The organism is Sedimentibacter sp. (assembly GCF_038562225.1).
Taxonomy (GTDB): Bacteria; Bacillota; Clostridia; order Tissierellales; family Sedimentibacteraceae; genus Sedimentibacter.
This window is the reverse complement of the sequence record NZ_JBCFAS010000002.1, coordinates 519,043-749,728: the sequence shown is the minus strand read 5'-3', so window position 1 is coordinate 749,728 and position 230,686 is coordinate 519,043. Positions and strand designations below refer to the sequence as shown.

Here is a 230,686-nt window from a genome sequence, read left to right as displayed (position 1 = left end):
GTCAGCTTTAGGAATCGGAAAAGGTCATATTCCAATTATGCTTGCAACAATTGCCTTGGGTGGACATTTAAGAGTTGGAATGGAAGATAACGTTGTGTATGAGCCTGGCATATTAGCAAATTCTAATGCTCAGTTGGTAAGCCGAGCCGTACAATTTATTAAACTTGCAGGAAACGATGTTGCTACTCCTGACGATGCAAGGGAAATTCTAAGTTTGAAAAAGTAGTATTCTTAGTCAAAAATAAAAATCAATTATTTAAATATAGGAGATTATTATGAACAATATTTCTGATAGAAAAAGCAAAGGTACGCTTTTATGGAGATTTAGCAGAAAATTTCAGTTTGCGGCCGATAAAATAATACCAGATTCACTTGTATTTTGCCTGATTCTAACATTTGTCGTTTATGTAGCTGCGCTTATTTTTACCGGCAAAGGGCCGCTGCAATTATGCCTTTACTGGTATGACGGACTTTGGACACAATTAAGTTTTTCGATGCAGATGTCACTCATGGTAATTGTTTGTGCAACTTGTGCAAAATCGAAACAAGTAACACGTCTTCTTGGAAATCTTGCAGGTGTAATTAAAAATCCTGCTTCGGCTATGCTTATCCTTATGATTTGGGGATTTATCGCTTCTTTTATCAACTGGGCATTTTGCTCTATGTCATGTGCTGTGTTGGCAATGGAGATTTCCAAACGTGTTAAAGGCGTACACTTTCCACTGATGATTGTAGCAGGATACTGCACTTCATGCCTTGGTCAGTGCTTAGGACCTACTGCATCTGTGTATGCACTGCTGGCAACTGAAGGAAACTATATGCAGGAAAGGCTCGGAGGAGTATTAACACAGGATGTAACGGTTTATAATCCGACCAACATCACCATTTTTATCGTCCTTGCAATTATAACAATGATTCTTGCGGTATTTACACGTCCTCCACTTGAACAGAGAATTGAATTCGTTGCTGAAGAAGATGATAAAGAGCAAGAAGCTGAGTGGATGAAGGTTGACAGAACAACAGTTGCCGGAATATTAAATTCAAGCAGAATCATCATGTGGTTAGTTGGTATTGCAGGATTAGCTGTCATAGCATATAACTTTTATACCAAGGGCTTTTTAGGTGCATTAAGCTTAAATTTCATTATTTTAATTTTCTTGACAATAAATTGTTTCCTCTATAGCACACCTGTGAGCTTTGTAGGTGCACATAAGGATAGTATGAAGCTTGCAACCGAGGTTATGATACAATTTCCTTTCTATGGCGGAATTGCAGGAATTATGGCGAGCTCCGGTTTGGCAGCCATCGTAGTAGCTGGCATAGTAAATGTTGCAACGGCCAAGACACTGTCGGTTTGGTCCTATATTTCAGCATCAGTTGTAAACTTATTCATTCCGTCTCAGGGAGGGCAGTTTATAGTTCAAGGACCACTCCTTATAGATGCTGCTCACCAGCTTAATGCAAATACTATTCCAGTAATTAATGCATTTGTTTACGGAGATGAGGCAACAAATCTTTTGCAGCCTTTGTATATTATACCTCCGCTTGCTTTAGTTGGGGTTAAACTTAAGGATGTTTGGGGCTTTATGGCGTTTATATGGTTCTTCTGGACGATTTTTACAATACTAGGATTTGCAATCGTTCCTGGACTCTTTGGAGTGTTATAAGCCTTTAACAGCCATAAGTAGAGGGTATTTCAGAATTTCTGAAATACCCTCAAATATTAAATTAAAAAAGGTGACTTATATGAATGAAATTGTAATTACAAGTGCAGTAAGGACAGCTGTAGGAGGGTATTTGGGGAGCCTGAAAACTGTGGAAGCACAGGACTTAGCTGCAGCAATTATCAAAGAGGCTACAAAAAGAGCCGGTATAGAACTAAATCAAATTAGTCAGGTTATTTTCGGAGATGTATATGGATATACTCCAAATGTTGCTAGATGTGCCGCATTGCTTGCCGGAGTACCAATTGAAGTGCCCGCATATTCCGTTGATAGACAATGTGCATCGTCACTACAAGCTGTTATGAGTGCTATGTACGAAATAATGGAAGAAGACCAGGAAATCATATGCGCTGGAGGTGTGGAGGTAATGTCAAGACTAACATATTATCTCGATCCTTCTGCAAGGTATTCACCCATGAAGATTGGCGATAAAGTTCTATACGATACATTTACCCATGGTGTTACAATCGTTCAGCCCAAAGAGCTATATCCTAATCTGAATATGGGATTAACAGCTGAAAATGTGTCGCTTAGGCATAATATAACAAGAGCTGAACAGGACGCGTTTGCTGCAGATAGTCAAAGGAAAATGAAAGAAGCGCAAGAAATGGGAAAATTTAATGATGAAATTATGCCTTTTGAGGTTATAAACGGAAAGAATAGCTTTATATTTGACAAGGACGAGCATGGTAGGCCGGATACAACTATGGAAAGTCTATCTAAATTGAAACCGGCTTTTAAATCTGGTGGAACTGTAACAGCTGGAAATTCATCAGGGATGAATGATGGTGCTTCAGCTGTGATAATGATGACAGAAAAAAAAGCAAAAGAAGTTGGTGTGCAGCCGCTTGTTAAGATTGTAAGCATGAGTTGCGCTGGAAATGATCCGTCAGTTATGGGTCTTGGTCCGGTTCCTGCTGTGAGGAAAGCTTTAAAGAAAGCGGGATTGAATCTTGAAGACATTGATCTTTTCGAAATCAACGAGGCATTCGCAGCCCAGGCTCTTGGTTGCCTAAAGGAATTGGGCATGGACATGAATACAGAAATGTATAAAAGAGTTAATGTAAATGGAGGTGCAATTGCCCATGGACACGCACTGGGTAACAGCGGTACTAGAATCCTCACTACTCTTATTCATGAATTAAAAAGACGAAATGGAAGATATGGCCTTGCTACAATGTGCATTGGAGGAGGACAAGGCATGGCTTGTATCATAGAAAATGTACGATAGTTGAATGTTAATAATATTTCTTCTTAGCATATTGAAAATAAATACTCCTTCTGGACTTTAAAGTTGATGCATAATGCTTTAATTCTAGAAGGAGTTAGTATTTTAAACTGAACATAAAAGCTTATATCGTTTCTAAATCATGTTTAGACAAGCTATTTTTGCGCGGATAGTCAATGTCATATTGTTTGATTTTTCTGGAAAGTGTTGACGCACTAATATTAAGCAGCTTACCTGCTTGCCGAAGGTTATTGCTTTTTGCAAGTGCATCCTCAATCAGTTCCTTTTCAAGATTAGATATGGACCTCCCTAAATTGGTTTCCGTAGGCATTGAGTTATCTGAAATGTTGTCACATAAAAGTTCGCGCAGCATGCACTCGTCTAATTCTTCTACTCCGGAGCTGCAAATTGTAAGGTATTCCAAAATATTTTCCAATTCTCTCACATTGCCTGGCCAATTATATTTTTCAAGCAATCTTTTCTGACTATCACTTAATGACATTTCTTTATGATATTTTTCGTTGAAGTAAGAAATATAGAAGTCGCATAAAGCTGATATATCTGCAGGTCTTTTTCTCAACGGAGGTATATCAATAGGAATAACATGAAGTCTGAAGTATAAATCCTGACGAAACTTTCCTTCTGCTACTTTTTGTTTCAGATTGCAATTTGTCGCTGCAATAAATCGTATGTTCAAAGGAATGGGTTTTGTTCCGCCAATCCTTTGAACCTCTTTATTTTGAATTGCCCGAAGAATTTTAGCCTGTAAATCAAGCTGCATCTCACCGACTTCGTCAAGTAAGAGCGTACCGTTATTCGCCATCTCAAAAAGACCCTTTTTTCCCTGTGTATTTGCTCCGGAAAAAGCACCTCTATCATATCCGAATAATTCTGACTCAAGCAAATTAGCTGGAATTGCGGCGCAGTTTACTTTTATAAATGGTTTGTCATTTCTTGAACTCATTCTGAATATCTCATCTGCTACAACCTCTTTGCCAACTCCTGATTCACCGGTAATCAAAATGCTGGCTTCAGTTGGAGCAACTCGTTTTACTAAATTCCAAATAGCTTTTAATTCAGGTGAACTACCGATCAATCTATTGGGTGTACTAGAAAAATCAGATATCTTTATTGAGTCAGAGGTATAATTTTTGGCTTCGGTTAAAAAACGAGTATAATCATCTTTAAGAGCAGTCAAAGTCAGAATTGGTCGGCTGGAGACTACTACTTGTTTCAGTTCACCTTTTGAATCAAAGAGAGGCACACCGATTGTATACCCCATTCTGGGCGGATCAGTACGATATGTTGTTGATAACCTAAAACATTTTTTTTGAGTTTCTATAACAGCCATTGTTGAACCGCCGGTAAAGATTCCTTCTGCTATGATATCCGGTACATAGCGATGCATTACATCACTTGGAAGAACTCCAGTATTTTGAGAATATGCCTGATTAACATATAATACAAATCCGTCTTTATCTGTAATAAAAACACTTTCGTCAATATTATCTACTATTTCCTTAAAATCAATATTGGTTTCCGAATAACTATCAATGTATTCCAACAATTCCTTAAAATTTTTCTCATCAAGTACATTGTTATTTTTCTGATATTCATCAAAAATTTTATGAGCTTTATCCTTAATTTCTTTGATCCACATCGTATCACCTTTTAATGGAAAGTATTTAAATCATTATAGCACAAAGGGAAAAATGCAACAACATTTAATCTGGTTACTCTTGAATAATCATACCTTGGCTATGTTGTTTCAAGATTAATAAATTGTACCAGATATGCAACAAGGAAATGTAGGGATAATGCTATGAACGGTACAGATAGCTAGAAAATTTAGGTGAAACAATTCCCAAAAGCTGGCACAATTATTGCTAATATTAATTATGAAAGCAAGCTGCAGCTATTCAAGTAACTACTAGACTTAACACTTAGGCAGGCTATCACATCCAAGGAAAGGATAATTTTCATGGCCGCATCAACATGTGCCGTACTAAGTAATTGTAAAACATTGCTTATGAGTGCTATTTAACAAGTATTAAGAGCCCTAATGAAATAATGTTTTTGTGAAGGGTAATAAATCAAAATAAACTAACATGAAAGGAAAATAAGCGTAATGAATAGAAATAATATTGGTGTTCTTGGGGGAGGAAAAATGGGCGTCGGCATCGCTCAGCTTTTTGCTATGAAAGGACATAAGGTAAAGATAGTTTACGTTGGAAATGATGTAGAACGCGGAGACTCTGCAATAAATATGAGGGCAAATTTGACTTTCTTGGCTGAGAACGACGTAATTTGTACTAATGAAATTGAAGACATCATGAATCGTGTATCGTACACAGAGCATATAGAGGAGTTATCTGATTTTGCAAATATTGTTTTTGAATGTGTTATAGAAAAGCTTGAAGTAAAACAGGATTATTTCAGTAAACTGGACGCAATCTGCCCTGTTGAAACCATTTTGGCTTCAAATACGTCAGCAATCAGCATCACACAGATTGCTGAAAGGTCCACCCATAAAGAGAGAATTATCGGAACTCACTTTTGGAATCCGCCGTATCTGATACCATTGGTAGAAGTAATCAGGACAGAATTTGTATCTGAGGCTACAGTGGAGGGAACTTTTAATATTTTGGAACAAGCTGGTAAGAAACCAGTTTTGGTTAAGAAAGATGTTCCTGGCTTTTTAGCTAACCGACTTCAGCATGCCCTTTTTAGAGAGGCTATTTCTATTGTTGAGCATGAAATTGCCTCGCCAAAGGATGTGGATGAAGCGATAAAGTATGGATTTGGTATGAGGCTGGGTATCTCTGCACCATTTGAAGTTATGGATATGGGGGGGCTGGATCTCACGTACAACATTCATTCCTACTTGTTCCCGCACATTGAGGACACTCATGAGGCACAGGACTTGATTAAGCGCAATTTAGCATGTGGAAGGCTTGGATTTAAATCAAAAGGGCATGGTATTCAAGAGTGGACAGAAGAAGAGATGAAGTCTGCAAATAAGAATTTAAATGAAAAGTTGATTAAGGTCGCTAAAGCTTTAGATAGAATGTAAGCTTTTGTTACGTGAGCATATGCAGATAAATGAATTAAAGAATAAGATTTGTCGCTTTTCATGCGACCGCTCTTTGCCTTTTAAATGGTATCCTTAAATCACAATAATTGATTGGAGGATTACAATGAAAAAAGGTTTGACTGAACTGGTATTTATTCTTGACAGGAGCGGTTCCATGAGCGGCTTGGAAAGCGACACTATAGGAGGTTATAACGCCCTGCTGCAAAAACAGAAAAGTGAGGCCGGAGAGGCTGTAATTACTACGGTGCTTTTTGATGACAAATATGAACTTCTGCATGACCGCATCAACCTCAGAGGCATTAGCCCGATAACAGATAAGGAATACTATGTAAGAGGCAGCACTGCGCTGCTGGATGCGGTGGGAAAAACCATCAATAAAATTGCAAGCGTGCAGAAACATACGTCTGATGAAGAAAGGGCTGAACATGTGATGTTTGTTATAACCACTGACGGCATGGAAAATGCCAGCGTTGAATTCAGCTATGAAAAAGTCCGTCAATTGATTGAACATGAAAAAAACAAGTACGGGTGGGAATTCATATTTCTCGGTGCAAACATTGATGCTGTCGCTGCAGCCGAACGTTTTGGCATAAGCAGTGATAGGGCAGCAAACTATCATGCAGACAGTGAAGGAACCCTGCTCAATTATGAGGTCTTAAGCGAAACGGTGAGCTGCATGCGTGCCAACTGTGCCATATCTGAAAACTGGAAAGACCGTATTGAAGAGGACTTCAAATCCAGAGCGAAATAAGTGAAGAATAGTGATAAATTGTTTATTAAAAAATATCACAGCAGCAAGACGCTGCCATTATCCCTCAATAAATGTTGTTGGGGGATTTTGTCTTGTATAATAAATTATACGATAACGGAAAAAATGCTCTTAATTTTACGTGATATTTAGAATTTAGTATAAACTCATTGACGAAGATACCATTTGGAGATATAATTATATAAAAAATTATATGATAAATATATTTTTTTATATAAATGTATGGAGGAAACAAATGCATCCCATATTAAAATCATATGTACCAGTAGCTAACATGATTTCACAGACTTTCGGAAAGAACTGCGAGGTTTCCATTCATGATCTCACACAGCCTGAAAGTTCAGTTGTATATGTTTCAAACGGTACAGTTACAGGGAGGAAGGTAGGCCAGTCCTTTGACCATCTTATACGGCAGGTTTTGCTGAGCAAGAAATTTAAGGATGACTGCACTGCAAACTATGTCTTTGAAGCTGAAAATGGCAGGAAAATAAAATCATCTTCTGCACTCATACGGGATACTGAAGGAGAAGTGGTGGGAATGCTCTGCATCAACTATGACCTTACACTGTCATATATGCTGAAGGATGAAATCATGGGCTTTTTGCCGGAGGCTGACCATGACGATGCGGAGGCCGAGGAGGATGTTCCTGACCAGGACGTCATGACCATCATTGATGACCTGATAGAAAACATTGTAAAGAACAGAAATCTGGACAACTTAAAAAGAAAAGACAATATTGAACTGATACGCTTCATGGATGAAAAGGGAGTTTTTCTGGTAAAAGGAGCTATTGACAGGGTAGCGGACAGCCTGAACCTATCCAGGGTTACAATTTACAGCTACCTGGACGAAGCAAGAGGAAAAAGATAATCAAGGACAGGGAGATGGAATATGGAAAAAATTGAACCAAAATACCTCAGTGAAAATAAGGGACACTATATGCCGGGAATCATATCAAACGGAATGCTATACATATCAGGTCAGCTTTCCATAGATCCGGATACACGGGTTGTGCCGGAAGGCGGAATAGAAGAACATGCAAAGCTTGCCCTGAATAACGTGGACCGTGTTCTCAAAGAAGCAAATCTGCAAAGAAACAGTGTTGTGCAGTGCAGGGTGTATGTATCTGATATTGACCAGTGGGATAAAGTCAATCAGGTATACGGTGAATTCTTCGGCGAACATAAACCTGCACGGATTGTAGTGCCCGTGGGCAAACTTCATTTCGGATGTCTGGTGGAAATTGAAGCAGTTGCGGAGGTAAACCGAGAATGAAATTTATTTGTTCAAAATGCGGAACTACTGAAGAAACTACAACCTTAAAGGCAAAGTGTGACTGCGGAGGTCTCTGGAAACTGGATTACAATCCTCCAAAGTTTGATTTGTCCCTGATTATAAATGACACATGGAGCATGTTCCGATATGGCGCATTTATGCCGCTGGAAGGGGAACATTGGAAGGATATCAGTCTGGGTGAGGGTATGACTCCCGTCATTCGTTTCAGTGAAGATGTGCTCCTGAAAATGGATTATTTCATGCCAACCCTATCCTTTAAGGACAGAGGCGCAGCGATCCTTATTGCTCACTGCAAGGCCATAGGCGTAGATTCTGTGGTGCAGGACAGCAGCGGCAATGCAGGAAACAGCGTTGCTGCCTACTGTGCCAAGGCAGGCATAGAATGTGAGATTTTTGTTCCGGAAGGAACATCACCGAAAAAGATTGATATGATTAAGTCTCACAATGCAAAGGTAAATGTTGTTCCCGGAACAAGAGATGACTGTGCCAACAGCTGCAGGGCAAAGGTTGAAAAGGAAGGCAAGTATTACGCCAGCCATGTTTACAACCCCTTCTTCTACGAAGGAACAAAGACATACATGTATGAAGTTTACGAGCAGCTTCACAGAATCCCGGAAAATATTTTTGTTCCTCTGGGCAACGGAACTCTTTTCATAGGCATAGTTAAAGCGCTGGAAGAATTTCTTGACAGCAATGTCATTGAAAGAATGCCTAAAATAATAGCGGTACAAAGCGAGAAGTGTGATCCCTTTGCAAAAGCGGCTGCAGGTAAAGAAATTCATCCATCCAAGGTAGTGCCTAAGCCAACTATGGCCGAAGGAATTGCAATCGGCGAACCTATGCGCGGAGAGGAAATTTTGGAGTATATTTACAAACACAATATTGAAGTAATCACAGCTCCGGAAAATAGAATCTTAGAAGCTAGGTCTGCACTGGCAGCCAAAGGCATCTACTGCGAACACACAACGGCGGCCACCTATGCCGCATATTTGAAGTACTGCGAAACGAACGGCAAGACATCTGACAGCCTGATTCCCATGTGTGGGGCAGGCCTTAAGTCTGATCACTAACAGAAACGTTTGAAATTAAGTCTGTTGACGTATGCTTCAATTTGATACGTTATTTACAAGGAGGAAGTATGAACTATTTAGAACTTGATACACCGGCGCTGATAATTGATAAGGATATCATGACAAGCAACATAATAAACATGCAGGATTACGCAAATCGCAGCAAAGTGGGTCTCAGGCCTCATACGAAGACTCATAAAATGTCCAGACTTGCTCTCATGCAGGTTGAACATGGAGCAAAGGGCATTACAGTGGCAAAGGTTGGTGAAGCAGAAGTAATGGCAGCCAGCGGTCTTAAAGACATATTCATAGCAAACGAAATAGTCGGTGAAACAAAACTGCTTCGAATCCGCAAACTAGCTGAAACAATAGACATCTCCTTCGGACTGGACAGCATTGCGCAGGCATACATGATTGAGAAATCATTTGAAGGCAGCTCCAGAAAGGCGGCTGTTCTAATAGAAATAGAGGTAGGGGAAGAACGTTCCGGCGTGATTGAAGAATCTGATTTCATAGACCTGCTGAACCACCTTAAGACATGCAAAAACATATATCTGAAGGGAGTTTTCTCTCATGATGGGCATTCCTATTCCGCTGAAAATGTGGAGGAATGCAGGGAAATTCATCTTCAGTCGCAAAAGAGAACCCTGAGGTTTGCGAGCCTGGCAGCTGAGTCAGGTTTTAATCTTGAAACAGTAAGCATCGGGTCCACACCCTCCTTGCTGCATGATTTTCCCATATTGGACGGAATAACCGAAATAAGACCAGGCACGTATATTTTTATGGATGCATCTCAGGCCAACGCATATGGAAGCCTTAAACGAAATGCAGCAACGGTCCTCACCACAATTATCAGTCTGCCTACGCCTGAAAGGGTAATTACAGATGTGGGGGCTAAGGGAATCACAGCTCAGGTGAGAAGCAAGGGCTTTTGTTCAACCAATGGCCTGGGTTTGATTAAGGGCAGGACCGGAGTGAACATATTCAAGGTATATGATGAACATGCCATCATATATAACAAGGAATTCCATGATTCGGTTAAGGTTGGCGACAAGGTGGAGATAATTCCAAACCACATTTGTCCTGTTGTTAATCTGCATGAAAGTGCATACATTGTTTCGCGGGGGGAGGTCATAGACCGGATAACCGTGGATTGCAGAGGTAAGCTCAAATAGTTATGGTATAGGGGATGCTATGGCATCCCCTTAACATTGCCTTTGTTTTTGGTTAAAGGGAAACCACGAGATTTCTTCCTTTTCTTTTTGCCGAATATAGAGCTGTGTCTGCTCTTTCGATGACATCATCTATTTTTTCTCCTGTTCTAAATGTAGATACTCCAAAACTGCATGTTTGATGACCAACTTCAGGAAATACTGTTTGTTCTATGGCTGTCCTGATCCTTTCAGCTACAATTACAGCACCTTCAAGTCCTGTATTGGGCATAGCCAACAGAAATTCTTCGCCGCCCCACCGAGCCAGAATATCAGTGCCGCGTATGTGTTTTTCAATAACCTTGACGATATTAACCAGGACCATATCTCCAACATTATGTCCGAAGTTATCGTTCACGTTCTTAAATAAATCCACATCCAATAAGGCTAAAGAAAAGTCATCTCCAAATTGATCGCACTGCTGTGTTATCTTTTCCATAATCACGCTTGCTTTTATTCTGTTGTAAACCTGAGTGAGATAGTCTGTTTCAGCAAGTCTCACAGCTGCCTTGTTTGCTTCTTCCAGTTCTTCGTTTACAACCTTTATAAAGTTAATCAACCGCGAAATGATCCGGTAATGCTGTGAATTCAAAGGATCTTCATTAAGACTGGCGTGATTGTCTCCCTGCAGATCAAATTCATTGCTTTTTCTTTCCTTGTCAAACTCTTTCATACCGACAGCCACCAGCGTCGTATTCAGAAGATTTACTTTTCCATGATTAGAGTAAATTTCTCCATGAGTATAGAACCCTGCAGCCGGAGCAATGCTTTCAAAAGGCTTTGTCTCGTTATTCACCTCGTTTTGAAGCAAAAATCGTCTGTTGATGCAGCTGTAAAGAAAAATAGATTCGGGATTGAAAGCGTCCATGATTTTGTGTACTTCCCTGGACCTTTCGATAATAATGCTTGGATTACCGTAACCGATTATGACGGCTTCGCCTTTTTTTAACCCTCCTGGAAACAGTAGTGCATTATCTTCATTGACGGCTTCGGGTACCCGCGCGTACAGTTCGTCGTCTCTTATCAGCATCATAGGAAATTCCAATACATTGAGAAAGAAGTTTTCATCATTCTGTATGTTAAGATATCCTTGATATACGCTGAATGCCGGCTTGTTGTCAATTTTTTTAACCCACAGACCATCTACTTCCGTGATTGTCATTTTCTTGCTCAGAGGTTCCCATCCAAGGCATGTATGTGTTTCAATTTTAAGATGATCACTGATCAGTACAACCGCTGCAACGCCCTTGCTCAAATAACGGTCTCCATGGAAAATCAAAGATTTTAGTATGTATCCGTAGTCGCCGGCACCTCCGCCAAATACCGGATAAGAACATTCAGCGCCTGAAAATCCGGATAGAAAATCGGATGTATTCATGGTGATGGGTGTAGTAAACAGCAATACTCCTGCAATATTGCTGCAGGAACTTTCAATTTCTTGTCTGAGTTGTTTTCCCAAATGATCTTCGTTTGCGTTTTCAACATCCAGTATAAACGATTTCAAGGCTGTCTTTACAAAAAATGAAAGTGATACAACGGTTGAATTCGTAAACAATTCTCCGTGACCTATTTCGCCTCCTGTTGAAGCTCCAACAATCACGGAATCGGGGAATTTTTCATGCAATATGCATTCTATGTCCTTTACCCAGTTTTTATCTATTACGGATGTGAAAATTTGAATCAAAATTGAATTGGCGGTTTTGGAAAGTGTATCCATTTCGCTTGTATTCACCAGTTTGGTCAATTCCTCGCATGATTTGACAACCAAATTTATACTTTTCAAGCATGTCCTCCTAACAAAGAAAAGAAATGTATAACTAAAATTTTGTAAGCCTGAATAAATTATGTTTAATTGTATACCATCCTGAAACTGTTTTCAATACAATTAAATTACCATATGTCTTATTTATGTAAACTGCTCAATTAGTATATAAAATAACACTGTCTGTTTAACAGAGGCAGTGTTATTTATAATGAAGAACCTTTTATATGTTTTAGCAAGGTGCAGTTATGATTTTATTGCCCAGCGCAGCTTGGCGGAACGGGCGCGGGGGTTGGAACTGCATTCTTCTGCTGACGGTTTGATAACATTGGGAGCTATTTCGCTGTAGACGCCTTCACGGAAAAATCTTTGAAAGGATTTTTTAACCAGGCGGTCTTCTCCCGAATGAAATGATAGTATGGCTACACGCCCTCCCGCTGAAAGGACGGAAGGAAGCTTTTCCAAAAACTCATACAGCACCTCAAACTCGCTGTTGACATCTATCCTCAGCGCCTGAAAACATCGCTGACATGCTTTTTTAACCTCGTCACTGCGTTTGTTTTCAGGAATGAACTTAAGGGCATCTTTAATTATCTGCTGAAGCTGAGTTGTAGTAGAGATGTCTGTTCCTTTCTTAATTTCAGAAAAAACGGCGCGGGCAATCACAGCAGCATTGAGTTCGTCTGCATTTTCTATGAACATGCCTTCTATTTCATCCTGCGACATTGTTTTTAAACGTTCAGCTGCCGACATACCTTTGTCAGGGTTCAGCCGCAGGTCCAGTGGTCCTTCGGTCTTGAAGGAAAATCCTCTTTCAGGGTTGTCTATCTGCATTGATGATACGCCCAAATCAGCCAGGATAAAATCAAGAGGTCCTGATTCTTCGGCAATTTTATCTATTTCCGAAAAATTCATTTGCTTAATTGTTAAAATTTCAGGGCCGTATCCCTGACGCTCCAAACGCTCCCTTGTGCGTGGAAGTTCAATGGGATCCACATCAATTGAGTACAAGTGTCCCTTTGAATTTAAGCACTTCAGCATTTCCAAAGTATGACCGCCATAGCCCAGCGTTGCATCCAGTCCCGTTTGTCCCGGAGTAATCTGAAGGAATTCCAGTATTTCCTTAACACAAATTGAACGGTGCATGCCTGCAGGGGTATTGCCCTTTTTTATAATCTTTTCCACATCTTCTGCATATTTCTCAGGCTGCAGTTCCTTATATTTTTCATTGAAAGCTTTAGGATGAGTTCCTTTATATCGAATTCGCCTCTGATGTTTTTGTTCTTGATTATCCATTTTCGTAACCGCGGAAATGCTGAGCCATTAATCCGTTAATCCGGATATTACAAAACGTTTGGCTATCTTTCCTTCACCTTATTTAATATCGATAATATTCTGTATCATAATACCAAATACAATTCACAAAAGCAAACTAATAAAAAGAAAATCTGCATATTTTATATATTATGAAATTTCTGTGATCGATTCACCTGCTGGGGAATATCACATGTATTTTTTACCCCAATCACATAGAGCTGTCAAAATATATTCTAATGTTTTTCCTTTATCCGTAACAATGTACTCAACCCTAGGCGGAATTGTTGCATATGCAACTCTGTCAATCAGATAATCTGACTCAAGCTTTTTTAATTCATGAGCCAGCACTTTGTGGCTTATGTTAGGAATGGAGCTTTTTAATTGCCCATATCGTATGGGGCTATTCTTTAGAATATGCCATAAGATTACAGCCCTCCATTTGCTTCCGATTACTGTCATTGCAAAACCAATGGAGCATTTAAAATCATTTTGTATTTTATTCTTGCCTGTAGGCTCTTCAGCAAGCTGATGACTCATAATATCCCTCTTTCCAAATGGTGAGTAACTGATAAGAAAGTGCGTACTTGTAATATGTTCAAGTTCATTTATAATATATTATAAGATATAAACTTATCTATATCAATAGAATTAAAAGAAGTTGAGGGGGATACAGCAATGAAAAAATATCATTTATATCAGATTGATTCGTTCACTAAAGAGAAATTTACCGGAAATCCAGCCGGTGTAATTACAAATGCCGACGGACTAAGTGAAATTGAAATGCAAAAAATAGCAAGAGAACTTAACAATTCAGAAACCGCCTTTATTTTTTCTTCAAATAGCAACGATTATGATGTTCACCTTCGCTACTTTACACCTACAAACGAAGTTCCCATATGCGGGCATGCCACCATTGCTGCTCATTATGCCAGAGCCGTTGAAAACAATCTTAAACCTTCGAGGATTTACCATAAAACGGGAGCCGGAATTTTACCCATTGATATAGTGAATGAAGCAGATGATTTTAAGATAGTTATGACACAGGGTAAAATTGAATTTGGACCATACATAGAGGGAAGTAACCTGGAACAATTGCTGTATGCTTTGGGAATCACTCATGATGATTTGCTGGAAGAACATAAAATCCAGATTGTATCAACCGGTCACTCAAAAGTCATGATTGGAATCAAGAATAAATACATTTTAAATCAGCTTAAACCAAACTCCCAGGAGCTGGTCCAACTTAGTAAAGAGATAAACTGCAACGGGTTTTATGTTTATTCCATTAACCCGCAAGATGAGGACATCCTGGTTGATGGAAGAATGTTTGCTCCTGCCATAGGCATAAATGAAGACCCGGTTACGGGAAATGCCAACGGACCGTTAGGTGCATACTTGGTGCATCATAAACTCATCAGCCATAATGATTCTTCGTTTGCCTTTAAAGCAAGACAAGGCGAAGCAATGGGGAGAACCGGTGTTATACAGGTGGAAACAGATATAGATAACGGGGAACCGGTATCGGTAAAAGTGTCCGGAAATGCAGTGATAGTGTTTAAAACAGAGCTGGATGTGTAAGTTTTATAAATCATTTTAGGCTGACATTTGTAACATAACAAGAATGGTCAAGAATCTTTCGGGATATTATGGTAATCTTTTGATGTCGGAGGTGAATATGGATAATACAAATTCTATGCGTGTAGTTCAAATGCTGCAGGATTATATCGAAGAAAATTTGCAGGATACAATCACATTAAAACAATTGGCTGATTATTCAAATTATTCCCCGTGGTACATCGGTCATATGTTCAAGGAGACAATAGGAAAAAGCCCCTATGAATACATTCGCCTGAGAAGATTAACCATGGCTGCACTTGTCATGAGAGATGAAAACAAGAAGGTGATCGATGTGGCGCTGGATTTTGTTTTTGACAGCCAGGAGGGTTTCACCAGGGCTTTTACAAAGGAATTTGGAATTTCTCCATACAGGTATCACAAGCAGACACCGCCGATTCAACTTTTTCTGCCCAATAAGGTATATGACACTTACAGGGCATTGGAACATGTTTATCAAAACCGTGAAAGGAAGGGTGAAGTCATGAAGACAGTATTTGTTCAAATTGTTGAGAGACCTGAAAGGAAATGCCTTATAAAAAGAGGCAGAAAGGCAAAAGATTACTTTGAATATTGTGAAGAGGTGGGATGCGACATTTGGAATGTCCTTACCAGCGTAAAGGAAGCGTTGTATGAACCCATAGGCATGTGGATGCCTGAAAGCTTAAGAAACAATGCATCCGAATATGTTCAGGGTGTGGAGCTGCCCTTGGATTACGACAAGAAAATACCTGAGGGATATGAGCTTATTGTTCTGCCCCCGTGCACCATGATGGTTTTCCAGGGAGAACCCTACGATGATGAAAAATTTGGTGAAGCAATAGAAGAAACTTGGGAGCACATAGACAAGTTCAATCCGGAGCTGTACGGTTACAAATGGGCACCTGAAACCGGACCCAGGTTTCAATTGGCACCCATGGGATACAGAGGATATATAGAAGCAAAACCGGTTCAAAAGTGCGGTAATAACTGATGGCTTAAAGCTTCGTACTTGACAAGGAAGGTAAAACGGAAGCATTAATTGCTCCCGTTTTTTATTTCTCATTTTAAAGCAATTTTGGTAAATTGACAAATTAATTGCTTGGTAGAAATTCATATTTTGTTGAAAACGGAAGTTATTGTGATATAATGATGCTTAAAATATATGAATCGGAGAATGTATTTGAAAATTAATATAACAGATGAAGCACTGAAACAATTGAAAAAGCTGGATATTAGAGACATCAGGATTCTGTTCCATGGAACAGGGTGCGGAGGCGGACCGGTGCTGAGCATGGTAAAAGGAAAACCCAATGGCAATGAAGACGCATTTACGGTGCAGAATTTTATTTTCGCGGTAAATAATGAACTTGTTGAGAAATATAAAACTATTGACATAGATTATCTAAGCGGTTCAGATGAGTTTGAAGTTGAAGCTGACAGCAGTGGAGGATGTATACGGTGCAACGGATGCTGGCTGAACACCATCCGTACAGATTTCACCACAAGCTAGGATATGTAATCATACTAGTGATTTAATAAGGACAGTCCTGTTTAGCTGCAGTACTGTCCTGAAATTTTATCTTACAGATGATTGAATGATGGATTATACAAATTTCATCCTCGCATCTTCCTTAAATTTCTTTCTGGAGGGATTGCCTTCAGCTCTCCAAACCTGCCCCCGTTTTAAATCGTAGACTACTGACCATACAGTGTCTGCATTTTTCTTCCTGTCGTACTGACACATGAAACCATACTTTCCTGCCAGCAGGGACTTTGCAAACTCTACCGAGTATTCGTTCTGGTTCTGCAATGCTGTCAATGCTGTTTTATAGCGGTCGTCAGAACGCCAGTCATCAATATCCGGGTTGCGGTAAGCCATCATTTGCGGTGAATTGAAATTGTTGGCTGTTGCAACGAAATGCTTGCCTTGTTGAGGTCTTATAACAGTAATTTTTTCGGGGTTGCATTCAACGACGGCAATACCACCGTATTTATCTGCCAGGGTAATGGTTTGTGCCGAAGCTATGGGCAGACGGTGCAGCGCTTCTTCTGCTTCCTTGACGGAACTGCACTTTTCAAGTATGTATCTTGTGAGCATGCCTGCATTAAGACCAGGCTTTCTTACCCTCGGATAGACGAATGTAAGTCCTGCAGCTAAACCGTGCTGGTTTACCCCGTCTTCCATCTGAACGTATGCAGTGGTGTTCCCATTGAAGGAACAGCTGTCCTTCAACTGGTAAATGCAGTTCATATAAAGCTTTTCAAGGCTTACCAAAAAATCGCTGTTTCGCGCAAAAACAATTTCATTATCAGTGCAAAAGGCAAAGCACGTGCACTTGTTGTCAAATTCAAAACAGTACATGCTAAGCAGGATGCACTGAAGAGTTTCTGCGTGAACTTCGTTGCCGTCTGCAATGCCCTGTATTTCTTCAAGAATTTCAGGGAAATACATGCTGTATTGTTCTGCGCACTGCTGTGCAAACTCGTACTTTTCCTTGGTAAGTTCAAATGTCGGGCAAAAATCAAGCTTTTTTCCGAACTTAAGCAGCTGCTGTCCCCATTTGAAACCAGCATCGTAATGTGTTCCTTTAAATCTTCCGTGATACATTTTTTCACTCTCCAATATATGATTTGAGAGTTGGCGCCATCTCATACTTAGCGTAATTGAATAAAAATTTTATGTCAAGAACTATATAATATTAAGCAGCATAAAAATAAGACCCGAAGGTCTTATTTTTTATTCTATGGGGGGCGACATCAATTATTAAGCAATCAATATCTTGATACTATTGTACAATTAGATTGTGGAGAAACTGTGGAGATTGAGAACTTAATTTGTAATAAAAAAATAAGACCCGGGAAGTCTTATTTTTTATTGTAATATTTGGGGGCGATATTAATGTCGAAGATTATAATTAATATCGTAGTAACATTTTATCAGACAATTGTGTAGGAATTATGGAGATAGAAATAAAATTTTCAGAATAAAAAAAAATAAGTTCATAATAACTACACTGTTTTTTGTTAAAATATCTAAACTTTGAATAATAAAATTCATGGTTTATGAAAGATTAAGAAACAGAAAGGCTCAGGTGTGAACATGAATGAAAAGATATTAGTGGTGGATGACGAGGTTAATCTTTTGAATGTAATCAAGGATTATCTTTCCAAAGAGTCTTACGAAGTTTTTACTGCCAGTCGGGGAAGCAAGGCCCTGGAAGTATTCCGCGATATTGAACCGGACTTTATTATCCTTGATCTGATGCTGCCGGACTTATCCGGAGAAAATATATGCAGAGAAATTAGAAAGGAATCAGATGTTCCAATTTTAATGCTTACTGCAAAAAGCACCGAGGATGACAAGGTAACAGGACTTTATATAGGAGCTGATGATTATCTCACAAAACCCTTCAGCCCAAGGGAATTGGTTGGAAGAGTACGGGCAATTCTCAGAAGGTCAAAGGGAAATTCAGAGTTAACTGATTCTCTGGAATTCAACAATAAGGATTTGTGCATTGACATACCCGGGCATAGGGTGACAAAGTCAGGCCAGGAGGTAAATCTAACACCAAATGAGTTTAAGGTGTTGCTTGCAATGGCTCAAAATCCACGGAAGGTCTTTTCGAGAAGTCACCTGGTCAGTCATGCCTTTGGATATGATTTTGAAGGTTACGACCGAACCGTTGACACTCATATTAAAAATTTGCGCCAAAAAATTGAGGATAATGTCAGGGAACCGAAATATATCGTGACCGTTTACGGTGTGGGATACAAGTTTGAAGGTGAGTGAAATGATTAAAATAAGCGAACAGCTGCGAAAATATTTTGTAACAATCTCAATTTTATCGGTGGTGTTCATTACCATCACTTCAAATTTAAGCATCAATTATTTTTTTTCCGATTACCTAAAGGAATTGAGAAGCAGGGATGACCTTAAGGTCGTACAATATGTGGAGAATGTCTACAGCGATTATGAGGAACTGAACTCACATTCGCTCATGAATATATTGCATTATGCATTCAGTGAGGATGTAATCATACAAATCAAAGACCTTAACAACAGCGTCAGCTGGAACAGCAGCGCATATGGAACAGCTTACGGAATGGTTGACGAATACGGCAATGATGAAAGCAAGTTTTCCTACAGGAGCTACCCGTTTATGGTCGAGAATGTCCGTATAGGAACAGTTGACGTGGGACGGCCTAAGAGCATAATATCAAATATTGAAGATGAAAAATTTTTAATCACCATAAACAGCATATTCGCCGCTGCTTCAATTTTGACACTGCTAGTTGCACTTCGTTCCAGTTCCCGCATCTCAAGGAAATTTCTAAATCCTATTTATGTCATAAGAGAAAATGCAAAGCTCATAGAGCAGGGAAAATATAAAGACCTAAGCCAGGTGGACACAAACACCCTGGAGCTGCATGAGTTGTCAGTGTCGGTCAGGGAGCTTGCGGAAAGGCTGAATTATCAGGAAGCATTAAAACGAAGAATGACTACGGACATAGCCCATGAGTTGAGGACTCCGCTGGCTGCAATTCAAAGCCACATAGAGGCTTTCCTGGACGGAGTTTGGATACCCAGCGCTGAAAGACTTTCTGTCATACACGATGAAATTATAAGGCTTACTAAGCTAATCAATGAATTGTCCGAGCTGTCTGTGGTTGAAGACGATAAAATAAATATGAAACTGAGCATTGTGGACCTTTCATCGACCTTGAATGACATACTGGACAGCTTTGAACCGTTGTTCATAGGAAAGAGCATAAGAATGGTCAGAAATATTCAAGATGGTATAAGCATGATGGGAGACAGGGATTACTTAAAAAGGGTCTTCATAAACATCATTTCAAATGCGGTCAAGTATACAAACGAAAAAGGAGAGGTCATGGTTTCGCTGCAGCAGCCAAAGGATAAGATCAGAATTGAGGTAAGGGATACGGGTATAGGAATTCCCAAGGAAGACTTGAAATATATTTTTGAAAGATTTTATAGGAGCGATTTGTCGAGAAACCGTGAGACGGGTGGCACAGGCATAGGTTTGACCATAGCTAAGGCTCTGGTTGAAGCACACAACGGTGAAATAGGAATAGAAAGCCAGGTGGAAAAGGGAACCGGTGTAACAATCGAATTTAAAACAAAATAGTCCTGAATCCTGTTGCGATGCGCACATTTATATGCGTCACGCTAAAAATATTTTACATTTTATTTGCCATAAGCTATAATTTATGTAATGATAGGAAATATAAACGAATTTCACTGTATCATAGTATATAAATTCGAGGCTTATGAAAAATCAGGTGATAAAATGTCCAACAAACCAGTTGATTTCAAAGAAACAAAACAGAATATTTTTGACTGCGCCAAATCTCTTTTTTATGGAAAGGGCTATTACAACACATCAATCGGCAACATATCGGAAGCTGCAAATGTCAATAGGGCTTTGGTAGCATACTATTTCCAAAGCAAAGGAAATTTGGCACTGCAGATTGTCAATCAGTTCAACACCACAATAGCAGGGGAAATAACGCAGAAACTAAACCAAAGCAGTGAACCAGTAAATCCCCTTGTGCTTTTTTCCGTTGAAACTATGGCTTTTAACTCTTTTCGGAGGCTCAATGAAAATTACAGGAGATTCATGAAAGAGGTTTCTCTTGAAAACATCCTGACCTTGGGTGAAGGATGGGTGGCAAAAAATTTGAGGGGAAACAATATCTACGACTATCTAGAAGAAACGTACGGAATAAGACTCAGCAAAGCAGAGAAGCAAATTTATCAAAACAGTCTTTCATCCATAATAAGCGGGCTGATAATAGTTCACAGCGAAGGTCAGATAGACTGTTCACATCAATACATTGCGGAAAAAGAATGCGAGATGTATTTTAAAATTATAGGGCTGGAAAGCAGCGAGATATTCAGCATCATACAGCAGTCAAAAATAATATTTGAAAGCATGGAAATACGAATGGAAAAGAATTTTTCCATCATAATAAAATAATCTGCAGGAGTCTGCAGATTATTTTATTTCTATACTAAACTTCCCGGATTATCAGCAATTGCGTTATTGTTGGTTCTCTCTTGGAGGTTATTTCATTTGAGAAGCACTTTCTCCTGCAATTTTGCCGAATACCAGTATATCTGTAATGGCGTTTCCACCCAGTCTGTTGCCTGCGTGAATTCCTCCTGTAACTTCACCGGCAGCATAGAGTCCGGGGATTGCCTTGTTGTTTTCATCCAGAACCCTTGCTGAAGTATCTATAGCCAGACCACCCATAGTGTGATGTACGGAAGGTGACCTCGGTGTTGCATAGAAAGGAGCAGTTTCAAGCTTCGAGCCGAAGTTTGATTTGCCGAACTCAGGGTCAGCACCCTGTTCTATGTAGCTGTTGTACTTGCTTATTTCATCTACAAGAGCATTTTTGTCCATTCCCAGCTGAACAGCCAGATCCTCCAATGTGTCAGCACGGTAAATGCTTTTGGTTTCAACCAGCTTTTCAACATCGTCTCCCCACACATTTTTGCCTTCAGGTGTGATTCCGGCTGTGTTTTTGTCACAAATTATATAGAACAGCTGATCTTCCTGCTGCAGAGCCGCGCTTGCCAGCACATCCCTTTCGGCATATTCGTTTACAAAGCGCTTGCCGTCCTTGTTTACGAAAACCTGTGTTTCGGCACTGCCCCAAACGCCGCCGGCCAGTGAGCCTGTTTCAGGATGTGAACTTGGCATCAGCTGAATGAAGCCCATTCCTGTAAGCTGAGCACCTGATTTTTCACCCATGATGATTCCATCGCCTGTAGCTGCCGGTGTGTTTGTGGTTTTCATTGTAAGCGGCATTTCAGGCCAGTATGTGTTGTATTTTTGTCTCATTTCAGGATTAGCTCCGAATCCTCCGGTTGCCATAACTACACCCTTGTTGGCTCTTAATGTCACCTGGGTGCCGTCAGACTTCACTGCCTTAACTCCGACAACCTTTCCATTTTCCATAATGAGTTCTTCTGCCTTTGTTTCAAGCATTATTTCAGTTCCCTGTTTTACGGCTGTATCCTCAAGAGGCTTCAAGTATCCAATTCCGGTATGCTGCAAAGGGGAATGGCTTCTTGGCCACAAAGCTCCAAGCACTGTACCAACCTGGTTATTTATCTGAGCACCTAAGCCTTCAATCCACTTAAGAGTTGGCAGGGCGTTCTGAGTCATGGTAGTAACCAGCTCATAGTTGCCGGTTATGGTGTTGCCCTGAAGATCAGTCCTTTTACCGCCTATGTAAGCATGAATTGCATGGAGTTCCGGTGAATCAAAAAGTATCTTCGTGTCTCCTGAATTCAGATATTCCTTAATCTGTGACTGCAAAGTTTCAAATGTTGGTGCGAAATCTCCGTAATCCTTCGGATCATCATCCATGTATCCCTTGAGCTCATTGAGAAGAGACTGATTCATTTCAACATTTTTTTGCCTTTCAGGATCATATGTGTTGTATTGTCCGCCGGCTCTGATGGTGTTGCCGCCTGTAGCGATGCTTTTTTCAATAAGTATTACGGATGAACCGTTTTCCGATGCGGATACTGCAGCAGCAAGTCCTGCTCCACCTCCGCCTATTACTATCACATCCGCAGATTTTTCAATGGCTTCGCCTGATTTGGAATCTGCAGTTTTCTGCTTCAATGCTTCAACATCGCCGCCGGCCTGTTTCACACAGTCCTCAACGGCCTTCAGGATGGCATTGCTGGAATTTGTGGCGCCTGCCACTGCATCAACTGCCAATGTCTGATCATCCAGTATGCTCAGTCTGATCTTTTCCATTGCAGCGTCACCAAGTCCTGTGGTTTCAGTATGGCTGACTATTTTGATATCCTTAATTTCTGTTGCTGTGAATGTAACTTCTACTTTTACCGGACCGCCGTTACCCTGAGCTTCAGCAGTGTAAGTGCCTTCCTTGAACAGTGCTTGTGTTTCTGTGCTAGCAGCATCTTTTGAATTTCCGTTGCTGCATCCTGCCATGAGAAGCAGAACAAAAACCATCAAGACACTGATTAAGCGTTTTTTCTTTTTGAACATCTTAACTCTCCCTTTTGAACTAGTTATTGTTTAATATTAGTCAAACAATCTTTAATTATTATAATAACTATATTTATATAAGTCAACAAATAAATTAAATGCGTTTAAATAAATTGTGTTAATATGCGATTAATTAAGAAATTTAGATTAGTAATAATAATAAACGTGTTTAATATGTCAATGCGTAACATTGTTAAAATATATCAAATTCAGCTATAACTGATTTCAAGATTGTTTTAATGCTTCACAACTTCTTCACAGTTATTTGCTAAAATGAACAAAATATATCAATTGCAGACTTGGAGGGGAAAAAATGAATTGCCACAACAATAAAAACGAAAACAATAAAACGCACAACCACAGTCCCTTAAAACATATGCTTCACATGGTGGTGTGCTGCGGACTGACCATACTGATTATTTCAGCACTGCCGTTCATATCCAGATTCAGTCCCGGTGCCAGCAGACTGCTGGCAGTCATCGCACCATTCATCTGTCCTATCATGATGTTTTCCATGATGGCTATGATGATGAGAAGAGGAGGCAGCAAAAAATCAGGCTGCTGTGATGAAAAGGAAAATGTAACAGATACAATGTCTTAAGATATGCTAAGAAGACAGGAGCAGGAAGGTGTAATGTTGACATTGCATTTATCCTGCTCTATAATTTTGTTAATGAAATATAATGGTTTATGTTGTAAAAACAGCTGATATGTGCATGTAAAAAAATATTGAAACGATAAGGAGAGCCATGGAAGAAAATAAAACTGCCTATGGAACAATCGAGGAATACATACTGCTGTATCCTCCGGAAGTTCAGGAAAAGCTGCAGGCCATCAGAAAAATCATAAAGGAATCTGCGCCGGAAGCAAAGGAAAAAATAAGCTGGCAGATGCCTACCTTTGATTTGTTTGGAAATCTTGTTCATTTTGCAGTACATAAAAATCACATCGGATTTTATCCGGGAGCAAGCGGCATTGAAGAGTTCAAGGAAAAGCTGTCGAATTACAAAAGCTCAAAAGGTGCAGTGCAATTCCCGATTGACAAACAACCTCCTATTGAACTGATAGGTGAAATTGTACGGTTCAGGGCTGCAGAAAACATAAAGGAAGCGGAACTGAAGAAACAGAAAAAATCAAAGAAGTAATAATAATCTTCATATAAAGTTAATGGCGTTATATCTTACTCCGGAAGCATTTTCGGGGTTTTTTATTTTAATTATTAATTAAATTTAAAAAATGTATATATCCAAATTATATACATAGATATTTAACATAGCACTGAGACAAGCTTCAGCATGCAGCTGGCTAATGATGTTAAGCAATGTTGAAATAAGCATGCTGTTATATCAGGAGGTGAGGAAAATAACTTAAAATCAAAGGAATGCAGTAAAACAAAATCAAAATTTGGAGGTTATAATGAAGAAAAGAATAATTTGTATTTTGACAATCGCAGCTATGGTCTGTGCATCCATATCATCTGCGGCATTTGCAGTATCAGCTGCAGATGGAATCAGCGGAAACAGCCGAACCGTTGTGCACAAAAAGGACAACCTGACTGATCCGCTTACCAGCAAACAGCTGGAATTAAAAGAAAAGGCATTGAATGCAAAATTGAACGGCAAGGCTTACGGCAAGGTTCACGAAGTTGCAAAAGGACAGTATGTGGAGCTTGAACGGGAAGGCGAAGGAGCCATTTGGACTGTACTAGGTGAATTTTCTGACCTAAAGCACAATACAATACATGAGCCGAATCGCCTGTATGACAATTCGACTATCTGGGAATCTGATTTCAGCAGGGATTACTTCATGGACCTGTTGTTTGGTGATGAACCCGGAGCAAACTCCATGAAAAACTTCTACATAGAGCAGTCTTCAAACCGATATGCAGTCTTTGGTGATGTAACCGAGTGGGTTGCAGTAAAAGGCGAAGCGGCATCCTATGATGACAACCCTGATGCCAATGTGTGGAACTTCCTGAGAGATTGTGTGAACGGGTGGTATCAGACCCAGATTGATCTGGGAAAAACAGATGAAGAAATTAATGATTACCTGGGTCAATTTGACATCTGGGACCGCTACGACTATGACGGCGACGGAAATTTTGACGAGCCTGACGGCTACATAGACACGTTCCAGTCTGTCCATGCAGGAGAAGGCGAAGAAGCAGGAGCACCGTCATACACCATATGGAGCCACAGCTGGTACGCCTTCAGCAACCTGATTGGCAAAGCCGGCCCGGACTTCAACAAAATGGGAGGCATCCAGATAGGCGGCAGCGATTACTGGGTAGGCAAGTACACCATTCAGCCTGAAAACGGCGGCGTTGGTGTATTCACCCACGAATACGGTCATGACATGGGACTTCCGGACCTGTATGACACTTCAGGCGGTGAAAACGGCACAGGGTTCTGGACGCTTATGTCTTCCGGTTCATGGCTCAGTGACGGTACAAAGGACATCGGATCCAAGCCAGGCCACATGGGTGCCTGGGAAAAATTCCAGATGGGCTGGCTGAATTATGAAGTGGCTTATGCAGGGAAAACATCCTCTCACAAACTCGGCCCAATGGAATTCAACACCAAGCAGGCACAGGCCTTGTTTGTTGTTCTTCCTAAAAAATCCGTGACAGAGGAAATTGGTGTTCCCTATGAAGGTGACAAATTCTACTACAGCGGTTCCGGTGATGACCTTGATAACTTCATGTTCAAGTCCATAGAAGTGACCTCAGGGACTGCCATATCCGCAATGGTGAATTACAATATAGAAACTGACTGGGATTATGCATATCTGGCGGTTTCTGAAGATGAAGGAGCCAACTGGAATCCGGTTAAAACAAATCTTTCAACAACAACAAATCCTAACGGACAGAACTTCGGATATGGAATAACAGGCAGTACCGGCGGCAGATGGATTGAGCTCAAGGCTGTTGATCTATCCGAATATGCAGGAAAGAACGTGCTGATTGGCTTCCGATACTGGACTGATGGAGCTGCAACTGAACCTGGGCTGATGGTTGATAACATAGAAATAACAGGCCAACCCACATACGGTGCCGAGGGTGAAGAAGATTGGACCTTAGACGGCTTCAGGACATCAACAGGAACTGAAAGCGCTCTGTACAATCATTATTACGTGGCTGAAAACAGAACATACATGGGCTACGACTCAACACTGAGGACCGGACCGTACTTCTTCGGTTACCTGAACGATACTTTGAAGGGTAATTTTGTAGACCATTTTGCTTACCAGGATGGCTTGCTCATAAATTACTGGGATACTTCGCAAACGAATAATGAAACCAGGAAACATCCGGGACAGGGACTTCTGCTGCCCATAGACGCACATTACCAGACATTGCGCAATGTCAATGGCAGTGTTTGGCGAAACAGGATTCAGACTTATGACTCCACATTCTCATTGTCACCTACGGACGGCATTCCAAACATACATGTAAACAGCGTTTTGTCTGCGGTGAAGAGTCTTCCTGCAGTCAGCGTATTTGACGACCGCATAGAATATTATGATGAGACAAATCCGCAGGGAAGCGTAAAAAATCCAAACACCGGAACCATCATAGAAATTGTGGCTTCAAAGGATGCAAAACAGCAGTTCATGCAGGTAATCGTGAGACCGGCTAAATAAATTTTTGAGTTCTTAAAGTTTCACCTGGGCATCACAAAGCTATCACATTCAAAGGTTAAATTATATGCAGATGAGGAACTGACATTGTCAGCCCGAATCAATAACATAAAGGATGTGATAGAGTTGAAAAAAAGCAAAATTGCAGCTGTGGCTGCAGTACTGACCATAGTCATGGCATCCGGAACAGGATCATTTGCATTGGCAAATTCTGTTTCCGTTGATACTGCAGGCAGCACAAGCACCGAACAAAGCATTGGAAAAACGTCGAGGGCAGAAGTTAGCGATGAACAGCGCACACTAATCAGCGAAGCAAGAACAGAAAGCATGAAGGAAGCTGTGGCAAACCTTGTGGAAAAGGGAACCATGACGCAGGAAGAAGCAGATGCTGTCCTGACAGGAATGGAAAATGCTGATCTGTCCATTAAAACCAAAACCTCAGATGATTCGGTAACAGCACCAAGAGCAAAAGGAAATCCAGCCGGTTTGACTGATGAGCAAACCGAAGCGCTTCAAACCGAAAAGCAGGCGCTGTATGAAGAATCACTCAGCGCTCTTGTGGCTGACGACACCATAACCCAGGAGCAGGCTGATGAGATCATGGAAAACGGAAAAGGTCTTAAAAACAAATCAGGACTTACTCAGGAGCAAATGACAGCTGTAAGAGAAGCCATGACAGGCATTACAGCAAAAGCAGCTGAAAATCTGGTGACAAGCGGAACACTTACTCAGGAAGAAGCTGATATTATAACTTCAAGAACAGGAATGAAAAATGCTGCTGCATCAGATGTAGACAGCACACAGCAAAAAGCAAAAGGATATCTGTCAGAACTTTCCGAAGAACAGAAACAGTCATTGATGGATGAATTCAGAACAGTTTACAAAGAAGCACTGGCAGACTTGGTAGCTGAAGGATCAATAACTCAGGAGATTGCCGACCAGGTTCAAAATATGTCCAGAATCATGGGACACAGCGGCAGAGGAAGGAAGTAACATCTTCAAAAGAAAAAAATATTGACAAACGTTGTGAGAATGATTTATTATCATTATACAACAAAGACGTTGCAATTTTGCAGCGTCTTTGTCTATTTTTTGCATTATTTTATAAAAATCAGGAGGATTTATGGAAAACTTATTTGTAACAATCGCAGCGATCAATGACAAAATCAACAGTATAGTTTGGGGAATTCCGATGCTTGTGCTCATTATAAGCACCGGCGTATACATGACCGTACGAACTAATTTCTTTCAGGTGACAAAAGCTAAATATGTCAACCAGGAAACTTTTTTTGCAATATTTACTAAGAAATCAGTGACAAAGACCGATGACAAGAAATCAATCTCTCAGTTTCAGGCACTGTCCACTGCCCTTGCTGCAACCATAGGTACAGGAAACATAGCGGGAGTTGCTTCAGCCATAACAATAGGCGGACCGGGAGCAGTATTCTGGATGTGGGTTTCCGCATTCTTTGGAATGATGACTAACTACTCAGAAAATGTACTGGGTATATTCTACCGCAGAAAAAATGACCGCAATGAGTGGTCAGGCGGAGCAATGTACTACATTGAACAGGGATTAAAGGAAAAAGCAGGATTTAGACATGTTGCAAAACCATTGGCAGTAACTTTTTCGATATTCTGCGTGCTTGCTTCTTTCGGTATAGGAAACATGACTCAGGTTAATTCAATTGCAGGCGCTTTGAACGGGTCATTTGGAATAAAGCCGATTGTGACGGGCATTACCATAGCTGTAATATCCAGTCTGGTAATCGTCGGGGGAATAAAAAGAATAGGACAGGTTACGGAAAAAATAGTTCCGTTCATGGCGCTGGCATACATACTTGGAACCATTTTCATACTTATAAACAATTTCAATCAGATACCTGAAGTATTTGCAAGCATTTTTAAAGGTGCATTCGGATTTGATGCCGTAGCGGGAGGAATCAGCGGCACACTGATTAAGCAGGCTGTAACCATGGGATTTAAGAGAGGAGTTTTTTCCAACGAAGCAGGACTTGGTTCTTCCGTAATGGTCCATTCATCATCAGATGTAAAGGAACCGGTTATACAGGGAATGTGGGGTATTTTTGAAGTGTTCTTTGACACTATCATCGTATGCACTCTTACAGCCTTCACTGTTCTTTCAACAGGAGCATTGGAGACAGGACTTGCAGGTGTGCCTCTTGTAAGTGCGGCTTTTTCACACGGCTTTGGTGACTTAGCAGGCAAATTTGTGTCGTTGGCCATCCTGCTGTTTGCATTTTCAACTGTGCTTGGCTGGTCATTCTACGGAACAAAGGCTACTGAGTATCTCTTCGGTACAAAATATACCATAGTGTACAAGGTGCTGTTCATAATATTCATAGTTGTAGGTTCCACCATGAGCCTTGACCTGGCATGGAACATTTCAGACACTCTGAACGGCTTAATGGCAATTCCAAATCTTATAGGTGTTTTGCTTTTATCAGGCACAGTTGTCAATATAACAAAAGATTACGTAAACAGAAACATCAAAAATGTGAAGAGCAAAAAAGAGCCTTTGCTTTCAGCTTATGAAGATATAAACGCAGAACATTCCAAATATGTGTTTGAAAACAATTAATCAGGTTATTTAACTGGGACAATTGCAAAGATAAAAGGTTTAAATCCCCGAATGGTCATGGGATTCAAACCTTTTGTTTCTTTTTATTCCTATTTTACAGTTATGGTGCTGCTTATCATGCCCATCCAGCAGGTATATGCTATGGTTCCCGGGCTGGTTGGCGTAAATTCAATTATGTTTTCGCCTGCCTGAAGCTTTTTCTGAATGCCGTAAGCAGGTATTACAATTTCATTGTTGCAGCCGTTCAATGAATCCTTTTCAGCCACAATAGTCCACTTTAACAAAACTCCTGCGTGAACCGAGATAGGCTGGTAGCTGCCGGATTCAAGATTTGTGGTCACTGTCTGTACATCATTTTCTACAACTGCGTTTGCAGTCTTAGCATACTGCCCGGTGCTGATTCCAAAGGGAGACAAGAGTGTATCGGCTACGTTGATGCCGGCCAGTGACAGGCCCCGGTTGCCCATGACAACGCCCAGCACAATGACCAGTACTGCACTGATTTTCATCATCTGTTTGGTGAATCTGGAGCTGAGCATGGAACTGAACGCACCGAAGACAAACATCAGAGGTACGGTTCCAAGGCTGAACAGGAACATTGAGAATGCACCTGCAAGAAAGCTTCCTGTACCGAGGGCATAAAGCTGCATGGCCTGCAGAGGCCCGCATGGCATAAAACCGTTAAGCAAGCCTACCACAAATGGTCCTTTGCCGCTTTTTTTAATGTCAATTTTATCCGTCAACCCTTTTGGAAGGCGGGGCATGATTTTTCTTAGCCTAGATGTTGCACCCAGCATGTTGGCACCCATTATGACCATGAAAACACCGGCCATGATGGAAATCAGAGATTTGCCTTTCAGAGAAATACTGAAGACGGAACCTAGGGCACCAACAGCTCCGCCCAGAAGCGTGTAGGATACCACTCTTCCAAGGTTGTACAAAAGGCTGGGCTTCAGCTTTGAGTACATTCCGCTGTTTTCGCAGCCGCCGCATCCTGCGCACTGGGACAGGTTGATTCCGCCGCACATGGCTATGCAGTGAACAGAAGTGAAAATACCTGCCACAAACAGCATTCCGTACCCCATGTTCTGAGTCACCTGCGGAAAAAAGTTAAACCCAACAGTGTTGTTGATTATTGCATACAACCCCACAATTATGACACCGATAAGTATGGTTGAGATGCTTGAGGATTCATTGGACGAGTCATCAAGGATGACGCTGTAGCCTGCATTTTCGACTGATTCATAAATGGCATTCAATTGAATCTGTTCAGGACAGTAAACAATCTCTGCAGTGGATGATGCGTAGTCTGCCTTGACACTGTCAACGCCTGCGAGAACGGTTAACGCTTTTTCGATCTTGCGTTCGCAGGCTGTGCAGGTCATACCATCCAGCTTTAGTGTTGCCTGATTGCACATCTCATGATTCGAAGCCATTAATTTTTCCAGCTTTTGAAGATACCTTCTGCTTCAACAAATAAATCCTTGGGAATTGTAATTGTTGTGTCGGTTTCTTCCTTCCATTCGTCAAATATCGGTACAGGGTTGCATCCGCCTTTGGCTACCTGAATGTCATCCATTTTGAATCTGTTCTTGCAGTTCTGGCATACCAGGACATCTCCATCCTGTATATAATACCCCCTGCCGGATGCATAGCATACCTGGCAGGTGTTGAATGCGGTCCTGATTGTTCCGTCAGATGCTTTTACAGCCAGCACTTCCATATAAGTGTCAAGTTCATCGTAGGAATAAAATGTGGCAGTTTCGGTTATTTCTGATACAGGAATCACAAGATTGCCATTTTCGTCTGTCGCTGCAACGACACTTGCCTTAGACCCATCCGCCGTATTCCCGGCTTTGTTCCCGTTAAAAAAGGTCAGCGCTGCCACACCAATTACAATAACAGCCACGATTCCCAGCAGAAGATTGCTGTTCTTTCCTGCGCTGCCCTTTCCTTTGTTTTTATTATTGTTCATTTTCGTCCATTCCTTTCAATTATTATTGGGTTCATCATAATACATCCTTGTGAAGATTTTATGGAGAAATAAATAGCTCGGTAGGAAACAACCTTAAACTGTTTCATTTCCAAATAAATTATGTACACAAACAACATGTAAATATTGCTATGAAAATTTTTCTTGCATAAGGGTATGTTTTTATATATAATCAAATTATCTAAATTCGATATCGTAAACCGATAATAAAAAAATTTTTAAGGACACTTTATGGATAATAATAGAGAGTTTTGAAAAGAAAGGATACTTATGAAAAAAGAAAAGAATATGGATATTCATAAGCCGGTGAAGTGGGGAACATTTCTTAAGGATGTGTTCATTTGCTCTTTGGGAGCTTTTGGAGGCCCTGAGGCTCATTACGGCGTATTTACGGAACATCTTGTCATAAAGAAAAAATATTTAAACGAAGAGGAGCTTGTTGAGCTCATTGCCTTGTGCAGCATTCTGCCGGGTCCAACCAGCACACAGACAATAGTGGCCGTAGGATACAAGATGGGCGGTCCCATGCTTGCGTTTCTGACAATGCTGGTATGGGCGCTGCCTGTGCTTACGGTAATGACCATACTTTCGTTTTTGTATCAGTTTTTAGACAGCATGAACATTTCACAGGATGGCCTCAGATACATCGGTCCCATGGCTGTGGGGTTTATTGTGGTGGCGGCATATCAGATAGGAAGAAAGGTTGTAACAGACAGGCTTACCATAATTCTTCTTCTGCTTGGCGGCATAACCACGTACTTTATCAGAAAACCGTGGATTTTTCCGATGGTCCTTGTTTTGGGAGGTGCGGCAAGCATTTTATCATCAAGGGAACAAAAATTGTGGAATCGGGTCAAGGTGAGCCCTCCATGGGGATATCTTGCTGCTTTTGGAATATTTGCACTGGGAAGCATAGTTCTCACATTGACATGGGACAACAGAATAGTTCATTTGTTTGAAAGCTTTTACCGCTACGGGTACCTGGTATTCGGCGGAGGGCAGGTAGTGATACCTGTTATGCACAGCGAATTGGTTCAGGCTAATCAGTACATGACCAATCAGGAGTTTCTGACAGGCTACGGTCTTGTACAGGGGCTGCCGGGTCCCATGTTCAGTTTCAGCGCTTATGCGGGAGGAATGGCAGCCCGGGGCAATGGAGCGTTATTTCAGGTGTTGGGAGCCATGGCAGGAGGTATAGGTATATTTCTGCCCGGAGTTTTACTGATATTTTTCATATTTCCGGTTTGGGAGGATCTGAAAAAAATCAGGGGAATAAAGGTTTCCTTAAAAGGCATCAACGCTGTTGCAGGCGGACTGATCTGCGTATCCGCAATTATCCTCATGCAAAGAAGCGGGTTTGCTTTTGACAACATCCTCGTTACACTGGCAACCATAGCTCTTCTGTTTACAAGAAAGATACCGGCGCCTCTCATAGTGGTTCTGGTTCTGGCAGCAGGTTTCATGGTGTTGTGATCCATTAAAGCTCTTGATTTAGTTTAAGATTAGATTTACAATGTTTATAGAATAAATAAACAGCGGAGACCATAATGTCTGAATTGCATCATTCTGCAAAAAAGTTAAGAAATATCACCGGCACAAACCTGTTTAAGAATTTGCTCCTGATGGTTGCAGCAATGTCACTGTGTACATTGATGTCAATCGTCTTCAACATTTTAAACATGTCGGAAATAAATATCGTTATGATATACCTGCTGGGTATCCTGCTTTACTCCTATATGGCAGAAGGTTATGCATACAGTTTTTTTGCCTCTGTAACCGGGGTGCTTCTGTACAATTTCTTTTTCACCGAACCATACTATACCCTGCAGGTTTACAATCCTGATTATCCGATCATATTTCTGGTGATGTTCATTGTAGGATCCATAACCAGTATGCTCACAATAAAGGTGAAAATGGAAAGGCAGCTTGTTGTTGACAGGGAAAAATACATCTCATCGCTGTACTATGTCACAAATCGTCTCTTAAATGTAAAAAGCTGCGATGAACTGGCGGAAATTTCAGCAGATGAACTTTCAAAGCAGCTGGATGCAAATGTCATGATAATTGTTTATGATTCTTCTGGAAATGAAGACATAAGAATCGTTAAGGGAGATAATGTGTTCGGCAGGGATGCGGATCAAATGGCATCCTCTGAAGCATATCAGTCCGGAAATCCCTGCGGCCGCGGAACAATGCTCTTTTCCGGTGCAAATGCGTACTACACGCCTGTCATAAGCCAAAACGGATCCTTGGGTGTAATTGGAATTTCATTGAATGGTTCGGATTCTCTTGCCGGCACCCAGATTACTTTCATAGAGGTTGTATCGCGACAAATAGCTGTCGTTCTTGAACGCGAAAGAATGTATGAAAAACAGCGCAGAACACAGATGGAAATCGAAAGGGAACGTCTGCGTTCCGATATGCTGAGATCCATTTCTCATGACCTTCGCACTCCGCTTGCAGGAATAATGGGGCTGGCAAGCACGGCTCATGACAATTATGAAGAGCTGAACGATGATGTCAAGAAAACTTTTCTTCAGAATATTTACGAAGATGCCGACTGGCTCAATGAATTGGTTGAAAACATACTTCATGCCACAAGATTTGATGAGGGAAGGGTTAAGCTGAACATAAAAGAAGAAGCAGCTGAGGAGATAATCACGGAAGCTGTTACCCATGTAAAGAAGCATTCTTCAGGTCATGAAATCCATGTTAAGATACCGGAAGAAATAATTCTGTTAAAAATAGACGGTGTTCTCATCAGGCAGGTGCTGATAAATCTTTTGAACAACGCCATCAACTATTCTCCGGCAGGAAGTAAGATATCCGTCTCTTTGTTCAAAAAAGATGCGCGTGTTTATTTTGAGGTAAGCGATAACGGTCCGGGAATATCACAGGATGAAATGCCGCACATATTTGAGCGGTACTACCAGAGAAAAACTAAAAGCAGCACTAACCGAAAAGGCATGGGGCTGGGTTTGTCGCTGTGCAAGTCCATCGTAGAAGCGCACAAAGGACAGATATCCTTAAGAAACAATGTGCCCAGCGGAACAACGGTCAGCTTTTACATCTTAAGTGGGGAGGAGTAGAATGGAACCGCTGATATTGATAGTGGATGATGAAAATTCTATACGCAAGTTTCTGAGAGTGTCAATTGAAACGCAGGGATACAAGTGCATGGATTCGGACAACGGTGCAGCTGCCGTCATGCTGACTGTCTCACAGAATCCCGACATCCTCATTTTGGACCTTGGTCTGCCTGATATGGATGGTGTGGATGTCATAAAAAAGATACGTACCATGTCGCAGATACCTATTATAATCATTTCTGCCAGGGGACATGACCGTGAGAAGGTTGAGGCGCTTGATGCGGGGGCAGATGATTATCTGACGAAGCCTTTCAGCGTAACAGAGCTGCTGGCCCGCATAAGAGTAATGCTTAGACACAAGGCCATGGTAGAGGTGCAGCCGGAAGAAGTTGACGAAACGTTCAAGATAAAGGATCTTGTCATAGATACACAAAAACGGAGAATATGGATAGGCCGGGAGGAAATTCATCTTACACCAAATGAATACCGTGTGCTTGTGCTGCTGGCCAGGAATCACGGAAAGGTGCTGACGCACAGGTATATTACTGAAAATGTCTGGGGAGGAATCGGAACAGACGATACTCAGTCACTGCGTGTTTGCATGGGCAACCTCAGGAGAAAGCTTGGCGAGGATCCGGCTCAGCCCAGGTACATCATAACGGAAATAGGTGTTGGATACAGATTGATGGATGAATAAGGAACAGCCCTGACAGGTAAAATGGTCAGGGTTTTTTATTTACTCTAAATTTATAGAAATTATCAGAATACTTATACAAAACTTATACCTATAGTATTATCCTTTAGTTAATGAAGGAGGAATAGTCATGAAAAAATCACAGATCAAAACAGACAGATTCAGTTCTGTTATAAGAGAAGTTACATTGAAAATGGAAAACTCGGAAATGGAGGATTCCTATAAAATAATAATAGATTCCTTAAGAGAAAATCCCGATGCCCCTGAGCCTCAAAACCTGCTTGGCCTTTGGAACGAGGTGAACAAGAACTTCGACCTGGCCCGCAAGCATTACAGGGCGGCTTATGCTCTGGATCCAACGTACAGGCCGGCGACCATTAATCTGGAAAGGGTATGCTCCACGCTTTCAGGCAGAAACATACCGATGAATTTCGGAAACATGAAAATAGAAGAACCGAAAGTAAGCCTGATTGAACAGTTTTAAAATGCATCAAAGGAGATGAGAATATGCTTAACATGAAAAGCAACAGAAAACGCGAGCTGTACATTGTTGCAGGAGGCAGCAGACTTGGAGCCAACATAGCCTCCATGCTGTCCAAGAGCAGCAAGGAGGTTGTTATAATAGATATAAATCCAAATGCCTTCAAAAAACTGCATCCTGACTTCAGCGGATACACACTGGCGGGAGATGCGGCTGACATCAGCGCTCTTGAAGAGGCAGGTATTGGGCACGCATGTGTGGTAATAGCTGCAACGGATGATGACAACACAAACATAATGGTGTCTCAGATAGCACGCATAATGTTTGAAGTTCCCAATGTTATTGCGAGGCTGTATTCCACTGAACTGGAGGAAATAGCCAGCGACAACAACGTGAAGGTCATTTATCCGTACAGGCTTTCAATAGAAACAATCGAGAAGTTTTTGAAGGAAAGGGGGTGTCTGCAGTGAAAATCGTGATTGCAGGCAATGGAGCAAAGGTCAATTTTCTGGCTGACTCACTGCTGAAGAAGGGCCATGAGCTGGTCATAATAAACAACGATGCCGATGAGTGTGAAAGGCTGTCCGAAACGAAGGATGCCATGGTCATCTATGGTGAAGCTTCAAAGAAATTTATACTGGAGGATGCCAATGTATTCGGGTATGATTTGATGATTGCAGTCAAATCCAACGACCCGGACAACCTGGTAATCTGTCTGCTGGCAAAAAAGCTACTGGGTATAAAAAGGGCATTCGCCACTGTAAGCAATCCCAGAAATGTGGAAGTGTTCAAGAAGCTGGGTATAAATACAGCCGTCAGCGCTACCTACGAACTATCCAACATAATCGAACAGATGGCATTTGCCGATGAGATAATCCACTACATGCCCCTTGAAGAAGAAAAGCTTCAGCTGCTTGAAGTAATAGTGGAAAAAACAAGCAATGCGTGCGGAAGGCAGATCATGGACCTTGGGCTTCCGCTGGATTCAATAATAGGATGCATCGTTCGAGGAAACAACACAATTGTTCCAAACGGAAGGACAGAAATCCACCAGGGAGACAAGCTTATGATCTTCACCAACAAGTCAGCACACAACGCAACGCTTTACGCATTAACCGGGGGTGTTCAAAGTGATTAAAAGCGATGAAACATTATATGCTTTTAAGTATATCGGTATAATGCTTATTTTCGTGGCCGGTATTATTTTGCTTCCTGTAGTGGTGGTGCCTTTCTATCCGGAAGAGGCCGAATATGTTTTTTGCTTTTTAATACCTGCAGCTGTTGCCGGAGCAGCAGGCGTTTTTATGAGCAGGATTATCGTGCCGGAGCAGTACAGGCTTACAGCCGGAAATGCGGCAACTATAGTCGTGGGAACATGGTGCTTAGCAGCCTTTTTTTCGGCTCTTCCGTTCATGCTAGCAGGAACACTGAACTTTACCCAGGCGTACTTTGAAGCCATGAGCGGATGGACCACCACCGGTCTGTCGGTTATTGACGTATCAGAATCTCCCAGAGTATTTCTGCTGTTCAGGTCTATCATACAGTTTTTCGGAGGTGTGGGCATAGTCCTTATCGTTGTTTCTGCGCTGTCTGAAAGTTTTGGAATGACTCTTTTTGCATCGGAAGGCCACAATGACAAGCTGCTTCCAAACATAGCAAAATCTGCAAGATTGATCATGAAAATATATTCCGGCTATTTTGCGGCAGGAACACTGCTGTATGTTGCATTTGGAATGCCGGCTTTTGATGCAGTCAACCATTCCATGGCAGCTCTTTCAACCGGAGGTTTTTCAACAAGGACTATGAGCATCGGAGCTTATGACAGCCTTTCCATAGAGCTTGTTACAGTGATTCTCATGATTCTGGGTGCGACAAACTTTTATGCCAACATGATTTTGGTCAGGGGAAGATTTCTTGAATTCTTCAGGCTTGGGGAAACAAAGCTGGTGTTGATCATGACAGCCGCTCTGGTTCCGGTTGTGGCATATTTATCCCTCTATGGTCTGTACGGCAGCGTGTCCTCTGCACTGAGGATAAGTTTTTTTAATTTGATATCTGCATTGACAACTACAGGTTTTTCAACTGTTTCTTACAATGACTGGCCTGACTTTGCATATCTTGTGATGATAGTGCTCATGGTTGTTGGTGGAGGAATCGGTTCCACTGCAGGAGGTATCAAGCTGGGCCGAATCAACATTCTTTTAAGACAAAACAGCTGGTCGTTGAAGCGCAAGTTCATGCCAGAACGAATGGTCAACAAGCCGGCAGTTTACAGGCCTGATGGAAAGACATTCATAAACCCGGAGCTTTACCTGGAATCCGCCAACTATGCATTGACCTTCACGGCTTTTCTTCTGATAGGAACATGCATACTTACTCTTTCAGGGTATGGATTGAAAGAATCGCTGTTTGAGTTTGCATCAGCTATAGGAACCGTTGGATTGTCAGTTGGAGTCACCGGCATACACACACCTCCGACTGCGCTGTGGGCCATGACCTTTGGAATGCTGCTGGGGAGACTGGAAATATTCGTAGTCTTTTATTCTATAATGAATGTTGTCAGAAAATTCTGTAGAAGAGAAATTAAGGCATTGAATTAATTATTCATTAAAAATTCCCTTAATTGTTATAAGGGAATTTCTTGTTTAGCCTTGCACTGCCATAGAACGTACAATAAAAATGCTAGGCTGTAAAGGGATATGTTGCAGGAATCCGGTTAACATAGTATTGGTTCCTGAAAAGGAAAAAGAACTATAAACGGAGAATTGCATGACATTCAATCTGAATGATGATCCCCTTAAATTTCAGGGGAAAATGAAAAAATCGAAATATTTTGAAGGATGGTATTTTAAACATGTATCAGCCGATTTAAAAAATATAATAAGTGTAATTCCAGGAATATCAATTGGTGATGTTGATTCACATGCTTTCATTCAAACAGCAGTGAAATGTGAAATTAATGGAAAATCATGGTTAATGACTCATTACCACAGGTTTTCGGCAGATGACTTTTCATGCATGGATAGACCGTTTTGCTTAAAAATTGGAAGCAATACTTTTGAACCAGGAGGTATGGAACTTGAATTAAAAACACATGATTGTTCGGTCAGAGGCAGCATCAGGTATTCTGAATTTGACCCTATAGTCAGAACAAGGATTTCTCCCAGTGCCATGGGCTTTTTTGCATACCTGCCGTTTTTGGAATGTTACCATGATATTGTAAGCATGGGACACAAACTCAGTGGAATTTTGTATTTGAACAACAGCCTGATCGATTTTGACCAAGGCAGAGGCTATATTGAAAAAGACTGGGGAAGTTCATTTCCGAAGGATTACATATGGCTTCAGTGCAATAGCTTCAAAGATTCGGACGCCAGCATCATGTGCTCCGTAGCTGACGTTCCGTTTCTTAATGCATCTTTCAGAGGATTTATATGCAGCTTGTCAGTCTGCGGGCAGGAATACAGGTTTGCCAGCTACAACCTCAGCAGAATATCAAAGCTGGAATGCAGCCGTAACGCTATGGAACTGAATGTTGTCAGGAACAATATTATGCTTGAAGTAAAAGTCGGAACATTTCAGGGAGAGGTTTTAAAAGCTCCACAAAACGGAATTATGAACACAGAAATCAGGGAAGAGTTATGCGGAACTGTCCAAGTAAGATTGAAAAACCTATCAGGAAACATTTTGTTCCAAGGAACAGGAAATCCCTGTGCTACAGAATTGTTCGGAAATCTGAGCAGGCTAAAGGTATAGCCTTTATAAAAATAACCAGCATAATCAGGCTGGTTATTTTTATTGATGCCGGTCTACAGGCTGACAGTGGGTTCGAGGACCGTGAGGGTGTTGTTGTAGGTGTTCAGGTTTGTCACGGCTCCTATGGGTATTGCCATCTTGTACATGCCGTGGCCTGAGGCAAGGTTTGTCATAAGCGGTTTGCCAATGGGAATCAGCACCTCGTTTATAAGGTCTTCGTACGATTTGCCGTAAGCATCTTCGCAGCCTGTGCATTCACCTATAATGATGCCTGCACAGTCACGGAATTTTCCGGCACGTTCCAGGTGTGTTATCATTCTGTACACATGGCTAACCGGCTCGTGGGTCTCTTCTATGAACAAAATTCTTCCTGTGGTGTCGACTTCGAAAGGTGTTCCAAGCGTATCTACAAAGGATGTGAGGTTTCCGCCAACAATCGGTCCTGTAACGTCTCCGGGAATTCTGCTTACCTGAGGGATTTCCGGAGGATTTTCAAGCCTTCTTGGTGAGGTCAGGGTTGATGTTGCCGTAAAGAATTGGTTGAAATTGTAAGCAGGGGTTGTTTCTCTGAAGTCTATGAGCAAAAGACTGTGAAAGGTTATCAGATTTGCCGCTATGTACAGCACATTCAGCAAAACCGTAATATCGCTGTAGCCGGTTATTATTTTTGGATTTCGTGATATTACATCATAATCGAGATATTGAATTATGTCTGCTACACCAACGCCTCCACGTGTGGGGATTATGGCTCTCACCTCTGGGTTTTCAAACATGCTCATGAGGTCAGAAGCCCGTTGCTCGGGTGTGGCAGCCACATAACCTGACCATGAATACACATATCTTCCCACAACTACATTGAATCCCAATCTTTCAAGAAACGCTATTCTGTTGTTTATGGTGGCCTCATCACGTGGACTGCCGAGCGTGACGATTCCAACGGTGTCACCTGCCCGCAAAATAGGTGGTCTGGTGGCCATTTTTATGCCTCCTGTTATTATATTTTAAGCTGTTCATATCAGTATATGAAGAATAAGTCTTTGGTTTACAACATTAATTAATGGTTGTGTCAATTATATCTTTTTTTGACAAACTAACCTCAAATATGACCGGAAATTGTAGTTATTACCACTTTGGTTACTTGACAAGGTACATCGAAAGAAGGTAGTATTATGATTATTACATATTTTGCTCAGTTTCTTAACAAGAAATGAAGGTATTAAACGCATTGGGTAAGCGGATAAACACTAAGTGAGAAGCATTTACAACGTTATTAGATTGAATGGAAGAGGAATGGAAAAATGAATCACAAATTGAAACATTTAAAATGTATTGCAGGTCTTCTTTTATTTTGCATGATCTTTGTGATGATGTTTTTCACGATTTTTACGGCTGCACATTTTCTCCATGAATGCACAGGTGCTAAATGCCTGACGTGTCATGAATTACATGTGGCTGAAGCTTTGACAAAACAATTCGCTGCAGCGATTATGACAGTTGTTGCCGCTTTTTTCACGGCATTGCTCAGCAACAGGATTATGATTGCTGATTCTATTAGCCCATTTCCCGGGCGGACACTCGTTATGGACAAGGTAAGGATGGACAATTAAAATACAATTTTCATATTTCATGGCGGTTTTGACCGTCTTGTTTTCGTGCCGTATTACAGGCAGATTATTAAAATATTGAATATTGGAGGTCCAAGGATGAAAAAAGTAAGTAAAATATTAAACCTAGCTGCAGTTGTTGCTCTGTCAGCAGTGTTTTTGTGCGCATGTGCTTTTGAAGGCAACACAAAAACCGTTAAAACTTTGAATATAGTTTGTACATCATTTCCACAGTACGATTTTACCAGGCAGATTATTGGAGATAATCTTGCAGGGATAGAAGTTGCATATTTAGCTGAAAGCGGTGTGGATATGCATAATTTCCAGGCATCGGCAGATGACATAATAAAGGTGAATTCAAGCGATCTGTTCATTTATACAGGAGGAGAATCAGAAGCGTGGGTTGAGGATCTGGTAAAGCAATCAGGCGAAGGAAAGCTTAATTATCTTGCTCTTGTGGATGTGGTTGAAATGAAGGAAGAAGAAATTGTAGAAGGAATGGAAAATGAGGAAGAGGAAGAAGGCGAAGAGGAGGAAGGTCTGGAATTTGATGAACACGTATGGCTTTCGCTTAGAAATGCAGAGATTATTGTAAAAGCCATCTGTAGTGAACTTTGTGATATTGATCCGGAAAATTCCGGCTACTATTCCAAGAATGCGGATGTGTATGTTGAAAAACTTAAAAGTCTTGATAATGAATATATAAAGATGATCGAAAACGCCAAAAGAAAGACAATCCTTGTGGCAGACAGGTTCCCTTTCAGGTATATGGCAGATGATTACGGACTTGATTATTATGCAGCTTTTGTAGGGTGTTCTGCAGAAACAGAGGCAAGTTTTGAAACTATAGCGTACCTTGCGGAAAAGACAGACGAATTAAAGCTCCCGGTTGTGCTTATCATAGACGGTTCGGACGGTTCCATAGCAAAAACGGTAATAGAGAATTCTTCAAAGCGCAACGCATCAGTCATGACTTTAAATTCTCTGCAGTCTGTATCAAGGAAGGAAATTGACGCGGGAATGACCTATATGGATGTCATGGCTGCAAACCTTCAAGTAATGAAGGAGGCTTTGAACTGACATGGCATTGATAACGTGCAGAAAAACAAATTTGTCGTATGATAACAGGGTGGTAGTTTCGAATCTCAATTTTGATGTGTTTCAGGGAGACTATCTGTGCATTGTTGGTGAAAATGGCTCCGGTAAATCAACTTTGATTAAGACCTTAATAGGGCTCAAGAAAGCTGCCAATGGTGAAATAACATTTGGTGACGGTTTAAAGCATAATGAAATCGGATATATGCCGCAGCAAACAGAAATACATAGGGACTTTCCGGCTTCAGTGAGAGAAGTAATATTGTCAGGATGCCTTAACACCTGCGGTATGAGACCCTTTTTCAGCAAAGCGGAAAAGGCAGCTGTAAGTAGTGTTATGGAGAAACTTAACATAAAAAATCTTGAAAAAAGGTGTTACAGGGAACTTTCGGGAGGTCAGCAGCAAAGAGTGCTGCTGGCACGTGCCCTGTGTGCTGCAAAAAAACTGTTAATCATGGATGAACCGGTTACGGGCCTGGATCCAAATGCAACATACGATATGTACGACATTGTTGAGAAACTCAACAAGAATGAAAACATTACCGTTATTATGGTGTCTCATGACATAGAAGCAGCTTTAGACTACGCAACACATATTCTGAATGTAAGCGACACTCCTTTGTTCTTTGGGAAAAAAGAGGATTATTTGAGTTCCGAAACAGGAAGTATCTTTGCAGGAAAGAAAGGTGGAAACCGATGATGGAAAAGCTCTTTTATTATTTTCAATTTCCTTTTGTCAGATATGCATTGATTGTAGGCGTACTGATTGCCCTGAGCACTTCTCTTCTGGGTGTGACTCTTGTGCTGAAAAGATATTCCATGATAGGAGACGGGCTTTCCCATGTGGCTTTCGGAGCAACGGCGGTTGCTGCCATATTTAATGTTACCGCCGATGTCTATATTACTCTCCCGGTAACAATTCTGTGCGCAGTGCTATTGATCAAAAGCAGCAAAAATGCAAGAATAAAAGGAGATGCAGCTGTCGCAATGCTGTCTGTAGGAGCATTGGCTGTCGGGTATCTTCTTTTGAACATTTTTTCATCATCGGCCAACATAAGCGGTGATGTATGCAGCACACTGTTTGGTTCCACATCAATTCTTACATTGTCGAAATCAGAAGTAGTGTTGTGTGCGGCATTATCGGTTATTGTCCTGTTGGTTTTCATCATTTTTTATAACAAAATATTTGCCATAACATTTGATGAGGACTTTTCCAAGGCAACAGGCGTTAAGTCGGATTTGTACAACATGCTCTTAGCTGTTATTACAGCAGTCGTCATTGTGCTTGCCATGAATCTTGTGGGCGCATTGCTTATTTCGGCGCTTATAATTTTTCCTGCGATTTCTTCCATGCGGGTATTTAAAAGTTTCAGGTCAGTTATAACGAGTTCTGCATTCATTGCAGTGCTCTGTGCTATGTCCGGAATATTGATTTCCATCATGGCGGGGACCCCTGTGGGCTCTACAATTGTTGCTGCAAATATCGGTTTATTCATAGTGATGGAGTTGATTGGATTAATGATGGGAGGTATTGTAAAATGAAAAAAGTGATATCAATGATAATGATAGCATGCGCCTGCTTGCTGTGCGCATGCACAAACAGCAACTCACAGGTTTCGCAAGTGGTGGATTCACAGATTAACAGCGCGGTTCAGAAAACAAAGACTAATGGCGGCAAGAATGATAATTCATATTACAGCAGTGCAAATGACGCAAAAAACGTCAATGCGGCGGACAAATATACGGATGTCACTGATGCTGCTGCAGATGAGGACATACAGGAAAGTTCTGAAGATTCCTCCTCTGATGATAATGCAAGCGGTTCAAATGAAAATGTTGATGTGGATTTAACACTGATGAGCAGCACAATGGTGTATTCGGAAGTGTACAACATGATGATGAACCCGGATGACTATATGGGAAAAACAATAAAAATCATAGGTCTGTACTATTCATTCTACCTGAATGAAACGGGCAAGTATTATCATGCTGTGATCATCAGTGATGCAACAGCCTGCTGTTCCAACGGTTTGGAGTTTGTCTGGGACGACAATACCCATGTTTATCCTGACGAGTATCCGGAAAATAACACAATAATTGAGCTGGTTGGCACTTTTGGGTCTTATGAAGAACTGGGTCAGACCTACTATTACCTTGCCACAAATTCACTTTCTTACAAATAATTTCTGCAGTTTTGCACCTTGGGAAAAAATAGCAGCAGCCTGTCAGTCGACAGGCTGCTTTTCGTTGCAGTTAAATTATTGATGTTCTTCTGCTGCCTCAGCTTCTGCCCTGGTTCTGTGGACAGTTCCGTGGGGGTGCTGCGGGGGAGCATAAATTGAATATAATTTGATTGGTATTCTTCCCGTGTTAACCAGGTTATGCCATTTGCCTGCCGGGATGATGAAAGCAAAGTCATCATACACCTCTTCACGGTAGTCCAAATTGTCCTGGATGTCTCCCATCATTACCATACCTTCGCCTTCTTCAATACGGATGAATTGATCAAGGTCAGGGTGCATCTCCAAACCTATTTCATCGCCGGGGTTTATGCTCATCAGTGTGAGCTGAAGACCGTCTCCAGTCCATAGAGCAGTTCTGAAATTGCTGTTATCCTTGGTTATTTCATTGATATTTACAGTAAAAGGTTCAGGTCCGTAATCTTTTATCTGCACCTGCATGTTCTGTGTTGTATCGTGAACCAGTGCACCGATCAAACGCCTGCTTTTGTCCTGGTTCGAGTAGTAACGACCGCTGCTGCCTGCGCCGTAAGGAGGCGGATAGGAATTGCAGGGACCATACATGGCATAAGGGTTGTACCATGGGGTATTCATGTAATACGGATTCGGATAATTGTTATACATTTCATTCTTTCCTTTCATTGACTTATATATTTATCATATGATTTTTCTTGGTTATTGTGTATGGGCTTTGAAAATATGTAAACTTTTTTCATGTGACTCATATGATATTCCAGACGCAAAAAAGGGGGAATCTGATGGCTCAAAAGTATGATGCCGCTGTCATAGGCGGTGATTCAAGGCAGGTGTATTTAGCGGATATTCTCGTCAGGGAAGGGTTTAAAGTAATTACCTTCGGCCTTGCGGAGAAAATCATTGAATCCGGTACACAGCTTTTCGATGCTGCATCAAGCGCAGAGCAAGCTGTGAAATCGGCATTGACAGTTGTTGCACCCATTCCGATGTCAAAGGACAACAAACACATAACAGTCCTGGATAAAAAGGATAATCCGTTGACTGTTGAAGAACTGTTATCGTATATGGACAGAAGCCAGTTTCTTATTTCGGGCAGCATGACCATGTATGCAGAAGAATTTTGTGTGAAAAACGGCATAATGCATTATGATTTGATGAAAAGCTATGAATTTTCAATCCTTAATTCCATAGCGACCGCAGAGGGGGCCATAGCCCATGCTGTAAATAACAGCATCATCAACATTCATAAGAGTAATGGTCTTGTGTTGGGTTACGGAAGAGTGGGAAAAGTTCTGGCAAACAAGCTGCATGCCCTTGAAATGACGGTAGCCGTGTGCGCCAGAAGCAGGAAGGATTTGACTGATATTTATGTTAACGGCATGGAGAATCTTGAGTACAGGCAGCTTGAAGATGAAATACACAGGTTTGATTTTGTATTCAATACCGTACCGTCTGTGGTTCTGGACAGAAAAATACTGGAAAGACTGTCATCAAACACTGTAATAATTGATGTGGCATCACCACCGGGAGGTCTGGACTTGGAATATGCCAGAGAAATGAATCTCAATGTGCACATATGTCAGGGTATTCCGGGAAAGATTGCTCCGCTGGCGTCAGCTAAAATCATTGCCGACGAAATTCATCCAATATTGAAAGAGAGAAGTGATTAACATGAATTTATCAGGAAAAACGGTGGGCATAGGAATTACAGGCTCATTTTGCACTTTTGAAAAAATAATGCCTCAGATAGTGAAAATCAAGCAGCAGGGGGCAAATGTACACGCTGTTTTTTCAGACAACGCACGGTCCATCAACAGCAGGTTCGGTGATGCTGAGGATTTTGTGAATATAGTCCGGCAGATTACCGGAAACGAACCCATAGCCACGATTGAAGATGCTGAACCTATCGGTCCTCATGACATGTTTGATGTTTTTTTGATTGCACCCTGCACAGGCAATACCATAGGGAAGCTTAACAGCGGCATAACTGACACGCCGGTGCTAATGGCTGCCAAGGCGCATCTCAGGGGAAACAAACCTGTAGTCATTTCCATTTCGACAAATGATGCGTTGGGAATGAACTTCAAGAACATTGCATCTCTTTTGAATACTAAAAATTTTTACTTTGTTCCTTTCGGACAGGATAATTACTCGGCTAAACCAAACTCCATGGTTGCGGATGTTGAAAAAATATTGCCTGCCCTGGAAAAGGCTCTAGACGGTACACAGATACAGCCTGTTATTTGCGGACCTAAGGGTATGGTATGTTCATAACTTTAATGATGACAGTTGAACTTGGCTGAAAATAAGGTTATACTATAGATGAAATAAATTGAGGTGAAGTATGAAAAGAGTGGTATTCCTGGTGGATATGAACGCCTTTTTTATAAGCTGTGAAGGAACGAGGCATCCTGAAATAACGGGTCAGCCCGCTGCTGTTGCGGGAGATCCTGAAAACAGAACCGGCATTATACTAACTGCCAGCTACGAGGCGAGGAAGTGCGGAGTAAGAACGGCTATGGTTCTTAGGGACGCTCTCAGGCTGTGTCCGAATTTGATTGTCATACCCCCTGATCACGGCTTTTATGAAAAGAAATCACGGGAGGTAATGAATGTTTTGTCCTCCTACACCCCGGTCATTGAGCAGAACAGCATCGATGAAGCCTGGCTGGACATGACAGGAACAAGCGGACTCTTTGGTGAACCTTTGAAGGCTGCCAAAAGCATCATGGAGAGGATCAAAAGCGAACTGGGTTTGTGGTGTTCCATAGGAATTTCTGAAAACAAGTTTCTGGCCAAGATGGCTTCGGAAATAAAAAAGCCTCTGGGCATAACAGAGCTGTGGGAAAAGGACATCAGAGAAAAAATGTGGCCCATGCCTGTGGGAAACATGTACGGAGTGGGAAAACAGACTGCAATTAAGCTTCAGAATATGGGAATATCTACTATCAGGGATCTTGCTTCTTCAGACAGGGATTATCTTGTAAGTAAGCTCGGAAAGATGGGAGGAGAGCTTCACCTGCTGGCTAACGGAATAGACATGTCGCCGGTTTTGCCTCACGGTGCAGGCAGCATGAAATCAATAGGAAGATCCGTAACTCTCCCTCATGACATAACAGACATGGAAGATGCTAAAAAGATACTGCTGGAGCTTTCGGACGATGTAGGGATGACTGCCAGAAAATATGGCAAGAAAGGTCACACGGTTCAGATAACCATCAAGTATGCTAACTTCAAAAGCATAACGAGGCAGATGAGTGTGCCGTCCACATGTTTGGTGAAAGACATATACAGTGCAGGTCTTAAGCTTCTTTTTGCAAACTGGAGCCGGGAGCCCGTAAGGCTTATCGGAATAAGCATCAGCGGTTTTAACGAAAGATGTGAACTGGAGCAGATGTCGCTTTTTGAGCTGCCCAAATCCGAAGGTGCAGAATGCAGCAAAGATAAAATAGACCACCTTGAAAACGCAATACACAACATCCGGCAAAAGTACGGCTCTTCAATAATTAAGTCCGGGGCTTTGGTGGAAAAACAAAGCAAGAAGCAACAGGATTGACAGCCTGAAAAATACTATTCATGAACGATGATTGAATAATTTACAAGCCCCTTGCAATAATAATATGGAATATTGTTAAAAGGAGCTGTAAGATGAGTGTAAACAATGCAATGACAGCTGATTTTTTGCGTTCTGCCTATGGAGGAGAAAGCATGGCTCACATGAGGTATCTCATATGGAGCGATTCAGCAAAAAAAGACGGCTTTCCCAACATAAGCAGACTGTTCCACGCTGTGGGCTATGCTGAATGGGTTCATGCCAAAAATCATTTCAATGTTCTCAAGGATGTTGTGGGTGACTTTACGGTGCCTGCCGGTGCTGTGTTCGGACATACGGACATAGTTCAAAACCTTCAGGGAGCCATTGACGGGGAGTTGCACGAAATAAAGCAGATGTATCCTGTATATCTTGAAACTGCCAGGTTTCAAAAGGAAAATGAAGCGGAAAAATCATTTCATTACGCCTTGGAGGCTGAGAAAATTCATGCCAGGATGTTTCAGGTTGCTCAACAGGCTGCAGAACAGAAAAGGGATATAGGCGGGGAGCCAATCTACGTCTGTCCAGTTTGCGGCTATACCGAATCAGGAGAAAATGCCGACAAGTGCCCCGTTTGCGGAGCCAAAAGAGAAATATTTAAAGCATTTAAATAACAGCGTCAAAATCACCTGAATTATCTTCAGGTGATTTTTTTAACTTGATTGTAACATAAGTTATTTTAACGAATATAATAAATACAATTAACAAAAAGGAATGATGTTATGTACTGGAACCTAATTCCATGGTTCTTCCTGGGTTACGGTGCAGGTAGATGCGACAATCGTCGCAGAAGCCGCAGACGATGCCGCGGAAGATATTGATTGATATAAAAAAGAGAGGCAACGTGATTTCGTTGCCTCCTTGATTTTTAAATTATATTGGTTCCGTGGTCTTTCAGGTTGAAGCGCTGTTTTTCCTTATCAAGATAGCCGCCCACATATCCATTCTGTCTGGAGGTAAGATTTGCCCTGTCCTGAACTTCCGGTTTTGCTATGTCCAGTTCTTTTGCAACCTCTGCTTTCATCTGGTTAAGTGCCGTTATTGCTTCCGGAGAAACAGTTATATTGTTTTTGAAGTTATGAGCCATGTCAGTCTCCTTTCTTTTATTGAGTATTATGTCCGTTTGAGCATAATTAAACCATTCAGGCGGTTATAATATTTTTAGTTGGAAACAATAGAAAAAGCTTTGCAATTTAAAAAAAATATTATATAATAGTCAAAACAACATTTTTCAGCAATGATCAAAGCTACGATTCAAGTTTTCCAAAGAGAGCCGGTGTTTGGTGAGAACCGGTGAAAGGCTGAATCTTTCCACTTTAGGAGCTGTCGGTGATGAATCGAAGGCCGGTATCCTTTACAATACCTTACGAGTGGTCGCCTTACGGCGGCAATTTGGGTGGCAACACGGTATCTTTCGTCCCATGCAGGGAAGAAAGATTTTTTTGTTTGTTATACATCTGACTTTATGATAGAAGGTCGGAGTAAGTAAAATTTTTGGAGGTTACTATGTTAGATTTAAAATTTGTCAGAGAAAACCCTGAAACAGTTAAGGAAAACATCAAGAAGAAATTTCAGGACAACAAGCTCCCCATGGTTGATGAAGTAATAGCACTGGACATCGAGAGCAGAGAAACAAAACAGAAGGCAGACAATCTCAGAGCAGACAGAAACAAGATTTCTAAGGAAATAGGCGGTCTCATGGCAAAGGGCCAAAAAGAGGAAGCCGAAGAACTGAAAAAACAGGTAACGAAGGATTCTGAAATGCTTGCTGAACTTGAAGCGAAGGAAGCAGAGCTTGAAGAAAAAATCAAGAAAATAATGATGACTCTCCCAAACATTATCGACCCAAGCGTTCCAATAGGCAAGGACGACAGTGAGAACGTGGAGGTTCAGAAATACGGTGAGCCTGTTGTTCCTGATTTTGAAATTCCGTACCACACGGATATAATGGAAAAATTCAACGGTCTTGATCTTGAAAGCGCAAGAAAGGTTGCCGGAAACGGATTCTACTACCTGATGGGAGATATTGCAAGACTCCATTCGGCTGTGATTTCATATGCTAGAGATTTCATGATCAACAGGGGATTTACATACTGCGTTCCTCCTTTCATGATCAGAAGCGAGGTTGTGACAGGGGTTATGAGCTTTGCGGAAATGGATGCCATGATGTACAAGATTGAAGGCGAGGATCTGTACCTCATCGGAACAAGCGAACACTCAATGATAGGCAAGTTCATCGACACGATCCTTCCCGAGGAATCACTTCCGCACACTTTGACAAGCTATTCTCCGTGTTTCAGAAAAGAGAAGGGTGCGCATGGAATTGAAGAAAGAGGAGTTTACAGAATACACCAGTTTGAAAAACAGGAAATGATTGTTGTTTGTAAACCTGAAGAAAGCCCTATGTGGTTTGACAAGCTGTGGCAGAATACGGTTGATTTATTCCGTTCGCTTGATATTCCTGTAAGAACATTGGAATGCTGCTCAGGAGACCTGGCCGACCTGAAAGTTAAATCTATTGATGTTGAAGCATGGTCACCGAGACAGAAGAAGTACTTTGAAGTTGGAAGCTGCTCAAACCTGGGAGAAGCTCAGGCAAGAAGGCTGAAGATAAGAGTCAACGGCGAAAACGGCAAATACTTCGCCCACACGCTGAATAACACAGTGGTTGCTCCGCCGAGAATGCTTATCGCGTTTTTGGAAAACAACCTGAACGCAGACGGCACTGTGAACATTCCAAAGGCTTTGCAGCCATACATGGGTGGAATGACCTTAATGAAATAAACATAAAAATGCGGTTTAATTAACCGCATTTTTTTGATTTGACCTATTCTATGTTCTTGTCAAGTTTGATGTCCAGCTTATCCATCTTGTAGTAGAGCGTCTGCCTCGGTATGCCGAGTTTCTTGGAAGTCTTAGATATGTTGCAGTCATACTTTCTCAGTGCTCTGGTTATAACATTTCTTTCAAACTGATCAATCTGCTCGCTCAATGATTTTGAAGACATATCTTCTTCAGGAACAAAATCTGTATCATCCTGAACCGCTACGATGTTCTTCTTTTTTAGGTTGATGTAATCCGGAAGATCTTTTTTTGTAATTATGCTGCCTTCTGCTATATTTATTGCATACTCGATGGAATGTTTCAATTCCCTTACGTTTCCCGGCCATTCATAGCTCTTGAAGAAATCCATAACTTCGCCGGAAAAACCGCTTACATTTTTTCCAAGTTCCCTGTTGTAGTATTTGAGGAAGTAATCGCAAAGCTCAATTATATCTCCCTTGCTTTCCCGCAAGGGAGGCAGACTGAAATTAATGGCGCTCAGCCTGTAAAACAGGTCCATCCTCAGTCTTCCTGCAGCTATGGCTTCATGAGGATCCTCGTTAAGAGCTGCAATGATTCTGACATCAACGTGATGTGTCTTGTTTTCGCCCAGTCTTCTTATGTGCCCTTCCTGAAGGAATCTCAGAAGCTTTGCCTGAAGCGTCAGGTCCATGGAGTTTATTTCATCCAGGAAAAGCGTTCCTCCGTCAGCTTCCTCAATCAAACCTTTGGAATCACGGGCTCCGGTAAAGCTTCCAAGAGCTGTTCCGAACAATATGCTCTCAAACAGCGTGCTCGGTATGGCGGCGCAGTTTTGTGCAATGAAAGGTTTTTTGCTCCTTTTGCTTTCGCTGTGAAGGCACTGCACAACCAGCTCCTTGCCGGTTCCTGTCTCGCCGTACACAAGCACCGGAGAATTGCTGTCAGCCGTTTTATTTATCTTATTTTTAAGTTCCTTCTTTATTTTGCTGTTTCCGATTATGTCTTCTAGGGTGTAGACAGCCTGTGAAGAGATGCTGCTGCTTTTTGCCGGAGATACGGAGTTGAACTTTTCAACATCGGTAAAAATTTCAATGACTCCTTCCAGCTGTCCGTTTTCATAAAAGGGTATGGTGCTGGATAGGATTGTCACGCGTTTGTCCTGATAATTGTAGTAGTTCTGCACGTAATTTTTCATGCCTTCACCGGTTCTTAGCGTCCTCATTATGGTGCTTGTTTCTTCCGTAAGCTTTGGGAAAATTTCAAGCATGTGCTTACCCAGTGCGCTTTCCACCTTAAGTCCGGCCAGGTCGTTTATCGACTGGTTGTAGAATACCACATTGCCGTGCTTGTTCACTATGAAGATTCCGCAGTACAGGTTTTCTGAAATCAATTTCAAAATATTTTTATAGTCCATAAGAGCCTCTGAAATTTATCTATATAGGATATTAGTGCATGCTTCGCCTTGCGCGGGCATATACAAAGATGTAAGAATTTGTCGTTCATACTATTGACAACCCACGAATTTGTCATCCTGAGCGCTAGCAAGGATATGTATTTATTATATCATAATTCAAATAAAATTTATACTGTTTAAATTTTATTTTGCTGGAAGTAAATTTTATTTTTAGTTATTGTTTTGGATGGTATTTCTTTTACACGGAACATTGGGACTCATCTATTTTGCCAACACAGGAGTAAATCATACTAAAAAGAATAATTAGTAAAATAAGTGAAAAAATTCGATTTTTGTAATATACTTCAAGTGCAGACATTATTGATTATAATGGATTATGTGTAAAATTTTACAACTGTAAAAAAAACGGGCGTTTTTTTGTATTAAAAATCATACATTGATTTTCCTCTATGGTTAAGCTGTTCAATTTTCAATGCTGATTTTTGGCTTGAAAATTGCATGTAGAAAAATGAATAAACTAATTGGAGCAAATATGATTACTGCAAATATTTTCAACATACAAAAGTTTTCTATCCATGACGGCCCCGGAATAAGGACTACGGTTTTCTTCAAGGGATGCCCCTTAAGGTGCTTGTGGTGCCATAATCCTGAAAGCCAGCAGACGGAAAAAGAGATGCTTTATGACAGGGAAAAGTGCGTTCTTTGCGGAAACTGTGTCAGGGTATGTCCGGAGGGAGCCGTAAAAATTGAAAACAACTCCGTAACCACCGACATGGATAAGTGCAGCGGCTGCGGCAAGTGCGTAACCTACTGCATACCGGGAGCCAGACAGATTGCCGGCAGGGAGTACACAGTTCATGAAGTGCTTAATGAAGTCATTAAGGATATCGTATTCTACGACAAATCAAAGGGAGGGGTTACGCTTTCAGGCGGCGAACCGCTTATACACATTGATTTTGTTGAAGAGCTCTTAAGAAATCTCAAGGAAAGAAGCATACACACCGCCGTGGACACCAGCGGTGCCGTTAGTTTTGAAAACCTGAAGAGGGCTGCTGCTTACACGGATGTATTTCTGTATGATATAAAGCTGATGGATGACGAAAAACATGCTGAATACATTGGCATGTCTAACAAGTTGATTCTGGATAACCTGAAAAAGCTGTCTCAGATTCACAGCAACATCAATCTGAGAATGCCCATAATAGAGGGAATCAATGCTGATGAAGACCACATAGAACAAACCATCGAATTCATCGAAGGATTAAACATACAAAAGGTCAACCTTCTGCCATACCACGACATAGCCAGGCACAAGTACAAGAAGCTCGGTCTTGACTACATGGATGACAGAATGTCAAAACCTTCAGATGAAAAGATGAATAGATTTAAGGAAATGTTTGAAAAAAAGGGTTACAAGGTAAAAATAGGAGGTTAGTATGAGAGGCTACACAGAAAGAACAAAAAATCTAAGACTAGTAAGTGTATCTACACAGCCCAGGGTAAGCCTGGAAAGGGCACTTTTGGAAACGGAATTTTATCAAAAAAATTTCGGTACGGTTGAAACTCCGGTTTTGCGTGCCATGAATTTCAAATATCTCATGGAACACAGAAAGCTCTACATCGGAGAAGGTGAGCTTATAGTAGGAGAAAAAAGCGAAGGACCGCAGGTAGTTCCTACATTTCCTGAGCTTTGTGCCCACACCGTTGAAGACATGACCGTAATGAACGAAAGAAAGTACATCAACTTCAAGGTTAATGAGGAGGACAAGAAGGTACAGGCGGAAAAAATTCTTCCTTACTGGCAGAACAAGTCAACAAGGGATAAGATACTGGCATCCATGACACAGGAGTGGAAGGACTGCTATGCAGCCGGAATGTTCACGGAATTCATGGAGCAGAGGGCACCTGGACACACCGTTGCAGATGACAAATTTTATCACAAGGGATTCCTGCAGTTCAAAGAAGAAATTGAAGAAGCGATTGAAGCACTGGATTTTCTAAATGATCCTGAAGCTTACGACAAGAAGGCTCAGCTTGAGGCAATGGCCATATCATGCGATGCCATCATCATATACGGACAAAGATATGCTGCATACGCAAGGGAACTTGCCCAGAAGGAAACAGACCAGAAGAGAAAAGAAGAACTTCTGTGGATCGCAGGAAACTGCGACGTGGTTCCGGCCCACAAACCAGAGACTTATGCCCAGGCGCTTCAGATGTACTGGTTTGTGCATATTGGCATCACTACGGAACTGAACACATGGGATGCATTCTCTCCCGGGAAACTGGATCAGTATCTGTATCCGTTCTACAAGAAGGAGCTTGAAGAAGGAACCATCGATTACGATAAGGCAAGGGAACTCATGGAATGCCTCTGGATCAAGTTCAACAACCAGCCGGCACCGCCCAAGGTAGGAATCACACTTAAGGAAAGCGGAACCTACACGGACTTTGCAAACTTCAACACAGGCGGCATAGATCCATACACAGGTGAAGACGGAGTAAATGACGTATCCTACATCATACTTGATACCATGGATGAAATGAGGCTTCTGCAGCCAAGCTCCAACGTTCAGATAAGCGAAAAGACACCTGAAAAATTCCTGAGACGTGCAGTTGAAATTTCAAGAAAAGGCTGGGGACAGCCGGCATTTTACAACACAGAGGAACTGATTCAGGAACTTCTGAACGCCGGAAAGACGCTGGAGGATGCCCGTTTTGGAGGTTCCAGCGGGTGCGTGGAAACAGGCTGCCACGGAAGGGAAGCCTACGTTCTCACAGGATACCTGAATGTTCCGAAAATTTTCGAGCTGACCATGAACAACGGCTTTGACAAGTACACAAACAAGCAGATAAGCATCAAGACCGGAAATCCGGAGGATTTCAAGTCCTATGACGAACTGAAGGACGCATTCCTCAAGCAGCTTGAATACATCATAAATGTAAAGATAAGAGGAAACAACGTAATAGAGAAGATTTTTGCCGAGCACATGCCGTCACCTTTCATGTCGGTTCTGACCACCGGCTGCAAGGAAAGCGGAAAGGATTACAATGCAGGCGGTTCCAAGTACAACACAAGGTACATTCAGATTGTCGGCATCGGAACCATTACCGATTGTCTTGCATCATTGAAGTACAATGTGTTTGAAGAGAAACGCTTCTCCATGAAGGATATGGTCCAGGCAATAGATGCAAACTTTGAAGGGTATGAGATGATTCACAACCTTGTATTGAATCACACTCCAAAGTACGGCAACGACGATGACTATGCCGATGACATCATGCTTGACGTATTTACAAACGTACGAGACAGAATAAAAGGAAGAAAAACCGTATGCGGCGGAACGTACCAGATCGACATGCTTCCAACCACATGCCATGTGTACTTCGGTTCAGTGATGACTGCATCACCAAACGGAAGGCTTGCAGAGAAACCCGTTACGGATGGTATTTCTCCGGAGAAGGGAGCAGACAGGAACGGACCTACTGCTGTTATAAAATCCTGCGCAAAGATGGACCACACATCAACGGGTGGAACACTTTTAAATCAGAAGTTCACACCGTCATCAATTGCAGGGGAGGAAGGTCTTGACAATGTGTCGGCACTGGTAAGGGCGTACTTCCAGATGATGGGACATCACATTCAGTTCAACGTAATTGACAGAAGTACATTGCTTGATGCCCAGAAAAATCCGGACGAGTACAAGGACCTCATCGTGAGGGTTGCAGGTTACTCAGACCACTTCAACAACCTTGAAAAGGCCCTGCAGGATGAGATAATAGAAAGAACAGAACAGTCATTTAACTAAATATAAGAATCATATGAAGCAGGTTAATGCCTGCTTCAGTTTTTTGTTGATGATGGTTCTAAAGTATACGTGATAGATTCAAGGCTTTATCCGCTTTTAATCATAACAAGGAGCATATGAAGGCAGTATCGGATTTTAGCGGCACAAACCGGAAGAAGACATGCAATATAAACAACGCCTGTCTTTTTTGAGCGGTTTTTTAGGAAATAATGCTGAAAGATTTTGTATTTAATTTGTTGACAAGTGAAACTGCAGGATGTAACATCATGATGATACTTTAAATGGGGTTAATAAATGAAACATAATACAAACAAATATGATATAACAGAGGGAGTAATCTGGAAACAGATTCTTATTTTCTTTTTTCCGATTTTGTTGGGGACTTTTTTTCAACAGCTTTACAACACAACCGACGCCATAGTAGTTGGACGTTTTATAGGCAAGGAAGCTTTGTCGGCAGTGGGTGGTACGACCGGTACATTAATAAACCTGCTAGTCGGCTTTTTTGTGGGTCTTTCTTCCGGTGCCACGGTCATAATATCCCAGTACTTCGGTGCCAGGAAATATGATGACTTGAAAATATCGGTTCATACTGCCGTGGCCATGGCCATCATAGGCGGCGCATTGTTCATGGCTGTTGGCATTGCCGCAGCGCCAATTGCATTATCTGCAATGGGAACTCCTGAGGATGTAATAGGGTATTCGCTGATTTACATAAGGATTTATTTCATGGGCATGATTCCAAACATGATTTATAACATGGGAGCAGGAATTCTCAGGGCCGTTGGTGACTCAAAACGTCCGCTGTACTTCCTTGTTGCAAGCTGCATAGTGAACATAGCCCTTGACTTGATTTTTGTGGCAGCCCTGGGACTGGGGATTTACGGGGTAGCCATAGCCACAGTAACATCTCAGTGCATGAGCGCATTTCTTGTCTTGTTAATTTTAGGCAAGACAGATGCTCCCTACAAGCTGGAAATAAAACAACTTAAAATTGACAGTGAGAAGCTGAGACAGATTTTCAAGATAGGACTTCCTGCAGGTTTTCAATCTTCTATGTACAACGTAGCCAACGTAATAATACAGTCCAGCATAAATTCGTTCGGCACTGACACGGTTGCAGCCTGGACGGCATTCTCAAGAATTGACGGTTTGTTCTGGATGATGATGGGGGCATTCGGCGTTTCCATCACAACCTTTGTGGGTCAGAATTTCGGAGCCGAAAAGATTGACAGGGTTAAGAAAGGCGTTAAGCAGTGCCTCATCATGTGCATGGCTGCTGCAATAACGCTGAGCTTTATACTGTATGTCGCCGGAAGCCGGGTATATCTGCTGTTCACCACCGACTCGTCCGTAATCGTAAAAGGTCTGGAAATCCTAAGATTCCTGGTACCAACGTACTTTACATTTGTGTTCATAGAAATTTTGTCCGGAGCCCTGAGGGGAATGGGAAACTCTTTGGTTCCCATGCTTCTAACAAGCATAGGCGTGTGCGGTCTTAGGATAGGATGGATTTTTATTGCAGTTCCAATGTACCCGGGAGTTAAGACGGTCATTTTCAGCTACCCGCTCAGCTGGGCTGTAACTTCCCTGCTTTTCATGGCGTACTACAGATACTTCTGGAGAAAGAAAAGAAAAAACAGCGAGGATACTGAATTGAGCTTAGGGCAGTGAGTCTTGACATATTATTCCAATGACTTATAATATATATAGCTGATTGTTTAACCCATTACCATTTTATCTTATTTTGGGTACACTTTTTCATAGGATAAAGTTCGACGGTATTTTCATGGACTTAATAGTAATATATTGACTATATAAAAACAAGGAGTTGGATTATGTCTGAATATATTGTAACTTGCTGCTCTACAGCAGATATGCCTCTGGAGTTTTTCAAAGCCAGGAACGTGCCGTTTGTCTGCTTTCACTTCATAATGGATGGAATGGAATATGAAGATGACTTGGGACAGTCAATGGCTTTTGACGAATTTTACAAAAGAATCTCTGACGGTGCACAGCCCACAACCTCCCAGGTTAACGTAGGACAGTTCAATGACTTATTTGAAGGATTCCTTAAAGAAGGTAAGGATATACTTCATATTTCACTGTCATCCGGATTATCCGGCACATACGGCAGCGCATGCGCTGCAAGGGATGTATTGCTGGAAAAATATCCGGACAGAAAAATTCTGGTGGTGGATTCTCTGGCAGCATCCTCGGGATACGGCCTGTTGGTTGATGCGGCCTGTGACCTGAGGGACAGCGGCTTGAATATTGAACAGGTATATGACTATCTGCAGGAAAATAAGCTTTATGACCACCATTGGTTTTTCTCAACGGACCTTACAAGCTATTATCGGGGTGGCAGGATTTCCGCAGCAGCAAATCTTTTCGGTACAATGCTCAACATCTGTCCGCTGCTGAACGTAAACCAAGAAGGAAGACTGATCCCCAGGGAAAAAATAAGGGGCAAGAAGAAGGTTATTGAAGAAATAGTCAAAAAGATGGAGCTTAACGCAAAAGACGGGCTGGATTATTCAGGCAAGTGTTTCATATCCAACTCATCATGTTATGAGGATGCCAGAAAGGTTGCCGACCTGGTAGAAAGCAGGTTCCCGAAGCTTGACGGAAAAGTCATGATAAACAGCATCGGTACTGTAATAGGGTCTCATACAGGGCCCGGAACCGTGGCGCTCTTCTTTTTCGGAAACAAACGAACAGATTGAATTAAACCGGTGAAAACCGGTTCAGACTATTGACAAACCTCGAATATGTCATCCTGAGCGTAGCGAAGGATCTCATCTTTATTGAAAACATGAGATTCTTCGGGCTATGCCCTCAGAATGACAAGGCCGGAAACTACTTTGTCATCAACCTGAACCGGTGAAAACCGGTTTTTTATTGCGAAGGCACACGTCATGGATTTTTCTGGTCCGGATTCTAGAAGAAAACCTTCTTCCCAAATATTGCATTACTTTTGGAAACAATGCTGTGCTATACTGGTTAAACGAAGGGGGAGATTTAATGAAAAAAACTTTCAGGCAAACGATAGCACTGGTAATTGCCTTCATGATGATGCTGTCATCTGGCAACTATGCTTTCGCAGCTAAGACGGACAAGGTGCCACCCACAGCTCCGACTAATTTGAAAACAGCTTCAGCCACAAATAGCTCGGTCACTCTCATATGGGATGCATCAACTGACAACGTAGGAGTAAACGCTTACAGCATCTACAAAGACGGAAAATATCTAGCGTCCTCCATGACGACCGCTTACACAGCGGACAACCTTGAAACAGGCAGTACATACGAGTTTTACGTGCTGGCAAAGGATTTGAAAAGGAACCTTTCAAAGCCCAGCAAGCCGGTGAAGGTCACAATATCTTCAGAGTCTGCCGGTTCATCAGCTCCGTCAAGCGGTGAGCAGCAGGAAAGAAGAGTGGTGGGATACTACGCCGCATGGTCATCCTACTCAGGATTTACACCGGATAAACTGGATGCATCCAGTTTAACCCACATAAACTATGCATTTGCCAACATAGGGGCCGATTTCAAAATCACTATGGGATATCCGGACAAGGACCCTGCAAATTTCAAGCTGCTGCAGGGGCTAAAAAAAGCCAATCCCAACCTGAAGACTCTCATATCCGTGGGAGGATGGACATGGTCCGGAAAGTTCTCCGATGCCGCTTCAACAGAAGCAAACAGGACTGCATTTGCACAGGGATGCGTTGACTTCATAACCAGGTACGGTTTTGACGGCGTTGACCTCGACTGGGAATATCCTGTGGGCGGAGGTATGGCCGGAAATTCCAAGAGTCCTGCAGATAAGCAAAATTTCACTCTTTTGCTGAAAAACATAAGGGAGAAGCTGGACAAGCAGGGAGAACTGGACAACAAACACTACCTTCTGACAATAGCAGGCGGAGCCGGCAGCCACTACATACGAAACACTGAACCTTCACTGTTTCACCAATACTTAGACTATGCCACGGTCATGACCTATGACATACACGGAGCCTGGGATACCTATGCTGATTTCAATGCACCTCTTTATGTCAGCAAGTCATCGCCCCAGTTCAAATGGAGCCTGGATTCAAGCGTAAAGGCGTGGACTGCGGCAGGTTTCCCGGCTGCTAAGCTGGTGGCTGGAGTACCTTTTTACGGATACATGTATGAGATTAAGAGCGGAGCCAACAACGGATTGTTTCAACCTTTTTCAAAAGCTAAGTCTTTGAGCTACAACACCATTTCTAAGAATTATCTAAGCGAAAAAGGGTTCACCAGATATTTTCACGAGCAGTCAAAGGTTCCCTATCTTTCCAACGGAAAGATTTTCATCAGCTATGACGATGAACAGTCCATTAAGTACAAGGCGGACTACATAAAGGATAACGGACTTGGGGGGGCAGCCATATGGGAGCTCAGCCAGGATCCTAACAGGATTCTTCTAAGTGTGCTGTCAGATTCGCTGCTCAGATAATTTATGTTCAAAATGATATTTACAAATGCAGAATGCCATAATATAATGTAAGCAAAATTTTGCAGGAGTTTTTAATGAAATCAAGTGAACTTTCAAGGAACCTTTCAGGAAGCGCAGATTCTTTGGATGAATACAATGAGTGTGTCTTGGATCTGTTGGAGCACGAGGCTGTCAGGTCCATGGAAAAATTCATACAGCACGGAAGCGTAAGCTGCCTTGAACACAGCATTGCAGTGTCGAGAATCAGCTACCGGTTATGCAAAAAACTCGGGCTGGATTACCGATCCGCAGCAAGAGGAGGGCTTCTGCACGACTTTTTTCTGTATGACTGGCATATTACAAAGACCCAGGGCGGTCTTCACGGGTTCACACATCCTGTGACTGCTCTTAGAAATGCAAAAAATCATTACAGCCTAAACCCTGTTGAAGAGGACATAATCTTAAAGCACATGTGGCCTCTTACCTTCAGGGCACCAAGGTACAAGGAATCGATGGTTGTTTCTCTTGTTGACAAGTACTGTTCAGCAACAGAAATATTCACCTTTGAAAGGATGAAACAGTTGGTTTTGCCATTTTGGTCTGCAGCAAACCAATAAACAGGGACTGTCGCATCTGTGATTATTATCATGTCATTCTGAGCCTTTAGCCCGAAAGATGATATGGATACACAATGTGACAGCCCCTTTTATGTTTCATATTGTTATTTGAACTGATCAAATTTTTTTGCTATGTCTTCTATGTTGCCGGATTTCATGTCTTCAGGAAGTATGGGCAGTTTGAATATCTTCTTGCCGCTGAAGGTTTTTTCTATGATATTCAGGTAGATTTTTTCCTGTTCCTTCTTTTTCCTCCAGAACGGGTCTTCGGAATTTTCCGGAAGTATTTTATTCACTATTATTCCGTCTACGGAAATGTTGTATTTCTCAAGAACTGCAATAGCCTTGGCTGTTTCGTCTATGGGAAGCTTTTCTGCATTTATGACGAATATGAAGGACAGCAGCCTGTCATCCATCATTATTTTTTTGGCAAGCTTAACCTTATCATATCTCTTGTTAAGTATTTTAATAACTTCGTCGTTATCCAGGTCCTTTCTGTCCGGATGGCCGCTGTGCAGGGCCATTGACATGAGCTTCACCGATTTCTGCCTCTTTTCAATGAGAGTCTCAAGCCATGCTCCCAGAAGTTCCGGAAGCGAGAGAAGTCTAACGGTGTGTCCTGTGGGAGCAGTGTCGAATATTATTCTGTCGTACTCTTCTGTTTTCTCGGTAATAATTTCTATCATTTTGTCAAACAGAGCCGCTTCCTCCGATCCGGGTGAAACAGCAGCAGCATCGATCTGCCTGTTGATCTGTTGCACTATGACGGGGCTGACAATGTTCTTTAGGCTCTTTCTCACATTGTTCATGTAAATCATGCTTTCTTTCTCTCCGCTGATTTCAATGGCATCAAGATTTGGCATAATGCTGGTTATTTCATCGCTTATTGCTTTTTCAAAAATATCCGATGTGGAGTGCGCTGGGTCAGTTGAAACCAGCAGCGTCTTAAGGCCGCTATTGGCCGAATACACCGCATATGAAGCACTGCAGGTAGTTTTTCCCACACCGCCTTTTCCACCGAAAAAAATAATTTTGTTCATGTCCCCTCCTATGCGTCAAAGCCGTAATCAGACCATCTTTCTTCCCAGACGTAAAGTCTGTTGATCATCCTGTTCTGCCATCCGTCAAGGTCTTCAGCTATGAGCGGCAGAAGTTCAAGCGAATAGTATGTGGTGGGTATGGGTATGCCCAGAATGTCGCCAAAGCACAGAAGTATAAATTCATCCATTTCGTTGTGTGCTTCCTTGAAGATAACGGACCTTGACTTTCTTTCGAAATCAGTCGCCGCTCCTAAAAACAGTTTCACATTTTCAAGAAATTCCTTAATTTTTGAAGTATCCAATGCGTCCTCCTCTGTAACGATTTCCTATCGGGTGCCAATTGCTTGAATAGATTGTATTTCAATATTTTGGCAAAGTCAATATATATCTGAGTTGTGATTTTTTATCATGTTACAAGTATTGTTCTTAGTGCCGTAAGGCTGTGAATTTCATAGGTTGGCTTGAAGCGTGTTGTGTTTTGGATTTTCCCCGGATTGAACCAGCAGGTGTCTATACCGGCATTTATGCCTCCCTGTATGTCTGTTGTGAGACTGTCTCCAACCATCAGAACCTTGTGTCTGTCCGTACAGCCGATGTTGTTCAGGGCATGTTCAAAAATTCTTTTATCCGGCTTGGAAAGTCCTACTTCTTCAGAAATCACCACATCATCCATATACTTTCCTATGGAAGAATTCCTGACCCTGTTGTGCTGTACAGCTGTCAGACCATTTGTTATGATTGTCAGTCTGTACTTCCTGCTCAAATCCTGTACAAGGCTCATGCTGTCATCATAAAGAAAGGATGACTGGGACAGGTTCATCATGTACGATTTTGCAAATTCATATTCATCCATGTCTGCCTGAAGCTTTTCAAAGAATTTTCTAAACCGTTCATACTTAAGCTTTTCCTGAGTTATGAGGCCGTTATCGAAATCCTTCCAAAGGGAATTGTTTATGTGGGCATAAATGCTGTAGTGATATTTTTCGTCGTAATCAAAGCCGTAATCCAGCATTGTTTTTCTGAAAGCTTCCTTTTCTGCCTTACTGAAGTCAAACAGCGTGTCATCGGCGTCAAACATTATAATTTCATATTTCATAATTTTCTCCTGTTACTGTTTCATCTATTTTACATTTTCATCATGGTGATTGTCAACAGGCAAGAACCAATAAGTCATCAGTCAGATGCGGTCATAAATAAATGTCTGCAGTAATTAATTTAAAAGTTATTTCATAAAACGAAAATTATTCCAACACATTACTGTTTGTGGTATAATTTAAATGAAAATAATCAAGCTAAATAAATATAAACGGATGTTATATAGGAGGCACATATGCATTGTGTACAAAACATAAGCTCTCATATTTACTGGGTGGGAGGCAACGACAGAAGGCTGGAGCTGTTTGAAAACATGTTTCCTCTGCCGGGCGGCGTATGCTATAACTCATTCATGATCATGGATGAAAAAACAGCACTGGTAGATACGGTGGACCAGTCCATAAGCAGGCAGTTCATGGAAAACATCACAGAGGTTCTTGGTGGCAGAAATCTGGACTACCTGGTCATAAACCACATGGAGCCGGATCACTGCGCAAACATAGAAGAAATGGTAAGGCGTTATCCTTCAGTCAAAATAGTTGGAAACAAAAAGACGTTTCAGATGATAGAGCAATTCTACAATTTTGATTTTGAAATGAACATGCTTGAGGTTAAGGAAGGGGACGTGCTGATGCTGGGAGAGCACAGCCTCAAATTTTTCTTCGCACCCATGGTTCACTGGCCTGAAGTAATGTTCACTTATGAAATGACAGAAAAGATTTTGTTTTCTGCCGATGCATTCGGTTCCTTCGGAGCGCTTTCAGGGAACATATTCAGCGATGAATCGGATTTCGAATGCACGTTTGCCGAGGAAGCAAGGCGCTACTATGCAAACATAGTGGGCAAGTTCGGGCAGCAGGTTCAGACCATCATGAAAAAGCTCTCACAGTGGGAGATAAAAATGATATGCCCTTTGCATGGTCCCATTTGGAGGAATAACATAGATTACATAATCGGAAAGTATGATTTGTGGAGCAGGTACGAGCCTGAAAAGAAAGGCGTGCTTCTGGTTTACGCATCCATGTACGGCAACACGGAAAATGTAATGAACGTCATAGCCAACAGCCTTGCAAAAAAAGGAGTAAGCCACATGCACATGTACGATGTGTCCAAGACACATCCTTCCTACATAATATCAGATGCATGGAAGTTCAGCCACATAGTGTTCGGTTCGCCCACATACAACCTGGGACTGTATTACGGAATGGAAAATGTGATGAAGGATATGGCAGCCCTTCAGTTCCAGAACCGCAAGGTAGCGCTGGTGGGAAACGGTTCATGGGCGCCCAGGGCAGGAAAGGCCATGGAGGAAATTTTATGTTCCATGAAAAATGTTGAGCTCATATGCCAGCCCTTTGAAATAACATCATCCATGAAAGGAAAACAGCAGCAGTTGCTGGATGAGTTTACGGCCAGGATAATAGAATCGATGAAGTAACATTAAGCAGCCTATAAAAAATTGCGTTTCGGTTTGAAACGCAATTTTATTCCATATTTATATTCCTTTTTTGTACAGCTTGTAGGAGTAAATTGCCGGTACAGCTACCAAAACGAACAATACTGTAAGAAGCAACGGCAGAGTGTTAAGGTTCAGAAATGTTGCCAGAATAAGAACTATTCCTCCTGCAGTCCACAGATAGCCTGCCATGCGGTGGGTTCTGTTCCAGTTTTCCTCGCTGTTCAGCGTCCAGGGCAGCTTGATTCCCATGGTGTAGTTTTGCTTGCACTTTGGCAGGTAGTTGCCGCATACGGTTATTATGACACCTACGATTATTGGAACCACCACCTGAATCTCCACGGGGTATCCCATAGAAGCAAATATTGTTACAGGCATAAGCAGCAGGGTGAGAAGCGGTATGAGCCACTTGGAAAGGTTCTTGAGGGCAGCTGAGTAATTTGCCTTCTTCGGGTCGTTGTTAAGAAACATGTGCGTCATAAAATTTAATGCAGCCATGAGCATGGGCAGACCAAATGCTGCAAATTCTCTTGATGCATAGTTGTCCGGCTGTCCCTGTATGTTCCAGTGAACAGGCATCTGCTCCGGCAGGCGGTCATAAAAATATATGGACATCGCAATGGGCAGCAGACATACAATGGTTGTTATAATTAATATCCTGTCAATTTTCATCTTCATTTTTAATACCTCCAAACTGGGTGAACCACAACATAACCTCTTCAAATACGGATATGTTTATTTCATAGTAAATGTAATTTTTAAACCTGCTTTCCAGCACAAGCCCCGCTTTTTTCAGCTGGGACAGGTGGTAGGAAACAGTGGCTGCCGTCATGTCAAAATTTTGGGATATATCTCCCGCCGTCATTTTCCCGTCCTTCAACATGACCAATATTTCTCTTCGCACGGGATCGGAAAGAGCCTTAAATGTTTCTGGAAATCCCACCTCATCACCTCTTGGTATTTAGAAAATTATCTAAATAGATTATATTGCGCCATGGACTTTATGTCAATATCTATTTAGAAAAAAATCTAAATAGTTTTTGAATCATGGGCATATTCCGGAATATGTTTGTAATATTTACGGATTTGATGTATAATATAAAATATTACATATAAAAGAGGGGTATAATGTCTAAGCAGTTAAAAGCGGATTTAATGCTGCTTCTGATCACTCTCGGCTGGGGTGTTTCCTACTACCTGGTTGATTTAAGCCTTGAGGACATGGGATCGTTCACATTAAATGCAAACAGGTTTCTAATAGCATTTGCCGTTGCGGCAGTGCTTTCATTTCCAAAACTCAGGAATGTATCTAAAGCCACATTGATGTACAGCGCATTGCTTTCGGTGGTTCTTGTGTTTGTATACATTGGAGCGACTTTCGGCATTCAGTACACCACGCTTTCAAACACAGGGTTTCTGTGCGGACTTTCCGTTATTTTCACACCGATTCTATCCAGCATAATCTACAGAAGGCTGCCGGACAGGAAGGTAATATTTGTGGTGACCATGTCTTTTATAGGAATAGGGCTTCTTACGCTTACGGACAGCCTCACCATCAACTATGCAAACCTTAAGGGAGACCTTCTTTCCATTATGTGCGGCTTCATGTATGCCATAGACCTTCTAATAACCGAGAAGGCCGTTAAGAAGGATGATGTGAATCCGTTTCAGCTGGGTGTTTTCCAGCTTGGATTTACTGGAGCATTCAACCTGGTTTTGGCATTTGTGTTCGAAGTGCCGCATCTGCCTACCAGTCCCCATATATGGGCACCGGTGCTGTTCCTGGCCGTGTTCTGCACAGGCATAGCGTTCATTGTTCAGGCAGTCGCCCAGCAGTATACCAGCGCATCCCATGTGGGAGTGATTTTTTCCCTGGAGACGCTGTTTGCCGGAATAATAGCATTCGTGTTTGCCAATGAGGTGCTGACTGCGAAGTCCTATGTCGGTGCTGCACTTATGATAACAAGCATCTTTGTCATGGAAATTGATTTTGGTGAATTAAAGAAAATTAAAATGAATAAAATGAATCAGGAGCAGTGAAATGTACAGACTAGTAAATGCATTTTATTTCAGCCCAACGGGCACAACAGGAAAAGTTGCTGCAAGGCTGGCTGAGGAACTGTCCAGGTCAATGTGCATCGAAAAGAACGTGAGAATCATCGACTTCACCCTGCCGGATAAAAGAGAAGTGCAATATGATTTTGCAGACGATGACCTGGTCGTTGTAGGAGTCCCCGTAATTGCCGGAAGGGTTCCCAACGTGCTTCTGAAATTTTTAAATGCGGTCAGGGGAAACAATGCTTCAGCTGTGGCGCTGGTTGTTTACGGCAACAGAAACTACGATGACGCACTGGTGGAGCTGAAGGACCTGCTTGAAAAGGCCGGGTTTATTGTGAAGGCCGGCTGTGCCTTCATAGGGGAGCATTCATTTTCAAATGTTCTGGCAAAGGGCAGACCTGACGGTGAGGACATGAGCCTTGCAGAGGAATTTGCCGCTAAAATATCTGAAAAAATAAAATCCGGAACAGATTCACCCGTTGAAGTAAAGGGAAACAAAAATTACAGCAGCTACTACAAACCCAGGGATAGGGAAGGAAATCCCGTTGATTTTAGAAAAATCGTGCCGAAGACAGGACCTTCCTGCACAGGCTGCAATATTTGCATAGAGGTCTGCCCCATGGGAAGCATAGACAGTGAAGATCCGTCAAGAATGTCTGGCATATGCATCAAGTGCTGCGCCTGCGTTAAAAATTGCCCTACACAGGCAAAGCATTTCGATGATGAACATTTTGTAATGCATAAAAGGGAACTGGAAGAAGATTGCAGGGAAAGAAAAGAACCTGAGCTGTTTTTACAGCATTAGAGAGTTGCAGAGCAACTCTTTTTATTTAAGGAGGCATCATGAGCATTGGTTACGCATGTCTTGCAGTGGGCGTTAAAGATGCAGGCTTTAAAAGCTGCACAATGAAAAATGCAGACACCGAAAGGCTGACAGAAATTACAGAGCACAACCTCAGAACTTTAGAAAACATAATAGAATTCAATGCAGCAAACAACATAAAGCTGTTCAGGATAACCTCCGGCCTGGTACCGTTCGGTTCAAGCCCTGTTAACAATCTGCCCTGGCACGAAATGTTTGAGGGCCGCTTCCTGGAAATAGGTAAAAAGATAAAGGACAGCGGAATGAGGGTATCCATGCACCCAGGGCAGTACACGGTTTTAAACTCACCCAATGATGATGTTGTAAAAAGAGCAGTGGAAGATTTAGATTACCATTGCCTCGTGCTTGACAGCCTGAAGGCTGGTCAGGAGTGTAAGATAGTGCTGCATGTGGGAGGAGTCTACGATAACAGGAAGTCTGCCCTGGAACGCTTTGTAAGAAACTACATGAGACTTAAGGAAAATGTGAAAAATCGTCTTGTCATCGAAAACGACGACAGGATGTACAGCATAGAAGAAGTGCTTGAAACAGGAATTGCCCTGAACATACCAGTAGTGTACGACAACCTTCACAATGCAGCAAATCCATGCGGCAGCCAAAGCGATGATTTCTGGATAAGCCAATGCAATAAAACCTGGAAAGCAGCAGACGGAAAGCAAAAAATTCATTATTCACAGCAGGACCCAAGCAGGAAGAAGGGTTCCCATTCTGAATTCATCAGGGTAAAGGAATTCATGAACTTTTACGGGCAGGTTAAGGGAGAAAATCTTGACATTATGTTGGAGGTGAAGGACAAGAATCTTTCCTGCGTCAAGTGCATCAACTGCACTTCAGAAAGAAACATAAATATTTTGGAGAAGGAATGGGGCAGGTACAAGTATGCAGTGCTGGAAAAGTCTCCGTCACTCTACCAGGAAATAAGACATCTGCTTAAGGACAAGGAAAAGTACCCCGTGGTTGAGTTTTATGAATTGATAGAAGGCGCCATGACTGAAGAAATGAACAAAGGTCATGCCATAAATGCTGCGCAGCACGTTTGGGGCTATTTCAAAAACACTGCGACTCAGAAGGAAAAAGACGAGTTTTCAAAGTTGGTATCAGATTTCATGAGATCAGAATCTGATCTTTTGAAAATAAAAAGGATGCTTTTCAAGTTGTCATTTAAATACGGCGAAAGCTATCTGCTGGATTCGTACTACTTTTTATTTTAGCCTGTTTCTATGGTGCAATTTATTTTGAAACATGGAGATTTGTAATGTTTAACTGTTTTGATTTGAAGAAATAATTTTCTCTTGAAATAGATTAACTCGGCATATTTTCATCCTTAAGGGAAAAGATAAAACAAAACCTTATGAGGAGTGAATTTATGTTTAAACATGACAAGAAACTTCTGTTTGAAGTTAAAGTAGACAATGTGAATCCAAACTATGCAACCATGATGCAGGAGCAGTTAGGCGGACCTCACGGAGAGCTTAAGGCAGCACTTCAGTATCTTTCACAAAGCATGCGCATTAAGGACAAGGAAATCAAGGACCTTTTTCTAGATATAGCAGCCGAAGAACTTAGCCACATGGAAATGGTGGCAACAACAGTCAACCTGCTGAACGGACATGAACTGGATGCAAAAAATGCTACCATAGGAAACATACAGGCTCACGTATCAACCGGTCTCACACCGATGCTTTCAAATGCATCCGGATTCCCATGGACAGCAGCGTACATCGAAGAGACCGGAGACCTGGTAGCAGACCTTTTATCAAACATATCTGCCGAACAGCGTGCCAAGGTTGTGTATGAATATCTGTACAGACAGATAGATGACAAGGGAGTAAGGCAAACTATAGATTTTCTTCTGAACAGGGAGGAAGCCCACAACACAATGTTCAGAGAGGCACTGAACAAGGTTAAGGACACAGGCTCAAACAAGAGCTGGGGAGTTACGGCCGATTCAAAATTGTACTTCGACCTGTCATCACCGGGAGGGCAGTACTTCAATTCTGAAAATGCTCAGCCTCCAAGCTTTGCAGCTCCAAATGCAAAAAAATAAATTTCAAGAGATGGCTGGCCATCTCTTTTTTATATAATAAGAAAGTTCTCCTTCTTATTATATAAAAACGAGGATTGCTAAGGACGGGATGTCCTTGCCGTTAGGGGGGGTGCGGAGTCAAAAATGCGCAAGCGTATTTACGCCGAAGGGTGACGTAGGTCCCCCTAGCGGAGTTGCGGAGCAACTTTTTTACATTATACGCAAAAAAACTAATATGTTATTTATACCTTGTCCTGCAATATTTGCCAGCTGAAAAATATAAATATTCATATTGATTAGTGCAGAAAATAATGATATTGTAATGTAATAAAAATGTTAATATAATTTAAATATTTTAAGGAATGCAAAATGAGCAAAAAAAATAAATGGATGTCCTGGGTGCCTGCTGTTGCATGGATGATTGTAATATTTATGCTGTCAGCACAGCCTGCAGCCAGCTCAAACAGCTTAAGCCGCGGCGTTACCAGGATGATTGTGGAAACGGTGGGCAGAGTATTGCCCCTGGATATAGAAATGAGCACAATCAACGACATAGTGACGCAATTGAACCATCTAGTTCGCAAGATGGCACACTTTTCGGCGTATGCTTTGCTTGGAGTTTTGACATCCCATGCGTTGCATAAAAACGGCATACAAGGGCGAAGGGCTTTTTTGATATCCATTTGCATTTGCGTGATTTATGCAGCCAGCGATGAAATTCATCAGCTTTTTGTTCCTGGGAGGGGATGCCAGCTGAAGGATGTGATGATTGACAGTCTTGGCGCAGCAGCAGGTGCTGCCCTTAACGGAGCAGCCGGCAAATTAATGAGACTTAAACGGTAACAAAAGGGGTTGGGAGTATAGAACATTGAATAATGAGGAGTACACATGATAACTTTTGGAAGTATCATCAAAAAAATCATAATATTCAGCGTTCTTATGCTCTCTTTTGCCGAAGTGTCCGCAGAGCCGAAAAATCATACGGAAATGGTTGTAAGGGTTGCATTGCCTATGCAGCCAGGTTTTGCGGAAAAGGACATTGAAGGAAACTACAGCGGGTATACTTATGATTATCTGATGAAGATATCCCAGTTCACTAACTGGCAGTACGAGTTTGTTGAAATTGACGGGAATGTTTTGGAGCAAAAAGTAAAAATACGAAAAATGCTCGAAAACCGGGAAATAGATCTGGTAGGACCGGTTGAGAAGGTATACGGATTTTCGGATTTTGCCGATTTAACAGCCTACCAGTACGGAACGGTATACAATACATTGTCTGTTTCCACAGAGAATAAAACGATTAGCGAACAAGACTACAGGACCATGAGAAACCTGAAAATTGCCGTCATGGGCGGTGACAGTGACAGGATTAGGGAGCTGGAGGAGTTTTGCTCATCCAACAACATAACATATGAGCTTGTGGAAATTAAATCATATGAGGAAATGAGAAGAGTTCTTGATGACGGCAGGGCTGATGCAGTGCTGGGTCTTAGCACGCAGAAAATGGAGAACACCAGGACCATTGCAAAATTTTCATCGAAGCCCTTTTATTTTGCTGCGGCGAAAGGGGATTTCTTCATACTGAACGGTCTCAACATGGCTCTTAACAAAATTGACCAGACAGATCCGTATTTCACGGCGAAAATTAACAAAAAATATTTCACTGATGTGATTCCAAACCTCCTGCTTACTGAAGCAGAAAGAGAATACATTGAAAACAATCCTGTGCTTAAGGTACTGGCAGCTGACGGCATAGCACCCATACAATATTTTGACAAGGAAGGAAAGCTACACGGTGTTTCCAAGGGAGTAATGGAAGAAATAGCTTCCATGACGGGGTTTGAAATCGAATATGTGGGAATGGAATCAATAAGCAGGATATTTAAGGAAAAGGATGCAGACATAGTACTAGGTGTTCCGCTGAACTATAACAGAGACGAATTTCCGCGGATGACACTTTCAACCCCGTATTTTGATACCGGAATAGTGATGTTCATTAGATCCTCCCTGTATCCCAGCTCATTGGAGAACAAGAAATATGCAGCCATAGTGGGATATGAGCTTCCTGAAGATGTTAACAGGGAAAATGCCATATTCTTCAATTCCCGTGAAGCGGCTATGGATGCTGTTGAATTCGGAATAGCAGATTACGGGTACGGCAATGTATACTCTGTTTCATTCTATACGATAAAAAACGAGTATAAGAACATAGTTGCTGTTCCAAAGATCCAGGAAACATTAGAATACTGCATGGGCTTTTTAAGCAATGACAAGCTGCTGGAATCAATCATAAACAAGTCGATAATTTCAATCGATGATAAAAAAATGCAGAACATCATTCTGGAAGCCACTTCCCAGGCATCAAGAAAACTTACGGTGCCGCTTGTACTTGAAGCATATGGCGAAGAGGTTACGGTATTTCTTTCGCTTGTGTTTATCTTAATAGCAGCCGGCATTGTTTATATAGTCCATACCAACAAAAAGCTTAAGATGCAAAACATGCTTTATACTTTGCTTGCAGATATTTCCAATGAGTACATCTTTGAATACAACGTCAGGGATGACGTACTGAAACTGTCCGAAGAGTTTGCACAGCTTCTTGGAACAGGAAGGATGCTCCGCGGCTACAAAAACCATCTTAAGGAGCTGATCGTCAGTCAGGGCAGAGAGTTTTCGGAACCCGGAAGCCTGGTTGACAATGTTGACCAAATCTATGAAATTAACATTCCGTTGGCAGATGGCAGCGAAGGCTGTTTCAAGGTTACAAGCACAAGGCTTTCCGGTAGCGGACAAAAAGTCGAATACATTATCGGCAAGCTTACGGACATAAGCGAAGAAAACGCCAGAAAGCGGGAACTGATTCGAAAGGCGGAAAGGGACGGCCTTACGGACCTGTACAATGTTGCAACCAGCAAGGAAGAAATAGCCCAGCTCATGAAAAACAGGAAGGAAGGCACCATGGATGCTTTCATTATACTTGATGTGGATTACTTCAAGGAAGTTAACGACAATTACGGTCATTACGCAGGCGATAAAGTTCTGCAGTCCCTGGCTGAGATTTTGAGAATGACTTTCCGAAGCACTGATGTGGCTGGCAGGCTTGGAGGAGATGAGTTTTGCGTATACATGAAGGATGTCCCTTCCGAAAGGTTTGTAAGGTCGAAGTGCAAAAAGCTTAACGACATGGTGGTGAATCAGTCTGAAGGCATAAATGTTTCTCTGAGCATAGGCGTGGTCATTGTTGATAAGGACATGGACTATGAGGAAATGTACAGGAAAGCGGATGACGCTCTCTATCATGCAAAAAGAAACGGAAGAAACCAGTTTGCGGTTTACACGGATAATGAATAATCATTTAAGGCTCCTTTGAATTTTCAAAGGAGCCTTTACACTTGATATCATTCAACATGTGATTCAAGATACAGCTTCATTTTATGAAATGTTTCTTCACTGATTATATGCTCTATTCTGCAGGATTCCTTTTCTGCAGTTTCTTTTGTTACTCCAAGTGATACAACCAAAAAGTCTGCTATTGTCATGTGGCGTTCGTATACTTTTTCAGCAGTCTTTCTTCCTTGCTCGGTCAGAAGAATGTGTCCATTTTTGTCCACGTCTATGTATTTCGATTTTTTCAGTATTTTCATGGCTCTGCTGATGCTGGGTTTTGTATAGTTCAGCACGTTGGCTATGTCTATGGAGCGGACATAACCATTCCTGTTATGAAGCAGCAATATGGTTTCCAAGTAGTCCTCCCCGGATTCGTGAATCATGGCTTCCTCCTTGAATTGTTTTTCTGATTATAGCACAGACCTGGAAAATTATCAATATTGGGAAAAGAGCTTAAATATTATGCCATAAATGTTTACTAGTTCAAAAATAAGGTATAATTATAATGAATAAGAAAATTTAACATTTCTAATATAATAAAGGAGGCACCAATATGAAAAAAATACTAGTTCCCATAGACGGTTCGACTGCTTCTCAAAAGGCTGCGGAAAAAGCTGTTGAGTTTGCCAAACTGTTTGGCAGTGAAGTAACCTTCATGCATGTTATTTATGTTCCCGATACGGTTGGACATACAAAATACGGAATTTACATGGAATATGATTTCAAAGAGATGAAGCAGAAGATGGTTGAAACAGGTACGAAATTTTTGGACTCCTTCCTTGAGAATGTAGATTGTTCCGGTGTAGGAATCCAGAAAAAAATTGTTGTTGGACAACCATACGAGGAAATTCTGGGAGAGGCAGCTGAAGGAGCATTTGACCTTATTGTAATGGGCAGAAGAGGATTTTCAAAAGTTAAGAGATTTTTCGTCGGTTCGGTAACACAAAGGGTTATTTCCGATGCACCATGCCCCGTATTTGTGGTTTTGGAACAATAAAGAAGTGAGAAAAGGGTGCTCAGCAAAAATGCGGAAGCAGTTTTGCGCGTTCGGGGGACATAGGTCCCCCCAGCGGAGTTGCGGAGCAACTTTTTTATTTTAAATTAATGGAGTAAATTGATTTTACATGACGCATGGGATATAATGAAATAGTGTTATGGTCATATAACTTAAAGGTGATGCTATGTACAAAAAAACTGATGAATTTATTATAGGAATTACTGAAGAAATTGAACAGTCGGAACTGGAAAAGGACAATTTGGTTTTAACGGGTGTCGATGATGTCAAAAGAGCAATACGTAAAAGAGAAAGAGATTCCCACAAGGGTACATATGGAAAGGTAGCCTTCGTATCAGGCTCCAGGGGAATGGCCGGAGCTGCAGTCCTAAATCTCAACGCAGCCTTGAGAAGCGGTGCCGGTCTTGTTAAAGGATTCATTCCGAATACCATATACAATGTTGTAGAATCCATGTCCATTGAAGCCATAACACACCCGTTCAACGAAGAAAAGCTGTATTTTGATGAACTCTGCAGTGAAGTCCTTGCCTTTGGCGATGTTGTTGCAACAGGCTCGGGATGTGCCAATTTATTCAAGTATGAAAGTATTTTACACAGTCTTATGACAGAATGTCTATGTCCGCTTGTAATTGATGCAGAAGGGATAAATGTAATGGATCTCAAGCTGCTGAAAAAGCATGGACAGCAGATTGTTTTGACCCCTCATTACGGTGAAATGGCAAGACTGTTGGGAACAAGCGCCGGTGAACTGAGAAAAAACATTCCTGAAACTGCCAGAAGTTTCTCGTCGCAATATGATTCATACCTGGTGCTGAAAGGTGCCAGAACGGTTATTGCCTGTCCGGATGGAAGAGTCTTTGTGAACACAACGGGAAATCCGGGAATGGCTACTGCCGGCAGCGGTGATGTTCTGACAGGGATCATAGCTTCATTCATTGGACAGGGAATTGAAATAACACAGGCTCTGAAGGCTGCTGTTTACATCCACGGCCTGTCCGGGGACATGGCAGCAGCAGAATTGGGGGAATACTCCCTGATTGCAGGTGACCTGATAAGATATCTGCCTCATGCCTTTAATGAAATAATGAAATAATATTGGAAATGGTTCCGGAATGCTGTCCGGAACCTAAGCAAAAAAAAACCTCAACTTGTTTTCACAAATGAGGATAGTGGTAACTCTCTTCCTTAGCTAAGAAAGATTAACCCTTCTTTTCTTCATCTTCGTTTGAATCTTCCTTTTGTGATTCTGTTTTTATATCTTCAGTAGCCTTGTTGGCCTGTGCCTTGAATTGTCCAAAAGCTTCGCCTATGGATTTTCCAATCTCCGGAAGCTTGGAAGGCCCAAAGATGACAAGTGCAATTGCAAGTATCAGTATAAGTTCGGGTGCTCCGATTCTGCCCATATGAAACCTCCTATCTTTTATGAAATGTATTTTAACCGATTTGTCGGATTTAATCAAGATGTTATCTCTGGATTACAGCTCTCAAACAAAAATGCGTACAGCTGAATAATAAAACGAGGATTTCTCCCCGTTTATTTCGGACATAAGTTTCCGGCAGATAATCTGCCGGAAACTTTACCATTCTAATAAGTAAACAAGAAATTAAGCAAATTTTGCGTTAAGCAGTTCAACCATCTTTTTGGTTACATCTGCTGCAACGCCTGCGCAACGAGCTTTTCTCTCAGGGTCAGCCATTGCGTATCCTGATTTCTCCATAAATTTACCAACTGAATCCGCACACAATATTGAATCAGCCACAGTTGTTGGTAAATTAAGGTTTTCAGGCTGATATATAGGAAGCTCTGCTCCTCTGTACCAGGTTTCAAGCTCTCCCAAAACAGCTTTAGCTGTATCTGCATCGCATACCGCTCCGATGCAGGCTGCAGCGCATCCGATGGAACCGCATAGAGAAGCCTGAGTGAAGCCTGCTCCGTAGTTAGTAAAAATTTGCGCAGGATACTGATTGAACGGGTATCCAACCTGGTCTGCCAATGTACCGAAGAACCCTTCGGCTACGCCGGCACCTCAGCCGCCCTTTTCCTTATAGCCTTTGTAAGCTCTTTCTTCGGCTACTGCAGGATCAATTTTAGTGTAGGTGAACGGCCATGCAGGAGCTTGCAATGCGGAAGCTTCAGCTGCTGGTGCTGGAGCTGCCGGTGCCGGTGCTGCTTCCTGTGTTGAACATCCGGTCAACACGCCTGCAAGAGAACCGGTTACTGCTACGCCCGCAACAGTCATACCCATTCCCTTAAGAAAATCCTTCCTTGAGATTTGTTTGTTTTCTGTCATATTATTTCTCCCAATATAATTATAATATGTTAGACAAAAATGTCTTCTAATAAAATGATAGCATTATATACCGAATAATACAAGCATTATTTTCGATGAACCGGTTCATCTATATTGAAATATCAAAGAAAATTGATGATTCCAACATTTGTCGTAAAAAAATAATTTTATAAAAAACTTTATACAGTATAAAATAATTTTATATCAAACTATGAAATTTATTAGTTAATACAAGGTTATTTTGGGGTGCTCCGAGCATAGATTAATAAAAATTTGACAAATCAGTAATTAGAGAACGAAAAGATTGGTAAAAACAAACAAAAAACAAAAAAGGTAATAAAATGACTGATGATGTTTGCAAATTGCAAACTTCAGAATTGATCAACAATAAAAAAAGTGGCATAGCCACTTTTTTTATTGTGCCTGGTACATGCCCTTGCTTTCCATGTACTTGAATATTGCTTCTCCGTGCTGCTGCTCTTCCTTTTGAATGTGATTCAGGATATTTCTTACCTGTGTATCTCTGAACTCGAAAATGGCAGTATTGTATGCTCCTGAAACGTATTTTTCAGTCATGAGCATGTCTGTGCACAAATCCCTGTCATTTGTGTTGAAGTTTGAGTTTCCTTGCGAGCCGGACTGATTTGTGTTCTGGAAAATCATAGACTGCATCTGAGGCTGGCTTTGCTGCATAGAACCTGACTGCTGCGAGCCGGACTGCGAAGAACCGGATTGACCTCCGCCTTGCTGGTTCATGGCAGGCATTTGACCTTTGAGCAGTTGGTCGATTGTGTTGTAATGTTCCTGCTCGATCTGGCCGTTCTGCTTAAAGATATTTTTAAGCTGCTGATCCGATGCCAGGTTTGCGTAGTTGGAATACTTCTGGATACATATTTTTTCATGGTTTTTTTGATCTTCGAGAAGATATCTTTCTTTTGTTGAAAAATTCATATAAACACCTCCTTACAATATTATTTTCAAAATGGAGAAATCTATCCGTAAAAATATTTTTTAGATTTTAAAGGTTTTACATAAAACAAGTTGTCTATCTATTCAATTAATATTATAATGATATTATTATTCTGGCAACATTTGCTAATGAGACTAAAGTTCTAAGGAGACTAAAATGCGTTATACTATCGACAAATCAGTATTTGAGCTGAAAAAGGACATAAAATTCGGAATATTAGTCGGAGAAGACATAGTTAATTCCGATACGTCACCGGCAGATGAGGAAAGACTCAGAAAAGCCGAATCAAAGATGAGACAGAATATAAAGCCGGAGGAGCTGAGAAGTCTTCACAATGTTGAAATGTACAGGGATGTGATGACGAAATCCGGAATAAACCCAAACAAATATCCTCCGTCTGTGGAAGCGATGTTTAAAAGGATTATAAAAGGAGGTCAGCTTCCGGTAATAAACGCTCTGGTTGACCTGTGCAACGCCGTATCCATAGAGAACGGAATATCATTGGGAGGACACGACCTCAGGGACATACATGAAGATCTTGAAGTACGTTACAGCAGAAAAGGCGACATTTTTCTTCCATTCGGAGCAGAAAGCTATGAGGATGTTCCTGAAGGCGAGCTTGTATTCACCAGCGGAAATGTGGTTCAGACTCTGAAATGGGTGTGGAGGCAAAGCGAGCTGGGCAAGCTTACAAACGACAGCAGCAGTGTATTTTTTCAGCTTGTGGGCTTTGAATACTGTGAAGGCTCAACACTTAAAAATGCAATGGACCATATTGAACAGCTGGTCACTGACAGGTTCAAGGGCAGGGTAAAAAGGTATGTGGTTGATATAGACAATCCTTCCATAGAATTCTAGTATTGTTATAACATACCCCCAAAAAACAAATTGTCAGTACGAATTTTATTATGTATCTTGTAACACCACGATACGGTAATATAAATTAAATATATTGTAAATTGGAGGGAAATTTATGAACAAGAAACGCACGATTCAAATTTTGGCATTGGTGGTTGTGTTCAGCATGATTTTCACAACGGCTGCTTTCGCTGCCATGTCGCCGAACGGAATGCCGTTTGGTCAGGCTAAAAAGCTCGAAAGAACACAAAACACCTACCAGGAAGCTGCAAAGTACATGAAGGAAAAGCAAATCATGTTTGGTTACGGCAAGGATACATCCGGTGAAGATGTGTTTGGCTTTACGGACTATGTGAAGCGCGGTGATATAGCAGTGATGATTGCCAGAGCCTTCAAACTGAGTGTTACAATCGACACATTCACAGAAGACTTTCTGGATGTGGGAGATTCAGACTATTTCTATGAAGCCATAATGACTGCTAAAAAGCTGGGTATTGTTAAGGGAACAGACGGCAAGAACTTCAATCCCAACAAACTGGTTACAGTGGAGGAAGCCATACTAATGGTCGAAAGATCCGTTTCAGTGGCCAACAATAACGTGATGCTTGGATTTGAAGAACTGTACGACGATTTTGATCCTGAAGAAATAGGCGATGAGCTTCGTGACATCTTCAAGAATGAGTTGAAGGACTACGCAACAAGACAGGACATAGCACTGATGCTTTACTATGTTCTGACCGGAGAAGAGTATGACGGCGAAGTTGACGAAGAAAAAGACATTAAAGATATAACATACACAATTGAGGAAGACGATGATTATGTAACATTCAATGATGCTGACTTCACAAAAGCATTCAATGTTGAAGATGAGGAATTTGAATATGTAAGATTCATTTTTCCCGTAAAGAACGGAACATTGTACTATGACTATGATGAAGATGCCAGCAAGAACACGCTGGTTGATGAAAACACCAAGTACTATGACGGCAGCAGCAGTGACCACAAGCTGATAGACAAAGTCACATTCGTACCGAAAGACGGTTACAGCGGAACAACCTACATCCTGTACAAGGTAACAACTGATGATGACAACACTTACAAGGGACTCATCAAAATAACGGTTAATGTTGATGAAGAAGAAGAGGAAGATTTCGAAGAGCTGAGCACAATCAAGTACAGCATGGATGAAAACACACTGCTCAGATTCAAAGAAAGCAGCTTCAACAGCATTTTGGATGAATTCAAATTTGAAGTTCCTTCAAAAGTTAAGATGTATTACAACGTATCGTTAACAGACAACGATTTTGATGATTCCGGTGACTATAAGATTGACAATGATGACGAGTTTGAAGATGAAGACCTGGACCACATAGTGTTTGTGCCTAATGCGGATTTCACAGGCAAGGTTGAAGTGAAATACACTGCATATGACGGTGAAGATGCATACGAGGGAATTGTTCAAGTAACAGTGAAGGAAGTTCAGGAAATTCCGACTATGAAACTTTCAGTGGATGAAGAAGATGACGACAACCTGGTATTTGATTTTGAAGACGAACTGGATGACTTGACAGATAATGACGAGATATTCACACAAGACGTGTTTAATGCTCTTGACAACGTTCAATTTGAACTTCCGGATCAGGGAACTCTTCAGATAAAAACAGGCAGCAGCTTTGTGAATGTAAACAAGAGTACGAAGTATGACTTAAGTGACATAATCTCCATGAAATACATTCAGGTTGAAGATACTGACACTGCTGATGACATCGTAACAATTAACTTCAAGGCATTCGACGGCACCAAGGAATATGACGGCGTAATTGAAATAACAGTAGAAGATTAAGATTAATAATAAAAATGCTAATCCATTTGGATTAGCATTTTTTTATAGTTATAAGGTTACTTGCCAACCTTTTCCTTTTCAAAGAATTCTTTTGTCAGCTTGAACACTGTTCCGCTGAGTACAAGAACTGCTATAAGGTTAGGTATAGCCATGAGACCGTTCAATGTGTCTGCTAAGCTCCACACGAATTCCAATCCTCCAATGGCTCCTACCAGTACAAACGGTATCCATATAATTCTGTAGATCATTATTGATTTAGGTCCGAGCAGATATTCAAGGCATCTTTCGCCGTAATATTCCCAGCCAACTATTGTTGAGAAAGCAAAGAGCACTATACCGATTGATACAATATAACCGCCGCCGGGTATTGATTGGTTAAATGCTGCTGTAGTAAGAGCCGCACCTGTAAGACCGGATTCCCAAGCTCCTGATGTAATGATGGCAAGAGCTGTTATTGAGCAGATTACCAATGTGTCTGCAAATACCTCAAACACTCCCCAAAGGCCCTGGCGAACAGGGTGGTCTGTTGTAGCTGCAGCGTGAGCTATAGGAGCAGAACCAAGACCTGCTTCGTTGGTGAATACTCCGCGGGCAACACCGAACCTAATAGCCTTTGCAATGGTTGCGCCTGCAAAACCGCCTACGGCTGCTTTTCCTGTGAATGCTGATGAGAATATCAATGCGAAAGCTGCCGGAACTTTTGAGATGTTGGCGATGATTATTATAAGACCGCCAATAATGTAAATAGCAGCCATAAAGGGAACCAGTTTTTCTGTGAATGCACCTATTCTTTTGATTCCTCCTATAATAACCATTGCAGTAATTACTGCCAGCACAACACCTGTAATCCAAGGATTAAGATTGAAAGATGATTGCAATGCTGCAGCAACGGAGTTTGACTGTACCATGTTTCCTATGCCGAATGCAGCCAAGGCTCCAAACAATGCGAACAATACTGCAAGCCAGTTCCAACCCAAGCCCTTCTTGATGTAGTACATAGGACCTCCTACGAAACGGCCGTCCTCTGTTTTTTCTCTATAGTTAACTGCAAGAACAACTTCTGCAAACTTTGTAGTCATACCCAGTACAGCCGCAACCCACATCCAGAACACAGCTCCGGGACCTCCGGCTGCTATGGCTGTTGCAACACCTGCAATGTTTCCTGTTCCAACCGTTGCTGCCAAAGCTGTGGCAACTGCCTGAAATGCCGTTACTTCGCCTTCTCCTTTCTGTTCCTTTGTGAACATTTTTAACAAGGTGTTTTTAAGTATATAACCCAACTTTGTTATTGAAAAGAAACCGGTTCTAAAAGAAAGATACAAGCCTACTCCTACAATTAAAATCAATATAGGCGGTCCCCAAACTATTCCGTTAACAAGGTCGTTAATGTTCATAATTGTTTCCATAAATACCTCCAAAAATTGTTGTATCAATATGTTTACCAATAATATTAAAAAAAAACAAAATATTAATTATACCGAAAAACTGAAATTGTTTTTCTGACTAAGGGTAAATGCTTGAAAATTTATTACTCAATTTTTTAATTGATTTATCGCTTCTGAAAAACCAAGCGTTGAATTGAAGAACAAAAAAATTGCTTAGTCTACAGCAGCATATTTAATGCTGATAATAGGCTTTTTAAACCAGGCAAAAAAGCTAATAAATCCGCCGACGGTTATAGATAATGACATGAAGATTTGGAAGGGTTAATAAAATAAATCAAGATATGAAATGAAGGTAAAGGCCAAGTGAGAATCAAAGGAGAAGGCGGTTCCCAGTTTAAGTCTTTAGTGAAGAAATCTGATTACATTTATACCTTTTAGTCAGTAAGGAACGTTTTCATTTGAATTATACCATAAAAATATATTATATTCAAATACAATAAAATGAAAAATTCTTCATATTAGAAACAAGTGGCCTGTATTTCAAACTAAAACATTAAATTAATTTGTAATATGAGGTAAAGAAATAATAATTTCTTACAAAATATTAACATAAAGTTAAAAAAATAACATGCAAAACTGCATAAAGAAAAGTGAAATGGTTTTCTGACTTCGTGAAACTGGCAATTTGTCAATTACGGCATTACTATGATATCTTGATTTTCGGTTTTTATGTAATGTTAAATGAATTATGATCATAGATTTTTTATGCGTACTGCAAATAAAATTGGTTGTAATACTTGTTACAATATTATATAATGCGTTATATAATAGATAAAGGTGAGCATATGTCAAATATAAATATCAAGCCAATGAAAGAACCAAATAAGGTAATCAATTACTGGAAGAAAGAAAAATTTGCCGTCCTGTGCATTGTTGTTTTCGGGCTGGCGTACAACATCTCAATGGTTAGGGGGCCTGTTTACCAGGGCAGGCTTATTGATTCAATTGCCCAGGGCTCTGACGAGACGCTTAGAGCCGGTGCAAACTTTATGGCTGTAATAGCCATGATACAGATTTTCAGGTATTTCAAACGGTTTTACATAAGGCGTTTTGCAAACCGTACAGGTGCTGTAATGCGCTTCATGATATACAACAACATAATGAACATGAAAAAAGAAGAACTTGACAAGGAAAGTGCAGGCAACCTGACCACAAGGGCAGTTTCCGATGTGGAGCTTTGCGTGGAAGGAATGAGAAAGTTCACGACGGAAGTATTTGACACAGGAGTTATGATGGCGGCATACTTTGTCTACATGCTCTCTTACGATGTGAAGCTGACGGTTTCATCGATAATATTTGTTCCTGCAGCCATGGTTCTTGCGGAGAAGCTTAAGACCGTCATATACCGATACTCAACAGACTACAGGACGAAATCCAGCGAAGTGGCAGAGCTGACATACAACGCTGTGGAAAATGCCATGCTTTATCGAATAAGCGGAATTGAAGAACAAAACAGACTTAATTATAGAAACGAACTTGATGATCTGAAGACAAAGGCAATACAGGCAAACCTCCTTGAAAATTCAATGCACCCCATCTACAATGCCATAGCCATGATGGGAATTGTGACGGTTATCTACTTTGCAGGGTTAAAGGTTATAGAGGGGATATGGACCATAGGAACATTTTCTGCTTATGTAGCAATGTTTGGCGACCTGGCTCTCAAGGCAAGCAAGGCTGCCAAGCTTTTCAATTCAGTGCAGAAGTCACAGATTTCCTGGAATAGGATCAGGACTTTTCTCACTGATTGTAGGGAGCATGATGATAAAGTGTGGACAGACAATGATAAAATCAGCCTTGTTGTTGATAACCTCAGCTTTTCCTATCCAGGCTCAAAGGAAGACATTATACAGAACATATGCTTTGAGGCTGGTCAAGGTGAAATTGTCGGAATAACGGGACCGGTGGCCTGCGGAAAGTCCACTTTGGGACTATCATTTCTTGGCCTCTATCCTTACAGTGGAAGCATTAAGATAAACGGCAGAGAGCTTAATTGCATGTCCGAAAATGAAAGAAGTTCAATAATATCATACATGGGACATAACACTGAGCTTATGACAGACACCATTTACAACAACATAACACTGGGCAGCACCGGCAGCATTCATGAAGTTATCATGGACGTATGTTTTGGTACGGATATGGATGAAATGCCAAAAGGACAGGATACCATGGTAGGCAACCGCGGTGTTAGGCTCAGCGGTGGGCAGCAGTCAAGACTTGCTCTTGCCAGGACACTGTTTAACAAAAACAGTATAATAATACTTGACGATCCTTTTGCTTCCGTTGACATGAAGACTGAGGAAAGGATAATATTAAATTTAAGGACAAACTATAAAGACAGCCTTATTTTGATCATATCTCACAGGCTTTCCATATTTGAGAAGACAGACAAGGTTTTGTTCATGGAAAGCGGTAAGGAAACGATGGTTATGAACCACTATGAACTGCTTGAAAAATCTCCTCTTTACAGGGAAATATACAATTTGCAGCAGAATGCAGGTGATGAAGATGAAATATAAAAGCGTTAGGAATTCTGTAATGGGTACGGCCTCACGAAACAGAATAATGGTGCTGCTGCTTGCAGCGGTCACTGCTGCTGCTTCAGCAGCAAACCTGGTACCTCCTCTTATATTGAAAAAACTCATAGATTACAATTTCAATCTGAAAAGGCCAGATGGCCTGTTATATATGGGATTTATGTACATACTGGTCATTGTTCTTACCGGAGTGCTGAACTTTCTGAAAGAAGCTTTGCTGACCATTCTGGGACAGAAAATCACAAAGGACGTGAGACTCGACATGATGGAAAAGCTGGAAAAAGTCAGGGCCTCTTACTTCTCCGCGAACGAGACAGGGCAGATTGTTTCAAGACTTACCAACGATGTTGATGCCGTAAGTTCCATGTTCACATCCGGAATAGCAGGAATGACTGCAGACATCTTCAAGATAGCGGGAGTAATTTTTTCCATGTTTTACTTCAGCTCTTCCTTAGGAGTGATTTCGCTTATCATTCTTCCTCTTATATATGCTGCAACCAGGTTTTTTCAGAAGAGGATGCTTTCATCCCAGGTTGAAAACCGAAAGCAGATTGGCGAAGTGAACAGTCACATTTCGGAAAGCTTCAGGAACGTGCTCATGATTAAATCCTTTTCAAAGGAACATTACATGGAAAAAAAGTATGCGTCAGTTCTTGAGAAAAACTATCAGACGCTGGAAAAGGTGAATTTCTATGATTCAATCTTCTCTCCCGTAATCAGGATGATGAGGGCGGTGGTCATTGCCATAATAGCAATGCTTTCTGCCGGTGAGACAGGTTTTTTCGGCATATCATTGGGCACGGCAGCTGCAAGCATCGACCTCATAGCAAGTCTGTTTACACCGGTTGAAAACCTGGGAATGGAGCTGCAGAGCATACAGAAATCCATATCGGGAGTGAAAAGAATAAATGAGTTTTTTGCAGAGGAAGAAGACCTTAAGGAAGAGCTTGAAAAAGAACTTACCCTTAACAACATCCACATACACTTCGACAATGTATCCTTTGCATATGAAAAAGGAAGTGAGGTTCTAAAAAATATAAGCATGGAAATAAACCACGGTGAAAAAGTCACCTTTGTGGGAAGAACAGGAGTGGGGAAGTCAACATTGTTCAAGCTCATTGCCGGTCTGCTTAAGCCTGTGGAAGGAAAGATTACAATCAACGGAACCGACGTCTTTACCATACCTAACCATAACAAGAGAAAAATATTCGGCTATGTGGAGCAAAACTTTCATATGGTCAAGGGGACCGTGGCTGACCAGGTAAGCCTGGGAGACAGGGATATAACCATGGCTCAGGTCAAAAATGCGGTTGAGATGGTGGGGCTTGGCGATTATGTGGAGAATCTAGAAAACGGCTACGACACTGTGGTTAGTGGTGAAGGTATGTTTTCCCAGGGTCAAAAGCAGCTTTTATCCATAGCCAGAGCCATCGTCGCAAATCCCCCCATTCTGTTGCTTGATGAGATAACAGCAAATCTTGATTCGGTAACCGAAGATAAAGTCGTGTCGGTTCTGGAGAAGGCGGGTGGAAACAGGACCGTGCTTACAATATCCCACAGGCTGTCATCCATGGTTTCAGCTGACAAGGTTGCCATACTTGAAAGAGGAAAACTTAAAAATTACGGTAAGCCGGAAGAGCTGCTTAAAAGTGACGAATGGTACAGAAGCCGCATTAAGCTTGAAAAGTTAATCTGGTCGAAATGAAAAAAGCATCGAAAGATGCTTTTATGTTTCATAGACGATTTCTCCGCCTATTATGGTCAATTCTGCCTTGATATCTTTTATGTCATCCGGGTTAACGGTGAATATGTCTCTGTTCAGGACCGTCATGTCCGCCAGGTAACCTTCCCTGATGCGTCCCTTTATGTGTTCCTTGAATTCGTTGTATGCGCTTTTGATTGTGTATGCATCCACGCAGTCTTCAACGGTCATCTTTTCTTCCGGTACGAAGCCTCCTTCCGGTTTCATGTCCATACCCTTCCTGGTTACGGCACAGTAAATGTTTCTGAATGGATTGCAGTCTTCCACCGGCGAATCTGTACCGAAGCTTATAGGAACACCCAATCGACTCAGTGTGTTGAAGGCGTATGATGTCTGGGTCAACTCTCTGCCCACCCTGGATTCCACAACCTTCAAATCGGAATCAAGGAATATGGGCTGATACATTACCGGTATGTGCAGTCTCGCTATGCGCATTAGCTGTTCCTTGCCGGTTATCTGGCAGTGCACAATCCCATGACGCAAGTCGTTTTTGCCGTTTTTCATTGTTTTTTCGTATGCGTTGATTACGCTTTCTACGGCACCGTCTCCTATGGCGTGGGTTACAACCCTTATGTTGTTTTTTGCCGCCAGGTCGCAGAGGTTCTGAAGTTTTTCGTCGCTCAGCGCCTCAACACCCACGGTGCCCGGTGCATCCCTATATTCCTTTCTCATGAATGCAGTCCTTCCGCCCAGTGAACCATCCTTGAAAAGCTTCAGGGCTCCTTTTGAAAGGAATTTTTCATCGTATGTTCCCGTAATGAATTCAGTGCAAAGATATTTTTCAAAATCTCTGATATCCTGGAAATTAAACTGATGGCCGTATCTGAGTTTTGTTTTTTCATTTTTGTATATATCGCTGATCATGTCAAAGGTTTCCTGAAAATCAGAGCTCATTATGTCACAGGACTGTATGGAAGTTATTCCTACGCTTGTTGCATAGCCGGAAGCTTTGAGAAATTCAGCTTCGCGTTGTACTCTGGTTTTAGAAGGAATTGCATCCTTAATCAGGCGCATTGCATTTTCCTTGAAAACTCCGTTTGGTTTTTTGTCGGGTCCAAGCTCCACAACTCCTCCGTCAGCCTTGGAATTTTCATCTATTCCAAGAATCCTGAGGGCCTTTGTGTTGCCGGATATTATATGGCTGCAGACCCTTTCGAACACTATGGGGATTTCGTCAGATATTTTGTCAAGATCAAAACGAGTAAGGTTTCTTTTTTCTCCCGTTAAAAAGCAGTCCTGGTTCCAGCCTCTACCCTTCAAATATTTCAGTCCCGGATTTTGAGCCATAAATTTTCTGCCTGCTTCAATTACTTCCTCAACTGAGTGTGCAGAGGTGAGATCGCATGAAGTCATGGCATCGCCAATCATGGAAATGTGCATGTGGCTGTCATTAAGACCGGGAAGCACTGTCCTGCCCACTAGGTCAATGACCTTATCAGCATGGTTTTTTAATATTTCTTCGTTTGTGCCCACCTGGAGTATCATGTCATCTTCAATGAGAACTGCTTCCTGAAAATTACCCTTCTCAACGTAAATCTTACCGTTTTTAAAAATTGTTTTCAAAATATCATCTCCCGATTTTCAGATTTTTCCTGTGCATGTAAATTATTTAATTTAGTACAAGTATAACAGAAATGAAGAGTTGTTACAACACGCAGATGAAGTATGTACCATGTGAAAGGTATATGAGAATACACTTGAAATAACCTGAGAACAAAAATTAATTTTCATGCTTAAATCTGCTGGAACAGGGTATATGTATTTTATGATAAATAAATCAACATTAAGTTTTAGGAGGAATAAATGAAGATATATGATTTTGTAGTAAAAGATGCTGAAAATAAAGAGGCTTCCCTGGGGGACTACAAGGGAAAGGTTCTGCTGATAGTAAACGGCGCCACAGGCTGCGGGTTTACGCCTCAATACGATGGCCTTCAGGCGCTTTATGAAAAATATAAGGCTGACGGGTTTGAAGTTCTGGATTTTCCAAGCAACCAATTCCTGGGCCAGGCGCCGGGAACAAACGAGGAGATTGTAGGATTCTGTAAGCTGAGCTTCGGAGTTGAATTCAGACAGTTTTCCAAAATAGAAGTTAATGGTGACAACCAGGAACCCTTATATAAATACTTGAAAACAACTGCGCAGGAATACAGAAACAAGGACACAGAAGGATTCTACCAGAAGGTTGCACAGTACACTCCGGGCATTGAAGAAAACGACATAAGATGGAACTTCACAAAGTTTCTGATAGACAAGGAAGGCAATGTGGCTGCAAGATTTGCTCCAAACATCACTCCCGAAGAAATAGATAAGCATGTTCTTAAGCTTCTTCAAGGCGAAGAAATTGAAATAGTGTGCCATCCCGATTTCTCCCAGGGCTGCCTGTAATACAATGAAGAATTAAGAATTAAGAATTAAGAATGAAGGCTTTGCCGGTTGGCAAAGCCTCTTTTAATTCTTCACTCTTAATTCTTAATTCTCAATAAGGTCCTGGTATTCAGGATGCTTTTCAAACCATCCCACTGCATAGGAGCAGGTTGGTACGGCTTTTTTATTATTGTTCTTAAGTTTTGCTGCAAGTTCGGTAAGCAGCTTGTCGGCTACGCCCTGGCCTCTTAGGGAACCGTCAACAAATGTGTGGTTGATGTTCACCTTGTTGTCGGAAGTTTCCGGAAAAGTAACTTCTGCAATTGTTTTGCCTTCTTCGTTTTCCAAGAATATTCTGTTGCTTTCATGCTTGAACTCCATAAAATACCTCCTGTTTGTTTTAAGTTTACAATACATTAAAAGCATACTGCTGTCAACATTACATTATTTGATTCTGATGACTATATATTCTTAATTATATTGATTAACTAAAAATTGACAGGGTATATAAATAAAGGAATGTTACTGAACCCGCTTTTTTCTGAACAAGAATATTTTCCAGATTTATTATTTTGGTAACAAATGTTACGGAAAAGATGTGCGATTTACATTATCATGTAACTACAAAAGAAAATTAAATCATGTGGAGGAATTAAGAAATGGAAAACACTATGTTTTGTTATCAATGTCAAGAAACTGCAGGATGCACAGGATGTACCAAAGTCGGCGTGTGCGGAAAGCAGCCGGAAACAGCAAGAATTCAAGACCTACTTATATATACTACTAAAGGATTATCCGAAGTTACAACAAGATTAAGAAAAGAAGGCAAGGAAGTTCCTACAGATGTGGATTTCCTGGTTACATTGAATTTGTTTACAACAATCACAAACGCAAACTTCGATGACAGCGTATTTTACGACAGAATAAAAATGACATTAAGAGTAAAGAACGAACTGATGGGCAAATTGTCAGACAAAGAAAACTTAAGCGCTGCAGCTTTGTGGACTTCCGATGACGAAAAGGAATTCGACGAGAAGGCAAAGACAGTCGGAGTTCTTGCAACAGAAAATGAAGATGTAAGAAGTTTGAGAGAGCTCATCATATACGGACTCAAGGGTATGTCCGCTTATACAAAGCATGCAAATGCCCTAGGATACAACGATGCTGAAGTAAATGCGTTCATGCAGTCAGCTCTTGCAAAGACCCTGGACGACACTCTTACTGCAGATGAGCTTGTAGCACTTACACTGGAAACAGGAAAGTTCGGCGTAAGCGGAATGGCTCTTCTTGATAAAGCCAATACAAGCAATTATGGAAATCCTGAAATAACAAAGGTTAATATCGGTGTTGGAAAGAACCCTGGAATCCTTGTATCAGGTCATGATCTGAAGGATCTTGAAGCTTTGCTGATTCAGACGGGAGGCACAGGAATCGATGTGTACACTCACTCTGAAATGCTTCCTGCTCACTACTATCCGCACCTTAAGAAATACAGTCACCTGGTTGGAAATTACGGAAACGCATGGTGGAAACAAAAAGAAGAATTTGATTCATTCAACGGACCGATACTCATGACTACAAACTGCATCGTTCCGCCTAAGGACAGCTACAAAAACAGACTGTTCACAACCGGATCCGCAGGATATCCGGGATGCAAGCACATTGAAGGATTCTCCGGAGACAAGAAGGATTTCTCCGAAATCATAGAGCTTGCAAAGACTTGCCCTGCACCTACAGAAATTGAAACAGGTTCAATCATCGGAGGATTTGCTCATGAGCAGGTATTCGCCCTTGCAGACAAGGTTGTGGACGCGGTTAAATCAGGAGCGATCAAGAAATTCTTCGTTATGGCAGGCTGTGACGGAAGAGCAAAATCAAGAAACTACTACACAGAATTTGCACAGGCGCTTCCGAAGGATACTGTAATACTTACAGCAGGCTGCGCAAAATACAAGTACAACAAGCTTGAACTGGGAGACATCGGAGGAATTCCAAGAGTTCTTGATGCCGGACAGTGCAACGACTCTTACTCACTGGCACTCATCGCTTTGAAGCTGAAAGAAGTGTTCGGCCTTGACGATGTAAATGAGCTTCCGATAGCATACAACATTGCATGGTATGAGCAAAAGGCTGTAATTGTTCTTCTGTCTCTTCTGTACCTGGGAGTTAAGAACATACACCTTGGACCTACTCTTCCTGCATTCCTTTCACCAAACGTGGCAAAAGTATTGGTTGAGACTTTCGGTATTGCCGGAATTGGAACAGTTGAAGATGATATGAAAATCTTCCTGGGATAATAGACTAGAATTAAAAGTTAATAATTTAAAGCCAAATGGGCAATTTATAATAACGCCCATATAAAAAAGGAGAAAAATTCAATGAAAGAAATCACTAAAAACATGTATATAGGCGAAGTTCTGCAAATGGACAGAGGTATTGCCGAGATATTGCTGAACGCAGGAATGCACTGCCTGGGCTGCCCTTCTTCACAGATGGAATCAATTGAAGAAGCAGCCATGGTACACGGATTCAACACTGACGATTTGGTGGCTCAGCTGAATAATTACCTTAAATCTGCAGAATAATAATTTCAATGAGCATGATGATTCATGCTCATTGTTTTAGGAAACAAAATATATAAATATAAAATATATGGAGGAAACATGAGCAAATTTCTAGGGCCGATACATTTTTGGCTTTACAATAAAATAAATATTCAAAACAACATTGTTGAAGACATACTTAATTTTTCTGAAACGAAAGGGCTGAACCTAAGAGAAGAGCTGTACGGACAGTACGGGGATGGTGAACTGAAATCTCTTGAAGAAGCAATAGATGTTGCAAACATTCACGGATGGCTGCAAGACCAGATTAACCGAGTAGAAAACAAGCTTGCAGCTGCTGTAACCGAAATACTTAAGGCTGATTCTGGTTCAATGGAACAGCTGAAGAAAATATTCTATGAAAACGGAGTAAAATCATCAACGTTAAATGCGGATTCAACAGTTGAAGAAGCATTTAAATTGATCAGCGACACGCTGCTTGATGGTATGCCATGTGACCACGCCATTGGAGTAATATCACAGAATGAGAACGAAGCTGTTTGGAAAAGATACGAGTGTGTTCACGGTAGGTTCTGGGATGTGGCAGGAGGAGATATCAGCGTTTACTACTTGCTGAGGGATGAATTTATTAAGGGATTGCTTGAAAAGGCAAATTTAAGTTATGAAAAAGTTGATGAAACAACAGGTAAAATTTCCAGGAGGTAAATATGAACAGTGTTGAACTAATGGTTAAAGAGCATGAATATATTTTGCGCATGCTCAAGGTTGTACGCAAGGCCTGCTTGAAAATTATGAACGGCAGCGAAATAAATTATGACGATTTTAAAAGCATGATTGAATTTGTTAGCAAATACGCAGATGCTCACCATCACGGGAAGGAAGAAAAGTTCCTTTTTAAAGAAATGCAGGCGAATCTGGGAAAGCTGGGAGAAAACCTCATAACTCACGGAATGCTTGTGGAGCATGATTACGGAAGACTCTACATGAAGGAACTGGAAGATGCTCTTTACAGAGTAAAAAGCGGGGATGAGGAAAGCAAACTCGATGTAATAAGCAATGCAGTAGGGTACACTGCGCTTCTCGCAAGGCATATAAACAAGGAAAATGATGCGGTTTACAAGTTCGGGGAAACCAACCTGCCCAAGGAATTGATGGATGAAATAAACAAAAAATCCGAAGAATTTGAAATAGAAGCAGAAAAGCAGGGCATACAGAAGCATTACATCGATATTTTGGAAAATTTGGAGAAGAAATACTTATAAAATAATTTCTTGTTAATTGAAGATAATAAGAAAAAATTATAAGGAGGCCATATGAATTACAGAAATACAGAAAGCAGCATGGTTTTTAATGAAAATCAGTTTACGAAAAGAATAGTTTTCGAGGATGATGAGGTATTAAGCTTTGTACTAAATTTCAAGCCTGGTCAGACGCTTCCTGTTCACCAGCATGAAAACTCAGCCGTGACCATCTTTGTCATTCAGGGAAAAGGCGAAGCTCAGGTAGGAGAAGAAATGCAGAAATTACAGAAAGGTTCTGCACTTTTGGCCAAGGGAAAGGAACCCTTCGGCATACCGAAGGTTGAAGAGGATTTGTCGCTGTTTGTGACCATAACACCAAAGCCCAACAACACAAAATACTCCCAGGAAATAGGATAACCAAGATAATTTGCAAAAAACGTCGTATGACGTTTTTTACATTTTTATCGAATTCCAGTTATAAATTTGTTAAATTGTACAAAAAACATTGCCATATGAAGACGAATAGTTTATAATATATTATTAATTCTTGTGAATGCTGTGAGGCTGTGCTTCACAGTTAAATTTTGAAAAAGAAAGGTAGTGGTGTTAGGGTTGGAAAAAAAGCTGGCATTGTATGGCTTTAATAATCTTACCAAATCTCTTAGCTTTAACATCTACGATGTGTGTTACGCAAAAAGTGAAAGAGAACAAAAGGAATATATAGAATATATTGATGAACAATATAATTCTGAAAGGCTTACGAAAATATTGTGCAACGTAACGGATGTTATAGGAGCACACATTCTTAATATTTCCAAGCAGGATTACGATCCACAGGGAGCTTCGGTAAATATTTTGATTGCTGAAGGGGCACTGGCTCCGGGAGAAATTGATGAATCATGCAACCAGGGAAGACTCATATGCAAAAATAAACTGGAACATGAAACAATCCATGCTCATCTGGACAAAAGCCATGTTACCGTTCACTCTTATCCGGAACACCATCCGGAAAACGCCATATCGACATTCCGTGTTGACATAGATGTTTCCACATGCGGGCAGATTTCACCTCTAAATGCTTTGGATTATCTCATAGACAGTTTTGATTCGGATATTATTACAATCGACTACCGCGTAAGAGGGTTCACCAGAGATGTGAACGGCAAAAAATTCTTTATCGATCACGACATAAAATCCATTCAGGACTATATTGACAAGGAAACTTTGAAGAAATACGACGCAATTGACATAAATGTATTTCAGGCGAACACATTCCATACAAAGATGCTCATAAAGGATATAGATCTTCAGAACTATCTGTTCAACAAGGATGTTTATGAGCTCCCTCCGAAGAAAAGGCTGGAAATTTCAGACAGCCTAAGAAAAGAAATGATTGAGATTTTCAGCGGCATGAATATTTTTCAGGAGGACAAGTAAATGGAACTGTGGTTTACAGAGGAACACACAAAGGATGTACGGTTCAGCATAAGGGTGGATGAGCAGCTTGAAAGCGTGCAGAGCGACTTTCAGAAAATAGATGTCTTGACCACTCCGGAGTTTGGCAGGGTGCTGGTAATCGACGGATATATAATGCTTACGGAAAAGGACGAGTTCATATATCACGAGATGATTACACATGTGCCTATGTCTGTAAATCCAAACATCAAGAAAATTCTGGTCATTGGAGCAGGAGACGGAGGAACCGTAAGGGAACTCACCCGCTATAAATCTGTGGAACACATTGACATGGTCGAAATAGACAAGGCCGTTGTTGACGTGTGCAGGGAGCATATCCCTCAGACTGCATGCAGGTTGGACGATGAAAGGGTGCACCTGTACTTCGAGGACGGGCTGAAGTTTGTTAAGACCAAGGAAAATGAGTACGATTTGATAATAGTAGATTCAACGGACCCGGTTGGGCCCGGAATGGAACTTTTCACTGTGGATTTCTATGAAAACTGCTTCAAGGCTCTGAAGGAAGACGGAATTCTGGTTAACCAGCATGAAAGTCCCTACTACTCCAGAGAAGCTGCAGCAATGCAAAGGGCACACGAGAAAATAAAGAAGGTATTTCCGGTTGCATGTGTCTACCAGGCTCACATACCTACATATGGTTCAGGTCATTGGCTTTTCGGATTTGCATCCAAGAAGTACGACCCCATAGGGCACATGGATGAGACTGCATGGAACAGTCTGGGATTAAACACCAGGTACTACAACAGCAGCCTGCACAAGGGCGCTTTTGCATTGCCGAACTACGTGTTGGAGATGCTGAATAAAAATTAATTTTAAGAACAAGGCAAAAGTCTTGTTCTTTTTATGTTGTTTTATGAAGATTGAAATTTGAATGATTGTTAAACGGAAAATTGTATTTTGCAAAGTTAAATTTTTAATTTTTATAAAACAATTGCTTTAAAACAACATTTTTATTATAATATATAATAATTTACATATTAACTACAGGGGATTGTTATGAAGATAAAAAATGTTGCTTTAATTGGAATGGGAGCCGTAGGTACAGTCTACGGGAACATATTGCACAACTATTTCGGCAGTGATTTTGCCGTAATATCAGACAAATCAAGGAAAGAAAAACTCAAAAACCAAGGCTTCAGACTAAACGGCAGGACATTTTACACAAACGTCTTAACTGAAGGAGATCAGGAAATCAAGTTTGACCTGATTATTTTCTGCGTAAAAAACTACCAGCTTGAATCAGCCATAGAGGATGTGAGAAGCTTCGTTGGGGAGAAAACAATACTCATAACGTTCTTAAACGGCGTTACCGCAAGAGACAGGATTCATGAAGCATATCCTGACAACAAGGTTCTTTACGGCTTATCCATGAAGATTGATGCGGAAAGGACTGAAGATGGAGTCATAAACACTGTTGACGGAGAAATACATTTCGGGGACGCAGACAACAATGTTCTTTCTCCTGAAGTCATGGCAGTGCAGGAATGCTTCAATGAAGCAGGAATCAAAAACATAGTGTTTCCCGACATGATACGCATGACGTGGAAGAAGTTCATGCTCAACGTGGGAGTGAATCAGGTGACGGCAGTAACAAAGGCACCTTACGGCAAAGTTACAAGCATACCCACAAACCTTGCTATGTTCAGAGAGGCAATGGAGGAGGTTCTTGCCATAGCCACAGCCTCAGGCATAGACCTCAGAGAAGAGGACATAGAGGATTTTGTGAAGCTAATGAGCAATTTTTCACCTACAGGAAGGACATCCATGCTCCAGGATATAGAAGCAGGGAGAAAGACGGAAGTGGATTATTTTGCCGGTACGGTGGTTGAAACTGGAAGGAAGCTGAACATACCCACACCTGTCAACCATGTTCTTTACTGCATCATAAAATCGCTGGAAGAATTGTATTGACCGGATGATATATTGTTGACAAACTCCTTCGGCAAATGTACAATATAATGCGTGCAAATAAAGCTGAAGTTGAAGGTATATTATGAAAAGAAAAGAAAAGCAAGTTAATGAAAAGAACCTTACATTGGTCGGCCACCTGGAAGAACTCAGAAAAAGGCTGATATATTCCAGTATTGTGCTAATTGTTGCAGTGCTTGGATGCTACAATTTCTCGGAAGATGTAGTCAAGCGCATTGTGGCAATAGCACCGGAAATTGAGTTCGTATTTATAGCTCCTGCGGAACTTCTCATGTCCTATGTTAAGGTAGCCGTAATAGGCGGACTTGTCATAGCCGCACCTTTTTTGATACTTCAGGTATGGCTCTTTGTGAGTCCGGGACTCAAGAAAAACGAGAAAAGAACAATTACGGTTTCCCTGTTTGTGGGAGGAATCTTCTTCATACTGGGAGTGGTGTTCGCATACCTGGTTGTGCTGCCAATCATGCTTCAGTTCTTCATGGGATTTAAGATAGACGAAATTAAGGAAATGATAAGTTTTGAAAACTATCTGTCTTTCGTCATCAGGACTCTGTTATCTTTCGGAATAATATTTGAGCTTCCCATAATAATGGTGATACTGACAAAGTTCAGAGTAGTGAAGGTGAGCTTCCTCAAGAAGAATCGAAAGTATGCCATACTGCTGATATTTATAGTAGCAGCGATACTGACACCTCCGGATGTTATCACTCAGACGCTTCTGGCTGCGCCAATGCTTCTGCTGTTCGAAATAGGAATAATGCTTTCTTCGCTGGTTGAGAAAACCAACAGGAAGAGCAAAGAGGAAGATAACAATTGACATTGAAAAACATCGGCTATATAATGTAATTGAATAAGACTAACATAAACAGGACAGAAATGTCCTGTTTTTTAGATAAGGAGATAACATGAACAAAAAAGTTATGGTTGCAATGAGCGGCGGGGTAGACAGCTCTGTTGCGGCGGTTCTTTTGAGAGACCAGGGGTATGATATCTGCGGGGCAACTTTGAAGCTGTTTTCAAACGAAGATGTGGAAACAAATCCAAGGACAAGGACCTGCTGCTCCCTGGAAGATGTTGAAGATGCCAGGATGGTGTGCTACAAGCTGGGAATAGAACACTTTGTTTTCAACTTCGGAGATTCTTTCAAGGAAGATGTCATGAAGAAATTTGCCGACAGCTACTGCATGGGCAACACGCCAAATCCATGCATTGACTGCAACAGGTATATCAAGTTTTCAAAGCTCATACAAAGGGCTCTTCTCATGGAAAAGGACTACATCGCAACCGGGCACTACGCTCAGATAGAATATGACAAGGGAAGCGGCAGATACCTGTTGAAGAAGGCTGTAGACCCGTTGAAGGACCAAAGCTACGTTCTTTATGTACTGACTCAGCATGACCTGTCAAGGACGTTATTGCCACTGGGCGGTATGTACAAGACAGATGTGAGAAAGATTGCCGAGGAAAGGGATCTGGTTAACGCGAGAAAGCCTGACAGCCAGGACATTTGTTTTGTAAGGGACGGAGATTACGCGGGATTCCTTGAAAGCAAAATGGGAGTTGTATCCAGGAAGGGCAGCTTCGTTGATACTAAGGGCAATGTAGTAGGGCAGCACAAGGGAATCATCCACTACACTGTGGGCCAGAGGAAGGGACTGGGAATCGCCCTCGGAAGGCCTGCCTATGTAATAAGCAAGAACAAGGATTCCAACACTGTTATTCTAGGCGATAATGAAGATTTGTACTCGGAAAGGATGACGGTATCCGACTTAAACATGATAGCGATGGAAAAGCTCACCCAACCCATGAAGGCCCTCGTTAAGACCAGGTACAGCCAGAAGGAGACGGAAGCTGTCCTGCATCCTGTTGACGAAAATAAAATTCTCGTGGAGTTTGCCGGTAGGCAAAGAGCCATCACACCTGGACAGGCGGCAGTATTTTACGATGGGGATGTTGTAATAGGCGGAGGAACAATAATGCAATAAAAAACAGCATTCGTGCTGTTTTTTCGTTTTCATGCAGAAAAAGATTTCAAACTGATTCCTAAAACCGTTAAATGTGTTATAATGGAATAAAATATCAGTATGGAAATTACATTTATATCGAGGAGTATCATGGAAGACAAAGATTTTGAAGATAACTTCAAGGTTATAAAGGCCTTGTCGGACATAAACAGAATGAAGATAATCAGGACGCTCATCGGCGGTGAATTGTGCGCATGCAAAATATTGAAGGAGTTTGACATAACTCAGCCCACGTTGTCTCACCATATGAAAGTTCTGTCTGAGTGCGGGCTGGTTGTTTCGAGAAAAGAGGGCAAGTGGATGCATTACATGCTTAATGCACATAAAATTGAACAATTTCAGGATTTCATCACTGAATTAACAACAATCAAGTAAAAAAGAAGAGGAAGCGGTAAGGACGCCCTCTTCTTTTTGATGCTATTCAACTTTCTGGAGAATTTTTTCTATATCCTTAGGTTTAAGGACTTTTCCATAAGATATTACCTTTTCGTCTATAACCAGGGCAGGTGTCTGCATTACACCGTAAGATACTATGTCCTTCATGTTCTCAACCTTGATTATTTCAGCTTCCATACCTGCAGCCTTTAACGCAGCTTCCGTGTTTTCCTTTAGAGCAGCACAATTTTTACAGCCTGAACCTAAAATTTTAATTATCATTTTATATCTCCCTTATTATATTATATAAATAAATAACCGAAGGCATTGAACGAATACCCGATTATTATGATACCTGCAGTGACCAATCCGAAAAACGTCCATAAAAGCTTAGGTTTTACAACCTGCTTAAGCATGATCATCGATGGCAGGGATAATGCTGTAACCCCCATCATGAAGGAAAGTGCCGTTCCAAGGCCTACTCCCTTGGCAACCAGGGCTTCTGCTATAGGCAATGTACCGAATATGTCAGCATACATGGGAACACCGATAAATGTTGCTATAAGGACTGAGTACCATTTGTCCTGACCCAGTATGGCGCTGATTACAGATTCCGGAATCCAGTTGTGTATGGCGGCACCAATGCCCACCCCGATGAGAATGTATATCCACACTCTTTTTATAATCTCCAAAACCTGTTCCCGGCTGTACTCCAATCTGTCCTTGAAGGAAAGATCCTCCTGCTCAATGTCAGCAGATTTGTTTCCGAAAACAAAAGGCTCTACGTATTCTTCCATTTTCAATTTGCTTATTACAGTTCCTCCCGCAACTGCCAGCACGAGACCTACAACAACGTATGTGATGGCAATTCTCCAGTTGAAGATGCTGGCCAGCAGCAGCACGGATGCCAGGTCCACCAGAGGTGACGAAATCAGAAAAGAAAATGTGACACCCAGCGGCAGGCCGGCGCTTGTAAACCCTATAAAAAGCGGGATTGAAGAACAGGAACAAAACGGTGTAACAGTGCCAAGCAAGGCTCCAAGGATATTTCCTGATATGCCGCTGAACCTTCCTAATATTTTCTTTGTTCTTTCCGGAGGAAAATAACTTTGAATATATGAAATCATAAATATTAAGACTGAAAGCAGGATGAAAATCTTTATGACATCATATATGAAAAAATGGATGCTTCCTCCTAATCGCTCCTGAATACTGAGCTTGAATACATTTTCTACCAATAGCTTTATTAAGCTGGATAGCCACTCCATTTTGAGCAGCTGATTATTAAGCCATCTAAATATTAACAATTTCGATCTCCTTTTACTTAAAAACATTTTACAAACCCAAGTTTTATACTACTCAATACACATAGATAATTGTCTATGTGTATTATATTCTTTTTACAGACGAAATGTCAATATGGTTTTTAATATTTGATAAGCGAATTCAGCATTTCCACTTTCCTGCTGAATCTGAATAAAGTGTATGCAGAAATATTTTACAAAACATTTACAATTTATATATCGACATATGAGCATATACTGATATAATATAAAATATAGATTATATAACAAACGGAGGATATATGATAAACAATAAACCAAAGGTGGCATTCATCTGTGTTCACAATTCATGCAGAAGCCAGATGGCAGAGGCTCTCGGGAAACACTTTGCAGGAGATGTGTTTGAAAGCTACTCGGCAGGAACAGAAACAAAGCCGCAGATTAACCAAGATGCTGTGAGACTCATAAAAAAGATTTACGATATCGATATGGAACAGACTCAATATTCTAAACTGATAACAGAGCTTCCGGAAATCGATATAACAATAAAAATGGGCTGCAATGTGGTATGCCCCTTTGTAGACAGCAAGTACGAGGAAGACTGGGGACTGGTAGATCCAACAGGAAAGAGCGATGAGGAATTTGAAAAAGTCATAGCTGAAATAGAAAAGAAGGTTAAGGAACTGGCCAGCAAGATATCAAACAAACTGTATTGATAACAGTCCGAAAATAAGAGGACATTCATATTTCAGGCAGTGTTGTCGCACTAAAAGGAGAAGGTAAATGATAGAAATATTAAAAGCTTTGGCAGATGAAACAAGGTTAAGAATTTTATCGCAGATTTTAAAAGGCGAAATGTGCGTCTGTGAGATTGAACAGTGTTTGGAGCTGACCCAGTCCAACGCGTCAAGACATCTTACGATTTTAAAAAAAGCAGGCATCCTAGATAGTTACAAAAATGCGCAGTGGACATACTACAAAATAAGCGAAGAATTTTTAAGCGAAAATAAGGAGCTGTACTATTATCTCACTGACAAAATCAGCGTTCTACCCTGTTATGAAGCTGACTGTGAAATGTTCAATAAATTCAGGCTGCAGGATTCGTGCTGCAGCAAAAAATAAAATGGAGGAAATTTATGGGTGATAAAAAAGATTTGGGAATAGGATTTTTTCAAAAATATTTATCTGTCTGGGTGGCTCTTTGCATGGGAGCTGGGGTTCTTATGGGAAGGTTCTTACCGGGAATTCCTGCGTTTTTAAGCCGATTTGAATATGCAGAAATATCAATTCCCATAGCAGTGTTAATATGGGTGATGATTTATCCCATGATGATGAAAGTTGATTTTCAAAGTGTGAAAAACATTCGAAACAACCCTAAGGGTTTATATGTAACATGGGTTACGAACTGGCTGATTAAACCATTCACCATGTATGCAATTGCTTCGTTTTTCTTTTTTGCAGTTTTTAAACAGTTTATGGAGCCGGAGCTTGCCAGAAAATACCTGGCAGGAGCAATACTCCTTGGTGCTGCGCCGTGTACTGCAATGGTATTTGTCTGGAGCACGCTGACCAAGGGGAGCCCCGCATACACGGTAGTGCAGGTGGCAACCAATGACTTGATAATTCTTGCTGCATTTGTTCCAATAGTTAAGTTTCTTCTGGGTGTAAGCAATGTTAGCGTACCTCTGGACACTTTGATCTTGTCGGTTGTTCTGTTTGTTGTAATTCCGCTGGCAGGAGGAATTCTTACCAGGGTTAACATGATCAAGAAACGTGGAATTGAATATTTCGAAAGCGAATTTTTACCTAAATTTGACAATGCTACAACGGTTGGACTGCTGCTGATGCTGGTACTGATATTTGCATTTCAGAGCGAAGTCATACTGAAAAATCCGCTTCATATTGTTTTAATAGCTGTACCTCTGACAATTCAGACGTTTTTAATATTCTTCATTGCATACCTTGCAGCAAAGACAGTTAAGCTTCCTCACGACATTGCAGCCCCAGCAGGAATGATAGGAGCATCAAACTTTTTTGAGCTTGCTGTTGCGGTGGCCATAGCTTTGTTTGGTCCCACATCTCCTGCCGCTCTTGCCACAACTGTGGGAGTGTTGACTGAAGTTCCGACAATGCTGTTCCTGGTGAGCATTGCAAACAAAACAAAACACTGGTTTCCTCAAAACAGTATAGACAAAAAGTAACGACTAGTCATAAATGAAATATAAAATCTGTGGCAAGGGTTACCTTGTCAAAAGTAAAAGGAGATATCATATGGATAATGACAGTGAAAAAAGAAGAGTTTTCGGCCGCATAACCGTGAAGAAGAAAAGCTCATGCTGCACCAGGGGTGAAGATGTTTCTGCAAATGAAGCAAAAAAAGACGGAACAAATGGTTCGGGATGCTGCTCAGGTTCTTTAGGATGCTGTTCCGGCAGCAGGGAAACAAACGTTGAAAGAAAACGGATTACAATTGACTTTCTTTACCTGGACTTAAGCGTATGCACCAGGTGCCAGGGAGCAGAAAGCAATCTTGATGATGCATTGAAGAATGTTTCCAATGTTCTGGAGGCAACAGGCACGGACGTTGTCATAAACAAGGTGAACGTAAATACTGAAGCGCTGGCAGTTAAGTACAAGTTCCTCACGTCACCTACAATCCGTGTCAACGGACGAGACATTCAGATGGAATACAAAGAAAGCCTGTGCGAATCCTGCGGTGACCTTTGTGGCGATGAAGTGGACTGCAGAGTCTGGATTTATCAGGGAAATGAATACACAGAGCCTCCAAAAGCCATGATCATAGAAGGCATTCTCAAGGAAGTGTACGGAGGGGGCAGTGGAGACATTGAAGAAAAAGAATATGTGCTTCCCGAAAACCTCGCTCATTTTTACAGGGTAATGAAAGATAAGAAGTAACATACAATCGTAAAGTACCGCATTACAAATAGCATCGTGAGATGCTATTTGTTGTGCAAAAAATAATGATATGAAAGCAGTACAGAAAATTTCATGAGTTGAAAATCAATACATGGGTATCATTCCAGTAGGATTATTATAAATTTATTGGAGGCAATATGAAAATCAGAAATGTAAAAAAGGTTGTTACTGGAAAAAAGGCTGTTGACGGTGCCGGTGTAAGGCTGGTGAGGGTAATAGGATACAATGATGTGGAAGATTTCGATCCATTTTTGATGCTGGATGCATTTGACTCTGACAACCCGGATGATTATATAAAGGGGTTCCCGTGGCATCCTCACAGAGGTATAGAGACGGTAACATACTTAATAAACGGTAACATAGAACATGGTGACAGCCTTGGCAACAAAGGAAGCATAGTGGACGGATGCTGCCAGTGGATGACGGCAGGAAGCGGAATCATGCATCAGGAAATGCCAAAGCCTTCAGACAGAATGCTTGGAACGCAGCTTTGGCTCAACATGCCAAAGGAGCACAAGATGGCAGAACCTAAATATTGTGACATCACAAATGAAATGGTTCCGACAGTCACAGAAGGCAGCAACACCATAAGAGTGGTTTCAGGTGATTACAAAGGTAATTCAAGTTCCGTATACGGCGATTACGTCAAAATGCTTTATCTGGATGTTCATATGAAAGGAAATTCAGAGTGGAAGCTTAACCTGAACAATGATGAAACGCTGTTTGTATACATTGTTGAAGGAGAAGGGTATTTCGGCGGGTCAGACGATTTGTATGAAAGCAAACGTGCATTGCTGTTCGGAGAAGGGGAAGAATTTGCTGCCAGGACAGGTGAAAATGAAGTGAGATTTTTCCTGTATGCTTCGAAACCTCTAAAGGAATCTGTTGCATGGGGCGGACCAATTGTAATGAATACCAGGGAACAATTGAATCTTGCTTTCAGGGAACTGGAAGAAGGAACATTCATCAAGCACAATTGAAAAAAAGATGGCCTAAGCCATCTTCAAACAAAAAATTTTATTCCGGAGAGAACATGTCTTTGCCTACTCCGCAAAGAGGGCAAACCCAATCTTCCGGCAATGCTTCAAATGAAGTGCCGGGAGCTATTCCGTTGTCCGGATCTCCTTCAGCGGGATCATACACGTAACCGCATGCGTCACAAACGTATTTTTGCATAGCAACCTCCTAGATAGAATTTAATGCTTATTACTATTTTAATATAATATGGTCAAATGTCAACCAAAAAAGGAAGTTTCTTCATAGGTAGACCAATTTACCGCTGATTAAAACAAATCTGGACACAGATTAAAATTGTATATATAATGGTATAAAATAATGAGTCGAGGTAAACATGGCAATAAATAAGGTTGTGAGGGCTGCTTTGAAAGCTTTGTCCTACAATGATATCGACGTAAAGAAAAACTATATGTTGAAGCGAAACTTTGTGAAGCTTACACACAGGCACTACCTGAAACCTTTTTTCAAGACATGGGACTGCCAGCTGGATTCAGGAAACCACAGCATACCTGTGAGAATATTCTCGCCGGATGAGGAGGGTGATTACCCGATTCTTCTGTTTTTCCACGGAGGAGGATGGGTGACAGGAAACATTGACAGCTACAGCAAGGTATGTGCCAATATGGCAAGGCTCACGTGCCACAACGTGGTTTCTGTGGACTACAGGCTTGCTCCGGAGCATCCGTTTCCCGCAGGGCTTGAAGATTGCTACCAGGCGGCCAAATCATTCATCACAAAGGATGAAATAAATTCCAAAGAAGTGACATTGATAGGGGACAGCGCAGGCGGAAATCTTGCTGCCGCATTGTCTCTTCTTGCCAGGGAAAGAAAGGAATTTACCATAAAGAAGCAGGTGCTCATTTATCCTGCAACGTACAATGATCACAACGAAACTTCGCCGTTTTTATCCGTCCATGAGAACGGTACTGATTATCTTCTGACATCCAAAAGAATCTGCGATTACATGGAGCTTTATAAATCCAGCCCTGAGGATTACTTGAATCCATATTTTGCTCCGCTGCTGGCTAAGGACCTGTCCGACCAGCCGGATACGCTCATAATAACCGCAGAATTCGACCCGCTCAGGGACGAGGGAGAGGAATACGGAAAAAAGCTCAGGGAGGCCGGCAACAAGGTTCAGATTTACCGTGTCAAAGATGGTCTGCACGGTTTTTTCGCTCTTCCGCCCAGCTTTCCTCAGGTGAAATTGTGCTATGATATCATTAACCGCTTCTTAAGCGAGGTGAGATAGTTGAAGAACAAAAAAGTATCGGAGTGGAGCAAGCTTGACAATGCTGCCAAGATATTTCCGCCCAACAGCAAGAAAAGCGATACCAAGGTTTTCAGGTTTGCTTGCGAGCTGCATGATCAGGTAGACAAAAATGCCCTTCAAAAGGCGCTGGATATAACCGTTGAAGCATTTCCGCTTTACAAGTCCATAATAAAAAGCGGCTTGTTCTGGTATTATTTTGAAAAAAGCCACCTGGTTCCTGTGGTTACGGAAGAAAATCTTCCTCCATGCTCAAGCCTTTACGACAAGAACAACAAGACGCTGCTTTTCAGGGTTATGTACTTTAAAAAACGTATAAGCTTTGAGGTTTACCATGCCTTGTCCGACGGAGCGGGAGCTTTCCAGTTTTTTAAGACGCTGGTTTTTCACTACATAACCATACGGTATGAGAAAAATTTCAGAGACTCTGTTCCTGTGCTGAACACAGATTCATCAAGGACACAGAAGATGGATGACAGCTTTCAGAGATATTATTCCGGGGCAAGTGCCGCCAACGGCAAAAAGAGCCACAAGGCATACAGAATAAGGGGCTTGAAGCTTCCGGAATACAGGATAAGGATAATCGAAGGAATTATTCCCGTGGATGGGATTCTGGCAAAGGTTAAGGAATACAACACTTCCCTGACCATATTTTTGGCAGCTGTGCTCATGTGTGCCATAAACGAGGAAATTCCGGCTAGACAGAAGAAAAGGCCAGTTGTTCTTAGTATTCCGGTTAACTTAAGAAACTACTACTATTCACAGACTGCCAGAAACTTCTTCGGGGTAATCAACGTGGACTACGATTTTTCAACAGGAAGCAGCCAGCTGAAAGAGGTTATCGAGCATCTGAAAGAAAGCTTCAAGGAAAACCTGACTCCTGAGCATCTGGCAAGAAGAATAAACACATTGTCTTCCCTGGAGCACAATTACCTTTTGAGAGTCATTCCTCTTTTCATAAAGGACATATCCCTGAAGATAGCCAACAGCCTGGTGGATAGAAGCTACACTTCCACCCTGTCCAACGTGGGAAAGGTGTCTGTTCCTGATGATATAAAACCGTTCATATCGTCTTTTGACATTTTTGTGAGCACAAATAAGCTTCAGGCCTGCGCATGTTCATACGAAAATGAGCTCAGGATAAGTTTTACGTCAGCTTTTGTGAGCACAGAAATACAAAGGCGTTTTTTCAAGACGCTTACGGAAATGGGAATACCCGTTGACATAGTGTCAAACAAAGTCGATGAAGAATAGGGGTGCCTTATGAAATATTGTAATAACTGCAAAGTAAATGTGGTGGGCAATAGAAAATTCTGTCCCCTTTGCCAGGAGCTTTTGGCCGGAGACAAGTTCGACGATGAGGTCTTTCCGACCATATCCTTTGTTTACAAGGAGCACGGATTGTTTTTCAAGATAATGATGTTATCGTCCATAGTCATCGCATCGATTTCGGTTGCCGTAAATATAATGCTTCCGGAGAAAGGCGCCTGGTCGCTGTTCATTCTGGGAGGCCTTGGTTCCGTTTGGGCCAGCCTCATAACGGCCATCAACAAGAGAAAAAACATTCCTAAGAATATAGTGTACCAGGTAATGACAATCTCAGTGCTGGTTGTTTTGTGGGACATAATAACCGGATGGAGGGGATGGTCTTTGGCGTATGTTATACCGCTGGTGTGCGTATTTGCCATGATATCCATGGCCATTATCACCAAGGTGAGAAAGCTTTATCTTGAGGACTACATCCTGTACATAATTATTGACGGGCTGTTCGGCATAGTTCCTGTAATATTTCTGATTACAGGAAAACTCAAGGTGATTTATCCTTCCCTCATCTGCATCGTCACAAGCATAATATCCCTGTCAACCATACTCATATTTGAAGGTGAGAAGCTCAAGGCCGAAGTGAAAAGGCGCCTGCACCTTTAGAGCAATTAAGAATTAAGAGTTAAGAATTAAGAATGAATGAAGGCATTGTGCGTATGCACAATGCCTTTCCTTTAATTCTTCACTATTCATTCTTCATTATTAATTGGTTTATAAAAGGTGTATCTCATTTCTCTTGCACAGCTCTATCATGTTCTGAGGCCATACCGAGGACTGAACCTCTCCTATGTGTGCTTTTTGAAGGAAAAACATGCAGATTCTTGACTGTCCTATACCTCCTCCGATGGTGAAAGGAACCCTTTCGTTTATTACGTCCTGGTGGAACGGAAACTGTGATTTATGCATCTGGTTTCTTTCTTCAAGCTGCGAAAGCAGGGCTTCCTTATCAACCCTAATTCCCATGGATGAAAGCTCCAGGGCGATGTCAAGAGTGGAGAAATAAAACAGTATGTCACCGTTCAGGGACCAGTCGTCATAGTCTGCTGCTCTGCCGTCGTGTATTGCTCCGTCCGAAAGCTTCTTGCCTACTTCCATTAAGAATACTGCCTTCTTTTCCTTTGTGATGAGGTATTCCCTTTCCTTTGGCGTTTTATCCGGGTAGCGGTCCAGAAGCTCCTGGGTGGTTATGAAGAAAATTTCAGACGGAAGCTCGTTTCTAAGAAACGGGTACAGGCTTTCCAGGTATTTTTCAGTTGACCTGAAGACGCTGTAAATCTGATTTACCACATACATGAGAGTATCTTTGTTGCGGTCTGTTTTCTTTATGATTTTTTCCCAGTCCCACTGATCCACATAAATTGAATGAATGTTATCAAGATCTTCATCGCGCCTTATGGCGTTCATGTCGGTGTATAGCCCTGTGTAGGTATCAAAGCGGTAGCTTCCAAGAGCGTTTCTTTTCCATTTTGCCAGAGACTGGACGATTTCCACATCATACTTTGTTTCAAGCATGTCGAAACGCACAGCCCTTTCATATCCGTTCAGGTCGTCGTTGAGACCGGATTCCGGACGCACCATAAGCGGTGCAGATACTCTTATGAGCGACAGGCTTTTTGAAAGTTCTGCTTCAAAAAAATCTTTTATTTTCTTAATTGCAATCTGAGTTTCCAGAAGAGACAGCTTGCTCATGTAATTTTCCGGAATTATTAGGTTTTCTAAAGACATGGTTCCTCCATATTATTATTTTAAATTGTATTCTGTTTTGCTGTCCTGGCGATTAAAACAAGCATTATGAGACATCCCGCCACAGAAACCGGAGCCGAGTAAAAAGCCAGGTATGTTCCGAGAACGTCGTTTAAAAGGCCGATGATGTTGTAAATCACCACATACAGGATGTTGCTGAATGTTACTATAAATCCAATTGCAAGGGATGATTTCTGCCTGAAGATAGAATTTATTATGACCATCATTGTAGGGAATGTTATAGAAATGAAAAATCCCGACAATGCTATGAGAACCAGACCCCTTTGTTTAAGCACAAGTCCGGCCATAAGGCTTGCTGCAGCCGAAAATAGGAACAGCCCAAGACCCTTTGAATTTCCAGTCTTGTTTACTATGAAACCTCCAAACAGTCTTCCCAGGGCAAACATCAGGAAGAAAACCGATGCGTACCTGGCTGCTGTCTGCGGATCAAGACCAAAGGAGCTTCTCATGTAGCTGATGAACCAGGTGTTTATGATTGCTTCGGTTATAAGTCCGAAGGTTACTGCCGCAATAAACATGTATATGATGGGTTGTTTGTACAGATGTCCTTTTTCCTCAACTGATTCGTCCTTTATAAACTGCATGTTCGGCGTTTTAACAAACATGCTTAATATTACCGAAGTAATGAAGAATATGCTCAGGTACAGGTAAATATTTCTCCAGGCAACACCCTGAGAGAGAAAATAGCCGTAGGCATTTTGTCCGGCAAAGCTTCCAAGGCCGTACATGAAATGCGTTATGTTCATGAGTATTGACTCAAATCCTATTGAAAGCACCGGAACCATGGAATCAACCCCTACGGACAAAGAAGCACGCCCGATTCCGAAAATGAAGTTGAACAGCCCCAGCATGAAAATATTAGCTGTGAAAGGTGCAATAAGGACTGCTATGGCTGAAGCCGCAGACCCTGCCATGTAGACAAACTTATGACCATATTTCTCGCAGAACTGTCCGCCCCAGAAGCTTCCTATTATGGAGCCCACCATGTTTAAGGACAGCACCATGCTCAGCTGTGCGTTGCTTATCTTAAATTCCTCAAGAAAGAACGGAACGAAGTTACCCCTGGAGCTTTCAAAAAGAGCCATAATGAAGTATATGTAAAATAATGTAAAAATCAAGTGCAGGTTTTTTCTTATGGTTATCATCCACACCCCCAATCTTGTTACATTCTGTATACTATCACAAATAAAAAGCTTAGTAAAGCAAAATAAGTTGACTTATGATACGCTGAATAATAAAATTGAAACAAGGGAGTGAAAAATTTATGTTCAAACAGACAAGATATGAAACGGACAGATTGTACCTGAGGGTTCTGAAACCTTCCTTCGGCAGGGATGTTCTGGAGTACTACAAAAGAAACCACAACTTCCTGAGCCAATGGGAGCCCAAGAGGCCAAGAGAATTCTACACACTGTCGTATCATAAAAGACAGCTTAACAATGAATACAACATGTTCAAGGAAGGTAAACAGGTACGCTTCTGGATAATGAAAAAGGAAGACAACAAAATCATAGGAAATCTATGCTACAGCAACATAATCATGGGCAACTTCAAGTCCTGTTTTCTGGGTTACAAGCTTGACAAGGACGAAATAAACAAGGGGTACATGACAGAAGCAATAAAAGAGTCCGTGGAGATAATGTTTGACGACTTTGGACTTCACAGAATAGAAGTCAATGTGGTACCGAGAAACGCAAGGTCCCTTAAGGTCATGGAAAAACTGGGGTTCGAACAGGAAGGGTTCTCCAGGCGTTACCTGGAAATAAACGGCGTATGGGAAGATCACGTTCATTTTGCCACATACGACGACAGATAATATAAAAAGAGGTGTAATATGTTAACTGATTTGTCATGCAGCGATTTTGCAAAAGAGCTGGCCGCAAAAAAACCGGTTCCGGGAGGCGGAGGAGCAGCGGCACTGGCTGGGGCACTGGGAGCAGCGCTCAATTCCATGGTAGCAAATTATTCCCTGGGAAAGAAAAAGCTTCTGGATTATGAAAAGCAGCACATGGACATATTGACAAGAGGAGAAAAGCTGAGGCTGGACCTTCTGGAGCTCATAAACAAGGATGCGGAAAGTTTCGAACCCTTATCAAGGGCTTATACAATGGCTTCAGAAACAGACGAACAGAAACAATCAAAGGAAAAGGAACTGCAGAAATGCCTTAAGGAAGCCTGCAATGCACCCCTTGAAACGCTGAGGCTGTCATACCAGTGTATTCTTCTTCATGAAGAACTTGTAGACATATCCTCAAAAACAATCATAAGCGATGTGGGAGTGGGAGTGCAGCTTTTGAAGGCAGCACTGAACAGCGCATATTTGAACATTCTCATCAACCTGAACTCCATAAGTGATGAAGACTATGTGAAAACCAATAATGAAGCTTCACAGAAGCTGTTGGAAGACGGTATAAAAAGAGCTGATGCGGTTTACGAAAAAGTAACAGATATATTGACAGGCAGGTAAATATGGGACAATTGATAAAAGGCAAAGCTGTTGCCGATGCAATAACAGCAGAAGTTAAAAATCATGCTGAAGAGCTAAGACAAAAGGGAACATCTCCAAAGCTGAAAATAGTCAGGGTCGGCCAGAGGGAAGATGATCTGGCCTATGAAAGGGCAGCAATAAAGCGAATGGCATCCTGCAGCATAGACTGCGAGGTTTTAAGCCTTTCACTGGACATAAGCCAGGAGGATTTCATAAAGGAACTAAAAAAGGTTGACCAGGATGAAACAGTTCACGGAGTGCTTATCTTCAGGCCTCTTCCAAGGCAGATAGATGAAAACGCGGTTAAGTACATCATAAGACCTGAAAAGGATGTTGACTGCTTCAATCCCATAAATGTTGCCAAGGTAATGGAAGGTGACGAAACCGGTTTTCCGCCATGCACCCCGGAAGCTGCAATTGAAATGCTTAAGTTTTATAACATAGAAATGAAGGGCAAAAACGCCGTTGTGGCAGGAAGGTCCATGGTTGTCGGCAAGCCTGCAGCCATACTTCTGCTCAAGGAAAATGCAACGGTGACCATATGCCATTCAAAAACCGATAATCTTAAAGGCGTCGCAGGAAAGGCTGACATACTCATTGCAGCCATAGGAAAATCGAAAATGATCACAGGTGACTTCATAAAGGAAGGTGCTGCGGTAATTGACGTGGGCATAAATGTAGACAGCCAGGGAAACATTACCGGTGACGTTGACACTGAAGACTGCATCGGGAAAGTATCAGTTATAACACCTGTCCCTGCAGGTGTCGGTTCGGTAACCACTGCAGTTCTGGCAAAGCATGTATTAAAGGCCTTCAATCAGTTGACAGGCAAATAAATCAAATAGAGGTAGCATATGAAATTCATCGATTTAAGAAGCGATACGGTTACAATGCCCACAGATGAAATGAGAGAAGCCATGGCAAAAGCAGAAGTGGGAGATGATGTGTACGGAGATGATCCAACCATCAACAAACTTGAAAAACTGGCAGCTGAAAAGGTAGGCAAGGAGGCTGCCCTGTTTGTTCCCAGCGGAACATTCGGAAATCAGCTGGCTCTTTTTACCCATGCAAGAAGAGGCCAGGAAGTGATTATAGGCAAAAACAATCACATAGTTGTTCACGAGGTTGGGGCGTCAGCAGTGATTGCAGGGGTTCAGCTTCGTACTCTTGAAACAGCAAACGGAGCCATGGACCCAAGAGACGTTAAAAAGGCCATAAGAGCAGACGATATCCATGAGCCGGAAACAGGACTCATATGCGTGGAAAACGCCCACGGATGCGGTGCGGTGGTACCCCTTGAAACCATGAAGGAAATCAAAAGCATAGCAGAAAAACACTCACTTCCGGTGCACATGGACGGAGCAAGGTTATTCAACGCAGCCATCGCCCTGGGAGTTGACGCCAGGGAACTGGCAGCGTGCTGTGACTCAGTGATGTTCTGCCTTTCAAAAGGACTGGCTGCCCCGGCAGGTTCAATGCTTGCAGGAAGCAGTGAATTCATCAGAAGGGCCAGGAAAAACAGAAAGCTCATGGGCGGCGGAATGAGACAGGTGGGAATACTTGCAGCTGCAGGTATAATCGCTTTGGAAAAAATGACGGGAAGGCTTGAACAAGACCACAAAAATGCCAGGTATATGGCTGAAGAACTGTCAAAGATTGACGGAGTAAGGGTGATCAAAGACAGGCTGGACATAGACATGGTGTTCTTCGAAATTGATAGTAACCTTATAACCAGCAGCGAACTGGTCCAAAAGCTGTATGCGAAAAACATAAAGATAAACGGTGAAGAAGGCGGCGAGTACCGCTTTGTATGCCACATCGGAGTTTCAAGGGAAGACATAGACTACACCATAAGCTGCATGAAGGAGCTTATCTGATATGGAGAATATCAGCCTTAGTCCTGTTAAAAGCAAGAAGGCGTACATGCTGATAGTGGAAGGAATACTAAACCTCATAAACGAGAACAAGATTGAATACGGCGACAAGCTGTACAGCGAACCGGAGCTTACGAAGATGCTCAACGTCAGCAGGCCAACGCTTCGGGAAGCTTTGCGGGTTCTGGAGTTTCTGGGAATAGTGACTGTCAGTCCAAGAAAGGGAATTCGAATAAACAAACCCGAAAGCACAGACAGCTACATGCCGCTGATTTACATGCTGATGTTCGAGAAGACAACGGACCTGGAACTGTTTGAACTGAGGCGCGCCATACAGATATCCATGGCGGAGGCTGCCGCAAGGAACAGGTCGGAAGAAGACATGAAGGTTCTTGAAGATATAGTAAAAAACACTGTAAAACACATGGATGACGATTACCAAGTCTTCGCAAAGCTTGATTATGACTTCCATCAGCAGGTGGTCAAATGCTCCGGCAACAACATGTGCTGCAAGCTCATGGAAACATTGAACATCCTCATGCAAAAGCAGATGGTGGATATAATATACAACCTCCCGGTGGAAGACAGGAAGCTGACGGTTGATCTGCACGAAAAGGTGTGCGGCTTCATAAAGAGCAGGGAGCCGGAGAAGGCCAGAGACGCCATGCAGGAGCATATGGAAAGACCCTACAGGTTTTATAAAAGCAAGAAGGAACAATAGCAGACTGATGTCTGCTTTTTGTATGCCCTAACCCCATTTGTTCGAGTGATGATTTTCATAGTCCTATTCACATCATGTTATCATTGACAGCGTATGGTTAATGTGCTAAACTTGCTTCAATCAGTTAACTAAATTAATTCAATACAACTAACGGAGGCAGTAATGGACAACAATACATTTGCTCAAATGTACGGCGAGTATCTGCACGATGAATCACGTCAGACAGGTACGGCCCAGAGTATTTCCTTTCCAAAGACAGAAGAGGAAATAGTTTGTTCCGTGAAGGAATGTGCTCAAAAAAACATAGAGATAACGACGCAGGGAGCCCGAACAGGACTGGCAGCCTCAGCTGTTCCGTTTGGGGGTCATATTATAAACCTCAGCAGAATGAATAAGGTTACGGGAGCCAGAAGTGATGAAATAAACGACCGTTTCTTTTTGAAGGTGCAGCCCGGAGTTCTTTTGACGGAAGTGAGAAAGTATCTGGCAAGCAATACATTTGTGACCGCAGGCTGGGATGAACAGTCAAAGGCTGATTTAAACAAAATGGGAAAAAACCGCTGGTTTTATTCCACCGACCCCACCGAATCATCTGCCTCCATTGGAGGAATGGCTGCCTGCAACGCATCCGGCGCTAAAAGTTTCAGATACGGCTCCACCAGGGATCATGTGGAAGCAATACGGGTTGTTCTCTCTGACGGTGATGTTCTGAGCCTAAAAAGAGGGCAGTGTATGGCCAGCAACGGAAAGTTTTGTCTTGTTACCCAGAATGGAAGAACCATAAACGGAGAGCTTCCCAGGTACAGGATGCCCGATGTGAAGAAAAACACGTCAGGCTATTACAACAAACCGGATATGGACATGCTGGACCTTTTCATAGGTTCAGACGGAACTCTGGGAATAATCAGCGAAATTGAAATAGAGCTGTGTAAAAGGCAGGAAGCCAACTGGGGAGTCACTGTCTTCATGCCGGATGAGGATACAGCTCTTGATTTGGTTCGTGCAGCCAGAGGCGAGAAGATTTTTGAGGACATGGATATCGTAAGCCTTAAGCCTTCAGCAATTGAATTTTTCAGCCACAAGGCCCTTGAGATGCTTAAGCATGAGCAAAAAACAAATCCGGCCTTTGCATCAATCCAGGAAATTAAAGACAGCTACCACACAGCCGTGTACATGGAAATAGAAGGCGACTGTGATGAAGATATATGGAGAGGCGTTGAGGAGCTGGGGAATGTAATTGTAAGGCTGGGCGGCGACGAAGATGCCACATGGGTTGCCAACAATCCTGCAAGCCTTGAAAAACTTCACAGCTTCAGGCATGCATGCCCCGAATGCGTCAACATGCAGATAGATCTGGCCAAGAAGACGGACCCTAGGATAACAAAGCTGGGAACTGACATGTCTGTCCCTGATCACAGGCTCAAGGAAGTAATGAAAATGTACAACGAGGACATTGAAAATAATGGGCTAAACGCAGTAATATTCGGACACATAGGAAACAACCATCTTCATGTGAACACAATTCCAAGAAACATGGATGAATACAAAAGGGGCAAGGAGCTGTACCTGGTGTGGGCAGAGAAAATTGCAGCCATGGGAGGTGCCGTGTCAGCAGAGCATGGCGTAGGAAAACTGAAGGTACCTTTTCTTCAGAAAATGTACAGAAGGGATGAGCTTGGTGAGATGAGAAGAATAAAGAAACTTTTCGATCCGCTGCAGCTTTTAAACAGAGGTGCTGTATTTCCTTATGAAAAGGAGGAAGACAAATGAAAATAATAGTCTGCATAAAACAGGTGCCCGGAACTAATGAAGTCAAGATGGACCCTGTCACAAATACAATCATGAGGGAAAATGTTGCTGCAATCATAAATCCTTTTGATACCTATGCAATAGAAGAAGCTGTTCGTATTAAGGAAAAGCTGGGCGGTGAGGTTTACGGTCTTTCCATGGGAATTCCGGCAGCAGCCGAAATGCTGCGGGAGGCTGTTTCCTTAAGGGTTAACAAGGCAGTGCTTCTTACAGACAGAAAATTTGCCGGTGCCGATACTCTGGCAACTTCCTACGCCTTGAGCAAGGGCGTTGAAAAAATAGGAGGCTATGACCTTATTATCTGCGGAAAGCAGGCAACCGACGGTGATACTGCCCAGGTGGGCCCAAGCCTTGCCAAGACTCTGGGCATCGCCTATGCTACTGACATAAGCAGAATCCTTGAGATCAGCAGGGATTCCATGCGATGCATGAAAATAACAGACGACGGGTATGAGGAAATAGAAATCAGGCTTCCGGCCCTGATTACTGTGGTAAAGGAAATTAACATGCCTAGGCTCCCTTCCATAAAGACAATGAGGATTGCCAGGAAGACTGAAATTGAAACTGTATCTCTTGACGACGTATCGGGGGATGAAACAAGGGCAGGGCTCAAGGGCTCTCCAACACAGGTGAGAAGGACGTTTGTTCCCGTTCATGAAGTTAAGAGCACGGAAATCCAGGGTACTGCTGCAGAGCAATCTCAGAAGCTTGCAGAAATACTGCTGAAAATGTAAGGTGGTGAAAATATGGCTGGTATTAAAATCATAAGAGAAAAATGCGTTGGATGCAAAGTATGTGCAGGTGCTTGCCCTTTCGGTGCCATTGAGGTAACGGACAAAAAAGCGGTCATAAACCAGAAGTGTACTCTTTGTGGTTCCTGTGCAGAAAGCTGCAGGTTCGGCGCCATAGATTTTCAAAGGGAAGAAGAAAATAAGAAGGACCTTAGCATCTACAGAGGCATATGGGTTTTTGCAGAACAAAGATACGGTAATCTGAAGAACGTGTCCCTGGAGCTTTTGGGCAAGTCCAGGGAGCTTGCAAAAACCCTTGAGATTCCGGTAACTGCTGTGCTTCTGGGACACAACATAAAAAACCTGACTGACGTATTGTCATCCTACGGAGCAGATGAGGTTCTGGTAATGGATGAAGAGTGGCTGAAGGATTTCAATGACCACGTGTACGGAGAGGTGATGGTCAGACTCATCGAAGATTACAAACCTGAAATAGTTCTCATAGGTGCCACATCAAACGGAAGATCCCTGGCCCCTCATGTTTCTGCAACATTGAGAACCGGGCTTACTGCAGATTGCACGGTTCTGGAGGCTGACAGAGAGGAAAGGCTGCTTTTGCAGACCAGGCCGGCTTTCGGAGGCAACCTCATGGCAACCATCGTGTGCCCCAACAACCGTCCCCAGATGGCAACTGTGAGACCAAAGGTGTTCAGACCCATGGAACCTGACATGAGCAGAAAAGCCAATGTGATCATGCTTCAATCTCCATCACCTGTTGAAGCCTTCGTGAAGAAAATTAGAAACATAGACAACCAAGAAGGTCTAAGCCTTGCCGATGCTGACATAATTGTGGGAGTGGGCAGAGGAATAGGAAGTCAGAAAAACATAAAGCTTGCACAGGACCTGGCAGACGCGCTGGGCGGAACATTGGGTTCCTCAAGGCCGGTAGTTGATACAGGATGGATGCCGTACAGCCGTCAGGTTGGTCAGACGGGAAAGACCGTTGCTCCCAAAATCTACATTGCATGCGGAATATCCGGAGCCATACAGCACCTGGCAGGGCTGGCGGACATAGAGACAATTGTGGCCATAAACACGGATCCGGACGCCCCCATTTTCAAGGTGGCAAATTATCGCATCGTAGGCGATGTAAGAGAAATACTGCCTCTGTTGACACAGCAGATCATAGAGGCTAAGTCTGCGAAAAACTAATGACATAATAAAACAAGGAGCCTTGGCTCCTTGTTTATTAACCACTCATTACTATTCGTCAAAATAATCGTACAAAAGCTCCATCTGCTCGTAAGTAAGCATTCCTACGTAGCCCCTAACGGCTTCTCCCTTCTTGTTCACGGCTATGGTTGTTGGAAATGAACGAATGCCGTAGTTATTGGACACTGCCATGTTCTTGTCGAGAACCACAGTCAAGTCAAGGCCGTTCTCAGCCACAAATTTTGCAACGTCTTCCTTTGGCTCTCCTACGTTTATTGCAAGCACAAGCAGGTCTTCGTCCTTGTATTTTTCCTGAAGCTTCTCAAGGTCTGGCATCTCTATGACACAAAAGCCGCACCAGGTGGCCCAGAAGTTCAGTATTACGTTCTTGTCTCTTAAGTCGTGAAGCTTCACTGTTGTTCCGTCAAGCGTTTCCAGTTCAAAGTCGGGAGCTATTATGGCGTTAGCTGACTGGCTTTGCTCCTGCTGCTCTGTTGGTTTTTCCGGAGTAACCTGTGGTTTTTCGGCGCATCCGGAGGTCAATACAGATATTATTATTGCTAAAATCAAAATTCTTTTCATATAACCCTCTCCTTGTTATAATGCCTATACCCATACCGCAATATTTTAAACAGAAAATTCAGTACCCTTGGAACAGGTTTTTGTTTTAAAGGTCCTGGGATATGCTTTTATAATTTCATTATATGCTGCATCCATGTCATCATTGTCATTGAAAAGTCCGAATACTGCTGAACCGCTTCCTGTCATGAGAGCTGCTGCTGCATTTTTTTCAAGCATCACATTTTTGATAAGGCTGATTTCCGGATGAAACTTTTCAACGACCTTTTCAAGAGTGTTAGCACAGCAGGAAGCAGCTTTGACAAAATCGCCGCTGTTGATGTGGCTGATTATTTCGTTTTCGGAGTGAGAATTGTAATAATCAGGCAGCAGATTTTTATACACAAAGGCTGTGGACATGGAGAAATCGGGTTTGACCACAAGAATGTTCTCCCATGCGAAATCCCTGAGTTTTGTTAGTTTTTCACCGATGCCTTCAGCCAGGCATGTTCCTCCGGCCAGGCAGAAAGGAACGTCTGCTCCGACCCTAAGTCCTGTTTTCATCATTTTTTCGGTGCTCATCTGAAGATTCCAAAGTTTGTCAAGACCTGCAATGACTGCTGCTGAGTTGCCGCTTCCGCCTGCAAGGCCTGCTTCTGATGGTATTTTTTTTTCTATTCTTATTCTTACCCCTGTATTTATGCCGTAATCATCCTTAAGTATGGCGGCTGCCTTGTAACAGGAATTTCTTTCATCCACCGGTATTTGAAGGTCACTGCACTCTATGGATATTGCGCTGTCACCGGATTCCTCAATGAATACTGTATCGTGAAGGTCAATGGACTGCATCACAGTCTTTATAAGGTGGTAGCCGTTGTCAAGTCTTCCTTCGATGTCCAGGAACAGGTTTATTTTCCCGTAAGATTTGATTGTTATCATATGAACCTCTTTGTATTTAATAATTATATATTAAAGGTTGTTCTGCAACAATGCAAACAATTTAAAAAAAACTCATGAAATTTTTGCTATTGATGTTTAAGACTCTCATTCACGGGTATATATTCACTACAACAATAGTTTTACAGGCACTTAAAACAGAGTGTACGAAGAAAATTAAATTAAGTAGAAAGTATAAACAGAACAGGTAAGTCAAAACAGAAATTGAAAATTAAGCCGGTTTAAGGTAGTGAAGCTATTGGACGAGCTTAAGGTTAATGTCAACTAACTTTAACAGTCTAGGTTTTAAAATTTTAAACGAGAGTTACAAATGTTTGGTTTTTGTATTAAGATTTATTTGAACAGGTTAGTACGATTTATAGAAAGCTTAGTTTACAAACGTACATGAAGGTTTTACAGATGCAGGTAGAATGATTGTTGACAGCCTGAAGGAAGAGGTGAGTCCTCCAAACACAGAATGCGAAACACTTAAAGAATAACACCCGGTTTTCCAGTGTGTAACTGCGGAAAGCCGGGTGTTATTTTATTTAAAACAAGTTCTTTTTCATGAGTATGATTCCGACAATAGTTGCTGATACAAAGGATATTCCCACCACAATCCAGAAACCGAAGGGTGATGTGGCAAAGGGGATGTTGAGCACGTTCATTCCGAAGAAACCCGAGAACAAGGATGGTATTGCCATCAGTATTGTTATTGAAGTCAACAGCTTCATTACTATGTTCAGGTTGTTTGAAATTATGGAAGCAAAGGCGTCCATGGTGCCGCTCAGGATTCCTGAGTATATATCGGCCATTTCAATGGCCTGTTTGTTTTCGATTATTACATCTTCAAGCAAATCCTCGTCTTCCGAGTATTTCTTGATAACATTGATTCTCATTATTTTTTCCAGAACGACCTGATTTGCTCTCAAGGCTGTTGTAATGTAAACCAGTGATTTTTCCAGGTCCAGAAGCTGTATGAGCTCCTTGTTCTTCATTGACAGGTGCAGTTTCTTTTCAACCATGTTGCTCATCCTGTCGATCTGTCTCAGATAAAGAAGATATCTTTGAGCGTTCTTGTACAGTATCTGATACAGGAATCGGTATTTTTTATAAGTGTAGAATGTGCGGATTGAGTTCTTTTCGAACTGGTCCAGCACTATTGAATTTTTCAGGCACACGGTAATGATGTTTTTGTCTGTAATTATGATTCCAAGCGGCAATGTTTCATAAATAATATGTTCATCGGTTTTTTCAACGTAAGGAGTATCCACCAATATTAAAATCTGATCGTTTTCGTTTTCTAAACGGGCGCTTTCTTCTTCATCCAGTGCAGCTCTTAAAAAATCTCTGTCAACTCCAAGCTCATCTTCAATCATGTCCAGTTCTTCCGCAGTAGGATCAACAAGGTTGATCCATGCACCGTCTTCGATTTCTTCAAGCTTGAACAAAGTGTCGTCAATTGTCTTGAAAATATCCAGCATTTTTCACCTCAATTTAATAATAGATTTTCTCTATTACAAAATTGATAATTTATTAAAAGTAATAGAGAAGTATTCAGTTTTTATTAATGTTCTTTTCGACTTGACCGTAGGGACCTCGTCCATTACTTTTCACTTCCTTTTCAATATGTTTATTGACTTTATTATAATAGTCCATTTTGTAATTAATTGCAAGACAAAATGTGAAAATAAAAGAAAAAACACATAAAAAACGCACAATTGGGAAAGATAGAAGCAAATGAATTATATTTCACCGGTTTTCATATAATACAGTATAGAAGGTGATTGAGACGGCAAGTCCGGTAGCCAGGGTTAAGAGAACAGTGGAGAGCTGTGTGGGACAAAAAGTTAAGTTTAAAATCAAGAAAGGGAAGAGCAAATCAATTGTGAGCGAAGGTGTCATAGCTCGAACATATCCTTCAATATTTACGGTCAGAGTTGAAAACAAAGGATTCAAGAGGATGGTATCCTTCAACTATATTGACATACTTACAAACCATGTGGAATTCTTTAGATGCAACGATGGTGAAACGAAAATAGTATAGCTATGCTGGAAAGTGAAACTTCATAACAATGCAAGTTTCGCTTTATTTTATTAGGTAAGTCTGATATACTACAAGTTGATGATTTTCAAGGAGCAATGATGTGAAAAAGATTTTTAGTATATTATCCGTACTTATGATAACAGCAATTTTAGTTTACATATACGCAAGATTCGTGGAGCCGAATCTACTCACGGTTCATTACGAGACAATAAACACCAATCTGCTTAGAGGCTCAGATGAGGTAAGAATGCTGCAGTTTTCGGATACGCATGTGTCCCAGAACTTTGATATAGCAGACCTGAAAAAAACCGTAAAAAAAATAAACGAGGAAAACCCGGACATCGTTGTTTTTACAGGAGACTTGATTGACCAGTACAATAACTACGAATACAAGGACAGCATATATGAAATCTGGGAAGCCCTGGGAGCCATTGATGCACCGTATAAATTTGCCGTCTACGGAAACCACGATTACGGCGGAGGGGCAGAGAAAGTTTACAATGAAATAATGGAGAAAAGCGGTTTTGTGCTGCTCATAAACGAAAACGCAGAGCTTTCAAAGCTGAACCTGAACTTTGTGGGAATGGACGATTCCATATTCGGAAGCTATGAGCCTGACAAGGTGACTTCCCTGATGGACCAAGATATGTACAACATCGTACTGAGCCACGAGCCTGATGTGGCTGACAGGTTTCTTGAATACAATGTCGATTTGTTCCTTTCGGGACACAGCCATGGAGGCCAGGTCAACCTTCCCGTGGTAAGCTACCAGCCTGCGCTGGCGGAAAAATACATAAGGGGTTTTTATTACTTTGACAACCTCAGGCAGACAAAGCTGTACGTCAACATAGGAATGGGCACGTCAAAGATTCCGCTGAGATTCATGGCAGAGCCGGAACTGTCCGTAATAACCCTGAAGAGCAATTAAGAATTAAGAATGAAGAGTTAGAATCAATTAAGAATTAAGAGTGAAGAATTAAGAATTAGTGGTAGGAATTTGTGCAGGGCACAAATTCCCATAAAAATAACATCCGTTGATGAAATCAACGGATGTTTTCCTTTAACTCTTAACTCTTAATTCTTCATTCTTAATTGCTTATTTAGCCGGTATTTTTATTACCTGGTTCGGGAATATCAGGTGCGGGTTTGAAATGTTGTTGTACTGAGCCAGAGCTTCCCATGTTGTGTTGTATTTCACTGCTATTTTCCACAGCACATCGCCCGGAACAACTATATATGTTGTTTCTGACTGTGCGGGAGCAGGTGCCGGTGCAGGTGCCGGTGCAGGAGCAGGAGCTGGCGCTGGCGCGGGTTCAACAGGTGCCAGTTCAACAGGTATAGGTTCTGCTGCCATAACGGTTATTCTTCCTGAAACTTCACTGCCTTTTGTTCCGTTGGTGTTCAGGTAATCGGCAAACACTTCCTCATATGTTCCGACTTCGCCGTAAATAGGATAATTTTTGAAAACTTCGTATCCGTCTCCGCCGATTCCCAAAAAGTCGTTGATTGCAACCGTATATTCAGCTGCCTTATCAAGTTCGCTTTCTCCAACCTTTACACCGATAACTCTGGAGCCGGCAGGCTGTGACGGGTCAAACTCAAAGGACATACCGCTTACCTGCAAAAATCCTCCCTGTGTTTCCGGATATGCCTGGACAGAGATTTCCAAAACTTTCAGAAGGTCTTCACCGGTGATTTTCTTAACCTGTACTGTATTTCCGAAGGGGAACAGCTCAGCCAGCTTGCCGTATGTGATATCGCCGGGCTGAATGTCAACCCTGATGTTTCCGCCGTTAACGAAACCTATGTCTGCACCTGATGCCTTTCTTACCGCATCTGCAGAAAGGTTTCCAAGATTGGTTTCCTTAGTCCTTACATTTGCTCTTACGCCGTCAAGATATATGTCAGTAGTTGCAACAACCTTAGAAAATACTTCCTGGTTTGCTGAATTTATTTCATCAATAATTTTAGTCAGTTCCGGGTCCTGGGCAACATCCTTGACTGATGCCGCACTTACCAGTTCTGCTGTCTTGTTTGTAACTGCACCGTTTGCAACTTCTATTGTAACCTTGCCGAGATTTTTGTCATGCTCGAAGGTCTGCGCGATAAGAGTACCGTGAACCAACATGCCGTTGTCAAGCTGAGTGTGGCTGTGGCCGTCTATTATTACGTCTATTCCATGAACCTCTTTTGCCAGTCTTTCAGAAGTGAATTCTGATCCTCCGTCAAGGCCAAGGTGAACAAGACCTATGATTACATCGGTTTTATCCATGAGTTCATCAACCATTTTCTGTGCTGTTTCAACTGGATTTGCAAATGTGAGACCTTCAACGTTTGCAGGACTTGTCTTATAAGCAGTTTCAGGTGTTGAAAGACCGAATATGCCGACTTTCACTCCGCCTACTTCCTTGATCACATATGGAGTGAAAATGCTTTTTCCGTTTTCATCGAGAATATTTGCGCACAGCATTCCAACAGAGCTCATGTCGCGAAGTTCAAGAAGTCTTTCCTGACCGTAGTTGAAATCGTGGTTTCCGAGAGTCATGTAGTCATAGCCTGCAGCTTCGAGAACCTTCAATGCGTTTTCGCCTTTGCTTATATTTACAATAGGCATGCCGTGGAGCGTGTCTCCAGCATCCAAAACCAGTGTGTTCGGATTTTCAGCTTTTGCTTCCTTAATCAAGGTTGCTATTTTGGCAAATCCGATGTTTGTGTCGCTGCTTAACAGCCTGGCGTGGGTGTCATTGGTGTGAATGATTGTGATTTTAGTTGTTTCGTCCGCTGCAAAAGCAGAACTGAAACTGCTCAGAACTAACATGAAAATTAATACCAAGCTTAAAACTCTTTTCCTTGTGTTCATATATTCCCTCCTATGTTAAAATATGTTAAATTATGTAACTATCTTCATTATACAATCATGAATATGTATTTTCAAGCAAACATTTTCGTTTCAATAAATTTCAATTATGAAGTTGACAAAAATTTAAAACTAATATAATATAATACTAATTAAAAATGCTACTGTGAAGAGAAATAGTATTTGTTCATGGACTTCAGAGAGAAAATCACCGGTGAAAGATTTTCGTCCCACTGAATGAAGAACCCGCCTCTGAGTTTTTGGGGAAGACCCAAAGGGCAAAACCCTTATCTGAAATGAGATGCTGATACGTCAGCAATTAGAGTGGTACCGCGGATTAACCGCCTCTTAGCATAAGAGGCGGTTTTATTTTTGAAAGGAGAAATTATGGCAAAGCAAGAAAAAGATTTTGTTAAAGAAATTACGCCAATGGAAGAAGACTTCAGCAGATGGTATACAGATGTAATATTGAAAAACGAGCTGGTGGACTATTCTCCGGTAAAAGGATTCATGGTCATAAGACCTTACGGATACGCATTGTGGGAAAAAATCCAGGATTATGCCGATGAGAAATTCAAGGCTACGGGACACAAGAACATGTACTTCCCTCTGCTGATTCCTGAAAGCCTCCTGACCAAGGAAAAGGAGCACGTGGAAGGATTCGCCCCTGAGGTTGCATGGGTTACCCACGGAGGAAACCAGGAACTGGCTGAAAGGCTGGTTATAAGACCTACATCCGAAACCATAATCTGCCACATGTACAAGAAATGGCTGAGCTCCTACAGAGACCTCCCATACCTTTACAACCAGTGGTGCAGCGTCGTAAGATGGGAGAAGGCCACCAGACCTTTCCTGAGAACATCTGAATTTTTGTGGCAGGAAGGACACACCCTCCACGAAACAGAAGAAGAAGCCCAGAAGGAAACACTGCAGATGCTTGACATCTACAGACAGGTTGCTGAAGACCTTATGGCAATACCGGTTGTCGTAGGACAGAAAAGCGACAAGGAGAAATTTGCAGGGGCACACGCCACATATACCATGGAAGCGCTCATGCATGACGGCCAGGCTCTGCAGGCAGGAACATCCCACAACCTGGGTCAGCACTTCACAAAGGCGTTTGACATCAAGTTCCAGGGAAGAACAGGCAAGGAAGAATTCCCATACCACACGTCCTGGGGTATCTCAACAAGACTGATCGGAGGACTCATCATGGTTCACTCTGACAACAGAGGCCTTGTGCTTCCGCCAAAGATGGCTCCTGTACAGGTAGTGATCATTCCTATTGCACAGAAGAAGGAAGGGGTGCTGGAAAAGGCCAATGAACTGTTCGACAGATTAAAAGCCAAGGGCATCAGGGTTGAGCTTGATGACAGCACTGAAAATTCAACAGGATGGAAGTTTAACCAGTATGAGATGAAGGGTTATCCTATCCGTATCGAAATAGGACCAAGAGACATTGAAAACAACCAGGCTGTTGCCGTAAGAAGAGATAAGCTTGAAAAAGAAACCATATCCCTGGACAACGTGGAGGAAATTTTGTCCAACATGCTTGACACAATGCAAAACGACATGTTCGAGAAAGCCAAATCACACAGGGAAGCACACACATACACTGTTACCGACTACGAGCAGTACAAGAAGGATCTTCCTGTAAGGCCAGGGTTTGCAAAGATGATGTGGTGCGGCTGCAGAGAATGCGAAGATAAGTTGAAGGAAGAAACGGGAGCGACCATCAGGTGCATTCCTTTCGAGCAGGAGAAACTGGGCGACAAGTGCCCCATCTGCGGCAAGGAAGCAAAGCACATGGTTTATGTGGCAAGAGCTTACTAAGAGCAATTAATAATTAAGAGTTAATAGTTAAAAACGACCCGCAAACTTGCGGGTCGTTTTTGGAGTGATATCTGTTTATTTTGCTGATGCGTTCTTTCCTGCAATCTTACCGAAAACTATGTCGTCAAGTGTGTTGTTTCCGGCAATACGTCCGGCTCCGTACAAGCCTCCCACAACTTCTCCGGCTGCGTAAAGACCTGGTATGGGCTCTCCGGCTTCGTTTGTAACCTGTGCGTTTTCATTGATGGTTATTCCAGCCATAGTGTAGTGCGATGACGGAGCAACTTTAACGCCGTAGAACGGTCCTACAGTCACTTTGCCCATGGTGCTTCTTCCGAATTCATCTGTGCCTTCATTGTATTTATCAACAGTCTCTCTGAGCTTTGCAGCATCAAGTCCAAGCTTTTCAGCCAATTCTTCAATCGTTGCCGCTTCAATCATCTTACCGTTTTTGATTGCTGACGTTCCATTTTTTGTTGCAGCCACTTCAGAGTCGAAAACTACGTATGCGATTCTGTCCTGCTGCTTCAATATTTCAGGTACCAGCTCCAGAGGCTTCAAGGTTTCATTTGTAAATCTCACGGCTGAAGCGTTAACCAGGATTCCGCCCAGACCTTCTTCGTTTATTACCGTTTCTCTGATCCAGTAACCGGGTGTTGCCAAAGGTCTCATCTGGTGGTGTTCCATATCTCTTGTTCCTGCACCCACAGCAACAGCCATTTTAAATCCTTCACCTGTTGGGCCCGCTGTACTCATGATGTTGTGAGCACCTGCATATTTAGGATTGTATTCGCCGATAAGTTCCGGTGCGTTTCCGAATCCTCCTGTTGCCATAACAACAGCATTAGCCTTTATTATGATTTCCTTGCCGTCTTTTCCGACAACTTTGGCTCCCACAACCTTGTCTCCTTCAACAATAAGTTCTGTTGCCTTAGTATCAAGCCTGATTTCTATTTTGTCTCCCAGTTCTTCAACCTTTTTGTTATATGCATCAAAAAGCTGTCTTCCGTAATGTCCTTCAACCGGTATTATCCACCATGGCTCCTTTTCATCAAGCTTATATTTCAAGCCCAGCGACACAAGCCACTGGTAAGCGTCGTTGCTGCTTTCTGCAAGAATTCTTACAAGCTTTTCATCAGGAAGGTTCTTTCCTGTTTCCATTGTCTTTTTAATGTGGTCTTCAACTGTAAATGGAATTCCTGCCTGCTTGTGAAGGTCCGTATCCGAAGCTGTGATTCCGGTTGCGGAAATTATTGTGTTTCCTCCAAGCATGGGCATTTTTTCAACAATTATAACTTTTGATCCGTTTTCTGCTGCGGTGATTCCGGCTACCATTCCGGCTCCTCCTCCGCCTACAACCAGTACGTCAATTGCTTCTTCGTTATTTTTTTCATTTTTTTCGTTATTTACTGGCTGAGGCTGCGCTGTTGGTTTGGCACAGGCCGCAAGCAGGGATATAAGCATTACAGCTGCTAATATTAATATTTTCTTTTTCAAATTCTCATCCTCCATATTGTTTTGAACAATCGAAATTGTTATATTATTATCATAGCAGTTGAATTGCTTTTTTTCTATATGTCCAATGTCCCTTGCTTAAGACAAATGTCCCTCATTTGAGGGACATCTGCTTCATGTAGTACAATGCGGCCTCGGTTCTGTTGGTCACATTGATTTTTTTAAGTATTCTGCTCACATTGTTTCTGACGGTTTTCTCAGCCAGGAACAGTTCCTTGCTTATTTCCTTGTTTGTTTTTCCCAAGGAAATCATCTGAAGTATGTTTTTTTCCTGGGGTGTCAGTTCTTCAAGCTGCTGGTTTTTCTTCACTATGTTGAAAAGGCTGCCAACCATGGTGTTATCCAGTATGGATGAGCCTTTTATGACGTTTTCTATGGCAGATATAATCCCTCTGCTGTCGATATTTTTAAGAAGATATCCGTCTGCTCCGGCCTTCACTGCTTCAGCAACTATGTAGTCATCGCTGTAAGCGGTGAGTATGATGATCTTCACATTGGGAACAATCTTTTTAAGTTCCCTGCACCCGGTGGCTCCGTCACCGTCCGGCAGCTTTATATCCAGAAGCACTACGTCGGGTTTTAATTGTTCTGCCAGTTCATAGGCCTTTTCTAAAGTTTCTGCTTCTCCGCACACAAACCAGTCCTGATTTTTTTCAATGAGTGACCGAATTCCGAATCTTACTACGGCGTGGTCATCCACAAGCATTATGGATACATTACTTTTCATTCTCACACACTCCCCATGGGATAATTATTTTTACCTGAGTTCCGTTGCCGGTATCGATATTCAGCATGCCATTAGCGGCAGCTGCCCGCTCGTTCATTGACAAAAGACCGTAATGGTTTTCTTTATTCATTTCTTTACTGTAGTCAAAACCTGTACCGTTGTCGGCGACGGTTCCCTGAATGGAATCGATGCTCGATGCAACACGGACTTCCACTAGGCTGCCGTTGGAATGTCTCACTGCATTGGTAAGTGCTTCTTTCAATATAAAATAAAGCTCGGAAATATTGTCGCTGGACAGACAGGATGTATATATTTCCGATACGCTGTAACTGTACTTAATGCGTATGCCTTGTCTGTTCTGAAACTGCTGCACCAGCTCCTGAAGCTTAACGTTCAGGTCCTCCAGGTCCATACTGAGAGTCAGAGACTTTTGAATAAAGCTCCTTATGAGTGTAATCGTTTCATTCAGATTTGACTTGATATGAAGAAGCATATCCTTATCCTGCTGGTTTTCAGAGGATTCAATGAGGTTTTCAACAACAAGGCCCGTTGCAAAAAGATTTTGAATTATTACATCATGCAGCTCACGTCCCAGCTTTCTCCTTTCCTGGCCTGCTGCATACTGCCTTGAGAGCCTTGCAAGCTTATGCTTCGTTTCAAGCCTGAAAATATCGATTACCAGGATGAACAATACGGTAATTGAAATGGCTGCAGCAGTCCTTCCGACCTCCACCGGAAATTTGAAAATATTCATGAACATCTGCCTGTTCAGAATGTTGGCGGGGAAAAATGACCTTTCATCCACTATGAGTCCTGCAAGTATTCCGTACAGGAGGAACAAATATGAAATTCCCTTCAGCCTTGCGGCAATTTTCTTATAATTCAGCAGCTGAAGAGCTTTGGCATTTTTGTAAATGGCATATCCTGTTATGAGGCTTCCCGGGAGGCCAAGAAAGTAACGGTTCATTATATCATCAACAAAAAACCAATGAAACAGAAAAGATTCCTTAACCCAGTAAAAATAGACAAATTCAACAGCCCAAAACACTGATACTATGTAAGGCAGCCTTTTTATGATGCCTTTGAACGTACCCTCATATTCTGCAAGTTCTGCACCAAACCGCCACAGAAAAGAAAAGGACAGAGAGTTTAAATATATTGCAAGGGCAAACATCTCTGTGAACCATTCGGGATATGCCTTCAAAAGTATTATCATCCATATCCATTCTGCTGTTCCGTGAACCACTCCGAAATATCCCAGATATTTTATGGACTTAAGAAGAGAAAAGCTGCTCTCGCCGTATGCATTCTGCTGCAGAGCAGAAATGCCCATGGAGAAAAAGGACAGACCGTATATGAAAAACATAAGTGTGTTTCTTTTAGCTTCTAACAATAAATCACCTCATTCTTTTCTTATATTATACCATCATGTACGCCTCATAATCATCTGTTGGCAAAATACATCCGCAATTTTGCTGTATGATTATGTCTGACGAAGCCTAGCAACAATAATTTAAAAAATTGACTTAAGTCAAGGATTTTATTTTTCCGTCTGATAAAATAATAAAAAAATATCAGGAGATCATTATGATAGAACAAAAATACAATTTTACACTTACAGATGAGAAAACAGTTGAAAAGGTTATTCAGGATGAAAATATCCACTACCTTCACATGGTGTTCAACAAGGACCAGGGACTTCCGGAACACTTCTCCAACTCAAATGTCTATATGACAGTGATAAGAGGGAGGTTGTCAATCCAGCTTGACGACCAGGGTAACCACGAATATGAAGCAGGAACGGTTCTGAGGATACCCTTTAAGACAAAGATGAATGTCAGAAACCTGCAAGACGACGCATTGGAATTAATCGTCGTTAAAGCACCGGCACCGCAGATGTAACAATCGGGACTGTTGTATTAGTGATTTATCGTGTCATTCTAAGGGCTTTAACCCGAAGAATCTCATAATTTCAACATATGAGATCCTTCGCCAACGCTTAGGATGACAGAAATACACTAAATGCAACAGCCCCGTTATTTTTTATTCGTGATGAGCGGCCATGTCATCTGCTGTTAAACAAGCCCCTCCTGATGCTGTCTTAAATGTTCATAATCCATGATTTCAATATATTTTGAGTCAAATTCCACAAGACCGTCCTTCCTCATCTTGTTGAGTTCACGGGACAGCGATGAGCGTTGGACCCCAAGCTTTTCAGCCAGGTCCTTTTTTGACATGTTCAGTTTTATTTTTGTGCTGCCCTGGGAGATGGACTCAATCAGAAGAAAATCAATTAAGCACTGCCTGATGGTCTTCATGGTCAAAGATTTCAGCTTATCTGAAAGAATCAGCGTCTTGCTTGAAAGAGACCTGAGAAAACTAGTAAGGAAATCCACATTGCTCTGACAGAGCTTCAGCACAAGTTCTTTTTGAACATGAAGCAATGTGCAATCGGTTTTTGCAGCTACCGTCATGGGATAGTTGATACCGGCAGAAAAAAGCAGATTTTCCCCAAGGACGTCACCGCTGACAAAATCATTGATTGTGAGAATTTTTCCGTCCTGGTCGATTTTTTGTATTGTTACGGCACCTCTTAAGATAACGTCCAGGCTTTCGCACTTTTCATTCTGCAGATAAATTATGGAGCCTTTCTCATAATCCTTAATTTTGTAATACTGCCCATCAAAGATTTCCTCCAGCTCATTAACCGTTAAACATTTGAACAATTCGGTTTTTGAAACTATGTTTATGAAGTTTTTCATGCTGACCCTTTCAATATAAAAATTTTTAAAAAAGTTACCGAGGTAACTGTCTTCTCATGTGATTTATATTATAGTGGTGACATGTTGAACAATCAATACTTACGGAGGGCGTTATGCAAAAAATATTTTACCATGTGAAGTCAAAGGGCATGGCCGTGATTATGCCGGTCTTGATTTTAGCGGTTCTCTTGTCCATTTATATTTTCAACAGCATGCAGAAAAATGATTCTGCGGTTGTATATGCTGAAAACGGAACTTTCATTGAAGCATCCGGAACCGTTAAAGGCAATGGGGTTTCTGTAAGCAGCGAAGTCACAGGAACAGTGGAGTCAATATATGTCCATGAAGGTGAAGCGGTCAGGGCAGGAGAAACACTGGCCCAGATAAGCAGCACAAACCTTAAAAACCAATATGAACAGTCTTTGATAAATCTTCAGCTCACAGAGAAAAATGTGGAGCTGCTGACGAGCAACATTGAATATTTCAGGATTCAGAACGAAGACATGATTAGCCAGTCAAAAAGCGCGTATGAATCGTCTCAGTCAGAATACAGCAAAGTAATGAGCGGAGCCAGCGACGATGAAATAAAACTGGCAGAAGAATCGGTGAAACAGGCAAAGGCCAATATGGAATACGCGAAGTCTTCCTTGGACAGAACCATATCTTTGCTTGAACAGGATGCTATATCTGAAAGCAAGTACGACGAAGCTCAAAAAAACTATGATGTTGCTGTGGCACAGTATAATTCGGCTGTATCACAGCTTGGCATCGTTAATTCATACCCAGAAGAAGACACTGCCCAGGCGGCAAAAAACAAGATGCTTCAGGCAAAGTCAGGATATGAGCTGTCTGTTTCATCAGGCAACACACAGCTTTCTCAGCTTGAAAGCCAGCTTGAAATAGCAGTAATTCAACTGGAACAATCAAGAAAAAATGTGGAACAGGCAAGGATCGAGCTTGGCAAGACGGTTATAAAATCACCTGCTGACGGAATTGTAAATTCACTGCTTGTGAACAGCGGCGAATTTGTTTCAACAGGAAAATTGATTGCTGAAATATACGGCAAAAGCCATGAGGAAATAAAATCATATGTTTCGGAGCAAAACATCGGATACATAAAGGCAGGCCAGGAAGCCGAAATTTATGTAGATTCATTCGATGATAAAGCCTTAAGGGGAAAGGTTGTCAGAATAAGCCATGAAGCAGAATTCACTCCAAAGAACATACAGACAAAGGAAGAAAGAGTGAATACTGTTTTTGAAGTCACCATAGAGGTTATGGATTCTGACGGAACCGTAAAACCGGGGATGCCTGTGGATGTGAAAATAAAAATTGATTAGGAGCTTAATATGGAATATGGAATTCAGACATTTTCTCTTGTGAAAAGGTTCGGAAATATTACAGCTGTAAATAATCTTGATATCAGTGTGAGACAAAACACCATATTCGGGCTGGTGGGCCCGGACGGAGCAGGCAAGACAACAACCATGCGCATGCTGAGCTCGCTGCAAAAGCCAGACGGAGGAACGGGAAACATAGGCGGCCTGGACATAGTGAGAGACAGCGAGGAAATAAAGAGGCATATTGGTTACATGCCTCAGAAATTCAGTTTGTACGGAGATTTGACAGTGCTTGAGAACCTGGAGTTTTATTCTGAAATTTATCAGGTTCCCAAAAAAGAAAGCAGGCAAAAAATAAAATTTCTGCTGGAATTCAGCAACTTAAACAGTCATTCATACAAGCTGGCGGATCAGCTTTCCGGAGGGATGAAGCAGAAGCTTGCTCTTTCATGCAACCTTATCCATTCTCCGAAGTATCTGTTTCTTGATGAGCCCACCATCGGCGTTGATCCTGTAGCCAGGAGAGAACTATGGAAGATACTTTTTGACTTGAAGAAGCAGGGAGTTACAATTTTCATAAGCACGCCATACATGGATGAGGCGGAAAGGTGCGATGAAATAGGACTCATGGACAAGGGAAGGATAATTGAAAAAGGAAGACCGGACAGCATAATAAGCAGTTTCTCAAATCACATACTGTGCGTTTTGTCTGAAGACAACCATGCTGCAAAGGATGAGGCTCAAAGGCTAAAGAGCGTTCAGGATACGTACCTGCTGGGGGAAGAGCTTCATGTGGTTACACAGGATCCAGTTAAAACCGTTGAGGAACTTCGCAAAGCATTTGAAACTTCCGTCATGAACTACAGCATAAATGAAATTTCTCCTGCTCTGGAGGATGTGTTTGTGCATATTGTAAAAAATCAGGGTCATGGAGATGAATATGGAAAATGCAATTGAAATAAGAAACCTCACGAAAACCTTCGGTGATTTTACGGCTGTAAACCATGTTTCCTTCAACGTAAAAAAAGGCCAGGTATTTGGATTCCTGGGCCCCAACGGTTCAGGCAAGACAACGGTAATAAGAATGATCCTGGGCCTGATTAATCCCACATCCGGTTCAGGAAGTATTCTGGGCTTTGACATTGCAGGGGACAGGGAAAAACTAAGAAACAGCATCGGGTACATGTCTCAGAAGTTCAGTTTGTACGAGGAGCTGACCGTTGAAGAAAATCTGGACTTTTACGGGGGAGTGTACTGCATACCGCATAACAGGATGAAGGAGAAGAAAAAAGAAATACTTAAGATGGCTGATTTGAGCGGAAGGGAAAAAATGATAGTTTCCAATCTGTCAGGGGGATGGAAACAGCGCCTTGCGCTTGGCTGTTCCATCATTCACGAACCGGACATACTCCTTCTGGACGAACCTACGGGAGGTGTTGACCCCATAGCAAGAAGGCAGTTCTGGGACATAATATACAATTTGTCAAAAATGGGCGTTACAATACTTGTAACCACTCACTACATGGATGAGGCAGAACACTGCAGCTCCATAGGTTTTCTTTATTATGGGAACATGCTGTCCATGGACACTCCAAACAACATGAAAGAAAATGTAATCGACGGAGATATTTTTGAAATAAAAGCTGACGAGCCATTAAAGTCCATTGAACTTCTGAAAAAGAAAAACTGGGTGAAGGATGCGTCTGTTTATGGCGCAGGAATTCATGCCATGACGGAAAAAGGTGAAATGCCTTATGACCTGGAACATTACCTTGTGCAAAATGGTGTGGCAGTCCAAAGCATCAGAAAAGTAAAGCCGTCGCTGGAGGATGTGTTTGTTTTTCTGGTGGAAAAGGAAAAAAGAAAAGGGGTGATGAATTGAACTTCAATATAAATAGAATAAAATCAATCATAAAAAAGGAATTTGCACAAATTAAAAGAGACAGGCGAACCATAGCAATCATCATAATGATGCCCATAATGGAGCTGCTGCTGTTCGGTTATGCGGCATCAACCAGCGTCGACCACATACCGGCTGCGGTCTTAAACAACGACATTGGGGAAGAAAGCAGGGACCTGCTGCAAAAACTTGTGAACTCCCAGTACCTTGACATAGAGTATTATGTTAAAAGCATGGATGAACTGGAAAAAATTATAGACAGCGGTCAGGCAAGGGCCGGATTTGTAATACCTCCTGATTTCTCAGACCATATAAAAACCGGAAAGACAGCCCAGATACAGCTTATTGTGGACGGAACCGACCCTACGACCGCACAGACCGTACTGTCCGGTGCAGGAGCAGTCGTCCAGTCAATGTCGGTTGAAATAACTCAACAGTACAGAGGAGCAATTGTGTCTTCGTCACTGGATTTAAGGAGCAGGGTGTGGTACAATCCGGACATGAGCAGCATTTACTTCAACATACCAGGTCTCATAGGAGTCATACTGCAGACAGTGACCCTTATGCTAACTTCATTTTCAATAGTGAGGGAAAGGGAAAGAGGAACAATGGAACAGCTTATTGTAACTCCCATAACAAAGATGGAACTCATGATTGGAAAAATTATTCCATATGTTATAATAGGATTTGTGGATATTGTGCTTGCACTGGCTCTTTCGGTATTCTGGTTTCGGGTTCCCATAACAGGAAGCATTACGCTGCTTCTTTTGTTCTCCCTAATGTTTCTGTTTGGTGCGCTGGGAGTTGGCCTTATCATTTCGACGGTATCAAAAAGCCAGCTTCAGGCAATGCAGCTATCGATGTTCATGATAATGCCCAACATACTTCTTTCCGGATACATGTTTCCAAGAGAAGCCATGCCGGAAATAATAAATGCAATAAGCAGGGTCCTTCCGCTTACATACTTCATAAAGGTGCTTCGCGGAATAATTCTTAAAGGAAACGGATTTGCAGAGCTGTATAAGGAATTTATAATACTTGCTGCTTTCGGCATAGGGTTTCTGACCCTTGCCACAATAAAATTCAAAAAGAAAATAGAATAATCAGGAGGATTTATGACATCCACAATCGCTTTGTACGTTATTGCCGCGGCGGCTCTGGGGGCTTCATTTGCCAAGAGCAGGCAAAACACAAAACTTGCCTTGAAGAAGGCTTGGAAATCATTTGAAAACATCATGCCGCAGTTTCTCACAATTTTAATTATCATAGGAATAATGCTTGCCATTCTCACGCCGGAGCAGATATCAGGACTCATAGGAAGCGAATCGGGATGGCTTGGAGTGGTAGTGGCGTCGGTCATCGGAGCCATAACTCTCATACCCGGATTCATCGCATTCCCGCTGGCAGCAGCACTTTTAAAAAGCGGCGCAGGCTACATGCAGATTGCTGCATTCATCTCTACGCTGATGATGGTGGGCGTTGTGACTATGCCTGTTGAGATGAAGTTCTTCGGCAAAAAGGCAACGATCATCAGAAATGTTGAAGCCTTCGTATTTTCTTACCTGGTGGCATTTGTAATGGGGGTGTTTCTGTAATGGACAAATTTATTAAAACAATAAAAAAATACAGGTTCTTTCTTGTTCTGGCAGCCATAAATGCTGTATTGGCAGTCATAAGACCTGATATAGGAGCTAAGTCCGTAAATATATCCATAGACAACGCACTGGAGATGCTTTCCATACTCCCTCCCATATTTGTTCTTTTGGGATTGTTGGACGTGTGGGTTAAAAAGGAGACAATGATAAAGTACATGGGTGAGAAGTCCGGCATAGTGGGGGTGCTGCTGGCATTTTTCCTGGGCTCGGCCGCTGCCGGTCCGCTTTATGCTGCCTTTCCTGTGGCGGTGGTTCTGCTTAAAAAGGGAAGCAAGCTTTCCAACGTGCTCATTATGATAGGAGCCTGGTCCACAACCAAGATTCCTCTTCTGCTGTTTGAGGCATCGGCAATGGGAATAAGGTTCATGGCCCTGAGACTTGTTCTTGACCTGTTCGGTATTGCAGCAATCGCGTACACAACAGAAAAAATGCTTTCGCTGGAGGAAAAGGCAGAAATATATCTGAAGGCCGAAAAATCAGAGTAATACAATATTTCCCTCTCAAATATAAATTTTACAAAACCATTGACAGCACATTTCCCCGGTGGTAGAATGGGTTGAAAACCGACCGGTCGGTCGATGTAATTATGGAGGGAAAATGAAAAGGTTATTGACATTGCTATTGATTACAGCATTGGTTTCTACTGGGTGCGGCAGAAGTCAAAATGCGGATGCTGCTGCTATTGAAGAATCATATACGGCTGTTGAGGTTCAGACGCTTGAACCCATGGAGTTGTATATTGAAAATATTATGACAGCAAGAACTTATGCTGACAAGGACGTATACGTAGTTCCTTTAATGTCCGGAAAGGTAGAAAAGATTTATGTGGGCGTAGGGGACACGGTAAAAAAGGATGACATCCTTTTCGTCATGGACAAGGAAGACATCAACAAGCAGGTGCAGCAATCATTTGCAGCTTACGAGGCGGTCAAGGCAGGCTACGAAGCGAGTGCTTCGCAGATGGATACGGCAAAGAAATCCTTTGAAAGGGTTGAAAATCTTTACAAGGAAGGCGTCGTGTCAGAAACTGAATATGAAAAGGCTAAGCTGGCAGCATCCGACGAAGCTCTGGAAGCTACAGCTAAAAGTGTTGAACAGGCCAGGTTAGGCTACGAAATAGCTGCAAAGGCACTTGACAACGCAGAGGTGAAGGCTCCCATATCAGGAGTGGTTTCAGACATAGGCATCGTGGAGGGAGAATTTGCCACATCATCAAAGCCGCCAATCACAATAGTGGATTCAGACAGCATAACCGTCGAGCTTGCTGTACCGGGAAACATGGTCAACAAGATGCAGAAGGGAACAAAGGTCAAAGTTGACATCGATGCTGCCGGTTTCAGCCAGGAAACTGTAATAGACAGCATCAGCACCAGCGCCGACGCTGTGACGAACCTGTACACTGTAAGCATAGTTCTTGAAAACAACGGAGCGATCAAGCCCGGAATGTTTGCCAAAGTCAGATTTGAAACGGACAACATACAAAACGCGCTGGCTGTAAAAACTGAAGCCGTTATAGAGAAAAACGGAAAAAGCTACGTATATGTGGCAGACGGTGAAGCTGCTTTGGAAAAAGAAGTTGTTACAGGCCTTGACAATGGTGCGTACATTGAAATCAAGTCTGGCCTTGCATCAGGAGACAAAGTAATTGTGAAAGGCCAGGATTATTTAACAAGCGGAAGCAAAATAAAGGTTGTAAGGGGTGAATAGGAATGCTTGCCAGATTTTCTGTAAAAAAACCCGTTACTATAACAATGATGATCCTGATAGTGATAGTATTGGGTGCCATATCACTGAGCAAGCTTTCAATAGATTTGCTTCCTAACATAGAACTTCCCATAGCGGTTGTTCAGACAACCTACTCGGGAGCAGGACCCGAGGAAATAGAAAACCTCATCACAATACCCATGGAACAGGCCGTGGGAACAATAGAGAACATAGATACCATAACATCACGTTCCAATGATGGAAGCTCTCTGCTTATTATGCAGTTTGATTTTGGAACGGACATGGATAATGCCACACTGCAGATGAGAGAAAAGATAGACCTTATAAAAGGATATCTGCCCAGCGGGGCATCCACACCCATCGTCATGAAAATAGACCTTGACAGCATGCCCATAGTGCAGCTGGCTGTTTCCAGCAAGGGAAGCCTTCAGACCACGCAAAAGCTGGCAGAGGACATAATTCAGCCGCGCCTTGAGCGAATTGAAGGCACAGCTTCAGCCGATGTATACGGAGGTCTTGAAAGGGAAGTGCAGATAGCCCTGAAGGAGGAAATGACAAAAGGCTTCAACCTGAGCCTGGGTTATATTTCAGGAATCATCCAGTCAGAGAACCTGAACCTTTCAGGCGGAACCGTAATGAAGGGAAACAACGAGCTTTCCGTAAGAACTGTCGGAGAGTTCAATTCAGTTGAAGAAATAAGAAACCTGAACATTCCTCTTCCGGCAGGAGGAACTGTAAGATTAAGTGATATTGCCGATGTAAATCTGGTCAACAAGGATCAGTCAACAATCACAAAGCTTAACGGAACGGATGTTGTTCAGATATCCGTTATGAAACAGTCAGACGGAAACACCGTAAAGGTAGCCGGTGACGTAAGCAAAGAAATTGAAAAGATTAAGAAGGAATACCCGGATTTAAACATAGAGACGGTTTTTAACCAGGCAGACTACATAAACCGTTCCATAAACAATCTGAAAAATACGGCTGTCATAGGAGCCGTACTTGCAGTGGTCATACTCCTTATATTTTTAAGGAGCTTCAAGACAACTTTGGTAATAGGACTTTCAATACCGATTTCAATCATAACCACATTCGTACTGTTGTATTTTGCAGGTATAACATTGAATATGATGACAATCGGAGGTCTTGCTCTGGGTATAGGAATGCTCGTAGACAATTCCATCGTAGTGCTTGAGAACATCTATAGGCACAGAAGCCAGGGGATGGATAGAATCACTGCATCTGTGGAAGGAACCAATGAGGTTTCCATGGCTGTCATGGCTTCCACGCTGACCACGGTGGCAGTATTCATACCGATTGTTTTCACAGGAGGCTTGGCAGCGACCATATTCAAGGATTTCGCCCTGACCATAGTAATGGCTCTAATGAGTTCACTGTTGATCGCGCTTACGCTGGTGCCCATGATGAGCTCGAAGCTTGTTTCTGTAAGGAACCTGGAATCAGAAGAAGAGCAGGAGAAAAAGCACGGACTGCTGGTTACAATGTACAAGAGAGTACTGAGCTGGAGCTTAAGGCACAGAATTTCCACTGTTGCCATAGCATTTGGCATATTTGCAGCAAGCATTGCCATGGTAGCCGCTGTGGGAGCGGAATTTTTCCCGGCAACGGATGAAGGGCAGTTAAGCATAAGCATCACACTTCCCGACGGCTCCGATGTAACAGATGTGGAGCAGGTTCTTGATGAAGTCAATGGGCTTATAAAAGACATCCCTGAAGTAGATAAGGTGTTCACTTCGGCAGGAAGCAGCGGAACCATGAGCTTCTCAACGAACTCAAACAGAGGAAGTATAATGGTGATGCTGTCAGACCTGAAGGAAAGGGACAGAAGCGTCAAGGAAGTAAGCGACGATATAAGGACGTTGGTAAAGGATGTACCCGGGGCTGAAATCAGCGTTACCGAAACATCAACCATGTCCATGAGCATGAGCGGAGGGGCAATATCCATAAGCATCAAGGGAGACGACCTTGATACGCTGAAACAAATCGGAAACGATTTTAAGGAAATCATCCAAAAAGTAGAAGGTACAAGAGAAGTAGAATCAAGCTATGAAGAGGGAATACCACAAATTCAGGTAGTCGCCGACAGGGGCGTCGCATCTTTGTACGGACTGACAACGGCACAGATCGGTTCACAGGTGTCAGGTACGCTGGCAGGCTCAACCGTGACGAAGTTCAAGGTTGACGGAAATGAACTCGATGTGGTGCTCAAGGGTGACAGCACTTACGGACAAAGCATGTCGCTGCTGAATACGCTGCCCATAACAACCGGCAAGGGTGGATCTGTTCCGCTGTCAGAAGTGGCAGAAATCAAAGTTGCAAGAGGTCCTGTAAGCATAGCCAGGGAAAATCAGACAAGGATACTTACTGTTTCAGGAGACGTTGCCGGCAGGGATGTGCAGTCTGTTTCAAATGATATAACAAAGGCTCTTGAGGGATATGAAATGCCAAACGGCTACACCTACTCCTTTGGAGGCGAGACCGAACAGATACAGGAAACTTTCGCCGATTTGTTCATGGTGATGATTGTTGCGGTTGTGCTTGTTTACATGATCATAGCAGCTCAGTTTGAGTCGCTGATTCAGCCGTTGTCCATCATGTTTTCGGTTCCTCTGGCTCTTTCGGGAGGCTTCATAGGATTGTTCATCACAGGGCTTCCTCTCAATGTAATAGGGCTCATAGGAATGATTATCCTGGTAGGAATAGTTGTTAACAACGCCATTGTTCTCATAGATTACGTAAACAACAGGCGAAGAAAGGGAGAAAGCAGGACTGAAGCAATAATGAAGGCTGGGCCCATAAGAATAAGGCCAATAATGATGACTGCACTGACAACCATACTGGGCCTCGTGCCTATGTCCCTTGGAATGGGTGAAGGAGCCGAGCTTACACAGTCAATGGGTGTGGTGGTAATAGGCGGACTTGCTTTATCCACAGTGCTGACACTGGTTCTGGTTCCTGTAATGTATACAATCTTTGATGACATTACACAGTTCTTCAAGAGAAAATTTGTAAAGAATGATCATATGGCAGAGCAATCATAGGAGGATAAATGGCGGAATACAATCAGAAAAGAAAAGATATACTGACATCTGCAAGGTCTTTGTTCAGGGAGAAGGGATTCCACAACACGAAGATAGAGGAAATTGCTGCAAAGGCAGGCGTGGGCAAAGGAACGGTGTACGAGTATTTCACCAGCAAGCAGGAAATATTCGATGAAACCTGCATAGACAAGGTTGCTGTAATACATGATTCTCTTGAGGAAATAAACAGCAGGAACATAAGCTTTAGGGAAAAGATAGAAGAAATGCTGTCCATGAAGGAAACAAACACGGAGTTTGCTGAAGCCAGCGTCGATGGCGTAATGACAAACAAGAATATAATTTCCAAGAAAGTTGTCCTTGCCATGATGAACCATGTGGATGACATGTACAAAATAATCGTGAAGATGATTGATCAGGGCAAGGAGGAAGGCTCAGTCAGCAAAGACGTTTCGTCGGAGCTGATAGCCTGCCTCATTGTGGGAGCCAGCGGAGAATTCGTAAGATTCAGGCATTTGAACGGGCGGACTGTCCCTATGGATAAGAAAACTATTATAAATTTACTTTTTAACGGTTTTGGTGTAAAATAGAAGAAAATATATGAGTATGGAGGGAGTATGAAAAGAAAAACAGCGCTGTTACTGGCGATGGTACTATTGATGAGTACGATACAGACAAATTACGCTGCTGCTGAGGAAGAAACACCTGCCCCAGCACAGCAGGCCGAAACTTCCGTGGAGGCAGCAGGGCCCATGGAGCTGTCTGTTGAGGAAGCCATAAGACTGGCTGCCGAAAACGACAGGAAGATGTGGAAAATAGACGATGCAATAAAACAGATGAAGGAAATGCGAAGAAGCGGCAGCGACGCCAAGGAACAGGCCGAAGCTCTCATGGACATGTCACTGGAAGTTCTTTCAGCACTTCAGGTTGACGTTACAAGCAACTATGTGGAGGCACTTCTTGCCAAGAACGGCTACTACATAAAAACAGCAGACACACAGATGAAGCTTCTGGAGAAAAACAAGGAAGTGTTGACTGCGGGCATTGAAATAAAAACCAAATCTCTTTACTACAGCGTTCTGGCTGCAGAAAAGACAATAGAAATAAATAAGGCAAAGCTTGACAGCGCCAAGGAGCAGCTGAGGGTTATCACACTTAAGTTCAACAACGGTTCAGCCACCAAGGCAGAGGTTCTGAAGGGAGAAATGTCTGTGCAGCAGGCTCAGACGGACCTTGATTCTTCCAATGACGATCTGGACATGGCAAAGCTCAGCCTGTTAAACGGCCTTAACCTTCCATTTGCAACTGAAGTAACCCTTACTGACAAGGAACTTGACTATGTGCCAACTCAGGACATTAAGCTGGACGAGGCCATTGAAACTGCCAAGTCAAACAGGCCTGAAATAATTGAAGCAGAAAATGCACTTGAACTTCAGAAGATTAAAACTCATGTTTACACAGCATACTACACATCAAACCTGAGACAGAACAAGGCTGCCCAGGAAGAACTGAAGGATGCCGAGCTCAATGTTCCTCAGGCTTACAAGGATGTGGAGCTGGATGTAAGGACATCATACCTGAATCTGGTGAAGGCTGAAAGAGCCCTGGTGAATATGGATAAGACCGTTGAGCTTGCAAAGGAAGCAGCAAGAATCAACAAGCTGCTTTACGAAAACGGAATGGCGGCGGCAGCAGATGTAATAGAAGCCAATGCAAGTCTTGCACAGGCAGAAATCGGACGCTACCAGCTTTTGGTGTCATACAACCTGAACAAGCTGATGTTTGATAACTCACACCTGATAGGTGCAGCAAGCGCCGCAAATTAAAGAGTTTTGTAGGATGTGAATTTCATTCCGGGCGGCAGCGAAGAATTTCATCTGTTGAAATGAAGAGATGCTTCAAGCTTTGCCTTCAGAATGACACGTTCGAAAATACTTAGTAATCAAATAAGGAAGCCACGGCTTCCTTATTTTTATTCACCCTTCCTGAACAATCCTGACAGGGATTTCAGTGCAGTCAGCCCGAATCCCACATACATGTTGATGCCGAACACGAAGCCTCCCAGACCGTACAGCATGAGCCTGCAGAAATATTTTTCTCCGAAGGAATTGAACATTTCATGAATTTTTCGGGGTTCCATATTTTCGATTTCTTCTCTTGCAATGCGGTCGAACTGCACTGCCTTAAGAATATCGTCAAGGTTGTTTTTCAAACTGGATATGCTGGCATCTACGAAGACGTTAAGCAGGTACTCCTTCGTCTTCTCATCAGCGAATGCGAAGTTATGCTTTGCTGCCTCATCTATAATTGAACTTATGGCATCTTTTAAAACATTGTCGGCACCGCTGCTGTCAAGTAGCTTTGCTAAGGACAGATAAACGGAGCTTCGCAGTTCATCCTGGTCGGTGATGTCTGACAGCTTCACGCTTTTTATATGTTCCGCTGTCTGCATGATGGAATCAGACACTGCCTTTTTCAGCCCTCCGTCTTTTTCAAGTGCAGCAAATAAGCTGCTGAACACCTCTGATGCATCTTCCTCAGGAATACCATTTAAAAGTTCTTCAAACTTCATGTCGCAAATTTCTGATGAAAGTGCTGAAATTATCTTGTTTGCAGATGTATTGAAGTCCTCTTCGGTGAGTGAGGATAATGATGACAAAAATGCATCTATCTCGGCTCCGTATGAGTTGAAGATGGTGTTCATGTCGTTAAGGCTTAAGATTCTCAAGGTATCATTCAGGTTTCTTTCGGATTCTCTCTTGAAGGTCTCCGATGCCATGCGTGAAACTATCCGGCCGATTTTTTCCGAGTTGCCTTCGTCCAGGTATCTGTCGACCATGTCACCAATCTGCACTTTGTTGACGCTTTTATGAAGAATTCCAACCTTAGCCCTGTAAAATTTCTCTTCTATAACAGATGCGGCGATTTTGTAAAGTTCATCCTTTTTCTCATCCAGAAACACAGGTAGCTTTTCATCAAATATTTTTTTCATGAGCTCATCCACAATTGCATCGCCGCCCATGAAGGTGTACATGCCTCGTTCAAGAAAACCCAAACTGTTTTTTATTTCAGCCTGAACCATGGCTGATACCCTGCCCTTGTTATCCTTAATGCTGTGTTTTACCGTCATGAACAATTTTTCCAGCATGGTCGGAAGCTTTTGGTCCAGATAGCCTTTAAATCTTCCGTCAAAAAGGTCTTTGATTTCCTTGTCCTTGTCAAAAAGACGATTGAACAGATTTACTGCTCCCTGTGAGATTCTATCCCTTGAAGTCTTTGACAGAACCAGTGACTTAAGCTTTTCTCCGGCTGCATCTGCAAGATTGGATGATTTTTCTGCTCCCAGGATGTCCTTTATGCTCCTGTTCGTGTACCTTATGTATGCATCCTGGTGCTTTGAAGCAAGGTTTCTTAAATTGGAGCTGTCTGAGATGAAATTCCTGTATGCTTTGAAATACTTCTCCATGGCACCGCGCATGTAGTTTTCTGCTGCATCAGCAGGCAGAACATTCTCAATTTTCAAGGACCTTATGTGCGCATAAGCCATCCTACCCGGCTTATCACCCAGAAAAAACTCACAAGCTTCATCCGATATATTCTGTACGACTCCCTGTGTCAGTATGTCTGAAAGTCTCAGGTTCCCGGCTTTTTCTGAGATGAAATATGCAATTTTTTCTTCGTTTTCCTTTGCCTTTTCTTTTGTAAACCCGCAAATTCCCCGTGTTATGCTGTCTCTGTTGTTTGTAAGAAGATTGATTGCTGTTTCGTAGTTGTTTTCTGCAGCGTTTTTAATAAACCCTTCTCTTATGGAATCCTGGTATTCATCAAATAGCCTGTTTATGCTTTCCTGGCTCAGGAGACTTTTGTCAATGAAGCTTGCCGTGCTTCTGGCAAAGGATTTTTGATTCTTTACGATAAAGCCCTGAGAGAAGTTTTTTAAAAGAGGTATTTTGCTCAGTATTTTAATTTCCCTGTAGGGTCTGAACAGCATGTTGATGGCCAGAACGTTGGTTATAAGGCCCACAAAGGAGTATGTGGCCATGGCTGATGCATCTGTTCTGCCCGGGTCTGCAGGAGAGCCCTGCACCGCTGCCAGAATCAGACCGGCTGCTGCTCCCAAGAGTCCTCCGAAGAACATTATGGGTTTAAGCTCCCGTCCGATAAATTCATTGGCAAATCCCACAAGTTCGTCGTCGTTTAACCTGTTGAGGTTTGAAGAGACAATACCTTTGATTGAGCCTTTCAGTATGGTGTCTGTGTTGTTCACAGCATACTTTCTGAGAGCTTCAGAGCTGTTCTCGCTGAGCTTGTCGATGGAATTAACCCTGTCAACTGCTTCAGACACTTTAATGCTTCCTGCATTTGCAGTCAGCGTCTTCAGGGAATTCTTAATCTCACCTGACACTCTTTCATACACTTCGTTGTTTTTTAGAGACTGCTTGTGTGCTGCAGCTTCCGAAACCCAGGTCTGAATCCATGTTACGGCTGAAGGGCTTTTAGCAATGTATTCGGCAAAGTGTGGCCTTGCATTTATGATTGTATTTTTGGCAGTTTTCTCGTCAGCAAGCTCTGATATTTTTTTAAAGAGCAGTGTATTTAACTCATGGGTAAGCTTATCTTTTGCCATGGACAAGGCATAGTCCGAAGTCAGGATACCGGTTAAGCTCATTTTTTCAAGGGTAAAGTCGGGGGCGATGTCTCCAATGTGCAGGTTGCCTGCGCTGGTCAATGCTTCGTTAACGAAGCCTTCGATGTTGTTTTGCAGGTAATCCGATGCAAATTTTGCTGCCCATTTATCATCTATTCCGTTTCTTTCTGCCTCATCCGTAATTTCACGAAGGGACAGGCTGCTCAGCAGATCTGTTACTTTTGCGCTTATGGCATCCGAAAGCTTTTCAGGATTTGCAATCTTCTCCACAAAGGAAATTATCTTCTGGACTATGCTGTATTTGCGGCTTAGGTTTCCGAAGTATGTGTTCTTTATGGTTGATAAAAGCTTTCCTTTGAGCCCGTCGGATTCCTTTATAACCTCATCTATGGAATCCTCAAGCAATTTGTCAATTGAGCGGCTGTTTTCCTCAAGCCACTTCACTGCCTTTGCCGTGAGCGGTGGAATGCTTTCCTTAATTTGATTTTTAAGGTTTTCTTCAAAGGAAGCGTCCAGCAGGTCGAAGATGCTTTTATCGCATTTTTTGCCGTAATCGAATATGGAGCTGCACAAACTTTGTATGTGGCGCTGGCCGTTTTCGGATTCAACGTATTCCAGAAGCTTTCGTGAAATTACCTCTTGAAGGGGAAAGTCTTCAGAAACAATGCTTTTTAATCTCCTTTGGTAAAAAATATTCCTTGCTTCATGAATAGCTGTCTTTAGTTTAAGACCATCAGCCGCCTGGTCGTGCAAGTTGTATTTTTTCATGATTTCAACAAGTTTAACAATTACGTTTTCTGAAAGAACAGAGGATAATTTTCCCGAATCCTTGACCAGCTCGTTTAAGGAATAATCTCTCATGAGACAGTAAAGGGAGAAAAGGAATGTGTCCGGTATCTCTGTGTTTTTCAGGGTATCTTCTGCAAGGCTTAAAAGAGAGCCTGAAATTTTTTCAAGCTGTGGTTCTGTAAAAAAGTCTTCAGCATCCATGCTGTCGATTATAAAGTCTGTCAGCTGCTTTATGTTATCATCTGTCAGTTTTGAAATGAATACCATGCTTTTTTCCAAGGTTTCATCAAAACCGGGCACTTCTTCAAACTTGGTGCTGCCTGCAGACTCGTAGAGACTAGACCTTAAAAAGTCATCAGTAAGCATGTTGAATTTTTCCCTGAACTTTTCATCCAGGAGAATTTCATGGATCTTTTCCTTGTTGACGATGTCATTTTCTACCATGGTGCTTAAGTTGTCTATGAACTCTTCCCTTGTCTTTTTTATAACTCCGCCTATTTTCAACGGAGTGTATTCCTTGAAAAGCATGTTTATGGCATAGTCGTTTGTTATGTATCCGGCTGCTCCGCCTAAAATTGCCTGTGCTATATAATTTTGTAAAATTTCACTCATATTTTTCCTCTTTGTGTTAATAATAGAAGATTATATCACCAATTTTTAAAAATGCAATCAGTTGAAAAAAATACAGACTTATTGTCTGCAGAGGAGGCTGTAATAGTCACAGATTTAAAATTATATTGCTTAATAATGGTTTTTAATGTAAAATAGAATAAATAAGCAGAATCTATTAGGAGGAATAAAGCAAATGAAAACGTATAGCACTGACAAAATTAGAAACGTTGCCTTAATCGGCCACAGTAACTGTGGCAAAACAACGCTGACGGAATCACTTTTGTACTTTACCAATGTTACTAACCGCATGGGTAAAGTTGAAGACGGTAATACAGTTTCGGACTTCGATAAAGAAGAAAAAGACAGACAAGTTTCTATTGGCACTTCAGTTATACCAATAGAATTTGGCAATACAAAAATTAATTTTCTTGACACTCCTGGATATTTTGATTTCGTAGGTGAAGTTTACGGAGCCCTGAGGGTAGCAAGCGGAGCCGTTTTAGTAGTAGATGCAGGCTCAGGAATAGAAGTTGGAACTGAGAAAGCATGGAAGTATGCAGAACAAAGAAACATGCCAAGAATAATATTGCTTAACAAAATGGATAAAGAAAACGTTAAATTCGATCAGGTTCTCGAACAATTGAGAGAAAGGTTCGGAAAAAAGGTTGCTCCATTTACAATTCCTCTTGGTAAAGGCGAAAATCACGACGGATACATGGATATCCTAAATAGACAATGCTATATCGGTATGGATCCTGTTGACACTTTACCGGACACAGCTGAAAAGGCTGAAAGGGTAAGAGCTCTTTTGATGGAAAGCGTTGCCGAGACAGATGATGAACTGCTTGATAAATATTTCAACGGCGAAGAATTTACGGATGAAGAAATACATACCGGATTAAAGAAGGCTGTTCTGGCAGGAGAACTGGTTCCTGTAGTTCTTGGAGCTGCAATAAAGGGGCTGGGAGCAAAACTGCTTATGAACACAATAATTGAGTACCTGCCAAGCGCACAGGATATGGCAGAAGTAAAAGGATTGAATGGATCTAAAGAAGAAACAAGAAAAGTTGATATACAATCTCCACTTTCAGCTTTGGTTTTCAAAACAATAGTAGACCCCTTTGTTGGCAAAATTTCGTTGTTCAAGGTTATGTCCGGTTCAATTAAAAAGGATATGGATATTTACAATGCGGATTTAGGTGAAACAGAAAGAATCGGAAGTATTTTTTGCTTAAGAGGAAAAGATCAGGTTGAAGTTTCTGAAATAGCAGCAGGAGACATCGGTGCAACTTCTAAATTGCAATACTTTAAAACCGGAGATACTATTTCAACAAAAACAAACCCAATAGTATACGAAGGCATAGATTTCCCTAAACCATGCTATTTCATGGCAGTAAGTGCCAAATCAAAAGATAATGATGAAAAAGTTGGTACAGGACTTCACAAACTTAATGAAGAAGACCCAACCTTTATAATAGAAAGAAACGTAGAAACAAAGGAACAAATAATTGGAGGACAAGGAAATATTCAGCTTGAGGTTATTGCCAACAAACTTAAAAACAACTTCAAGGCTGAAGTAAATCTTACCCCGCCTAAGGTTGCATACAGAGAAACCATAAGAGGCAAGTCAGACGTTCAGGGAAAACACAAGAAACAGTCAGGCGGAGCAGGACAATACGGAGATGTTCGTGTAAGGTTTGAGCCTTCACAGACTGAATTTGAATTTGTGGATGAAGTCTTCGGAGGAGCAGTTCCAAGAAACTTTATACCTGCAGTTGAAAAGGGACTCCATGAATGCATGGACAAAGGAGTATTGGCAGGATGCAAGGTTGTGGGCGTAAAGGCGACATTGTATGATGGTTCTTACCACGACGTTGACTCCAACGAAATGTCATTTAAACTGGCCGCTTCATTGGCCTTCAAAAAAGGTATAGCTGAAGCTAAACCTGTTCTTCTTGAGCCTGTTGCCAAGGTTGAAATAAGCATTCCTGATGAATACTTAGGAGACATTATGGGCGACATGAACAAGAGAAGAGGAAAAATCCTCGGCATGGAACAGCAGGAAGACGGAACCCAGCATGTTATGGCTGAGGCACCTATGGCTGAGATGTACACCTATGCCATAGACCTTAAGTCAATGACACAGGCAAGAGGAAGCTTCACAATGGAATTTTTGAGATACGACGAAATGCCGTTCTCAATGGCCGAAAAGGTAATATCAGACTACAAGACCAAGAACGAAAACTAGTTGTAGTTCTTGATAAAGGTTGATAAAAGTCTGGCTTAAACACACACGAAAATTGACTTACCAAACACCTCCTGGTTAAATACAAGGAGGTGTTTTTTATGGCAAAAAGAAATAGAAATAGATTATGAAAATGATTAAGAATGTTTAGGTTCAGGAACGGTATAGATTCTGCATTTACGCTTTTTTATTTACAACTTTATTTATTAAGGTTATTTCATTATTCATATCAATTTATAAATTACGACATATAATACTAACATAATTCTATATATAAGGTGATTATATGTCTACAAACATAACAAATCAAGACAGAATAAGTACGGTGACTGTTGGAAGGCTGGCACCTGATTTCAGAGCCTTATCCACTCACGGCTATATTAATTTATCAGATTACAGAGGGTCATGGGTTGTATTATTCAGTCATCCGGCAGCTTTTTCTCCAGTATCGACCACAGAAATTATTATGGGTTCTTATTATTATCCAGAATATGTAAAAAGAAATGTAAAAGTAATTGGACTGACTACGGATAACAATTTTGCAAATTTAGCATGGGTGTATGATGTTTTTGCTAAAACAGGAATAAGCGTTCCATTTCCTGTTATTTCAGACAATGATAAAGATATTTCAAATCTTTATGGCATGGTAAATGCAGACAGAACTTATGAAGAATCTGTACGAGATGCTTTTATAATAAACCCTGAAGGAAAAATAGCAGCAATCGTAACAATGCCTCATACAAACGGAAGAAATGCTGTAGAAATGTTAAGGATTATTGATGCACTTCAAATAACTGCAAATTATAATTATTTCACCCCTGCTGCATGGCAGCCTGGTGATTCTGTAATAGTACCTCCGGTTCATACATATGAAGAGCTTATTAACAGAGTTGATTCGGCTGCTGAATTAGGTTATGAATGTCCATTTTGGTATGTATGTTATAAGAACATTAATACTGAAACTGAAACAGAAGAGATAAATTATGAAAATCCAAATCTAAATACACAAAATTACAATTGCGAAGTATAGATTTTGGTTCCTAGAACCTTTAACAAATTGGAATGAGAGATAATAACGGTCTAAAGCTGGAGGATGAAAGGTATAAAGAAATATATGGTGGAGCTCCTTATCAAGCACTTATATTGCAATAATAGAGTGCTTGTTTTTATTTAATAAATATGTGCTGAAATAATTGAAATAAATAGAAATAATGCTATAATTTACTTATGCCTTTATTGCATAAGGTTTTGATTATACAAAAACCCCGTATTTTTAAGGGGTGTGGCGTTTCACAAATGTCTACCCTACTGATTATAATGAAGTTATGAACTTGTGAAGAAAGCTTTTGCTACGTCAACCGTTGTTTATTAGTTCATGATTTTATGGGTCAGGTTGACATGTATAAAAAGTGTGATTTTATTTTTCATGAAGAAACTGAGCATAAAGTCGTTATGCGAAAACATTTGAACTAATTAATTGCGCCCAATAAGCATAATATGAAGCAATCAAACTCCAATTTGTTGGGTAGTTTTGGACTGCGGATTATTTATAAAATACGAAAGTGAGGAAATTAATGTGATGAGAAATCCTGAGCAAACGATAGGAAATCTGATTGATAAAACAAATCTTACAATAGTTAGCTATACGGATTATGATGGATTCCCGATAAGCAAGGCAATGCTTGCGCCGAGAGAACGAGAAGGGATAAAAACATTCTGGTTTTCTACAAATACATCATCCAACAAAGTAAGGTGTTTAATAAACAATTCAAAGGCCAGTATATATTTTGTTGATAAACGCTTTTTTAGAGGGGTAAGCCTTTTAGGCAAGGTTGAGGTTTTAGAAACACCAGAAGCCAAAGAAAGAATTTGGCGTGATGGCGATACCATGTATTATCACGAAGGAGTAACTGATTCTGACTATTGTGTATTGAAATTCACTGCGACTAAAGGAAGGTATTATAGTAATTTTAAATCAGAAGATTTTGATATTTAACCTAAGTTTCATAAAAATCCACTAACAAAAGGACTTGTGGCACGTGTTAATGGAATTAAAACTCACAGACAGCAATTATGAGAGAACTTATTAAATTAGAGGTGCATAATGAAATTACCACTTTGTATTGCTTTAGCTCCATGCAGAGTCTGATATAGGACGGAGGGTGCATGGAGCGGTAGATCTACCGTCCTAAATAAGACTTTGCATTACTTAATTGAAATAAAATATTAAGGAGCAAAGTCATGAAACAATTATATAAAAATAAGGAATTAAGAAGTTTTTTGATTCTTTGGTGCAGTCAGGCAGTTTCTTCTTTTGGTACTGCTATGACTAATTTTGCGCTCATAATCTGGGCTTACAAACAACAAGGAACGGTATCGAGTATAACGCTGCTTTCTGTGTGTTCGTATTTACCGTCCATTTTATTTTGCTTTTTGGCTGGAACCTTGGCAGATAGGTGGAACAAAAAGAAAATAATGCTAATATGTGATTTTATTGCAGCATTGGGTACATTTACAGTTTTCATACTGTATATCACAGGCAGTTTAAGAATTTGCCATTTGTATGTAATTAATTTTTCTCTAAGCTTTATGAATGCTTTTCAAAATCCAGCTACATATGTAGCGGTATCACTTATTACTCCAAAGGAGTATTTTATTCGAGTAAGCGGGTTGCAAGCATTCTCTAATTCGCTGGTTACTATTATAACTCCTGCAGTTGCTACAGCAGTTCTTGCTTTTGGAGGAATCAGAATGATTTTGATGATTGATTTATTTACATTTGCAATTGCATTTACTGCTTTATTATTTTTTATTAAAATTCCAGTTATGACTGAAGACAGTAACAATAAGAAAGAATCATTTTTAAAAAACTGCTGTGCCGGGTTAAGTTTTTTAAGAAAACACACTCCTATATGGAAAATGATACTTTTCTTTTCATTTATAAATTTATTGGCATCCATGGCGGGAAACAGCATAATGCCTGCAATGGTACTTGCAAGAACAGGCGACAATCAAATTGCACTTGGTATGGTGTCTTCCTCTATAGGAATCGGTGCACTTGTGGGAAGTATATTAGTTACAGCGGTAAAACCTTTCAAAAGTAAAACTAAAGTAATTTTTATATCCTGTGCTGTTTCATTTTTATTGTGTGATATTCTATGGGGTATTGGTCAGAATGTTGCAATATGGATGTTTGCCGCTTTTGCAGGAAATTTACCACTGCCATTTTTGAGTGCAAATCTTACAACCATTATGCGTATGAAAGTACCAATTGAAATGCAGGGACGAGTATTTTCTACCCGAGATACTTTTCAATATATCACCATTCCTGTTGGGCTTTTTCTAGGAGGGTACCTGGCAGACAATATTTTTGAACCATTTATGCTGAATATATCTCCCATTCAACAGATGCTTTCAAAGCTTGTGGGAACGGGAAGAGGGTCTGGTATGGCAGTAATTTATTTGATTACAGGAACAATAGGCTTTTTGGTGAGTTTATGGAGTGCTAAAGATCCCACTTATAAAAGTTTAGACTGATAGGAATCAAAAACCGTATTTATTACCGATGTGCAAATCCGTAGATGTAATATCTACGGATTTGCAGAATTTAACTGCTTCTATTGTATAGATAGGAATTTGTAGAGAAGATATTTACTTACGATATTGTAGTGATTGATTAATTTATTAAATCCAATTTGTTGTGAAGTGTATCTTAAACATATGTAAATAAGATATGATATTATTCAGGAAGCTGAATTTATAATAGACTTAAATTATTGGAACGAGGAATAACTATGTATGAGAATATTTTAGATTGTTTGAAAAATAAACCTCAACTATACGAGCCGAGCACAGCTCCATTTTGGGATGATGAAAATATTTCTAGGTATATGCTTGATGCTCACTTGAATCCAAGTGTAGAAGCCGCTTCCAGACAATTGGATTTTATAAAAGAGTCTGTTGAATGGATTAGCTCTATGTTTAAAATAACATCAGGAAAAAAATTATTGGACTTAGGATGCGGTCCTGGTATTTATGCTGAATTGTTCGCAGAAAAGGGATTTGAGGTAACAGGAATTGACTTTTCAAAAAGATCAATCGAATATGCAATAGCAAATGCAGGTTTGAATGGGAAAAATATAGATTACATTTATAAAAATTATTTGGATATTGATTATCGTAACGAATTTGATTTGATAACATTGATTTACTGCGATTTCGGAGTGTTATCACCAAATGAAAGAACAACTGTTTTATGCAAAATTATGAATGCATTAAAACCAGGTGGTATTTTAATATTGGACGGGTTTACAAATAACCAGCTTTCTGATGTGCCCGAAAAACAGGATTTATATTATGCAGATGCTGGTTTCTGGTGCTCGAAACCGCATGTGTGTATACAGCGAAATTATCATTATATTGAAACGAAAAATTATCTTGAACAGTATTTAATTATAAAGGAAGATAGCTGTGACTGTTATAATATTTGGAATCAGCTTTTTACGATGGAATCTCTTTTAGATGAGATTAAGTCGGCTGGTTTTGAAAATATAACATTTTATGATGATGTTTGCGGAAAAAAGCTCTCTGATAAATCAAAGACTATATGTGCAGTGGCGCAAAAATAGTCTTTGTGATAAGAAATTGTTATCAATAAATACAACAGGAGGGGGATAGTATGAAAGACAGGATCAAGGAAGTTTTTATTAATCTGTCCCATGGCCTTTGGCAAAAATAAAAGATAATAAATATTTGAAAAAACGCTCCTGGTGAAAGGAGTGTTTTTCTTTTGGGTACAAGCGACTAATTAGTAGAAATTTGTAGAAAAAGGCGGAAACTAGTGAATTGAATATGAAAATTCCTGATGATAAAATTAATTAAGCCATGGGCTGAAAAAATATTTTTATACAGATGATTAAATTTGAACGGAGGTGGTATGAATTAATTAATTGTATCTGCTGACAGAATAACTTTTCATAAAAGTACCATTTCTAAAAACAGGAGGGTCACAAATGAAGTTTAAACAATTCTGTACACTGGCACTGGCAGTTGCCATGACAATCAGCATGTCTTCGGCTGCGTACGCATCTTCTTCAATCGGATTGGACGAAATAAGCAAGGTTCAAAAAAAGGACAACCTGCCGGACCCTTTTACAACCAGGCAGCTTGAATTAAAGGAACGTGCCATTAAAGCCAAGCTGAATGGAAAAGCTGCGGGCAAAGTCCATGAAGTTGCTAAAGGCGAATATGTGGAGCTGAAGAGGGAAGGCGACGGAGCAATATGGACGGTACTGGGTGAATTTAAGGATTTGCCTCACAACAGCCTGCAGGAGCCTGATCGAACCATTGACAATACTACTATCTGGGAATCTGACTTTAGCAGGGATTATTATGTGGATCTTCTTTTCAGCGAGGAGCCCGGCGCCAATTCCATGCGCAACTTCTACAAGGAGCAGTCTTCTGGGCGCTATGCTGTTCATGGGGATGTTACTGACTGGATTATGGTTCCCAACAAGGCATCCGACTACAATGACAGCCCTGATTCAAATGTCTGGAAGTTTCTTGTGGATTCTGTAAACGGCTGGTACAATCAGCAGCTGGCATCTGGTAAGACAGTAGAACAAATAAATGCATACCTGAAGGATTTCGACGTAAAGGACCGCTACGACTACGACAATGACGGTAATTTTGACGAGCCTGACGGTTACATAGACACGTTCCAGTCTGTTCACGCCGGTGAAGGAGAGGAAGCCGGAGGAGGAAAACTGGGCAGCAAGGCTATATGGAGCCACAGCTGGTACGCGTATTCCAACTTGGAGGGAATTGCCGGACCTGCAAATAACATGCTGGGAGGATTTCAGATCGGAAAAAGCGACTTCTGGATAGGCAAGTACACCATTCAGCCTGAAAACGGCGGAGTAGGAGTTTTTACACACGAATACGCACACGACATGGGTCTTCCTGATCTTTACGATTACTACGGAGAAAACGGATGGGGATTTTGGACGCTTATGGCATCAGGTTCATGGCTAAGCGACGGAACTTCTGATATAGGTTCAAAGCCCAGCCACATGGGAGCATGGGAAAAGCTGCAGCTGGGCTGGCTCAATTATGACGTGGCATCAGCCGGCAGGACATCCAAATATACATTGGGACCCATGGAGTTCAACACGAAACAAACCCAGGGCCTCATTGTTAAGCTTCCGGAAAAAACCGTGACAATGAATATAGGGACACCGTCTGCAGGAAGCATGTTCTATTACGGAGGCTCCGGCGACGACCTTGACAACTTGATGTATAAGTCCTTTGCCATAAACAGCGGAGATAAGCTCGCAGCTATGGTTAATTACCAGATTGAGCTTGACTGGGACTATGCGTACCTGGTTGCTTCAACAGACGGTACAAACTGGGAAGCCATTACTACAAATAAGTCCACCACCACCAATCCAAACGGACAAAACAAAGGTTACGGCATCACAGGAGATTCCGGTGGCTGGACTCTCTTGACTGCAGACCTTTCAAAATATGCAGGGCAGACGGTTCAGATAGGTTTTAGATACTGGACAGACGGCGCGACTCATGAAAAAGGAATCTTGATTGATGAAATACAGGTAGGCGGTAATGCTGCTGACGGAGCAGAAGTTGAAGAAGGATGGACCATGGGAGGTTTCATCAGGACAGCAGGAACGGAAGAATCTCTGTTTGCCCATTACTACATAGCAGAATACAGGACATATGAAGGTTATGATTCAACTTTGCAGGTCGGACCCTACTACTTCGGATACAACAAGAAGCTTTCCAACTATGTGGACCGCTTCGCTTATCAGGATGGACTATTGATAAGCTACTGGGATACATCTCAGACAGACAACGACACCGGTCTGCATCCGGGTAAGGGACTGATTCTGCCCATAGATGCCAACTATACTCCTCTTAAGCGCATAGACGGTTTAGTATGGCGAAACCGAGTGCAGTCGTACGACGCAACATTTTCGCTGCAGGATACAGATGGTATCCCCAATATCCACGTGAACGGTGTTCTGTCACCTGTAGGCAAGCTTCCAGCAGTTAAAATGTTTGACGACAACACGAGGTATTACGACATCGCTAATCCTCTTGGTAGTGTCATGAATCCTTCAACGGGAACAAGGATATCCGTCATTGAAGAATTGAAAACTCAGTTCCCGTACATTACCATTGAGGTAAGTGCTCCGAAATATTAGTGATAATAGTGCTAAGAAAAGCCGGAATCTCCGGCTTTTCTTAAACTGAAACAGCTTTGCATGGAAACGGAAACTTTAACAAACAAATGAAATATTTAAATAAAAACTTCAAAGTCGTTAAAATTTATGATATAATTCTTGAAAATTAACCGGCAGCAATTTATATTTAATTATATAAATAATTTTATTCTTAATTAATCGTTTTTTAATCAATTTAAATAATTGTGAGGAGGTCTTTTCATATGGAAATAACCATGGAATTGAGAAAATTCGTAGCGCCGGAGATTATTACCGGTATTGATGCAAGACTAATGATCGGTAGATACATTCTTCATTTTGCTTCAAAAAAGCCAATGGTTGTAACAAACAAGGATTTGCTTTCTTTTCCGTGGTTTACTGACATCATGGAAGAGATACACAAATGCGCTGCGGACTGCTGTGTGTTTAATCAGGTGACGTCAAACCCCAGGGATTACGAAGTCATGCAGGGAGCCGAAAAGTTTGTTTCGGAAAAGTGTGACCTTATAATCGCCGTTGGAGGAGGCAGTGCCATTGATTGTGCCAAGGGTATCAGCATTGTTTCAGCCAACGGCGGAAGTATTCTGGAGTACGAAGGTGTGGATGAAATAAATCTTCCGGGACCTCCGCTCATCTGCATACCTACAACATCGGGAGCATCGGCAGACGTGTCGCAGTTTGCAATCATATGCGATTCGGCCAACAAAGTTAAGAAGGCAATCATCAGCAAGAAGGTTGTGCCGGATCTGGCGCTCCTTGATACAGTACCTCTCATGACAATGAGTCCTTTCATGACGGCCTGCACGGGAATGGATGCCCTTACCCATGCCATTGAGGCGTATGTGTCAAATGCTCACTCAGACCTTGCAAATGTTCATGCCCTCGAAGCCATGCGCTTAATAGGGGAAAACATAGAGAATGCTGTGAAGACTGACAGAAAAATCGAGACCATGTACAAGATGATGCTTGGTTCGCTCCATGCAGGTCTTGCTTTTTCCAATGCGAGCCTTGGCCTCGTGCACGCTATGGCCCACAGCATGGGCGGTCTGCTGGATTTGCCTCACGGGGAATGCAACAGCGTCTTGCTTGAACATGTTATCAGATTGAATTTTGATTCGATACCTGAACTGTTTACGGATGTAGCCAAAAGTATGAACATAGAAACAAGCGGGTTAAGCCAGGAGCAGGTAAAGATCCGTCTGATTGAAAAGATCCGCTCATTGCGGATCAGCCTTGGAATAGATGGGTATAAAGAAATTGAACAAATGAACGATGAAATACTGGATAAACTGTCGGAAGATGCAATGGATGATCCGTGCATCGTGACAAATCCTAAAAATGTAACGAAAGAAGATATAGTTGCTATTTTTGGAAGTGTGCTGAAGGAGAAGTGTACAAATGATTGATGTACGGTTTCAGCAATTTACTCCAGCGTGGACAACAGCGGTGATTTTATGATGGAAGCTTATGACAAGAAGACTAAAAAACGATTCAGCCGAGACTCAATAATCGGTTTAGGGGAGGATTCGTTTCGTAAAAACTACTACCCGGAACTTCAGGATAAAATACATGACCTGGAAAAAACAAATGCTCGCAACAGAGCAATTATTTCAACAATCCCGGATATTCTGCTGGTCAGCGATTCGGAAGGAAACATCACTCCGTTTACCATAGCTGCCAAAGCAGAAGACGATATGCTGAGCCGTTTTCTGAACAATCAGGAAATAATGGAGACACTGAGCCGGGCGGCCAGGCAGGTGCAGCAGGTAGGGTCCTTTTACATAGAAGAACTGAAAATAAAAATCAGCGACCAGTCTTACTATTTTGAAGCGCGTTTTCATCAGACGGAAAGCAATGAAGTCCTCATTATGCTGCGAAACATGACAGAGCGAATTCTTATGGAGCACAGACTAAGAGACATGGTGGAAAGGGACAACCTGACTAACCTTTACAACCGCAGAAGCTTTGAAGAAACCATGCGCAGGTTCAGCGGTAAGGATGCTGAAAAAATTGCAGTAATCTCAATTGATTTAAACGGCCTTAAATTTATTAATGATACACTGGGACATCTGGCAGGGGACAGGATAATTGTAGACGTTGCAATGCTCATAAACGAAGTGTTTGGTCAGCACGGGCATCTATCCCGAATAGGTGGTGACGAATTCGGGGTCATACTTGAAAAGACAGAAGAATCACAGATTGAGAGGATGCTGAACAATCTTACGCAGAGAGTTGAACGGTACAATCTGTCGGCTCCGAACGGAAGCATGTCAGTGGCTTACGGGTATGCATACCACAGGTCGGGGCTGGTCAATATGGAATACCTTTTTCAGGTGGCTGATAACAACATGTATCAGAACAAGCTGTTGAAAAAGGAAAGCACGAGAGGAACTTTTGTAAAAACGCTTATGAAGGCACTGGAAGCGAAGGATTACGTGTCTGAAGGCCATGTGATACGAATGGAACAGCTGGCAGTGCATATAGGAGAGGCTTTGTCACTTCATCAGGACCAGATGGACCGTCTGGTTTTGCTGACGAAGTTTCACGATATAGGAAAGATTGGAATACCGGACAGCATTTTGAAAAAGCCTGCAAAACTTATGGATGATGAATGGAATGTCATGAAGACACATACGTCCATAGGTGAAAGAATTGCCTTGGAATCCATGGAAATAAAGGATATTGCACCTTTAATACTCCATCATCATGAAAGGTGGAACGGAACCGGTTATCCTTCAGGTCTGGCATATGAAGACATACCGATCGAGTGCAGAATTCTTGCCATAGTTGACAGCTTTGACGCCATGACAAACGACAGGCCGTACCACAAGGCCATGAGTGCTTCTGAAGCCACCAGAGAAATCGTATCATGCAGCGGAACGTTTTATGATCCTAATCTTGTTGATATATTCTACAGGATACAAAGCGAACTGCAGTTGATTTGACAAATAAATTATGAAAATATTGCATTTGCTGTTTATCTACATCATATCTACATATAATTCATATAAAATCTGTTTGAAACTACCGACAAGGAGATAAATTATGAAGAAAATGAAGAAAACAGCAACATTGCTTATGCTTCTAATACTTATTCCTGTACTGGCAGCCTGCCAGCGTTCAAAGACAGGAAATGAAGATGCTGATAATGCATTGAAATCATTCAGTGCCATACTTAAGGCGTATCCGTCTGCAAAGGGTTATCACGAAGCGCTGAATCACTGGGGATTCGCACTTCCTTCCGGTGAAAAATTTGAGTGGAGCAGCGATATGTCGGCTAACAAGGCAGACTTTGCAATGGTTATGCTTGCTGATCCTCTGGTTGATGCAGGACTTGACATTGAAAAGCTTGATGAAAATGAATGGCTCTATGAGCCGGCAGGCAAGGATGATATGGGAGAAAATCTTCCAAACCGCCTGATACTGCCTTTCAATGTTAGCGACAAAAAAGTAAAAACTGACGGCTCTGAGGATTCCATGATGAAAATATTAAAGGAAAATTCAAGCCTCATTAAGTATCATGAGGAACAAAACCACTACAGACTTCTGCTGAGCGAAGGCAATGAGGTGCAGTGGACAGAAGAGCTGGGTAAGAACGATTCAGACATGATTTTCGTTCTGAAGGCACAGCCTCTGATTGATGCAGGGCTTGATATCGACAAGCTTGAAGGAACAGGATGGACTTTCAGGGAAGCTGGCAGCGAACCAGGAATGGGAGATAATCCTGACCAGATCGTAAAAACATTTGATATAAAACAGTAAGCCGGATATTCCGGCTTTTTTTATTGCATACAAAAGCTTTTTAGTGTATTTTATTATTAGACTACAAAGGAAGATAAAGGAAGGGGAATGTATTATGGAAAGATGTCCGTGGTGTCTGGGAAATGAAATATACATGAAGTACCATGATGAAGAGTGGGGAGTGCCTGTCCACGTTGACAGAAAGCACTTTGAATTTCTGGTGCTGGAATCGGCACAGGCTGGCCTTAACTGGCTGACCATATTGAAGAAAAGAGAAAACTACCGCGAAGCTTACGATAACTTTGATTTCGAAAAAGTAGCCCTATACGATGAAAGCAAGGTGGAGGAGCTGATGCAGAACTCCGGCATAATCAGAAACAGACGCAAAATAGAAGCTTCAATCAACAATGCCAGATGTTTTATTAATGTCCGAAAAGAATTCGGAAGCTTCGACAGCTACATATGGAGCTTTGTTGACAACAAGCCTGTGGTTACACACTGGGATGACATTTCGCAGGTGCCTGCATCAACACAGCTTTCCGATACCGTAAGCAGGGATTTGAAAAAAAGAGGCTTCAAGTTTTTGGGAACAGTCATAGTCTACTCACACCTGCAGGCCACCGGCCTCATAAACGACCATTTATCTTCGTGCTTCAGGTCTTTGGGGCAGGTTGGAAAGTAATTGTTTCGTGAAAGTTTAATTTATGGGCGCCAACCTACAGCACATTTTATAATTTAGAATTATTTTCAAGATGCTATTGATTTTTTGCAAAATATGCCGAATAACATTATGTTTGATTAACAATCATAGGCAACTGCTTAAAAAATTGTAGGAGAGACTGTATGAAGAAAATTGAAGTGAAAGGTATTAAAATTAACAGCATCAGGTCAAAGATTATTTTGATTGTATTAACCACCGTAGTTTTTTTAAGCGTTACCTTAGGTGTAATAAGCTGCTTGCTGATTTATGAAACGGTTGAAAAATCGCTTTCAGTTACCATGATTGCAGCAGCCGGTATAGCATCAGACAGGGTGGAGGCTGAACTTGAAAGCTACAGAAATATTGCTTCCGAGACAGGAATGATAAGTAAGCTGTCTGACGAAAAAACAGATAAGGATACGAAGCAGGACATCATGAGTTCCAGGGTTGCAAATTACGGGCTGCAGGATATGTACCTTATCGGCAGCGATGGTCTTGCCATGGACGGCAGTGACAGCTCAAACAAGGATTATTTCAAGGCAGCCATGGCTGGAGAAACATACATCAGCGATCCTGTCATTGACAATGAAAATGGCATATACAGGATTTTCATTTCTGCACCGATTTGGAAAGACGGAATTGAAGGCGGTGAAGTTGTCGGTGTTGTCTGCATAGTGCCGCGAAAGAGCTTCCTGAATGAAATCGTTTCATCCATTGCTGTTGGAAACAGCGATTCTGCATACATTCTGGACAGCAGCGGATTGACGATTGCATACGGTGAAGAAGGGTATGTGGGAGTCGAAAATGCTCAGGAACTGGCTAAGACTGACAAAAGCTTCGAGGAGCTGGCCGCTGTGGAAAAAAGAATGATAGATGGGGAAACAGGTTTCGGTAGCTACTCGTACGAAGGAGATATGGAATACAGTGCGTTTTCACCCATTGAAGGAACAAACGGCTGGAGCATTTCCATATCAGCTTACCAGGAAGAGTTTCTTAGCGGAGTGTACAAGTCTGTTGAGTTTATTGCAGCAGCCTGCATTATGTTTATTATCCTTGGTATCGGAGTGTCTTTATGGCTATCAAAGAAAATATCAGATCCCATAAAGGCATGTGCACGAAGGCTTGATCTGATGTCTCACGGGGACTTGACATCGGAAGTGCCTAAATCCGTTTCAAATGATGAAACTTCAATACTGCTTAACAGCCTCAGCGCCACTATTTTCAAAATTAACATGGCCATTGAGGATGTTGCATTTCATTTGGGACAAATAGAGCAGGGGAACCTTTCCCATGATTTTCAAAATGAATATGAGGGCGATTTTTCAAAGCTTAAAATGTCAACTGAAGGAATTATGGCGTACCTGAATGAGGATATTGCTAAAATTAGCGAGACGTCAGGTCAGGTATCATCCGGTTCCGAACAGGTTGCGGGAGGAGCGCAGGTTCTTTCGCAGGGTACGGCGGAACAGGCCAGCTCCGTAGAAGAACTTTCGGCAACCATGAGCGAAATTTCGGACAATGTGAGCAGCAACGCTCAAAATTCAGAATTTGTAAGGATACAAACAGAAGAACTGAGAAATGAAATAATGAGCAGCAGTAACAAGATGCGTGAGATGGTTGAAGCAATGTCAAGAATAAATAATTCATCCAACAAGATCGGTAAAATCATTAAGGAAATTGAAGACATTGCATTCCAGACAAATATCCTGGCATTGAATGCAGCCATAGAAGCTGCCAGGGCAGGGGAGGCAGGAAAGGGATTTTCCGTCGTAGCTGACGAGGTTGGAAACCTTGCTTCAAAAAGTTCATCTTCTGCAAATGACACTACCATTCTCATTCAGGATTCATTGTCTGCAGTGAAGGATGGCATGAAAATAGCCGACGAAACAATGGAAACGCTTATGACATTGGTAAAGAACTCCGAAAATTTCATAAGAGCTGTAGAAGAAATTGTAAGGTCCACAGAGGAACAGGCTGTTTCCATAAAGCAGGCTGCAACAGGTATCGAACAGATTTCATCTGTCGTACAGACCAATTCGGCAACAGCTGAAGAAAGCGCGGCAGCCAGTCAGGAACTATCCATGCAGGCAAGGCTCCTGCAGGAACTTGTAGGCAAGTATGTTTTGAAGGAAAGAAGTTCAGTTATATAAGTTTAACGGGCATTCGCTGCGGCGAATGCCCGTTTTCAACTAATTGCAGCCTGTTCATCCTGAATCAGTCTTCACCAGCTGCACAGGAGATGCATATGCCTGATGTCAGCCATCATGCTCTCCCGATTATCTTCTCTGATTGTCGTTGTTGTTCTGATCGTTTCTCAAATTGTCTCTGTTGTTATTTCTGTTGTTATTATTGTTGTTGTTGTTTCTTTCGTTGTTATTGTTGTTTCTGTTCTTGTCGTTGTTGTTATTGTTATTGTTATTGTTTCTTGAATCATTGTTGTTTCTTAGATCGTTTCTGTTGTTATTTCTTTCGTTGTTTTTATTATCCATGTTTTTCACCTCCCGACATAAAGTATTTGCAGATTTTAGCCAGATATTCACAATAATTAATCTAAAATTGCCAGTATAAGGCTTAATAAAAAATGTAAAAGGAAAAATACTATATTATTAAAAAAATAAAGAGGTAATCATGCTGCTAATAAAAAACGGTAAAATCCTGACTATGGCCGGAGTCAGTTACGAAAACGGCTGTATATTGATCAACAATGGGAAAATAGTAAAAGTTTCTGAAGAAATAAGCGAAATGGAATGCGGCGCCTCAGAAGTGATTGATGCCTCAGGACTTCTGGTCTTGCCGGGACTCATAGAAGCTCACTGCCACATAGGCATAACTGAAGAAAAAAAGGGGTTTGAAGGAGATGACTGCAATGAGATGGTGGAACCTGTAACACCTTACATCAGGGCTATGGATGGAATCAACCCCATGGATTCGGCATTTCACAACGCGGTTTGTTCGGGAATAACATCGGTTATGGTAGGACCAGGAAGTTCCAATGTGGTTGGAGGACAATTTGCATTCATAAAGACGGACGGCAGGAACATAGAAGACATGGCAGTTCTTGTCCCTGCTGCAATGAAGATTGCCTTTGGTGAGAACCCGAAGACAAATTACAATGACATGGAAAAGATGCCCACAACAAGAATGTCCATTGCAGGGATGCTTCGGGAGGAACTTTTCAAGGCTTTTCAGTATAAAAAGGAAAAGGAAAGAAACAAGGAAGATTTTGTACCGGACTTCCGCAAGGAATGCTGGCTGCCGGTACTGAATGGAGAAATACCTTTGAAGGCGCATGTCCACCGGACAGACGATATACTCACAGCTATAAGGATTGCAAATGAATTCGGTCTGAAGATAACGCTTGATCACTGCACGGAAGGCCATCTGGTGGCTGATGAAATAAAAAAATCGGGGTTTCCAGCCATAGTGGGTCCGTCTCTGGCTTCGAGAAACAAAATAGAGGTGCAGAACATGGATTTCAAGACGGCAGGAATATTGAACAAAAAAGGGATAAAGGTTGCCATTACCACAGACCACCCTGTAACAAGAATTCAGTACCTGCCCATCTGTGCAGGTTTCGCAGCCAAGGAAGGCCTGGGCATAGAGGAAGGGCTGAAATCCATCACAATAAATGCAGCCGAAATATGCAACGTTTCTCACAGGGTTGGAAGTATAAGCGAAGGAAAGGATGCTGACATAGCCATATTTGACGGCAATCCCATGGAAACATTCACGAACTGCATCTACACCATAATTAACGGGCGTGTGCTCTACGACCGATTCAGGGATTCAGAAAAGAATGAAAAGCAACAATAAAAAAACGGCAGAAATTTCTGCCGTTTTTTTTACACTATTAACCTCCTCCAACAGGAGGGAATATTGACAAGTAGTCACCATCTGAAGGAATAGCTTCCATTTTTGAACTTATACCGTTTTTCAACAGTATGGCAACTTCTTCTTCAGCTATTTTCAGGTCTTTCAGAATATCCTTTATGCTGGTGCTTTCGTGGTATTCTTTTTCAAGAACCTTTCCTCTTCCTTCCCTCAGCGTTGCAAAAAGTTTTACGGTTATCTTCATGGCACCACCGTTATTATTCGTCCAACCCCAGAGCTGCAAGCTTATCTAAAGCCGTTACGCCGTATTCGCCCAACCCCAAAGCTGCAAGCTTTTCTAAAGTCGGTACGCCGTCTTCGGCCCATCCTCTTGCTTTGTAATACTGCGGAAGAGTTTCGCTAAGCTTGTTCACGTGTCCCTTGGATGGTCCGGATGCGATTGGATCTTCGAGAAGTCTCTTAGGCAGAGTGTCTTGGGAAGGTTCAATTCCTGCCTTAAGGTTAAACACTTTTTCAAGATTCCATATTCTTTCGCCGTGTGCGATGAAGTCATTGCCTGTTAGCTCAGTTCCGCATACAGCATTGAGCAGGTCTGCATAATCGTCGGCTCCCATAGCGAATGAAGTGAACAGGCAGAGTCCAACTGCATCTATGGCAGCTGTGAAGTCTTGGAATATCTTGGTCCATTCAGCCTTTCCTTCGGTAGCAAACCTGTCAAGGCCCTGTGGCAGGCTCAGAATTTCAGGAGATATCATGTAACCTCTCACGTGGCAGCCTCCTCTGTTGGATGTAGCGTAGTTAAGGCCTATCCCCTGGATGCCTCTTGGGTCGTATGCAGGCATTTCCTGCTTCTTAACACTCATTGAAAGCTCAGGCACTCCGTAGCTTTCGCACAATCTGTACGAGCCTTCCGCCATTTTGGCTCCAAGGCCTTTTCCCTGACCCATTCTCTTGGTCCATTCAACAACAGCTTCGGCATTTCCCCATATAAGTTCAGGACCGCCGTCAAGATCTTCCTTCTTGATGTATCCTTTTTGATAAAGCTCCATGGCAGCCGCTAAGGTTGCAGCAGCAGAAATAGTGTCCAGACCGTATTCATTGCACCAGTAGTTGGCTTTGATTATTTCACCAAGGTCAGAAATTCCGCAGTCGGAACCGAATCCCCAGACTGTTTCATATTCCGGACCTGATCCTTCTATTCCGTCGACCTCGCAGTATCTTCCGCATGCGATTGGACATCTGTAGCACGGATCTTTTTTCTTCATGTATTTTTCAGCCAGTGTTTCGCCGCTGATTTCCTCAGCCTTGTCAAAGTAAGATTCCTGGAAATTGTTTGTGGGCATTGCTCCGTTTTCATTTATGATGTTTACCAGGACAGCAGTGCCGTACGCAGGAAGTCCCTGACCTGTTACTCCGTTTTCTCTTATTTTAGCCATTGATCTTGAGAAAGCTGCTTTCAGGCTCTGCTCATCGTTCACGCTTATTTTTCCTGTTCCACGCACTACGATTGCTTTCAGGTTTTTAAAGCCCATAACTGCTCCGACTCCAGATCTGCCTGCGGCCCTTCCTCTTTCGTTCATTATCCCGGATATTCTGGACAGATTTTCTCCGGCAGGACCAATGGTTGCAACTCTTGCCTTGTTACCGTGAATTTCTTCAAGTGCGGTTGTCGCTTCACCTGCAGTCATTCCCCACAGGAAGGAAGCATCCTTTATTTCTGCTTTTCCGTCAGTAATGTTTAGGTAGACAGGTTCATCAGATTTCCCTTCAACGATTATCGCATCATAACCTGCGAATTTTAACTCCGGTCCCCAGTATCCTCCGGAATTGGAGCAGGCAATTGTTCCTGTAAGTGGAGACTTTGTGATAACCATGTATCTTCCGCTGGTGGGCGTGGCAGTACCCGTCAGTGGTCCTGTGGCAAAAATTAATTTGTTTTCTGCGCTCAGCGGCTCAGTTTTCGGATCTACTTCATCAAAGAAAATTTTAGTTCCCAAGCCTCTTCCGCCTATGAATTTCAAAGCTTCATCAAGATTGAGACTTTCGTTTTTTACTGTTTTTTCATTGAGATTAACTCTAAGGATTGCTCCCTGATAGCCAAAGTAATTTTGCATAAGGTACCTCCAAAATGTATTTGTCAGATATATGCAAGACTCGTACCAACTTTAATCAGTCGGAAAACGTTGATTTTTAGCAAATAAAAAAAACGCTCCTTTCCGGTGTGTCAAAATGGAACGTTTTTGTCAGCTGAAAGCTGTATCGATATGGCACAGTGTTCCTGAATGGAGCAGTGTTCCGTTATATTACATTTATTTCCAGGTCCTTCATCTTTCGATAAAGCGTGTTTCTACCTATGCCCAGAATGTGAGATGTTTGGGTTATGTTGTTGCCTGTTGAATTCAGAACCTTTACAATGTGATCTTTTTCAATTTCCTTGAGACTGAGAAGTTTACCGGCAGATTCGGAAGATTTAATGCTGTTCACCTGTCCGGACTTGCTCTCAAACCCCAGCATGCTGATGTCAGGCACCATTTCCGTGTTGACTGCAAGCTCAATGTAATTTTCAAGCTCCCTGACATTTCCCGGCCAGCTGTATTCCTCCAGCATTGCAATTTTTTCATTGGAGATGTAAACCTTCTTCTTGTTCAGCTTCTTGCTGATTCTTTCCATAAAGTAATCTATGAGAAGACGTATGTCTCCCTTCCTCTCGGAAAGGCTCGGCAGTCTTAGTGGAAGCACGTTGAGCCTGTAGTACAGATCTTTCCTGAAGGTGCCGTTTTCCACTTCCTGCTTAAGATTTTTGTTGGTAGCTGCTATTACGCGAACATCAACAACCTTCTCGCCGGTACCCCCAATCCTGCTGACGGTTCCTTCCTCGATGACCCTTAAGAGCCTGGTTTGCAGGTCCAGCGGCATTTCGCCGATTTCATCAAGGAATATGGTACCTCCGTCGGCTATTTCAAATTTTCCTGGATTGCCGCTTTTTTTGGCTCCGGTGAACGAACCTTCCTCGTATCCGAACAGCTCCGATTCAATAAGGTTTCTGGGTATGGCGCCGCAGTTAAGTGCAACGAACGGACCGTCAGCTCTTTCGGAATGGTTGTGAATGGATTGAGCAAACAATTCCTTGCCGGTTCCGCTTTCTCCCATGATCAGTATGTTGGATCTGCTGTTTGAGATCTTCTTGGCAAAATCTATGACCTGCAGAAAGTCCTTATCTTTGCCCACAATTTTGTCGAATGTGTAAATGGCGTGCCTTCCTGCAATGCTGTCAGCTGATTTTCTGTGTTTTTTCACTTCACTGAACAGAAGAATTACATTTATTGTTTCTCTGTTCTTGTTTTTGACGGGGTAAGCAGCAAGATTAAGCTGTATGCGGTTTTTTCTGGAGGAAACATCCACGTCCCCCTTGAAGGCCGTATCTTCATCAACGACTGTTCTGGAAATGGAAGCCCAGTCCTTTACCAGATCCCTTGCGTTCATGTGAACAAGCTCGTCTTCCCTGTATCCGAACAGTTCCGATGAAAAAGAGTTAGCAGAAAGAACTGTGCCGCTCAGATCAGCTGTCATGATTCCCATGAAAATAGAATCCTGAATGAATTTGTTTCGTTCCTTCTGATTGAGAAGGCTGTTTTTTAGTTTGTTGTTCAAAAGCTCTTTTTCTATTGCCTTTGCACCTGCAACTACCATTCCCAGGGTATGCAGGTGTACGTGTTCGCTGTATCCGGTGAGGTCCAGTGTACCGATGGTTTTTCCTGAATCATCCTTTATGGGACAGCCTGAGCATGTCCATCTGTGATATGCTCTGACGAAGTGTTCATTTCCAGAAATCTGAATGGGATTGTCCTCGACTATGCACGTACCCATGGCGTTTGTTCCGATGTTCTCCTCGTCCATGTACGCTCCGGGTATCATTTTAAAGGAAAAGGCTTCAGTCAGAATTTCTTCGTCTCCTATTACGTTGAGGATACAGCCGCTGCTGTCAGTCAACAGGGAGAAAAAGTTTGAGCCCTTGACGAAATCATAAATCTTGTTCATGATTGGAGCAGCAGCAAGAACCAGTTCACGGTTTTCTTCCATCTTGGCAAAAAGATCTTTTTCATTCAATATTTTCCTTGAATAAACCTGGTTGTAGTCCATGTTGTATTTCTTGCATCTTTCATGGGATTTCCTTATGAACTCCTTATGTCTTACTGAACTTTTTTCAATCATGACAGTCTCCTTTGTACATTATCCATAATAAAATTATTATACTATACTTTGCTGTATATTACATTAAAAAAATAATACGGCAGAGGAGTGGGATACAAAGTTTCCTGTACCGTATTATTCCTGCAGAGATTAAACTGCGCCAAAGGCCGTCATTGCATTGGCAACTCTTATGAAACCGGCTATGTTGGCACCCATCACATAGTTTCCGGGATGTCCGTATTCACTGGCGGCTTTGCTGCTTTCTTCAAATATGTTTGTCATTATTTCCTTAAGCGTGCTGTCAACTTTTTCAAAACTCCACGACAGCCTTGAACTGTTCTGTGCCATTTCAAGAGCCGAAGTGGCCACACCGCCGGCATTTGCTGCCTTTGCCGGTGCCAGCAGCACATTGTTTTCAATGAACAGCTTTATGGCTTCATTGGTAGTGGGCATGTTGGCACCTTCGCCCACAGCTATGCAGCCGTTGGATATAAGGGTGGTGGCTGCTGACAGGTCAATGTCGTTTTGCATTGCACAGGGAAGCGCAATGTCGCACTTTAAGTCCCAGATTCTTTTTCCCTGGAAATATTCTGCATGAGGGTGATATTCCAAATACTTGCTTATTCGTTCCCGCTGTATTTCCTTAATTGCGTGAATTGCTGTGAAGTCAATGCCGTCCTTGTCATAAACATAACCGCCTGAATCACTCATGGCTATAACTTTGGCACCCAGCTCCGAAGCTTTTTTGCAGGCGTACATGGCTACGTTGCCTGAACCGGAAATTACAACTGTTTTTCCTTGGATGGAATGGTTGTGGCTTTTGAGCATTTCATTGACAAAGTACAAAAGGCCGAAACCGGTTGCTTCTTTCCTTGCCAGGGATCCCCCGTAGCTCAGTCCTTTGCCTGTCAGCGTGCCTGCCTCAAAGGTGTTTGATATCCTCTTGTACTGGCCGTAAAGGAATCCTATCTCTCTTTCACCTACACCCATATCTCCTGCGGGAATGTCCACGAACTGACCTATGTGCCTGTAAAGTTCTGTCATAAAGTTCTGGCAAAAGCTCATGATTTCCACGTCCGTCTTGCCTTTAGGATCGAAGTCGGAACCTCCCTTGGCTCCTCCGATGGACAAACCGGTCAGCGCATTCTTGAATGTCTGCTCAAATGCCAAAAATTTAATGATGCTCAGATTCACCGTTGGATGAAATCTCAGGCCGCCCTTGTAAGGGCCGATGGCGCTGCTGTGTTGAATGCGGAAGCCTCTGTTTATCTGAAACTGCCCGTTTCTGTCAATCCATGGAACCCTGAATATTATTTGTCTTTCAGGTTCCACCAGTCTTTCGATTACCTTCAAATCACTGTATGCTTGATTTTTTTCGATAACCGGCTCTATGCTTGTGAGAATTTCCTCAACCGCCTGCTGAAATTCCAGCTCGTTGGGGTTCTTCAATTTTGTTTCATCAAGAATTTTTTGCAGGTATGTCATATTTTCTCCTTTTGGATAAATTTTGAACTAAATAATTTGTGCAATTTAGCAGATAATTAATATGTTCAATATTATTATGTTAAATGCTGAATGTATTATTCCATCAAAACACCGTTGTTTTTCAAAATTAATCAGCTTAAAGAAAAGAAAAAATAAAACAATAAAAACATAGTAAGAAAAAATAATCATAAATAAATAAAATCAATCAATATTGAGCATAAATCAAATTTGTAAAAATCTTCATCTTAAGATAACATAAGCTCAAAGTCAAAGAAAGTCAAAGTTAAGGTCAGAGCAAGAAGGAAGTGATAAAATGTCCAATCTAAGCGATATCATCGAGGGCTTCATCAAAGAACTTTTAGAGGCAAACAGCCAAAGGGCAATTGAAATACAGAGAAACATTCTTGCCCAGCAGTTTGACTGTTCACCTTCGCAGATAAACTATGTTCTCACAACCCGGTTCGGCAACGACAAGGGATACATGGTTGAAAGCAGAAGAGGAGGCGGAGGCTATATAAGGATTCTTAAGGTCAGTACATCCATAGAAGAGGAGCTTAAGAATTTTCTTAACGAAAGCATTGGTGACAGCGTGACTCTGAACAAGGCCCTCGATCTGATAAGTGCCTTGAGGGAGAGAAAAATCATAACGGACAGAGAACAAAGAATCATGCAAAGCATACTTGGCGACAGGGCGCTTAAAGGCGTAGTGTATGAAGACAGGAACAAAATAAGGGCTGATGTGCTTAAGGAAATGATTCTGGCATCAGCCGAAAACGACATGTAACGGAGGTAATTATGCTGTGCGATGAATGCGGTAAAAATGAAGCAAAGGTCCATGTAACCCAGATAATAAACGGGAAAAAATCTGAAAACCACCTGTGTGAGGAATGCGCAAAGAAAAACCAGGCCATACTGAACTCAAACTTCTCAATGGAAAACCTGTTTTCTGCAATGCTGAACAATGCCTTCAGCACCACCGCCTATATACCTGTAAAAGGGTGCGACATATGCGGAATGACTTATGAAGAATTTAAGAAGACAGGCAAATTCGGATGCAGCCACTGCATAGGGACATTCAAGCCAAAGCTTATGCCCGTGGTGAAGAGCATCCAGGGTTACGACGTGCACAGAGGCAAAATCCCAAAACGTGCAGGAGGAACCTACAAGGTTCAGAAAGACATAGAAAGACTAAGGAACGAACTGAAGACAGCCATCGAGCAGGAGGAGTATGAAAGGGCTGCAAATCTCAGGGATGAGATAAGAGGCCTTGAAAACAACATCAGGAAGGGGGATGAATGATTTGAACAGCAGCGAAATAGTATTGACAAGCAGAATCCGGCTGGCGAGAAATCTTAAGAATTACAGGTTCCCTCTAAAAATGACGGTGGAGGAAGCCCAAAGCGTCGTCGATGAGGTTAAGGCAGCTGCCGAAAAGACAAACCCGGATTGCAGGCTGACATACATTAAGGATCTCAGCGATGTGGAGACCAGCAGGCTGGTTGAAAATCACATCATAAGCCCGGCTCTGGCAGAAAAGAAAGATACGGGAGCATTCCTTCTGAGCGATGATGAGAAGGTGTCCATCATGATAAACGAGGAGGACCACCTGAGGATTCAGACTCTGGGCACAGGTCTTTCACTGAAGGAATGCTGGGAAAAGGGAAACGATATAGATGATGGGCTGGAGGAAGAACTGGATTATGCCTTTGACAAGGAATTGGGATACGTTACCGCATGTCCCACAAACATAGGAACGGGAATGAGGGCGTCTGTAATGGTTCATCTACCGGCACTGTCCATAACAAACCAGATTGAAAAGCTTCTGATGGGAATTTCCCAGCTGGGAGTGGCAGTCAGGGGAGTTTACGGTGAAGGAACGAAATCCATGGGTCACCTATACCAGATTTCAAACCAGGGAACGCTGGGAGCTTCCGAAGAAACTCTCATAGACAAGATAACTCAGATAGTTGTTCAAATTGTTGAAAAAGAAGAAAGAATGAGGGCTCATCTGAAGAAAAACAACCTTACAGAAATAGAGGACGACTGTTTCAGGGCATACGGGCTTCTGACCAATGCCAGACGGATGTCAAGCGATGAAGCCATGAAGCTATTATCGCTTCTGAAGCTGGGTAAGGAAATGGGAATAATTGATGCAGCTAAGAACACCGACATTTACAGCCTTATGGTGAAAATACAGCCAAACAACATAGCATCCTCCTACGGCACTGAATTTACTGCCAAGGAAAGGGATAAAATCAGATCGGAAATCATAAGAAATGAATTATTAAATAATATAAGCAAATAATACTCAGAAAAGGAGATACGTCTATGATAAGCGGATTCAATAATTCTGCAAAGAGCGCCATCGAGCTTGCACAGGAAGAAGTGAAGCGTTTCAAGCAAAACGTACTGGGAACCGAACATATATTGCTGGGACTCATGCTTGAACAGGAAGGAATTGCAGGAAAAATCTTAAGAAGCAAACTTAATGTTGATAAGATCAGGGAAATAATTAAAAACACAACGGGTGTCGGTGAACAGGTGCCTGAATTCATAGCCATAAGCCCAAGAAGCAAGTATATTATTGAACTGGCACGCCAGTATTCATCCCAGATGAACGTACCGTACGTGGGAACCGAGCACCTGCTTCTAGCTCTCATTGACGAAGGAGAAGGAATAGCTGCACAGATAATCAAATCAGTTGTAAATCTCAAGGAACTTAAATTTGAGGTTATTGAAGCTGTAAAACAGGGAAGCGGCGGCGCATCGGGTACGCCTGAATTTTCTCCCAGCCCTGCACAGCCCGCTGCAGCCAGCACAAAGACAATAGACAAGTACGGCATTGACCTGAATCGAAGGGCCAAGGAAGGAAAGCTTGATCCGGTCATCGGCAGGGAAGATGTCATCGAGAGGGTTATTCAGATATTGTCCCGAAGAACAAAAAACAATCCTTGTCTCATAGGCGAGCCGGGCGTAGGAAAGACTGCCATAGCAGAAGGGCTTGCCCAGGAAATAATAAAGGGCAATGTTCCGGAAACATTGAAGAACAAGAGAGTCGTTACTCTTGACATGTCAGGAATGGTTGCAGGAGCCAAGTACAGAGGAGAATTCGAGGAAAGGCTTAAGAGTGCAGTGGATGAAATCAAGGCAGCCGGAAACATCATACTTTTCATCGACGAGCTTCATACAATCATAGGTGCAGGAGCAGCAGAAGGAGCAATAGATGCCTCCAACATACTTAAGCCCACCCTGGCAAGAGGAGAACTTCAGATTGTAGGTGCAACAACGCTTGATGAATACAAGAAGCACATTGAGAAGGATGCAGCCCTTGAAAGGCGTTTCCAGCCCATCACTGTGGAAGAACCCAGCGTGGAAGATACAATCAAGATACTGCAGGGCCTGAGAGACAAGTATGAAGCACATCACAAGGTTACAATTACCGACGAAGCAATCGAGGCAGCAGCAAGACTGTCACACAGATACATTTCTGACAGATTCCTGCCTGACAAGGCAATCGACCTCGTAGATGAGGCGGCTTCCAGAACAAGGCTAAAATCATCCACCGTTCCAAAAGGATTGAAGGAAATCGAGGACAAGATAAAGGAACTTAAAAACGAAAAGAAAGCTGCCATAAACAACCAGGATTTTGAAAAGGCCGCTTCCTTCAGGGATGAGGAAAAAAGGCTCACCGACGAGCTCGACAAGCAGAAGAAGCTTTGGGCAGCCAAAAATTCCAAGGATTCAAGCATCGGTTACGATGAAATTTCTGAGGTTGTGTCCCAGTGGACCGGAATTCCCGTGAAGAAGCTGCAGGGAGACGAGTCTGAAAGACTGCTTCACATGGAAGACATACTCCACAAGAGGGTAATTGGCCAGGAGGCAGCAGTAGAAGCTTTGTCTAAGGCCATCAGAAGGTCAAGGGTAGGTCTAAAGGACCCCAAAAAACCAATCGGTTCATTCATATTTTTAGGGCCCACTGGCGTCGGCAAGACTGAACTTTCAAAAGCATTGGCTGAGTCCATGTTTGGTGACGAAAATGCCATTATAAGAGTCGACATGTCAGAGTACATGGAAAAACATTCTGTTTCGAAGCTGGTTGGCTCTCCTCCCGGATACGTGGGATTTGACGAAGGCGGGCAGCTCACTGAAAAAATAAGAAGAAAGCCTTATTCTGTAATCCTGTTTGACGAAATAGAAAAGGCTCACCCGGATGTTTTCAACATTCTTCTGCAGATACTTGATGACGGCAGACTTACGGATGCAAAGGGAAGGACAGTTGACTTCAAGAACACCGTCATAATAATGACATCAAACGTTGGAGCAAGCACCATTAAAAAGCAGAGAACCATGGGCTTTTCATCGGGTTCAACCAACGAGGAGAAGGATGAATACGAAAAAATGAAGGAAAATGTAATGACTGAGCTTAAACAGACGTTCAGACCGGAGTTTTTAAACCGTATTGATGAAATCATTGTGTTCCATTCATTGAACAAGGAGCATATCAAGCGAATTGTGACACTCATGATCGACAACCTGTCCGGAAGGCTGGAACAGTTGAACATAAAAATCGAAATAGACGAAAAAGCCAAGGATTTGCTGGCCGAGGAAGGGTTCGATCCTGTATACGGAGCAAGACCTCTTCAGAGAGCCATCAGAAGAAGAATTGAAGACAGACTGTCGGAAGAGCTGCTGAAAGGAACCGTCAAGAAATCGGATACCATAAAAATATCAGCAAAGGACAAGGAACTGGTGTTTAAAAACAGTTAAAATCGATTTGATATTCCTGGATAAAATTTTAAAAAAATACGCTTGACAATCTCTGTGGATTGTATATAATTATAAAAAACAAAATTAATTCGGCTATGACAGGAAGAGTAGTTTAAGAACGTAGTCCCAGAGAGATAGCGTCGGTGAGAGTCTATCACGAAAGTCTTAACATGAAGAACATCCTTGAGCCTGTGACCCAAATTGCAAGCAAGAGTAGGCTCACACGCACGCCAGCGTTAGAGGGACTGAAACATGATAGTGTTTTGAGTGAGCATTTTAATGCTAATTAGGGTGGTACCGCGGATTTAACTCCTTCGTCCCTTTCGGGATGAGGGAGTTTTTGTTATCCCGACGGAGTTAAATATAAAATTCGAAAGGGATAATATGATAAGAAAAAATGAATACCGCACTCACACCTGCGGTGAAATAAGAGAAAGCCACATAGGCATGGATGTGAAAGTTTCAGGATGGTTTGAAAATGTGAGAGACCACGGAGGAGTTAAGTTTGTTGACTTAAGAGACATGTACGGCGTGGTTCAGGTGGTTGTGGAAGATGAAACACTTCTTGAAGGAGTGACCAAGGAGAGTGTAATATGCGTAGCCGGTAAGGTCATCAAAAGAGATGCAGATACCATCAACGAAAAAATTTCAACGGGAACTGTGGAAGTTGTGGCTGATGATTTCGATGTTCTGGGTAAAAACACCTGTTCTCTTCCCTTTGAAATAGCATCCTCTAAGGAAACCAAGGAGGATCTGAGACTGAAGTACAGGTATCTGGACCTTAGAAACAAAGAAGTTCAAAAGAACATCATCATGCGTTCCAAGATTATTTCATTCCTGAGAAACAGGATGACGGATCTTGGATTTTTGGAAATACAGACTCCGATACTTACTTCTTCATCACCTGAAGGAGCAAGGGACTATATAATTCCCAGCAGGAAGCACCATGGAAGGTTTTACGCTCTTCCCCAGGCTCCCCAGATGTTCAAGCAGCTTCTCATGGTTTCGGGTTTTGACAAATATTTTCAGATAGCTCCATGTTTCAGGGACGAGGATGCAAGGGCTGATCGCTCCCCCGGAGAATTCTACCAGCTTGACTTTGAAATGTCATTTGCAACCCAGGAAGATGTACTGAGCGTAGCGGAGGAAGTTCTCTACCAGACATTTGTCAAGTTTTCCGACAAAAAGGTGACAAAGCCTCCTTTTGCAAGAATACCTTACAAGGATTCAATGCTGAGGTTCGGCACCGACAAGCCGGATCTGAGAAATCCTCTGGAAATCATAGACATAAGCCATATGTTTGCAGAAACAAGCTTTGCACCTTTCAGAAAAAAGACCGTAAGAGCCATAAACGTGCCCGGATGCTCATCACAGTCCAAGAGCTTCTTTGAGAACATGCTCGAGTTTGCCGTGAAAATCGGAATGAAAGGATTGGGATACATCAAGGTTGATGATGAAATGAAGTACCACGGACCCATCGACAAGTTCCTTTCCGATGAGGATAAAAAGGAACTGGCTGAAATTGCAAAGCTTCAGCCTGGCTGCGTACTGTTTTTCATCGCAGATGAAAAGGAATATGCTCCTAAGCTGGCAGGCCAGATAAGGACAGAGCTTGGAAGAAGACTTGGTCTCATCGACGAGGACAGATTCGACATGTGCTTCATAGTTGATTTCCCCATGTATGAAATCGATGAAAACACAGGCAACGTAGCATTCACACACAATCCTTTTTCCATGCCCCAGGGAGGAATGAAAGCCCTGCTTGAAATGGATCCCCTTGACATAGTTGCATACCAGTATGATATTGTGTGCAACGGCGTTGAGCTTTCATCGGGAGCCGTTAGAAACCACGATTCGGAAATAATGGTAAAGGCCTTCGAAATAGCAGGCTATACGGAACAAGACCTGGAAAGCAAGTTTTCTGCCCTTTACAACGCATTTAAGCACGGTGCTCCGCCGCACGCAGGAATGGCGCCGGGAATTGACAGAATGGTCATGCTCCTGACTGGAGAGGAAAACATCAGGGAAGTAATAGCTTTCCCAATGAACAACAACGCACAGGACCTTCTCACAAACGCTCCGTCAGAAGTTACGGAACAACAGCTCAGAGAAGTTCACATTAAAATCAGGTAGGAGGAAGTATGGTTACCCGTGACGATATAATAAAAATTTCAAAGCTTGCAAAATTGTCAGTGGAAGAGGAAGAAATAGAAGCCCTTACAAGAGACATGGCGGAAATCATAGGATTTGCAGATACAATCAGCACTGCCGTGGAAGAGGGATTTGAGGATTTTGACAGTATAAGCAACATAACGAATGCATTTCATGAAGATGTGGTGGCTGAATCATTTGACAGGGAACTTATTTTAAAAAACCGCGATGGCGGCTTTGAAGGATGCTTCGTTGTAAGAAAAAGAGGAGGGAGGTAAAATGAGCAGTATTAAGTATTTAAGAGGACTGATGGAATCAAGGCAGATTTCGTGCAGGGAGCTGACCGAGAAATATATAAGGGCTGTTGAAGAAGAAAACAAGAAGCTTAACGCCATAGTGAACATTACAGCGGATGAGGCGCTGAAAACAGCTGACATGGTAGACGAAAAGCTCTTTAGAGGGGAGAAGCTTCTGCCCCTGGAAGGCATACCTATGGTTCTTAAAGACAACATATCAACCTCCGGAATTGAAACAACCTGCTGTTCAAAAATTTTGAAGGGATATGTTCCAGTATACGATGCCACCGTCTGGGATGTCATGAAAAAACAAAATGCGGTTTTGCTTGGAAAGGCCAACATGGACGAATTTGCCATGGGCTCATCCTGCGAGACCTCATGCTTTGGCGGAGCATTCAACCCATACAGCCAGCAGCACGTGGCCGGAGGAAGCTCCGGAGGAACTGCATCAGCTGTTGGAGGAAATATTGCCGTTTATGGCCTGGGCTCTGACACTGGCGGTTCCATAAGACAGCCTGCAAGCTTCTGCGGTCTGGTAGGACTTAAACCGACTTACGGCTCTGTTTCCAGATACGGGCTCATAGCCTACGCTTCAAGCCTTGATCAGATCGGCCCCATAGCCACAAGCGTTGAGGATGCAGCCACTGTCTACGATGCCATATCTGTTTATGACGAAAAGGATGCCACATCACATGGAAGCAGATCCAAGACTCTTGACTCTTTGAGAGACAGCATCAAGGGAATGAAGATAGGAATACCAAGGCAGTATTTCGAAGGAATACAGGATGATGTAAGAAAAAGCGTCGAAGAATCTGTAAAATCATACGCATCCCTGGGGGCTGAAATAGTCTACTTTGACCTTCCACAGCTGAAATACGCTCTTCCGGTCTATTACATCCTTGCCTGTGCGGAGGCATCATCGAACCTTGGAAGGTACGACGGAATCCGTTACGGTTACAGAACTCCGTCTTACAGCGATATCAATGAAATGATATGCAGGACCAGAAGCGAAGGCTTCGGAAATGAGGTAAAAAGAAGAATCATGCTCGGAACTTACGTGCTGAGCGCCGGCTATTACGATGCGTATTACAAGAAGGCTCAGCAGCTGAGGGGCGCCATAGTGAAGTCCTTCAACGACGCATTTGAAAAATGCGATGTCATCCTTGCTCCCACTGTTCCCATGACAGCCTTTGAACTTAACTTCACCTCAAAGGACCCTATAGAAACGTACATGACAGACATATGCACCGTTCCCGTTAACATTGCAGGACTTCCGGCTGTATCGGTTCCCTGCGGTTTTGACAGCAAAGGGCTTCCCATCGGAATGCAGCTTATCGGAAACAGCTTCCAGGAATCAAAGGTGATGAACGCTGCATATCAGTATGAACAAGCAAACAAGGACAGAATATACAAAAAGATCGAAAGAGGGGTGAGACTATGAGCTGGGAATTGGTAGCAGGACTTGAAACTCACGTTGAACTGTCAACAAAGACAAAAATATTCTGCCGGTGCACAACACAGTTCGGAGGAGAGCCAAATACTCACTGCTGTCCCGTGTGCATTGGGCTGCCGGGCACGCTTCCGAAACTGAACAAGGCGGTTGTGGAATATGCAGTCAGGGCTGGTTTGGCTACAAACTGCAACATAAGAAACATATCAAAAATGGACCGTAAGAACTACGTGTATCCGGACCTTCCTAAGGCTTACCAGATATCACAGTACGACAAGCCTCTCTGTGAAAAGGGATACATTGAACTGTCAGACGGCAATAAAATAAACATAACCAGAATCCACATCGAGGAGGATGCAGGAAAACTCATCCACCAGAGAGGGGACACATACATCGACTACAACAGGGGTGGAGTGCCGCTTATTGAAATAGTTACCGAACCTGACATCAGAAGCATTGAACAGGCAATTGAATATATTGAGAAACTGCGCCTAATAATGAAGTACATCGGGGTTTCAGACGTTAAGATGCAGGAAGGGTCCTTAAGGTGCGATGTGAACATTTCAGTAAGGAAAAAAGGCCAGGAAGGCTATGGAACAAGGACTGAAATCAAGAACATGAACTCTCTCAACTTCATAGCGAAGGCAATGGAATACGAGTTTGCCAGACAGGTTGAAATCCTTGAAAGCGGCGGAGAAATTGTTCAGGAAACTAGAAGGTACAATTCTGACCAAAACATCACCGAAAGCATGCGTGGTAAGGAAGATGCGGACGACTACAGGTATTTCAGGGATCCTGATCTTGTTACAATTGCAATTTCAGATGATGAAATAGAAAATATCAGGGAATCTCTTCCGGAGCTTCCGGGAGAAAAATTAAAGCGCTTTACGGAAGAATTTGCACTTCCTTTAGAGGATGCGGAGCTTTTGATAAGATATAAAAAAATAGCAGAGTATTTTGAACAGTCATGCAGGAATGTAACGACCAAAAAGCTTGTTTCAAACTACATCTTAGGACAGATGTTCAGACGATTGCCTACGGATACAGAAAAGGAAGAATTTTCAATCAAGGTTTCTTCTGAACAGTTAAATGAGCTTGTGTTATTGACTGAAACCAAAAAACTCAATTCAAACATGGCAAGAAATGTTCTTGAACAGATGCTTGACACTGGAAAAGGTGTAATGGATTTTATTTCAGAAAGCGATATGACAGGAATTGACGAAGGTGATTTAAGGGCTATATGCGAAAAAGCAGTGGCCAACAATCAAAAGGCTGCAGAAGAATACAAAAGCGGCAAGGAAAAAGCCATAGGCTCAATAATAGGTTTTATCATGAAGGAAACCAAGGGCAAGGCAGATGCCGCCGCGGCAACGGAAATAGTAAAACAATTGATAATTAATAGTTAAGAATTAAGAATTAAAGAAAAGGAATTTGGGCAGCCCAAATTCCTTATTTTTCAAGAGTTCCTTCTTCAATTAAAATCTGCTCTAAAGCAAGCACTATTTCTTTAACATAGAATTTACCGATACAGTGCTTCAATTCATTCATGGCATCTTCAGGAGTCCAAGCATTGCGATAGGCCCTGTCTGATGTCATGGCATCGTAGGAATCGGCAACTGCTATGATTTTAGCTTCTATTCGGATTTCATCGCCCTTTAGCCCTTTAGGATAACCGGATCCATCCAGTCTTTCATGGTGAGCTTCAACAATTTTGGCAATGTCCTCAACAAATTTGCCATGCAATAGTTCAGAACTGTATGTGCTGTGTTTCTTAATATAGTTGAATTCCTCGTCGCTGAGTTTTGTTGGCTTGTTCAATATTTCATCAGGAATGAAGCATTTACCAACATCATGGAAAAGTGAAGCCAGGGCAATGGTATAGTTGATTTCGCCTGAAAGTCCCAATTTGCTGGCAATCTTCACCGAGTAATCCTGAACTCTGTTGCTGTGTTTATATGTGTAAGCATCCTTTTGTTCTGATTTATCCAGGAGATTTCTTAATTCATCCGTATATGTATATAATAAATTGTAAACCGGCTGGGATGTCACATACAGCATTTTTGTATCTGAAAGTGTTCTGAACGGAACGGTTTCTTTTATATTATGCACATAAAAGTAATCGCCTTTTTCCATTCTGACTGATTTGCTGCCATCTTCAACGATGATTGATCCTTCCAGTATGTAGTAAAACTCCATCAGTCCGTCGGTGTTTCCGGGAGTGATACTGTTTGGCCGCTCAGCCTTGAATTCATACAACATGATCTCGAAGTCATCTTTTCTTGCAAGAAGGCTCAGTATTGAAGTCCCTCTAACCTGATCAATATATTTTTTGTCTTTACAAATAAATAGCCCGTCCATTAATTCACTCCTTAAGCAAGTATAACAATTATAGCATATTATTAATAAAAAGGAATCTTAAATTATAATAAAATATCAAATTAAGAAATCATATGCTAAGGGTATCTTACAGGTAAAACAAAAGGAGAGATTACTCCCTCCTTAACTCTGCTATTAATGTGCGTAGCACGGGTCTACCAGGATAGTTCTGTCGTATATGACTACTTCAATATATGTCCTGGTGATTTCAATTCCTTCTTCGGCAGTATCCTCAACGAGCTTGTCTACCTTCGCTTCTGTCTTTTCAAGCAGTTTGGCAATTATCTTATCGATGATCTCATCAATGTTTTCGCTTTTATTTTCATTGAGAACTTCAATTTCTGCCTGCTTTACAGCGACTTCTACTGCCTTGTAAATATAATCGTTTGTTTTGTCAACTTTCTTCATAATTACGTCACTGGCTGTCTCAGCCGTTGTTTCGTCTGCATATGCTGCAGGACCAAACAATGCAAATACGCTGATCATAATTAGAATTGCAGATACTGCTTTTTTAAATCTTTTGTACATTTCCCTTAACCTCCATTATTCTTCAACCTGAATGAAGGAAATAAAAAAACCCCTTTCGGTAGCTGGCTGCCATTTTAAAGGCCCTGTAGCTTTGCGTCGCAGACTTTCGTCAGCTTTGCCATTGTCGGTTGAAGTTGAATTTTATCTTACAATAATAATAACACATTTTGGAGACATAATCAAACATTATTTGGAAATATCTGCTTTTTATTACAATATTATTAAAAGCAATGTGCGCCACATTACCCAGTTTGCATACAAACGTATTTTGAACATGTCATTCTGAAGGCAAAGCCTGAAGAATCTCATCAGTCAAACATCAGGAGATTCTTCGATACCGCTCAGAATGACAAATTCGTAGCTTACAATAATTTAGGCAATGTGCATCGCACATTGCCCAACTTTAATTCTTAATTCTTAACTCTTCATTCTTAATTGTTTTATTTACGTTTCGTAAGTTTTCAATATGTTCAGAGCAATCTGTTCCCTGGTGGTCCTCATGTCCATGGACTGCTTTTCTATATAGCGGTGTGCCTGGCTTTCAGTCATGTTGAGGTACTGGATAAGAACGCACTTGGCTCTGGTTACAAGCCTTATTTCCTCAATTTTTTGCTGCAGATGCAGGTTCTCGTTTCTTAGTCCGGTTATTCTCTTTTTTGAAGCCAGAGCCAGCTTCATTGACTGAAAGAACACGTGCTTTATTATTGGTTTAGAAACAACCAGTACTCCGTAATCATCAACCTTTGCAGATATGTCGTCTGCTATTTCGCTTTTAACTATTATTATTACTCCTGAAGTGCTGATTTCAGTAACAGCAACAGCAAGACTGTCCCCTAGCTCATCTCTTAAGGGAGCGTTGATAATCACAAGGTCATATTCGAAATTTCCAAGCATTCTTCTTGCCTCGCCGCAGCTGGCTGCAGTTGTAATGGCAGAATGAGCATTAGCGTTTAAAAGCTGCGATAAAAGCTCAGTTCCCTGTTCGGAACTTGATACAACAAGTACACTGTTCATGAAATCACCACCCCTCTAAAATCGACATTGCTATATAGTGTAAAAATACGTCTTATGCTCGAATTCTTCCTTGTTGCCTGATTTGTGACACTGAAGGCATTCGTCCTTTTTAAAGGACAGGTACTTCTTAAGGGTGTTTAATGGCAAATGGCCTGCAACGAACTGGCTGGCCTCTGCTGCTTCAATGGCTTCTTCAAGGGTGGACGGAATGGTTTCATAATTTTTTATGACATCTTCATCTGCCTCGTAAAGATTGAGGTTGGCAGGGTTCTTAAGCTCCAGATTATTTTTGATGCCTTCGAGACCTGCATAAATCAACATCGCAAATGCGTAGTATGGATTACAGCTGGGGTCTGATGAACGAAGCTCCATACGGGAATAAATGCCGTCTGCCGCAGGTATGCGCACCAGCTGAGAACGGTTCTGATAGGACCAGGTTACAAACTTTGGAGCAGAGTGGCTTCCAAACCGCTCGTAAGAATTTGTCAATGGATTCAAAAATACGGTGATCTCCCTAATGCGGTTCAGTATGCCTGCAATGAAGCTTTTCGCCTCCTTGGAGCTGTTGTGGCTCATGTTTTCAAAAATGTTCACATCGTCCTTCAGCAGTGAGATGTTTATGTGAAGGCCGCTGCCGCTGCAGTCCTTTAACGGTTTCGGCATGAACGAAGCGTACAGTCCGTTCAAATGCGCTATTGTCTTCACAACCGACTTGAATGTGACGAGATTGTCGGCTGCGGACATGGCATCGCTGTATTTAAAGTCTATTTCATTTTGTCCGGGCCCCTGTTCGTGATGGGAACATTCCGGCATTATCCCCATTTGTTCCAGCGTGAGACTGATGTCTCGGCGCACATTTTCTCCTTTGTCAAGGGGAGCCATATCAAAATATGCTGCATTGTCATGAGGAATCTTGGTGGGATTGCCTTTTTCATCTTCCTCGAACAGGTAAAATTCGCATTCGGAGCCTATCTCTATTCGGTAGCCTTTTTCATGGGCTGCATTCACTGCCTTAAGAAGAATTGCTCTTCCGTCTCCTTCGAAAGGAGTTCCGTCGGGATACTTTATGTCGCAGTAGAAGCGCACAACCCTTCCCTGCTGCGGTCTCCAGGGCAGTATGGACAGTGTTGACGGGTCCGGAAACAAAAACAGGTCAGATTCTTCTATGTTTAAAAATCCCCTTATGGAAGAGGCGTCGAAGGAAATTCCGCATTCAAAGGCTCTTGGAAGTTCTTCGGACAGGATTGAGATGTTTTTTACGGCACCGAATATGTCGCAAAAGGACAGACGTACGAATTTTACGTCGTTGTCGCTGATGAACTGCAATACTTCATCAATAGTATATTTCATGTTGCACCTCCTGTTTCATTAATATATATTATACAACAGTTGACATATCACGAAAAGATTTGTTTTTATACGTAAAAGGATTCGTGTAAATCCGTTATATTGTTCTCTTAAGCAAAAAAGGCGCACACCAACACAACTGTCTACGGTACAATTGTATGCAATGAACGCCTTTGTTCTATGTTAGGGGAAATTTTATTATAATAAAAACTATTTGTCAAGAGTTTTTATTTAAGCTGTGATAAAAAGGAGCATATAATGTGTGAAACACGTATGCCAAAAATTACAATAAAAAAATTTAAAAAAGTTATTGACATCTTTGATACTTTCGTATATTATACATCCATAATAAGCAAAGGCGCTTAGGTTGTTAAACCTATGCGCCTTTTTACATTTATAAGGCGGAGGTTATATTATGAGCAATATTTCAGAAATATTTGGAAGCATGGTATTCAACGATGACGTAATGAAAGAAAGACTCCCAAAGGATACTTACAAGGCGTATAAAAAAACTATACTTGAAGGGAAAAGCCTGGACATAAGTGTTGCAAACGTAGTGGCAAATTCAATGAAGGACTGGGCCATCGAAAAAGGAGCAACACATTTCACACACTGGTTCCAGCCCATGACAGGAATAACTGCCGAAAAGCACGACAGTTTCATTTCGGCAACTGCTGACGGCAAGGTTATAATGGAGTTCTCAGGCAAGGAACTTATCAAGGGTGAACCTGACGCATCAAGCTTTCCGTCAGGCGGCTTGAGATCAACATTTGAAGCAAGAGGATACACTGCATGGGATCCCACAAGCTACGCATTCATAAAGGATGCGGTGCTATGCATTCCCACAGCTTTCTGCTCCTACGGCGGAGAAGTACTTGATAAGAAAACACCGTTGCTTCGATCCATGGAAGCATTGAATGAACAGGCTGTGAGAGTATTGAGACTTTTCGGAGACAATACAACATCAAGGGTTATAACAACCGTTGGACCGGAACAGGAATATTTCCTTATAGATAAGGATGTATACAAAAAGAGAAAGGACCTGTTGTTTACGGGAAGGACGCTTTTTGGAGCAAAACCTCCGAAAGGACAGGAACTTGAAGACCACTACTTCGGTGCAATCAAACCGAGAGTTTCAGCCTTCATGAAGGAACTGAACGACGAACTGTGGAAGCTTGGAATACTGGCAAGAACAGAACACAATGAGGTTGCTCCGGCACAACACGAGCTTGCCCCCATATTCACAAACACAAACATTGCCTGCGACCACAATCAGCTGACAATGGAAACGCTGAAAAGAATAGCCGACAAGCACGGAATGTACTGCCTGCTTCATGAAAAACCATTTGCCGGTATAAACGGCAGCGGAAAACACAACAACTGGTCGCTTTCTACAAACGACGGAGTGAACCTGTTGGAGCCGGGTACATCCCCATATGACAATGCAAGATTTTTACTGTTCCTCTGCGCTGTTATAAAGGCTGTGGATGAATATCAGGACCTTCTGAAGGTAGCTGTGTCAACAGCAGGCAACGACCACAGATTAGGAGGAAACGAGGCTCCTCCGGCAATAATTTCTATATTCCTGGGAGATGAGCTTACATCTGTGCTTGAATCCATAGAAGGAGAAACTGCTTACGACAAGGAATTCAAAACTGAAATGGCAGTGGGAGTAGACGCTATTCCGGTATTCCCTAAGGACACAACAGACAGAAACCGTACATCACCATTTGCGTTTACAGGCAACAAGTTTGAATTCAGAATGGTAGGCTCCAAGCTTTCCATCGCAGGACCGAACATGGTTCTTAACACCATTGTTGCAGAAGAACTTTCAAAATTTGCAGACATACTGGAAAAGGCAGAAGACTTCACTACAGAACTCAACAAGCTTTTGAAGGAAACTATAAAAAATCACAAGAGAATAATCTTCAACGGAAACAACTACACCGACGAATGGGTTAAGGAAGCAGAGAAAAGAGGGCTCTTGAACCTCAAGTCAACTCCTGAGTCAACTCCTTACTTCAGGGCTGACAAAAACGTGGCTGTTTTCGAGAAATTCAAGGTTCTGTCCAAGAAGGAGATCTACTCAAGAACAGAAATTGTGCTTGAAGAATACTGCAAGGAAATCAACATTGAAGCTCTCACCATGATAGACATAGCTAAAAAAGACCTTATTCCTGCAGTTTCTGAGTATGTGAAAAACTTAAGCGACACAGCCAACTCCAAAAAAGCATTCATGCCTGATGCTGACTGTGAAACTGAAAAGGCTCTTATCGGCAAGCTGTCTCTTCTGTTGACTTCTCTGTACAAGAAGACTGAAACACTTGAAGATACACTGCTTGAGGCAAAGAACTGCACAGATACGGAAGACTATGCAAAATTCAGCAGAAACCGCATATTCACATCCATGCAGGAAATGAGGGTGGTAATGGACGAACTTGAAACAAACACTGCAAAAAAATACTGGCCATTCCCGACATACGGAGAAATATTGTTCAGCGTTTAGGTAGGTCCTCCCAACTAATCCTAGTTTAATCTGAACCTTCGTTATACCGATCATATATAAAAACACACTCTTCCGAGTGTGTTTTTTACATAGTCACCCTAGCGGAGTTGAGGAACAACCTTTTTGCATTGTCTGTACCCTTTTTTCGACAAATGGAGCAAGTAAATCTGTGATTGAGACTGTGGTGTGACACGTGAGAACGTAATTGCAATTTGAACCAATGTTATTGGTACAAATAGTAATTATATGGAAAGTGCGGCATATAAATAAATAACAGGTAAATTACAGGAGGTTTCCATGAATAATAAGAATTATAGGGTGATGAAATTCTTTGAGCCGGTCGATAAAAAAGAAAAGGCAAGAGGATATGTAAGGCTCGACATAAGAGGAATAAAGGGAACTGTCATTGTGTCAGTGGAAAACTTAGGCGACGTAAAGACAACAAGCGAGGTTTATTTATATAAGGACAAGATCAACAAAATAAAGCTGGGAGATATCAACAACAAAAAAGGAATGCTTAAGAAGATTTTGACATTCGGAAGCAACAATGCCATAGAGGACTACAATGTATGCGCAATTGTGAAAGGCGGAAAGATATCCCTCTATTCAAATCTCTTCAATCCCATGAGCCTGGATGCCATAAGAAAGCTGGACACTGATGATGAAAACAAGGCAGTTTTAGCTGTTCCGGAAGAAAAACTTAACGTTCAGACAGTTCAGAAGGTTCTGAAGGAAGAGACGCGCAGAATGCCAGAGGAGGATGAAAAGCCCTTAAGGCTGGACAAATCTCTGCCGGTTGAAGAGCTGATAAATACCGAAGAAGAGGCAATAAAGGAAGAATTGATTGATGAAACAGTGCAGGAAGAAATAGAAAATCATGATGCGGAAATGGCCTTTGATGAAGCGAAATCCGATGTTTCAAAACAGGATGCCAGAACGGAAACTTCTGAAAGCCCTTCGTCTCAGGGAGAAAAGGAAAAAATCAGGTACAAAAACAAGTTTAACGAAAGCCTCTACAATGCTTTGAAGGACTACCAAAAAACAGAACCGCTTTCTGTCAAAATAAAGAATTTCAACTGGTGGCACATCCCTTATGATGAAATGGGAATAAAAAATGGCTTTTTGCCTTATTACAATCAGATCATAAGCTCCTACTACCCCTATCCCATGTCAAATCGTGTCACAACTTGCTCAAACCTCATGAAGAAGTATGGTCATTACGTGTTTGGAATATATGAAGAAAACGGCGACATAGCAAAATTCATATACGGAATACCGGGCGAGTTTACGAAGGAAGAACAGCCTTACAAGGGTATAACGGGGTTCAAGAACTGGTCTTACAGCAACAAGGAAGACAACTTGAATTACGGCTACTGGCTGGCGTTTGTAAACCCGAAAACAGGGGAAGCCACAGAACCACCGCAAATAGTTTTGACTAAATAATGCTGTACAAACAAGTTTATTTTTGCTATAATTATTGAGAACAACTTAAAAAGGAGTATAATAAACAAATGCCGCCCATAAGTACAAATATGCACTTTGGTAAAATTTTTATAGAAAATTCTGAGGATGAAATAGACATACGTAGCTTCATTTTGGGTATTGCGTCCCCGGATACGTTTAACGAGGATGATTTTGAGGAGATGCACAGCTTTGACGAAGATGGCAATGTGGATGTGAGAGAGTTTTATGAGCAGTTCAATCTGAAAAAACTCAATGTTACCGAAAAATCATTTGTTTTGGGGTACTATTGCCATTTGTGGTTTGATGAATACTACAAATTCAATGCCAGCAAGCTTACGGTGCACAACAGCCTGGAATTAAGCGACGAGGAAATGGGCACCGCTTTGAAGAGCACTCTCAGGCACTATGATTACAAGGCAATAAACAACTTTTTTGAAAAGTATGTTAAAGATATAGATTCATACGACTTAAAGATGGGCTTGAAGGAATTCAGCGAAGTCAACATGAAGAAGTCCAAGGAAAAGATACAGGAATTCCTTAGGGGCAGCAAGTCGGAAATCATCTATCCTCAGCTGATTGAAGAAGATGAATACATGAGGTTTATTAAAAACGGCTACAGCAAAATAAAGAAATCTTTATAAAACTCCTATACAGGAGTTTTTTTAAAAATTTTGAATTGACGGAAAATGTAAAATATAATATAGTTTAATTGCATTCAAATGAGGATAAGGATGGTTAACAGTGAAATATAAATATGTTTTTTTTGACTTTGATGGAACTCTTGCTGACACGGAGGAGGTTAATTTCGTAATATATCAAAAGTTGGCTGAAAAATATAATTTAAGAAATATAACCATAGATGAGCTTGGACATTTAAAAAAAATGAGTGCAAAGGAATTGATGGCTTATGTGGAGCTTAAAAAAAGATATCTGCCTTTTATGCTGAAAAGAGGAAAAAACCTTCTGAAACAGGACATGAAAAGCATCAAACCTTGCAAACCTGACATATTGAGCACTGTTGCTGAGCTCAAGAAAATGGGCTTAAAGATCGCAATCATTACAACGAATTCCAAGACCAATGTAAAGATGTTTCTGGAAAAACACGATGCCGACATATTTGATTTCATAGCCAGCGCGTCCATGTTCGGTAAAGAAACAAAGATGAAAAGGATAATCAGAAAAGAAAAGGTTGATGGCAGCGAAGTTCTGTATGTGGGGGACGAAATAAGGGATATCAACGCAGCAAAAAGTGCCGGTATTCACATTGCTTCCGTGGGATGGGGATACAATACCGTTGAAAGTCTTAAAAAGAACAGCCCCGATTACCTCATTATGGAGCCCTCAGAACTGATTGGCATCTGCAATGTTTAAACACGAATGTTAATGAAAAGCAGTTGTTTATAATTCGGATATAAACGAGAAATAATTATAAAAGCCTGCTTTTTTTTCTTGCAATGAATTTTTCAATGTGCTAAAATACAAACTATAAAATTTTTTAGGAGGAAGATATGGGCAAAATGATATATACCATAAAACCCGAACATCACGGCATCGAAGATATTAAAAAAATTCTTGAGGAACACCCGGAAATACAGTTTGTGTCTTTTATGGGCGTAGATATCGGAGGCAACGGAACCGATGAAAAAATACCAGTGAAATTGTTTATCAAGGACATGGAAGACATGCTGAAATACGGCATACAAACTGACGGGTCCAGCGTTGAGCTTCAGGGCATCGCCGATTTAAGCGATGCAAAGGTAGACATATTGCCTGACATGGACTGTGTGTGGTTTGTTGATTACAATTACGAATACTACAACGATGATAACGGGCTGCCGGTTGGAACGTTGAAAATTCCTTCTTTTATTATACACAGCGGAAAACAGGTTTGTTCAAGATCTATTCTTAAAAGAGCATCCCTTAATTTTCAAAATGAATTGATGAGCCTGTTCAAGAAATATCCTGAGCTTACAAAAAGCTATGGCTTCTCACATGATGATGTCAGCGAAATTGCTCTTACGTCAGCCACAGAACTGGAAATGTGGGTAAAGACTCCCGAGCAGAGTGCGGATTTTGAGGAGCTGCACACATCACAGGTGCTGAAGGAACAGTACTGGAAAAGAACAATGGGAACTGTCAGAACAGTTCTGGAAAAGATAATGACACAGCTGGAATGCTACGACCTTAAACCTGAAATGGCGCACAAGGAAGTGGGAGGAATCGCCAACCGCATCGATTCCAAGGGCAGGATTACCCATGTAATGGAACAGCTTGAAATAGACTGGAGATTTTCAGAAACTCTTCAGACAGCGGACAATGAAATATTCATCAGAGAATTGATAGAAGACCAATTCAGACACCATGGACTGGAAGTGCTGTTCAAGGCAAAACCAATCGAAGGTGTGGCAGGTAACGGCGAGCACGTTCATCTGGGAGCTGCCGTAAAACTGAAAAATGGAAAGAGAATCAACCTTTTTGCTCCAACAGACATGAAGGCTCAATACTTAAGCGAAATCGGCTATGGAGCTCTCATGGGCATACTGAAGAACTACGAGGTGGTAAATCCGATAGTTACTGCCACAAACGATGCATTCAACCGCTTGAAGCCCGGATTCGAAGCTCCCATATGCACAGTAACATCTCTGGGCGGAAGCAAGGAATCTCCTTCAAGAAACCGTTCGGTGCTTGTAGGCGTAATAAGGGATGCGAACAGTCCTCTTGCCACAAGGTTCGAGCTGAGGGCTCCAAACCCGTACTCCAACACATACCTGGTTCTTGCCTCATCATATCAGGCAATGCTTGACGGTATCGACAAGGTTCTCGATGCAGGACTGACCATGGACGAACTTGAAAAGGAACTTTCCAAGAAGTACGGCGAAGAAGGTGTGTATCTGGAAAAGTTCAGGGAATACAGAAGCGAGGAAGATGTGTTCGAGCACTACACGGAAGAGGAAAGAAACAAACTTTACGGTAAGGCTCCTGCAACAGTGTGGGAAAACCTAAGCGCATTCGAGACAAATGAAATGAAGCAGCTTGTGCTGAAAAAGGGCGAAGTTTTTACTGATGAACTTATAAATTCATTCAAGGAATCAACGGTTCAGAAGTGGAAAAACGAGCTGGCAGGAAGAATAATCCACGACAACATAATGCTTCTTAAAACATTTGTGAAGCTTCACAACGAACAGGATCACGCCACGGATCTTGATGTGGTAAATTGGGAAAAAATAGTCTACCTCAAGACAAAGCTCATGAAGGACAGCATGACAAAGAAATGCATATTTACCAAAATCAAGAACGCGTTGAATGAAGGAGATTTCGACACGGCGTCAGACCTTCAGAAGCAGATGAATGAGAAGATGACGGAAATCAGGGGATTGTACATTCAATACAAAAACAACATATTTTGATAAAAAGGGTCAGGACTCTTAAAGTTCTGACCCTTTATTGTCGATGAATTTTATAAACCAAATGTGTAAATATTAAGTTAGCAATAATTGCTGTTTACAAATCAGCATATTTATGTTAAAATTGTATTGCTGAAAAACGTATTCTTTCTCATTTGGGCGATGACTAAGAATAAAGTTATGCAATATACAGCAGCACAATGGCAAGCTATGCTTAAGGGGATAACGTTATTATTGGGGTTTTAATGTTGATATAGTTTGTGCAATAATCCTTTTATGACATATAGCCTGTGCACACAAATCATTTGGAGGAGAATTATGAGTAAAGAGCCAAAACAAAAGAAAGTACCGTCGTTATTTGTTTCAATCATTCCAGTAGCAGTGACAGTCGGACTATTAGCTTTTTCCATTATAGTATATGGATCAGATGTTCATATTCCTATAATATTGGGAGCAATAGTGGCTTCAGCGCTGGCAATCTTCACTTTGGGCTTCACATGGAAGGATATTGAAGAAGGTATTGTTGATTCCATCAGCAGCACATTGCAGGCAATTATAATACTTGCAATTATAGGTATACTTATTGGTACGTGGATCGCAGGGGGCATAGTTCCCACAATGATCTACTACGGTCTGCAAATTTTGTCTCCAACGTTTTTCCTGGCAGCGTCATTGATTCTGTGCAGCATAGTATCATTGGCAACAGGAAGTTCCTGGACAACAGCCGGAACAGTGGGCGTTGCACTTATAGGTGTTGCTCAGGGCCTTGGAGTTTCTATGCCGCTGGCAGCGGGCGCAGTAATTTCCGGAGCATATTTCGGAGATAAAATTTCTCCGTTGTCGGACACTACAAACCTGGCACCTGCAATGGCCGGTGCATCACTGTTTGACCACATCAAACACATGCTGTACACAACAAGCGTATCCTACGCTATAACACTGGTTATATTTGTAGTACTTGGACTGCAGTATAGAGGAGCGGTTCTTAACAATACAGAAATAAATTCAATACTGGACGCTATCAAGAGCATCTATACTATAAATCCTATACTTCTCCTGATTCCTGTAATAGTTATCGTTATGGTTGCCATGAAGGTTCCTGCAATACCAGGTCTTATCATAGGCTGCCTGCTTGGAGCTATAGCAACGGTTTACCAGGGAGGAGACTTCGGATACATCCTTGAAGTTGCCAACTACGGAACAGTAGCTGAATCAGGCCATGCAATGGTAGATGAGCTTCTTACAAATGGCGGTCTGCAAAACATGATGTGGACTATATCTCTTATCATGTGTGCTCTGACATTCGGCGGAGTTTTGGAAAAGACAGGCATGATGCATGTTATAGCAAACAAACTTTTGAGCTTTGCAAAAAGCACAGGTTCACTGGTTCTTGTTACGGCACTTACATGCTTATTCGTTAACATCCTATGCGGAGACCAATACCTGGCATTGGCGCTTCCTGGAAAGATGTATAAGGATACTTACCGTGAAAGAGGATTGGCTCCCAGAAACCTTTCCCGTGCTCTTGAAGATTCAGGTACAGTAACATCAGCTCTTATTCCATGGAACACCTGCGGTGCAACAATGTCAACATTCCTTGGAGTTCCTACATTGTCTTACATGTGGTATGCGTTCTTCAACATTTTGAGCCCAATTGTTACAGTTGCCTTTGCATTCCTTGGAATTTCAATCATGACACTGGAAGAAGACCCTGCAGCTAAAGAATATGTTCGTCCGATGAAACTTAAGAAGTCACCTAGCGAGCTTATGGAAATTCAGGAAAGATACATGAAGATGAATGCTCAGTAAACAAATCAATACGAAAAGCCTCATATAAAGTGAGGCTTTTTTTGTAACCCGAATGTTCAGAATGCATCATAAGTAGGATTTGCGCGAACTCTTTTATTTGACAACATATTTATTCTGGTATATCATATATGTAAATATATTCAGTTATGTTTTTTAAATTGCAGCGACAGGAGTGAGACCATGGATTTACAGCTCAGGCATGCGGATGAATTGGCGAGGCTTGCGGAAAATGAAGATACTATGGAATCTTTCAGGGAAATTGTAACGAACTGCCTAAACAGCGACCTGGAGGAACTCAAAGGTATCATGGATGAATTGCTGAAGTTCGCGAAGAAAAATAATCTAAACAGAACAAAGGGATGGGCGTATTATTATTTAGGATGGTACAACTTCAACACTTCCCGGTACGACAAGGCAGTGGACTGCTTTTTGATGTCCCATGACACTTTTGAAAACGCCAATTTCAAGAAGGGCATTGTGTATGCCTGCAACGGCCTTACGAACGCATACTGCCAGATAGGCCAGCTTAAGCTTGCCAATGAATGGAGCCTCAAGGGAATATCGCTGGCAGAGGAAATAGACGATAATTCCACTCTTGTTATTCTTCTCATAAATACGGGAATAAACTACATACAGATGCAATATTACGAAAAGGCCAGGGAGATTTTCAATGCTGTAGAACTCATGGATGTTGAGCTCACAGGACAGCAGCAGGTGACCCTCATGCTTTCCATGGCTGAAATAGAAATAAACAGCGGAGATCCATGCAAAGCGTTGGTGCTCATTGAAGATGCATCCGGTGCTGAGGAAAAACACAAAATATTTAACGACATCTGTGATATTCACAGACTCAGGGGAATGGCTTACATAAAACTTCATGAATACGATGTGGCTGAAAGTGAATTCATAAAATCCTATGAATATGCCAGGGAGCACAAACTCATCTTTGAAATGTGCGGCACGGCTGTTGAATGGGCTAATCTGTGCATTGCAGTAGGCAGAAGGCAGGAGGCCATCATTAAGCTCAATGACGTTATCCAGGTCTGCATTTCAAGGGAGATTAATGTTCTCCTTAAAAAAACGTACTTCATACTTTACAAAATATACAAGAGTTTGGAACTGGACGGCAACTCTCTTTTTTACCTGGAAAAATACATGGAAATAGATGATGCCATGTATGATTACGAACAAAATCAGCTCATGGCAAAAATGAGCATACAAAATGCCCGCAGGGAAGCGGACCGCTACAAGTCGCTTTATGACAGAACCGAGCTTTTATCGACTATCGGACAAAAGATCATATCAAATTTAAACATCAATTCAATCATAGACATTATTAACGAAGAAATAAACAAACTTATAGAAGCTGACTATTTCGGTATAGCCGTTTATGAGAAGGACAAGGATACCATCAGCTTCCACTTCGCAGGCATGGGCGAGAAACCTGCCGATACAGTTCAGTTCTCCGACGTGGAGCATTCAACATTTACAGGACATTGCATAAAGAGCAAGAAGGATATAATACTTGGAAATGTCTGCAGGGAATACAAGAAATATATCGGTGTTTTCCCCAGAAGGCTGGATGGAATAGAAGGCGTCATGCAAAATTCCATGATATACACTCCCATGATCATTAACGACAGGGTTGTGGGAGCCATGACAGTACAAAACAGAAGAGAGAATGCCTATGACAAGAACGATCTGAACACACTGAAAATTCTGGCCAATTACTCAGCCATTGCAATAGAGAATGCCGTTTCATACCAGAAAATAGAAAAAATAGCAACCTATGACCACCTTACAAAGTTTTTGACCAAGTATGAAATAGTGAAGTTTGGAAACCTGGTGTATGACAGGTGCAGGGAAAAGAACGTGAAATTCAGCGTGGTTATGATCGACATAGATGACTTCAAGAAAATAAATGATACCTACGGACATGTTTACGGAGACAAGACTCTTGGAATTCTGGCTGAAATAATTTCCAAATGCATAAGGAACACAGACTGTATAGGCAGGTACGGCGGAGATGAATTTCTTCTCATATGCCCTGAAGCAGGAAGTAACGAGGCATTGGAGGTTGCTGAAAGAATTCGCCGCAACATAGAAAACAAAAAGTTCAACCTTGGCTGGGGAGCAGAGATCAGTCTAACCATAAGCCTCGGAGTAAGACAGTGCGAAAGCGATGACACAAGTTTCATCGACGTGGTAAAGAAGGCGGACAAATGTCTATACCAGGCAAAGGACACAGGCAAAAACAACGTGGTATGCAGTTAATAACAGGATGACATTTAAAATATGTAAGGTTAAAAACTTTACATATTTTTTACATTCAGCCTGTTTTTTTTTTACCTTGAGGGTATATATTAACTGCAAGGTAAAATTTGAGTAAAGGGGATCAATATGAACAGAAGAAAAATTCTATTATTTATTATATCATCTTCAGTGCTGATGCTTATTGTGCCGGGCTGCTCAAAAAAATCCAACGAATTCAATCCAGACAAGGAAATCACGGTTGTTGCCAGGGATGCCGCATCAGGTACCAGGGGAGCCTTTCATGAAATAATGAACATAAAGGTAAAGTCAAAAGACGCGGAAACAGACAATCTTGTGGTTGGAGCCCTGGAGTTTGACGGAACAGATAAGGTCATAACAGCAGTTGAGGGTGACATGCACGGCATCGGATACATCTCGCTGGGATCTGTAAGCGACAGGATCAAGGCTGTTTCCGTGAACGGAGCTGCTCCCACGGAAGAGAATGTTAAAAACGGCTCATACGTCGTATCCAGACCGTTCCTGCTTGTAACAAAAGGGGATGAAAACGAACTGGTGAAGGATTTTCTGGAATTCTGCCAATCTCTCAGAGGACAGGAAATAACACTGTCCAAGCATTACATTCCGGGAGCGGAAGAAGCAAATGAATACACGGCAAAAGGGCTGTCCGGAACCATTAAGGTTGCAGGAAGCACATCGGTTTCTCCGCTGATGGAAAAAATGCAGGAGGAGTACAGGTCTCTCAATCCGGATGTGACGTTTGAAATGCAGTCAAACGGTTCATCCCAGGGCATAAAGGCTGCCATGGACGGTTCTTACGACATAGGCATGAGCTCAAGAGAACTGAAAGAAGACGAGGCGAAAGAGCTTAACAGGCATTTGATGGCAATCGACGGAATTGCAGTAATAGTTAACAAAAATAATCCAATAAACGACATTTCATCAAAAGACATAACCAAAATCTACACAGGTGAAATTTCGACTTGGTCACAGGTGGAGTAACATGGAAAATACAAGATCAAAAATAAACGAAAATATAATGCAGGGCGTGTTCTTCATGTCTGCCCTTGCTTCTGTACTGGCTGTAGTTGCCATATCCCTGTTCCTTTTCCTCAGGGGGATACCGGCCATAGCTGAAATTGGCTTCATGGATTTCATATTCAATGAAAAATGGGGGCCTGTAAACACTCCGGCTTCTTACGGGATACTGTCCATGATTGTCGGAAGCATCTATGTTACTGCCGGGGCAATTGCAATCGGAGTACCTATAGGGCTTATGTGCGCGATATTTTTAGCAGAATTCTGTCCTGGCAGCGTGTATAAGCTGGTAAAGCCTGCCGTGAATCTGCTGGCGGGAATACCGTCAATCATATACGGTTTCTTCGGAATGCAGGTTGTTGTTCCTTTTGTAAGGGATAATATCGGAGGAAACGGCTACAGCATTCTTTCAGCATCTGTGATTCTGGGGATTATGATACTTCCCACTGTAATCTCCATAAGCGAATCCTCCATAAGAGCGGTTCCGGGAAGCTACGCTGAAGGTTCCCTGGGTCTGGGTGCCACCAAGGAGGAGACAGTTTTCAAAGTTGTAGTGCCGGCGGCAAAATCCGGCGTTCTAACTTCCATAATTCTTGGGATAGGACGTGCTGTGGGAGAAACAATGGCTGTTGTAATGGTTGCAGGCAATGCCGTAATGCCTCTTGAAAAAATCAAGCTCTTGAAGCCCATAAGAACACTCACCACAAACATAGTTACGGAGATGAGCTATGCGTCGGGATTACACGAATCTTCACTCATTGCCACAGGGGTTGTGCTCTTTGTGTTCATAATTATTCTGAATACGTCACTGAGCCTGATAAAGTCAAAATCAGCCAGAAACTAAAAGGAGAAAGAAATGGAAACCAACATACTTAATAGGAGAAAGGCAAAATCTGCGGCACTTAAGTCGCTGGTGTGGCTTTGCGGACTGTTGACAGTCGGAATCTTAGTGTATATACTTTTATTTATACTGGTGAGAGGAATACCAAACATCAGCCTCGAATTTCTGTTTGGCAGGTACAACTCTGAAAGCCTGTCGGCATTTTCCTCAATTGTGACCACTGTTGAAATGATTGCAATTTCTCTTGTAATAGCAGTGCCGGTAGGAGTGTTCTGCTCAATCTACCTTGCCGAGTATGCCAAGAGAGGCAACAGGGCGGTGAAGGTCATAAGGCTGGCAGTTGACACGCTGGCAGGGATACCGTCCATAGTCTACGGTCTGTTTGGAATGATTTTCTTTGTAAACATACTGGGATTTCGGGCATCTGTGCTGTCAGGGGTGCTGACTGTGTCAATAATGATACTGCCTGTGATTATAAGTTCATCCGAGGAAGCCATAAAATCCGTTCCCGACATGTACAGGGAAGGAAGCCTGGGTCTTGGAGCTACAAGGCTGAGAACTGTGTTCGCCATTGTGCTGCCTGCTGCAATGCCCGGAATTTTGTCCGGAGTGATACTGGCAATCGGGCGTATTGTGGGAGAAACAGCCGCACTCATATTTACCAGCGGAACAAACGTGCTGGAAAGTCCAACACTGAACCTGATGGCGTCCCAAAGGACACTGGCAATTCACATGTACATGCTTGCCAGCGAAGGTCTGCCTCATTCAAAGGACATGGCATTTGCAACAGGCGCAATCTTAATCTTGGTAGTATTTCTGGTGAACTTCGCTGCAACTAAGCTTGCCGGCAGAATTGGGAGGTCTAATGATGGAAAATAAGGATAAACTTAAAATAGAAAATGTTAATTTGTTTTACGGAGAGTTTCAGGCTCTTAAAAATGTGAATATGGCAATAAAGGAGAATGAGATAACCGCATTCATCGGACCGTCCGGATGCGGGAAGTCCACTCTTTTAAAATCTCTCAACAGGATGAACGACCTGGTTGAAGGAGTAAAAATAGATGGAAAGATTCTTCTTGACAGCGTGGACATATACAAGGACATGGATGCGACGGTTTTGAGAAAAAGGGTGGGCATGGTTTTTCAAAAGCCCAATCCGTTTCCCATGAGCATTTACGATAACGTGGCATACGGGCCCAGAACCCACGGCATCAAGCAAAAATCAAAGCTTGATGAAATCGTGGAGAAGAGCCTGCGCTCTGCAGCCATGTGGGATGAAGTGAAGGACAGACTTAAGAAAAGCGCTCTTGGAATGTCGGGAGGACAGCAGCAGAGGCTCTGCATAGCCAGGGCGTTTTCCGTAAATCCTGAAGTCATACTGCTGGATGAGCCCACATCTGCACTGGACCCCATATCAACCATGAAGATTGAAGACCTGCTGGTGGATATTAAGGACAGCTACACAATAGTAATAGTTACGCACAACATGCAGCAGGCCACAAGGGTGTCCGACAAGACGGCGTTTTTCCTTCACGGAGAGGTTGTGGAGTTCGACGAGACTGAAAAATTGTTTTCAATGCCTAAGAACAAGAAAACAGAAGATTATATAACAGGCAGATTCGGTTAATGAAAGGAGAGTTAAAATGAGAAACAAATTTGACAACGAATTGGAAAATCTTAACCTGGAACTGATTAAGATGGGCGGCATGATTGAAGATTCCATTGAACTGAGTGCAAGAGCACTGATTGAACAAAATCTTGACCTTGTGGCAAAGGTAAACGAACTTGAAATTGAAATAGACGAAATGGAAAAGACAATCGAAAGCCACTGCCTTAAGCTTTTGCTGCAGCAGCAGCCCGTTGCCTCAGACCTGAGGATCATAAGTACGGCTCTCAAGATGATAACCGACATGGAGCGTATAGGAGACAATGCTGAGGACATAGCAGAAATAGCCCGCTTCATGGTGAATCAGAAGTTTATCAAGGACCTGGTTCACATACCACAGATGGCTGATGCCACAATCAGCATGGTTACCAGAAGTGTTGACGCCTTCGTCAACAAGGACAAGAAGCTGGCAGAGGAAGTGTGCGCAGACGATGACATAGTCGACAATCTGTTCAGGGTTGTAAAAAAGGAACTCATTGAAAAGATTCAGGAAAATACAGAAAACGGAGAACAGGCTATCGACCTTCTGATGATTGCCAAATACCTTGAAAGAATAGGCGATCATGCGGAAAATATTGCAGAGTGGGTTATATTTTCCATAACGGGAGAACATAAGCCCAAGTAGGAGAGTGTTATGAAGCTTATATATTGTGTTGAGGATGACGGTGGAATACGGGAGCTCATAACGCTGGCTCTGTCCACAGCAGATTTTGAAGTAAGGGGATTTGAAGATGCGGACGGTTTTTATGCTGCTCTCAAAAAGAAAACTCCTGACCTGATTTTGCTGGATATCATGCTTCCGAAAACTGACGGAATGACCATACTGAAGGATTTGAAAAAAAACGACGAATATGCTGACACTCCCGTCATAATTCTCACGGCCAAGTCCATGGAGCTTGACAAGGTAAAGGGACTGGAATCCGGAGCCGATGATTTTATTACAAAACCATTCGGAGTGCTGGAACTTCTGGCCAGGGTAAAGGCTGTGCTAAGGCGCTCCGGGAAAAAGGAAACTGATGAATCTTCTGACATTGCTGAATTCAACGGACTTGTGCTCGATTACCAGAAGAGGACTCTTTTCTACAATTCCAATCCCGTTAATCTAACATTCAAGGAATTTGAACTTTTACACTACCTCATGCTCAATAAGGGAATTGTTCTTTCAAGGGATAAGATTCTTCAGGAAATATGGGGTTACGATTACGAGGGAGAGACAAGGACAGTGGACATGCACATAAAGACCATCCGCCAGAAACTTGATGCTGCAGGAAGCCCGAACTTCATATCAACGGTAAGAAGCGCAGGTTACAAGCTTGAGGAGAGCCCGGAACCATGAAAAAAAGGTTGTTTTGGATTACAATGATGATTTCCCTGTGCGCAACCATAGCCGCATGCCTTATAACTTCATATGTATATTACGGATTTTATGCGCAGAATGCCAAGGCGCAGCTAAGAACCATAGTGGAACTTTCGAAAACTCCCGAAAACTGGGATAACGAAGGTTCCATTAACATGTCTGTGTACAACATACTGAAGTCAGTGGATTACAGCATGCGGTTTACCATTATTGATCTGGAAGGCATTGTTGTGTATGACAACTGGGCTGCTGCCCGGACTATGGAAAATCACAGCGACAGGCCTGAAGTTCTAGAGGCAATCCAATACGGCAGAGGTGAGGACACCAGGTATTCGGGCACCGTGTCTTCAGATATGTACTACTATGCTGTGAAGCTGAATGACAGCCGGGTCCTAAGGGTTTCCAGGGAAATAAAAAGCATCAATCTGGTTTTTGCAGGCACGATGCCCCTTCTTGCCGTATTTTTCGTACTTCTCTTCATGGTTGTTTATTTTGCCGTGCATTTATTTACTGCTAAGGTCATGAGACCCATAAACGAAATGACCGGCAACATCGATATGCTGGAAGGCAGTTCGGGCAAAGAAGTAAAGATATATGACGAATTTCGTCCTCTGTCCATGAAGATAAAGGAACAGAAGGTAAAGATAAACGAATACATCGATGAGCTGAGGCACGAAAGGGATACAATAGGAATAATAACCGAGAACATGAAGGAAGGCTTCATACTCATAAACAGGGACAAAAACATCCTGTCCATCAATTCCAGCGGTAAGAGGATGATACGGAACAAAAGCTTCAGCTTAAACGGAAACAGGAACATTCTGGAGCTTACCCGGAACAAGGAAATCATTGAGAATGTGGACATGGCGCTTGGTGAGAACAAGCACCTGGTTTATGACATGGACACAGGCAGCAATTTCTACAGATTTTATTTCAGCCCCGTGAAGGAACAGATGAATTCTTCGGTGGCAGGCCTGATGGTGCTCATTGAAGACGTGACTTTCCAAAAGAAGGCGGAAATAATGCGAAGCGAGTTTTCAGCTAATGTGTCCCACGAACTTAAAACTCCTCTCACAACCATGATTGGTTTTGCCGAAATGATCAAGGAAGGCTTCATAACCGACGGCGAGAGCATAAGAAAATACACAGGCATGATCCACAAGGAAGGCTTGAGGCTTATTTCTCTCATCGATGATATTATAAGGCTGTCAAAAATTGAGGAAGGCATAGATGCAGAAGACGGCTCCATGGCAGATCTGAAGGAAATAGGAAACGAAGTGGTCAATCTTCTTAAGCATAAGGCTGAGGACAGCGGTGTTGAACTTTCCATAAGAGCGGAAAAAGTGTACCTTTGTGCAAACAGAAACTATTTGAGCGAGCTTGTCTACAACCTGGTGGACAACGGCATCAAGTACAATAAGAAAGGCGGAACCGTAAACGTTGATATTTTTAAAACTGAAAACCTTATAAACATAAGAGTCAGCGATACGGGAATGGGAATACCTGAGGAACACAGGGACAGGGTGTTTGAACGGTTTTACAGGGTGGACAAAAGCAGGTCAAAGGAGACGGGAGGTACCGGTCTGGGGCTTTCCATAGTGAAGCATATAGCGGAGCTTTATGACGCCACTGTGGAGCTTAGGAGCAGAGAAAACATGGGCACACAAATAACGGTACTTTTCCGGCAAAATGAAAATATGTGAGTCGCAGAAATGCGGCTTTTTGATTTTTTATATAATAAGAAAGTTCCCTTTCTTATTATATAAAAAACGAGGAGTGCATGTCGGACGTCCTTGCCGTCAAGGGGTGTGCTCAGCAAAAATGCGGAAGCAGTTTTGCGCGGTCGGGGGACATAGGTCCCCCTAGCGGAGTTGCGGAGCAACTTTTTTATTGTAAAAGTACATGAAATAAAATATAATTAATGTAATTTTAATGAATGAGGGCTAAACTTATGTATAATATAGAGAGTATGAAGGATGAAATTGTAACCATCAGGCGTGATTTTCACAGAAATCCGGAGCTTGGCGGCTTTGAGAATCAGACCATGGAAAGGATATGCCGATACCTTGACTCATGGGGAATCGAGTACCAAAAAGGAGTTGCAGATACAGGAGTGGTAGCAATTGTCCGCGGGAAAAACAAGGACAAAAATTCAACCTGTGTTGGTGTGAGGGCTGACATAGATGCTCTTCCGGTCAGCGAAGAAACTGACATTGATTTCAAGTCACTTAACACCGGAGTAATGCATGCCTGCGGCCACGATGCTCACACTGCCATTGCGCTTGGAACAGCAAAGGTGATCAAATCCATGGAGGAAGACTTAAGGGGAGATGTGAAATTTTTCTTCCAGCCTGCGGAAGAAACAACAGGCGGAGCCGAAAGGATGATAAGGGAAGGATGCATGAAAAATCCGGATGTTGAGTATGTGGTCGGACTGCATGTGGATCCGGGCGTGCCAACAGGAAAGATATCGCTTAAATACGGCAAGATGATGGCATCTTCCGATGAAATAATAATCAGGGTCAGGGGAAAATCAACCCACGGCGCTCACCCCCATCAGGGAGTGGACCCCCTAGTCATATGCTCGTCTCTTATTATGGCACTGCAGTCGCTTGTAAGCAGAAGAATTTCTCCGTTAAACTCAGCGGTGTTCACCCTGGGAACCATTCACGGCGGCACAAGAGGAAACATAATACCGGATGAGGTTGAAATGACAGGGATATTGAGGACACTGGATCCTGACACAAGAAGCTTCATGAAGGAAAAAATCCGCGACCTGGTTGAAAATGTACCTAAGGGATTCGGAGGCGAAGGTATTCTTGAGGTCAGGGAAAGCTACATGGCTCTCATAAACAGCGATGAGGCTGTGGACAAGGTAAGACATGCTGCCGGTAAGATAATAGGCAGTGATAACATAGAAATGTCAGAGTATCCCAACATGGGTACAGAAGACTTCTCATATTTTGCAGCAGCTGCAAAATCCTGCTTCTTTAACCTGGGCTGCAGAAACGAAAAGATTGATGCTGTTTATCCAATTCATTCCAGCAAATTTAAGCTGGATGAGGACTGTCTGGCCATAGGAGTGATGCTTCAGGTTGAAAATGTGCTGAGCCTTATGGGGCAATAATACAGAAATTTTTTATGCAGCAATTAATAAGAAACGAGTGAAACGATGTTTGGATACGTTACTATAAATAAAATGGAACTGAAGTTCAAGGAATACTACAGCTACAGAGGCTATTACTGCGGCTTATGCAAGTGTCTTAAGGCAGAATACGGCAACATGTCTAGGATGACGCTCAACTACGACATGACATTTCTCATACTGCTTATGAGTTCACTGTATGAACCGCAGAACAAGACTTACAGCGAAAGGTGCATGGTTCATCCAAGCAAGAAACAGCTGGTCATACAAAACGAAATAACAAGCTATGCAGCGTCCATGAACGTATTGCTTTCCTACTACAACATGCTTGACAACTGGAACGATGAGAAGGATATTAAGAGTCTGGCTGTGTGCAGGGCGCTGAAGAAAGACATGGAAAAGGCAGGTTCCAGATATCCTGAGAAGGCAGAGCTCATCAGTAAAAGACTCAAGAACATAACATCTCTTGAAAAAGAAAATTCAAAAGACCCGGAAGCCGTATCCAACGAGTTTGGGCACCTCATGGAAGAAATTTTTGTCTTTAAGCATGACCAATGGGAGAAAATCCTCAGAAAAGTAGGCTTTTATGCAGGCAAGTACATTTACCTGCTGGATGCCCTGGAGGATATGGAAAAGGATGAAAAAAACAATTCCTACAATCCTTTCAACAACATGGAGGCTGAAGACAGGAAAGAATACGCAAAGGAGCTTATCATGCTCAACCTTTCGTTTCTGAGCGCTGAGATTGAAAAGCTGCCACTTATTCAGGACAAGGGGATAATAGACAACATAATATATTCAGGAATATTGAACAAAATAGACAATGTGGATAAAAAGGAGAAAATTAAATGAAAGACCCATATGAAGTCCTTGGCTTGAGCCGAGGTGCATCAAAGGATGAAGTTAAAAGCGCATACAGGAAGCTTGCTAAAAAATATCACCCCGACATGAACGTGAACAATCCTCTGCAGGATCTGGCCGAAGAAAAGTTCAAGGAAATACAGTGGGCATACGATGAAATAATGAACGGCAGCGCTTCGGGTTCAGGCTACAGCTCCGGCTCAGGTTCAGGCTACAGCAGCTCTGATTACTCCGGCGGAAATTTGTTCGGCGTGAGGCAGCAAATTCAGACAGGAAGGTTTCAGGAAGCGTTAAGGACCCTTAACGGCATGACCGATAGAAATGCTGAATGGAACTACCTAATGGGAGTTTGCTATGTGAATATAGGTTCCATGGGCCAGGGGCTTCAGTTTATCCAAAGAGCCGTCAGCATGGATCCCGCCAACATGGAATACAGAAACTTTTTAAACCAGATTCATAACATGCAGCGTTCATATCAGCAGCGCTCATACAGCTACGGAGGAGGAATGAATTCTCTGGATTGCTGTACGAATTTGATTTGCGCCGACTGTCTGTGCGAATGTTTGGGAGGAGATTTGATCTCATGCTGCTAAAAGGCAAGGAAACTGCATACCTGGGAGTACTTTTGGGTTTAAACCAGCTTTTCATCCTACTGTCATCTGTAATAGAGACAAACACAATCATGCTTTTTGCGGCTGCCGCTCTGGTTGTGGGTATCGTCGTGGTTGAGTTTGGAGGAAAGTCTGCCATTATTTTTTATGCTGCCTCGTGCCTGCTGGGGTTTTTCCTCACATTCAACAAGATTGAAATAATTACATACATATTGTTCTTCGGATTGTACAGCATTTTTAAGCATATTTTTGAAACCAGAATAAGCAGCGGGAAAATCCGTTACGTATCTAAATTTGTGTTCTTCAACATTTCGCTGGCTGCCATGTACCTGGTCATAAGAATGTTTACGCCGCTGTACCTGTACTGGTGGATGATACTGGGAGCACAGGTGCTGTTTTTTCTGTATGACTACGCCTTCACGGTTTTCATCAACCAATACATAGAAAAGATACAACCGAAGATTAAAAAAGCAATTAAGAATTAATAATTAAGAATCTTTAAAAAGCAATGAAGAATTAAGAGTTAAGAATTAAGAATTGTGGAAGGCATTGTGCAAAAACCGCACAATGCCTTATTTTTTTATATAATAAAAAGGCATTGCGTTAGCAATGCCTACCATTAATTCTTCACTCTTAATTCTTAATTAAAAAGTTCTTAATTCATAATAAGGTAGTCTTCTCTTTCTGCTCCTACTGAAACGTACTTGATAGGACATTCAACCTGAGCTTCCAGGTACTTAATGTAGTCGTAGGCAGCCTTTGGAAGGTCTGATTCCTTTCTGCACTTGCCTATGTCGCACTTCCATCCGTCAACGTACTCAACTACAGGCTTAGCAGAGTTAAGTTCTTCTCCTGTAGGGAAGTCCTTGGTTATCCTGCCGTTTACGTCGTATGCCACTACAACAGGAATCTTGTCAAGGTATGACAATACGTCAAGCTTTGTTAAAGCCAGCATATCAGCGCCCTGAACGTTCACGCCGTACTTGGATGCAACTATGTCAAAAGGTCCAACTCTTCTTGGACGGCCTGTTGCTGCGCCGTATTCTCCGCCGGCCTCTCTCAGTGCAGTTGCTTCATCGCCGAACATTTCGCTGGTGAAAGGTCCTTCGCCAACGCAGGAGGAATATGCCTTCATTATGCCAATAGTGTTGTCAAGCTTCTTTCCCGGAACTCCGGCGCCTACGGGTGCATATGCAGCTATTGTTGATGAGGATGATGTGTATGGATAGATTCCGAAGTCGATATCTCTGAGGGCTCCCAGCTGTGCTTCGAACATTATTCTTTTTCCTGACTTAACAGCGTCATTGAGGAACAGTCCCACATCACATATGTAATCCTTAATATCTTCTGAATATTTCACAAGCCAGTCGAACATGTCCTGTGAGCTGAATTCCACGGATTTGTATCCGCCGGCTATCAGCAGGTTTTTCCATTCAACTATCTGGTCAAGCCTTTCCTTTAAAGCTTCCTTGTTGAAAAGGTCTCCCATTCTGATTCCTTTTTTCAGGTATTTGTCGCCATAGACAGGTGCTATGCCTCTCCTTGTGGATCCAAACTTCATGTCCTTCAGGCGCTCTTCCTCGAGCACATCCTGTTTAACATGGTATGGAAGGCAGATGATAGCCTTGTCGCTTATTTTCAAATTGTCAGGAGTTATTTTAATTCCTGCGTTTCTTAAATTATTCAACTCTTTATGAAGATGTTCTATGTCAATGACCATTCCATTGCCCATTACATTTACCACATCAGATCTCAATATGCCTGAAGGCAGAAGGTTCAAAATGAATTTTCCGGATTCATTCACAACAGTATGGCCTGCGTTGTTTCCGCCCTGGTAACGGCATACTATGTCGTAATCGGCAGCCAGCAAATCGACCATTCTTCCTTTTCCTTCGTCTCCCCAATTTATTCCAACTATTGCAGTTAGCATAATTGCCTCCTTATGTTTTGATAAGGAAATTATATATTTTGTAAATATCAAAGTCAAGGAATAATTTGATAGCTGTAAAATCTGCTAAAAATTACATGTTTCCGAAACCGGAACATTATGCTTTGTTTGTTGATTAAGTCTGCGATATATGTTAAAATTAATTCAGTTAATGCATAACATAATAGCAGGCATTAATTTGGGGTGGTTACCTCCATATGCAAAAAAATTGGGAGGATTTATGTTCAAAAATGTAAGGCATGCAATTTTATTACTTATTTTAGCCGCTGCGCTGACAGGGTGCACAACCGAGGTGAAGGCAAATTCTCCGGTTCCTGAAAACGAAGCCAGTGAGACAGGTACTGAGGTTCCGGCAGATACTCCGTCCGAGCCGGAAATGACTCAGGAGGAAAAGGCGAAACTTGAACTTGAGAAGAAAATCGCCGACAGGGAAGAACTTGAAAAGGTAAGGAAGGAAGAACTGGGGAAATTCTATGTGCCGCTTGTTCCAGTCACTGAAGAAAGAGAAAAGAAAAACGTCCAGGTAAAGGCTCTTTATGCAACGGGTCACACAGCCGGCAATGAACTGAACATGGAAAACATCGATGCGTATTCATCATACGTGAAGGCGCTTCAGTCAGGCGACAAACAGGCTGCTGCAGCTTTAAAATCATCTGCGGAAAAGGCAAACAAGTTTGAAAAGATTGTTGGATTGGCTGATGCAACGGAAATTAATGGCCTGGTCATAAATGTCAAGGACGACAACGGATTTATAACTTATCCGAGCAGCGTCGGAATTGTTCAGGAAATGAATAAAAATACTCCAATCCCCATAAAGGATGTTGAAAAGATGCTGGAAGTGCTGAAGGAATACGACATATACACAATCGGAAGAATTGTGGCATTCAAGGACAAGAATTTTGCGGTTCTAAGTCCTGAACATTCCATCCAGCTGAAAACAGGAGGAACATGGCTTGATCCAAACAGCGGAAACATTCCGTGGATAAATCCGTTCGACAAGTATGTGTGGGATTACAATGTGGCAATTGCCAAGGAAGCAGCACTTTTGGGATTTGATGAAATACAGTTCGACTATGTCAGGTTCCCGGACGGTGCTAAAAAATACAACCCCATAACCGAGTTCCCGGGAAGAGACGGCAGGGACAAGGATGAAGCTATTGCAGGATTCCTGGAATATTCCAAAAATGAACTTGAGGATTACAGCGTGAATATTGGGGCAGATGTGTTCGGAATAACTACAAGGACATGGGATGATTATCCGGAAGATATCGGTCAGACATGGATTCTCATGGGAGAACATGTCGACAATCTGGCTCCCATGGTTTATCCCAGCCACTATTCAACCGGCTGGTACAATCTTGAAAACCCCAATGCAAACCCGTACCTGGTTGTAAAGGGGGCCATGGAGGAAGCAATTGAAAAGAACTCTTCCATGGTGAATCCTCCTGTAATAAGACCGTGGATACAGGACTTCGACTGGCAGGGCATTGAGTACGGACCTTCAAAGGTGAGAGATCAGATAATTGCCGCAAAGGAACTGGGAGTGACAGAGTTCATGATTTGGAACCCCAGCAACGTCTATGATCCGTATTCATTCATGGAAAACGAAAAAGAAAAGAACAGTGTGTATCCCCTTGACAAGGGAGAGCTGGACTACAGGGAAAAAACCGCAGGAGATGCTGCGGATAAGTATCTTTCCGGCATGCTCAACGGAAGGTACAGCTACATGTATCTGATGACACCGGTAGGTGACAGGGTCAAGGACTTTGACAGCTACGTCGCTTCTGTTGAGTCATCAGGCGTAAAGCTGTTAAATTACAAGATCCGGAGCTATGAAATGGATAAAGACAACAAGGATCTTGCCATTGTGACTCTGTATTATAAAGTTGAAGTGAAAAACGGAGATTCTTCGGAAACAGTAGAAAAGGACAATGTTCAGTGGACTGCTGTTAGGGAAGGAAACATATGGAAAATTAAAGCGAAATTTTAAAGAGGCGAAACGCCTCTTTTTTTGCAACAAAATTGCAGCATATGTACGCAATGACGAAACATGTGTAATATATATAAAAACAAATGCTTGACAACCGCAAATATGTTGCTATAATAAATTTTATATATTTTATAATTAATGAAAATTTATATATTTAGATTTGGGAGGACAGAAATGAAAAAGTACAATGTGGCCATATTGGGTGCAACGGGAGCAGTCGGTCAGGAAATGCTCAAAGTTTTAGGCGAAAGGAATTTTCCGTACGGGGAGCTGAAACTCCTGGCAAGCAAGAGAAGCGCCGGTGAAGAAGTTGAATTCATGGGCAATAAGTACGTAATAGAAGAAGCAACAAAAGATTCATTTGAAAATGTGGATGTTGTTTTGTGTGCCGCTGAAAACTATATAAGCGAAGAACTTTCCCCTGCAGCAGTTAAGGCTGGTGCAGTAGTAATAGACAACAGCTCGGCTTTCAGGCTCAATGACGATGTTCCGCTGGTTGTTCCTGAAGTAAATGCGGAAGACGTTAAAAATCATAAAGGAATCATAGCAAATCCTAACTGCTCGACAATCATTGCCCTTACTGCCTTGAATGAATTGAACAAGTACGCAAAAATCAAGAGAATGGTAGTTTCAACTTTCCAGGCTGTTTCAGGAGCAGGAGTCAACGGAATAAAGGAACTTGACCAGCAGATCGAAAACATAAGCCAGGGCAAGCCCGTAGACATAAAGACATTCCAGCACCAGATAGCTTACAATGTAATACCTCAGATAGGTGATTTCGATGAAGTGGGATATTCTCAGGAAGAAATGAAGATGCAGAACGAAGGAAGAAAAATTCTCCACAATCCTGAATTGAGGGTTAACTGCACATGCGTGAGGGTTCCTGTTTACAGAAGCCATTCTGAATCCATTACCATAGAAACAGAAAATGAACTGACTGCCGAAAAGGCTAGAGAATTGCTGGCAACGGCAGATGGCGTGAAGCTTGTGGATGAACCTGCAAACAAAAAATACCCTATGCCTCTTGACACATCGGATCAGGATTTGATATTTGTGGGAAGAGTAAGAAAAGACATAAGCGCTGACAATTCACTTGTTTTATGGTGCTGCGGCGACCAGGTGAGAAAGGGAGCTGCAACAAACGCAGTGCAGATTGCCGAAGTTCTCGTTAAGGAAAATCTTATTTAAGAATATGGAACGGCTAAGCCGTTCTTTTTTTATGTCATAGAAAAGTTCTCTTTTCTATGACATAAAAACGAGGAGTGCATGTCGGACGTCCTTGTCGTTAGGGGGGGTGCAAAGTCAAAAATGCGTAAGCGTTTTTACGCCGAAGGGGGACGTAGTCCCCCTAGCGGAGTTGCGGAGCAACTTTTTGCCAAATTATATTGGACAAATGTTCGAAAATAATATAAAGTATTATTAGTTTAGGAGGTAAGAAATTGGATATATATATAATCATACTTCTTGCAATATTAATCGTCATCAATTTGGCAGCACTTTTGAAACCGCAGAAAAAAGGACAGGAGGAACACATAATTTCTGAACTTAAACTTAACTTAAGCCAGAACAACATGAACCTCATAGAGTCTGTCACAAAGAAAATATCGGATTCTGAGCAGAAGCAGCTTCGGGAGATACTGACAAACAAGCTTGAAACAGTGGAAAGAATGGAAAAGAACACGAACAGGATGACGGAATCCTTCATGAATTTCAGCACGGAAACTTCTAAGACGCTTAACGAGAACTTTCTTGCCTTAAACGAGCGTGTTGGGGCAAACCTGGACAAGATCAACATGAAGGTGGAACAGCGCTTAAGCGAAGGTTTTGAAAAGACCAACAAGACATTTGCAAACATACTTGAAAGGCTTTCCAAAATAGACGAGGCCCAGAAAAAAATCGACAGCCTTTCAACAAACATCGTGTCGCTTCAGGATGTGCTTACGGACAAGAAAAGCAGGGGAACCTTCGGTGAGGTGCAGCTTAACCACATACTGTCAGTTGTATTCGGAGAAAAGAATGACAGGATATACCAGCTTCAAAGAAAGCTTTCCAACGGCACCATGGCAGATGCTGTGCTTAATATACCGGAACCTGTGGGAATGCTGTGTATAGACTCCAAATTTCCTCTTGAAAACTATCAGCGCATGATTGACCAAAACAACAGCGAAGGGGACAGGAAGATATATTCAAGGGACTTCAAGCTGAATGTTAAGAAGCACATAAACGACATATCCTCCAAGTACATAATTGACGGAGAAACCTCTGAGCAGGCGATAATGTTCATTCCTGCGGAGGCCATATTTGCGGAAATAAATGCGTATCATCAGGATGTTCTGGACTACGCGGGCGAAAAAAAAGTATGGATTGCATCTCCCACCACTCTGATGTCTGTATTGTCCACGGTGCAGGTTGTTTTGAGGAATATGGAAAGGGAAAAGTATGCGGTCATAATTCATGAGGAGCTCAACAAGCTGGGCAAGGAGTTCAAACTGTACAAGGACAGATGGGATTCGCTGGCAAAGGACATCAAGAAGGTTTCAGACGATGTGGACAAGATAAACATCACGTCCAGCAAAATCGAGAAAAAGTTCGACAGGATATCAAAGGTTGAAATAAGTAAGGAACAAGGAGAATTAGAGGAAGCATTGGCGGAGGAGATGTAGATGAATTTTTCAAGCAAACAGGAAGTGTTGGATCATATATCAAAATTTGAAAGTTTGTATGACTACGTGCGCATTGTGGATCCTGTTAAAAGAACAGTTATCGGAGATGAAGCAGATTTGCCCGTCCATTGCTTTGACTTTTGGGACAAGGGCAAAACCTGTGAAAACTGCACGACACACAGGGCATTAAGCAGCAAAACAACACATTTCAAGATGGAATTCAAAAAAGGCATTGTGTACCTCATAACTTCATGCCCGGTTAAAATCAATGATGAAACTTATGTGATGGAGATGCTGAAGGACATTACCGACACCGGCATCATACAGACTTCTGGTGAAGCAGATTATGAGGAACTGGAAAAAACCATCGAAAAACTGAACAAAAAGGTTATTATGGACGAGCTTACGGACGTATTTAACCGGCGATACATAAATGAACGGCTTCCAGCAGACCTGTATCATGCTGCATCGGGCAAAACAAGCTTATCACTGATACTTCTGGATCTTGACAAGTTCAAACAGTTAAACGACAGCTACAGCCACGTAGCCGGGGACGCAATACTAAAGGAAGTCGGGAATATATTGAAGTACAACGTCAGGAAGGGAACTGACTGGGTAGCCAGATACGGAGGAGATGAATTTCTCATATGCCTGCCCGGGGCTGATGAAGAAGCAGCCGCCGGAATAGCGGAAGACATCAGACAAGAAATAGAACACATGGAAATACGATTCGGTAAAGATAAGCTAAAAACGACTGCCAGCATAGGCGTGTACACCATGAAGGCTGAAATGCTTTCCATGGAAGAAATAATCAGACGCACTGACATGAAAATGTACCAGGCAAAAAGCAGGGGAAGAAATGCAGTGGTGACGGTATAGAAAAAATTACCATAAAAAAGATTGAAAAAGTTGCTAAAAAACTCTTGCTTTTTATTCTGCCATATGCTAATATATCAAAGTGGTCACGCCGTAGTGATGGAATGGCAGACGTGACGGACTCAAAATCCGTTGGTGGCAACACCGTGGGGGTTCAAGTCCCTTCTACGGCACTGAATTTCAAAGAAAAAGAGACTTTTGTAAGTCTCTTTTTTTATGCCCTTTAAAATAATCCGTTGGTGTTAGGAAAATATTTCCAGTAAAAATCACATCAGCAACAATCAGTTTATCCTGAGTCGATATTATTGTTCCAAAGTTTCCAAATAACTTCACTTTTGTTTATAATAAATGTCGTGACGATTTCTTAATCCGTTTAACTGTCTTTTTCATTTCCAGGTTACTATTTTAGATTTCTGGGTGCTGTGGTATAATAAGTTGCAATTACTGTAGCACTTTGATTAGTAGTCATAATTGAAAAAATCCGGAAGTAAATTATGCCTGGTCTGAACAAACGTCAGCTTGAATTCAGAAGGTAGATGTAAACTCTCCATTATAACACCAGACTTTTGTTTTGTGGTAGTATCACTTTGTTTAGGGGGCGAATCAATGAATACTTACAAAACCGCTGAAGTTGCAGCGACAATAGGAATACATCCAAATACGGTGCGTCTGTATGAGGAATTGGAACTCATACCAAAGCCGGAGCGTCAGCCGAACGGCTACCGCATATTCACAGATTTTCATATTGAACAAATCAGGCTTGCCCGCCTTGCCTTTCAGATTGAAGTGCTGCAAAATGGCCTTCGAAAGAAAATTGTTCAAATGATAAAAATATCTGCCACAGGAGATTTCGATTCGGCACTGGAACTTACACATGAATATTTAAAACAGGTTCAACAAGAACGCGCAAACGCAGAGGAGTCCATTGAAATTGTAAAGCGGATTTTATCCGGCAAAACGGAACGTACCGCTCGCTTTTTAAAGCGGAAGGAAGTGTCTGATTATCTGAACATTTCAATGGATACATTGCGAAACTGGGAAATGAATGGATTGCTTACAGTCAAGCGAAAACAGAACGGGTATCGCGTTTACACAGATAAGGATATACGGCAGTTGAAAATCATTCGTTCTCTGAGATGTGCAAATTATTCTTTGGAGTCAATCCTTCACATGCTCTGCCAGTTATCCAAAAACCCGAAAGTAGATATCAAAATGGCTTTGAATACGCCGAAGGAAGACGCGGAAATAATTGCGGTGTGCGATAAATTGATCACTTCTCTATCAGATGCTGAGAATAACGCCAGGAAAATGATTTGTATGCTGCAAAAAATGAAAATTAGATTTTTGTAAACCCTCCATATTACCACCAATGTTTTTGTTGGTGGTATTGTTTTATAAAAAACCAGGAGGAAATGTTATGCAGGAGGTAATCAAAGTCGAGCAGCTTACGAAATCCTACGGTAAGCAACTGGCTGTGAACAACATAAGTTTGTCTGTAAGCCGCGGTATGGTCTTCGGGCTTCTTGGAGCCAACGGGGCAGGGAAAAGCACGACGATTGAATGCATTTTAGGAACAAAGGAGGCTGGCGCAGGGAAAATATCCATATTGGGAATGAACCCCCGTACAGACCGAAAAAAATTGTTTGAAAAGGTAGGTGTTCAGTTTCAAGAAACAAACTATCAGGATCAAATTACCGTAAAGGAGGTTTGCGAGTTAACAGCGTCATTATATAGTCAGATAACCGATCCGTTTGATTTGCTGAAAAAGTTTGGTATTCTTGACAAGCAGAAAAGTTTCATCAAGGATTTATCCGGAGGGCAAAGGCAACGCCTTTTTATTGTCCTTGCACTCATTCCAAACCCGGAAGTTGTTTTCTTGGACGAACTGACAACCGGTCTTGATGCAAAGGCGCGCCGGGAGGTTTGGAAAATACTGTTTTCCCTCAAAGAAAAAGGGCTGACTATCTTCTTGACTTCTCATTTCATGGACGAAGTAGAAGCCTTGTGCGACTGCATCTGTATTTTGAAAAGGGGAGAAATTGTGTTTTATGGTACTGTTTCTGAAGCAATCAAGGAAAGCCCTTATGACAAATTCGAGGAAGCTTACCTCTGGTACACAGACGAGGAGGGACAAACAGATGAAAACTTTTAAGGTTATGCTGAAAACAGAGTTGAAATTATCGCTGCGTGGAATGGATATGTTCATATTTGCAATCTGTGTACCCATTGTAATATTGATTATCCTTGGAGTTCTCTATGGTAATAAGCCAGCATATGAGGGGGCCGGGTACACTTTTGTGGAGCAGTCCTTTGGCGCACTCACAACAATCTCTATTTGTGCAGGCGGTGTAATGGGATTGCCGTTAGTCGTTTCAGATTACCGCAGCAAGAACATATTGAAGCGCTATAAGGTAACACCCGTCAGTCCATTGATGATTTTACTTGTGCAGGTAACAATCTACACATTGTATGCGGTTATATCCTTGTTGCTTCTGTATGTCACAGCAAGTCTTTTCTTTGGATATCAGTTCCGCGGAGTATTTATATACTTCATGGGCGGCTATACTTTGGTAATCGTATCAATGTTCAGCGTTGGCATGATGGTGGGAGGTATTGCCCCAAATGTGAAAATGGCTGGTGTAATTGCTAGCATGCTGTATTTTCCTATGCTGATATTTTCCGGTGCAACACTGCCTTACGAGATAATGCCCGCAGCACTTCAAAAAATCGCAGATATCCTGCCTCTCACTCAAGGAATCAAGCTGTTGAAAGCAGCTTCTCTGGGGATGACAGTTGACAGTGTTTTCGTGCCAATCATAGTAATGTCTATTCTTGCTGCAGTATGCACGACCGTTTCTCTCAGGTTCTTTAAGTGGGAGTGACAGAACTGGTTGCCACGGTTTTCACGACATAAAACGCGCCTGTGCAGTCTTGTGCTGCACAGGCGCGTTTTGCAAGCCGTTGGTAGTCTATTTTGTGTTTCGCGATCAATGAAGAACTTCATTTTCCTCTAAAATCCTGTTTATGTTCAGAGAAAAAGCCGTAAATGTGACCGATGCTGCTATGAAGTCAGATACAGGTTCAGCAAGGAACACTGCAAACACCTTGTCCTCAAAGAAGTGAGGAAGGATGTAAATCAAAGGTATCAGCAGTATTATTTTTCTTAATAAGGCAAGGAACATGGAAATCCTTGACTGTCCCAGAGCAACGAATGTCTGCTGGCAGGAGTTTTGCGCCGCCATGACAAATACAACGGCCAGGTAAATTCTTGATGCCCACACTGTGTACTCTTTAAGAACAGGGTCGTTGGTGAACATTGATACAAAGACATCAGGAATGAGCATCATGAGGGCCCACATGGAAATGGTGTAGATGAAGGCACTTTTTATGAGCAGGCTGAAGGTTTCCTTTACCCTGTCGTTGTTCCTTGCTCCGAAGTTATAGCTTGTGATGGGCTGGGCTCCCTGCGTAAGCCCTACCAGCGGCAGGTGGACCATCTGCATGAGGCTTGAGAGTATTGTCATGGAGCCTACCGCTATGTCCTTGCCGTATTTTTGCAAAGACGAGTTAAATGCTATGTTCAGGAGGCTTTCGGTGCTCTGCATGATGAAGGGTGAAACACCCAGCAGCAGCACAGGAACAAGTATTTCCTTTTTTATCTTCATGTTCTTTTTCCTGATTCTGAGCCTTGTCCTTTTTCCTGTGAGAAATTTGATAACCCAGGCTGCTGAAATTGCCTGAGAGATAACCGTTGCAAGTGCAGCTCCCCTGACGCCCAGGCCGAAAGTGAATATGAAAACGGGGTCTAGGACGATGTTTGTTACGGCTCCTATGATGACCGTGAGCATGCTGAATTTGGCATAGCCCTGGGTTGAAATGAAGCTGTTAAGTCCCAGAGTCAGCTGAACGAATATGGTTCCGAACAGATACACATTAAGGTACTCAAGGCCGTAGGAAATTGTGTTGGCGCTGGCTCCGAACATCCAAAGAAGTTTCTTGCCGAAGGTCAGGAAGAATACCGTCAATACAAGGGAAATGAGCAGCAGTGAGGAAAGGCAGTTTCCCAGTATTTCCTCAGCCTGAGAGTCTTTTTTTTCACCCATCTTGATTGCAGCTCTGGGAGCACCTCCCATTCCTATGAGGCTGCTGAAGGCTGTGATGGTCATGATGACCGGCATGGTGACGCCCACTCCCGTCAGGGCATCAGGTCCTGTGCCGGCCATGTGGCCTATGTATATTCTGTCAACAATGTTGTAGAGCATGTTGACAATCTGAGCAGTTATTGAGGGCAATGCAAGGGAAAAAAGAAGCCTTCCAACCCTTTCGGTTCCGAGTTTGTTTGTGTCGATCATTTTTACCGTCCTTCTATGTTGTACATCATTAGATTATATATCCAAAAATTATTTCTGACAACTTTATATTAGCAGGTTTTCATGTTATAATAAATACGTTAAATGAAACAAAGGCTTACGCCTTTGTCTTATGTATTTATTGTATCGATGCACTAATGATAATAAACAAAGTAAATATAAGAGGTTATCATGGCTGATAAAGCTTTGGAGTTATTGAACAGGTATTATGGCTACCGGAATTTCAGAAAAGGCCAGGAAGAAATAATTAAAAACATATTGGAGGGAAGGGACGTTCTTGCAATCATGCCCACCGGAGGCGGAAAATCCCTTTGCTACCAGCTGCCGGCGCTGATGCTTCAGGGAACTGCTCTTGTCATATCTCCGCTCATTTCTCTTATGAAGGATCAGGTTGACACACTGAAGCAGATGGGAATTGATGCGGCTTTCATAAACAGCACACTGTCATCCGCGGAGCTTGGGAAAATCGTAAGAGGCGCTGAAAGCGGTAATTACAGAATGCTTTACGTTGCCCCGGAGAGGCTTGAGTCCGAGGACTTCATACATCTCATAAAAAATATAAAAATATCCCTCATAGCTGTTGACGAGGCTCACTGCGTATCCCAGTGGGGTCACGACTTTCGAACAAGCTACCTGAAGATTAAGAACATAAGAAGTCTTACAGGACAAAATCCACCCCTTTCTGCATTTACTGCAACAGCCACCGTCCAGGTCAAGGAAGACATAGTAAGCCTCATAGAACTGAAGGATCGTTTTGAAATCACAACGGGATTTGACAGAGAAAATCTGAAATTCGAAGTTGTGAGGACTAACAAGAAATTTCCGTTCGTTCAGAAGTACATAGAAGAAAACAGAGGAAAATCGGGAATAATATACTGCCTTACAAGGAAAATTACAGATGAGGTCTGCTCAAGGCTGCTGACATCAGGTATAAAAGCCGTCAGTTACCATGCAGGCTTAAGCGACAGGGAAAGGGATGAAAATCAGGATTCCTTCCTCTTCGACAACGCTGATGTCATGGTTGCAACCAATGCCTTCGGCATGGGAATCGATAAATCAAACATAAGATATGTCATTCACTACAACATGCCCAAGAATGTGGAAAGCTACTACCAGGAAGCCGGAAGGGCAGGAAGGGACGGAGAACCTTCAGACTGCATCCTGTTGTTTTCTCCTTCCGACATAGTGATGAACAACTACCTCATAGAAAACGGAACCGGATACTCCAACAGATCCAGGGAATACGACAGGCTAAAGATCATGGTCAATTACTGCAGCACTGACAAGTGTCTGAGAAAATTCCTCATAGGCTACTTCGATGAAAGCTACCAAAGGGATGAATGCGGCAACTGCGGCAACTGTCTCAGTATTGTGGAAAAAAACGACATAACCGTTGAATCCCAGAAAATTCTTTCCTGCGTTTACCGCATGGGGGAAAGGTTCGGAGCCAATACGGTAATCGATGTGCTCAAGGGAAGCAGCAATCAGAAGATAAAGTCCATGAAGTTTTATGAACTTTCTACATTCGGCATCATGAAGGAGTATGAAAGGGATGTGCTTAAGGAAATGGTGTCATCCCTTGTGTCGGAAGGGTACCTGGCTGTCAGCGGAGGAAAGTATCCTGTGCTTAAAATATCCGGATCAGGATTTGATGTGCTTAAAGGTAAATCAAAAGTTGAAATCAGAAAGATTTTTGCCAAAAATGATGGTAAGACATCCGTCGGAAATATTGATGCAGATCTGTTCGAGAAACTTCGTGCCCTGAGAAAGGAAACTGCAGACAGGTTGAGGGTGCCGCCATTTGTGGTGTTTTCCGATGCTGCGCTCAGGGATATGTGTGCAAAGCATCCCGTTACAATGGAAGGTTTTCTGCAGGTTTCGGGCGTAGGTGAAACAAAGGCAAGGAAGTTTGGAGAAGCATTCATTGAAACTATACAAAAGCACCTTCATCAAAACAACATAAAAACCCATGAAACAGAGAGTGACGTAATCAGTGATTCAACATTGAAAGGGGAGGACACCCGCATGGTTACTTACAACCTTTACCGCCAGGGCAGGAGCATTGAGGAAATAGCGGTTGAAAGAAAGCTGGCCTCCACAACCGTGGAAAATCACCTGATATACTGCGCAAAGACGGGATGCACCATAAACTGGCAGGACTTCATCTCTGAAAAACACCTGGAAATGATAAAAACCGTACTGACAAAGACGGGTACAGAAAAACTTAAGCCCATAAAGGAAGCGCTGCCTGAAGAAATAACCTATACAGAAATCAAATTTGCCTTGTGCAAATTGGAAGCAGGAGATTTAGATGAGTAAATTGTACATAGTACCCACACCCATAGGAAACCTTACGGACATGACACAAAGGGCCTTAGAAACCCTGAACAGCTGCCACATGGTGCTGGCCGAGGACACAAGACACACACAGAAGCTTATGAACCACTTCGGCATCAAAACAAAGCTTGTTTCATACCACAAGTTCAATGAAAAAATGAGGACAGAGGAAATAATAAGCGAAATTCTTCAAGAGGAAAAGGATGTGGCGCTGGTGACTGATGCAGGTACTCCCTGCATATCGGATCCGGGCTACGAGCTTGTGAAGCGTGCCAGGGAAGAAGGCATAGAGGTCATAGGTCTGGCAGGAGCGTCGGCTGTTACCATAGCCCTTTCAACGGCAGGAATCAGCACATATGAGTTTGTTTTCTATGGCTTTATGCCAAGGAAGAAAAGCGAGCTTGAGGAGGCCTTGCAAAAGGTCAGGAAAAATCCCGTCAGGACATTTGTTCTTTATGAATCTCCAAAACGCATAGTGAAATTGGTGGAAAGCATAGTTGATATAATGCCTCAGGCTACACTGTGCGTCATGAAGGAGCTTACGAAGGTTCATGAAAATTCCTTTTACGGAAGCGCAGTTTCTGTGCTTGAAAAGCTTAATAACCATGAGGATGTTGAGAGAGGCGAATATGTGCTGGTGGGGTACAACAATGACTGGGATGAAGAAAAGTCAACAGGTCCCAGCGTCAGCCTGCAGGCAATTTTGTTTGACAAACTTATGCAAAACGATTATTCTTTAAAGGAGGCTGTAAGAGATGTCGTGTCGGAAGGCACTGCATCAAAGAACGATGCTTACAAGGCTTCGCTGGAAGTGAAAAAATTCCTGGAAAACTACAATAAACCACTATAAACTACAATCAGGGGGAAATATGTTAGGTGCATTGGTAAATTCTTTGGCTATCGCCGCAGGCGGACTGATAGGAATTCTTTTTAAAAACGTTATTCCCGAAAAAATTTCTGAATCTTTGCTGAAGGCATCGGGATTGGCAGTATTGACTGTCGGCATCAAGCTGACGCTGGCAGGGGATAACTTGACCCTTTTGATCATTTGTGTTCTTATAGGCACTCTCATTGGTGAGCTGCTAAACATCGAAGGACGTCTTGACAATCTTGAAGAAAACATGAAGAAAAGGCTTAAGAACAAGGAAAGCAACATCACCGCAGGGTTCATCTCCTGCACGCTGGTTTACTGTGTGGGATCCATGTCAGTTGTGGGAGCAATACAGAGCGGTTTAACGGGAAACCACGAAATTTTGTTTTCTAAGGCTCTTCTTGACGGCATAATTTCCATATCCATGGCTGTTTCCATGGGAGTGGGAGTAGTTTTCTCCGCCATCAGCGTCTTGATATACGAAGGAACCATAACGATCCTTGCTCAGTTCATGCAGTCACTGCTGGGGCCGGAGGTAATAAGCGAGATGACTGCCATCGGTGGTGTTCTCATCATGGCTCTGGGACTTAATTTTCTGGAGATCAGAAGAATCAAGGTAGGCAACATGCTTCCTGCGATTTTTCTGCCTATTCTGTATTTCATATTCTTTTAATGTTTAAGAGGTGCTTAATTGGACAATAATAAATTGGTGCTTAATCCTGTGGCTATAATGTCGGTGTGCCTTTCCTTCATAATAGGGTCAATTGTGATGTCCATACCGTTGTACATTGGCTTTCTGGCTGGCATTGCATTTACAGGTGCCGTTTTGTACAAAAGCGGTTTCTCGGCAGGTGTGATTTTAAAGACCATAGGATCGGCGATCTACGAAGTTAGAAACCTTGTGCTGGTCATCCTGTTCATAGGGGCGACAACATCAATCTGGCTTGCCTCAGGAGTTGTTCCGACCATTATGTACTACGGCTTCACATACATGGAAGGAGTAAACTTTTTGATGGCTGCATTCCTGATTATGGCTGCCGTATCATATTTCATGGGAACAGCCGTGGGAACTCTCAGTACTGTTGGCATTTCACTTTCAGGCATAGGCCTTGGACTTGGAATTCCTTTGAATCTGATGGTGGGAGTGCTTGTTTCCGGTGCATTCATCGCAGACAAGATTTCACCCCTGTCTGGACTGGTAAACCTGACTATGGCCACCATAGACAGAAACTACAAGGATATCTTAAGGTCCACGCTTGTTACACTGTTACCGACCGTTGCGCTTACAGCTTTGATTTACTATATAATCGGACTTAACTACACCTCAGGTGATTACGGTAAGCTTATATTGTATAAAAACGCCATAGCGGAAGGATTCAACACCTCTAAGGTTCTGATGCTTCTGCCGGCGGTAATTTTGCTGTTATCGGTTTCTGGAATAAAATCCATTTACACATTGTCTGCAGGCATTGCTGTGGGTGGTGCACTCAGCGTCATTTTTCAAAAAATGACGGTTATGGAAGTCATAAGGTCCATCTTGTTCGGATTTCACGGAAGCACGCCTTCACAGGAGCTCAATGAACTTCTAGTGAGCGGAGGAATGGTTTCCATGATTGAAGCCATATTCATTGTGGTAAGTGCCATATCCCTCGTCAAGGTGTTTGAGAAGGGAAACATTCTCATGCCGCTCATGGATAAGCTTGTGTCAGGCATTGAAACAAAGACGAGTCTGGTGCTTCGAACCGGGCTCATAAGCACAATCCTTACAGTTGCAACCTGCGATCAGACAGCAGGAATAATCTTGCCGGGGAGGATTTTAAAGGATAAGTATGAGGAACTGAAGCTGGACACATCTGTTCTGGCCAGAACAATTTCAGACACAGGAGTAATAGTCGCACCTTTGATGCCCTGGAACATAAATTCATTTCTAATAAAGCCCATACTTGGAATAACAGCTGCTCAGTATGCACCGTACTCGGTGTTATGCTTTGTTTGTCCGGCAGTTACGGTTGCCGCAGCATATATTCTGTACAGTAAGACGGGAAAAACATACCAGAAACACCTGACTGAAGAGGAGGAACATTGAAACTAGCTATAATTGGAGGAAGCGGAGCCATAGGCTCCACAACAGCCTTTTTGACTGCTCAGAAAGGCATATATGAGGAAATAAAGTTGTTGGGCAGGAAACATAACGTGTTGAAACACCACGCCATGGACATGGAGCATGCCATGATGCCCTTTTCAGGCACGAAAGTCACAGCTGCCGAATATGCAGGTATGGGTGACTGCGGGGTTATATTCATAGCTGCGGGAGCACCGGAAAGAAAGGTTGAAACAAGGGAAGAATACTTGAGAGACAACATTAAGGTTGTGGACGAAATTGCTGAAAACATCAGGAAATACAACGAGGATGCATTGATTCTGACAGCAACCAATCCCATTGACGTATTCAACTTCTACCTGTACAAAAAACTTGGCAGAGACCGAATGAAGATGCTTGGCTTTTCAGCTAACGACAGCCTCAGACTCAGATGGGCTCTGGCTGAAAGATTCAATCTTGATTTTCATAAAATTGAAGGCTGCTGCCTGGGAGAGCACGGCGAATCTCAGGTGCCTTTATTCAGCAGTGTCAAATATGAAGGGATACCGATAAAGGTTGATGATGAAATAAAGTATGAAATAAAAAGCAGGCTGGTGAACTGGTTTTTGGAGTTTCAGAACCTTGATGCAAAAAGGACCAGCAGCTGGACGTCTGCAGTAACCGCCTCGGAAGTTCTGGAGGCCATTGGATTGGACAGCGGCAAAATAATCCCTTGCTCTGTTCCGCTGGAAGGAGAGCTGGGCTATGAGAATGTATCAATGGGTATGATGGTGAGCCTAGGAAAGGATGGGGTCCGGGAAATAATTTTGCCAACACTGACGGAAAAGGAAAAAAGCGATCTGGATCTGGCTGCAGACAAAATAAGAAATCAAATAGCACATTTATCCATATAAAATTACGGAAGTTTTCCTGCAAATAAAAGTTTTGCACGGAACTTCCTCTTTTTTTATGCCAGGGATTTCGTTTGCTGCATATTTTTTAAAAGAAATTATGGCAAAAAGCTTAATATTAACGAAAGTTATTTTAGGGGTTGCAAGAGATATTAATGAGTAATATAATACAAATAGCTGATATATAATATAACACATTTATAAAAAATGGCGAAATAATATAACACATATGGGGAGTGAATTATGAAAAGCTTAACTTCGAACTCAAATGTTTTGAATTGGATAGATGAAGTGATAAAAATGACAGTTCCGGCCAACGTTGTTTGGATTGACGGTAGCGAAGAACAGCTGAACGAACTGCGTGAAGAAGCTTGCAAATCCGGAGAGCTGAAATCCTTAAATCAGGAGCAGTATCCGGGATGCTACTATCACCGTTCTCAAAAAGACGATGTTGCAAGAATGGAAGACAAGACATTTATTTGTTCAAGGAACAAAAAGGATGCAGGTCCCACTAACAACTGGAAAAGTCCTGAGGAAGCTTACGCTATGGGACGGGAAATATACCAGGACTGCATGAACAGCAGAACCATGTACATTATTCCATATTCAATGGGTCCCGTGGGCAGCGAGTTTTCCAAAATAGGTTTTGAAATAACAGACTCCATATATGTTGTTTTGAGCATGAACATTATGACAAGAGTAGGGCAAAAGGTTCTTGACACTCTTGGAAATTCAAATGACTTTGTAAGAGGCGTCCATGCCAAATGCAGCCTTGATATAAACAAAAGATACATATTCCACTTCCCCGAAGACAACACAATCTGGTCGCTTAATTCAGCATACGGCGGAAACGTGCTGCTGGGCAAAAAATGCTTTGCGCTCAGGATTGCTTCATATCAGGGATGGAAGGAAGGATGGATGGCTGAACACATGCTTATCCTGGGAATCGAAAATCCACAGGGAGAGGTAAAATATGTGGCTGCAGCATTCCCGTCAGCCTGCGGCAAGACAAATCTTGCCATGCTCATACCGCCTGAAGTGTACAGGAAAAAAGGCTACAAGGTATGGACACTGGGGGACGACATTGCATGGCTTCGCATCAAGGAAGACGGAAGGCTTTGGGCAATCAATCCGGAAGCAGGGTTCTTCGGAGTCGCTCCTGGAACTAACGATAAATCAAACTATAACGCTCTGATGTCCACAAAGAAAAACGCAATATTCACCAACGTTGCATACAACCAGGATGATGATACCGTATGGTGGGAAAAGTTCGATGACAACCCGCCGGAAAACGGACTTGACTGGATGGGAAATCCATGGAACGGGAAAACTTCCAGGGAAAAGGGTGCTCACCCAAACTCAAGATTCACAGCACCTGCTAAAAACTGCCCGTGCATATCTGCTCTTTGGGAATCTCCTGAAGGAGTTCCTCTTTCAGCAATCATATTCGGAGGAAGAAGAGCTAGGACAGCTCCGCTTGTTTATCAGTCAAGAGACTGGCGGCACGGTGTTTTCGTAGGATCCACGCTTGCCTCCGAGACAACAGCTGCAGCTGCAGGCAAGGTGGGAGTTGTAAGGAGAGACCCCATGGCAATGCTTCCTTTCTGCGGATACAACATGGGAGACTACTTTGCACACTGGCTGGAAATGGGAGAAAACATGATCAACCCGCCGAAAATTTTCCACGTGAACTGGTTCAGAACCAATGATAAGGGAGAATTCATGTGGCCGGGCTTCGGAGACAACTTCAGGGTTCTGGAATGGATTTTGAAAAGATGTGAAAACGAGGTTGATGCTGTTGAAGCTCCTATAGGCAACCTGCCTCTGGCCGAAGATTTAAACTTTGACGGAATGGATATTTCAATGGAAACTGTTGAAGACCTCCTTAAAATAGAGGTTGAATCATGGATTGAGGATGAGAAGAGCATCGAGGAATTCTATGAAAAAATCGGCGACACTGTTCCTCAGGAATTAAGGGAAGAGCTAAAAACCCTCAAAAATAACTTAAGAGTATCTCTGGCTGACATAGTCGCATAATGTAAGAACCAGGATGAATGATGAATATGGAACGGTGATGACCTTGAATGGCATGCCGTTCCTTTTGTTTTTTGTACAATAAAACAGAGGAAAAATTTTGCTGCAAAAAAAGTATTGACAAGCCTGACGTTTTAGATTAAGATGTCAATTAATGATAAGGCGTTGATGCAGAGAAAAGTATTTTGGATGTCTACAGAGAATTGGTGGTGCTGAGAGCCAATGACAGAGAAATATAATATACACTGCTGAGCTGGTCTGTTCAACGGGAAACCAAGTAGACAGACACGTTTACCTACGTTACAGGGTTAGAGGTTGTTAGACCTCGAAGAGTGATGATTATTGTCATAAATAGGGTGGTACCGCGGAATCTTTCGTCCCTATAAGCACATTTAAGGAGTGTGTTTATAGGAATGAAAGATTATTTTTTTTTATGACCTAACCCAATTGTTGCGACCGGAGGGAAGCAAGAATTGCTGGTAGGTCAAACGCACCGAAATCCAATTTTGTGTGACCGAAGGGAACAAACAAAATTGTGATTGAGACTGTGAAATGACCTAACCCAATTGTTGCGACCGGAGGGAAGCAAGAATTGCTGGTAGGTCAAACGCAATGAGAACCAAATTTTTGCGAGAGATAGCGAACAGAAAAATTTGTGTTCGAAACTGTGCATGACCGGGTTCGTGCAATTCTTATTTCGAGCGTTAGCGAAGAACAATTGCCGACAGGTTAATCAGCATTACATAAAACCGATTTTAAACTTTGCGCAAGGTTTAATTTATAAATTAAAATTCAGCATTTGGGAGGAAATTATGAAATTTGGAAAGATTAAAAAAATTATAGCAGCAGCAATGTGCGTGCCGATGATATTAACCGGCTGCGCTCAGAGCGCTAAGGCAGATACAACTTCTAATGAAACAGCAAAGACAGAAACACAGGCAAGTGAGCAATCACAGACAAAAGAACAGTTTACAATAGGAATAGCGCAGCTTATTCAGCATCCTGCCCTTGACGCTTCAAGGCAGGGTTTCATAGACGAACTTAAAAACCAGGGCGTCGATGCTGTTCTGGTTGACCAGAACGCACAGGGAGAAATCACAAATGCACAGATGATAGCAGAAAAGTTTGTAAAGGATGATGTTGATCTCATATTCACCATAGCTACACTGACTTCACAGGCAGCTAAACAGGCAATAGAAGGTACTGAAATTCCACTGGTGTTCACTGCAGTAACAGATCCCGTATTTTCCCAGCTGGTTACAGCCATGGACGTTACGGACAACAACATAACCGGTGTTGTGGATGCAGCTCCCATAAAGGAAAATCTGGAGCTTTTCAGGGAACTGAATAAGGACATAAAAACAGTGGGAATCATTTACAATACAGGCGAGTCAAACTCAGAGGTTCAGGTTAACCAGACAAAGGAAATAGCGGCAGAAATGGGCCTGACAATCGAAACTGTGGGCATTGCTACAGTCAACGACATACCCCAGGCGGTTGACACCATATCAAAGAAGGCTGAAGGTCTTTACATCATAACTGACAACATGGTTGCATCATCAATATCGCTGGTTGCAAAGCTGGCCATGGAAAAAAGCCTCATTACGGTTTCAGCCGACGGCACTCACGTGGACGAAGGAATAATGGTTTCAAAGGGAATAAGCTTCTATGCCATAGGAAAGCAATCAGCTATCATTGCAAAACAAATACTTGTGGACAAAGTACCTGTTTCGGAAATTCCGGTTCAGACATCTCCCGAATTTGAAAAGAAGGTTAACCTTAAGACTGCGGCAGCACTGGGATTTGAAAAGAATGAATCAGCCTTTGAAGGTGCGGATTTCGTAGAATAAAAAAACAATTAATAATTAAGAGTTAATAATAAATAATTAAGAGTTAAGAATTAAGAATTAATGGAAGGATTTGTGCTTTGCACAAATCCTGACTATAATTCCTAATAGGAACAGAAAGGAAATATTTATGAACACATTACTTTTAACATCAATCGAACAGGGGCTCATATTTGCCGTGCTGGCCATAGGGGTTACCATAACATTCAAGATACTGGACTTTGCAGACATGAGTGTGGAAGGAACATTCCCGATGGGAGCCTTCATATTCGCCAGGTTCATTACCGCAGGAGCTTCGCCGGTTGTAAGCACGCTGTCAGCGTTCTTTCTGGGAACTCTGGCAGGCTTGATAACCTATACGCTGAACATCAAGCTGAAAATAAGATCTTTGCTTTCGGGAATACTCACCATGACCATACTGTATTCCGTTAATCTGAGGCTTAACGGGAAATCTAACATCGGACTCTTCAACTACCCTTCCATATTCGACGGCAAGGAAGAGGTAATAGTTTTAATAATAATAGCACTTGCTGTCAAAATACTCATGGATGTGTTTCTGAAAACCGAAATAGGATACCTCCTCATAGCAACGGGAGACAACGAGACGCTGGTAAAATCTCTTGGAGAAAATGCAAACAGGTACAAGCTCATAGGGCTAATGATTTCTAACGGACTTGTTGGATTGAGCGGAGCCCTCATGGCACAATACCAGGGATTTGCAGACATCAACATGGGAGTATCTATTATCGTCACAGCCATAGCTTCCATAATCGTTGGGGATACCATACTTAAAAACACAGGGAAACTTAAAAACACCACAAGGGCTCTCATGGGAGCGCTGATGTACAAGTTCATTGGAGCATATGCCATTGATCTGGGACTGGCGCCAACGGACCTGAAGGCCATAAATGCAGCAATAGTGATATTGTTTTTAAGCTACAACACATTCGGGCCGAACCTGAAGAAAACAAAAAAATCAAGTACAGCAAAGAAAGAAGAGGGAGTATATGCTGGAAATTAAGAATTTGACAAAAGCCTTCAACACAGGAACAGAAAACGAAGCAACCATATTCAAGGGCTTCAATTTTCAGATAAACAAGGGTGAGTGCACGGGAATTCTGGGAGCCAACGGCTGCGGCAAAAGCACCCTGTTCAACATAATAAGCGGAGTTCTTGTCCAGGATGAAGGCGACATAATCCTGAACGGCGAGAATATCAATAAACTTAAGGAAAACGAAAGGGCCAGATTCATAGGCAGAGTTCACCAGGATCCGTCCATGGGTGTGTCACCGTCCCTGACGATTCTGGAAAACATAAGCCTTTCAGACAAGAAATGCCAGAGGTTCGGTTTAAGGAAGCTCATAAACAAAAACAAGATTGAGTTTTACAGGGAAATATTGAAAACCTTGGACCTGGGACTTGAAAACAAGCTGGATACACAAGTGAAGTTTCTGTCAGGAGGACAGAGGCAGTCATTGTCCCTTTTAATGGCAACCATGAACAAGCCACAGCTTCTCCTTCTTGATGAGCACACAGCAGCGCTGGACCCAAAGACGTCACACCTCATAATGGAAAAAACCAGGGAGCTCATCGCAGACAACGGCATAACAACCATGATGATATCCCACAACGTGAGGGATGCCATAAAATATTCCGACAGGATTGTAATGCTTGACAAGGGAAAGGTTATTCTTGATGTGAATAACGCAAACATAACCGAAAAGGAGCTCCTTAACATCTACAACTCCAGAAACTCAGGGCTTGTGTTTCAGGAAGCGGTTTAGAAAGGCAATTAAGAGTTAAAAATTCAATTAAGAATTAAGAGTTAAGAGTTAAGAATTGGAAAAGCAATTAAGAATTAAGAGTTAAGAATTAAGAATTATTAGTCTGATCATTTGGTGAAATTGACTAGAGCAGGATATTTGACAAATATTTTCTAAATCACAATTATATCCTTGAAAACTTGAGAGTTTATTATATAATAAATGTAAAATTAAGTGAAGGAGTCAATTGCAGATATTAATTTGTAATTACTGCAATTGTTTAGCTATTTAAATGCGAAACGTGAAATTGATCATACAGTATGATGGTGCCAGGTACAAGGGATGGCAGAAGCAGACTGAAAACATAAAGACCGTGCAGGGATGCCTGGAAAGTATTTTAAGCTCCATGACAGGAGAAGATGTGCAGCTTGTGGGCTGCGGAAGGACGGATACCGGCGTCCACGCATTAAATTACACTGCAAACTTCCATACAAATTCAAACATGGTGGTTGAAGACATGGAGAGGTATCTGTATAAAAACCTTCCTGATGACATCGCGGTGATTTCGGTGAAAAATGCCAGCGAAAGGTTCCATGCCAGGTACAATATCCTGTCAAAGACTTACATGTACCGGATAAACAACGGGCAGGTTAAAAATGTCTTTGACCGCAGGTATGTTCACCGCATAGATGAAAAGCTTGATCTTGACAAAATGAGACAGTGCGCTCAGGTGCTTGTGGGAACCCATGATTTTCAAAGTTTCACCACACTTAAGTCGAAGACCAAGTCCACGGTCAGAACCATCAACTACATCAATATTCTGGAAAATGAAGGCATAATTGAAATTGAAGTAAACGGAAACGGATTTTTATGGAACATGGTGAGGATAATACTAGGCACACTCATCCAGGCAGGCAATGGAAAAATCATTCCTGATGATGTGAAGAACATACTTGATGCCCAAAAAAGAGCAGATGCAGGTCCCATGGTTCCGGCAAACGCCCTTTTCCTGAAAGATGTAGAATACTAAATTCAATTAAGAATGAAGAATTAATAATTAAGAATTAAAAGAAGGAATTGTGCGCGCACAATTCCTTTCATTCATTCTTAATTCTTCACTCTTAATTCTTAATTCTCCAAAATGTTTCCCTCGGTGGAAACTATCTTGAAGTCCCATGGAATCATCTTTCCTGAATCCAGGATTGCTGTCTTTACGGCATTGACAATTCCTGTGCAGCACGGAACTTCCATTCTCAGGACAGTTATGCTCTTCACGTTGTTGTGTTTTAAAATAGCTGTCAGCTTTTCTGAATAATCCACGCTGTCAAGCTTCGGGCATCCGATCAGCGTTATGCGGCCCTTCATGAAATCCTGATGAATGTTGGCATAGGCATATGCTGTGCAGTCTGCGGCAACCAGTATGTGAGCGCCTTCAAAATACGGAGCATTGGGAGAAACAAGCTTTATCTGTACAGGCCATTGTCTCAGCTGGCTGGTCTGAGGAGCTGTTTCTGCTTTTTCGGCTTTCACAACAGCAGGTGCTGTTCTAACTTTCAGCTCTTTTGCTGTATGTCCGGGACATCCGCAGGGCAGAGGTTCCTGCTGAACTTTTCTTTCCTTCATTCGCTGCTCAACCAATTCCTTGTCGAATTCATCGGCTTCTCTTTCGATTATTTCTATGGCATCAACCGGACACTGTGGCAGACAGTCTCCCAGGCCGTCGCAGTAGGCGTCTGAAACCAAAACCGCCTTGCCGTCAATAAGTTCCAAAGCTCCTTCATGGCATGCGTTTACGCACAATCCGCAGCCATTGCATTTTTCTTCATGTATTTTAACTATTTTTCTTTTCATTTTTTAAATCCCCTTTTAAATTTTTCTTTACTTGTTTATTTTAGTATATTAAAATGAAAAAGTAAAGTATGTAACATATGTTACGAAAAAAGAGGAAATATGGAAGATATAGTTCAACTGATAAAAAACAACAAGCTGTTTGAAAACATCAGCGACCAGGACATACGAACAATTCTTAAATGCAGCAACGCCACTGTGGAAATGTATAAGGAAAATCAGGTGATATTCGAAAAGGAAGACACTGTTCAAAAAATAGGAATAGTGCTTCATGGAGAACTCAATCTTGTTTCTCAGAAGTACAACGGAACAAGAGTAATAGTCACAACTCTTGAAAAAAACGACCTGTTTGGGGAAGCGTTGATATTTTCCTCCGTCAGAAAGTCGCCCTACGATCTTGTGAGTTCAGGAGACAGCAAGGCTCTTTTGATACCCTACGGTATTTTTGTGAATATGTGCAAGGAAGTGTGCAGCTTCCACAAACAGCTCATAAGCAACATGCTTACAATTCTTTCTGATAAGATAATCATGCTCAACAGCAAGATGACCATACTGAATGCAGAGACGCTGAGAGGACGTATTGCGGTGTACCTTTTGTCCATGAATAAAAAAACCAAATCTCTTACATTCAACATGCCCATGAACAGGCAGGATCTGGCGGAATTTTTAAATGTTACAAGGCCTTCCTTGTCCAGGGAGCTTTCCAGCATGCAGAAGGAAGGAATAATCGAGGTGTACCGCTCATCAGTAAAGATTAAGGACATGGACAGACTTAAAGAGCTTGCGGATTGATTACTTATTCATTGAAGACCTTTGCATTGTGTGATACAATATAGTTGGAGGTTATTATGATCAGGAAGTTAAGTGAAAGAGATAAAGAAGATGTTTTGAATTTCCTCATGGAGGAAGCCTCCTACAATCTTTTCATCATAGGTGACATACTGAATACGGGATTTGACGAAGATTTCATGGAAATTTGGGGAGATTTCGGCGGTGAAGGAAAAATCAACGGGGTGCTTCTAAGGTACTACGGCAACTTCATACCGTACTGGAAGAGCTGTGAACTGGTTGACACGGAAAAATTTAAAAAAATAATATCCTCACATAGCAAGAAAAAGCTTGTTTCAGGCAAGTATGACATAGTCGTTCAATTTACAGATGCGTTGAAGGAGTTTAATGCAAGCAGAAAATTTTTCTGCGAGCTGAAGGATGCATCAAAACTTCCGGTAGATGACGGCAAGTATGAGATTAGAACGGCAGAGGTCTCTGATGCAGGAAGATTATCGGATTTCATAGAATCCATCGACGAATTCAACAACACCGGTGAAGACAGGGACATGCTGGAAAACAGCATTCGAACAGGGTCCGGGCGCTTTTATTTCATAGAGGACGCAAACGGTAGCATTGTTTGCGCTGCGGGAACTTCGGCAGAGACTGATTATGCGGCCATGGTTGTGGACGTGGCAACCAGTCCTACATACAGAAACAGAGGGATGGCATCACGCTGCCTTTCCAAGCTTTGCAAAGACACTCTGAAGGACTGCAACAACATATGTCTGTTTTACAGCAACGAGAAAGCAGGCAGCATTTACCACAGGATAGGTTTTGAAACAACAGGAAACTGGATGATTGCAGCTGAAATATAGTTCACTTATATCAAGAGGGAGCGGCCATGAAAATATCATTTATACATACATCTGACATACATTTGGGAAAAAAATTCAACATCAAGAATTTCAGCCTTAAGGAACGGGAAAAAAGAAGGCAGGAAATCTGGGATGCG

At 42.0% G+C, this 230,686-nt stretch carries 207 protein-coding genes, 1 tRNA gene, 1 pseudogene, 1 riboswitch and 3 other annotated features (2 of these 213 running past the window's edge); of the genes and pseudogenes, 158 read left to right on the top strand and 51 right to left on the bottom strand.

Features of this window, described 5'->3' with window-relative positions; all coding sequences use genetic code 11:
• The 3 genes from AAGU76_RS09935 to AAGU76_RS09925 form a co-directional block, all read left to right on the top strand.
• A protein-coding gene (locus AAGU76_RS09935) for a 3-keto-5-aminohexanoate cleavage protein (protein ID WP_342485324.1) crosses the window boundary here: on the top strand, window positions 1-226 show its end. 602 nt of this gene lie to the left of the window's left edge; 226 of the gene's 828 nt are visible here — the last part of the coding sequence; its start codon lies beyond the left edge, outside the window; it ends in the stop codon at window positions 224-226.
• Between the two features lie 49 nt (window positions 227-275).
• A complete protein-coding gene (locus AAGU76_RS09930; RefSeq protein ID WP_342485323.1) occupies window positions 276-1,667 on the top strand; it encodes a TIGR00366 family protein in 1,392 nt (463 codons plus the stop codon).
• Window positions 1,668-1,746: 79 nt separating this feature from the next.
• Window positions 1,747-2,955 (top strand): thiolase family protein, encoded by a 1,209-nt coding sequence (locus AAGU76_RS09925; protein ID WP_342485322.1) that lies wholly within the window; start codon window positions 1,747-1,749, stop codon window positions 2,953-2,955.
• Between the two features lie 121 nt (window positions 2,956-3,076).
• Here AAGU76_RS09925 and AAGU76_RS09920 read toward each other — a convergent pair whose 3' ends face one another.
• A complete protein-coding gene (locus AAGU76_RS09920) occupies window positions 3,077-4,612 on the bottom strand; it encodes a sigma 54-interacting transcriptional regulator (protein ID WP_342485321.1) in 1,536 nt (511 codons plus the stop codon).
• 468 nt (window positions 4,613-5,080) lie between these two features.
• Here AAGU76_RS09920 and AAGU76_RS09915 point away from each other — a divergent pair, with 468 nt between their 5' ends.
• The 6 genes from AAGU76_RS09915 to AAGU76_RS09890 all read left to right on the top strand — a co-directional run bounded on the left by AAGU76_RS09915 (window position 5,081) and on the right by AAGU76_RS09890 (window position 10,357).
• Window positions 5,081-6,025: a 3-hydroxyacyl-CoA dehydrogenase NAD-binding domain-containing protein gene (locus AAGU76_RS09915; RefSeq protein ID WP_342485320.1), complete on the top strand. Its 945-nt coding sequence runs from the start codon at window positions 5,081-5,083 to the stop codon at window positions 6,023-6,025.
• 124 nt (window positions 6,026-6,149) lie between these two features.
• Window positions 6,150-6,797, top strand: coding sequence for a vWA domain-containing protein (locus AAGU76_RS09910; RefSeq protein WP_342485319.1), 648 nt, complete (start codon window positions 6,150-6,152; stop codon window positions 6,795-6,797).
• Between the two features lie 253 nt (window positions 6,798-7,050).
• Complete coding sequence (locus tag AAGU76_RS09905) at window positions 7,051-7,686, top strand: PAS domain-containing protein (RefSeq protein ID WP_342485318.1); 636 nt, start codon at window positions 7,051-7,053, stop codon at window positions 7,684-7,686.
• 21 nt (window positions 7,687-7,707) lie between these two features.
• Window positions 7,708-8,091 (top strand): RidA family protein, encoded by a 384-nt coding sequence (locus AAGU76_RS09900; RefSeq protein ID WP_342485317.1) that lies wholly within the window; start codon window positions 7,708-7,710, stop codon window positions 8,089-8,091.
• Window positions 8,088-9,182, top strand: coding sequence for a threonine synthase (locus tag AAGU76_RS09895; RefSeq protein WP_342485316.1), 1,095 nt, complete (start codon window positions 8,088-8,090; stop codon window positions 9,180-9,182). The genes AAGU76_RS09900 and AAGU76_RS09895 overlap by 4 nt, the downstream gene beginning before the upstream one ends.
• Before the next feature lie 68 nt (window positions 9,183-9,250).
• The gene (locus AAGU76_RS09890) at window positions 9,251-10,357 is read left to right on the top strand and encodes an alanine racemase (RefSeq protein ID WP_342485315.1); all 1,107 of its coding nucleotides are present in this window, start codon (window positions 9,251-9,253) and stop codon (window positions 10,355-10,357) included.
• Window positions 10,358-10,409: 52 nt separating this feature from the next.
• Here the strand turns inward: AAGU76_RS09890 and AAGU76_RS09885 are convergent, their stop codons facing one another.
• The 3 genes from AAGU76_RS09885 to AAGU76_RS09875 form a co-directional block, all read right to left on the bottom strand.
• On the bottom strand, window positions 10,410-12,176 hold the full coding sequence (locus AAGU76_RS09885; RefSeq protein ID WP_342485314.1) for a GGDEF domain-containing protein: 1,767 nt from the start codon (window positions 12,174-12,176) through the stop codon (window positions 10,410-10,412).
• Between the two features lie 225 nt (window positions 12,177-12,401).
• The gene (gene rsmH, locus AAGU76_RS09880; RefSeq protein ID WP_342485313.1) at window positions 12,402-13,451 is read right to left on the bottom strand and encodes a 16S rRNA (cytosine(1402)-N(4))-methyltransferase RsmH; all 1,050 of its coding nucleotides are present in this window, start codon (window positions 13,449-13,451) and stop codon (window positions 12,402-12,404) included.
• Window positions 13,452-13,658: 207 nt separating this feature from the next.
• Complete coding sequence (locus AAGU76_RS09875; protein ID WP_342485312.1) at window positions 13,659-14,009, bottom strand: winged helix-turn-helix transcriptional regulator; 351 nt, start codon at window positions 14,007-14,009, stop codon at window positions 13,659-13,661.
• Window positions 14,010-14,147: 138 nt separating this feature from the next.
• Here AAGU76_RS09875 and AAGU76_RS09870 point away from each other — a divergent pair, with 138 nt between their 5' ends.
• From AAGU76_RS09870 to AAGU76_RS09860, 3 genes are all read left to right on the top strand, one after another.
• Window positions 14,148-15,050 carry a PhzF family isomerase gene (locus AAGU76_RS09870; protein WP_342485311.1) on the top strand — a complete coding sequence of 301 codons (903 nt, stop codon included), beginning with the start codon at window positions 14,148-14,150 and terminating at the stop codon, window positions 15,048-15,050.
• A 97-nt stretch (window positions 15,051-15,147) separates the two neighbouring features.
• Window positions 15,148-16,059, top strand: coding sequence for an AraC family transcriptional regulator (locus AAGU76_RS09865; RefSeq protein ID WP_342485310.1), 912 nt, complete (start codon window positions 15,148-15,150; stop codon window positions 16,057-16,059).
• A gap of 189 nt (window positions 16,060-16,248) precedes the next feature.
• Entirely contained in the window at window positions 16,249-16,578 is a 330-nt protein-coding gene (locus AAGU76_RS09860) for a hypothetical protein (RefSeq protein WP_342485309.1), read from the top strand.
• A 93-nt stretch (window positions 16,579-16,671) separates the two neighbouring features.
• Here AAGU76_RS09860 and AAGU76_RS09855 read toward each other — a convergent pair whose 3' ends face one another.
• Window positions 16,672-17,676 (bottom strand): C45 family peptidase, encoded by a 1,005-nt coding sequence (locus tag AAGU76_RS09855; RefSeq protein WP_342485308.1) that lies wholly within the window; start codon window positions 17,674-17,676, stop codon window positions 16,672-16,674.
• A 492-nt stretch (window positions 17,677-18,168) separates the two neighbouring features.
• On the opposite strand from AAGU76_RS09855, the gene AAGU76_RS09850 reads away from it, so the two are divergent.
• The 3 genes from AAGU76_RS09850 to AAGU76_RS09840 all read left to right on the top strand — a co-directional run bounded on the left by AAGU76_RS09850 (window position 18,169) and on the right by AAGU76_RS09840 (window position 21,070).
• Entirely contained in the window at window positions 18,169-18,858 is a 690-nt protein-coding gene (locus AAGU76_RS09850) for a response regulator transcription factor (RefSeq protein WP_342485307.1), read from the top strand.
• 1 nt (window position 18,859) lies between these two features.
• A complete protein-coding gene (locus AAGU76_RS09845; protein ID WP_342485306.1) occupies window positions 18,860-20,218 on the top strand; it encodes a HAMP domain-containing sensor histidine kinase in 1,359 nt (452 codons plus the stop codon).
• 162 nt (window positions 20,219-20,380) lie between these two features.
• Window positions 20,381-21,070, top strand: a complete 690-nt coding sequence (locus AAGU76_RS09840; RefSeq protein WP_342485305.1) for a TetR family transcriptional regulator — start codon at window positions 20,381-20,383, stop codon at window positions 21,068-21,070.
• 87 nt (window positions 21,071-21,157) lie between these two features.
• Here the strand turns inward: AAGU76_RS09840 and AAGU76_RS09835 are convergent, their stop codons facing one another.
• On the bottom strand, window positions 21,158-23,125 hold the full coding sequence (locus AAGU76_RS09835; RefSeq protein WP_342485304.1) for a flavocytochrome c: 1,968 nt from the start codon (window positions 23,123-23,125) through the stop codon (window positions 21,158-21,160).
• 313 nt (window positions 23,126-23,438) lie between these two features.
• Between AAGU76_RS09835 and AAGU76_RS09830 the strand changes: the two genes are divergently transcribed.
• From AAGU76_RS09830 to AAGU76_RS09810, 5 genes are all read left to right on the top strand, one after another.
• A complete protein-coding gene (locus AAGU76_RS09830) occupies window positions 23,439-23,726 on the top strand; it encodes a hypothetical protein (RefSeq protein WP_342485303.1) in 288 nt (95 codons plus the stop codon).
• A gap of 148 nt (window positions 23,727-23,874) precedes the next feature.
• Entirely contained in the window at window positions 23,875-24,270 is a 396-nt protein-coding gene (locus tag AAGU76_RS09825; protein ID WP_342485302.1) for a DUF1801 domain-containing protein, read from the top strand.
• A 271-nt stretch (window positions 24,271-24,541) separates the two neighbouring features.
• Window positions 24,542-26,767 (top strand): immune inhibitor A domain-containing protein, encoded by a 2,226-nt coding sequence (locus tag AAGU76_RS09820; protein ID WP_342485301.1) that lies wholly within the window; start codon window positions 24,542-24,544, stop codon window positions 26,765-26,767.
• A gap of 123 nt (window positions 26,768-26,890) precedes the next feature.
• On the top strand, window positions 26,891-27,757 hold the full coding sequence (locus AAGU76_RS09815) for a hypothetical protein (protein ID WP_342485300.1): 867 nt from the start codon (window positions 26,891-26,893) through the stop codon (window positions 27,755-27,757).
• A gap of 130 nt (window positions 27,758-27,887) precedes the next feature.
• Window positions 27,888-29,366 carry an alanine/glycine:cation symporter family protein gene (locus tag AAGU76_RS09810; RefSeq protein ID WP_342485299.1) on the top strand — a complete coding sequence of 493 codons (1,479 nt, stop codon included), beginning with the start codon at window positions 27,888-27,890 and terminating at the stop codon, window positions 29,364-29,366.
• An 89-nt stretch (window positions 29,367-29,455) separates the two neighbouring features.
• On the opposite strand, the gene AAGU76_RS09805 is transcribed toward AAGU76_RS09810, so the two are convergent.
• Window positions 29,456-30,802 carry a sulfite exporter TauE/SafE family protein gene (locus tag AAGU76_RS09805; protein ID WP_342485298.1) on the bottom strand — a complete coding sequence of 449 codons (1,347 nt, stop codon included), beginning with the start codon at window positions 30,800-30,802 and terminating at the stop codon, window positions 29,456-29,458.
• Entirely contained in the window at window positions 30,802-31,341 is a 540-nt protein-coding gene (locus tag AAGU76_RS09800; protein WP_342485297.1) for a DUF2318 domain-containing protein, read from the bottom strand. Before AAGU76_RS09800 ends, AAGU76_RS09805 begins: the two co-directional genes overlap by 1 nt.
• Window positions 31,342-31,629: 288 nt before the next feature.
• On the opposite strand from AAGU76_RS09800, the gene chrA reads away from it, so the two are divergent.
• The 8 genes from chrA (at window position 31,630) to AAGU76_RS09760 (ending at window position 39,379) form a co-directional block, all read left to right on the top strand.
• The gene (gene chrA / locus AAGU76_RS09795; RefSeq protein WP_342485296.1) at window positions 31,630-32,832 is read left to right on the top strand and encodes a chromate efflux transporter; all 1,203 of its coding nucleotides are present in this window, start codon (window positions 31,630-31,632) and stop codon (window positions 32,830-32,832) included.
• A gap of 74 nt (window positions 32,833-32,906) precedes the next feature.
• Entirely contained in the window at window positions 32,907-34,448 is a 1,542-nt protein-coding gene (locus AAGU76_RS09790) for an ATP-binding protein (protein WP_342485295.1), read from the top strand.
• A gap of 1 nt (window position 34,449) precedes the next feature.
• Complete coding sequence (locus AAGU76_RS09785) at window positions 34,450-35,145, top strand: response regulator (protein ID WP_342485294.1); 696 nt, start codon at window positions 34,450-34,452, stop codon at window positions 35,143-35,145.
• A gap of 127 nt (window positions 35,146-35,272) precedes the next feature.
• Complete coding sequence (locus tag AAGU76_RS09780; protein ID WP_342485293.1) at window positions 35,273-35,626, top strand: hypothetical protein; 354 nt, start codon at window positions 35,273-35,275, stop codon at window positions 35,624-35,626.
• 23 nt (window positions 35,627-35,649) lie between these two features.
• Entirely contained in the window at window positions 35,650-36,093 is a 444-nt protein-coding gene (locus AAGU76_RS09775) for a TrkA family potassium uptake protein (RefSeq protein WP_342485292.1), read from the top strand.
• Window positions 36,090-36,761, top strand: coding sequence for an NAD-binding protein (locus AAGU76_RS09770; RefSeq protein ID WP_342485291.1), 672 nt, complete (start codon window positions 36,090-36,092; stop codon window positions 36,759-36,761). Before AAGU76_RS09775 ends, AAGU76_RS09770 begins: the two co-directional genes overlap by 4 nt.
• Window positions 36,754-38,223, top strand: coding sequence for a TrkH family potassium uptake protein (locus AAGU76_RS09765; protein ID WP_342485290.1), 1,470 nt, complete (start codon window positions 36,754-36,756; stop codon window positions 38,221-38,223). Before AAGU76_RS09770 ends, AAGU76_RS09765 begins: the two co-directional genes overlap by 8 nt.
• A 169-nt stretch (window positions 38,224-38,392) precedes the next feature.
• Window positions 38,393-39,379: a tocopherol cyclase family protein gene (locus AAGU76_RS09760; protein WP_342485289.1), complete on the top strand. Its 987-nt coding sequence runs from the start codon at window positions 38,393-38,395 to the stop codon at window positions 39,377-39,379.
• A 53-nt stretch (window positions 39,380-39,432) separates the two neighbouring features.
• On the opposite strand, the gene AAGU76_RS09755 is transcribed toward AAGU76_RS09760, so the two are convergent.
• Window positions 39,433-40,356 carry an LD-carboxypeptidase gene (locus AAGU76_RS09755; RefSeq protein WP_342485288.1) on the bottom strand — a complete coding sequence of 308 codons (924 nt, stop codon included), beginning with the start codon at window positions 40,354-40,356 and terminating at the stop codon, window positions 39,433-39,435.
• 321 nt (window positions 40,357-40,677) lie between these two features.
• Here AAGU76_RS09755 and AAGU76_RS09750 point away from each other — a divergent pair, with 321 nt between their 5' ends.
• The 5 genes from AAGU76_RS09750 to AAGU76_RS09730 all read left to right on the top strand — a co-directional run bounded on the left by AAGU76_RS09750 (window position 40,678) and on the right by AAGU76_RS09730 (window position 44,261).
• A complete protein-coding gene (locus tag AAGU76_RS09750; protein WP_342485287.1) occupies window positions 40,678-40,986 on the top strand; it encodes a hypothetical protein in 309 nt (102 codons plus the stop codon).
• Between the two features lie 96 nt (window positions 40,987-41,082).
• Entirely contained in the window at window positions 41,083-42,063 is a 981-nt protein-coding gene (locus tag AAGU76_RS09745) for a metal ABC transporter substrate-binding protein (RefSeq protein ID WP_342485286.1), read from the top strand.
• Between the two features lies 1 nt (window position 42,064).
• On the top strand, window positions 42,065-42,778 hold the full coding sequence (locus AAGU76_RS09740; protein ID WP_342485285.1) for an ABC transporter ATP-binding protein: 714 nt from the start codon (window positions 42,065-42,067) through the stop codon (window positions 42,776-42,778).
• Window positions 42,775-43,620 carry a metal ABC transporter permease gene (locus AAGU76_RS09735; protein WP_342485284.1) on the top strand — a complete coding sequence of 282 codons (846 nt, stop codon included), beginning with the start codon at window positions 42,775-42,777 and terminating at the stop codon, window positions 43,618-43,620. The genes AAGU76_RS09740 and AAGU76_RS09735 overlap by 4 nt, the downstream gene beginning before the upstream one ends.
• Entirely contained in the window at window positions 43,617-44,261 is a 645-nt protein-coding gene (locus AAGU76_RS09730; RefSeq protein WP_342485283.1) for a hypothetical protein, read from the top strand. The genes AAGU76_RS09735 and AAGU76_RS09730 overlap by 4 nt, the downstream gene beginning before the upstream one ends.
• A gap of 75 nt (window positions 44,262-44,336) precedes the next feature.
• On the opposite strand, the gene AAGU76_RS09725 is transcribed toward AAGU76_RS09730, so the two are convergent.
• Window positions 44,337-44,942 carry a cupin domain-containing protein gene (locus tag AAGU76_RS09725; RefSeq protein ID WP_342485282.1) on the bottom strand — a complete coding sequence of 202 codons (606 nt, stop codon included), beginning with the start codon at window positions 44,940-44,942 and terminating at the stop codon, window positions 44,337-44,339.
• Between the two features lie 134 nt (window positions 44,943-45,076).
• On the opposite strand from AAGU76_RS09725, the gene dpsA reads away from it, so the two are divergent.
• The 4 genes from dpsA to AAGU76_RS09705 all read left to right on the top strand — a co-directional run bounded on the left by dpsA (window position 45,077) and on the right by AAGU76_RS09705 (window position 48,500).
• Window positions 45,077-45,964 carry a dipicolinate synthase subunit DpsA gene (dpsA, locus tag AAGU76_RS09720; RefSeq protein ID WP_342485281.1) on the top strand — a complete coding sequence of 296 codons (888 nt, stop codon included), beginning with the start codon at window positions 45,077-45,079 and terminating at the stop codon, window positions 45,962-45,964.
• Window position 45,965: 1 nt separating this feature from the next.
• Window positions 45,966-46,568 (top strand): dipicolinate synthase subunit B, encoded by a 603-nt coding sequence (locus AAGU76_RS09715; RefSeq protein WP_342485280.1) that lies wholly within the window; start codon window positions 45,966-45,968, stop codon window positions 46,566-46,568.
• Window positions 46,569-46,638: 70 nt separating this feature from the next.
• Window positions 46,639-47,850 carry a DNA polymerase IV gene (locus tag AAGU76_RS09710; protein WP_342485279.1) on the top strand — a complete coding sequence of 404 codons (1,212 nt, stop codon included), beginning with the start codon at window positions 46,639-46,641 and terminating at the stop codon, window positions 47,848-47,850.
• A 92-nt stretch (window positions 47,851-47,942) separates the two neighbouring features.
• Window positions 47,943-48,500, top strand: a complete 558-nt coding sequence (locus AAGU76_RS09705) for a rubrerythrin family protein (RefSeq protein WP_342485278.1) — start codon at window positions 47,943-47,945, stop codon at window positions 48,498-48,500.
• A gap of 254 nt (window positions 48,501-48,754) precedes the next feature.
• Here the strand turns inward: AAGU76_RS09705 and AAGU76_RS09700 are convergent, their stop codons facing one another.
• Window positions 48,755-48,973: an alpha/beta-type small acid-soluble spore protein gene (locus AAGU76_RS09700; protein WP_342485277.1), complete on the bottom strand. Its 219-nt coding sequence runs from the start codon at window positions 48,971-48,973 to the stop codon at window positions 48,755-48,757.
• A gap of 419 nt (window positions 48,974-49,392) precedes the next feature.
• On the opposite strand from AAGU76_RS09700, the gene serS reads away from it, so the two are divergent.
• Window positions 49,393-50,670, top strand: coding sequence for a serine--tRNA ligase (gene serS, locus AAGU76_RS09695; protein WP_342485276.1), 1,278 nt, complete (start codon window positions 49,393-49,395; stop codon window positions 50,668-50,670).
• Between the two features lie 43 nt (window positions 50,671-50,713).
• On the opposite strand, the gene AAGU76_RS09690 is transcribed toward serS, so the two are convergent.
• Window positions 50,714-52,105: a sigma 54-interacting transcriptional regulator gene (locus AAGU76_RS09690; protein ID WP_342485275.1), complete on the bottom strand. Its 1,392-nt coding sequence runs from the start codon at window positions 52,103-52,105 to the stop codon at window positions 50,714-50,716.
• 532 nt (window positions 52,106-52,637) lie between these two features.
• Here AAGU76_RS09690 and AAGU76_RS09685 point away from each other — a divergent pair.
• From AAGU76_RS09685 to AAGU76_RS09660, 6 genes are all read left to right on the top strand, one after another.
• A complete protein-coding gene (locus AAGU76_RS09685) occupies window positions 52,638-53,540 on the top strand; it encodes a trans-4-hydroxy-L-proline dehydratase activase (protein ID WP_342485274.1) in 903 nt (300 codons plus the stop codon).
• Window position 53,541: 1 nt separating this feature from the next.
• On the top strand, window positions 53,542-55,914 hold the full coding sequence (gene hypD / locus AAGU76_RS09680) for a trans-4-hydroxy-L-proline dehydratase (RefSeq protein ID WP_342485273.1): 2,373 nt from the start codon (window positions 53,542-53,544) through the stop codon (window positions 55,912-55,914).
• A 294-nt stretch (window positions 55,915-56,208) separates the two neighbouring features.
• Complete coding sequence (locus AAGU76_RS09675; protein ID WP_342485272.1) at window positions 56,209-57,588, top strand: MATE family efflux transporter; 1,380 nt, start codon at window positions 56,209-56,211, stop codon at window positions 57,586-57,588.
• Window positions 57,589-57,752: 164 nt separating this feature from the next.
• A complete protein-coding gene (locus AAGU76_RS09670) occupies window positions 57,753-58,640 on the top strand; it encodes a DegV family protein (RefSeq protein WP_342485271.1) in 888 nt (295 codons plus the stop codon).
• Between the two features lie 298 nt (window positions 58,641-58,938).
• Window positions 58,939-60,396, top strand: a complete 1,458-nt coding sequence (locus AAGU76_RS09665; RefSeq protein WP_342485270.1) for a glycosyl hydrolase family 18 protein — start codon at window positions 58,939-58,941, stop codon at window positions 60,394-60,396.
• Between the two features lie 74 nt (window positions 60,397-60,470).
• Complete coding sequence (locus AAGU76_RS09660; RefSeq protein WP_342485269.1) at window positions 60,471-60,992, top strand: HD domain-containing protein; 522 nt, start codon at window positions 60,471-60,473, stop codon at window positions 60,990-60,992.
• A 104-nt stretch (window positions 60,993-61,096) separates the two neighbouring features.
• Here AAGU76_RS09660 and AAGU76_RS09655 read toward each other — a convergent pair whose 3' ends face one another.
• From AAGU76_RS09655 to AAGU76_RS09645, 3 genes are all read right to left on the bottom strand, one after another.
• Complete coding sequence (locus AAGU76_RS09655) at window positions 61,097-62,032, bottom strand: TRC40/GET3/ArsA family transport-energizing ATPase (protein ID WP_342485268.1); 936 nt, start codon at window positions 62,030-62,032, stop codon at window positions 61,097-61,099.
• Between the two features lie 8 nt (window positions 62,033-62,040).
• The gene (locus AAGU76_RS09650; RefSeq protein ID WP_342485267.1) at window positions 62,041-62,334 is read right to left on the bottom strand and encodes a hypothetical protein; all 294 of its coding nucleotides are present in this window, start codon (window positions 62,332-62,334) and stop codon (window positions 62,041-62,043) included.
• A gap of 104 nt (window positions 62,335-62,438) precedes the next feature.
• Window positions 62,439-63,128 carry a YjjG family noncanonical pyrimidine nucleotidase gene (locus AAGU76_RS09645; RefSeq protein WP_342485266.1) on the bottom strand — a complete coding sequence of 230 codons (690 nt, stop codon included), beginning with the start codon at window positions 63,126-63,128 and terminating at the stop codon, window positions 62,439-62,441.
• A gap of 234 nt (window positions 63,129-63,362) precedes the next feature.
• On the opposite strand from AAGU76_RS09645, the gene AAGU76_RS09640 reads away from it, so the two are divergent.
• On the top strand, window positions 63,363-64,565 hold the full coding sequence (locus AAGU76_RS09640) for an FprA family A-type flavoprotein (protein ID WP_342485265.1): 1,203 nt from the start codon (window positions 63,363-63,365) through the stop codon (window positions 64,563-64,565).
• Between the two features lie 57 nt (window positions 64,566-64,622).
• Here AAGU76_RS09640 and AAGU76_RS09635 read toward each other — a convergent pair whose 3' ends face one another.
• On the bottom strand, window positions 64,623-65,261 hold the full coding sequence (locus tag AAGU76_RS09635; RefSeq protein WP_342485264.1) for an SdpI family protein: 639 nt from the start codon (window positions 65,259-65,261) through the stop codon (window positions 64,623-64,625).
• The gene (locus AAGU76_RS09630) at window positions 65,245-65,526 is read right to left on the bottom strand and encodes an autorepressor SdpR family transcription factor (protein ID WP_342485263.1); all 282 of its coding nucleotides are present in this window, start codon (window positions 65,524-65,526) and stop codon (window positions 65,245-65,247) included. Before AAGU76_RS09630 ends, AAGU76_RS09635 begins: the two co-directional genes overlap by 17 nt.
• Before the next feature lie 185 nt (window positions 65,527-65,711).
• On the opposite strand from AAGU76_RS09630, the gene AAGU76_RS09625 reads away from it, so the two are divergent.
• The 6 genes from AAGU76_RS09625 to AAGU76_RS09600 all read left to right on the top strand — a co-directional run bounded on the left by AAGU76_RS09625 (window position 65,712) and on the right by AAGU76_RS09600 (window position 72,901).
• On the top strand, window positions 65,712-66,623 hold the full coding sequence (locus AAGU76_RS09625) for a DMT family transporter (protein ID WP_342485262.1): 912 nt from the start codon (window positions 65,712-65,714) through the stop codon (window positions 66,621-66,623).
• Between the two features lies 1 nt (window position 66,624).
• Complete coding sequence (locus AAGU76_RS09620; protein WP_342485261.1) at window positions 66,625-67,446, top strand: EFR1 family ferrodoxin; 822 nt, start codon at window positions 66,625-66,627, stop codon at window positions 67,444-67,446.
• Between the two features lie 38 nt (window positions 67,447-67,484).
• Entirely contained in the window at window positions 67,485-68,735 is a 1,251-nt protein-coding gene (uvsE, locus tag AAGU76_RS09615; RefSeq protein WP_342485260.1) for a UV DNA damage repair endonuclease UvsE, read from the top strand.
• 155 nt (window positions 68,736-68,890) lie between these two features.
• Window positions 68,891-69,571 carry a manganese catalase family protein gene (locus AAGU76_RS09610; protein WP_342485259.1) on the top strand — a complete coding sequence of 227 codons (681 nt, stop codon included), beginning with the start codon at window positions 68,891-68,893 and terminating at the stop codon, window positions 69,569-69,571.
• 348 nt (window positions 69,572-69,919) lie between these two features.
• Window positions 69,920-70,393 carry a VanZ family protein gene (locus AAGU76_RS09605; RefSeq protein ID WP_342485258.1) on the top strand — a complete coding sequence of 158 codons (474 nt, stop codon included), beginning with the start codon at window positions 69,920-69,922 and terminating at the stop codon, window positions 70,391-70,393.
• A gap of 45 nt (window positions 70,394-70,438) precedes the next feature.
• The gene (locus tag AAGU76_RS09600) at window positions 70,439-72,901 is read left to right on the top strand and encodes a GGDEF domain-containing protein (protein WP_342485257.1); all 2,463 of its coding nucleotides are present in this window, start codon (window positions 70,439-70,441) and stop codon (window positions 72,899-72,901) included.
• A gap of 47 nt (window positions 72,902-72,948) precedes the next feature.
• Here the strand turns inward: AAGU76_RS09600 and AAGU76_RS09595 are convergent, their stop codons facing one another.
• Window positions 72,949-73,320, bottom strand: a complete 372-nt coding sequence (locus AAGU76_RS09595; RefSeq protein ID WP_342485256.1) for a metal-dependent transcriptional regulator — start codon at window positions 73,318-73,320, stop codon at window positions 72,949-72,951.
• Window positions 73,321-73,490: 170 nt separating this feature from the next.
• On the opposite strand from AAGU76_RS09595, the gene AAGU76_RS09590 reads away from it, so the two are divergent.
• Both AAGU76_RS09590 and AAGU76_RS09585 read left to right on the top strand, forming a co-directional pair.
• Window positions 73,491-73,934 carry a universal stress protein gene (locus AAGU76_RS09590; RefSeq protein ID WP_342485255.1) on the top strand — a complete coding sequence of 148 codons (444 nt, stop codon included), beginning with the start codon at window positions 73,491-73,493 and terminating at the stop codon, window positions 73,932-73,934.
• 184 nt (window positions 73,935-74,118) lie between these two features.
• Complete coding sequence (locus AAGU76_RS09585; protein WP_342485254.1) at window positions 74,119-75,045, top strand: NAD(P)H-hydrate dehydratase; 927 nt, start codon at window positions 74,119-74,121, stop codon at window positions 75,043-75,045.
• Window positions 75,046-75,151: 106 nt separating this feature from the next.
• Here AAGU76_RS09585 and AAGU76_RS09580 read toward each other — a convergent pair whose 3' ends face one another.
• The 4 genes and pseudogenes from AAGU76_RS09580 to AAGU76_RS09565 form a co-directional block, all read right to left on the bottom strand.
• On the bottom strand, window positions 75,152-75,355 hold the full coding sequence (locus tag AAGU76_RS09580; RefSeq protein ID WP_342485253.1) for a twin-arginine translocase TatA/TatE family subunit: 204 nt from the start codon (window positions 75,353-75,355) through the stop codon (window positions 75,152-75,154).
• Window positions 75,356-75,556: 201 nt separating this feature from the next.
• Window positions 75,557-75,955: pseudogene (locus AAGU76_RS09575) on the bottom strand (C-GCAxxG-C-C family (seleno)protein); the annotation flags it as partial.
• Between the two features lie 24 nt (window positions 75,956-75,979).
• Window positions 75,980-76,243, bottom strand: coding sequence for a hypothetical protein (locus AAGU76_RS09570; RefSeq protein ID WP_342485252.1), 264 nt, complete (start codon window positions 76,241-76,243; stop codon window positions 75,980-75,982).
• Window positions 76,244-76,657: 414 nt separating this feature from the next.
• Complete coding sequence (locus AAGU76_RS09565; protein WP_342485251.1) at window positions 76,658-77,194, bottom strand: spore coat protein; 537 nt, start codon at window positions 77,192-77,194, stop codon at window positions 76,658-76,660.
• Between the two features lie 175 nt (window positions 77,195-77,369).
• Between AAGU76_RS09565 and AAGU76_RS09560 the strand changes: the two genes are divergently transcribed.
• Both AAGU76_RS09560 and AAGU76_RS09555 read left to right on the top strand, forming a co-directional pair.
• Entirely contained in the window at window positions 77,370-78,071 is a 702-nt protein-coding gene (locus AAGU76_RS09560; RefSeq protein WP_342485250.1) for a phenylalanine--tRNA ligase beta subunit-related protein, read from the top strand.
• 115 nt (window positions 78,072-78,186) lie between these two features.
• Window positions 78,187-79,914, top strand: coding sequence for an S-layer homology domain-containing protein (locus AAGU76_RS09555; protein ID WP_342485249.1), 1,728 nt, complete (start codon window positions 78,187-78,189; stop codon window positions 79,912-79,914).
• 56 nt (window positions 79,915-79,970) lie between these two features.
• Here AAGU76_RS09555 and AAGU76_RS09550 read toward each other — a convergent pair whose 3' ends face one another.
• The gene (locus AAGU76_RS09550; RefSeq protein WP_342485248.1) at window positions 79,971-81,320 is read right to left on the bottom strand and encodes a sodium:alanine symporter family protein; all 1,350 of its coding nucleotides are present in this window, start codon (window positions 81,318-81,320) and stop codon (window positions 79,971-79,973) included.
• 824 nt (window positions 81,321-82,144) lie between these two features.
• Between AAGU76_RS09550 and AAGU76_RS09545 the strand changes: the two genes are divergently transcribed.
• Entirely contained in the window at window positions 82,145-83,881 is a 1,737-nt protein-coding gene (locus AAGU76_RS09545) for an ABC transporter ATP-binding protein (protein WP_342485247.1), read from the top strand.
• A complete protein-coding gene (locus tag AAGU76_RS09540) occupies window positions 83,871-85,604 on the top strand; it encodes an ABC transporter ATP-binding protein (protein ID WP_342485246.1) in 1,734 nt (577 codons plus the stop codon). Before AAGU76_RS09545 ends, AAGU76_RS09540 begins: the two co-directional genes overlap by 11 nt.
• 21 nt (window positions 85,605-85,625) lie before the next feature.
• Here the strand turns inward: AAGU76_RS09540 and AAGU76_RS09535 are convergent, their stop codons facing one another.
• A complete protein-coding gene (locus AAGU76_RS09535) occupies window positions 85,626-87,224 on the bottom strand; it encodes an amidohydrolase (RefSeq protein WP_342485245.1) in 1,599 nt (532 codons plus the stop codon).
• 240 nt (window positions 87,225-87,464) lie between these two features.
• Here AAGU76_RS09535 and AAGU76_RS09530 point away from each other — a divergent pair, with 240 nt between their 5' ends.
• Window positions 87,465-88,049 (top strand): glutathione peroxidase, encoded by a 585-nt coding sequence (locus tag AAGU76_RS09530; RefSeq protein WP_342485244.1) that lies wholly within the window; start codon window positions 87,465-87,467, stop codon window positions 88,047-88,049.
• A gap of 84 nt (window positions 88,050-88,133) precedes the next feature.
• On the opposite strand, the gene AAGU76_RS09525 is transcribed toward AAGU76_RS09530, so the two are convergent.
• Window positions 88,134-88,409, bottom strand: a complete 276-nt coding sequence (locus AAGU76_RS09525; protein WP_342485243.1) for a GNAT family N-acetyltransferase — start codon at window positions 88,407-88,409, stop codon at window positions 88,134-88,136.
• 278 nt (window positions 88,410-88,687) lie between these two features.
• Here AAGU76_RS09525 and hcp point away from each other — a divergent pair, with 278 nt between their 5' ends.
• From hcp to AAGU76_RS09470, 11 genes are all read left to right on the top strand, one after another.
• A complete protein-coding gene (gene hcp, locus AAGU76_RS09520) occupies window positions 88,688-90,325 on the top strand; it encodes a hydroxylamine reductase (protein ID WP_342485242.1) in 1,638 nt (545 codons plus the stop codon).
• Between the two features lie 81 nt (window positions 90,326-90,406).
• The gene (locus AAGU76_RS09515) at window positions 90,407-90,613 is read left to right on the top strand and encodes a DUF1858 domain-containing protein (RefSeq protein ID WP_342485241.1); all 207 of its coding nucleotides are present in this window, start codon (window positions 90,407-90,409) and stop codon (window positions 90,611-90,613) included.
• Window positions 90,614-90,691: 78 nt separating this feature from the next.
• Entirely contained in the window at window positions 90,692-91,297 is a 606-nt protein-coding gene (locus AAGU76_RS09510) for a hypothetical protein (protein ID WP_342485240.1), read from the top strand.
• Window positions 91,298-91,299: 2 nt separating this feature from the next.
• Complete coding sequence (locus AAGU76_RS09505) at window positions 91,300-91,854, top strand: hemerythrin domain-containing protein (protein ID WP_342485239.1); 555 nt, start codon at window positions 91,300-91,302, stop codon at window positions 91,852-91,854.
• A gap of 51 nt (window positions 91,855-91,905) precedes the next feature.
• Window positions 91,906-92,250, top strand: a complete 345-nt coding sequence (locus AAGU76_RS09500) for a cupin domain-containing protein (protein ID WP_342485238.1) — start codon at window positions 91,906-91,908, stop codon at window positions 92,248-92,250.
• Window positions 92,251-92,433: 183 nt separating this feature from the next.
• Window positions 92,434-93,270 (top strand): adenosylmethionine decarboxylase, encoded by an 837-nt coding sequence (gene speD / locus AAGU76_RS09495; RefSeq protein ID WP_342485237.1) that lies wholly within the window; start codon window positions 92,434-92,436, stop codon window positions 93,268-93,270.
• On the top strand, window positions 93,271-94,119 hold the full coding sequence (speE, locus tag AAGU76_RS09490; RefSeq protein ID WP_342485236.1) for a polyamine aminopropyltransferase: 849 nt from the start codon (window positions 93,271-93,273) through the stop codon (window positions 94,117-94,119). It begins immediately after the preceding gene.
• A gap of 186 nt (window positions 94,120-94,305) precedes the next feature.
• Window positions 94,306-95,220 (top strand): ketopantoate reductase family protein, encoded by a 915-nt coding sequence (locus tag AAGU76_RS09485; protein WP_342485235.1) that lies wholly within the window; start codon window positions 94,306-94,308, stop codon window positions 95,218-95,220.
• An 82-nt stretch (window positions 95,221-95,302) separates the two neighbouring features.
• Window positions 95,303-96,055 carry a twin-arginine translocase subunit TatC gene (gene tatC / locus AAGU76_RS09480; protein WP_342485234.1) on the top strand — a complete coding sequence of 251 codons (753 nt, stop codon included), beginning with the start codon at window positions 95,303-95,305 and terminating at the stop codon, window positions 96,053-96,055.
• An 88-nt stretch (window positions 96,056-96,143) separates the two neighbouring features.
• Window positions 96,144-97,223, top strand: a complete 1,080-nt coding sequence (gene mnmA / locus AAGU76_RS09475) for a tRNA 2-thiouridine(34) synthase MnmA (RefSeq protein WP_342485233.1) — start codon at window positions 96,144-96,146, stop codon at window positions 97,221-97,223.
• Between the two features lie 129 nt (window positions 97,224-97,352).
• Complete coding sequence (locus AAGU76_RS09470) at window positions 97,353-97,637, top strand: metalloregulator ArsR/SmtB family transcription factor (protein WP_342485232.1); 285 nt, start codon at window positions 97,353-97,355, stop codon at window positions 97,635-97,637.
• A gap of 42 nt (window positions 97,638-97,679) precedes the next feature.
• Here AAGU76_RS09470 and AAGU76_RS09465 read toward each other — a convergent pair whose 3' ends face one another.
• Both AAGU76_RS09465 and AAGU76_RS09460 read right to left on the bottom strand, forming a co-directional pair.
• Window positions 97,680-97,919: a thioredoxin family protein gene (locus AAGU76_RS09465; RefSeq protein WP_342485231.1), complete on the bottom strand. Its 240-nt coding sequence runs from the start codon at window positions 97,917-97,919 to the stop codon at window positions 97,680-97,682.
• A 20-nt stretch (window positions 97,920-97,939) separates the two neighbouring features.
• Window positions 97,940-98,944 (bottom strand): permease, encoded by a 1,005-nt coding sequence (locus tag AAGU76_RS09460; protein WP_342485230.1) that lies wholly within the window; start codon window positions 98,942-98,944, stop codon window positions 97,940-97,942.
• Between the two features lie 278 nt (window positions 98,945-99,222).
• Here AAGU76_RS09460 and AAGU76_RS09455 point away from each other — a divergent pair, with 278 nt between their 5' ends.
• The 5 genes from AAGU76_RS09455 to AAGU76_RS09435 all read left to right on the top strand — a co-directional run bounded on the left by AAGU76_RS09455 (window position 99,223) and on the right by AAGU76_RS09435 (window position 102,837).
• Window positions 99,223-99,636, top strand: a complete 414-nt coding sequence (locus AAGU76_RS09455; protein WP_342485229.1) for an arsenate reductase ArsC — start codon at window positions 99,223-99,225, stop codon at window positions 99,634-99,636.
• A 67-nt stretch (window positions 99,637-99,703) separates the two neighbouring features.
• Complete coding sequence (locus AAGU76_RS09450) at window positions 99,704-100,042, top strand: metalloregulator ArsR/SmtB family transcription factor (protein ID WP_342485228.1); 339 nt, start codon at window positions 99,704-99,706, stop codon at window positions 100,040-100,042.
• A 14-nt stretch (window positions 100,043-100,056) separates the two neighbouring features.
• Window positions 100,057-101,121 carry an ACR3 family arsenite efflux transporter gene (gene arsB, locus AAGU76_RS09445; RefSeq protein WP_342485227.1) on the top strand — a complete coding sequence of 355 codons (1,065 nt, stop codon included), beginning with the start codon at window positions 100,057-100,059 and terminating at the stop codon, window positions 101,119-101,121.
• Window positions 101,122-101,191: 70 nt separating this feature from the next.
• Complete coding sequence (locus AAGU76_RS09440; RefSeq protein ID WP_342485226.1) at window positions 101,192-101,836, top strand: DUF2703 domain-containing protein; 645 nt, start codon at window positions 101,192-101,194, stop codon at window positions 101,834-101,836.
• A gap of 158 nt (window positions 101,837-101,994) precedes the next feature.
• The gene (locus tag AAGU76_RS09435) at window positions 101,995-102,837 is read left to right on the top strand and encodes a pirin family protein (protein ID WP_342485225.1); all 843 of its coding nucleotides are present in this window, start codon (window positions 101,995-101,997) and stop codon (window positions 102,835-102,837) included.
• A 37-nt stretch (window positions 102,838-102,874) separates the two neighbouring features.
• Here AAGU76_RS09435 and rd read toward each other — a convergent pair whose 3' ends face one another.
• Window positions 102,875-103,033: a rubredoxin gene (gene rd, locus AAGU76_RS09430; RefSeq protein ID WP_342485224.1), complete on the bottom strand. Its 159-nt coding sequence runs from the start codon at window positions 103,031-103,033 to the stop codon at window positions 102,875-102,877.
• A 175-nt stretch (window positions 103,034-103,208) separates the two neighbouring features.
• On the opposite strand from rd, the gene AAGU76_RS09425 reads away from it, so the two are divergent.
• Genes AAGU76_RS09425 through AAGU76_RS09415 form a run of 3 tightly spaced genes read left to right on the top strand, consistent with a single transcriptional unit; the run spans window position 103,209 to window position 106,070 of the window.
• Window positions 103,209-104,126, top strand: coding sequence for an alpha/beta hydrolase (locus tag AAGU76_RS09425; protein WP_342485223.1), 918 nt, complete (start codon window positions 103,209-103,211; stop codon window positions 104,124-104,126).
• Window positions 104,127-105,398: a hypothetical protein gene (locus AAGU76_RS09420; RefSeq protein ID WP_342485222.1), complete on the top strand. Its 1,272-nt coding sequence runs from the start codon at window positions 104,127-104,129 to the stop codon at window positions 105,396-105,398.
• Between the two features lie 9 nt (window positions 105,399-105,407).
• Window positions 105,408-106,070: a DUF6320 domain-containing protein gene (locus tag AAGU76_RS09415; protein WP_342485221.1), complete on the top strand. Its 663-nt coding sequence runs from the start codon at window positions 105,408-105,410 to the stop codon at window positions 106,068-106,070.
• A gap of 108 nt (window positions 106,071-106,178) precedes the next feature.
• Here the strand turns inward: AAGU76_RS09415 and asnA are convergent, their stop codons facing one another.
• Window positions 106,179-107,192, bottom strand: a complete 1,014-nt coding sequence (asnA, locus tag AAGU76_RS09410; RefSeq protein ID WP_342485220.1) for an aspartate--ammonia ligase — start codon at window positions 107,190-107,192, stop codon at window positions 106,179-106,181.
• 20 nt (window positions 107,193-107,212) lie between these two features.
• Window positions 107,213-108,376 (bottom strand): MFS transporter, encoded by a 1,164-nt coding sequence (locus tag AAGU76_RS09405; RefSeq protein ID WP_342485219.1) that lies wholly within the window; start codon window positions 108,374-108,376, stop codon window positions 107,213-107,215.
• A 119-nt stretch (window positions 108,377-108,495) separates the two neighbouring features.
• Here AAGU76_RS09405 and AAGU76_RS09400 point away from each other — a divergent pair, with 119 nt between their 5' ends.
• The 8 genes from AAGU76_RS09400 to AAGU76_RS09365 all read left to right on the top strand — a co-directional run bounded on the left by AAGU76_RS09400 (window position 108,496) and on the right by AAGU76_RS09365 (window position 116,066).
• Window positions 108,496-109,047 (top strand): GNAT family N-acetyltransferase, encoded by a 552-nt coding sequence (locus tag AAGU76_RS09400; protein WP_342485218.1) that lies wholly within the window; start codon window positions 108,496-108,498, stop codon window positions 109,045-109,047.
• A gap of 18 nt (window positions 109,048-109,065) precedes the next feature.
• Window positions 109,066-109,698, top strand: coding sequence for a cyclodeaminase/cyclohydrolase family protein (locus AAGU76_RS09395; protein WP_342485217.1), 633 nt, complete (start codon window positions 109,066-109,068; stop codon window positions 109,696-109,698).
• Window positions 109,699-109,700: 2 nt separating this feature from the next.
• The gene (locus AAGU76_RS09390) at window positions 109,701-110,555 is read left to right on the top strand and encodes a bifunctional 5,10-methylenetetrahydrofolate dehydrogenase/5,10-methenyltetrahydrofolate cyclohydrolase (protein ID WP_342485216.1); all 855 of its coding nucleotides are present in this window, start codon (window positions 109,701-109,703) and stop codon (window positions 110,553-110,555) included.
• An 18-nt stretch (window positions 110,556-110,573) separates the two neighbouring features.
• The gene (gene ltaE, locus AAGU76_RS09385; RefSeq protein WP_342485215.1) at window positions 110,574-111,596 is read left to right on the top strand and encodes a low-specificity L-threonine aldolase; all 1,023 of its coding nucleotides are present in this window, start codon (window positions 110,574-110,576) and stop codon (window positions 111,594-111,596) included.
• A gap of 1 nt (window position 111,597) precedes the next feature.
• On the top strand, window positions 111,598-112,314 hold the full coding sequence (locus AAGU76_RS09380) for a FadR/GntR family transcriptional regulator (protein ID WP_342485214.1): 717 nt from the start codon (window positions 111,598-111,600) through the stop codon (window positions 112,312-112,314).
• 162 nt (window positions 112,315-112,476) lie between these two features.
• The gene (locus AAGU76_RS09375) at window positions 112,477-114,084 is read left to right on the top strand and encodes an FAD-binding oxidoreductase (RefSeq protein ID WP_342485213.1); all 1,608 of its coding nucleotides are present in this window, start codon (window positions 112,477-112,479) and stop codon (window positions 114,082-114,084) included.
• Complete coding sequence (locus AAGU76_RS09370; protein ID WP_342485212.1) at window positions 114,081-114,857, top strand: electron transfer flavoprotein subunit beta/FixA family protein; 777 nt, start codon at window positions 114,081-114,083, stop codon at window positions 114,855-114,857. Before AAGU76_RS09375 ends, AAGU76_RS09370 begins: the two co-directional genes overlap by 4 nt.
• A gap of 12 nt (window positions 114,858-114,869) precedes the next feature.
• Window positions 114,870-116,066 (top strand): electron transfer flavoprotein subunit alpha, encoded by a 1,197-nt coding sequence (locus AAGU76_RS09365; RefSeq protein ID WP_342485211.1) that lies wholly within the window; start codon window positions 114,870-114,872, stop codon window positions 116,064-116,066.
• 51 nt (window positions 116,067-116,117) lie between these two features.
• Here AAGU76_RS09365 and AAGU76_RS09360 read toward each other — a convergent pair whose 3' ends face one another.
• The 3 genes from AAGU76_RS09360 to AAGU76_RS09350 form a co-directional block, all read right to left on the bottom strand.
• Window positions 116,118-116,648 (bottom strand): TlpA disulfide reductase family protein, encoded by a 531-nt coding sequence (locus AAGU76_RS09360; protein ID WP_342485210.1) that lies wholly within the window; start codon window positions 116,646-116,648, stop codon window positions 116,118-116,120.
• Between the two features lie 45 nt (window positions 116,649-116,693).
• Window positions 116,694-117,563, bottom strand: coding sequence for a 4-(cytidine 5'-diphospho)-2-C-methyl-D-erythritol kinase (ispE, locus tag AAGU76_RS09355; protein WP_342485209.1), 870 nt, complete (start codon window positions 117,561-117,563; stop codon window positions 116,694-116,696).
• A 545-nt stretch (window positions 117,564-118,108) separates the two neighbouring features.
• Window positions 118,109-119,044, bottom strand: a complete 936-nt coding sequence (locus tag AAGU76_RS09350; protein WP_342485208.1) for a magnesium transporter CorA family protein — start codon at window positions 119,042-119,044, stop codon at window positions 118,109-118,111.
• A 299-nt stretch (window positions 119,045-119,343) separates the two neighbouring features.
• Here AAGU76_RS09350 and AAGU76_RS09345 point away from each other — a divergent pair, with 299 nt between their 5' ends.
• Together AAGU76_RS09345 and AAGU76_RS09340 are read left to right on the top strand one after the other, a co-directional pair.
• Window positions 119,344-119,607 carry a Veg family protein gene (locus AAGU76_RS09345; RefSeq protein ID WP_342485207.1) on the top strand — a complete coding sequence of 88 codons (264 nt, stop codon included), beginning with the start codon at window positions 119,344-119,346 and terminating at the stop codon, window positions 119,605-119,607.
• A gap of 100 nt (window positions 119,608-119,707) precedes the next feature.
• The gene (locus AAGU76_RS09340) at window positions 119,708-120,535 is read left to right on the top strand and encodes a metallophosphoesterase (RefSeq protein ID WP_342485206.1); all 828 of its coding nucleotides are present in this window, start codon (window positions 119,708-119,710) and stop codon (window positions 120,533-120,535) included.
• 168 nt (window positions 120,536-120,703) lie between these two features.
• Here AAGU76_RS09340 and AAGU76_RS09335 read toward each other — a convergent pair whose 3' ends face one another.
• Window positions 120,704-122,467, bottom strand: coding sequence for a 5'-nucleotidase C-terminal domain-containing protein (locus AAGU76_RS09335; RefSeq protein WP_342485205.1), 1,764 nt, complete (start codon window positions 122,465-122,467; stop codon window positions 120,704-120,706).
• A gap of 154 nt (window positions 122,468-122,621) precedes the next feature.
• Window positions 122,622-122,816 (top strand) — a binding site (T-box leader).
• A gap of 35 nt (window positions 122,817-122,851) precedes the next feature.
• On the opposite strand from AAGU76_RS09335, the gene proS reads away from it, so the two are divergent.
• Entirely contained in the window at window positions 122,852-124,297 is a 1,446-nt protein-coding gene (proS, locus tag AAGU76_RS09330) for a proline--tRNA ligase (RefSeq protein ID WP_342485204.1), read from the top strand.
• Window positions 124,298-124,372: 75 nt separating this feature from the next.
• Here the strand turns inward: proS and AAGU76_RS09325 are convergent, their stop codons facing one another.
• The 3 genes from AAGU76_RS09325 to AAGU76_RS09315 form a co-directional block, all read right to left on the bottom strand.
• A complete protein-coding gene (locus AAGU76_RS09325) occupies window positions 124,373-125,794 on the bottom strand; it encodes a flavocytochrome c (protein ID WP_342485203.1) in 1,422 nt (473 codons plus the stop codon).
• A gap of 112 nt (window positions 125,795-125,906) precedes the next feature.
• Window positions 125,907-126,539 carry a response regulator transcription factor gene (locus AAGU76_RS09320; protein ID WP_342485202.1) on the bottom strand — a complete coding sequence of 211 codons (633 nt, stop codon included), beginning with the start codon at window positions 126,537-126,539 and terminating at the stop codon, window positions 125,907-125,909.
• Window positions 126,529-127,932, bottom strand: a complete 1,404-nt coding sequence (locus AAGU76_RS09315) for a histidine kinase (RefSeq protein WP_342485201.1) — start codon at window positions 127,930-127,932, stop codon at window positions 126,529-126,531. The genes AAGU76_RS09320 and AAGU76_RS09315 overlap by 11 nt, the downstream gene beginning before the upstream one ends.
• 194 nt (window positions 127,933-128,126) lie before the next feature.
• On the opposite strand from AAGU76_RS09315, the gene AAGU76_RS09310 reads away from it, so the two are divergent.
• A complete protein-coding gene (locus AAGU76_RS09310) occupies window positions 128,127-128,441 on the top strand; it encodes a cupin domain-containing protein (protein WP_342485200.1) in 315 nt (104 codons plus the stop codon).
• A 173-nt stretch (window positions 128,442-128,614) separates the two neighbouring features.
• On the opposite strand, the gene AAGU76_RS09305 is transcribed toward AAGU76_RS09310, so the two are convergent.
• The gene (locus AAGU76_RS09305; protein WP_342485199.1) at window positions 128,615-129,301 is read right to left on the bottom strand and encodes a Crp/Fnr family transcriptional regulator; all 687 of its coding nucleotides are present in this window, start codon (window positions 129,299-129,301) and stop codon (window positions 128,615-128,617) included.
• Between the two features lie 113 nt (window positions 129,302-129,414).
• Between AAGU76_RS09305 and AAGU76_RS09300 the strand changes: the two genes are divergently transcribed.
• From AAGU76_RS09300 to AAGU76_RS09255, 10 genes are all read left to right on the top strand, one after another.
• Entirely contained in the window at window positions 129,415-130,641 is a 1,227-nt protein-coding gene (locus AAGU76_RS09300) for an HlyD family efflux transporter periplasmic adaptor subunit (protein ID WP_342485198.1), read from the top strand.
• A gap of 9 nt (window positions 130,642-130,650) precedes the next feature.
• Window positions 130,651-131,598, top strand: coding sequence for an ABC transporter ATP-binding protein (locus tag AAGU76_RS09295; RefSeq protein ID WP_342485197.1), 948 nt, complete (start codon window positions 130,651-130,653; stop codon window positions 131,596-131,598).
• Window positions 131,582-132,523, top strand: a complete 942-nt coding sequence (locus AAGU76_RS09290) for an ABC transporter ATP-binding protein (RefSeq protein WP_342485196.1) — start codon at window positions 131,582-131,584, stop codon at window positions 132,521-132,523. Before AAGU76_RS09295 ends, AAGU76_RS09290 begins: the two co-directional genes overlap by 17 nt.
• The gene (locus tag AAGU76_RS09285) at window positions 132,520-133,644 is read left to right on the top strand and encodes an ABC transporter permease (protein ID WP_342485195.1); all 1,125 of its coding nucleotides are present in this window, start codon (window positions 132,520-132,522) and stop codon (window positions 133,642-133,644) included. Before AAGU76_RS09290 ends, AAGU76_RS09285 begins: the two co-directional genes overlap by 4 nt.
• A 12-nt stretch (window positions 133,645-133,656) precedes the next feature.
• Window positions 133,657-134,136 carry a permease gene (locus tag AAGU76_RS09280; RefSeq protein ID WP_342485194.1) on the top strand — a complete coding sequence of 160 codons (480 nt, stop codon included), beginning with the start codon at window positions 133,657-133,659 and terminating at the stop codon, window positions 134,134-134,136.
• Window positions 134,136-134,681, top strand: a complete 546-nt coding sequence (locus AAGU76_RS09275; protein ID WP_342485193.1) for a permease — start codon at window positions 134,136-134,138, stop codon at window positions 134,679-134,681. The genes AAGU76_RS09280 and AAGU76_RS09275 overlap by 1 nt, the downstream gene beginning before the upstream one ends.
• A gap of 112 nt (window positions 134,682-134,793) precedes the next feature.
• The gene (locus AAGU76_RS09270) at window positions 134,794-135,903 is read left to right on the top strand and encodes an efflux RND transporter periplasmic adaptor subunit (RefSeq protein WP_342485192.1); all 1,110 of its coding nucleotides are present in this window, start codon (window positions 134,794-134,796) and stop codon (window positions 135,901-135,903) included.
• Between the two features lie 2 nt (window positions 135,904-135,905).
• The gene (locus tag AAGU76_RS09265) at window positions 135,906-138,983 is read left to right on the top strand and encodes an efflux RND transporter permease subunit (RefSeq protein ID WP_342485191.1); all 3,078 of its coding nucleotides are present in this window, start codon (window positions 135,906-135,908) and stop codon (window positions 138,981-138,983) included.
• An 8-nt stretch (window positions 138,984-138,991) separates the two neighbouring features.
• Window positions 138,992-139,570 (top strand): TetR/AcrR family transcriptional regulator, encoded by a 579-nt coding sequence (locus AAGU76_RS09260; protein ID WP_342485190.1) that lies wholly within the window; start codon window positions 138,992-138,994, stop codon window positions 139,568-139,570.
• A 27-nt stretch (window positions 139,571-139,597) separates the two neighbouring features.
• A complete protein-coding gene (locus AAGU76_RS09255; RefSeq protein ID WP_342485189.1) occupies window positions 139,598-140,806 on the top strand; it encodes a TolC family protein in 1,209 nt (402 codons plus the stop codon).
• 146 nt (window positions 140,807-140,952) lie between these two features.
• Here the strand turns inward: AAGU76_RS09255 and AAGU76_RS09250 are convergent, their stop codons facing one another.
• A complete protein-coding gene (locus tag AAGU76_RS09250) occupies window positions 140,953-145,029 on the bottom strand; it encodes a DUF445 family protein (protein ID WP_342485188.1) in 4,077 nt (1,358 codons plus the stop codon).
• A gap of 193 nt (window positions 145,030-145,222) precedes the next feature.
• On the opposite strand from AAGU76_RS09250, the gene fusA reads away from it, so the two are divergent.
• The 11 genes from fusA (at window position 145,223) to AAGU76_RS09195 (ending at window position 161,106) form a co-directional block, all read left to right on the top strand.
• The gene (gene fusA, locus AAGU76_RS09245; protein ID WP_342485187.1) at window positions 145,223-147,277 is read left to right on the top strand and encodes an elongation factor G; all 2,055 of its coding nucleotides are present in this window, start codon (window positions 145,223-145,225) and stop codon (window positions 147,275-147,277) included.
• A gap of 283 nt (window positions 147,278-147,560) precedes the next feature.
• Window positions 147,561-148,304 (top strand): peroxiredoxin, encoded by a 744-nt coding sequence (locus tag AAGU76_RS09240; RefSeq protein WP_342485186.1) that lies wholly within the window; start codon window positions 147,561-147,563, stop codon window positions 148,302-148,304.
• A gap of 549 nt (window positions 148,305-148,853) precedes the next feature.
• Window positions 148,854-149,270 (top strand): pyridoxamine 5'-phosphate oxidase family protein, encoded by a 417-nt coding sequence (locus AAGU76_RS09235; RefSeq protein WP_342485710.1) that lies wholly within the window; start codon window positions 148,854-148,856, stop codon window positions 149,268-149,270.
• Between the two features lie 245 nt (window positions 149,271-149,515).
• On the top strand, window positions 149,516-150,811 hold the full coding sequence (locus AAGU76_RS09230; RefSeq protein WP_342485185.1) for an MFS transporter: 1,296 nt from the start codon (window positions 149,516-149,518) through the stop codon (window positions 150,809-150,811).
• A gap of 257 nt (window positions 150,812-151,068) precedes the next feature.
• The gene (locus AAGU76_RS09225; RefSeq protein WP_342485184.1) at window positions 151,069-151,902 is read left to right on the top strand and encodes a methyltransferase domain-containing protein; all 834 of its coding nucleotides are present in this window, start codon (window positions 151,069-151,071) and stop codon (window positions 151,900-151,902) included.
• A gap of 384 nt (window positions 151,903-152,286) precedes the next feature.
• A complete protein-coding gene (locus tag AAGU76_RS09220; protein WP_342485183.1) occupies window positions 152,287-154,497 on the top strand; it encodes an immune inhibitor A domain-containing protein in 2,211 nt (736 codons plus the stop codon).
• A 242-nt stretch (window positions 154,498-154,739) separates the two neighbouring features.
• Complete coding sequence (locus tag AAGU76_RS09215; RefSeq protein WP_342485182.1) at window positions 154,740-155,921, top strand: iron-containing alcohol dehydrogenase; 1,182 nt, start codon at window positions 154,740-154,742, stop codon at window positions 155,919-155,921.
• A 48-nt stretch (window positions 155,922-155,969) separates the two neighbouring features.
• Entirely contained in the window at window positions 155,970-157,460 is a 1,491-nt protein-coding gene (locus AAGU76_RS09210; RefSeq protein WP_342485181.1) for a diguanylate cyclase, read from the top strand.
• A gap of 100 nt (window positions 157,461-157,560) precedes the next feature.
• Window positions 157,561-158,277 carry a hypothetical protein gene (locus AAGU76_RS09205; RefSeq protein WP_342485180.1) on the top strand — a complete coding sequence of 239 codons (717 nt, stop codon included), beginning with the start codon at window positions 157,561-157,563 and terminating at the stop codon, window positions 158,275-158,277.
• 94 nt (window positions 158,278-158,371) lie between these two features.
• The gene (locus AAGU76_RS09200; RefSeq protein ID WP_342485179.1) at window positions 158,372-158,938 is read left to right on the top strand and encodes a DNA-3-methyladenine glycosylase I; all 567 of its coding nucleotides are present in this window, start codon (window positions 158,372-158,374) and stop codon (window positions 158,936-158,938) included.
• 161 nt (window positions 158,939-159,099) lie between these two features.
• Window positions 159,100-161,106 carry a methyl-accepting chemotaxis protein gene (locus AAGU76_RS09195; protein WP_342485178.1) on the top strand — a complete coding sequence of 669 codons (2,007 nt, stop codon included), beginning with the start codon at window positions 159,100-159,102 and terminating at the stop codon, window positions 161,104-161,106.
• A 126-nt stretch (window positions 161,107-161,232) separates the two neighbouring features.
• On the opposite strand, the gene AAGU76_RS09190 is transcribed toward AAGU76_RS09195, so the two are convergent.
• Complete coding sequence (locus AAGU76_RS09190) at window positions 161,233-161,445, bottom strand: hypothetical protein (RefSeq protein ID WP_342485177.1); 213 nt, start codon at window positions 161,443-161,445, stop codon at window positions 161,233-161,235.
• A gap of 139 nt (window positions 161,446-161,584) precedes the next feature.
• Here AAGU76_RS09190 and AAGU76_RS09185 point away from each other — a divergent pair, with 139 nt between their 5' ends.
• The gene (locus AAGU76_RS09185; protein WP_342485176.1) at window positions 161,585-162,769 is read left to right on the top strand and encodes an amidohydrolase; all 1,185 of its coding nucleotides are present in this window, start codon (window positions 161,585-161,587) and stop codon (window positions 162,767-162,769) included.
• Window positions 162,770-162,806: 37 nt separating this feature from the next.
• On the opposite strand, the gene AAGU76_RS09180 is transcribed toward AAGU76_RS09185, so the two are convergent.
• From AAGU76_RS09180 to gdhA, 4 genes are all read right to left on the bottom strand, one after another.
• Window positions 162,807-163,031 (bottom strand): MoaD/ThiS family protein, encoded by a 225-nt coding sequence (locus AAGU76_RS09180; RefSeq protein WP_342485175.1) that lies wholly within the window; start codon window positions 163,029-163,031, stop codon window positions 162,807-162,809.
• A 13-nt stretch (window positions 163,032-163,044) separates the two neighbouring features.
• Entirely contained in the window at window positions 163,045-164,901 is a 1,857-nt protein-coding gene (locus AAGU76_RS09175; RefSeq protein ID WP_342485174.1) for an aldehyde ferredoxin oxidoreductase family protein, read from the bottom strand.
• Window positions 164,902-165,085: 184 nt separating this feature from the next.
• A complete protein-coding gene (locus AAGU76_RS09170; RefSeq protein ID WP_342485173.1) occupies window positions 165,086-166,999 on the bottom strand; it encodes a sigma 54-interacting transcriptional regulator in 1,914 nt (637 codons plus the stop codon).
• A 129-nt stretch (window positions 167,000-167,128) separates the two neighbouring features.
• Window positions 167,129-168,463, bottom strand: a complete 1,335-nt coding sequence (gene gdhA / locus AAGU76_RS09165) for an NADP-specific glutamate dehydrogenase (protein ID WP_342485172.1) — start codon at window positions 168,461-168,463, stop codon at window positions 167,129-167,131.
• A gap of 313 nt (window positions 168,464-168,776) precedes the next feature.
• On the opposite strand from gdhA, the gene AAGU76_RS09160 reads away from it, so the two are divergent.
• The 8 genes from AAGU76_RS09160 (at window position 168,777) to gatB (ending at window position 178,533) form a co-directional block, all read left to right on the top strand.
• A complete protein-coding gene (locus AAGU76_RS09160) occupies window positions 168,777-169,247 on the top strand; it encodes a CtsR family transcriptional regulator (protein WP_342485171.1) in 471 nt (156 codons plus the stop codon).
• An 11-nt stretch (window positions 169,248-169,258) separates the two neighbouring features.
• Window positions 169,259-169,762: a UvrB/UvrC motif-containing protein gene (locus tag AAGU76_RS09155; RefSeq protein WP_342485170.1), complete on the top strand. Its 504-nt coding sequence runs from the start codon at window positions 169,259-169,261 to the stop codon at window positions 169,760-169,762.
• A complete protein-coding gene (locus AAGU76_RS09150; RefSeq protein WP_342485169.1) occupies window positions 169,755-170,768 on the top strand; it encodes a protein arginine kinase in 1,014 nt (337 codons plus the stop codon). The genes AAGU76_RS09155 and AAGU76_RS09150 overlap by 8 nt, the downstream gene beginning before the upstream one ends.
• Window positions 170,769-170,791: 23 nt before the next feature.
• Window positions 170,792-173,230: an ATP-dependent Clp protease ATP-binding subunit gene (locus AAGU76_RS09145; RefSeq protein WP_342485168.1), complete on the top strand. Its 2,439-nt coding sequence runs from the start codon at window positions 170,792-170,794 to the stop codon at window positions 173,228-173,230.
• 86 nt (window positions 173,231-173,316) lie between these two features.
• Window positions 173,317-173,555, top strand: a binding site (T-box leader).
• A gap of 59 nt (window positions 173,556-173,614) precedes the next feature.
• Window positions 173,615-175,363 carry an aspartate--tRNA ligase gene (gene aspS, locus AAGU76_RS09140; RefSeq protein WP_342485167.1) on the top strand — a complete coding sequence of 583 codons (1,749 nt, stop codon included), beginning with the start codon at window positions 173,615-173,617 and terminating at the stop codon, window positions 175,361-175,363.
• An 8-nt stretch (window positions 175,364-175,371) separates the two neighbouring features.
• Complete coding sequence (locus AAGU76_RS09135; protein ID WP_342485166.1) at window positions 175,372-175,659, top strand: Asp-tRNA(Asn)/Glu-tRNA(Gln) amidotransferase subunit GatC; 288 nt, start codon at window positions 175,372-175,374, stop codon at window positions 175,657-175,659.
• Window position 175,660: 1 nt separating this feature from the next.
• Entirely contained in the window at window positions 175,661-177,118 is a 1,458-nt protein-coding gene (gatA, locus tag AAGU76_RS09130; protein WP_342485165.1) for an Asp-tRNA(Asn)/Glu-tRNA(Gln) amidotransferase subunit GatA, read from the top strand.
• On the top strand, window positions 177,115-178,533 hold the full coding sequence (gatB, locus tag AAGU76_RS09125) for an Asp-tRNA(Asn)/Glu-tRNA(Gln) amidotransferase subunit GatB (RefSeq protein ID WP_342485164.1): 1,419 nt from the start codon (window positions 177,115-177,117) through the stop codon (window positions 178,531-178,533). Before gatA ends, gatB begins: the two co-directional genes overlap by 4 nt.
• A 43-nt stretch (window positions 178,534-178,576) precedes the next feature.
• On the opposite strand, the gene AAGU76_RS09120 is transcribed toward gatB, so the two are convergent.
• The 4 genes from AAGU76_RS09120 to AAGU76_RS09105 all read right to left on the bottom strand — a co-directional run bounded on the left by AAGU76_RS09120 (window position 178,577) and on the right by AAGU76_RS09105 (window position 182,395).
• Window positions 178,577-179,485, bottom strand: coding sequence for an HD domain-containing phosphohydrolase (locus AAGU76_RS09120; protein WP_342485163.1), 909 nt, complete (start codon window positions 179,483-179,485; stop codon window positions 178,577-178,579).
• Window positions 179,486-179,638: 153 nt separating this feature from the next.
• Window positions 179,639-180,031 (bottom strand): hypothetical protein, encoded by a 393-nt coding sequence (locus AAGU76_RS09115; RefSeq protein WP_342485162.1) that lies wholly within the window; start codon window positions 180,029-180,031, stop codon window positions 179,639-179,641.
• Window positions 180,032-180,085: 54 nt separating this feature from the next.
• A riboswitch (cyclic di-GMP riboswitch) is annotated at window positions 180,086-180,161 on the bottom strand.
• A 314-nt stretch (window positions 180,162-180,475) separates the two neighbouring features.
• Window positions 180,476-181,045 (bottom strand): ANTAR domain-containing protein, encoded by a 570-nt coding sequence (locus tag AAGU76_RS09110; RefSeq protein WP_342485161.1) that lies wholly within the window; start codon window positions 181,043-181,045, stop codon window positions 180,476-180,478.
• 30 nt (window positions 181,046-181,075) lie between these two features.
• On the bottom strand, window positions 181,076-182,395 hold the full coding sequence (locus AAGU76_RS09105; protein WP_342485160.1) for a glutamine synthetase family protein: 1,320 nt from the start codon (window positions 182,393-182,395) through the stop codon (window positions 181,076-181,078).
• A 412-nt stretch (window positions 182,396-182,807) separates the two neighbouring features.
• On the opposite strand from AAGU76_RS09105, the gene AAGU76_RS09100 reads away from it, so the two are divergent.
• From AAGU76_RS09100 to AAGU76_RS09015, 18 genes are all read left to right on the top strand, one after another.
• Window positions 182,808-184,898, top strand: a complete 2,091-nt coding sequence (locus tag AAGU76_RS09100) for a glutamine synthetase III (protein ID WP_342485159.1) — start codon at window positions 182,808-182,810, stop codon at window positions 184,896-184,898.
• Window positions 184,899-185,195: 297 nt separating this feature from the next.
• Window positions 185,196-186,341, top strand: a complete 1,146-nt coding sequence (locus tag AAGU76_RS09095) for a hypothetical protein (protein ID WP_342485158.1) — start codon at window positions 185,196-185,198, stop codon at window positions 186,339-186,341.
• A gap of 68 nt (window positions 186,342-186,409) precedes the next feature.
• Entirely contained in the window at window positions 186,410-187,003 is a 594-nt protein-coding gene (locus tag AAGU76_RS09090; RefSeq protein ID WP_342485157.1) for a hypothetical protein, read from the top strand.
• Between the two features lie 100 nt (window positions 187,004-187,103).
• Window positions 187,104-187,733: an HAD-IA family hydrolase gene (locus AAGU76_RS09085; RefSeq protein WP_342485156.1), complete on the top strand. Its 630-nt coding sequence runs from the start codon at window positions 187,104-187,106 to the stop codon at window positions 187,731-187,733.
• Window positions 187,734-187,870: 137 nt separating this feature from the next.
• Window positions 187,871-189,769 carry a glutamine synthetase gene (locus AAGU76_RS09080; protein ID WP_342485155.1) on the top strand — a complete coding sequence of 633 codons (1,899 nt, stop codon included), beginning with the start codon at window positions 187,871-187,873 and terminating at the stop codon, window positions 189,767-189,769.
• Window positions 189,770-190,084: 315 nt separating this feature from the next.
• Window positions 190,085-191,575 (top strand): Na+/H+ antiporter NhaC, encoded by a 1,491-nt coding sequence (nhaC, locus tag AAGU76_RS09075; RefSeq protein ID WP_342485154.1) that lies wholly within the window; start codon window positions 190,085-190,087, stop codon window positions 191,573-191,575.
• A gap of 180 nt (window positions 191,576-191,755) precedes the next feature.
• Window positions 191,756-193,849, top strand: coding sequence for a sensor domain-containing diguanylate cyclase (locus AAGU76_RS09070; protein ID WP_342485153.1), 2,094 nt, complete (start codon window positions 191,756-191,758; stop codon window positions 193,847-193,849).
• 126 nt (window positions 193,850-193,975) lie between these two features.
• Window positions 193,976-194,848: a substrate-binding domain-containing protein gene (locus tag AAGU76_RS09065; protein ID WP_342485152.1), complete on the top strand. Its 873-nt coding sequence runs from the start codon at window positions 193,976-193,978 to the stop codon at window positions 194,846-194,848.
• 1 nt (window position 194,849) lies between these two features.
• The gene (pstC, locus tag AAGU76_RS09060) at window positions 194,850-195,728 is read left to right on the top strand and encodes a phosphate ABC transporter permease subunit PstC (protein ID WP_342485151.1); all 879 of its coding nucleotides are present in this window, start codon (window positions 194,850-194,852) and stop codon (window positions 195,726-195,728) included.
• Between the two features lie 12 nt (window positions 195,729-195,740).
• Complete coding sequence (gene pstA, locus AAGU76_RS09055; RefSeq protein ID WP_342485150.1) at window positions 195,741-196,604, top strand: phosphate ABC transporter permease PstA; 864 nt, start codon at window positions 195,741-195,743, stop codon at window positions 196,602-196,604.
• On the top strand, window positions 196,594-197,352 hold the full coding sequence (gene pstB, locus AAGU76_RS09050) for a phosphate ABC transporter ATP-binding protein PstB (RefSeq protein WP_342485709.1): 759 nt from the start codon (window positions 196,594-196,596) through the stop codon (window positions 197,350-197,352). Before pstA ends, pstB begins: the two co-directional genes overlap by 11 nt.
• Window positions 197,353-197,368: 16 nt before the next feature.
• Window positions 197,369-198,016 (top strand): phosphate signaling complex protein PhoU, encoded by a 648-nt coding sequence (gene phoU / locus AAGU76_RS09045; protein ID WP_342485149.1) that lies wholly within the window; start codon window positions 197,369-197,371, stop codon window positions 198,014-198,016.
• Between the two features lie 9 nt (window positions 198,017-198,025).
• The gene (locus AAGU76_RS09040; protein ID WP_342485148.1) at window positions 198,026-198,727 is read left to right on the top strand and encodes a response regulator transcription factor; all 702 of its coding nucleotides are present in this window, start codon (window positions 198,026-198,028) and stop codon (window positions 198,725-198,727) included.
• Window positions 198,724-200,451 (top strand): ATP-binding protein, encoded by a 1,728-nt coding sequence (locus tag AAGU76_RS09035; RefSeq protein ID WP_342485147.1) that lies wholly within the window; start codon window positions 198,724-198,726, stop codon window positions 200,449-200,451. The genes AAGU76_RS09040 and AAGU76_RS09035 overlap by 4 nt, the downstream gene beginning before the upstream one ends.
• 248 nt (window positions 200,452-200,699) lie before the next feature.
• Window positions 200,700-201,875 (top strand): M20 family metallopeptidase, encoded by a 1,176-nt coding sequence (locus tag AAGU76_RS09030; protein ID WP_342485146.1) that lies wholly within the window; start codon window positions 200,700-200,702, stop codon window positions 201,873-201,875.
• Window positions 201,876-201,920: 45 nt separating this feature from the next.
• A complete protein-coding gene (locus tag AAGU76_RS09025) occupies window positions 201,921-202,745 on the top strand; it encodes a DUF5685 family protein (protein ID WP_342485145.1) in 825 nt (274 codons plus the stop codon).
• Complete coding sequence (locus AAGU76_RS09020) at window positions 202,742-203,347, top strand: DnaJ domain-containing protein (RefSeq protein ID WP_342485144.1); 606 nt, start codon at window positions 202,742-202,744, stop codon at window positions 203,345-203,347. The genes AAGU76_RS09025 and AAGU76_RS09020 overlap by 4 nt, the downstream gene beginning before the upstream one ends.
• A complete protein-coding gene (locus AAGU76_RS09015) occupies window positions 203,338-203,850 on the top strand; it encodes a hypothetical protein (protein WP_342485143.1) in 513 nt (170 codons plus the stop codon). Before AAGU76_RS09020 ends, AAGU76_RS09015 begins: the two co-directional genes overlap by 10 nt.
• 170 nt (window positions 203,851-204,020) lie before the next feature.
• On the opposite strand, the gene AAGU76_RS09010 is transcribed toward AAGU76_RS09015, so the two are convergent.
• A complete protein-coding gene (locus AAGU76_RS09010) occupies window positions 204,021-205,295 on the bottom strand; it encodes an adenylosuccinate synthase (RefSeq protein WP_342485142.1) in 1,275 nt (424 codons plus the stop codon).
• A 238-nt stretch (window positions 205,296-205,533) separates the two neighbouring features.
• On the opposite strand from AAGU76_RS09010, the gene AAGU76_RS09005 reads away from it, so the two are divergent.
• The 8 genes from AAGU76_RS09005 (at window position 205,534) to AAGU76_RS08970 (ending at window position 213,724) form a co-directional block, all read left to right on the top strand.
• On the top strand, window positions 205,534-207,303 hold the full coding sequence (locus AAGU76_RS09005; RefSeq protein WP_342485141.1) for a putative glycoside hydrolase: 1,770 nt from the start codon (window positions 205,534-205,536) through the stop codon (window positions 207,301-207,303).
• Between the two features lie 174 nt (window positions 207,304-207,477).
• The gene (locus tag AAGU76_RS09000) at window positions 207,478-208,491 is read left to right on the top strand and encodes an aspartate-semialdehyde dehydrogenase (RefSeq protein ID WP_342485140.1); all 1,014 of its coding nucleotides are present in this window, start codon (window positions 207,478-207,480) and stop codon (window positions 208,489-208,491) included.
• Between the two features lie 251 nt (window positions 208,492-208,742).
• On the top strand, window positions 208,743-209,966 hold the full coding sequence (locus tag AAGU76_RS08995; RefSeq protein WP_342485139.1) for a DNA recombination protein RmuC: 1,224 nt from the start codon (window positions 208,743-208,745) through the stop codon (window positions 209,964-209,966).
• Window positions 209,967-210,845, top strand: coding sequence for a GGDEF domain-containing protein (locus tag AAGU76_RS08990; RefSeq protein WP_342485138.1), 879 nt, complete (start codon window positions 209,967-209,969; stop codon window positions 210,843-210,845).
• An 87-nt stretch (window positions 210,846-210,932) separates the two neighbouring features.
• Window positions 210,933-211,015: transfer RNA gene (locus tag AAGU76_RS08985), tRNA-Leu, on the top strand.
• A gap of 433 nt (window positions 211,016-211,448) precedes the next feature.
• Complete coding sequence (locus AAGU76_RS08980) at window positions 211,449-212,192, top strand: MerR family transcriptional regulator (RefSeq protein ID WP_342485137.1); 744 nt, start codon at window positions 211,449-211,451, stop codon at window positions 212,190-212,192.
• A gap of 67 nt (window positions 212,193-212,259) precedes the next feature.
• Entirely contained in the window at window positions 212,260-212,994 is a 735-nt protein-coding gene (locus AAGU76_RS08975) for an ABC transporter ATP-binding protein (RefSeq protein ID WP_342485136.1), read from the top strand.
• A complete protein-coding gene (locus tag AAGU76_RS08970; protein WP_342485135.1) occupies window positions 212,981-213,724 on the top strand; it encodes an ABC transporter permease in 744 nt (247 codons plus the stop codon). Before AAGU76_RS08975 ends, AAGU76_RS08970 begins: the two co-directional genes overlap by 14 nt.
• Window positions 213,725-213,829: 105 nt before the next feature.
• Here the strand turns inward: AAGU76_RS08970 and AAGU76_RS08965 are convergent, their stop codons facing one another.
• Window positions 213,830-215,194 (bottom strand): MATE family efflux transporter, encoded by a 1,365-nt coding sequence (locus AAGU76_RS08965; protein WP_342485134.1) that lies wholly within the window; start codon window positions 215,192-215,194, stop codon window positions 213,830-213,832.
• 189 nt (window positions 215,195-215,383) lie between these two features.
• Between AAGU76_RS08965 and recQ the strand changes: the two genes are divergently transcribed.
• From recQ to truA, 10 genes are all read left to right on the top strand, one after another.
• A complete protein-coding gene (gene recQ / locus AAGU76_RS08960; RefSeq protein ID WP_342485133.1) occupies window positions 215,384-217,531 on the top strand; it encodes a DNA helicase RecQ in 2,148 nt (715 codons plus the stop codon).
• A complete protein-coding gene (rsmI, locus tag AAGU76_RS08955; protein WP_342485132.1) occupies window positions 217,524-218,399 on the top strand; it encodes a 16S rRNA (cytidine(1402)-2'-O)-methyltransferase in 876 nt (291 codons plus the stop codon). The genes recQ and rsmI overlap by 8 nt, the downstream gene beginning before the upstream one ends.
• Before the next feature lie 19 nt (window positions 218,400-218,418).
• A complete protein-coding gene (locus AAGU76_RS08950; protein ID WP_342485131.1) occupies window positions 218,419-219,093 on the top strand; it encodes a DUF554 domain-containing protein in 675 nt (224 codons plus the stop codon).
• A gap of 18 nt (window positions 219,094-219,111) precedes the next feature.
• Complete coding sequence (locus AAGU76_RS08945) at window positions 219,112-220,506, top strand: Na+/H+ antiporter NhaC family protein (RefSeq protein ID WP_342485130.1); 1,395 nt, start codon at window positions 219,112-219,114, stop codon at window positions 220,504-220,506.
• Window positions 220,503-221,414, top strand: a complete 912-nt coding sequence (locus AAGU76_RS08940) for a hypothetical protein (protein WP_342485129.1) — start codon at window positions 220,503-220,505, stop codon at window positions 221,412-221,414. The genes AAGU76_RS08945 and AAGU76_RS08940 overlap by 4 nt, the downstream gene beginning before the upstream one ends.
• A 240-nt stretch (window positions 221,415-221,654) precedes the next feature.
• Window positions 221,655-223,448, top strand: coding sequence for a phosphoenolpyruvate carboxykinase (GTP) (locus AAGU76_RS08935; RefSeq protein ID WP_342485128.1), 1,794 nt, complete (start codon window positions 221,655-221,657; stop codon window positions 223,446-223,448).
• A 153-nt stretch (window positions 223,449-223,601) separates the two neighbouring features.
• Window positions 223,602-223,830 (top strand) — a binding site (T-box leader).
• A gap of 427 nt (window positions 223,831-224,257) precedes the next feature.
• Window positions 224,258-225,295: an ABC transporter substrate-binding protein gene (locus AAGU76_RS08930; protein WP_342485127.1), complete on the top strand. Its 1,038-nt coding sequence runs from the start codon at window positions 224,258-224,260 to the stop codon at window positions 225,293-225,295.
• 127 nt (window positions 225,296-225,422) lie between these two features.
• Window positions 225,423-226,313 carry an ABC transporter permease gene (locus tag AAGU76_RS08925; RefSeq protein WP_342485126.1) on the top strand — a complete coding sequence of 297 codons (891 nt, stop codon included), beginning with the start codon at window positions 225,423-225,425 and terminating at the stop codon, window positions 226,311-226,313.
• Window positions 226,300-227,076, top strand: a complete 777-nt coding sequence (locus AAGU76_RS08920) for an ATP-binding cassette domain-containing protein (protein ID WP_342485125.1) — start codon at window positions 226,300-226,302, stop codon at window positions 227,074-227,076. The genes AAGU76_RS08925 and AAGU76_RS08920 overlap by 14 nt, the downstream gene beginning before the upstream one ends.
• 271 nt (window positions 227,077-227,347) lie before the next feature.
• Entirely contained in the window at window positions 227,348-228,085 is a 738-nt protein-coding gene (gene truA, locus AAGU76_RS08915; protein WP_342485124.1) for a tRNA pseudouridine(38-40) synthase TruA, read from the top strand.
• A gap of 98 nt (window positions 228,086-228,183) precedes the next feature.
• On the opposite strand, the gene AAGU76_RS08910 is transcribed toward truA, so the two are convergent.
• Window positions 228,184-228,906 (bottom strand): 4Fe-4S dicluster domain-containing protein, encoded by a 723-nt coding sequence (locus tag AAGU76_RS08910; protein WP_342485123.1) that lies wholly within the window; start codon window positions 228,904-228,906, stop codon window positions 228,184-228,186.
• Between the two features lie 99 nt (window positions 228,907-229,005).
• Between AAGU76_RS08910 and AAGU76_RS08905 the strand changes: the two genes are divergently transcribed.
• The 3 genes in view from AAGU76_RS08905 to AAGU76_RS08895 are tightly spaced (at most 56 nt apart) and all read left to right on the top strand, a layout consistent with a single transcriptional unit that may run on beyond the window.
• Complete coding sequence (locus AAGU76_RS08905; RefSeq protein ID WP_342485122.1) at window positions 229,006-229,695, top strand: Crp/Fnr family transcriptional regulator; 690 nt, start codon at window positions 229,006-229,008, stop codon at window positions 229,693-229,695.
• A 56-nt stretch (window positions 229,696-229,751) separates the two neighbouring features.
• Window positions 229,752-230,549: a GNAT family N-acetyltransferase gene (locus AAGU76_RS08900; RefSeq protein ID WP_342485121.1), complete on the top strand. Its 798-nt coding sequence runs from the start codon at window positions 229,752-229,754 to the stop codon at window positions 230,547-230,549.
• A gap of 26 nt (window positions 230,550-230,575) precedes the next feature.
• Window positions 230,576-230,686: the 5' portion of a metallophosphoesterase gene (locus AAGU76_RS08895; RefSeq protein WP_342485120.1), read on the top strand. The gene runs 978 nt beyond the window's last position; only the first 111 of its 1,089 coding nucleotides appear in the window; it begins with the start codon at window positions 230,576-230,578; the stop codon falls past the right edge of the window.

What these genes read in the sequence shown, in the direction of transcription:
- AAGU76_RS09930 (WP_342485323.1), top strand. Translation starts at nt 276, where the DNA reads ATGAACAATATTTCTGATAGAAAAAGCAAAGGTACGCTTTTATGGAGA.
- AAGU76_RS09925 (WP_342485322.1), top strand. Translation starts at nt 1,747, where the DNA reads ATGAATGAAATTGTAATTACAAGTGCAGTAAGGACAGCTGTAGGAGGG.
- AAGU76_RS09920 (WP_342485321.1), bottom strand. Translation starts at nt 4,612, where the DNA reads ATGTGGATCAAAGAAATTAAGGATAAAGCTCATAAAATTTTTGATGAA.
- AAGU76_RS09915 (WP_342485320.1), top strand. Translation starts at nt 5,081, where the DNA reads ATGAATAGAAATAATATTGGTGTTCTTGGGGGAGGAAAAATGGGCGTC.
- AAGU76_RS09910 (WP_342485319.1), top strand. Translation starts at nt 6,150, where the DNA reads ATGAAAAAAGGTTTGACTGAACTGGTATTTATTCTTGACAGGAGCGGT.
- AAGU76_RS09905 (WP_342485318.1), top strand. Translation starts at nt 7,051, where the DNA reads ATGCATCCCATATTAAAATCATATGTACCAGTAGCTAACATGATTTCA.
- AAGU76_RS09900 (WP_342485317.1), top strand. Translation starts at nt 7,708, where the DNA reads ATGGAAAAAATTGAACCAAAATACCTCAGTGAAAATAAGGGACACTAT.
- AAGU76_RS09895 (WP_342485316.1), top strand. Translation starts at nt 8,088, where the DNA reads ATGAAATTTATTTGTTCAAAATGCGGAACTACTGAAGAAACTACAACC.
- AAGU76_RS09890 (WP_342485315.1), top strand. Translation starts at nt 9,251, where the DNA reads ATGAACTATTTAGAACTTGATACACCGGCGCTGATAATTGATAAGGAT.
- rsmH (WP_342485313.1), bottom strand. Translation starts at nt 13,451, where the DNA reads ATGGATAATCAAGAACAAAAACATCAGAGGCGAATTCGATATAAAGGA.
- AAGU76_RS09875 (WP_342485312.1), bottom strand. Translation starts at nt 14,009, where the DNA reads ATGAGTCATCAGCTTGCTGAAGAGCCTACAGGCAAGAATAAAATACAA.
- AAGU76_RS09870 (WP_342485311.1), top strand. Translation starts at nt 14,148, where the DNA reads ATGAAAAAATATCATTTATATCAGATTGATTCGTTCACTAAAGAGAAA.
- AAGU76_RS09865 (WP_342485310.1), top strand. Translation starts at nt 15,148, where the DNA reads ATGGATAATACAAATTCTATGCGTGTAGTTCAAATGCTGCAGGATTAT.
- AAGU76_RS09855 (WP_342485308.1), bottom strand. Translation starts at nt 17,676, where the DNA reads ATGTATCACGGAAGATTTAAAGGAACACATTACGATGCTGGTTTCAAA.
- AAGU76_RS09850 (WP_342485307.1), top strand. Translation starts at nt 18,169, where the DNA reads ATGAATGAAAAGATATTAGTGGTGGATGACGAGGTTAATCTTTTGAAT.
- AAGU76_RS09845 (WP_342485306.1), top strand. Translation starts at nt 18,860, where the DNA reads ATGATTAAAATAAGCGAACAGCTGCGAAAATATTTTGTAACAATCTCA.
- AAGU76_RS09840 (WP_342485305.1), top strand. Translation starts at nt 20,381, where the DNA reads ATGTCCAACAAACCAGTTGATTTCAAAGAAACAAAACAGAATATTTTT.
- AAGU76_RS09835 (WP_342485304.1), bottom strand. Translation starts at nt 23,125, where the DNA reads ATGTTCAAAAAGAAAAAACGCTTAATCAGTGTCTTGATGGTTTTTGTT.
- AAGU76_RS09830 (WP_342485303.1), top strand. Translation starts at nt 23,439, where the DNA reads ATGAATTGCCACAACAATAAAAACGAAAACAATAAAACGCACAACCAC.
- AAGU76_RS09825 (WP_342485302.1), top strand. Translation starts at nt 23,875, where the DNA reads ATGGAAGAAAATAAAACTGCCTATGGAACAATCGAGGAATACATACTG.
- AAGU76_RS09820 (WP_342485301.1), top strand. Translation starts at nt 24,542, where the DNA reads ATGAAGAAAAGAATAATTTGTATTTTGACAATCGCAGCTATGGTCTGT.
- AAGU76_RS09810 (WP_342485299.1), top strand. Translation starts at nt 27,888, where the DNA reads ATGGAAAACTTATTTGTAACAATCGCAGCGATCAATGACAAAATCAAC.
- AAGU76_RS09805 (WP_342485298.1), bottom strand. Translation starts at nt 30,802, where the DNA reads ATGGCTTCGAATCATGAGATGTGCAATCAGGCAACACTAAAGCTGGAT.
- AAGU76_RS09800 (WP_342485297.1), bottom strand. Translation starts at nt 31,341, where the DNA reads ATGAACAATAATAAAAACAAAGGAAAGGGCAGCGCAGGAAAGAACAGC.
- chrA (WP_342485296.1), top strand. Translation starts at nt 31,630, where the DNA reads ATGAAAAAAGAAAAGAATATGGATATTCATAAGCCGGTGAAGTGGGGA.
- AAGU76_RS09790 (WP_342485295.1), top strand. Translation starts at nt 32,907, where the DNA reads ATGTCTGAATTGCATCATTCTGCAAAAAAGTTAAGAAATATCACCGGC.
- AAGU76_RS09785 (WP_342485294.1), top strand. Translation starts at nt 34,450, where the DNA reads ATGGAACCGCTGATATTGATAGTGGATGATGAAAATTCTATACGCAAG.
- AAGU76_RS09780 (WP_342485293.1), top strand. Translation starts at nt 35,273, where the DNA reads ATGAAAAAATCACAGATCAAAACAGACAGATTCAGTTCTGTTATAAGA.
- AAGU76_RS09775 (WP_342485292.1), top strand. Translation starts at nt 35,650, where the DNA reads ATGCTTAACATGAAAAGCAACAGAAAACGCGAGCTGTACATTGTTGCA.
- AAGU76_RS09760 (WP_342485289.1), top strand. Translation starts at nt 38,393, where the DNA reads ATGACATTCAATCTGAATGATGATCCCCTTAAATTTCAGGGGAAAATG.
- AAGU76_RS09755 (WP_342485288.1), bottom strand. Translation starts at nt 40,356, where the DNA reads ATGGCCACCAGACCACCTATTTTGCGGGCAGGTGACACCGTTGGAATC.
- AAGU76_RS09750 (WP_342485287.1), top strand. Translation starts at nt 40,678, where the DNA reads ATGAATCACAAATTGAAACATTTAAAATGTATTGCAGGTCTTCTTTTA.
- AAGU76_RS09745 (WP_342485286.1), top strand. Translation starts at nt 41,083, where the DNA reads ATGAAAAAAGTAAGTAAAATATTAAACCTAGCTGCAGTTGTTGCTCTG.
- AAGU76_RS09740 (WP_342485285.1), top strand. Translation starts at nt 42,065, where the DNA reads ATGGCATTGATAACGTGCAGAAAAACAAATTTGTCGTATGATAACAGG.
- AAGU76_RS09735 (WP_342485284.1), top strand. Translation starts at nt 42,775, where the DNA reads ATGATGGAAAAGCTCTTTTATTATTTTCAATTTCCTTTTGTCAGATAT.
- AAGU76_RS09730 (WP_342485283.1), top strand. Translation starts at nt 43,617, where the DNA reads ATGAAAAAAGTGATATCAATGATAATGATAGCATGCGCCTGCTTGCTG.
- AAGU76_RS09725 (WP_342485282.1), bottom strand. Translation starts at nt 44,942, where the DNA reads ATGTATAACAATTATCCGAATCCGTATTACATGAATACCCCATGGTAC.
- dpsA (WP_342485281.1), top strand. Translation starts at nt 45,077, where the DNA reads ATGGCTCAAAAGTATGATGCCGCTGTCATAGGCGGTGATTCAAGGCAG.
- AAGU76_RS09715 (WP_342485280.1), top strand. Translation starts at nt 45,966, where the DNA reads ATGAATTTATCAGGAAAAACGGTGGGCATAGGAATTACAGGCTCATTT.
- AAGU76_RS09710 (WP_342485279.1), top strand. Translation starts at nt 46,639, where the DNA reads ATGAAAAGAGTGGTATTCCTGGTGGATATGAACGCCTTTTTTATAAGC.
- AAGU76_RS09705 (WP_342485278.1), top strand. Translation starts at nt 47,943, where the DNA reads ATGAGTGTAAACAATGCAATGACAGCTGATTTTTTGCGTTCTGCCTAT.
- AAGU76_RS09700 (WP_342485277.1), bottom strand. Translation starts at nt 48,973, where the DNA reads ATGGCTCATAACTTCAAAAACAATATAACTGTTTCTCCGGAAGCAATA.
- serS (WP_342485276.1), top strand. Translation starts at nt 49,393, where the DNA reads ATGTTAGATTTAAAATTTGTCAGAGAAAACCCTGAAACAGTTAAGGAA.
- AAGU76_RS09690 (WP_342485275.1), bottom strand. Translation starts at nt 52,105, where the DNA reads ATGGACTATAAAAATATTTTGAAATTGATTTCAGAAAACCTGTACTGC.
- AAGU76_RS09685 (WP_342485274.1), top strand. Translation starts at nt 52,638, where the DNA reads ATGATTACTGCAAATATTTTCAACATACAAAAGTTTTCTATCCATGAC.
- hypD (WP_342485273.1), top strand. Translation starts at nt 53,542, where the DNA reads ATGAGAGGCTACACAGAAAGAACAAAAAATCTAAGACTAGTAAGTGTA.
- AAGU76_RS09675 (WP_342485272.1), top strand. Translation starts at nt 56,209, where the DNA reads ATGAAACATAATACAAACAAATATGATATAACAGAGGGAGTAATCTGG.
- AAGU76_RS09670 (WP_342485271.1), top strand. Translation starts at nt 57,753, where the DNA reads ATGTCTGAATATATTGTAACTTGCTGCTCTACAGCAGATATGCCTCTG.
- AAGU76_RS09665 (WP_342485270.1), top strand. Translation starts at nt 58,939, where the DNA reads ATGAAAAAAACTTTCAGGCAAACGATAGCACTGGTAATTGCCTTCATG.
- AAGU76_RS09660 (WP_342485269.1), top strand. Translation starts at nt 60,471, where the DNA reads ATGAAATCAAGTGAACTTTCAAGGAACCTTTCAGGAAGCGCAGATTCT.
- AAGU76_RS09655 (WP_342485268.1), bottom strand. Translation starts at nt 62,032, where the DNA reads ATGAACAAAATTATTTTTTTCGGTGGAAAAGGCGGTGTGGGAAAAACT.
- AAGU76_RS09645 (WP_342485266.1), bottom strand. Translation starts at nt 63,128, where the DNA reads ATGAAATATGAAATTATAATGTTTGACGCCGATGACACGCTGTTTGAC.
- AAGU76_RS09640 (WP_342485265.1), top strand. Translation starts at nt 63,363, where the DNA reads ATGCATTGTGTACAAAACATAAGCTCTCATATTTACTGGGTGGGAGGC.
- AAGU76_RS09635 (WP_342485264.1), bottom strand. Translation starts at nt 65,261, where the DNA reads ATGAAGATGAAAATTGACAGGATATTAATTATAACAACCATTGTATGT.
- AAGU76_RS09625 (WP_342485262.1), top strand. Translation starts at nt 65,712, where the DNA reads ATGTCTAAGCAGTTAAAAGCGGATTTAATGCTGCTTCTGATCACTCTC.
- AAGU76_RS09620 (WP_342485261.1), top strand. Translation starts at nt 66,625, where the DNA reads ATGTACAGACTAGTAAATGCATTTTATTTCAGCCCAACGGGCACAACA.
- uvsE (WP_342485260.1), top strand. Translation starts at nt 67,485, where the DNA reads ATGAGCATTGGTTACGCATGTCTTGCAGTGGGCGTTAAAGATGCAGGC.
- AAGU76_RS09610 (WP_342485259.1), top strand. Translation starts at nt 68,891, where the DNA reads ATGTTTAAACATGACAAGAAACTTCTGTTTGAAGTTAAAGTAGACAAT.
- AAGU76_RS09605 (WP_342485258.1), top strand. Translation starts at nt 69,920, where the DNA reads ATGAGCAAAAAAAATAAATGGATGTCCTGGGTGCCTGCTGTTGCATGG.
- AAGU76_RS09600 (WP_342485257.1), top strand. Translation starts at nt 70,439, where the DNA reads ATGATAACTTTTGGAAGTATCATCAAAAAAATCATAATATTCAGCGTT.
- AAGU76_RS09595 (WP_342485256.1), bottom strand. Translation starts at nt 73,320, where the DNA reads ATGATTCACGAATCCGGGGAGGACTACTTGGAAACCATATTGCTGCTT.
- AAGU76_RS09590 (WP_342485255.1), top strand. Translation starts at nt 73,491, where the DNA reads ATGAAAAAAATACTAGTTCCCATAGACGGTTCGACTGCTTCTCAAAAG.
- AAGU76_RS09585 (WP_342485254.1), top strand. Translation starts at nt 74,119, where the DNA reads ATGTACAAAAAAACTGATGAATTTATTATAGGAATTACTGAAGAAATT.
- AAGU76_RS09580 (WP_342485253.1), bottom strand. Translation starts at nt 75,355, where the DNA reads ATGGGCAGAATCGGAGCACCCGAACTTATACTGATACTTGCAATTGCA.
- AAGU76_RS09570 (WP_342485252.1), bottom strand. Translation starts at nt 76,243, where the DNA reads ATGACAGAAAACAAACAAATCTCAAGGAAGGATTTTCTTAAGGGAATG.
- AAGU76_RS09565 (WP_342485251.1), bottom strand. Translation starts at nt 77,194, where the DNA reads ATGAATTTTTCAACAAAAGAAAGATATCTTCTCGAAGATCAAAAAAAC.
- AAGU76_RS09560 (WP_342485250.1), top strand. Translation starts at nt 77,370, where the DNA reads ATGCGTTATACTATCGACAAATCAGTATTTGAGCTGAAAAAGGACATA.
- AAGU76_RS09555 (WP_342485249.1), top strand. Translation starts at nt 78,187, where the DNA reads ATGAACAAGAAACGCACGATTCAAATTTTGGCATTGGTGGTTGTGTTC.
- AAGU76_RS09550 (WP_342485248.1), bottom strand. Translation starts at nt 81,320, where the DNA reads ATGGAAACAATTATGAACATTAACGACCTTGTTAACGGAATAGTTTGG.
- AAGU76_RS09545 (WP_342485247.1), top strand. Translation starts at nt 82,145, where the DNA reads ATGTCAAATATAAATATCAAGCCAATGAAAGAACCAAATAAGGTAATC.
- AAGU76_RS09540 (WP_342485246.1), top strand. Translation starts at nt 83,871, where the DNA reads ATGAAATATAAAAGCGTTAGGAATTCTGTAATGGGTACGGCCTCACGA.
- AAGU76_RS09530 (WP_342485244.1), top strand. Translation starts at nt 87,465, where the DNA reads ATGAAGATATATGATTTTGTAGTAAAAGATGCTGAAAATAAAGAGGCT.
- AAGU76_RS09525 (WP_342485243.1), bottom strand. Translation starts at nt 88,409, where the DNA reads ATGGAGTTCAAGCATGAAAGCAACAGAATATTCTTGGAAAACGAAGAA.
- hcp (WP_342485242.1), top strand. Translation starts at nt 88,688, where the DNA reads ATGGAAAACACTATGTTTTGTTATCAATGTCAAGAAACTGCAGGATGC.
- AAGU76_RS09515 (WP_342485241.1), top strand. Translation starts at nt 90,407, where the DNA reads ATGAAAGAAATCACTAAAAACATGTATATAGGCGAAGTTCTGCAAATG.
- AAGU76_RS09510 (WP_342485240.1), top strand. Translation starts at nt 90,692, where the DNA reads ATGAGCAAATTTCTAGGGCCGATACATTTTTGGCTTTACAATAAAATA.
- AAGU76_RS09505 (WP_342485239.1), top strand. Translation starts at nt 91,300, where the DNA reads ATGAACAGTGTTGAACTAATGGTTAAAGAGCATGAATATATTTTGCGC.
- AAGU76_RS09500 (WP_342485238.1), top strand. Translation starts at nt 91,906, where the DNA reads ATGAATTACAGAAATACAGAAAGCAGCATGGTTTTTAATGAAAATCAG.
- speE (WP_342485236.1), top strand. Translation starts at nt 93,271, where the DNA reads ATGGAACTGTGGTTTACAGAGGAACACACAAAGGATGTACGGTTCAGC.
- AAGU76_RS09485 (WP_342485235.1), top strand. Translation starts at nt 94,306, where the DNA reads ATGAAGATAAAAAATGTTGCTTTAATTGGAATGGGAGCCGTAGGTACA.
- tatC (WP_342485234.1), top strand. Translation starts at nt 95,303, where the DNA reads ATGAAAAGAAAAGAAAAGCAAGTTAATGAAAAGAACCTTACATTGGTC.
- mnmA (WP_342485233.1), top strand. Translation starts at nt 96,144, where the DNA reads ATGAACAAAAAAGTTATGGTTGCAATGAGCGGCGGGGTAGACAGCTCT.
- AAGU76_RS09470 (WP_342485232.1), top strand. Translation starts at nt 97,353, where the DNA reads ATGGAAGACAAAGATTTTGAAGATAACTTCAAGGTTATAAAGGCCTTG.
- AAGU76_RS09465 (WP_342485231.1), bottom strand. Translation starts at nt 97,919, where the DNA reads ATGATAATTAAAATTTTAGGTTCAGGCTGTAAAAATTGTGCTGCTCTA.
- AAGU76_RS09455 (WP_342485229.1), top strand. Translation starts at nt 99,223, where the DNA reads ATGATAAACAATAAACCAAAGGTGGCATTCATCTGTGTTCACAATTCA.
- AAGU76_RS09450 (WP_342485228.1), top strand. Translation starts at nt 99,704, where the DNA reads ATGATAGAAATATTAAAAGCTTTGGCAGATGAAACAAGGTTAAGAATT.
- arsB (WP_342485227.1), top strand. Translation starts at nt 100,057, where the DNA reads ATGGGTGATAAAAAAGATTTGGGAATAGGATTTTTTCAAAAATATTTA.
- AAGU76_RS09440 (WP_342485226.1), top strand. Translation starts at nt 101,192, where the DNA reads ATGGATAATGACAGTGAAAAAAGAAGAGTTTTCGGCCGCATAACCGTG.
- AAGU76_RS09435 (WP_342485225.1), top strand. Translation starts at nt 101,995, where the DNA reads ATGAAAATCAGAAATGTAAAAAAGGTTGTTACTGGAAAAAAGGCTGTT.
- rd (WP_342485224.1), bottom strand. Translation starts at nt 103,033, where the DNA reads ATGCAAAAATACGTTTGTGACGCATGCGGTTACGTGTATGATCCCGCT.
- AAGU76_RS09425 (WP_342485223.1), top strand. Translation starts at nt 103,209, where the DNA reads ATGGCAATAAATAAGGTTGTGAGGGCTGCTTTGAAAGCTTTGTCCTAC.
- AAGU76_RS09415 (WP_342485221.1), top strand. Translation starts at nt 105,408, where the DNA reads ATGAAATATTGTAATAACTGCAAAGTAAATGTGGTGGGCAATAGAAAA.
- asnA (WP_342485220.1), bottom strand. Translation starts at nt 107,192, where the DNA reads ATGTCTTTAGAAAACCTAATAATTCCGGAAAATTACATGAGCAAGCTG.
- AAGU76_RS09405 (WP_342485219.1), bottom strand. Translation starts at nt 108,376, where the DNA reads ATGATAACCATAAGAAAAAACCTGCACTTGATTTTTACATTATTTTAC.
- AAGU76_RS09400 (WP_342485218.1), top strand. Translation starts at nt 108,496, where the DNA reads ATGTTCAAACAGACAAGATATGAAACGGACAGATTGTACCTGAGGGTT.
- AAGU76_RS09395 (WP_342485217.1), top strand. Translation starts at nt 109,066, where the DNA reads ATGTTAACTGATTTGTCATGCAGCGATTTTGCAAAAGAGCTGGCCGCA.
- AAGU76_RS09390 (WP_342485216.1), top strand. Translation starts at nt 109,701, where the DNA reads ATGGGACAATTGATAAAAGGCAAAGCTGTTGCCGATGCAATAACAGCA.
- ltaE (WP_342485215.1), top strand. Translation starts at nt 110,574, where the DNA reads ATGAAATTCATCGATTTAAGAAGCGATACGGTTACAATGCCCACAGAT.
- AAGU76_RS09380 (WP_342485214.1), top strand. Translation starts at nt 111,598, where the DNA reads ATGGAGAATATCAGCCTTAGTCCTGTTAAAAGCAAGAAGGCGTACATG.
- AAGU76_RS09375 (WP_342485213.1), top strand. Translation starts at nt 112,477, where the DNA reads ATGGACAACAATACATTTGCTCAAATGTACGGCGAGTATCTGCACGAT.
- AAGU76_RS09370 (WP_342485212.1), top strand. Translation starts at nt 114,081, where the DNA reads ATGAAAATAATAGTCTGCATAAAACAGGTGCCCGGAACTAATGAAGTC.
- AAGU76_RS09365 (WP_342485211.1), top strand. Translation starts at nt 114,870, where the DNA reads ATGGCTGGTATTAAAATCATAAGAGAAAAATGCGTTGGATGCAAAGTA.
- AAGU76_RS09360 (WP_342485210.1), bottom strand. Translation starts at nt 116,648, where the DNA reads ATGAAAAGAATTTTGATTTTAGCAATAATAATATCTGTATTGACCTCC.
- ispE (WP_342485209.1), bottom strand. Translation starts at nt 117,563, where the DNA reads ATGATAACAATCAAATCTTACGGGAAAATAAACCTGTTCCTGGACATC.
- AAGU76_RS09350 (WP_342485208.1), bottom strand. Translation starts at nt 119,044, where the DNA reads ATGCTGGATATTTTCAAGACAATTGACGACACTTTGTTCAAGCTTGAA.
- AAGU76_RS09335 (WP_342485205.1), bottom strand. Translation starts at nt 122,467, where the DNA reads ATGAACACAAGGAAAAGAGTTTTAAGCTTGGTATTAATTTTCATGTTA.
- proS (WP_342485204.1), top strand. Translation starts at nt 122,852, where the DNA reads ATGGCAAAGCAAGAAAAAGATTTTGTTAAAGAAATTACGCCAATGGAA.
- AAGU76_RS09320 (WP_342485202.1), bottom strand. Translation starts at nt 126,539, where the DNA reads ATGAAAAGTAATGTATCCATAATGCTTGTGGATGACCACGCCGTAGTA.
- AAGU76_RS09310 (WP_342485200.1), top strand. Translation starts at nt 128,127, where the DNA reads ATGATAGAACAAAAATACAATTTTACACTTACAGATGAGAAAACAGTT.
- AAGU76_RS09305 (WP_342485199.1), bottom strand. Translation starts at nt 129,301, where the DNA reads ATGAAAAACTTCATAAACATAGTTTCAAAAACCGAATTGTTCAAATGT.
- AAGU76_RS09300 (WP_342485198.1), top strand. Translation starts at nt 129,415, where the DNA reads ATGCAAAAAATATTTTACCATGTGAAGTCAAAGGGCATGGCCGTGATT.
- AAGU76_RS09295 (WP_342485197.1), top strand. Translation starts at nt 130,651, where the DNA reads ATGGAATATGGAATTCAGACATTTTCTCTTGTGAAAAGGTTCGGAAAT.
- AAGU76_RS09290 (WP_342485196.1), top strand. Translation starts at nt 131,582, where the DNA reads ATGGAAAATGCAATTGAAATAAGAAACCTCACGAAAACCTTCGGTGAT.
- AAGU76_RS09280 (WP_342485194.1), top strand. Translation starts at nt 133,657, where the DNA reads ATGACATCCACAATCGCTTTGTACGTTATTGCCGCGGCGGCTCTGGGG.
- AAGU76_RS09275 (WP_342485193.1), top strand. Translation starts at nt 134,136, where the DNA reads ATGGACAAATTTATTAAAACAATAAAAAAATACAGGTTCTTTCTTGTT.
- AAGU76_RS09270 (WP_342485192.1), top strand. Translation starts at nt 134,794, where the DNA reads ATGAAAAGGTTATTGACATTGCTATTGATTACAGCATTGGTTTCTACT.
- AAGU76_RS09265 (WP_342485191.1), top strand. Translation starts at nt 135,906, where the DNA reads ATGCTTGCCAGATTTTCTGTAAAAAAACCCGTTACTATAACAATGATG.
- AAGU76_RS09260 (WP_342485190.1), top strand. Translation starts at nt 138,992, where the DNA reads ATGGCGGAATACAATCAGAAAAGAAAAGATATACTGACATCTGCAAGG.
- AAGU76_RS09255 (WP_342485189.1), top strand. Translation starts at nt 139,598, where the DNA reads ATGAAAAGAAAAACAGCGCTGTTACTGGCGATGGTACTATTGATGAGT.
- AAGU76_RS09250 (WP_342485188.1), bottom strand. Translation starts at nt 145,029, where the DNA reads ATGAGTGAAATTTTACAAAATTATATAGCACAGGCAATTTTAGGCGGA.
- fusA (WP_342485187.1), top strand. Translation starts at nt 145,223, where the DNA reads ATGAAAACGTATAGCACTGACAAAATTAGAAACGTTGCCTTAATCGGC.
- AAGU76_RS09240 (WP_342485186.1), top strand. Translation starts at nt 147,561, where the DNA reads ATGTCTACAAACATAACAAATCAAGACAGAATAAGTACGGTGACTGTT.
- AAGU76_RS09235 (WP_342485710.1), top strand. Translation starts at nt 148,854, where the DNA reads ATGAGAAATCCTGAGCAAACGATAGGAAATCTGATTGATAAAACAAAT.
- AAGU76_RS09230 (WP_342485185.1), top strand. Translation starts at nt 149,516, where the DNA reads ATGAAACAATTATATAAAAATAAGGAATTAAGAAGTTTTTTGATTCTT.
- AAGU76_RS09225 (WP_342485184.1), top strand. Translation starts at nt 151,069, where the DNA reads ATGTATGAGAATATTTTAGATTGTTTGAAAAATAAACCTCAACTATAC.
- AAGU76_RS09220 (WP_342485183.1), top strand. Translation starts at nt 152,287, where the DNA reads ATGAAGTTTAAACAATTCTGTACACTGGCACTGGCAGTTGCCATGACA.
- AAGU76_RS09215 (WP_342485182.1), top strand. Translation starts at nt 154,740, where the DNA reads ATGGAAATAACCATGGAATTGAGAAAATTCGTAGCGCCGGAGATTATT.
- AAGU76_RS09210 (WP_342485181.1), top strand. Translation starts at nt 155,970, where the DNA reads ATGATGGAAGCTTATGACAAGAAGACTAAAAAACGATTCAGCCGAGAC.
- AAGU76_RS09205 (WP_342485180.1), top strand. Translation starts at nt 157,561, where the DNA reads ATGAAGAAAATGAAGAAAACAGCAACATTGCTTATGCTTCTAATACTT.
- AAGU76_RS09200 (WP_342485179.1), top strand. Translation starts at nt 158,372, where the DNA reads ATGGAAAGATGTCCGTGGTGTCTGGGAAATGAAATATACATGAAGTAC.
- AAGU76_RS09195 (WP_342485178.1), top strand. Translation starts at nt 159,100, where the DNA reads ATGAAGAAAATTGAAGTGAAAGGTATTAAAATTAACAGCATCAGGTCA.
- AAGU76_RS09190 (WP_342485177.1), bottom strand. Translation starts at nt 161,445, where the DNA reads ATGGATAATAAAAACAACGAAAGAAATAACAACAGAAACGATCTAAGA.
- AAGU76_RS09185 (WP_342485176.1), top strand. Translation starts at nt 161,585, where the DNA reads ATGCTGCTAATAAAAAACGGTAAAATCCTGACTATGGCCGGAGTCAGT.
- AAGU76_RS09180 (WP_342485175.1), bottom strand. Translation starts at nt 163,031, where the DNA reads ATGAAGATAACCGTAAAACTTTTTGCAACGCTGAGGGAAGGAAGAGGA.
- AAGU76_RS09175 (WP_342485174.1), bottom strand. Translation starts at nt 164,901, where the DNA reads ATGCAAAATTACTTTGGCTATCAGGGAGCAATCCTTAGAGTTAATCTC.
- AAGU76_RS09170 (WP_342485173.1), bottom strand. Translation starts at nt 166,999, where the DNA reads ATGATTGAAAAAAGTTCAGTAAGACATAAGGAGTTCATAAGGAAATCC.
- gdhA (WP_342485172.1), bottom strand. Translation starts at nt 168,463, where the DNA reads ATGACATACCTGCAAAAAATTCTTGATGAAACAAAATTGAAGAACCCC.
- AAGU76_RS09160 (WP_342485171.1), top strand. Translation starts at nt 168,777, where the DNA reads ATGTCCAATCTAAGCGATATCATCGAGGGCTTCATCAAAGAACTTTTA.
- AAGU76_RS09155 (WP_342485170.1), top strand. Translation starts at nt 169,259, where the DNA reads ATGCTGTGCGATGAATGCGGTAAAAATGAAGCAAAGGTCCATGTAACC.
- AAGU76_RS09150 (WP_342485169.1), top strand. Translation starts at nt 169,755, where the DNA reads ATGAATGATTTGAACAGCAGCGAAATAGTATTGACAAGCAGAATCCGG.
- AAGU76_RS09145 (WP_342485168.1), top strand. Translation starts at nt 170,792, where the DNA reads ATGATAAGCGGATTCAATAATTCTGCAAAGAGCGCCATCGAGCTTGCA.
- aspS (WP_342485167.1), top strand. Translation starts at nt 173,615, where the DNA reads ATGATAAGAAAAAATGAATACCGCACTCACACCTGCGGTGAAATAAGA.
- AAGU76_RS09135 (WP_342485166.1), top strand. Translation starts at nt 175,372, where the DNA reads ATGGTTACCCGTGACGATATAATAAAAATTTCAAAGCTTGCAAAATTG.
- gatA (WP_342485165.1), top strand. Translation starts at nt 175,661, where the DNA reads ATGAGCAGTATTAAGTATTTAAGAGGACTGATGGAATCAAGGCAGATT.
- gatB (WP_342485164.1), top strand. Translation starts at nt 177,115, where the DNA reads ATGAGCTGGGAATTGGTAGCAGGACTTGAAACTCACGTTGAACTGTCA.
- AAGU76_RS09120 (WP_342485163.1), bottom strand. Translation starts at nt 179,485, where the DNA reads ATGGACGGGCTATTTATTTGTAAAGACAAAAAATATATTGATCAGGTT.
- AAGU76_RS09115 (WP_342485162.1), bottom strand. Translation starts at nt 180,031, where the DNA reads ATGTACAAAAGATTTAAAAAAGCAGTATCTGCAATTCTAATTATGATC.
- AAGU76_RS09110 (WP_342485161.1), bottom strand. Translation starts at nt 181,045, where the DNA reads ATGAACAGTGTACTTGTTGTATCAAGTTCCGAACAGGGAACTGAGCTT.
- AAGU76_RS09105 (WP_342485160.1), bottom strand. Translation starts at nt 182,395, where the DNA reads ATGAAATATACTATTGATGAAGTATTGCAGTTCATCAGCGACAACGAC.
- AAGU76_RS09100 (WP_342485159.1), top strand. Translation starts at nt 182,808, where the DNA reads ATGAGCAATATTTCAGAAATATTTGGAAGCATGGTATTCAACGATGAC.
- AAGU76_RS09095 (WP_342485158.1), top strand. Translation starts at nt 185,196, where the DNA reads ATGAATAATAAGAATTATAGGGTGATGAAATTCTTTGAGCCGGTCGAT.
- AAGU76_RS09090 (WP_342485157.1), top strand. Translation starts at nt 186,410, where the DNA reads ATGCCGCCCATAAGTACAAATATGCACTTTGGTAAAATTTTTATAGAA.
- AAGU76_RS09080 (WP_342485155.1), top strand. Translation starts at nt 187,871, where the DNA reads ATGGGCAAAATGATATATACCATAAAACCCGAACATCACGGCATCGAA.
- nhaC (WP_342485154.1), top strand. Translation starts at nt 190,085, where the DNA reads ATGAGTAAAGAGCCAAAACAAAAGAAAGTACCGTCGTTATTTGTTTCA.
- AAGU76_RS09070 (WP_342485153.1), top strand. Translation starts at nt 191,756, where the DNA reads ATGGATTTACAGCTCAGGCATGCGGATGAATTGGCGAGGCTTGCGGAA.
- AAGU76_RS09065 (WP_342485152.1), top strand. Translation starts at nt 193,976, where the DNA reads ATGAACAGAAGAAAAATTCTATTATTTATTATATCATCTTCAGTGCTG.
- pstC (WP_342485151.1), top strand. Translation starts at nt 194,850, where the DNA reads ATGGAAAATACAAGATCAAAAATAAACGAAAATATAATGCAGGGCGTG.
- pstA (WP_342485150.1), top strand. Translation starts at nt 195,741, where the DNA reads ATGGAAACCAACATACTTAATAGGAGAAAGGCAAAATCTGCGGCACTT.
- pstB (WP_342485709.1), top strand. Translation starts at nt 196,594, where the DNA reads ATGGAAAATAAGGATAAACTTAAAATAGAAAATGTTAATTTGTTTTAC.
- phoU (WP_342485149.1), top strand. Translation starts at nt 197,369, where the DNA reads ATGAGAAACAAATTTGACAACGAATTGGAAAATCTTAACCTGGAACTG.
- AAGU76_RS09040 (WP_342485148.1), top strand. Translation starts at nt 198,026, where the DNA reads ATGAAGCTTATATATTGTGTTGAGGATGACGGTGGAATACGGGAGCTC.
- AAGU76_RS09035 (WP_342485147.1), top strand. Translation starts at nt 198,724, where the DNA reads ATGAAAAAAAGGTTGTTTTGGATTACAATGATGATTTCCCTGTGCGCA.
- AAGU76_RS09030 (WP_342485146.1), top strand. Translation starts at nt 200,700, where the DNA reads ATGTATAATATAGAGAGTATGAAGGATGAAATTGTAACCATCAGGCGT.
- AAGU76_RS09025 (WP_342485145.1), top strand. Translation starts at nt 201,921, where the DNA reads ATGTTTGGATACGTTACTATAAATAAAATGGAACTGAAGTTCAAGGAA.
- AAGU76_RS09020 (WP_342485144.1), top strand. Translation starts at nt 202,742, where the DNA reads ATGAAAGACCCATATGAAGTCCTTGGCTTGAGCCGAGGTGCATCAAAG.
- AAGU76_RS09015 (WP_342485143.1), top strand. Translation starts at nt 203,338, where the DNA reads ATGCTGCTAAAAGGCAAGGAAACTGCATACCTGGGAGTACTTTTGGGT.
- AAGU76_RS09010 (WP_342485142.1), bottom strand. Translation starts at nt 205,295, where the DNA reads ATGCTAACTGCAATAGTTGGAATAAATTGGGGAGACGAAGGAAAAGGA.
- AAGU76_RS09005 (WP_342485141.1), top strand. Translation starts at nt 205,534, where the DNA reads ATGTTCAAAAATGTAAGGCATGCAATTTTATTACTTATTTTAGCCGCT.
- AAGU76_RS09000 (WP_342485140.1), top strand. Translation starts at nt 207,478, where the DNA reads ATGAAAAAGTACAATGTGGCCATATTGGGTGCAACGGGAGCAGTCGGT.
- AAGU76_RS08990 (WP_342485138.1), top strand. Translation starts at nt 209,967, where the DNA reads ATGAATTTTTCAAGCAAACAGGAAGTGTTGGATCATATATCAAAATTT.
- AAGU76_RS08980 (WP_342485137.1), top strand. Translation starts at nt 211,449, where the DNA reads ATGAATACTTACAAAACCGCTGAAGTTGCAGCGACAATAGGAATACAT.
- AAGU76_RS08975 (WP_342485136.1), top strand. Translation starts at nt 212,260, where the DNA reads ATGCAGGAGGTAATCAAAGTCGAGCAGCTTACGAAATCCTACGGTAAG.
- AAGU76_RS08970 (WP_342485135.1), top strand. Translation starts at nt 212,981, where the DNA reads ATGAAAACTTTTAAGGTTATGCTGAAAACAGAGTTGAAATTATCGCTG.
- AAGU76_RS08965 (WP_342485134.1), bottom strand. Translation starts at nt 215,194, where the DNA reads ATGATCGACACAAACAAACTCGGAACCGAAAGGGTTGGAAGGCTTCTT.
- recQ (WP_342485133.1), top strand. Translation starts at nt 215,384, where the DNA reads ATGGCTGATAAAGCTTTGGAGTTATTGAACAGGTATTATGGCTACCGG.
- rsmI (WP_342485132.1), top strand. Translation starts at nt 217,524, where the DNA reads ATGAGTAAATTGTACATAGTACCCACACCCATAGGAAACCTTACGGAC.
- AAGU76_RS08950 (WP_342485131.1), top strand. Translation starts at nt 218,419, where the DNA reads ATGTTAGGTGCATTGGTAAATTCTTTGGCTATCGCCGCAGGCGGACTG.
- AAGU76_RS08935 (WP_342485128.1), top strand. Translation starts at nt 221,655, where the DNA reads ATGAAAAGCTTAACTTCGAACTCAAATGTTTTGAATTGGATAGATGAA.
- AAGU76_RS08930 (WP_342485127.1), top strand. Translation starts at nt 224,258, where the DNA reads ATGAAATTTGGAAAGATTAAAAAAATTATAGCAGCAGCAATGTGCGTG.
- AAGU76_RS08925 (WP_342485126.1), top strand. Translation starts at nt 225,423, where the DNA reads ATGAACACATTACTTTTAACATCAATCGAACAGGGGCTCATATTTGCC.
- AAGU76_RS08920 (WP_342485125.1), top strand. Translation starts at nt 226,300, where the DNA reads ATGCTGGAAATTAAGAATTTGACAAAAGCCTTCAACACAGGAACAGAA.
- truA (WP_342485124.1), top strand. Translation starts at nt 227,348, where the DNA reads ATGCGAAACGTGAAATTGATCATACAGTATGATGGTGCCAGGTACAAG.
- AAGU76_RS08910 (WP_342485123.1), bottom strand. Translation starts at nt 228,906, where the DNA reads ATGAAAAGAAAAATAGTTAAAATACATGAAGAAAAATGCAATGGCTGC.
- AAGU76_RS08905 (WP_342485122.1), top strand. Translation starts at nt 229,006, where the DNA reads ATGGAAGATATAGTTCAACTGATAAAAAACAACAAGCTGTTTGAAAAC.
- AAGU76_RS08900 (WP_342485121.1), top strand. Translation starts at nt 229,752, where the DNA reads ATGATCAGGAAGTTAAGTGAAAGAGATAAAGAAGATGTTTTGAATTTC.